Raw genomic sequence first — 229,793 nt, 5'->3', positions numbered from 1 at the left:
CAAGCAACTGCGTGAGCACATGCAGTACGAGCTGAAGTCGCTGCACGAAAAGCTGGGCGTGACCTTTGTCTACGTGACGCACGACCAGGGCGAGGCACTCACCATGTCCGACCGCGTGGCCGTGTTCGACAAAGGCATCGTGCAGCAGCTCGACACCGTGGACAGCCTCTACGAACGCCCCTGCAACGAGTTCGTCGCCAACTTCATCGGCGACAGCAACACGCTGCGCGGCACCGTCACCCGCGTCGACGGCGACTACTGCGAGCTGCAACTCAACGACGGCGCCCGCATCATGGGCCGCAACATCGCCGGCGCCAACGTGGGGGCCACCGCCACCGGCTGCATCCGCCCCGAGCGCATGCGCCTGGCCGAGGGTGCCTCCGCCGCCGGCAACGCGATCACTGGCCAGACACGTGGCCTCGTCTACTTTGGCGACCACGTGCGCATGCGCTGTGCCCTGCCCGATCAACCCGAATGTTTCGTGAAGGTGCCGCTGGGCACGCGCGCGCTCGAAGGCTTCGCACCCGGCGCACCGATCCAGCTTGAGTTCGCACCCGAACACCTGCGCGTTTTTGCATGACGCACGCGGGCAACCCTGCCCGCATGCCACGACCACACGTTGTACCCACACGCCAATAAGAGGAGCCAGGAATGAAACACATCACAAAGACGCGTCTGTCCGTGCTTGCCGGTGCGTTCGCCATTGCATTCGGCGCGCACGCATCGGAAATCACCGTCGTCAACTTCGGCGGCGCCAATGGCGACGCGCAGAAGGCGGCCTTCAACAAGCCGTTCGAGGCGCAGACCGGCAACAAGGTCACCGTGGTCGAGTACAACGGCGAGCAGGCCAAGATCAAGGCCATGGTCGAAGCCAAGCACGTCAACTGGGACGTGGTGGAAGTGGAATCGGGCGACATCGGCCGCGGCTGCGATGAAGGCCTGTTCGAGAAGCTCGACTGGAGCAAGATCGCAAAGAAGAGCGATCTGATCCCCGAGTCGCCGAGCACCTGCGGCGTGGGCTTCTTCGTGTGGTCGACCGCGATGGCGTACAACGCCGACAAGCTCAAGACCGCCCCGACCGGCTGGGCCGATTTCTGGGACGTGAAGAAATTCCCGGGCAAGCGCGGCATGCGCAAGGGTGCGCGCGGCAACCTCGAGTTCGCGCTGATGGCCGACGGCGTGCCCGTCAAGGACGTGTACAAGGTGCTGGCCACCAAGGACGGCCAGAACCGCGCGTTCAAGAAGCTCGACCAGCTCAAGCCGAACATCCAGTGGTGGGAAGCCGGCGCGCAGCCGCCGCAATTCCTGGTGGCGGGTGACGTGGTGATGTCCACCGCCTTCAACGGCCGCATCGACGCCGCCCAGCGCGAAGGCAAGAACCTGAAGGTGGTCTGGAACGGCAGCATCTACGACCTGGACTACTGGGCCATCCCCAAGGGCACGCCGAACAAGGCGCTGGCCGAGCAGTACATCGCCTACACGCTGTCGCAAAAGCCGCAGCAGGAGTACGCCAAGCACATCGCGTACGGCCCGGCCAACGTGGCGGCCATCAAGGCGCTCGACGCCAAGACGCAGGCGAACATGCCGAACTCCCCGGAGAACGCCAAGAACGCCGTGCTGCAGAACCTGCAGTTCTGGACCGACCACGGCGACGAGCTGGAACAGCGCTTCGCCTCGTGGGCGTCGAAGTAACCGCATAGCGGTGTAACGCAGTGACCGCGCGGTGCCCTGCCGGCTTGGCAAGGCAACCGCGCGGACGAATTCCCGTAGCGATGGCGAGGCAGCATTGAACACCATGACGATCGCGGCTGAATCGGTTCCTGATTCGACGGCCAAACTCAAACGCGAATTGAAGAGCGCTGAGGCGCGCAGGCGTGCCATGGCCCTGGCGCTGGTGGCGCCGCTCGCCATCTTCCTGCTGCTGATCTTTGTCGTGCCGATCGGCGCCCTGCTCACGCGCGCCGTGCAGAACCCCGAGGTGGCCGACGCGCTGCCCAAAACCGTCGTCGCCCTGAAAGACTGGGACCGCAAGAGCCCGCCGGCCGACGCCGCCTACGCAGCGCTCGCCGCAGACCTCACCATCGTGAGCGAAGGCGAAGCGATGGGCGCCCTGGCCCGCCGCCTCAACACTGAAATCCCGGGCTTCCGCTCGCTGGTTGCCAAGACCGCGCGCGCCATGCCGCTGGCCGATGACCAGGGCAAGGCATTGACGCTGACGCCCGGCCAGACCCGCGCCAGGCTCCTCGAACTCGACGAGCGCTGGGGCGATGTCACGTACTGGCAGGCCATCGCCAAGAACAGCAGCCGCACGTCGCCGTTCTACCTGCTGGCCGCGCTGGACCACCGGCAAGATGCCTTCGGCCATATCGAAGCGACCGACCCCGACGAGCAGATCTACGTGACGGTGTTCATCCGCACCTTCGTCATCAGCGCGATGGTGACGCTGTTCGCACTGCTGCTGGGCTATCCGCTCTCGTACTGGATTGCCTCGCTGCCGGAGCGCCGCGCCAACCTCGTCATGGTGATGGTGCTGATCCCGTTCTGGACGTCCATCCTCGTGCGCGTGGCGGCGTGGATCGTGCTACTGCAGACCGAAGGCCTGATCAACCACGGCCTGATGGACCTCGGCATCATCAAGGAGCCGCTGGCGCTGCTGTTCAACCGCGTGGGCGTGTACATCTCGATGACGCACATCCTGCTGCCGTTCATGATCCTGCCGCTGTACAGCGTGATGAAGTCGATCCCGCCCACGTACCAGCGCGCGGCTGTGTCGCTGGGCAGCCATCCGTTTGCCGCGTTCTGGCGCGTGTATGTGCCGCAGACGTATCCGGGCATCGGCGCCGGCGCGCTGCTGGTGTTCATCCTGGCCCTCGGTTACTACATCACCCCCGCGCTGCTGGGCGGGCCGAATGACCAGATGGTCAGCTACTACGTGGCCTACTTCACCAACGTCACGATCAACTGGGGCATGGCGTGCGCGCTGGGTGCGCTGCTGTTGCTGGCGACGCTGGTGCTGTACGCCGTGTATGGACGCTTTACGCGGCCCAAGGTCCGCGTTGGTTGAACGGAGCCCATCGACAATGAAACTCGCCAAACCGATGTTCGCCCCGCACACCTCGCTCATCGAGCGCATCTGGTACTTCGCGCTGCGCGGCCTGGCCGTGCTGACGCTGCTGTACCTCGTGCTGCCGGTGCTGGTGATCGTGCCGCTGTCGTTCTCGTCGAGCACGTTCCTTTCGTATCCGATTCCGAGCTATTCGCTGCGCTGGTACCAGAACCTCGTCACGTCTGACGAATGGCGCATGGCGGCCAAGAACAGCTTCATCGTCGCCCCCGCCGCCACGATCGTCGCAACGGTGCTCGGCACCCTGGCCGCCATCGGGCTGAACAAGGCGGACTTCCGCGGCAAGGGCTTGCTGATGGCGGTGCTGGTGTCGCCGATGATCGTGCCCGTGGTGGTGGTCGGCGTGGGCATGTACCTGTTCTTCGCCCCGCTGGGCCTGGCCAATACGTATATCGGGCTGATCCTCGCGCATGCGGCGCTGGGCGTGCCGTTTGTGGTGACGACCGTGCTGGCGACGCTGCAGGGCTTCAATCACAACCTCGTGCGGGCGAGCCTGTCGCTGGGTGCCAACCCAGTTATGACGTTCTTCCGCATCACCCTGCCCGTCATCGCACCGGGCGTGATTTCCGGTGCGCTGTTTGCGTTTGCCACGTCGTTTGATGAGGTGGTGGTGACGCTCTTCCTGGCGGGGGCCGATCAGGTGACGCTGCCACGCCAGATGTTCACGGGCATCCGCGAGAACATCTCGCCGACGATTGCAGCGCTGGCGACGATTCTGATTGTGTTCTCGACGGGGCTGCTGCTGACGTTTGAGTGGTTGCGGGGGCGGGCTGCGGCTAAGGCCGTGGCCTGACAGCGTCCGCCCCAACGCCTGCCGTTATGGCGAAACGAACACGTCCGTCCGGTTGGTCAGGTTGCCCGAGTTGGTCTGGATGAAGAACGGCACGAACTTCGTGCCGGTCGCCGCCAGGCCAGCGTAGTCGCCAATGAAGAAGCCCTCCGCAACGGGTGCTGTCTTCATATCGAACGGCCCGGCCAGGTGCGATTCACTGCCGAAAGATTGGCCCCCGTTGGTCGACAGCGTCTGCCAGTAGTCCGTCGGCAGTGTGGTGGTATTGCCTGCCGCCAGATTGCGCACGTCGTAGTACGTCACCGCCACCGTGCCGGCGGAATTGACGCCCACCATCGCGTTGAAGGCCGCCTTGCCTGTCGGCGTGTTCACCTGGCTTGGCGCGCTCCAGGTACGGCCGCCGTCGGTGGAGGTCGAGAGCGCGATATCCGCATGCGCGCCACCGCTGAAGCGCCCATCCTGCCAGACCACATAGAGCTGCCCCGTGGCCGGGTCGATGGCAGGCTCGGGAATGATGTCGCCCGTGCGCAATGCCTCGCCGGTATTCGGATCTGTGACGCTCACCAGTTGCAGGCTCGCAATGATCTGCGGCTTGCTCCACGTCGCGCCGCCATCCGTCGATTTGACGAACGCCACGCTGTTGCTGCCAGCCGATCTACCCGGCGCGTGGATGTAGTTGAAGAAATCGTACAGCGCGCCGGTCTGTGCATTCACCACAATCTGGTTGCCGATGGTCTGATACTCCGACGGCGTGTTCACCATCACGCTCGGCGCACTCCAGGTCTGGCCTCCGTCCACCGTCTTGGAGAACATCCCCGGTCCACGAAACGCCAGCGCATGCTGATCCGCATACGGGTTGCCGTTGGGTTGCTCCAGACGGTCCCACACTGCGTAGGCCACGCCGCGCTTGACGGGGTCCGCCGTCACCGACTCCTTGTCGTTGAAGAACTGCGTGCTCGGTTCGTCGTCGGTGATGAGCTTCGTGAGGTGGGTCCAGCTCAAGCCGCCATCTCTTGAGACGGCTGCACCGACTGCGTTGCTGTTGTTGGTGTGGTTGAACGAAATCGACACCGAGTAGGCCGTGCCGTCCGGCCCGAACGACACCCACGGATCGGAAGCCCGCTCGTACCCCAATCCACCCGCACACGTGCTGAACGGCTGAGGCACCGGCTTCCACGTGGCGCCGCCATCGAACGAAGCCGCAGACATCAGGCCATGTGCGCCGCCATTGGACCACCGGTCCTGCTGCCAGACGCCAATGTAGTTCGTTGGATTGGCGGGGTTGACCGCCACGTAAGGCTCGACTTCTGCATTCACGTAATTCGTCCCTGGGCCGCCGACGTTACAGCCGGCAAACGGGCTGGGGCCGGAGACGAGCGTTGCCGCCCAAAGCGTCGGGCTGGCGATCACGGCTGCCGTCAGCATGCTTCTGCGCAGCAGCGCAGTCGCTCTGTTACAAGACATGAGAACCTCCTCGTGCGGAGACTGCCTAGTGGTGGACGCCCCCCTTCTTCTCGATGTGCAACGCGCGGGCAACTGGCAGCGGAGCCATACATTCGACGCTCCGCATGACCGTCACCTCGTGGCCCAATGGCGACGCGATGCCATTGCGTTCTGCCATCACGCCCATCACCGCGAAACCCGGCGGGGTCGCGGTCGGGTATAAGGCGCTCAGGCAGCCGTTGCCGCGTAAGCTTAGGAAATGCTTAGGATCGCGGAGTGAAGTAATTTTTATCGCTGTGCAAACCAAAACTAACGGTGCGCTGCAGCCAACCGTGCGGATCAAGCCCACACAGGCAAGCAAGGCAACGGTAGCTCGCCACTCGATTCATTTCGCTGCGATGCAGAAGGGGGAAGCGCTGGCCAGTCAGTCCACCGTCCGGTGGAGACCACACGCGGCGCGGCACGCTGCCTCCCCTATCCGGATGACAGTGCAAGGCAGGACTCCCACGCTGAGCTTTGAGCACGAAATAACGGACAGACCTGCCAAGCCGTTTTTCTCGAAGTTCAGAGTTGAGAACGCGACGCGCGGGGCTTTTTGCTCGACGCATGGAGCTCAGAGCTCGACGCATGGAGCTCAGAGCTCGACGCATGGAGCTCAGAACTCGGCGCATGGAGCTCAGAACTCGGCGCATGGAGCTCAGAACTCGGCGCATGGAGCTCGGAACTCGGCGTATGGAGCTCAGAACTCGGCGCATCGAGCTTAGAGCTCGGCGCGTGGAGTTCAGAACTCGGCGTATGGAGCTCAGAACTCGGCGTATGGAGCTCAGAACTCGGCGCATCGAGCTCAGAACTCGGCGAATGGAGCTCAGAACTCGGCGCATGGAGTTCAGAACTCGGCGCATGGAGTTCAGAACTCCACAGTTGGCGTTCTGAACCCCATGCGCCGGGACGTGCGGCGCTTACAAGAACATCCCACCCGATGCCTCGATGCGTTGGGCATTGATCCAGCGGTTGTCCGCCGACAGCAGCGAGGCCACCACGCCACCAATATCGTCCGGCACACCAGCGCGCCCCAGCGCTGTATTGGATGCCACCATCGCATTGAGGCTCGCGTTGTCGCGCACGGCACCGCCGCCAAAGTCCGTCTCGATGGCGCCCGGCGCGACCACATTCACGGCAATTCCGCGCGAGCCAAGTTCCTTCGCCAGATAGCGCGTGAGCACCTCCACCGCACCCTTCATTGCCGCATACGCGCCGTAGCCCGGCAGCGCAAAGCGCGCCAGCCCCGACGAAATATTCACGATGCGTCCGCCGTCCGCCATGAGCGGCAGCAGGATTTGCGTGAGGAAGAACACGCCCTTGAAATGCACGTTCATCAGTTCGTCGAACTGCGCTTCGGTGGTTTCGGCCACGGCGGCATGCACGCCCACGCCAGCGTTGTTGACGAGGTAATCGAAGCGCTCGGCCTTCCACTGCGCCAGCACGCCGCGCACGGCCTCGGCAAAGGCGGGGAACGTGGCGATCTTGCCCGCGTCGAGCTGCAAGGCGGCGGCACGGCGGCCCTGGGCTGTCAGTTCAGCGACAAGGGCATCGGCTTCAGCGCGGTTGCTGCGGTAGGTGAAGATCACGTCGGTACCGCGCTGCGCGAGCTTCCGCACCATGTTCTTGCCAAGGCCGCGGCTGCCGCCGGTGACGATCGCGATGGGGGTGTGCGTCTGCGTCATGTTTGCTCTCCGGTTGGTTTTGGGATGGATGTCGAACACCGTGAGAGCATGGTATTGGGCGACAAACAAAGAATAAATCTCGCTTATCCTATCGCTGTGTTTGCTCCCAGATAACAATCAACCCGCCCGCCATGTCCACCAACCGACTCGAAGCCATGCAGATTTTTGTGCGCGTGGCTGAACTTGCCAGCTTCACGCGTGCGGCCGAAGCGCTGAGCATTCCCAAGCCGGCTGCCTCGGTGGCGGTGCAGCAGTTGGAGACGATGCTCGGCACGCGCCTGCTGCACCGGACCACCCGCAAGGTGCAGCTCACGCAGGACGGCCAGACGTTCTACGAGCGCTGCCAGGACCTGCTGGCCGACATGGACGAGCTGCAGACGATGTTCCGCCAGAGCCCGCAGGCCCTTCGCGGCCGCCTGCGTGTGGACATGCCCGTCGGCGTTGCCCGCCGCATGGTCATCCCCGCCCTGCCCGCACTGCTCGATGCGCATCCCGAACTGGAAATCGAACTCTCCAGCACCGACCGCCGTGTGGACCCGGTACGCGAAGGCTTCGACTGCGTACTGCGCATCGGCACCCTGACCGACAGCAGCCTGATTGCGCGCCCGCTCGGCCAGTTGCATCAGGTCAATTGCGCAAGTCCGAGCTACATCGCGCGCTATGGCATGCCGAAAACGCTCGACGACCTCGACCACCATCGCATCGTCCATTACGTGCAGACGCTGGGGACGAAATCGCCGGGGTGGGAATACACGATCGATGGCCGCTCGGCCTTCCGGTCGATGAAAGGCGCGGTCACCGTCAGTTCGGCCGAGAGCTACGACGCAGCGTGCCGCGCGGGGCTGGGGATGATCCAGGCGCCGGTGTACGCGGGGCTGTCGTCGGCGATTGCGGACGGCACGCTCATCGACGTCATGCCTGACTTCCGGCCGCCGCCGATGCCGGTGTCGCTGGTGTATCCGAACCGGCGGAATCTGCCGGTTCGGGTGCAGGTCTTCATGAACTGGATGAGCGAGTTGCTGGGGCCGTATCTGGAACCGCTCGGCACGAATGCGTAGTCGCTCTGCCTTGCGGCCGGTGTAGTCTCACGGCTTGCCGCAGTCAGCAACCTCACTCCTGCCCTGGTCATGAAAGCTCTCAGATATTGCACAACGTTCGCGCTGCTCGCCTGCGGCGTCGCCATCGCCTCTCCCGATGAAGATCGACTCGGCAAGGCGCAAGGCTATCCGCTTGCGCCAAGCGCGGCACGCATCCACGAGGCCCAGTACATCGTGGGGGCCTTCAGCGGAATGGACCGCATCTCGCCGTCTTGCGACCTGGCGCCCGCCGACACACCGGCACCGCTCAAGACTGCAGAAAAGGAGCCGGACGTCCGGTATCGCTTCCGCAATCGTGAGTACACGCTGGCCGACTACATGGAGCATCAGCGCGCAACCGCTGTGCTGATCGTTCAGGACGGCGTGATCCTGGCTGAGCATTACGGCTACGACCGCACGCAAGACATGCGCATGCTGTCCAACTCGATGGCCAAGACGCTGGTTGCACTGGCCATCGGCAAGGCGCTGGAGGATGGAAGCCTGCACTCGCTGGATGACCGTGTGGACCAATACGTGCCGGAGCTGGCCGGCACGCTGTACGGTGGAACGCGCATCGTCGATCTGCTGCGCATGGCCTCCGGCGCGAAGTACGTCGAGGACTACACCCCGACCGACGACCGGGCACGCTTCCTCAAGACGGCAGCGAAGCAAGGCGTGCTCGCGGCAGCGGCCCAGGTCAACGAGCGCGCCGACGCGCCGGGCACGCGTTTCAACTACGCGGGCGCGCAAACCGAAGTGTTGGCGCTGGTGCTGCAGGCGGCCACGCACCGCAGCCTGTGCGACTTCGTTGACGACAAGCTATGGAAGCCGATGGGGGCAGAAGCCAAGGCGACCTACCTCGTGCGCCAATCCGACGGATCGGCGTTTGCACAAGGCGGCTTCAATGCGACGGCGCGGGACTACGCGCGCCTCGGGTCCATGCTCGCCAACGATGGCGTGGTGCAAGGCCGCCAAGTCGTGCCGCGTGCGTTCCTGCTCGACATGACGGACGCAGCGCGCCAGCCTGATGCGTTTCGCCCAGGGCAGATGACGTATCACGGCAGCCGCTACTACGGTTACGGCTTCCAGGTCTGGCTTCTGCCAGGACAAGCGCGGCGGTTCGTGCTGCTCGGCATCCACGGACAGGCAATCTACGTGGACCCGCAATCCAGGCTCACCATGGTCCATCTTGCGGTGGGCCAGGACGCGGCCGGCGATGCGAGCGGCGCGCACCTGGGCGCTGAGCGGGAGGCGTTGTGGCGAGGTGTCGTCGAACAGTTTGGTCGATAGCGAGTGCGCTCAGAGCGCCGGCTTATCGCTGCGCTTTTTCAGATTGGCGCGCAGCGCATCGCTCATCGGCATGTCGAGGTTTGCCCCGGCCGGCGGGATGGGCGACTCGAACCACTTCTTGTACAGCGCGGTGAACTCGCCGGATTTCATCAGGCGTTTGATGGTGGCATCGACGAGCCGCTTGAAGGCGGGGTCGTCCTTGCGGACCATGCAGGCATACGGCTCGACCTGCAGGGTTTCGGCCACGACTTCGAGCGCCGCCGGATTCGCGGAGTTGGCGCGCAGGCCATACAGCAGCACGTCATCGAGCGCCAATGCCGATGCACGGCCAGTTTCGACCAGCTTCAGCCCGTCTGCATAGTCCTTGCCGGCGATGATCTGGACGTCGATGTTGTGGTCGACGGCAAATTTCTTGAGCACCTTTTCGTTCGTGCTGCCGGCTGTGCTGGCGACGGTCTTGCCGGCCAAGTCCGCGTAGTTCTTGATGCCCGAGTCGCGCTTGGTCAAGAGGCGCGTTCCCGCGTAGAAGAAGTTGACGGAGAAGGCCACCTCCTTGCCGCGCGCGCTGGTGTTGGTCGTCGATCCGCATTCGAGGTCGTAGGTGCCGTTGACGAGCAACGGAATCCGATTCGTGCCGGTAACGGGAATCGCGTCGACCTGCAAAGACGGCTTCTTCAGCCGGGCACGCACATCGTCGACGATGGCTTGCGTCAGGTCGACGGAAAACCCGACCGCCTTGTTCGGGGCCAGCAAGTAGCTGAACGGAACCGCCGCTTCGCGATAACCCACCGTGATCTTGTCTGCCGCAGCGATCTTTTCCAGCGTCTGCGCGTGGATGCCCTGCGCAGTTACCGTTAGGCCCGCCACGACGAGCGTGGAAGCGAGTGTGCGTATCGTGTTCATGTGCGTCTCCGTGGATGCGTCCCGCGCTCTGTAGCTCGCTGACTCTGTTGGTTTGTGGCCGCTACAGCCCCTCTACGGAAATCTAGACGCCATGCCGTTCTTGCCATTGATGCAAGTCAACATGCCCGACACGCCTGGCTCAGCGCGCAAAAGAAAAAACGCGCCGAGTTGCCCCGGCGCGTTGTTCGTCATCGCCTGAGCGTGCGCATCGGCACGCCCTGCTCCGTCAGAACTTGTGGTTGACCCGCACGTACGCAGACTGCGCAGACACGTGGCTCGTGTTGATGGTGGCATCCACGCCCAGGGACACCGTGGTTGCCTTGGCTGCCTGGAGCGTGACGCTCGCCCCGGTTGTCAGGAACGAACGCGGCAGGTCGGTGCCCGGGGCCGCGAACACGGTGCCGTCCTGGCTCTGGACCTGGACCACGCGGCCGGCGTTCATCAGCTCGTGCGCATAGCCCACGCGAAGCTGCACGTTGACCGGCCGCACATCGCCGAAGGCCTTGTCGAGCGTGACGCCCACATACGGCTGGAGACTGCGCGCGCTGTCCGGGCCGACTTGCAGGTTCTGGCCGTTGGCACCGTTCTCGCCGAAGCCGCTGCCGCGCACATAGGCATAACGCAGCCCCACGTGCGGCGCGAGCCGAATGCCGCCCATCTCCATGGGCAAGCTGGCCTGCGTGGCGGCCGTGAATTCGTGCGCGAGATGGTCGCCTTCGGCCGTACCCACGCTGCCGAACGGCCGCTTCTGCGAGAAGAAATCAAGCCCGTAGCCGACGGTGGCCGACAGGTTGACGGCACCCATCGGCTGCGCCCCGTAAAGCGCCACACGCAGCGTGTCGATGGCGCCCGATGCGCCGGTGGTGTCTTCGCCGAGCGTGGTGTGCGTGTAGCCGCCCGCAGCGCCCACGGTGGCTGCGCCCATGCGGCCCTCCGCTCCTGCGAGGAACCCGTATGCGTACGTGAGGAAGCCAGGCGCATTGCCTGTGCCACCCACCCTCGTGCTGGAACCGCTGGCCGTAGCCCATACGTTATTGGAGCCGCCAAGCGCGTCTTGCGGCCCGGACAACCGGCCAAGCAACGCCGCGTTGGCGCCCTGCGCCTGCAGCAGCGCCGTGGTGCCAAGCGCCGTGTAGATGGTGGTCTTGGTCGGCGCCACGACGGTCGGGCTGCCGGGTGTGCCGGGCGCGGTTGCTTCTGCGAGCAGCAGATCGACCGCATTCGTTCCGTAGTCCACCGAGGTCTGCAAGGTGCCGAGGCTGGCGCCGGCCGTTGCCGTGCTGACGTTGGCGAAGCGGCCCGTCACGCCGTTGGCCGCGCTCAGCACGGTGTAGCGGCGGGCGGTATAGGTGCCCGGATCGAACACGATGGCCAGCGACCCGCCGAGCGCCGCGGCACCGCCCACGCGCAGTTGCGACGCGTCCGTCGGGCTGACTTCGATGGAGAGCGTGCCGCCCGACGCTTGCGTGTAATTGCCGCCCACGGACAGCGTTCCGATGGAGCCGCCCGGCGCGACCACCCCGCTGCTGGTCACGTCGCCCGAAACCGTGCCGTGGCCGCGCAGCGTGCCCTGCGCGTTCACCAGGACATTGCCGCCCAGCACCGCACTGGCGTTTGCCGCATCGCCAACCGCCAGGGTGCCGCCCGCTACCGTGGTCGACCCCGAGAAGCCGCTGCTGACACCGTTGAGCGTGAGCGTGCCCGTGCCCTGCTTGATCAACGACCCATTGCCGCTCAGGCTGCCGGTGAAGGTTTGGGACGAGTCGTCAGCCAGCGTCAGCGCGCTGCCGTTCAGCACCACGCGACTACCAGCGACGCCGGAGAGATGCGTGACCGTCTGATTGGCCCCTGCGGACAGATCGAGTGTCGAACTGGCTCCCGTGAGCGTGACGCTCGTAGCCGAAGCCAGGCGGCCGGCGCCCGTCAACGCCAGCGTGCCAGCGTTGATGGTCGTTGCTCCGCTATAGGTGTTCACGCCGGACAGCGTTTGCGTGCCGCCGTTCAGCGTGAGGCCTCCCGTGCCGCCGATCGCGCCGCTGAAGGTGCCGGCGGCATTGGCCAGCGTGAGCGTGCGGCTGCCCAGGGCGACACTGCCCGAGCCCGTCAATGCATTGATGGTGGTGCCGGACGTCGTGCCCGAGATGTCGAAGGCGCCGTTGTTCACCACGCCGTTGGAGGCAGCAATGCTGCCGGCGCCTGACAACGCCAGCGTGCCGGCGTTGATGGTGGTTGCGCCGGTAAAGCCGTTCGCGCCCGACAGCGTTTGCGTGCCACCGCTGACAGTGAGGCCGCCCGTACCGCCGATCGCGCCGCTGAATGTGCCGGTTGCATTGGCCAGCTTCAGCGTCTGGCCACCCAGCGCGACGGTGCCCGTACCTGTCAGGGTGTTGATGGTGGCGCCGGAGGTCGTCCCAGAAATATCAAACGTGCCGTTGTTGACCACCCCGCCGGAGGTCGCAATGCTGCCTGCACCCGACAGCGCTAGCGTGCCCGCGTTGATGGTGGTTGCGCCGGTAAAGACGTTTGTGCTCGACAGCGTTTGCGTGCCACCCGCCACAGTGAGCCCGCCTGCGCCGCCGATGACACCGCTGAACGTGCCGGCTGCGTTGGCGAGCGTAAGGGTCTGGCCACCCAGGGCGACAGCGCCTGTGCCCGTCAATGCGTTGATGGTGGCGCCGGAGGTCGTCCCAGAGATATCGAAGGTGCCGTTGTTCACCACGCCGCTCGAAGCGGCAATGCTGCCGGCGCCCGACAACGCGAGCGTGCCGGCGTTGATGGTGGTACTGCCGGCATAGCCCGCCGTGCCGGAGATGGTCAGCGTGCCAGACCCTGCCTGCACCAGATTGCCCGTGCCGCTGATGGTGCCGGCGTACGTGGCCGCATCGCTGCGGTTGAAGGCCAGTGTGCCGTTGTTGACGATATTGCCCGCCACCGAGCCCGTGGTACCGCCGTTGCCGATCTGCAGCGTGCCGGTGGTGATGGTGGTCGCGCCCGTGTAGGTGTTGTCGCCCGTCAGCGTGATCGTTCGACTGCCGGTGACACCCACGCTGCCCGCACCCGATATGACGCCTGACACCACGAGGTTCGTCGTGGTCGAATCGAGCGTGACACGCGACGTGGCGTCGCCCAGCGTGACGTTGTTCGACAGCGAGAGCCCTGCACTGCCAGCCGTGATCTTGGCCGCCGCCCCCGCTGCCACATCGAGGTTGCCGACGATGTTGGAACCCGTAACGAGTTGCAGCGTGTTGTTCGTCCCGTTGAACTGGATGGCTGCCGCACGCGTTACGCCGTCGCTGAACAGCCCGCCGCTGATGGTGCCGCCATTGACGATGACCGCGCCGTTGGCAATGACACCCACGCCCGCGGCACCGCCGTTGCCCGCACCGCCGGTAATCGTGCCGACGTTGGTGAGCACGTTGAACCCGGCAGCCAGATTGACGCCCGCGCCACTGGTACCAGCCGTGCTGCCGCCGCCACCGGCAGCGCCGCCTACACCGCCCACGATCGTCCCAACGTTGGTCACCTGAGTGCCGGAGCCCAAGACGAGCAACCCATCGCCGCCGCCACCGCCGCCGCCCGGGTTTCCGCCGCCCCCTCCGTTACCGCCATTGCCACCGACCAGCGTGCCTTGGTTGTTCACGTCGGCGGCAGGCGTCACCATCACCAAGGCAGCGCCGCCACCCCCGCCACCGCCGCCGTTGGAGGCTGGCCCCGATGTGCCGGCGCCGCCATTTCCGCCGGCGCCGCCCTGCACGGTCATCCCGTTGTTAACCGTGAGGCTGGTGCCCGTGGAGTACACGCCGGAGCCGCCGCCACCGGCGCCGCCAGCGAAATTGAATCCGTCGAACGCTTGGCCCGACCCGCCCTGTACGTTCGTATTCACCACCGCATCGCCCGCAAGCACCACTGCCGGCGCTCCGCCGGGGCCGTTTTGGTTGCTGTCGTTCAGGGCCCCGGTGCCGCCAGTCCCGCCTGACGTTGCACCGCCAGGAATTTGCACCGTTGCGCCACCGTTGCCCAGCCCGGACGAACCGCCGCCACCGCCGTTGCCGCTGCCCCCATTGCCGCTGCGGTTGGGGATGCCGGCGCCGCCGGCCGCGCTGCAGTTTGCGATCGTACTGGGCGAGCAGGTCGCGGCCCAGCCTGGGAGCGCCGCACCGGCCAGCCCAAGCGATACGCCGATTGAAATGATGGATGCGCGCCGCCGCGCATGGGTCGTGTCGTTGCCAGCGTCAACGCCCCCGTGCGACGCCTTTGTACATTCGGACACCACTTGCGGAGCGCGCAAGCTGCGGCTCCAGACCAGCCGATAGACCCGGTTCATGTCGATCCCCTCGTTGTGTTGACCCATGGGTCGGGCGCTGATCGTTGAGAGGCAGGACCGTGGCGCGGGTGACCCGTTTTTTTGTGTTGTCGTTCTCTGGCGCGCCGGCTGCGGGTATTGCGTTTTCGGCTCATAGGCCCGGGCGCATGCGCGCGAAATATAACACTTGCCTAGGAAATATTGCCCGGGCTGTCGGTAAGGGTTGCTTTACGGCCGGGGGCTTGTCGCATCAACGGAGGGCGAAAAAAAACGCACCGAGTCGCCCCGGCGCGTTTTTCATTTTGCTGCGCAGCGGACTGCTTACGCCATCCACTTCCGAGCGTTGCGGAACATCCGCATCCACGGGCTGCTGCCGTCGCCAGCGGCTTCCCATTCCTTGGGATGCCAGCTCATCTGCACGGCGCGGAATACGCGCTCCGGATGCGGCATCAGTGCGGTGAAACGGCCGTCATGCGTCGTCACCGAAGCAATGCCCTGCGGCGAGCCATTCGGGTTCAGCGGGTACGTCTGCGTGACTTCGCCGCGGTTGTCGACGTAGCGCAGGCCAACGGCGACCTTGCCGATGTCGCCTTGCTGCGAGAAGTCGGCATAACCCTCGCCGTGCGCGACGACGATGGGGATGCGGCTGCCTTCCATGCCCGCGTAGAAAATCGACGGGGATGCTTCGACCTGCACGGTCACCAGGCGGCCTTCGTACTGCTCCGACTGGTTGCGGGTGAACTTGGGCCATGCGCCGGCACCCGGGATGATCGGGGCGAGGTTCGCCATCATCTGGCAGCCGTTGCACACACCCAGCGCGATCGAATCGGCGCGGTTGAAGAAGGCCGCGAACTGCTCGGCGAGCATGCTGTTGAAGAGGATCGTCTTCGCCCAGCCTTCGCCCGCGCCAAGCACATCGCCGTAGCTGAAACCGCCGCAGGCGACAAAGCCCTTGAAGCTGGCGAGGTTCGTGCGGCCGGCCAGCAGGTCGCTCATGTGGACGTCGTAGGTGTCGAAGCCGGCCTTGTCCATCGCGTAGGCCATTTCGATCTGCGAGTTGACGCCCTGCTCGCGCAGGATCGCCATGCGCGGGCGGGCGCCCGTGGCGATGAACGGCGCGGCCACGTCTTCCGCAATATCAAACGTGAGCTTGGGCGAGATGCCCGGGTCTTCGGCGTCGAGGATGCGGTCGTATTCGCTCTGCGTGCACTCGGGGTTGTCGCGCAGGCTGGCGATACGCCAGGAGACGTCCGTCCAGGTGCGTTGCAGCTCGATGCGCGAGGCGCTGAACACCTTCTTCGCGTCGCGCCAGATTTCGATGTGGTCGTTGGCGTTGGGCGCGCCGATCACGTGGCTGCAGCCGGCCAGGCCGTGCTCGCGCAGCACCGCGAACACAGCGTCGCGCTGGGCCAGCGGTACCTGGATGACAGCACCGAGTTCTTCGGAGAACAGCGCACGCAAGGTGAGGTCCGCGCGGCGGCCGGAGACTTGCTGCGCCCAGTTCTTGGCGTCGCCATGATCGGCTGCATCGTCCAGCGTGAGCATGTCGACGTTGATCGACACGCCGCAGTGTCCGGCGAAGGCCATTTCGCAGACGGTCGCCCACAGGCCGCCGTCGGAGCGGTCGTGATACGCCAGCAGCGAGCCGCTTGCGTTCAATTGCTGGATGGCGACGAAGAAGCGCTTGAGGTCTTCGGCGTCGTCCACGTCGGGCACGCTGTTGCCGATCTGCTCGGTGACTTGCGCCAGGATGCTGCCGCCCATACGGTTCTTGCCGCGGCCGAGGTCGATCAGGATCAGCGTGCTGTCTGCCGGCGCGTTGGCCGATTGGACCTGCTTGAGTTGCGGCGTGAGCGTCTTGCGCACGTCCGTCACTGGCGCAAAGGCCGAGACGATAAGCGACACCGGCGCCACGACTTCCTTCGCTGCGCCTTCGTCTTCCCACTTGGTGCGCATCGACAGCGAATCCTTGCCCACCGGAATGCTGATACCCAGTGCCGGGCACAGCTCCATACCGACCGCTTTGACGGTGTCATACAGGCGGGCGTCTTCGCCGTTCACGCCGCAGGCGGCCATCCAGTTGGCCGACAGCTTGAGTTGCGTGAGCGAATCGATCGGCGCGGCGGCGATGTTGGTGATGGACTCGCCGATGGCCATGCGGCCCGATGCAGGCGCGTTGATGACGGCCAGCGGCGTGCGCTCGCCCATCGTCATCGCCTCGCCGGCGTAGCCCTTGTAGTCCAGCGTGGTGACGGCCACGTCGGCCACCGGCACCTGCCACGGGCCGACCATCTGGTCGCGCGTATTCTGGCCGCCAACGGTGCGGTCGCCGATGGTGATGAGGAATGACTTGCTGGCAACGGTCGGATGACGCAGCACGTCGCGTGCGACGACTTCCAGGTCCAAGCCGGTGACGTCGACTTCCGGCAGCTCCTGCGCGACGCGGCGCACGTCACGGTGCATGCGCGGCGGCTTGCCGAGCAGCACGTCCATCGGCATGTTGACCGGGAAGTGCTCGGCGACGTCAGGTGCGGTGTCGCTGTCAACGACTTGCAGCTGCTGCTCATCCGTGGCGAAACCGACCACCGAGAACGGTGCGCGCTCGCGCTCGCACATGGCCTGGAAGCGCGGGAAATCGCCGGGGGCAATCGCAAGCGTGTAGCGCTCTTGCGATTCGTTGCACCAGATTTCTGCCGGGCTCAGGCCGGACTCTTCCAGATGCACCTGGCGCAGGTCGAAGCGCGCGCCCTTCTCGGCGCCGTCGACGATCTCAGGGAAGGCGTTGGAGATGCCGCCCGCGCCGACGTCGTGGATCGACAGAATCGGGTTGTCTTCGCCCAGTGCCCAGCACGCGTTGATGACTTCCTGCGCCCGGCGCTGCATTTCGGGGTTGCCGCGCTGGACGGAATCGAAGTCCAGGTCGGCCGTATTGGTGCCGGTGGCCATCGAGCTGGCCGCGCCGCCGCCCATGCCGATGCGCATGCCGGGGCCGCCCAGTTGAATCAGCAGCGTGCCGGCCGGCAGGCCGTGCTTGTGCGTGTGGCCAGCATCGATGTTGCCGATGCCGCCCGCAATCATGATCGGCTTGTGATAGCCGCGCACGGTGCCGCCCACGTTCTGCTCGTAGACGCGGAAATAGCCGCCCAGGTTGGGCCGGCCAAATTCGTTGTTGAATGCGGCGCCGCCGATCGGACCTTCGATCATGATCTGCAGCGGCGAGGCGATGCGGTCCGGTTTGCCGACCGGGCCCGGTGCGGCTTCATCCGGGTTGCGGTGCGCCACGGGCTGTGCGGTATCGCGGGCGTTTTCCCACGATTGCACCGCCTCCGGCAGCAGCAGGTTCGACACGGTAAAACCGGTCAGGCCAGCCTTGGGCTTGGCGCCGCGGCCGGTCGCGCCTTCGTCGCGGATCTCGCCGCCCGCGCCAGTGGACGCGCCCGGGAACGGCGAAATGGCCGTCGGGTGATTGTGCGTCTCCACCTTCATCAGCGTGTGCGTGAGGGCTTCGCGGCGGCCATATTGCGGCACGCCTGTGTCGCCCTCGGTGCCCGCATGCGCGAACCAGCGCTCGGCCATGCCGCCTTCCATCACGGCAGCGTTGTCCGAATACGCGACGATCGTGCCCTGCGGCGCGAGCTGGTGCGTGTTGCGGATCATCGCAAAGAGCGACTTGTCCTGCGTCTCGCCGTCGATGGTCCAGTCGGCGTTGAAGATCTTGTGGCGGCAATGCTCGCTGTTGGCTTGCGCGAACATCATCAACTCGACGTCGGTCGGGTTGCGTTCGAGCTTGCGGTAGGCGTCAACCAGGTAGTCGATTTCATCGTCGGACAGGGCCAAGCCCATCTCGACGTTGGCGGCTTCAAGTGCGCGACGTCCAGCATCATGACCGCCGCCGATATCCACAAAACGCAGTGCCTTGGCGGGCAACGCGTCGAACAGGCCGTAGCCGGCTTCGCGCGTGTCGATGACCGTTTCCGTCATGCGGTCGTGCAGGTGCGCGGCCACGGCGGCGCGGGTGGCGTCGTCCAGATGCTTGGCAGCACCGGTCAGGCTGCGGATGAGGCCCTTCTTGCACGTGACGGTAAATTCCACGCCGCGCTCGATGCGATGGATTTGCGGCAGTGCGCAGTGGCGGGCGATTTCCGTCGCCTTGCTGGCCCACGGCGAGATCGTGCCGAAGCGCGGAATGACCACGAAGCGGTCCCCCTCGACATCGGCCGGGGCGGGCGAACCGTAGGTCAGCAGCGCTTGCACACGGGCAGATTCATCGGCCGACAGCGGCGTGTCGGCGGCCACGAAATGCAGGTATTGGGCACTGACGGCATCGATATCGGGATCGATGCGCTTGAGGGTGGAAAGCAGGCGTTGCTGACGGAAGGCGGACAGCGCGAGAGCGCCGGGAAAGCACGAGAAATGCGCCATGGTGGGCAAGGCAGGCAGTAGCTGGAAGGAGGAGTTCCCGGCGTGCGCGGGGAAACCGCTATTGTACCTTGCCCTGCCCTCGTTACCGACCATCAAATCGGGCGAAAATGGCGCCGCCTCGGCTGCAACCGGCTGCAAACGCCCGTTTTACAGCGACGTGGCGGACCGTGCTGCCTGCTCGTACAGGCCCGTCAGCACCCGCAGCAGGCGCGCCAGCTCGCCAATCTCGGCATTTTCCTCGCCGCTGGGCGAAATATTGCTGGTCAGGCACTGCTCGCGGATCTCGCGGTATCGGGCGCAGGCCTTTTCGCCGGCTTCGGTGGTGGTGTAAGTGACTTCCTTGCCGTTGCGGGTGCCCTCCACCAGGTCCATCCCCTGCAGTTTCTTGAGGGAATACGTCACAAGGTGGGTGTCTTCCACGTTCAGCACGAAGCAGATGTCCGCCAGGCGCTTGGCGCGGCCACGGTGGTTGACGTGGTGCACCACCAGCACATCAAGGAAGGTCAGGTCGCGCACGCCGGCGGCGGCCATGCAGCGCACGCACCAGCGGTTGTAGGCGTTGTAGGCCGTGTTGAGCGCAAATTCGAACTCCGACAGCTCGGGGCTTCGTGCCGACACCAAGTGTGACGAAGACACGATCGGCCCGCCCTTCCCTGCATCCTCATTGGCTGCGGATTGCGGCAGATCAGCTTTCGGGGTGGTCGGCGATTTGGACATTGCAACGGGCAGGGAAAGGACCGGAAACGCGGGCTATTGTAAGAGAATAGATCGTCATGTCTGCATGGATAAAAGCGTAGTTGCCATGTCCTCACACCCCACCTGGCGCGAAATCCTGATCGACGGTGCCGTGGCCGCACACACCGGCGCCGACCTGCTCTTCGGAACCGCCGGCATCCGCGCACTGGAAGCGGCGGCTTACCGATCCCTCGAACCTTTCACCCTGATGGCACGCGCTGGCGAAGCCGCCGCCGATTGGCTACAGACGCGCGCGCCACATGGGCACGTGCTGCTCGTTGCCGGCCCAGGCAACAACGGCGGCGATGCGCTCGTTGCGGCGACGGTGCTGCATCTGGCTGGGCGCGCCGTCACGGTGTGGCTTGCCGCAGACCCGGCCAAGCTGCCCGACGATGCGCGCCGCGCCTGGACGGAAGCTTGTGCGGCCAATGTCCCCATCGAACGCCTGCACGCGACGGCTTCGGTGCCGGCTGCCACCTCAGCCATCGTCGACGGCCTCTTTGGTATTGGACTCGCCCGGCCGCTGACGGGATTGCATGCGGCGCTGGTCGACACCATCAACGCCAGCGGCTTGCCGGTGTACGCACTGGACATCCCCTCGGGGTTGAACGGTGATACGGGCCAGCCGCCTGCCCCGGATTCGCCCGTTATCCAGGCGCGCGCCACCATCACCTTTCTGGCGGTCAAGCCGGGCTTGCTGACGGGGGATGGCCGCGACGCGACCGGGGACATCGCGCTGGCCGACCTGCAAGCCGCGCAGGCCGCTTATGACGGCGTGATTGAAGCGGAGGCGTTCGTCAACACGCCGTCACGCTGGCTCGCGCACGTGCCGCGCCGGCGGCATGCCGGGCACAAAGGCACGTACGGCACTGTGGCAATCGTGGGCGGTGCGGCCGGCATGGTCGGAGCGCCCTTGCTGTCGGCGCGCGGCGCGCTATATCTTGGCGCAGGCAAGGTGAACGTGGTCTCGCTTGCTGCCGATGCGCCACGGGTCGACCCAGCGCAACCTGAATTGATGCTGCGTACCTGGGGCGCACTCGATCTGGGTGGCATGCAGGCGCTGGCTGTGGGCCCCGGTATGGGCACCGGCAAGGAGTCAGAAGCCGCGCTCGACCATCTGCTGGACCGCATGCTCTCGGCGCGCACGCCAGCCGTGTTCGATGCCGATGCACTCAACCTCTTTGCGAAAACTCCGGCCATGCTCACGCGCCTCACACAATTGGCCGGAAGCGGGGTCCCGCTGGTGCTGACACCGCATCCGCTGGAAGCTGCGCGCCTGTTGCATACCGATGCGCACGCCGTGCAGCACGATCGGCTGGCCGCCGCCAAGGCGCTCGTCAATCGGACAGGTGCGGTAGTCGTGCTCAAGGGCTCGGGCACGGTCATCGCTGCGCCAGGCATCTCGCCGGCCATCAACCCAACCGGCAACGGCGGGCTCGCAACGGGTGGTACGGGCGATGTGCTGACCGGCATGATCGGTGCATTGCTTGCGCAAGGCATGGGTGCGCGCGAAGCCGCACTCGCGGCTGTGTGGCTGCATGGCCGGGCCGCCGACGATCTTGTCCAAGCGGGCGTCGGCCCCATCGGCCTGCACGCCAGCGAGCTATGCGCACCGGCACGACGTGCGCTCAACGCCCTGCTGGCGTCGGACGTTCGCCGATAGAAAGCCGTCATACAGCGCCGTTATACTGCGCATTCGTTTTCCCGCCACAACTTCACGTCATATCCCGCCCGTATGCCCACAGCCCTACCCGCCTGGCAGTCCCTGACGCAACATGCTGAATCGATTCGCGCGACGCATATGCGCAACTGGTTTGCCGCGCCGGACGCCGAGGAACGGGTACGCGCCTTCACGCTTGAAGCGGCAGGTCTGACGGTCGACTACTCGAAAAATCGCATCACCCCTGAGACGCTCGCCCTGCTGCTGCAACTGGCCGACGAGGCTGGCGTGCTCACGCTGCGCGATGCCATGCTGCACGGCGACCGGATCAACAACACCGAGCACCGCTCCGTCCTCCACATGGCCCTGCGCGGGCAAGAGGAAGACGGCTATCGCGCAGACGGCGAGCCCGTCATGCCCGAAGTGCTGCGCGTGCGGGCCCAGATGCACGACTTCGCCAACCGCGTGCATAGCGGCGCGTGGACGGGCCATTCCGGCCAGCGCATCACGGACATCGTCAATATCGGCATCGGCGGATCGGACCTCGGCCCCCGAATGGTGTGCCGCGCGCTCGACCACCTTGCCGTGCCGCAGGTGCGTGTGCATTTCGTCTCCAATGTCGATGGCACGGACTTGGCCGAAACGCTCGACCATCTGAATCCGGATACCACGCTCGCCATCGTCTGTTCGAAGACGTTCACCACACTCGAAACGATGGCCAACGCGCATAGCATGCGCCGGTGGTTCATCGAACATGGCGTGGCGGAAAGCCAGCTCAAGCAGCACTTTGTCGCCGTGTCCACCAACCGCGAGGCCGTCGTGCAGTTCGGCATCGACCCGGACAACATGTTCACGTTCTGGGATTGGGTTGGCGGGCGGTTCTCGCTGTGGTCGGCAGTGGGCCTGTCGATCGTGCTGGCGATCGGGCCGCAGCAGTTTGAAGCGATGCTCCACGGCGCGCGTGCGATGGACCGGCACTTTGCCACCGCCGCGCCGCGCGAGAACCTGCCGCTCATTCTCGGGATGCTGTCGGTCTGGTATCGCGGCTTCTTCGACGCGCCGAGCGCCTGCACCGTGCCCTACTGCGCGCCCCTGGAACTGCTGACCGATTTCATGCAACAGCTGGAGATGGAGAGTAACGGCAAATCCGTCCAGCGTACCGGCGCAACCATTGATACCGACACCGGCCCCATCGTCTGGGGCACGGCTGGCACCAATGGACAGCATGCGTATTTCCAGCTGATCCACCAAGGCTCACAGATCGTGCCGGTGGATTTCATCACCACGCTGGAGCCCGTGCGCAGCCTGCCCGGCCACCACGCCAAACTGCTCGCCAATTGCTTCGCGCAGGGCGAGGCGCTCCTGCTCGGCCGCACCGCCGATGAAGTCCGCGCGGGCGGCATCACCGACGAAGCACTCGTGCCGCACATGGTGTTCGAAGGCAATCGGCCGAGCACGACCATCCTCATGGAACGGCTCGATGCTGCGTCACTCGGCGCGTTGATCGCCTGCGCCGAGCACCGCACCTTCGTGCAGGGCGCGGTGTGGAACATCAACTCGTTCGATCAGTGGGGCGTGGAGCTTGGCAAGAAGCTCGCCAAGCCGATCCAGGCGGAGCTGGAAGGTGCGCCCGCCTCTGTGGCGCACGATGCGTCGACGGCGGCGTTGATCCGCCGCGCCAAATCCGGACTTTGACCGCAAACGTTCAGAGTTCGGTGACGGTCTCGTCGCCGACAAGATGCCCGGCTTCGATGGTGAGAATGCGGCTGCAACGTGCCGCGACGGAGCGGTCGTGCGTCACCAGCACCAGCGTGGAGCCGGCACTGCGGTTGAGTTCGAACATCAGCGCGATCACGGCCTCGCCCGTGGCGGTGTCGAGACTGCCCGTCGGTTCATCGGCAAAGAGAATGTCGGGCTCGGTCACGAACGCGCGTGCCAAGGCCACGCGCTGCTGCTCGCCACCGGACAGCGTCTTCGGATAGTGCGACAGCCGTGCCCCGAGGCCAACGCGCTCCAGCAGAACGGTGGCGCGACGGCGCATTTCGGCGGTGCCGACATCGCCACGCAACTCCAACGGCAGCATCACGTTCTCGAGTGCCGTCAGATGGGGCAGCAGCTGAAAGGATTGGAAGACAAAGCCCACGTGGCTGCCGCGCACGCCTGCACGGCCATCCTCATCCAACTTGAACAGGTCGTTGCCCAGCAGCTTGACCGAACCCGACGTCGGCAAGTCCAGTCCTGCGAGCAACCCAAGCAGCGTCGATTTGCCCGAACCGGAAGCGCCAACAATCGCCAATGTCTCACCCCTTTCCACACGGAAGGCAACATCGCTCAGAATAGGCAACTCACCGGTGGCATCGCGCACAGTCTTGTGCAGCGAATCGACTTCAATCACCCAGGTAGCGGAAGACGACATGATTGGACTGGTAGGTAGTAGAAGACGCAGCGTGAAGTCACTTGTAGCAGCGCTTGGCTGCGCAGTGTTCGGCATGCTGCCACTCGCGCAGACGGCAGCAGCACAAGGCGCGCCGGCATCGCATCGCGTGGTGGTGCTGGGCGACAGCCTGTCGGCGGGATACGGCCTTGCGCAAGGCACAGGCTGGGTCGCGTTGCTCGACAAGCGCCTCAAAGAACGGAAGCCCGATTATAGCGTCGCCAATGCAAGCATCAGCGGCGACACCACGGCAGGCGGCCGCTCGCGCCTGCCTGCCGTGCTGGCACGCGAAAAGCCCTCTGTCGTGATTCTCGAACTAGGCGGCAACGATGCACTGCGCGGTCTCTCGCTCGCCTCCAGCGAGGGCAATATGAAGGCAATGATCGAAGCCTCGCAAGCAGCAGGCGCGAAGGTGCTGCTGGTGGGCATGCGCATTCCGCCCAACTACGGCCCGGATTACAGCGAGCGCTTCTTCGCCATGTTCGGCAAGCTGGCGCAGCAGTACAAGCTACCGCTGGTGCCGTTCCTGCTGGAAGGCGTTGCGCAACGGCCCGACTGGTTCCAGGAAGACCGCATCCACCCCATTGCCGCAGCGCAGCCGACGATGCTCGATAACGTGTGGCCCAAACTGGAACCTCTTCTCAAGGTCCGGGTCCGAAGGTGACGGTTCTGCCGCGCCGTCTTGCGCCATTAGGTACATCGGATTTTTGAGCGGAGCGCGCGGCCTCATCTCACACGGGCGGACACCATGAAGCTTCTGACAAGCTCGCTGCGAGCAGCGCGCGACAACAAGCGGTTCCTAGTTGGCATGTCGTTGCTCTTTGCCTTCCGCGCCTGCATTGCAGACTGGGCAGTCGTGCCCAGCGGTTCAATGAACCCCACCCTCATCGAGGGCGACTACATCCTGATGAACCGGTTGGCTTATGGGGTGCGCGTACCGGCCACCACCGTCTGGCTCAAACGCGGCAGCGAGCCTCAACGTGGTGATGTCGTTGTCTTTTCCTCACCCGAAGATGGTACGAAGCTCGTCAAGCGGCTGATCGGTCTACCTGGCGATGTCGTTGAAATGCGCGACGAAGCGCTCTACATCAATCACCAGCGCACGGCCTATGCTCCGCTGCCAGACGTCGCACCCGGTACGTTGCTGCAGGCAACAGCAACGCTGCCGCACGAACTCTGGTCCGAAGCGCTACCCGGCCGAGAGCACACCGTGATGGTGTTGCCGGAGGTGCGTGCCCTGCGCAGTTTCGGTCCCATCACCGTCCCGCAAGACCACTACCTCATGCTGGGCGACAACCGCGACAACAGCCGAGACTCGCGTTATTTCGGCCTCGTACCGCGCAAGAACCTGATCGCCCGCGCTTCCCACGTGGCACTCTCATTCGATCCGGACCACTGGTACATGCCGCGCCTCGGACGCATCGGCAAGCCGCTGGACTAGTCGCTCCCAAAGAAAGTACGCAAAGAAAAAGCCCCCTCAACATCGAGGGGGCTTTTTTTTTCGTCAGGCTACCTTCTGCGCGCCGTATCAGTCCTCTGCGGTATTGGCAGGTTTGCTGGCGTCAATCACGTTGCTGTTGATCTTCACCTTCGAGCGCGCCTTCAGTGCTTCGTAGTAGGCATTGAACTCGGTCTGACCGGCGGCCTGAGCCAATTGCTGGGCATCGGCAGCACGGCGCGCCTCGTCCACGTTGGCTGGCGGCAGCACCTTGTTGATGCGATACAGTGCATAGCCCTGGGCACCAAGGTCCACGCCGATAGTGACCGGCAGTTTGGTCGCATCAGCACGCAGGATGGCGGTCAGTGCAGCAGGCGACGTGCCTTGCGCCTGCTGGCGCGAGACCGTCTGGGCGGCGCTGAAGCCATCGGCGTTGTTGCTCTGCTTCACTGCGGCCAGCTTTTCTTCGCCAGCTTTCTTGGCCAGCGCAGCCGCTTGCTCGGCGATCACCTTGGCTTTGACCTGCTCACGCACGTCAGCCAGCTTCTTGACCGTGGCCGGACGATACTCGGCGACACGCGCAGCAACGAGCGTGGTCGGGCCCACCTGGATGGCGGCCGTGTTGCGGTGATTCTTGATCACGTCGTCCGCAAACAGCGCCTTGAGCACCTTGTCGTTGCCGATGGGGCTGCCTGACTGCGCCGGGCTCGGCGTACGGGTCACGTTGTCGGCCGTCTGGATCTGCAGCTTGAGCTTGTCAGCCACCGGCTTCAGGCTGTCTGACTGATCTTCCACGGTGTTGGAGAACGCATCGGCCAGCTCCGAATACTTTTTGTTGGCGAGTTGCGTTCGCAGTTCGCGCTCAAGCTCCGGCTTGACGGCTTCCAGCGGCTGCACGCCGCCGCCCTTCACTTCTTCCAGCTTGATGATGTGGAAACCGAAATCGCTTTGCACCACGTCACTGATGTCGCCCGGCTGCTTGAGGGCGAACAGTGCGTTCTCGAACGGCGGCACGGTCGCGCCCTTGCCCAGGAAGCCCAGTTCCCCCCCCTGTGCAGCCGAACCCGGATCGCCCGAGTACTTCTTGGCCAGCTCAGCGAAGCTCGCCGGGTTCTTGCGCACCTCGGCAAGCACTTCTTCAGCCTTCTTCTTGGCGGCTTCCTTGTCGGCGGGCTTGGCGTTCTCGGGCAGCTTGATCAGGATGTGCGCGGCGCGGCGTTCTTCCTGCGTCTTGAAGCGCGCAGCGTTCTGATCGTAGTACTCCTTGATCTGCTCAGGCGTGACCGGGATCTGCTTCATCATGTCTTCGCCTGAGAACACGACATACTCGGCCTTGACCTGCTCCGGCACGGAGAACTCCTGCTGGTGCGCGTCGTAATAAGCCTGAATCGCCTTGTCGTCCGCGTTGACCTTTGCAGCGTAGTCAGCCGGCTTGAACAACAGCGCCTGCACTTCGCGTTGCTGATCACGTACCTGGATGAGGCGCTCCACCAGCGACTTCGGCACGAACGCCGACGATACGATCGATTGCGGAATCTGTTGCTGCGACAGCTCGAAGCGCAGATTGCCTTCCAACTGCTCGGGCGTCATGTTCTGCGCGGCGAGCAAGCGGACGTAGGCTTCCTGATCAAACGAGCCATCCGGCTTGCGCAGCGCTGCCACGGCCGGAATCTGCAGGATCGTGTCGCGAATCTTCTCGTTCGAGATGGTCAGGTTTGCACGCATAACCTCATTGGCCAGCACGCGTTGCTGGATGATGCCGTCGAGCACATCGCGGCGCATCTGCGGACCTTCGAACTGGCGCGGATCATATTGCGCACCAAGCATCTGGCGCAGACGCTCCGTCTGCTCGCGCACGCGCGCGTCGACTTCGTTGGTGGAGATGACCTTGCCGTCGACCTTGGCTGCGTCATGCGAGCTGTCCATGAAGCTCGAATAACTCTGCACGCCGAAGAACACGAACGACGGGAACACCAGAATCAGCAGCACCAGAAACATCAAGCGCCGATGCGTACGTACGAAATCAAGCATGCTGGACCGGAGGTGAATGGAAGATGGAAAATCAGGCGATTCTATCAGGTGCCGCTGACATTCCGGACAATCGCGGCATAGCGTGCAGGCATGACCTGCAAGCATTCGCCGCTGAAAAGACAAAGGCCCGAACGAATCGGGCCTTTGTACAGGATTTGGCGGAGCGGACGGGACTCGAACCCGCGACCCCCGGCGTGACAGGCCGGTATTCTAACCGACTGAACTACCGCTCCAGATTGGGTCGGACCACCCGACGCTGGAGCGACAATACGAACGATGGTGGGTGCTGAGAGGCTCGAACTCCCGACCCGCGCCTTGTAAGGGCGCTGCTCTACCAACTGAGCTAAGCACCCGTTCGTACTGCCGGCGTGAGCCGGACTGTCCGGCGCCCGTGTTGTCACTCACGAGCACCAAAGCCCGCTAGTTTAGCGCATCTTTCAGCGCTTTACCAGGTTTGAATTTCGCAACCTTGCCGCCTTCGATCGTGATGGCTGCACCCGTACGCGGATTGCGTCCATTACGTGAAGATCGCTTGCCGACGAGAAACGTACCGAAGCCGACCAGCGTGACCGACCCGCCCTCGCACAACGCATCTTTGATGCCGTCGATCAGCGCGTCGATGGCGCGCCCCGCCGCGGCTTTTGACATGTCAGTTTGCGCCGCCACATGGTCGATGAGATCTGTCTTGTTCATCGTGCCACCTCCCCGAACACCCGCTTAGTGTGGATTTATTAAAGTGGCCGTCAATCGACGTGTCAAGGCGAAGAACGGGGCGCCACACGTCGCAGCCTGCGCAAAGAAAAAGGGCCCGAACATGTCGGGCCCTTCCTCAACCTTGGCAGGCTACGGTGTCAGTGATGCACCATTTCCTGCGACTTGCCGTCGTCGCCCTTGGCGGGTGCCGGCTTGGCTTCTTCTTCCGGCAGCGGCTCCGGCTTGCGCACCAGCGCGAGTTCCAGCACCTTGTCGATCCAGCGCACCGGCTGAATCTCGATGCTGTTCTTCACGTTGTCCGGAATGTCCGCCAAGTCCTTGACGTTCTCTTCCGGAATCAGCGCCAGCTTGATGCCGCCGCGGTGTGCAGCCAGCAGCTTTTCTTTCAAGCCGCCGATCGGCAGCACCTCGCCGCGCAGGGTGATTTCGCCGGTCATCGCCACGTCGGCGCGCACCGGAATACCGGTCAGCACCGATACCAGCGCCGTCGTCATCGCGATACCCGCCGACGGGCCGTCCTTGGGCGTCGCACCTTCGGGCACGTGGATGTGGATGTCGCGCTTCTCGAACATCTCATCCTTGATACCCAGCCGAGCCGAACGCGAACGTACCACCGAGCGCGCAGCCTCAACCGACTCCTTCATCACGTCGCCCAACGAACCCGTGCGGGTGATGTTGCCCTTGCCCGGCATCAGCGCGGCTTCGATGGTCAGCAGATCGCCGCCCACTTCGGTCCATGCCAAACCGGTCACCTGGCCGACTTGGTCTTCCTTACCGGCCAGACCAAAGTCGAAACGACGCACGCCAAGGAATTTGTCGAGATTGTCCGAATCGACCTTCACCGACGTACCGCCTTCCTTCTTCAGCAGCAGCTGCTTGACGACCTTGCGGCAGATCTTCGAGACCTCGCGCTCCAGCGAACGCACACCAGCTTCCCGCGTGTAGTAGCGGATGATGTCGCGCAACGCGGCTTCGGTCACCTCAATCTCGCCTTCCTTCAGACCATTGTTCTTGATCTGCTTGGGCAGCAGGTAGCGGCGGGCGATGTTGACCTTTTCGTCTTCCGTGTAGCCCGACAGGCGAATCACTTCCATCCGGTCCAGCAACGGCGCCGGAATGTTCAGCGAGTTCGACGTCGCCACGAACATCACGTCCGACAGATCGAAGTCCACCTCGATGTAGTGGTCCTGGAACGTATGGTTCTGTTCCGGGTCCAGCACTTCGAGCAGGGCGGACGACGGATCGCCGCGGAAGTCCGCACCCATCTTGTCGATCTCGTCGAGCAGGAACAACGGGTTGCGCACGCCGACCTTCGTCAGGCTCTGCAGAATCTTGCCCGGCATCGACCCGATGTACGTACGGCGGTGACCGCGAATCTCGGCCTCGTCACGCACGCCACCCAGCGCCATGCGCACGAACTTGCGGTTCGTTGCACGCGCCACCGACTGCCCAAGCGAGGTCTTGCCAACACCCGGCGGCCCCACTAGGCACAGGATCGGCGCCTTCAGCTTGTCCACACGCTGTTGCACTGCGAGGTATTCAAGGATGCGCTCCTTGACCTTCTCCAGACCGTAGTGGTCTTGATCCAGCACTTGCTCGGCGTTCGACAGGTCGTTGTTGACCTTGCTCTTCTTGCGCCACGGCAGACCGACCAACGTGTCGATGTAGTTGCGCACGACCGTTGCCTCGGCCGACATCGGCGACATCAGCTTGAGCTTCTTGAACTCGGACTCGGCCTTCTTCTTGGCCTCCTTCGGCATGCGGGCGGCCTTGATCTTCTTGTCCAGCTCTTCGAGATCGGCGCCCTCTTCGCCTTCGCCCAGTTCCTTCTGGATGGCCTTGACCTGCTCGTTCAGGTAGTACTCGCGTTGGCTCTTCTCCATCTGGCGCTTGACGCGGCCGCGGATGCGCTTTTCCACCTGCAGGATATCGATCTCACCTTCAAGCTGCGAAAGCAGGCTCTCCAGACGTTCGGTCACGTTGAACATCTCGAGAATCTTCTGCTTCTGCTCGAGCTTGATCGGCAGATGCGCGGCGATGGTGTCAGCCAGACGACCCGGCTCATCGATGCCCGACAGCGACGTCAGGATCTCGGGCGGGATCTTCTTGTTCAGCTTCACGTACTGATCGAACTGCGACACGATGGCGCGACGCAGCGCCTCGGTCTCAGCCGATTCAGTGGGTTCCGGGCCGACGGGCACGGCTTCGCAGAAGAAGTGCGATTCGTCGTCGGTAACGGAAAGGATGTTGGCGCGCTGCGTGCCCTCGACCAGCACCTTCACGGTGCCGTCCGGCAGCTTCAGCATCTGCAAAATGTTGGCGATACAGCCGACCTCGTAGAGGTCCTTGTCGGTCGGCTCGTCCTTGGCGGCGGTCTTTTGCGCCACGAGCATGATGCTCTTGCCCGCCTCCATCGCGGCTTCCAGCGCCTTGATGGATTTGGGGCGCCCCACGAACAGCGGAATCACCATGTGCGGAAACACCACCACGTCACGCAGCGGCAACAGCGGCAGGCGAATCTGCTCAGCGGGTAAAAGTTGGGTTCCGGACATTATTTTCCCCAGAAAGTCATGTAAGGGCTAAATTGGGCACAGCGACGGTTTTACAAGACCGCTGCTGCAAGTCGCATGCCGACCCGGTTTCCCGAAGCAAAAAAAGCCGCTCGCGAGCGAACGGCTTCCTGCATGGGATGCATACGGCGCATCCCGGCCGGGCATTCGCGTCAGTTGGAACCTGCAACCTTGGGTTGCTCTTCGTAAATCAGCAAGGGCTTGCCTTCGTCAGAGATCGTACTTTCATCGATCACCACTTTTTGCACACCCTTATGGTTGGGGAGGTCATACATCACATCCATCAGAGCGTGCTCGACAATGGAACGCAGACCACGCGCCCCCGTCTTGCGCTTGATTGCCTTGCGGGCAATTGCCGTCAGCGCACTCGGACGAATTTCCAGTTCCACCCCCTCCATCGCCAGCAGCTTCTGGTACTGCTTGACGATTGCGTTCTTGGGCTCGACCAGGATTTCCATCAAGGCAGCCTCGTCGAGCTTGGCCAGCGTCGCCACCACGGGCAGACGGCCAATCAACTCGGGAATCAGACCGAACTTGATGAGATCTTCTGGCTCCACTTGCGGCAGCACTTCGCTGACGTCGCGCTCTTCCTTGCTCTGCACCTCCGCCCCAAAACCGATACCGGTCTTGTCGGAGCGCTGCATGATGATCTTCTCCAGACCATCGAACGCCCCACCGCAAATGAACAGGATGTTGGTCGTATCCACTTGCAGGAAGTCCTGGTTCGGATGCTTGCGACCACCTTGCGGGGGCACCGACGCCATCGTCCCTTCCACCAGCTTGAGCAGCGCTTGCTGGACGCCTTCCCCGGAAACGTCCCGGGTGATGGAAGGGTTGTCAGACTTGCGCGAAATCTTGTCGATTTCGTCGATGTAGACGATCCCACGCTGGGCCTTGTCTACCTCGTAATTGCAGTTCTGCAGCAGCTTCTGGATGATGTTTTCGACATCCTCGCCCACATAACCAGCTTCGGTCAGTGTAGTGGCGTCGGCGATGACGAACGGCACGTTCAAGAGACGCGCCAGCGTTTGAGCAAGCAGGGTCTTGCCCGAGCCGGTCGGCCCGATGAGCAGGATGTTGCTCTTGGACAGCTCGACATCGTCCTTCTTGCCGAGGTGCTTCAAACGCTTGTAATGGTTGTAAACCGCCACCGCCAAGATCTTCTTGGCCTGCTCCTGACCGATCACATATTGGTCCAGGCTTTGGCGAATTTCATGCGGCGTGGGCAGATCGGACTTGACCGCCAGACCACCTTCCTTTTCGGAGATGGCGGCTTCGTCCCGGATGATCTCGTTGCACAGGTCGATACATTCATCGCAGATGAAGACCGAGGGGCCGGCAATCAGTTTCTTGACCTCATGCTGGCTCTTGCCGCAGAACGAGCAATACAGCAGCTTTTCGCCAGTCGAGCCTTTCTTGTCCGCCATAACGATTACCAGTAGTTCTTGGCAGCATCATACGCCAAATTATCTGGCGACGATCCGCAGGTGTTGTTCAAAGCAAAAACGAGGCGCGAGGCCTCGTTTTTGACACCGCTTGACATGTTTGACGCGGTTAACCGGTGTGCCGTGGAACGCACCGGCAATACCGCCTACCGCGCACATCGACGCATGACTGTGACACTTCAGCGCTTTGCGATGACCTGGTCAATCAGGCCATATTCCTTGGCCTGTTCGCTGCTCATGAAATTGTCACGATCCGTGTCGCGCGCGATCTTGTCGACTGGTTGACCGGTCGCTTCCGAAAGCACAGTGTTCAGGCGCTCACGCAAGTACAGAATCTCGCGCGCCTGGATCTCAATGTCCGAGGCCTGGCCACGTGCACCGCCCAGCGGCTGGTGAATCATGATGCGCGAGTTCGGCAAGGCCAAGCGCTTGCCCTTCGCGCCGGCCGCCAGCAGGAATGCGCCCATGCTGGCCGCCATACCCATGCAAAGCGTGGACACATCCGGCTTGATGAACTGCATCGTGTCGTACATTGCCAGACCGGACGATACCGAACCGCCCGGCGAGTTGATGTACAGCGAGATGTCCTTGTCCGGATTCTCGCTTTCCAGGAACAGCAACTGTGCCACCACGAGGTTGGCAGTCTGGTCGTTGACCTCGCCCACCATGAAGATCACTCGCTCCTTGAGCAGGCGCGAGTAGATGTCGTAGGCGCGCTCGCCGCGGCCAGACTGTTCGACCACCATCGGCACCAGACCAAGCCCCTGCGTTTCGAGCGCGGAAGCCTGGGTACGGGCAAGTTGGTCGATCAGTTCATTGCGGATCATGCGGTTCTCCGGTGCTTATTTCGGAAACTCTATCGATCGAATCAGCCTTGCGCCGGCGTGGCGGTCAGCTCTTCGAACGACACAGCCTTGTCAGTAACCTTGGCCTTGTCGCACACAAAATTTACCACGTTGTTTTCGAGCACGTAGGCTTCCATCTCGGCCAGGCGCTGTTGGTCGCCGTAGTACCAGCGGATGACTTCCTTCGGATCTTCGTAGCTCTTGGCGAACTCTTCGATCTCGGCCTTGATCTGCTCCGGCTTGGCTTCCAGGCCATTGGCCTTCACGACTTCTGCCAGCACCAGGCCCAGCTTCACGCGACGCTCGGCTTGCTGCGTGAACATCTCGGCCGGGATCGGCATGTTCTTGGCGTTCGGCATGCCACGCGATTCGAGGTCACGGCGGGCCATTTCCACCAGGCGTTCCTGATCCTGCTCGACCAGCGACTTCGGTACGTCCAGCTCTGCCACCTTCAGCAGCGCTTCCATGACTTGGTCCTTGAGCAGCGCGTGCGTGCGGCGCTTGACTTCACGCTCGAGGTTTTCGCGGATGTCGGCGCGCATCTTGTCGAGGTTGCCGTCGGCGATGCCCAGCGATTGCGCGAAGGCTTCGTTGACTTCCGGCAGGTGTGCCCACTCGACTTGCTTGAGCGTAACGGTGAACTCAGCCGTCTTACCGGCGACGTCCTTGCCGTGGTAGTCCTCGGGGAATGCCAGCGGGAATTTCTTCGACTCGCCTTGCTTCAGGCCCAGCGTGGCTTGTTCGAACTCGGGCAGCATGCGGCCTTCGCCCAGCACGAAGCTGAAACCTTCAGCCTTGCCGCCGGCAAATTCCACGCCGTCGATCGTACCCACGAAATCGACCGTTACGCGGTCGCCATCCTGTGCAACCGCTGCACCGCCGTCGCCGTGCTCGCCGGCTTCGCCGCGTGGGTGGTAGTGCACGCGTTGCTTGCGCAGGATGTCGAGCGTCTTGTCGATCTCGGCATCGGTGATTTCGGTCTTGGTGCGGGTCAGTTCTGCGCCGGCCAGATCGCCGAGCTTGACTTCCGGATACACCTCGAAGGTAGCGTCGAACGCGACTTGGTCATCGGCCACGCCTTCGGTCTTCAGCTCAAAGCGCGGTTGGCCGGCAACCTTCACGCCCTGCTCGTTGGTGATGTCGAAGAACTGACGGGCAGCCTTGTCGTAGCGGACTTCGAATTCGACCTGTTGGCCGTATTGCTTCTCGACCATCTTCATCGGGACCTTGCCCGGGCGGAAGCCGGACATCTTGACGGTCTTGGACAGACGCGCCAGACGGCTTTGCTTCTCTTGCTCCACTTCGGCCTTCGGGACAGCCAGGGTCACTTTGCGATCAAGCTTGCCGAGGTTTTCGATAGTCGACATGGTCGTAATTCCAGATTCAGAAGATGGTTGCGTCGAACGGCGCAGCGCCAGCAGCAGCCGTGGTTCAAAGTTCTTGGTCTTGCCGGGCTTGCAGGAATGCGGCGCGAGGGCCGCTTCAAAGCACAATGCACGGCACAACGGGCGCGTTCAGGCTGGCAAACGCAAAACGCATATTATGGCATGGAACGTTCGGCGGCCCTGATTTTTTGGCTCGGAATGCTTGGAAAACCCTCCAAACGGGGAGCTAGTCCAGCAGTTGCGCAGCTTCGTTTTGGGTGGGTGCAGCGCTCTGCCCTTGCGAGCGTCCATGCTGCAATGCTCGCAAGATAAAACGGCCCGGATCAAGCGCTGCGGCCAGATCGGATTCCAGCGGCAGCGGACCGCCGTCGATCTGGGCAGCCAGCAACTCAGCGCCCAGCACAGACCATGTGAGCCCGCGCGAACCGTACGCAAGGGCGGCATACAGCCCGGTAAGCCGAGGCAGTTGCGCATGCGGGCCGCGCAAGCGAAAGCCGGGCGCCCTGGCCGCCGCCTCATCCACCAGCGGACCGATCAACGGCAACCGGTTGGCGGAGACGCACCGCACACCAACATATCCATGCAGTTCTGCAGGATTCAGCTTCGCCAGCGCGCCCGATTGCTTTGGCTGCAATCGACCAAGCCGATCGAGGTTAGCCGCGTGATCAGCGACGCGCTCGGCCAGATCGGATTCGCCCGGCTGGAACGACGAGCCTGTACGTACCGTCCTTGCCCCCGCTTCGGCGGGCAGCAGGTAGCCATCGCCGCAAACGACGGCCTTCGGCCAGGCAGCACCCGGCTCCAAGCTGCTGGTGGGCACATCAGTGAGTTGACCGCGCACCGGCTTGAGCGACGCAGATGTCAGCGGAGCCAGGCGTGCGGCACCCAGACTGTTGGCGAGAACGACGACCGGCGCACTCGCAATCACATCGCCTTGCGAATCCAGCGCATGCCATTGATCGCCGTCTTGGCGCAGCGATTCGACGTGCGTATTCCAGCGCGCATCAACTGCGGCGCCAGCAGCGGCCAGATTGGCGCGACAAACATCAGGCGGCGCAACCCAGCCGGCTTGCGCAAACCACCAGCCGCCCTGCGGCACGCTGGCGCCGACACGTCGGGCGGCTTCGTTCACGTCGAGCCAATCGATGTAATCCGTCGGATAGCCGAGCGCTTGCACGATGCGTTGCTGCTCGATAGCGTCGTCGGCATGTTCGGCGAGTTGGAGCACGCCGGTAGGTTGGAAACCTGTGGCGAAGCCGGCGCGATCGAGTGCGTCCCAATGGCGGCGTGCGAGCAGGTTGCCGGTGCGCGAAAGGCGCGAAAGCACGCTGTCGTCGATGGACACATGCGGATGCATGGCCGCTGCGCGATGCGCCGACGTGCCTAGCGCGGGGCCGTCGTTTGCGTCGATGAGGGTGATGCGCCAGCCGCGCGATGCGAGCCGCTCCGCAACAGAGCAGCCTGCAAGCCCCGCGCCGAGCACGATGGCGTGATGCTGGCTCCAGGCGGGCGCTTCAGCCGGTCCGCGCCTGGTGCGCCAATGGGTTGGGAACTGCGCGACCGTCATGTCGCGCTTGGAGCCGAAACCGGGCGCCTTGTGCGCCTCGAAGCCAGCCTCCTGCAGGCCGCGTCGCACGAATCCTGCGGCGGTGTACGTGGCTAATGTCGCGCCGGCACGAGCGACCCGCGCGAGCTGCTTGAACACGCGCGGCTGCCACAGGTCAGGATTCTTGGCTGGTGAGAAGCCGTCGAGATAGAACGCGTCGGCGGCGCACGACAGCTGTGGCAGCGTCTCCATCGCATCACCGAACAGCAGCGTGAGGGTGACGCGACCGCTGTCGAACTCCAGGCGATGCACACCGGGCACCGGCACCGGCCATGATTGGCGGAGCATCTCGGCCAGCGGGGCCAGCGTACCGCTTTTCGGATGCACGGTCGACAAGCCTGCGCGATCGAACGGATGCTTCTCGATCGAGACGAAATCGAGCCGCGCGCAACGCTGCGGATCGTCGCGCCATGCAGCCCACGTGGCCAGGAAATTCAGGCCCTGGCCGAAGCCGGTTTCGACGATGGTGAAGGTGCGCTTGCCCTGCCATGCAGCCGGCAAGCGGTTGCCGCCCAGGAAGACGTGCTGCGCCTGCGCCAAACCGCCTTCGGAGCTGTGATAGACGTCGTCGTACTCTGCGGAGAACGGCGTGCCGTCCGACGTGAGCTGAGGCGTGGCGAGAACGAGGCCGCGTGGCACGAAACACCTTAGAAAGAAGCGGCGAATTGTAACGCCGCCCTTCCCTTGCGCCTTGATCTGAAGCAGTCTGCCTACCGTCTTTCCCCGGAGGCCGGGTCGGCCAGACTCACCGGCTGCACGATCATTGGATGCTTGGTTATCGCGGCCGGATAAGCGTACGGTGTGCCCCCAAGCCGGTCTCTTCAGCGCTGCCAGTCCATACATGAGGGCGTCGGACAATACCTCTGCCGGGTCCGATAAATGCCAATCCAGAAGGGTGCGCTAGGAATTGGCGAGGAGCAGCAAGATGGCGCTAGACCCGATCGTCCGGGGACCGGCGCTGCCAAGCCATGAACGCAACCGCCAGCGCGGCCACAGACAGGCCGATTGCCAGCCCAGTCAACCTCCCAGCGCGACGGGCCTCATCGGCTTGGCGGCGCGCTTCAATGGCCTGGCGCACGGTTTCCCAGAAGGCCTCGCGATGCTCGTTCTCGTCAAAAATGGACATGGCACGCTTCCCCGTTTCGTATGGCTTGCCTTGCCATCGTAGGGAACGCCCGGCTGGTCTGCCACCGCACGTTTCGTGTAGGACACGGTGCCAGCCATTACTCAAACGGCAGGCAGCGGCTTGCGCACGGGGCCGTCGAGGGGTCGAGCGACCTCGGCATCGCCTTGGCCGAGGTCCATTGCATCTGCGCGTTCGGCGGTGGACAGCTCGTCTGCGCGATAGCCCGTGCGGTTGAGCAGTACCAGCGTGCACGCCAGCGACACCAGCGCATACAGCGCCGAGGACACCGCCACGCCCACGATATTGCCGCTGCTGTTGAGCATCCACTGCGCAAACACGGGCGTGCCGCCCCCCACCACAAGCGAACACAGCTGGTACGCCAGCGACAGTCCCGTGTAGCGAATGCGCGTCGGGAACACGCGCGCCAGAATGCCGCCGATGGCACCGTAGAACATCGAATGCGGAATCGTTGCCAGGCACATGCCGAGCAACGCAATCCAATACACCTTGGTCTCGATGGCAAAGAACATCACCGGCATGAGCAGGAATTCCGGCAGCACCATCAGGCAGATCGCACGACGCATGTCCATGCGCGAAACCAGCCATGCACCGATTGGCTGCGTGATGAACTGCACCACCAACGCAATCGCGATGATGCCGAGGAAGGTGTCCTGCGCGTAGCCGAGCTCCTTCGTGGCCCACGCGAGCGCGAAATTGCTCTTCAGGTACGTCACGTGAATGAGCGGCAGCGTGCCAGCACCCAGCAGCACGAGGCCCCAATGGTCACGCACCACATCTTTGAGTGGCAGTTTGACGGTCTTCTTCTGTGCCAGCACGCGCTTCATGTCATCCGACTCTTCCAGCTTCAGGCGGATGACCATGCCGACAATCACCAGCAGCGCCGACAGCAAGAAGGGCACGCGCCAGCCCCACAGCATGAACTGCGGTGTCGGCAATGCGCTCAGCGCAAAGAACACCAGCGTTGCAAGCAGATTGCCCGTGGGCGAACCCTGCTGCGCAAATGCCGAGTACAGAATGCTCTTGCGCTTGGGTGCGCTTTCGCTGGCGATCAGCACTGCACCGCCCCACTCGCCGCCTACGGCCACGCCCTGGATCACGCGCAGCACCACCAAGCCCACCGGCGCCCACATGCCGATCTGCGCATAGCCCGGAAGCAGGCCAATGCCCATCGTCGCCACGCCCATCAGGATGAGCGTGATGATGAGTGTGGTCTTACGGCCAATCTTGTCGCCCAGATGGCCAAAGATGATCCCGCCGATGGGCCGCGCCGCAAAGCCCGCCCACAACGTGACGAACGACAGCAGCGTGGCGATGCCCGGGTCAAGCGTCTTGGAGAAGAACACCTTGCCGAAGACAAGCGCAGCGGCAAGGCCGTAGATGTAGAAGTCGTACCACTCGATGGTGGTGCCGATGAATGCGGCCACCGCGGCACGGCGCGGCTGCAGATTTGCGGCTGCGTCGGTCTGGGGCGCAGGCTGATGGGGCATGTTGGTCTCCTTGGTGGTACTGCCGGTTTGGCGAAGCCTCTGCTGGGCTGTCTGCCTTGTTGTGGTGAACCTGGGTTACTTCATTTCAGAACGCCAGCCTGAAACAAGCGCTGCCGGGTGTCTGCGTCAATGCCCAGCGAAGCCAGCACGGCATCGGTATCGGCGCCGAGCGCAGGCGGCGCGTTGCGATACGTGGCCGGCGTGCGCGACAGCTTGATCGGCGAACCGGTCCCGCGGTACTCGCCCAGTTCGACCACCATCTGCCGGTGCAGCGTATGCGGATGGCGCGCCACCACATCGACGCTCAACACGGGCCCGCACGGTACGCCGCCATGGATCAGGTCTTGTGCAAGCGTCTCGCAGTCGAAGCGTGCCAGTTGCGCTTCCAGCGCGTGCTTCAGCTCCGGGCGATGCGCGCAGCGGCTGCGGTTGTCTGCGAAGCGCGCGTCGTGCGCCAATTCCGGCGCGCCGATATGCGCGCACAGCTTGGCGAACTGGCGATCGTTGCCCACCGCCAGAAAAATCGGCGCGGTGCCGGTCTGGTAGCTGTCGTACGGGGCAATGTTCGGGTGCGCATTGCCGCTGCGCTGCGGCACCTTGCCCGAGCCAAAGTAGTTGGGCAGATGCGGATGCAGCAGCGACACACCGCAGTCGTACAGCGCAATATCGATCGATTGCCCGCGCCCGCTCTTCTCGCGCTCGGCCAGCGCCAGCAGGATGCCGGCGAGCGCGTTGAGCCCCGTCACCATATCGACGATCGGCAGGCCGACGCGCATCGGGCCGCCATCGCGCTCGCCATTGACGCTCATCAGGCCAGCCATGGCCTGGACGGCGGCGTCGTAGCCGGGCAACCCACCGAGCGGGCCGTCAGGGCCAAAGCCGGAAACGGCGCAGTGGATCAAGCGCGGAAAGCGCGGTTGCAGGTCGCGCTCGAAATCCATGCCCCAGCGGGCGAGCGTGCCAGGCTTGAAATTTTCGACCAGCACATCGGCGTCTTCCAGCAATTGCCAGAGCACGGCGCGGCCCTCTTCGTTCGACAGGTCGACCGAGATACCGAGCTTGTTGCGGTTGACGCCGTTGAAGTACCAGGCGGTATCGCTCTCGTCGAACGGCGGGCCCCAGGTGCGGGTTTCATCGCCAACGGGCGGCTCCAGCTTGATGACCTGCGCGCCGTGATCGGCGAGTGCCTGCGTGCAATACGGACCGCCGAGCACGCGGCTCAGGTCGATGACCTTCAGGCCGTGCAATGCGCCGTGGATTGTGCTCATTGCACGTCTCCGGTCGGCAACGCCTGCATGGCCAGGGCAAATGACACCTCGCGCTGTTTGACGAGCGCATCACACAGCAGCGCATCATCGTTCTCGGGCAAGGCCAGCGGATCGACCGGCAGCAGCTTGTGACGCAGCACCAGATGCGCAAGCGCCAGCCGGCGATGGTCCGGCGCCAGACGCACGCCTTCCACCGCCATGAAGATGGCCGTGGTGATGTGATACAGCGCAGAGCCGGCCTGACGCACCAGTTCGTCGCTGCCGTCTTCAGCCACCTTGGCAATTGCACCGCATACGCGGTCGAGCGTGGCGCGCAGCAACGCATCGCTCTGCGGCGGCAGCGTGACGCCATCGAGCATGCCGATGAGATAGGCGCGCAACGGCTCCAACGCGCCTTCGCGCTTCACAGCGCGTGCAATGTCAAGCGCGACGATGTTGCTCGTACCCTCCCAGATGGAGCCCAGATGTGCGTCACGCACGAGGCGCGCATCGCTCCACTCTTCGATGTAGCCGGTACCACCGCGTACTTCCATCGCGTCTCCGGTTACGCGGCGCGCGTCGCGGCAAGCGCGGAACTTGATGAGCGGCGTCAGGATGCGCACGCATTTGGCGGCCTGCGCATCACCTGCATCTGCCAGCGGCAGCCGTTGCGCGATCTGCATGAACATCGAGCGCGCCTGCTCTGTCGGCAGCAACATCTTCAGAAGCTGGCGCTGCATCAATGGCATGTCGATCAGCTTGCGGCCGAAGGCTTCGCGGTTGCGCGCGATGTGCAACGCTTCGGTCGTGGCGCGGCGCATCAGGCCGGCAGCGCGCACGCCGTTCGACAGCCGCGACATGTTGATCATGTCGGCCATCTGGTGGAAGCCTCGGCCGATCTCGCCGATCAGGTATGCGGCGGCGCCCTCGAGCACGATCTCGCCGCTGGCCATCGAACGGGTGCCCAGTTTGTCTTTCAGGCGGACGATGCGGTAGTGGTTGCGCGAGCCGTCTGGCAGCGTCTTGGGCAACAGGAACAGCGCCAGACCGTTGATGCCGGATGGCGCACCGTCCGGTCGGGCGAGCACCATGGCGAGATCGGCGTCGGCGTTGGAGCAGAACCATTTGTCACCGTACAGCCGCCACGTTTGCGTGCCGTCGGGCGCGGTTTCCAAGGCGGCGCGCGTGGCGATTCGGGCGACGTCCGACCCGGCCGCCTGCTCGGTCATGAACATCGCGCCCTGGTACAGCACATCAAAGTCGCGCGAAGCCAGCATCGGCAGGTAGCGCGCCACGACTGCAGGATCGCCAAACTTGCGCAGCGTGCGCGTGAGCGAATCCGTCATGCTGACCGGGCAGCACAAGCCGAACTCCGCCTGCACGAACAGATAGGTGAGCGCGTATTTGACCAGCGGCGGCGGTGCGTTGCCGACATGGCTCATGGATGCGAGACCTAGCTCGGCATAGGCCACGCGCTCCAGCGCAACGTAATCGGGGTGCTTGTCGATGCTCTGCACGGGCTCGCCGCGACGGGTGCGGTGGCGTAGCTGGGGCGGGTTGTGATCGGCGCTGAGGGCCCAGGCGTCGAGTTCGTCCGAGGCGCGCTGGCCGAGCGACTTGAGCTGGGGCTCCAGCTCGCGGTATCGGGCGTCGCCCAGGTACAGCCGCAAGAGGCGCCCGAGGTCAGGATCGACGTGGAAGAAATTGATGCCCCGGCTGTCGGGGATGTTCTGGTGGCCGCCGGACTGGGTCGTAAGCGGCTCGCGGGCGATATCGTTCATGCGGGTGGCCTCGCTGTCTCCTGTTTTGTCCGGCCAGCATAGAAACGCTATCGATAATCGTCCAATACAGGTTTTGTCCTGTACGATAAGAATCCCTTATCGACGATCACGCCCGTAATGGACTTGAAGCAACTGCGCTATTTCGTTGCCGTGGCGGAAGAACTGCACTTCGGGCGTGCGGCACAACGGCTGTTCATCTCCCAGCCGGCGCTGAGTTTCGACATCCGCAAATTCGAAGACCAGCTGGGCGTGCAATTGCTCGCGCGCACCAACAAGAGCGTGGCGCTTACCAACGCCGGTCAGGTGTTGTTGGACGAGGCTCGCAAGCTGTTGCAGCAAGCGGCAGAGGTCGAGCGCATCACGCAGCGCTCTGCGCACGGGCTGGCGGGCCGGCTGCGCGTCGCCTTCGTCAATTCGATGCTGTATCGCGGCCTGCCGCGCGCGGTGGAGCGCTTCGAGGCCGATCACCCCGCCGTGGAAATCATCCTGCGCGAAATGAACACCGGTGAGCAGGTCCAGGCCATCCAGCGTCAGCAGCTCGACCTGGGCTGCGCATACTGGGGTACGTTTCCCGCCGACGTCGTTTCCACGCCGATCTTCTCGGAGCCCTTCGTCGCCTGCCTGCCCGCCGGCCACGCGCTGGCGCGCCGCAAGAGCCTGGGGCTGGATGCGCTCGCACAAGAGCCGTTCATCCTCTTCCCACGCACGGTGTCACCGCACTATCACGACCTGATCATCGCGCTGTGCGTGGATGCGGGGTTCAGCCCGGTGATCCGCCACGAGGCACGGCTTTGGCAAACCGTGGTGACGATGGTGGGGTTCGGCATGGGCGTGGCGTTGGTGCCCAAGACGCTGCAACACGCTGGCGATGCGCGCGTGAGCTTCGTGCCGCTGGCCGGTGGCAAAAAAGAATCGCCCGTGCTGTCATTACGACGCACCGGCGATGCAGAGCCGGTAGCAAGCCGCTTTCTCGAGTACCTAGAAGCCGCTGCGCACGAGAACGTGAAACCTTGAAGGCTCAACTCACAGCATTTTGCTGAGGAAGATCCGGCTCGTACCGGGCGGATCGCAAGGGACCTCTCCAAACCGCACCCAGCCGTTGCGTTCGTAAAACTCCGGCGCCTGAAAGCTGATCGTATAAAGCACTGCCGAGCGACAGCCCCGTCGGCGCCCTTCTTCTTCGAACCTGCGCAACACCTCGGTGCCGATGCCAATGCCGCGCAACGTCTCGGGCAGATGGAACAGATCCAGAAACAACATCCCCAACGACGTCCGCCCGCTCGCGCCACCGACCACCTCGCCGCTCTGAGGATCGCGGACCAGGACTGCCAACGGTCGGCGATCGCCGTAGCCGACGTGCTGATCGTTGAAGTGGTTCAGCCCGTTGCCGATGATCTGGATCGATTCGTCATCCGCCGCGTCGGTGACGATGATTTCCGGAGCCTGCATGCAAACCTTATTGCCTCTATTGCGTCCGGGCCGGCAGGACGGCGGGTGTCGTCTGCGCCGGCCGCATGTGCGGCATCATGTTTGTATTCAGGTGGTACATCACCCACAGCGAACCGCTGAGCGTAATGACCACCAGCACGAGCGTGAACATCAGCGACAGCATGTTCCAGCCGCCTTCGGACTTGGCGTTCATGTGCAGGAAATAAATCATGTGCACCACGATCTGTACCGCGCCGATGAGCAGGATCGCCACCGCCGTGGTCGACGATCTGTCGAACACATTCGCCATCACCAGCCAGAACGGAATCGCCGTCAGGAAGACAGACAGCACGAAACCTGTCAGGTAGCCGCCCAGCGTGGCGTGCGGTCCGATCTCTTCTTCGTGATGATGCGCATCGTGGGCACCACCGTGTCCGTTCATCGTTTGATCTTGCGCGCTCATGGCAGCGTTCCCATCAGGTAGACGAAGGTAAAGACGCCGATCCAGACAACGTCCAGAAAGTGCCAGAACATCGATAGGCACATCAGCCGGCGCTTGTTGGCTGTGATCAGCCCGTGCCTCGACACTTGCAGCATCAGCACGATCAGCCAGATCAGGCCAAACGTCACGTGCAGCCCGTGCGTGCCGACCAGCGAGAAGAACGAGGTCAGGAACGCGCTGCGCGTCGGCCCCGCGCCCTCGTGTATCAGGTGCGCGAATTCGTAAAGCTCCACCGCAAGAAACGCAGCGCCGAAGACCCACGTGATGGCCAGCCAGATCTGCATGGCCGAGACCTTGTTCTGCTGCATCTGCAGCATCGCAAAGCCATAGGTAATGGACGACAGCAACAGGAACGATGTGTTGAGCGCCACCAGCGGCAGCTCGAAGAGTTCCGCCCCGGTGGGCCCGCCTGCGTACTCGCGGCCCAGCACGCCGTAAGCGGCAAACAGGCACGCGAAGATCAGGCAATCGCTCATCAGGTACAGCCAGAACCCGAGGAGCGTGCCGTTTGGCACGTGAGGTTCTTCGGTGACGTGGAACTGATACCCGCCCGGCGGTACGTCATCCACCGTGGTGGTACCCGTGGGGCCGGTCACATGCAGGGATGTGGTCGTTTCAGCCATGGCCTGCCATCAGTTGGGTGCGCGATGCTTCGGTCCGGACCACATCTTCGGCCGGAATGTAGTAATCGCGCTTGTAGTTGAAGGTGTGAATGATTGCCGAGACGATCGTGGCCGCGAACGACACGATGGCAAGCCACCAGATATGCCAGATCAGCGCAAAGCCACACACCGTCGAGAGCCCTGCGAGCACGATGCCGGCAGCGGTGCCCTTGGGCATGTGAATCGGCTTGAAGCCCTCCTGCGGACGCCGGTAGCCGTACTGCTTCATTTGCCACCAGGCATCGGCGTCATGGACGAGCGGCGTGAATGCGAAGTTGTACTGCGGCGGCGGCGACGACGTTGACCATTCCAGCGTGCGGCCGTTCCACGGGTCGCCTGTCGTATCGCGCAGTTCCTCGCGGCGCCGGAAGCTGACCACGAGCTGGATCAGGAAGCAGGCGATGCCGATGGCGATCAGCAGCGCACCAAACGCGGCGATCTGGAACCAGATTTGCAAGGACGGATCATCGAAATGGTTCATGCGGCGTGTCACCCCAAGCATGCCCAGCCAGTACAGCGGCATGAACGCAAAGTAGAAGCCGACAAACCAGAACCAGAACGAAGCCTTGCCCCACGACGATACGAGGCGGTACCCAAACGCTTTGGGGAACCAGTAGGTGATGCCTGCCATGAGGCCGAAGAGCACGCCCCCAATGATCACGTTGTGGAAGTGTGCGATCAGGAACAGGCTGTTGTGCAGCGAGAAGTCTGCCGGCGGCACCGCCAGCAGCACGCCGGTCATGCCGCCCACCACGAACGTGACCATGAACCCGATCGTCCATAGCATCGGCGGCTCGAAGCGGATCTTGCCGTGGTACATCGTGAACAGCCAGTTGAAGATCTTGGCGCCCGTCGGGATCGAGATGATCATCGTAGTGATCCCGAAGAACGAGTTGACGCTGGCGCCAGACCCCATGGTGAAGAAGTGATGGAGCCACACCAGGTAAGACAGCACGGTGATCACGACCGTTGCGTAGACCATTGACGCGTAGCCGAACAGGCGCTTGCGGCAGAACGTGGCGACCACTTCCGAGAAGATGCCGAACGCCGGCAGCACCAGGATGTAGACCTCGGGATGGCCCCAGATCCAGATCAGGTTCACATACATCATCGCGCTGCCGCCCTGCTCGACCGTAAAGAAATGGGTGCCGACGTAGCGGTCCAAGGCGAGCAGTGTCACGGCGGCCGTCAGCACCGGAAACGCTGCAACGATGAGCGCGTTGGTGCACAGTGCCGTCCACGTGAAGATCGGCATGCGCATCAGCGTCATGCCCGGCGCGCGCATCTTGACGATGGTCACCAGCAGATTGATGCCCGATAGCACGGTACCGACCCCCGCTATCTGCAACGCCCATATGTAGTAATCGACGCCCACATCCGGGCTTGCAAGGATGCCCGATAGCGGCGGATAGGCCAGCCAGCCGGTGCGCGCGAATTCGCCCACGAACAACGACATCATCACCAGGACGGCGCCGCCCGTGGTCATCCAGAAGCTGAAGTTGTTGAGGAACGGGAACGCCACGTCGCGCGCGCCAATCTGCAGCGGCATGACGAAGTTCATCAGCCCCGTCACCAGCGGCATGGCGACGAAGAAGATCATGATCACGCCGTGTGCGGTGAAGATCTGGTCGTAGTGATGCGGCGGCAAGTAGCCAAGGTTGTCGCCAAAGGCCACCGCCTGCTGGATGCGCATCATGACAGCATCGGCAAAGCCGCGCAGCAGCATCACGATGCCGAGCACGACATACATGATGCCGATCTTCTTGTGGTCGATGCTCGTGAACCACTCACGCCAGAGGTAGCCCCAGAGCCGGAAGTACGTCAGCGCCCCGACCACCACAAGGCCGCCAAGCGCGACGACCGCGAAGGTAGCGAGCAGGATGGGCTCGTGATACGGAATGGCCTCCCACGTCAGGCGGCCAAAGATCATGTTGGCGAGTTCGGAACGCTCGGGCATGGATGTCACCTGTGCCTGTATTGACCAATTCTGGCCGATCAATGTTGGCGAAAAACGTCAAAGGGACTGAAAGAGCTGAAAAGCGGAAAGGGCCGGAACGACGCAAGGCCCTCGGCTACCGCAACAGCCTGCGACCGTCGTTGATGGCGGCATCTGGCGCAAACATCGGCATGGCATCGGCCGTATTGCTGGCGGTACAGATTTCCGCCGTAGGGTCGAAGCGCCTGACGTTGCGGTTGCTCGCCATGGTGTCCGCCAGGCATGCCTGGCCATCCACACACCGGTTCAGGATGCGGTCATACAGGTCTGGCGCCACGCTGGCGTAACGCTGCACCGGTTCGCTCTCGCTGGGCGTGGCCAGCTTCAGATAGGTGTCCTTGGACAGCGCCGTGCCAGACGACTTGACCTGCTGGACCCACCGGTCAAACTCTTCGTTCGACAGACCATGGAATTTGAACCGCATGTGCGAGAAGCCCGCGCCGCTGTAGTTGGACGAGAACCCGTCATAAACGCCGGGCCGGTTGATCACCGCATGAAGCTTGGTTTCCATGCCCGGCATCGCATAGACCATGCCTGCCAGCGACGGCACGAAGAACGCGTTCATGACCGTGGTCGCCGTGATACGGAACGAAATCGGGCGGTCAACAGGAGCGGCCAACTCGTTGACAGTCGCAATGCCTTGCTCGGGATAGACGAACAGCCATTTCCAGTCCATCGCCACCACTTCCACGGTGAGTGGCTTGGTCTCGGCAGGCACCGGGCGATTCTGATCAAGCCGCGTCAGCGGCCGATACGGATCCAGCTGATGGGTGCTGACCCAGGTGATGGCGCCCAGCGTGATGATGATGAGCAGCGGCGCAGCCCAGATGGCCAGCTCCAGCACGGTGGAATGGTCCCAATCGGGGTTGTAGGGCGCGTTTTCGGCGCTCTCCCGATATCGCCACGCAAACAGCAGCGTAAGAAAGATCACGGGCACGATGATCAGCAACATCAGGCACGTTGCAATGATGATCAAGTCCCGCTGTCGCACCGCCATGTCGCCAGCCGGCGACAACAGCACGGCGTTGCTACAACCAGCAAGGGTCACCAACAAGGCAATTGCTGCACCTCGCCAAAGCGACCTTCCCGTAATTCCAAGGGGTGTCACTACTGCATTGAAGCGTGGCATGGGTCTCGGAAGTGGCGTTTGGTTAACGTCGCGCTGGGATGGCCCAACGATCTTTCGACTTGTCGTTGCAGTTTAGGCGCTATTCTGGTCTTGTGATGACGGACTTTTTTTGATCGCCGTACGACACCCCCTCCCCCGAAATCTCGATGGAGACTCCACGATGGCAAGTCTGACCCACCAGCATCGCGCGTCGCCCACTGCACCTCCGGCACCAGGACACCATGAAGTTGCTCCGGCAGAGATCGCCATAGGCGTCGTGATCGGGCGAGCGTCGGAGTACTTCGACTTTTTCGTCTACGGCATCGCGTCGGTGCTGGTGTTCCCGACGGTCTATTTTCCGTTTGCGAGTGAACTCGCTGGGCTCTTGTTCAGCTTCACGGTCTTCTCGTTCGCCTTTATCGGTCGCCCTTTCGGCACGGCGCTGTTCATGCGCATCCAGCGCCGATGGGGGCGCAGCACCAAGCTGACAGCGTCGTTATTCCTGCTTGGCACGGCCACGGTGGGCATTGCGTTCTTGCCGTCCTATGCGTCGATCGGCCACTCGGCAATCTATTTGCTGGCGCTGTTCCGCTTCATGCAGGGCATCGCGTTTGGCGGTTCGTGGGACGGTCTGCCATCGCTGCTGGCATTGAATGCGCCGGAAAACAAGCGCGGCTGGTACGCCATGGTCGGACAACTGGGCGCACCCACCGGCTTCATCATTGCTGGCGCGCTGTTCCTGTTCCTCTACACCAGCCTGACGTTTCAGGAATTTATCGATTGGGGCTGGCGTTATCCGTTCTATGTCGCGTTTGCCATCAACGTGGTAGCGCTGTTTGCGCGGCTGCGGCTGGTGGTCACGCACGAATACACGCAACTGCTTGAGGAAGAAGAGCTGGAGCCCATCAGCACCCTGCAGATGGTGAATGCGCAAGGTTTCAACATCTTCCTGGGCGCCTTCGCCGCGCTGGCAAGCTACGCGCTATTCCATCTGGTCACCGTGTTCCCGCTGTCATGGGTGTCGCTGCGCAAGACACAGACTGTGCCTGCCGTGCTGACCGTCCAGATCATCGGCGCTGCGATTGCGTTTGTGGGTACGCTGGTCTCCGGCCTGATCGCAGACCGTTTCGGCCGACGCACCACCTTGGCGGCCATGGCCGTACTGATCGGCATCTTCAGCCTGGCCGCGCCCTGGCTGCTCGATGGCGGTGTTGCTGGGCAGGACATCTTCATTCTGGTCGGCTTTGGCCTGCTGGGGCTGTCGTACGGACAGGCAGCCGGCGTGGTGACGTCCAACTTCGAAAGCCGATTCCGCTATACCGGGGCTGCGCTGACGACCGATTTTGGATGGCTGTTCGGTGCGGCCTTCGCGCCGCTCGTGGCGCTAGGTTTGTCGTCGCTGTTCGGGCTCGGTGCGGTGAGCCTATACCTGCTCTCAGGCGTGGTGGGTACGCTGGTAGCGCTGCGGATCAATAAGGCGCTCGGGACGCCGGATGCGTAGTGCAGTTGCCCATAGAGTCCGCCGGACCTCGATGTCTACGCTTCGGCGTAGAGCCGTGTGGCGGCGGGCAAACCATGGCTGAAGCGTGCTCGCGCCAATTCAATTTCATGCGATCGTGTCGCGGAAGGGCTCCATCGTGCGATCCGATCAGGTCGTCCGCAGGCACGTTGCCTGCTATTCCGTTCCTGTGCGCAAGGGCGCATTTTCAAAGGAGCGGATCATGAACAAGGACCAAGTGAAAGGTACTGTCGAGAAGATGAAGGGCAAGGTCAACGAGGCCATGGGCAAAGCGACGAACAATCCCGCGCGTGAGCTGAAGGGCGACCTCCAGCAAGCCGGCGGCCAAGCCCGCAAGGATGCGGGAGACGTCAAGGAAGCAGCGAAGGACATCGCGAAGAAGTCCCGCTAACGGGCGCGCGTATGGGTGCAGCCTCCTGGCGCGGATGCCCATGACCCGGAAAAAGGGCGACCAACCGGTCGCCCTTTTTTCCATGCACAGCGGACCAGATATGTCGCCACTGCACGATGCGACCGCCGCCGTCGCGCTCAAAAGACAGTTTGTCCGATGGCCAGAAGATTGCCTTCGCTGTCTCGAAACCACGCGCCCTTTTCTGCCGCCCCGACCCTGGACGGGTAATTTCCTTCAATGCGTGCAATACCGTTCACGGTCTTGAGGCCGGGGAAGTCGTATTTCTCAAAGGCGACGCCTCGCCGTTTCAGCTCACTAACGGTCGCCTCGATGTCATGGACTTCCCAACCCATTTGCGTATGGGCACCAGAGGCCGTTCCGGCCGACTGAAATAACGTGAAATAGCCATTCCCGCACTTGTAACGTAGGCCACCGGGCCGCTCTTCAATCGGCTCCAGACCCAGCTTTGACGAATAGAACTGCCGTGCGCGTGCGAGGTCCTGCGCCGGAATCCGAGTTGATACGTCGCTGTCTTCGAGCATGGAATATCTCCGAACAATGCCAAGTGGGCGCCGGGTTCAGGCGACCTGAGAGCCTTCAGCAAAGTGTGCTCCCAGACGGGTGCGGATCGCTAGAGAACCATCGGCGTCTGCAAGCCTCCGCCGTCCTCGACGACTGAGCGCAGGCAAGCCGACCGGAAAGCCGGATGCGGGAGAACGGCTGGATTTTCAATAATTTGAAAATCTAAGCCATTGATCTTCAATGGGAATTTTGGTGCGAGGGAGGGGACTCGAACCCCTACACCATTGCTGGCGTCAGGACCTAAACCTGGTGCGTCTACCAATTTCGCCACCCTCGCCGGATGGATCGCGGCGCCCCTGAGTAGGAGCGCCGGAAAGGAAGCCCGCTATTATATCGCAGTCGCTCGGGGGTTTCCATCCCCCGCGCTGCGTGGCTTGGTGTAGGGATTCGAGTCCCCTCCCTCGCACCTGCCCCAGGAACGCAAACGTCAGACAGCCGGCGCCGCCGCCTCCGCATCGGGCCGCTTGACGCGGAACCACGCCGCATACAGTGCCGGCAGGAACAGCAGCGTCAACACCGTGGCGATGATCAGGCCACCCATGATGGCGGCGGCCATCGGGCCCCAGAACACGCTGCGCGACAGCGGAATCATTGCCAGGACCGCCGCGGCCGCGGTCAGGATGATGGGGCGGAAACGCCGCACGGCCGCTTCGACGATAGCGGTCCAGGTCGGCACGCCGGCCGCCACGTCCTGCTCGATCTGGTCGACCAGAATGACCGAGTTGCGGATGATCATGCCGATCAGCGCCGTGATGCCAAGCTGTGCAACGAAGCCCATCGGCGCGCGCAACAGCAGCAGCGTTGCCGCCGCTCCGATCAACCCCAGCGGGCCGGTCAGGAACACCATCACAGAACGCGAGAAGCTATGCAGCTGGAGCATCAGCAACAAGAAAATGATGAAGATGCACAGCGGCATCTGCGCGGCGATAGAGGCGCCCGCATTGGCACTTTCCTCTTCTGCGCCGGCGATCTTGATCTGATAGTCCGGCGGCAAGTCAGCGCGAATCTTGTCGAGCAGCGGGTTGATCTGCGCCGTCACGGTCGGGCCCTGCACACCGTCCACCACGTCGGACTGCACGGTGATGCCGTAGTCGCGGTTCTCGCGCCAGATCACGCCAGGTTCCCACGCAAAACCAACGCGCGCCACCTGGGTCAGCGGCACCGTGCGGCCACTGCTGGTCGGGACTTGCACGCGCTGCAGGGCGTCGAGCGTGTTGCGCTCGTCTTCCTGCGGACGCATCACGATGTCGAGCAGCTTGTCGCCGTCGCGGTACTGGGCAATAGGCGCGCCAGACATCACCGTCTGCGTGACCTGTGAGATGGAACCGGTCGACACGCCCAGCGCGCGCGCCTTGTCCTGGTCGATGTCCAGGCGCAGCACCTTGACGTTCTCGTTCCAGTTGTCGTTCACGCCCACGGTGTTCGGGTTGGCGCTCATGATGGCCTTGACCTGATCGGCAATCTTGCGCACCCCGCCAATGTCCGGGCCCATGACGCGGAACTGCACCGGATACGGCACGGGCGGTCCGTTCGGCAGCAGCTTCACGCGGCCACGCAGATGCGGGAATTGCGACTTGAGCAGCCCGATGACGTGTTGCCGAACCCCCTCGCGCGCCTCCAGCGAGGTGGGCATCACGATGGCCTGCGCGACGTTGGTTTGCGGAAGGATCTGGTCCAGCGGCAGATAGAAACGCGGCGCGCCGGAGCCGATGAACAGCGTCACGCTATCGACGTTCTGCTCCTTGCGCATCAGTGCTTCAAAGCGTTTGGCTTCGGTTTCGGTCTGGTTGAAGCTCGAGCCTTCCGGCAACCAAAGCTCGACCATCAGCTCAGGGCGACTGGAATCGGGGAAGAACTGTTTCTCGACATACTTGAAGCCGAACACGCCCAGCCCAAACGCCACCAGCGTGATGACGATCACCGTCTTGCGGTACTCCACGCACCAATTCACCCAGCCGCGAAAGCGGTTGTAGAACGGCGTGTCGAACAGCTCGTGGTGCCCGCCGCCTTCCACATGCGATTTGGTCCGCAGCAGCAGGAAGCCGAGATACGGCACAAACACCACTGCGGCAAACCACGACAGCACCAGCGCCAGCGCCGTCACCGCAAAGATGCCGAACGTATATTCACCCACCGTCGAGCGCGCGAGCCCCACCGGTAGGAAACCCGTGGCGGTGATCAGCGTGCCGGTCAGCATCGGCATCGCGGTCGAGGTGTACGCGAAGGTGGCCGCTTCCATCTTGGAGAAGCCCTCTTCCAGCTTGCGCACCATCATCTCGACCGCGATGATCGCGTCGTCCACCAGCAGACCCAGCGCGATGATCAGCGCACCGAGCGAAATCTTGTGCAGCCCGATGTCGAAGATGTTCATGAACAGGAACGTCACCGCCAGCACCAGCGGGATCGTCAGGCCCACCACCAGGCCCGGCCACACGTCAATGCGCAACTTCGGCTTGGTGTGCAGACCCAGCGAAAGAAAACTCACGCCCAGCACGATCACCACCGCCTCGATCAGCACATGCACGAATTCGCCCACGGAGCTCTGCACCGATTTCGGCTGGTTCTGCACCTGCTCCATCTCAACGCCCACGGGCAGCTTCGCGCGGATCTTGTCGACCGTCGCGCGCAAGTCCTTGCCAAGCTGGATGATGTCGCCGCCCTTGGTCATCGAGATGCCCAGGCCGATCACCTCCTTGCCGTTGAAGCGCATCTTGGCGTGCGGCGGATCCACGTAGCCGTGCTTGACCGTGGCGATATCGCCCAGGCGGATGTTCGTCGTGCCGCCTGGGCCGCGCAGCGTCAGGTTTTCCAGATCGCGGATGTCCGAGAACTGGCCTGAGAGGCGAATCTGCACGTTATCGGTCGGGGTGACCAGCACACCGCTGGGGCCGATGTTGTTCTGCTGGCTGATCTGCGTGGCGATGCTGTTGATATCGAGGCCCATCTGCGCCAGCTTGGCCTGCTGGAACTCGATGTAGATCTTTTCGTCCTGGTCGCCCAGCAGCTCGACCTTGGCGACATTGGGTACGCGCAGCAATTGCTGGCGGATCGCGTCGGCGTAGTCGTTGAGCTGGCGGTATGTAAAGCCATCGGCTGACAACGCATAGATCGAGCCATACACGTCGCCGAAATCGTCGTTGAAGTATGGTCCGCGCACACCCTGAGGCAGCGTGGGCGCGATATCGCCCACCTTCTTGCGCACGGTGTACCAGAGCTGCTGCGTTTCCTTGGCGGGCGACGTGTCGGCCAGTTGGAAGGTCACGAGCGTTTCGCCGGGCTTGGAGTAGCTGCGGATCTTCCAAGCGTACGGCACTTCCTGCAGCGCCTTCTCGATCTTGTCGGTCACCTGGCGCGACATCTGCTCGGCCGTGGCGCCGGGCCAGAAGGCCTGCACGACCATCGCGCGGAAGGTGAAGGGCGGATCTTCATCCTGCCCCAGCTTGGAATACGCAAAGATGCCGCCGAGCAACAGCGCCACCAGCAAGAAGCGCGTGAGCGGCTGATGTTCAAGCGCCCAGCGTGACAGGTTGAAGCGGGAATGTTCCATACGCGCGAAGGTTGGCGTGTTGGGGCGGAAGCCGGATGCGGCTTACCGGCGCGGCGTGATGGCGGACTGCGCCGACGGCTGATCGGCCGGTGCCATCGGCATCACCTTCTGGCCGGCCTTGAGCAGGTGCACGCCAGCGGTCACGATGGTCTGGCCGGGCTGCAGGCCGCTCGTTACCAGCAGCACGTTGTCGCGCGGCGCGCCCACCGTCACCGGCACGGGCTTGACCGTTTGCGATGCGGCGTCGTACAGCCACACCACGTTCTTGCCTTGATCCTGCAGCAGCGCGCTGATCGGCACGCGTACGCCCATGCCGCCGCTGTCCGCGCCACCGCCGGGCCGCACGAACGTGGCCACTGCCGTCATGCCGAGCCTCAATTCAGGCGGCGGATTCGGTACTGAAATCTTTACGGTGTACGTGCGCGTGAGCGGGTCGGCCGCAGGTGCAATCTCACGTACCTTGGCCGGAATGCTGCGCGACTGATCGGCCCACAACTTGACGCTCACTTCGGGCGATTTGCGCAGCGTATCGACCTGATCCTCGGGAATGCCGACCACGACTTCCTTCTCTGCCGTCTGCGCCACGCGCACGACCGGCTGGCCGGCCGACACCACCTGCCCGACCTCGGCGTCAACGCCCGTCACCACGCCATCGGCGTCGGCTTCAAGCGTGGCATATCCGGCTTGATTCACCTGATTGCGATAACCGGCTCCGGCTTGCTCGTAGCGGGCTTGTGCGGCGTCATAGTTGGCTTGATGGCGTTGCTGCTCGGCCGCGCTGATGAAACCCTTGGCGAACAGTTCGGAATAGCGTTTGAGATCCGCCGCGGCCAGATCGCGGTCGGTCTTGGCGGCGGACAACTGAGCCTGGGACGATTGCTGAGCGAGGGCGAGATCGGTCGGGTCCAGCCGTGCGAGCACCTGGCCTTTCTTGACGGTGGCGCCCACGTCCACCAAGCGGGCGATGATTTTGCCCGGCACACGGAAGCCCAGGCGCGATTCAATGCGTGGGCGTACGTCGCCTGAGAACTCCGCCGTGCCGGCGCCCTGCTCGCTGGTGACGGTCATGGTGCGCACGGGGCGCACTTCGGGCGCCTTGGGCGCCTCCTTGCTGCATCCGGCCAGCAGCGCCGCGCCGATCAACAAGGCGGCCGATGTCGTCATCGGCAATGAACGCCTGCGCGGCCGAGACCGCGTGTCGGAGAAACCGGTGAAGTCGGAATGCGGGTACGGCAAACGCAACGCTGGCATGACACGCTCTCAGTAAATAACTGACCGGTCAGTAATATACCCACGGCAATGCGCAGGGTCAACGACACGGCCGCGTCTGATTGACTTTTCTTGGTAGCTGTTCAAGCAAGGCTTTGCGGCATGCTGCGCTGCAACGCGCTGTAGAATGGCCGCCCTGCTTCAAACCTCACCACGACGGCCCTTTCCGTGACCCCCGACGATTACTGCGCCGACAAGGCCGCCCCGCCCGGCAGCGACGTGTACTACAGCGTATTGTTTCTGGCACCCGAACGCCGCCGCGCGACCATCGCCCTGGAAGCCGTGCGCCGTGAGCTGGAAGACGCCGTGCGCGATGCGAGCGATCCGGCGGTCGTGCAATCGAAGCTGCAGTGGTGGCGACAAGAACTGGCGCGGCTGTTTGACGGCCGCCCCGAGCACCCGGCGGCCAAGGCATTGCAGCCACATCTGGCTCGCTACGATATCGGCGCCGTGCATCTGGGCGAATTGCTGGCCGGCGTCGAGGCCGATGCCATGCAAAACCGCTATCTGGATTGGCCCAACCTGCGCCGCCACGGCGATCAAGTGGCTGGCGTCGCAGGTCGGCTGACGGCCCGCATTGCCGGACAGACGCATGCACGCACGCTGGAATTCGCACGGCTGATGGCGCTGGCCGAGCAGCTCGTGCATTTCGTCCGGAACCTGGGCGAAGACGTGCGCCACAACCGCGTCTACATCCCCGTGGACGAACTGCAGCGCTTCAACGTACCGGCTGCCGATCTGTTCAACCGCCGGTATGCCGAGGGCTTCAAGCCGTTGATGGCATTTCAGGCCGAGCGCGCCCGCGCAACGTACAAGGAAGCCCTGGCCGCGCTGCCGGCAGAAGATCTCCGCGCCCAGCGCTCGGCGCTGATTCGCGGCGTGCTGGCCATGCGCCTGCTCGACGAGGTGGAAGCCGACGGCTTCCAGGTGCTCACGCAGCGCACGGACCTGACGCCGCTGCGCAAGCTGTGGCTGGCCTGGAAGACGCAGATCCGCGCCTGACCCGCCTTATTGCGAAGCCCAGGTCGTACCGAAAATGCTCGACTGATCGATCCCAGGAAAGTCAACAAACGCCTTCGAACAATCAAGGTACTGGGTCGGATCGATCGACTGCGTTGGGCTGCCCGTCAATGCCACGCGATTTGCCGTCGACGGGAACAGCGGCAGGTTCGTGTTGTTGAGCGTCAGGTTGGCGTCCGACGACGTCACCGCGATGCTGGCTGGCGTATCGGCAATCACGTTGGTCAACGACATCCCGAGCGGGAATGCCGGCTCGCCATATCCACCGGTGTTCGCTTCAAAGCCCTGCAGCTTCACCCCGGCGCTGCCCTGGATGACCACGTTGTTCAGCGAAATATCGTGGAAATTCGGATACAGCGGCCCACCCGACGGCACGGCCTTCGTGCTGTAGTACGGCGTAAACAGCAGCGCGTTCGTCGCATCGCGAATGCAGATGTTGGCGTATTGGATGTTGCTGACTTCGCCGCCGCGCGCGTAATCCGATTTGATACGCAGGCCCTCTTCCGAATTCCAGAACGCGTTGTCGTAGACCTGCACGTTCGTCACGCCCGCATTCGTTTCGCTGCCGATCGAGATGCCGTGACCCCAGTAGATATGGTTGTGCGCGATCACGATGCCGTATTTGCGGTCGGATCGCACGCCACGGTTGCCATCCACCCCGAACAGGCCCGAGCCGGCCGGCGACGGGTTGGCGCTCCCCTTGAGCGCGATGTCGTCGTCGCCTGTGCTGACGTAGTTGTAGGCAAACACGAAGTTCTTCAGATAGCCATCAAACGAAATGGGACCGGCCGATGTGGTCGTGCTGCCGGTCGACAACTTGCCCGAGATCGCCTTCGAGGCAGAACCCGGATCAAACGCGTCCGTGTTCTTCACGTTGTCGCGCGTGAACGTCGCACCGGTGTACAGCGGATTGCCGTTGCCTGCCGGGTTCGCAAACGCGGCAAGGTTGGGCGTCTGCACCTTCACACCCCAGACGGTGAGGCCATCGACGCCGCTGGGCACGACATGAAAGTTCGGGCTATTGCTCAGCGTGACGCGATACAGCGTGAGGTTCTTCGCATAGTTGAACACCATCAGTCGGAAGTTCGACTGCGAACCGACGCCCGTCGTGCCGTTGTCGACCATGTTGCCGAGATAGGCCAGATCCCACCACGTCATGTTGCGCGCCGGCGATTTCGAATCGACCACCGTGCCGCCGTTGTCGCAAGGCGTACCGTCAGCCGCTACGGTGCCGGTCTTGTACGCGGCGTAGGTGTTCGAACAGGTCAGGTCGACCTTCATCAGCGGGTACTTGGCATTTGACGTGACGATTTCTGCGTAGCCACGGCCATCGATCCGCCCATCGCCAACCACGGCGGAGTTGACGATGTTCGTACCGGTGATCAGCGCCGTGCAGTTGCTGGAACTGCCAGCCTTTGTCGCGCTGACGGCCGTGTTGCCGCAGTACGGCCCTGCCGCGTTGGGCGAATAGGCCATGACATCGCGCGATGCATACAGCGTGACGCCCTTGTCGATCCAAAGCGTCACGCCAGAGGGCAATGTCAGCGGGCCGCTAATGAACGCGTTGCCGGGGCCGCTCGGGTTCACAACAAGACGCACGGCAAACTTGGACGCACGGTACTGCGATTTCGCAAGCTCTTCGCCAGTCGCACCGGCGATGTTGACATTGGGGACTGCAGCCGCAGTCTGAGCAGCCGTGGCAGTCGCGTCCGCCGCGGCAATGGTTGCACCGACTTCCGCGTCAACCGACGCACCGCACGCATCGAGCGCGGCCTGGATGCGCGCCTGGTCTGGGTTCGCCTTGGCTGTCGTCACTGAAACACCCACACCAACTGTCGACGGATCAGCTTCCGGCGGCAGCGCACCGTCCGGTCGGCTCACGAGTGAATTGCTCGCCTGCAGCGTCGCACAGACCTGCGCGTCGGTCGGCAGCGTTGGCTCAGGTGGCAGGTTTGCATCGGTGGTGGCTGTGCCGACCTGAAAGACGGCGGCTGCCGGGCTGCCGGTGCCAGTGCCCGATGTGTTCGACGATGTCGCATCGCCGCCGCCGCATGCCGCCAGCCCGATTGCCGCTGCAATCAGCATCGCAATCAAGCCAGCCGATTGTCGGTGCCGCTTTTTCATTGTCTGCAATGCACTCACGAAGGTCTCCTCATTGTTGTTGTGGTCCGCCAATCGGGTCGGCACACGCCTTTTTGATATATCAGAATCTATTTATTGATATATCAATGGTCAAGGCAGGGTTTTCCCGTGCATCGCCATGGCAAGCGCGAAACCTATCAGAGAAGATCGATGGAGTTGGGCGGGCTTAACGCCTGCAGAGGCAATCTGCCCGCCCGATAGGCGTAACTCAGGCTTTGATGAGATCCAGCGGCGCAAACCGGCCCGCCAGCACGGATTGGGAATCCATCCCCCACCAGCGCTCCAGCACCGTGGCGTAAAGCGAGCGGAAATCGACCGACGGGTCGAGATTGCCGCCGCCGTCCAAGCGTTCCAGCACCGGCCCCTGCCCGGCCAGTCCGCCCTTTACGCGGCCACCGGCCACGAAATGCGCGGCAGCCGTGCCGTGATCCGTACCGTTGTTCAGGTTCTCGCGCGGGCGGCGGCCGAACTCCGAATACGTGACGATCAGCGTGTCGTTCCAACGGCCCAGCTCGGTCAACGCGCTCTTGAGCGAAGCCATGCCCTCACCCAACTGGCGCAGCAAGTTCGCCTGCGTGCCCGGCTGGTTGGTATGCGTATCGAAGCTGCCGAGCGACAGGCACACCACGGCTACGTCCGCACCGCCATGGCCTGGCGCAGCCACCACCTGCATCGCCGCCTTGATAGAGTTGCCGAACCCGCCGTCAGGAAAGTGCGTCTGGAACGCAAACTTGCCAGACTTCGGGCGCAGCCCGTCGGCGGCTTTGACAATGTCCGCCTCGACCTTCAGCACATGTGCGAGCGTGGCGTTGCCCATCGCGTGGGAAGGCATCGCGAGCTTGGCTTCGTTGAGGAACGCATCGGGATTGGCCAGCGCGACCGCGCGTGCGCCGCCGTCGAGTGGGCCAAGATCGGCACTGCCGATGATCACGCCGTCGGCGCCGAACGATGACGGCACGGGCTTCGCGGCAAACGCACGCGTCAGCCAGCCTTCGCGCAGGTATTGGTCTGAGCGCGAGGCCGTGTCCCAGATCTCGATCGAGCGGAAGTGCGAAAGATTCGGCTGCGGATACGACAGCCCCTGCACCACCGACAATTCACCCGCCTGCCACAGCGGCATCATCGCCTGCAAAGACGGATGCAAGCCGTAGCGGTCGTCCAGTTGCAGCACCTGCTCCCGCTTGATGGCGATGCGCGGGCGCAGCGCGTAGTACTGCGCGCTCGTGTACGGCACCACGGTGTTCAGCCCGTCGTTGCCGCCTTTGAGTTCAATGAGGATGAGCAGGTTGCCGTAGCCCTTGCGCTTGTCCTGCCCTTGCGCAAAGACAATCCCCGGCACTGCGCCACCCACGCCGAGCATGGCACCGGCCTTCAGAAAATCGCGACGTTCCATGATGTGTGCTCCTGCAGCGGTGGCGTTACTTCAACTGATAAGCCGGGTCCATCATCAGCGTGCGCAGGTATGCCGTACCGGCCAGCTTGACGGGAATGGGCGCGGTCGGCTCGATCGGCAACACCGCGCGCTGGATCGAGATGCGCGGCGCCAGTTGCGGCGGGTCGTCTCCGTCCGCGCCGAACTGCGCCAGCCACTTGTCCGAGTTGAACGACACCATCGTCTGCGACTGCGCCAGCTTGAAGCGGCCTTCCCGCCCCATGCCCTTGAGCGCCAGGCCCAGGCCCTGCACGGAGCCTCCCTGTTTCAGGTCTTCCCGCATGGCGGCCATCATCATGCCGGGCTTCTGCTGTTGCGCCTGTTGCTTGGCCGGCGGCGCCTTCATCTCGGTGGAGCGGAATAGTTGATCGAGAAACTGCTTGCGCCCCAGCAGTGTGTTCGAGTTGATCCAGGCATCGCCGCCGGGCCAGCCCTTGACGTTGGGCGGTGCCAGCAGGTTCTGCCCGAGCTGCGCGGACTTGATCGCAAACGGCGTCGGGTCGGTGTACTGCACGTTGAACTGCTTGAGCGTGCCGACAATCATCTCTACCGGCGACTTCACCAGCGTCGCGCGCGATTGCGGAGCCCAGAACGCCGGCGTCAAGAACAGCCCGCGCAGCGCCACCTTGATGTCGTAGCCGCTTGCCCGAAACGCATCGGCCACCCGCTGGGCCTGTGCCACATCCACGTCCGGCGAAACGAACTCGTGCCAGAGCTTGGTGACGATAAAGTTCGCCGTCTCTGGGCGAGACAGCAGGATGTCGAGCATCTGGTCGCCGTCGTAATCGCCGCTCTGGCCGAACACCGTTTTCACGCCCGTGTCGTGAATCTGCGGCCGCCAGATGTAGGCAAAATCGTGCTCGCGATCGATGCTCCAGCCGGTATAGGTGCGCGCCGCTTCCTTGATGTCCTGCTCGGTGTAATGGCCCTCGCCGAGCGTGAACAGCTCCATCACCTCACGTGCGAAATTCTCGTTCGGCTTGCCCTTGCGGCTCTCGGCGCCGTCCAGGTAAATCAGCATCGCCGGGTCTTTGCCGATGGCGTGCAGCATCGTGCCGAAATTGCCGACTGCGTTCTGGCGCAGCAGCACGTTCTGCCGGTACATCAACTGTGCGAACTGCACCTTCTGCGAACTGGAAACGAAATGGTTGTGCCAGAACAGCGTCATGCGCTCTGTCAGCGGCGACGGCGTCTTGATCATCTCGCCCATCCACCATGCGCGCAGTTCCAGCTCGTGCGCACCGTTCTTCTGGCGTGCCGCCTTGCGGGCGTCTTCGTCCGGGAGCTTGTTGTACGGGATGATCGGATCGTTCACCCAAGCGGGCGGCGCCTGCGTGGCAACAGTGCCCGTTTGAGCAAGGACGCGGTCGACAGCTTCGCGGTGCGTGAGCCCGGCGTAGGCGTCGAGCTCACTCTCGGAAGGCGCAAAGCCGATGCGGGTGAGGAAATAGCGCGCATCGTCGCGGTCCAGGCGCTGCTCGTCGGCGGCGGACGCCTTGGCTTGCGCGGTATGGCGATGTGGCGTGTTCTGCGTTGCCGCATGCGCGGTCTGCTGTGAAAGCGCGCCGGCGGCTGCCAGCGCCAAGAAGATCGTGGTGCTACGGATTCGCATGTCGGTCCCCCGAGACGACCCTACTGCTTTGCCGGGGCAGCGACTCGCGCGCCTTTCCTCGGCCCCTACCTAGCCGCCACGGTGGTAGATATCCCGCGTGACGTCATAGATGTTCTGACGCAATTGCCTACGCTCTTCCGGAGACAGCTTGCGTTGCGGAGCCCCGCGATCGGCATTCTCTCCACGGCGGTTCTCCATCGCAGCGGCGCGGCGGCTACGTTCCTCGCCCCCACGGCCGCGCGCCGGACCCTGTCCACCCTTCTTATCAGGCGCGCCGGCGTGCATCGCATGCCCGCCGCCGAAAAAGCCGCCGAATCCGCCAAAGCCACCGCGTTCACCGCGCGCGTGCGCCTGCGAGCCGGCCGCACAGAGGGCAAGAACACAGGTCAACAGCGCCGCGCGCCGCCGAGACATCACCGAGCGATTCGAAAAAGGAAGTTGAGAAGCCACGTCTTTGTTGCTGGAAACCGATGCGCCATGCATCATTGCGCGACAATCGATAACAGGCAACCGCATTGCACGCCAGTCCCCTCCGCGGGGGTCGACAGACCCCAAACCGTTGCGAGGAACTGCCAAAGCAGTGTAGCTGCGCGTCCTACAGACTGTTCGCGTGACTCGGTAAATAATGTAACCGTCTGTTTCAATTGGGCTTTTACTGCCTTCTGTTGTCCATTGGGCCCATGTTTTTGTCGTTACCATTAGCGCCATGGAAAATTCCGGTCAAAAGATTCTCGTCGTCGACGACGACCCCCGCCTGCGCGATCTGCTGCGCCGTTACCTCGGGGAACAGGGCTTCACCGTGCTGGTGGCAGAAAACGCCACGGCCATGAACAAACTCTGGCTGCGCGAGCGCTTCGACCTGCTCGTGCTCGACCTGATGATGCCGGGTGAAGATGGCCTGTCGATCTGCCGTCGCCTGCGCGGCGCAAACGATCAGACGCCGATCATCATGCTCACCGCCAAGGGCGAAGACGTCGACCGCATTGTCGGCCTCGAAATGGGCGCGGACGATTACCTGCCCAAGCCCTTCAACCCCCGCGAGCTGATCGCGCGCATTCACGCCGTGTTGCGCCGCCGCGGGCCGGCCGAAATCCCCGGTGCTCCGTCAGAGACGCCCGAAACCTTCGCGTTTGGCGATTTCGTACTCAACCTGGCCACGCGCACGCTCAAGAAAAACGACGAAGAGATCACCCTCACGACGGGCGAATTCTCCGTGCTCAAGGTGTTTGCGCGCCATCCGCGCCAACCCCTATCGCGCGAAAAGCTGATGGAAATGGCGCGCGGCCGTGAATACGAAGTGTTCGACCGCAGCCTGGACGTGCAGATTTCCCGCCTGCGCAAGCTGATCGAACCGGACGCCAGCAACCCCCGCTTCATCCAAACCGTGTGGGGCTTGGGCTACGTGTTCATTCCCGACGGCGCCAAGTAAGCATCCGAGCAACCCTTATTTTCCGCATCCGACTTGCGCATTCCGCGTCCGGCCGCGTTGCGGCGTCTGCTGATCAGTGTGTTTGGTTCGCTGTTCTGGCGAACCTTCATGCTGATCGCATTGCTGATCGCGATCTCTCTGGGCGTGTGGTTCCAGAGCTTCCGTATTTTCGAGCGTGAGCCGCGCGCGCAGCAGATCGCCATGCAGGTGGTCAGCGTGGTCAAGCTCACGCGGGCGGCGCTGCTGTATTCGGATCCGTCGCGACGCCGCTTCCTGCTGCTCGATCTCGTGCAGAACGAGGGCATCAAGGTCTACCCGCGCGAGAAGGAAGACGAATACCGCGAACCGCACACCAATCCGTACCTGACGCAGCTCGTCCAGCAGGAAATCCGCAACCGGCTCGGTGCCGACGCGGTAATCGCCACGGCCGTCAATGACATCCCGGGCGTGTGGGTGAGCTTCCAGATCGAGGGCGACGACTACTGGGTCGCCATCAGCCCCGACCGGTTTGAGCACGTGCCGGGGTTGCAATGGCTGTGGTGGTCGATGGCGGCGCTGGTGCTGTCGGTGCTGGGCGCGGCGTTCATTACGTCACGCGTGAACCAGCCACTCAAACGCCTCGCTGATACGGCGCGCGCCATCAGTGCCGGAGACGATCCGAAGGCGCTGCCCGAGGGCGGCGGCACCGAAGTGGCGCAGGCGAATCACAGCTTCAACCAGATGGTGCGCGACCTCAAACAGCTTGAGGCTGATCGCGCTGTCATGCTGGCCGGCATCTCGCACGACCTGCGCACGCCGCTAACGCGCCTGCGCTTGGAAACGGAAATGAGCCCCGTCGACGAGCAAACGCGCGAACTGATGGTGGCCGACATCGAACAGATGGACGCAATCATTGGCCAGTTCCTCGACTACGCGCGCCCCAGCGGCGAAATGCTCGAAGACGTGGACCTGACCGAACTCGTGCGCGACACGGCGCCCGTCTACTCGGCACACGACGATATCGACCTCACGCTCAAGCTCGCGCCCGAGGCCATCGCCCGCTGCAACCGCATGGAAACGCAGCGCATTCTCGACAACCTGATCGAAAACGCACGGCGCTACGGCAAGACCCCAGGCACGAACCGCGCCGAGATTACCGTCAGCACGTTCCTGCAAGGCAACGAGGTTGTATTGTGCGTGGCCGATCGCGGCGCGGGTGTGCCGACGGATCAGCTTGCGTTGCTCACCAGACCGTTCTACCGCCTTGAATCGGCGCGCAGCGAAGCCAAGGGCGCCGGGCTGGGTATGTCGATCGTCAATCGCATCCTGCAGCGCAGCGGCGGCCGCCTTGTGCTCGAGAACCGCACTCCGCCCGAAACGGGACTGCTCGTCAGCGCCTGCTACGCACGCGCCTGATCAGGCACACCGTCTGGCCGGCGCGTCCGGGCACACCCCCTGCTTCCCACCACTGTCATGCGTCGCCGATAAGGTGCGGCGGCGGGCAGCGCTATGGCCGGCGTTGAGAATATCAATTGGCCGGTTTTCAATTCATCGCCAATACTCCAGCCGCCAGGCTGCACGCCTGCGCGTTCTTCGTATCCGTCCGGATGCCCCAGCCTGACCGGGCGGCCGGTGAGCGTGTGTCTGCCAGTCCCCTTTGGGTTACTTACCCATTGCCACACAACTCCAGGAGAAGCTCATGAAGACCATTGGTGACAAGCTCGAACCGTTCAAGGTCGTCGGCGTCAAGCCCGGGTTCAATAATCACGAGGAGAACGGCGAGTCGGCGTTCGAAGACATCACCGAAACATCGTTCCCAGGCAAATGGAAAGTCATCTTCTTCTATCCGAAGGACTTCACCTTTGTGTGCCCGACCGAAATCGTCGCCTTCGCCAAACTGAACGACGACTTTGCCGACCGCGACACGATCGTGCTTGGCGGCTCGACCGACAACGAATTCGTCAAGCTTGCATGGCGCCGCGAGCACAAAGACCTGAACAAGCTGAATCAGTGGTCATTTGCAGACTCCACGGGTGCGCTGGTCGACCAGCTTGGCGTACGCGAGCACGAGGCCGGCGTTGCGTTGCGCGCGACCTTCATCGTCGACCCGGACAACGTGATCCAGCACGTGTCGGTCAACAACCTGAACGTGGGTCGCAACCCGGACGAAGTGCTGCGCATTCTCGACGGCCTGCAGACAGATGAGCTGTGCCCGTGCAACCGCGCGGTTGGCGGCTCGACGCTGTAACGGCCGCGCAGCGCTCAGCCGAAGCCCGCCCTTGCCGCGGGCTTTCGTTTTCAGTGCCCGCTGACAGGAGGAATTGATGGAATTTCTGCAGACGATCAAGGGCCGGATTCCCGACTACGCCAAAGACATCCGCCTGAACCTGGACAGCACGATCGCGCGCTCTTCGCTAGAGGGCAATGACGCGGTGGGCGTTGCACTGGCGGCCGCGTTTGCCACGAAGAGCAAGGTGCTGACCGATGCCATCCGCAATGCCGGGGTGCTGTCGCCCGAGGAAGTGAACGGCGCACTGACCGCCGCTGCCCTCATGGGCATGAACAACGTCTGGTATCCGTACGTCGAGATGGCTGATGACTCCGACCTTGCGCAGCAGAAGGCGGAATTGCGCATGAATGCCTACGCCAACAACGGCGGCGTCGACAAGCGCCGGTTCGAGATGTATGCGCTGGCCGCTTCCATCATCGGGAAGTGCCATTTCTGCATCAAATCGCACTACGACCTGCTGAAGAATCACCAGGGCATGAGCGCGCAGCAATTGCGCGATGTCGGCCGTATTGCGGCGGTCATCAATGCGGCGGCGCAGGTCATTGCGGCCGAATAATCGCGCCGATTGCACAAACGAAAACGGCAGCCCGGTTCGCTCCGGTGCTGCCGTCTGCCTTGGCGTGATGGCGCCCCGAACTCAGTCCTGCTCGGCGGCTTCTGCGCGATAGATCAACACCACGGCCTGCGCAACGATGCCTTCTTCCTTGCCTTCAAAACCGAGCTTCTCGTTGGTCTTGGCCTTGACGTTGCACCGCTCAGGCGCAATGCCCAAGTCTTCGGCAAGGTTGGCGACCATGCCCGGCACATGCGGCGCAAGCTTGGGCTTCTGCGCGATGACGGTGGCATCGACGTTGCCGACCGCATAGCCGGCCTTGTGCACACGGCGCACGGCTTCGCGCAGCAGCACGCGGCTGTCGGCACCGGCAAAAGCCGGATCGGTGTCGGGAAAGTGCCGGCCGATGTCGCCCAGGCCGGCGGCGCCGAACAGCGCATCGGTAATCGCATGCAGCAGCGCGTCAGCATCGGAGTGGCCGAGCAGGCCGCGCGTGTGCGGGATCTCCACGCCACCCAGGATCAGCTTGCGGCCCTCCACCAGCGCATGCACGTCGTAGCCCTGGCCAATGCGGATGTCCATCCAGTTCATGCTTGCGATGCCTCGTTGGGTTGTGCGTTCTGCCCGAGGATGGCCTCGGCGAGCGCGAAATCGTCGGGATACGTCACCTTGAAGTTGCGCAGCGCACCCGGCACAAGCAGCGGCGGGTGACCGGCGGCTTCGATGGCGCTGGCTTCGTCGGTGACGATGCGATGTTGCAACAGCGCTTCCCGCAAGGCGCGCTCCAGCAGCCCGAGCGGAAACATCTGCGGCGTCTGCGCTTGCCACAGGCCGTCGCGCGGCACGGTCGCGTCGATATGCTGTGCCGCATCGGCGCGTTTGAGCGTGTCGGCCACGGGCAGCGCAAGGATGCCCCCCGCAGCTTGCGTGCCTTCGGCCTCCACGGCGGCGACCAAACGGGCGATCAGTGCGGGCGTCAAGCCGGGGCGCGCCGCATCATGTACGAGCACCCAGTCGTCATCGTGTGCACCCAGGCCACGCAACGCCGCCAAACCATGGGCGACGGACGCGTGGCGCGAGTCGCCTCCGCAATCGACTTCGACCAGCTTGGGCGCATCGAAACCACCGTCGGGAAAGCGCTGCACGAGCGGCTGTACGCCGGGCGTCGTCACCACCAGCACGGTGTCGATTTCGGGGCTGGCCAGGAAGGCCTGCGCGGTGTGCCACAGCATCGGCCGCCCGGCGATCACCTGATATTGCTTGGGCAGATCGCCACCGGCGCGCGAGCCAGTGCCGGCCGAGGGAATCAGCGCAAAACGGCGTCGGCCGGGGAAGGAAATCGACATGACAGGCGGGAATGTGAACGTGGGCGCGGCATTTGCGTGGTTTTTGGCCCGCGCAAGCACGCAGCTGGCGCGGATTTTATAATAGCGGCCTACGTCACGACACCCCGCCTGCACATGCCGGTGGGGTGTCGTGCTTTGTCTTGCAGTCGTGCCCCCCAGAACCTGACACCCCATGTCCGATTTTTCGCTCTCCGCCCTGCCCGCCGTCAAACCGGGCTCGCGCTTCGTCTTCAGCGGCCTGCAGGGCGCGGCAGATGCCCTACTGCTGGCGCGCTACCTGGAGCAGCATCGCGCCGCCGTGCCGATGCTGGCGGTGGTCTGCGCCAATGCCGTCGATGCTCAGCGCCTGGCCGAGGAGCTACGCTGGTTTGCCCCGCAGGCGCGTGTGAAGCTGCTGCCGGACTGGGAAACGCTGCCGTACGACAATTTCTCGCCGCACCAGGATTTGATCTCCGAGCGGCTGGCGACGCTGCATGACCTCCAGAACGGTGCATGCGACATCCTGCTGGTGCCTGCCTCCACGGCGCTGCAACGCGTGGCGCCGCCATCGTTCCTGGCGGCCTACACGTTCTTCTTCAAGAAGGGCGAAAAGCTTGACGAGGCGGCGTTGAAAGCGCAGTTCACGCTGGCCGGCTACGAGCACGTCAGCGCCGTGATGCGCCCCGGCGAATACTCCGTGCGCGGCGGCCTCATCGACTTATTCCCGATGGGCTCGCCGCTGCCCTATCGGCTCGACCTGTTTGGCGACGAAATCGAGACCATCCGCTCATTCGATCCCGACACGCAGCGCAGCCTCTACCCGGTCAACGAAGTCCGCCTGCTGCCGGGCCGCGAATTTCCGATGGACGAAGCCTCGCGCACGGCCTTCCGCGGTCGCTGGCGTGAGGTGTTCGAAGGTGACCCGACGCGCTCGCCCATCTACAAGGACATCGGCAACGGCGTGCCGAGTGCCGGCATCGAGTATTACCTGCCGCTGTTCTTCGAAGAGACCGCGACGCTGTTCGACTACCTGCCGGGCGCCACGCATCTCGCCTTCGTAGGCGACATCGAAGGCGCGGTGCGCCGCTTCTGGGCCGACACCACGCAGCGCTACAACTTCATGCGCCACGACCGCGAGCGGCCGCTGCTGCAGCCTTCCGCGCTGTATCTGGATGAAGAGGCGTTCTTCGTCGCGGCCAAGCCGCACGCTCGCCTGGTGTTGCGCGCCGAGCCGGGTGATGCACCGCTTTCGCTGCCGTTGCCGAACGTTGCCGTCAACCGCCGCGCGGAAGACCCGCTCGTCAATCTCGAATCGTTCCTCATGCGCAGCAATTGCCGTGTGATGATCTGCGCCGAATCCGCGGGCCGCCGCGAGACGCTTGCGCAAATGCTTGCCACCAGCGGCCTGCACCCCGAGGGCGTCGCGGACTTCGCCGATCTGATGCGCGGCGATGCCAAGTTCGTGCTGGGCGTGGCACCGCTGTACCAGGGGTTCATCCTCGGCGACGAACGCATCGCGCTCATCACCGAAACCGAGCTGTACGCGCAGACCGTGCGCCGCGCCGGTCGCCGCAAGCAGGAACAGGCCACCGCCGTCGATTCGATGGTGCGCGATCTGGCCGAGCTGAAGATCGGTGATCCGGTGGTGCACAGCGAACACGGCATCGGGCGCTACCAGGGGCTGGTCTCCATCGACATGGGCAACGGCGAGGAAGAATTCCTGCACCTCGACTACGACAAGGGCAGCAAGCTGTACGTGCCGGTGCACCAGTTGCATGTGATCTCGCGCTACTCGGGCGCCGATCCGGAAACCGCGCCGCTGCATTCGCTGGGCTCCGGCCAATGGGAAAAGGCCAAGCGCAAGGCGGCGCAGCAGATTCGCGATACGGCGGCTGAACTCCTGAACCTGTACGCGCGGCGCGCATTGCGCCAGGGCTTCGCGTTCCCGCTCACGCCCGAGGACTACGCTACGTTTGCCGAGAGCTTCGGCTTTGAAGAAACGCCCGACCAGGCCGCCGCCATTGCTGCGGTGATCGCCGACATGACGTCGGGCAAGCCGATGGACCGCCTGGTCTGCGGCGACGTCGGCTTTGGCAAGACGGAAGTCGCCCTGCGTGCCGCATTTGTTGCCGTGATGGGCGGCAAGCAGGTGGCCATCCTGGCGCCGACCACGCTACTGGCCGAGCAACACTACCAGACGCTGGTCGACCGCTTTGCCGACTGGCCGGTGCGCATTGCCGAGATTTCGCGTTTCAAGAACAAGAAAGAGATCGACGCCGCGATCGACGCCATCAACGCCGGCACCATCGACATCGTGATCGGTACGCACAAGCTGCTTTCGCCGGACGTGAAATTCGACCGGCTGGGGCTCGTCATCATCGACGAGGAGCATCGCTTTGGCGTGCGCCAGAAGGAGGCGCTCAAGACGCTGCGTGCCGAGGTGGACGTGCTGACGCTGACCGCCACACCGATCCCGCGCACGCTGGGCATGGCGCTGGAAGGCCTGCGCGATTTCTCGGTGATCGCCACGGCGCCGCAAAAGCGCCTGGCCATCAAGACGTTCCTGCGCCGCGAGGAAGACGGCGTGCTGCGCGAGGCCATCTTGCGTGAGTTGAAACGCGGCGGGCAGGTCTACTTCCTGCACAACGAGGTCGAAACCATCGAGAACAAGCGCGCCAAACTGGAAGAGCTGATTCCGGAAGCGCGCGTGGTGGTCGCCCACGGCCAGATGCACGAGCGCGAACTGGAGCGCGTGATGCGCGATTTCGTGGCCCAGCGCGCCAACATCCTGCTGTGCACGACGATCATCGAGACCGGCATCGACGTGCCGACCGCCAACACGATCCTGATCCACCGCGCTGACAAGTTCGGCCTGGCGCAGTTGCACCAGTTGCGTGGCCGCGTCGGGCGCTCGCACCACCAGGCGTATGCGTACCTGCTGGTGCACGACGTGGACGGCCTGACCAAGCAGGCACAGCGCCGCCTTGAAGCCATTCAGCAGATGGAAGAACTCGGTGCGGGCTTCTACCTGGCGATGCACGACCTGGAAATCCGTGGTGCCGGCGAGGTGCTGGGCGACAAGCAATCGGGCGAGATTTCCGAGATCGGCTTCCAGCTCTACACCGACATGCTCAACCAGGCGGTGAAGTCGCTCAAGGCCGGCAAGGAGCCCGACCTGATGGCGCCGCTTGCGGCCACGACCGAGATCAACCTCGGCACGCCGGCGCTGCTGCCGCAAGACTATTGCGGCGATGTGCAAGAACGCCTGTCGCTGTACAAGCGCCTGGCCAACTGCGAAACCGGCGAGACCATCGACAACATCCAGGAGGAGCTGATCGACCGTTTCGGAAAGCTGCCGCCGCAGGCGCAATCGCTCATCGAAACGCACCGGCTGCGCATTGCCGCCGCGCCGCTGGGCATCCGCAAGATCGACACGGGCACGAACGCCGTCACGCTGCAGTTCATACCGAACCCGCCTGTCGATGCCATCAAGATTATCGATCTCGTGCAGAAGAACCGGCAGATCAAGCTGGCGGGGCAGGATCGCTTGCGTATCGAGAACATTCCGGCCGAGTTCGGCGCGCTGGCGCAGACCATTCGCCACGCCATGCGGCAATTGACGTGATCCGGTAGCATCAGCCGATCAGAACAAGGACATCATCATGAGCACCGCCCCCACACCGTTCTCCACCCTCGACTGGACGAACAAGCTCGTCAGCTTCGATACCACCAGCCGCGGCTCCAACCTGGCGCTGATCGAAACCGTGCGCGACTACCTGCGCGGCGTCGGTCTTGAATCGCACCTCTCGCACAACGACGATGGCAACAAGGCGAATCTGTTCGCCACGATCCCGGCAGCGGACGGCAGTGTGCAAGGCGGCATCGTGCTGTCAGGCCATACCGATGTGGTACCTGTGGACGGCCAGAAATGGGACAGCAACCCGTTTGCGCCGGAAGTGCGCGACGGCAAGCTCTACGGACGCGGCACATGCGACATGAAGGGCTTCATCGCTTCGTCGCTGGCGCTGGTGCCGTCGCTGCTGCAGGCCCGGCTGCGGGAGCCTGTGCACCTCGCGCTGTCATATGACGAGGAAGTCGGCTGCGTGGGCGCCCCGCGCATGATCGAAGACCTGATCGCCCGCGGCATCAAGCCCGCCGGCTGCATCGTCGGCGAGCCCACCTCCATGCGCCCCATCGTCGCGCACAAGGGCATCAACGCCTACCGCTGCCGCGTGCACGGCCGCGCCGCGCATTCGTCGCTCACGCCGCAGGGTGTCAACGCCATCGAATACGCCGCGCGCATCATCTGTTTCGTGCGCGACCTGGCCGATGAATTCCGCGCCAAGGGCCCGTTCGACGATGCATTTGACGTGCCCTTCACCACGGCATCGACGGGCCTCATCAACGGCGGTATCGCGCTGAACACGATTCCCGCCTTGTGCGAGCTGGTGTTTGAATTCCGCAACCTGCCGGGCGTGGATGCGCCGGCCATCCGCGCGCGCGTCGAGCATTACGTGCGCGAAACCATCGAGCCCGCCATGCGGCGCGAACACCCGGACGCCCGCATCGAACTCGACGAGATTGCCGCTGCGCCCTCGCTGGACGCATCGGAGCAAGCCGCCATCACACAGCTTGTGCGCGTGCTGACTGAAGACAACGACAAACGTAAGGTCGCCTACGGCACTGAAGCAGGGCTCTTCCAGCGCGCCGGCATTCCTGCCGTGCTGTGCGGCCCGGGCAACATCGAACAGGCGCACAAGGCCAACGAATATGTCGAACTCGCCCAGCTCGACGCGTGCGACCGCTTCCTTGCCAAGGTGGCGCGCAGCCTGATGGTCGAAACCGCGTCCGCCTGATGCTTACACAGCAACGCCTCACCTTTTGGTGGGGCGCGTTCTGCCCGGGGCGTTCGCTACAATAGCGGGCTTCCTTCGGCGTCGAACTGCCCGCTCCCCCGCTCCTGTCACTCCATGCCCGTCATCCTGCAAAGCCCGTCGCCGCTGTCCTCTGGCGACATTGAATCCGTCCGCAGCCTGTTCGGCAGCGCCACCTACGAGCTGCGCGCCCCCAACGTTGCCGCTATCGAGTGGGTGCACGAACTACCCAGCGAATTGCGCGTCCAGCTTGATGCCATCTGTGCCAACTTGAAGATGGACTACGCGTGGATTCCGGACGAATGGACGTTCGGCGATTTTCGCGTGCTGGCGATGGACATGGATTCCACGCTCATCACGATTGAGTGCATCGACGAGATTGCGGATTTCTGCGGGCTCAAGCCGCAAGTGGCCGCCATTACCGAAGCGTCGATGCGGGGCGAGATCAAGGATTTCAACGAGAGCCTGACGCGCCGCGTCGAACTGCTCAAGGGCCTGGATGCGAGCGTGCTGGAGCGCGTCTATGCCGAGCGCCTGCAGCTCTCCCTGGGCGCAGAAAAGATGCTCAAGGCCGTGCAGGCACTGGGCATCCGCACGCTGCTGGTATCAGGCGGCTTCGAGTTCTTTACCTCGCGCCTGCAAGAGCGTCTGGGCCTTGACCGCACGCGCGCCAACACCCTGGAGATCGTCGACGGTAAGCTCACCGGACGGGTGCTCGGCGAGATCGTCAATGCGGATGTGAAGGCGCAGACGCTCAAGGCGTTTTGCGAGGATCTGGGCGTATCGCCACACAACGCCATCGCCATGGGCGACGGCTCGAACGATCTCAAGATGATGGGGGTGGCCGGTTTGTCGGTCGCGTTCCGCGCCAAGCCCATCGTGCAGGCGCAGGCCGACGTGGCGTTCAATGTTGTCGGCCTGGATGGGCTGTTGAATCTGTTCCCGCAGCAGTAAGCCACGATGGCGACTCGCCAACCCGCCCGCAGAAAACTCGCACCGGTGGTGCGAGAAACGGTAGATGCGCGGGATTACGCAGCCCTGCTCACCGAGGTCAGGGCGCGCATTCACGCTGCGCAATACGCGGCCTTACGGGCGGTCAACAAAGAGCTGGTGGGCCTGTATTGGGACATCGGACAACTGATCGTGGCGCGGCAGCAAACCGAAGGGTGGGGTAAAGCCGTCGTACAGCAACTCGCCGCAGACCTGCAGGCGAGCTTTCCAGGCACGGGCGGTTTTTCAGCATCCAACCTGTGGCGGATGAAGGGTTTCTTCGAAACCTACCGCGGCGCGACAAAACTCGCACCTCTGGTGCGAGAAATCGGTTGGAGCCATAACCTGCTTATCCTTGAGCGCTGCAAAGACGCTCAAGAGCGCGAGTTTTACCTGCGCATGACGCGCAAATTCGGTTGGTCAAAGAACGTTCTCGCCCATCAGATCGATAACCAGAGCTACGAAAAATCACTGCTGGGCCAGACCAATTTCGACAAGGCGCTGACGCCAACCTTGCGCGCGCAAGCCAAGCTGGCGGTAAAAGACGAATACGCCTTTGATTTTCTCGAGCTCGGAGACCAGCATAGCGAACGGGAGCTGGAGCGCGCACTGATCACCCGCATCGAAGATTTCCTGCGCGCAATGGGCGGCATGTTCGCATTCCTGGGTAGCCAGTACCGGCTTGAAGTGGATGGCGACGAGTATTTCATCGATCTGCTGCTGTTCCACCGCCGCTTGCGCTCGCTGGTCGCCATCGAACTGAAAATCGGTAAATTCGAACCTGAGTTTGTCGGCAAGATGCAGTTCTACCTCGCAGCCCTCGACGAGCAGGTTCGCCAGGACGACGAGAACCCGTCCATCGGCATCATCCTGTGCAAGGAAAAGAAGCGCACCATCGTCGAATACGCTCTGCGCGATGCAAGAAAACCGATTGGCGTCGCGACTTACGCCATCACCAAGAGCCTGCCGAAGGAGTTGCAGGACCAGTTGCCTTCGCCTGAAATCATTGCGCGCCTGCTTGAAACACTGTAGCCGCGGCCATTAAAAACGGGGCGACGCGATCGACTCGCACGCCCCGCCATCGCCGCCCGCCAAAGCTTGAAAGGTCAAGCCCGCAGGTGCGTCTCCATCGCCTGCTTCAAATCCGCAATCAAATCACGCGGGTCTTCCAGACCGATATACAACCGCACGAAACCGCCCGCGTTCTCCCAATCGGCCGGCGGCCAGGCAGTCGCCGTACGCATCGACGGAATGTTGTATGGCAGCGCCAGGCTATGCGCCCCGCCCCACGAAAAGCCGATCGCAAAGTAGCGCAGGCCTTCGATAAAGGCATCGATCTGCGCCTGCGAATAGCGTTCGTGCAACACGATCGAGAACAACCCGCTTGCGCCGGTAAAGTCGCGCTTCCAGTTTTCATGGCCCGGACAATCGGGCAGCGCCGGGTGCAGCACGCGCACGACTTCGGGTCGGTCTGCCAACCATTCGGCCACTTCGCGGGCGTGCGCGTCGTGCGCAGCCAGACGCGTCGGCAGGCTCGGCAGGCCGCGCAGCACAAAGTAGCAGTCGTCCGCGGACACACCCCAGCCCATGCGCATGCGCGTGGCAAGCAGCTTGTGATGCAACGCTTCATCGTTGGTGATAGCCGCGCCCATCAGCACATCGCTGCCACCCGATTGGTACTTGGTCAGCGCCTGTACGGAGATGTCGATGCCGTGCTCGAACGGCTGGTAATACACGCCGCCGCTCCAGGTATTGTCGATGGCGGTGATGGCGCCGGCCTTGCGCGCCACCCCGGCGATGGCTGTGCAGTCGGGCACTTCCATCGTCACCGAACCGGGCGCTTCGAGCCACACGAGCTTCGTGTTGTGGCGCATCAGGTCGGCAATGCCGGCGCCGATCATCGGGTCGTAGTAACGCACGGTAATGCCGAACTGGCGCGCCATCCACTCGCCGTGGTCACGGTTCGGGCCGTAGGCGTTGTCCGGAATCAGCACGTCGTCGCCGGATTTGATCAGCGAGAAATACACCAGCGAAATCGCCGCCAGTCCCGAGGGCAGCAGCAGCGCGTGCGAACCGCCCTCGATTTGTGCCAGCGCTTGGCACAGCGTGTCGGAGGTCGGCGTGGCATGCAGGCCGTAGCGCCAGTGCACCACGCTGCCGCTACCGAAGGCGCGCATGTCGGCGAGGTTCTTGAACACCACCGTGGACGCACGATGCGTGGCATGCGAGAACGCCGTGAAGCCCGGCGGAATCCGCAGTTCCGGATGCACAGCCTGGGTCGCGGGAAACATGGGCGGGAGCTTGGTGTCGTCGTTCACGAGGTTTCCTGTTTGATGGCGTATGAGCGATTGCCGGCCATTTACCAGTGCGCGCTTGATCGCGTTGGATTGCTGGACGGTGGCGCAATCTGACCCGGCGCAGCGGGCACCAGCGGCGTCATTGGCGTTGCGGGCACTGCGGCATTGCTGTTGGCTGCGGCATCGTATGGCGGAATCACCACCACCGCGACGGGCCGCAGCACAAACGGCAGCGTATGGCCGTCGTGGCCGACGTCCGTCCACGTGCCGCGCACGACGCCGTGACCGTCGATGGCGCCTTCCCAAGTGCCGGTGACGTGCGTACCGTCATCGGACTCCTCCATGAGGAAGCCGCCGTTTTCGTATTCGCCGGTCACCAAGCGCACGCCTGCCGCGTTGCCAGCGACGTATTCGCCGTGAACGCTATCGATTTCACCGGTCTTGCGGCCAAGACGCATGCGGATCGGCATGTCGCCGATCGCACCGGTATAGACGGGATATTTCGCGTAGTCGGGTTGCGGTTGCAGCACAGGCGGCGGCGCAGTCTGTGCAGAGAACCCGTTGTCGCCCTTCCTGGCCTGAGCGCGGCGCTTGTCGCCATCGGCAATGGCGCGGTTCAGGCCGAGGTCACCCGGCTGCACGTTGGCGCTGCCGGTCGACACGTCGTAGCCGTTGTTGGCGGCCCGCGTCTGGGCAGACGCTGGCGCCACGCCTACGGCCAGCATCAGCGCGAGCAGCGCGCCGACGGGCCGAATCAGGCGTTCAATCGAGAAAATGCGTTCAGATGCGTTCGAACACCGCCGCAATGCCTTGTCCTCCACCAATACACATGGTCACCAGCGCGTAGCGACCGCCGATACGTTGCAGCTCGTGCAACGCCTTGACCGTGATGAGCGCACCCGTTGCGCCGATCGGGTGGCCAAGCGAAATGCCCGAGCCGTTCGGATTGACCTTGGCTGGGTCCAGACCGAGTTCCTTCGTCACCGCGCAGGCCTGGGCGGCGAACGCCTCGTTGGCTTCGATTACATCGAGATCCTTGACCGACAGGCCAGCGCGCTCCAGCGCCTTGCGCGTGGCCGGCACCGGGCCGATGCCCATGATCTTCGGATCCACGCCAGCGTGGCCGTATGACACCAGGCGTGCCAGCGGCTTCAGGCCGCGCTTCTCGGCCACCGAACGCTCCATCAGCACCAGTGCCGCGCCCGCATCGTTCAGGCCCGAGGCATTGCCAGCCGTGACCGTGCCGTTCTCTTTCGCGAAGACCGGCTTGAGCTTGGTCATGTCGTCGATGGTCGCGTCGTGGCGGACGTGCTCATCGGTATCGAACTGGATATCGCCCTTGCGTGACTTGATCGTCACAGGAACGATCTGATCCTTGAAGTACCCGGCCTGGATGGCACGCGATGCGCGCTGGTGGGATTCGAGCGCGGTCTGGTCCTGCTGCTCGCGGCTGATGCCGAATTCGCGGGCGACGTTTTCTGCCGTCACACCCATATGGATCGTGTGGAACGGGTCGTGCAGCGCGCCCAGCATCATGTCGACCATCTTGGCATCGCCCATGCGCGAACCCCAGCGGGCCGCGGGCGCAAGGTACGGCGCACGGCTCATGCTTTCGGCGCCGCCAGCGATTGCGACATCGGCATCGCCGAGCAGGATGGTCTGCGCCGCGCTCACCACAGCCTGCAGGCCCGAGCCGCACAGACGGTTGACGTTGAATGCGGGCGTTTCGGCCGACACACCACCGTTCACAGCGGCCACGCGCGAGAGATACATGTCGCGCGGCTCGGTGTTGATCACGTGGCCAAACACCACGTGACCGACTTCTTCGCCCTTCACGCCAGCGCGGGCCAGTGCCTCTCGCACGACGAGTGCACCCAGCTCGCACGGCGCCACATCCTTCAGGCTGCCGCCAAAGGTCCCGATTGCGGTACGAACGCCGCTGACCACCACCACTTCACGTGCCATTGCTGTCTCCTGTGCCATCGAAATTGGATGGCGGCCAGTATAAACGCACGACCGTTCGCAAAATTTAGGTACGACTACCTAAGGGGATCAGACCTCGCCCCAGAGGTCGTGGCCATCGGCGCCGGTAATTTTGACCGACACGAAATCGCCCGCCTTGTAGCGCTTGTACGGCTTCGACGGCGGCGCGATATAGACGAGGCCGTCAATCTCCGGCGCATCCGCCGACGAACGGCCGATGCCACCGTCCTGATTCACCTCATCCACCAGCACGCGCAGCGACTTGCCCACCTTGCGCTGCAGGCGGCGGGCGGACACGCGCTCGGCGACTTCCATGAAGCGCGCGCGGCGCTCCTCGCGCACCTCGTCGGGCAATGCGCCCGGCAGGTCGTTGGCGGTGGCACCCTCGACCGGCGAATAGGCGAAGCAGCCCACGCGGTCCAGCTCGGCTTCGGCGATGAAGTCGAGCAGCGTCTGGAACTCTTCTTCCGTTTCACCGGGGAAGCCGGCGATGAATGTGCTGCGGATGGTCAGCTCCGGGCACACCTCGCGCCAGGCGCGGATGCGGTCTAGCGTCTTCTCGGCGTTGGCGGGGCGCTTCATGCGCTTGAGCACGTCGGGGTGAGCGTGCTGCAGGGGCACGTCCAGATACGGAAGGACCTTGCCTTCGGCCATCAGCGGCATCACCTCATCCACGCTCGGGTATGGATAGACGTAGTGCAGGCGCACCCAGGCACCGTACTGCGACGCCAGCTCGCCCAGCGCGCCGACCAGCTCGGTCATGCGCGTTTTAAGCGGGCGGCCGTTCCAGAAGCCCATGCGGAATTTGACGTCGACGCCATAAGCGCTGGTGTCCTGCGAAATGACGAGCAGCTCCTTGACGCCGGCCTTCAGCAGGTTTTCCGCCTCCAGCATCACTTCGGCCACCGGGCGCGAGACGAGATCACCGCGCATCGACGGGATGATGCAGAAGCTGCAACGGTGGTTGCAGCCCTCGGAAATCTTCAGATACGCGTAGTGCTTGGGCGTGAGCTTGATGCCCTGCGGCGGCACCAGATCGATGAACGGGTCGTGCGGCTTGGGCAGGTGCGTGTGCACCGCTTCCATCACCTCGCCCAGCGCGTGAGGGCCCGTCACAGCCAGCACCTTCGGGTGCACGCTGGTGATGATGTCCTGGCCCGCGGCGTCCTTCTTGGCGCCCAGGCAGCCGGTGACGATCACCTTGCCGTTCTCGGCCAGCGCCTCGCCAATCGCATCCAGGCTCTCCTGCACAGCCTCGTCGATGAAGCCGCAGGTGTTGACAACCACCAGGTCCGCCCCGCCGTACGTGCCGGAGATCTCATACCCCTCCGCGCGCAGTTGGGTGATGATCTGCTCGGAATCGACCAAGGCCTTGGGACAACCGAGACTGACGAACCCCACCTTGGGGCTCTGGGTACTGACGTCGGACATGGGAACAACCTGATGTGGGAGAGGATTTGCGCTGCGCACGTGGGGTGTGCCGCGCGGTTGCGTATTTTAACCGTTCGCCGCGTTTGGGCGACCAAGCCGAAGCTGCATCTGTTCAATCACGCGCTCGATTTCCAGCGCGTCCTGCAGCCTGCGAATGGCATCGTGCAACTCCGCAGCCTGGGGCCACGTCCGCTTCAGATAGCTCAGCCACAGTTTGACGCGGCCATGCTCATGCTTGGCCGAGATGCGCGCATGCAGCTTCTTCAGATAATCGGCGAGATAGCCCAGCACAACCGGCCATTCCGCCGCGGACGGCGCCTCGTTCATCTGCCCGCGAATGCGCTGGGCCAGGAACGGATCAGACACGGCGCCACGCCCAATCATCACGTCACTACAGCCACTGACGGCCCGGCAGCGCTCCCAATCGGCCACGGTCCAGACTTCGCCGTTGGCGGTGACGGGGATGCTCACGGCATCGGCGATGCGCGCGATCCAGTCCCAGTGAGCGGGCGGACGGTAGCCGTGGTCACGCGTGCGGGCATGCACGACGAGCGATTCGGCACCGCCTTCCGCCAGCGCCGTTGCACAGTCAATCGCGCGGGACGTATCGGAAACGCCGAGCCGCATCTTGGCCGTCACCGAAATATTGGCCGGCACCGCGGCCCGCACGGCGTGGACGATGTCGTACAGCACTTCCGGCGTAGCGAGCAGCATGGCGCCGCCGCCGTGCCGGTTCACGACCTTGGCCGGGCAGCCGAAGTTGAGGTCGATGCCATGCGGCGTGAGGGTTGCCGCGTACGCTGCATTGCGGGCCAGCCATTCCGGATCGCTGCCGAGGAGCTGGATGGTCATCGGCGTACCGCTAGCCGTATAGCCGCCGTTGCGGATCTCGGGCGTCTCACGTTCGTATGTGCGCGCTGGCAGCAGCGAGCCCGTCACCCGGACGAACTCCGAAACGCATCCGTCGTAGCCACCGGCCCGGGTCAGCACGTCTCGCATGACGTAATCCGCGACCCCCTCCATTGGGGCAAGCAAAAGACGGCTCATGCGAAAAGGGAGGACGGCCGGCGCATGGGCCGGAAGCGAACATCAAACATGGGAGACGGGAGCGGGAAACGTGATCGTCGGTGAGGCGTCCACCTCACCTGAAAGACCGGCATTTTACCTTGCCGTCCTCTACGGCGTTCGCCTAACAAAAAAGGCGAACCGCCCTGCGATTCGCCTTGTTTTGCCAGCCCGCCGAACTTACTTCTTCTCGGGCGGCTGATTGAACGGGAAGGTCCCGAACATGTTCTTGGCTTGACTCTGCATTTGTTCCTGCATCTGCACGAACAGGTTTTTGCTCTGTTCGATGTAGTTGCTCATCATCCCTTGCATCATCGGCCCCTGCATGTTCATGAACTGCGACCACATGTCAGGGTTGAAGGAGTTGCCGCTGTACAGATCCTTTGAGTTTTCAGCCAGCTTGCTCTGGATGTCGACAAACGCCTGGATGTTCTTTTCCAGGTACGTGCCCATCATGCCCTGCATGGCGTTGCCATAGAAACGGATGATCTGAGCGAGCATCGCGCCGGAGAACATCGGCACGCCGCCGGTTTCCTCTTCGAGGATGATCTGCAGCAGGATGCTGCGGGTCAGGTCTTCACCGGATTTCGCATCGACGACGCGAAACTCTTCGGTTTCCATCACGAGTTGCTTGACGTCTGCGAGCGTGATGTATGTGCTGGTTTGGGTATCGTACAGCCGGCGGTTGGGATATTTCTTGATCAGCCGTTCGGTGCCCTTCTTGCTGGTGGCCATCGTGCCTTTCCGTGTTGGCGATGCTGCTGCGGTGCAGCCGATGCAGTGCGAAATGACTGCACCGAGCGATGCAGCAAATTACGCGGTTGCCCGGCTATTCCGATCTGCGCGCGAATGCTGCATTCAATAGCAGCGCAGATGCATCCGGTTATGATCGGACGCCCCGTGTCTCCCTGCGGAGCGCCTCCGTGATTGGATTCTATGCGGATCGCCCTGCAAAGAAAAGGCGACCTCCCCCGGTAAAAACCCGCAGCATTTTGATGCGGCTCATGCACACGGGCAGTTGTCTGGAAAGGCGGCAACAGGCCTGCTGCAATGCAATCGAGCATCGCAGCATGCAGGGCAAAGCAAGGGGGGAAAATTGCTGCACCCATGCTGCAGCATCGCCGCAGCATGGGCGTGGGAGCGTCAGCCCATGTGCAGGCCGCCGTTGAGGGAGAAGTCCGCGCCGGTGGAGAAGCCAGACTCTTCAGACGCCAACCATGCGCAGATCGACGCAATCTCGGTCGGCTCGCCCAGGCGCTTGACCGGGATCGTGCCGACGATCTTGTCGAGCACATCCTGACGAATCGCTTTCACCATGTCGGTGGCGATATAGCCCGGCGACACCGTGTTGACCGTGACGCCCTTGGTAGCGACTTCCTGCGCCAGCGCCATCGTGAAGCCATGCAAGCCAGCCTTGGCCGTCGAGTAGTTGGTCTGGCCAAACTGACCTTTCTGGCCATTCACCGACGAGATGTTGATGATGCGGCCCCAGCCGCGATCCGCCATGCCGTCGATGACCTGCTTGGTCACGTTGAACAACGACGTCAGGTTGGTATCGATCACCGCATCCCAGTCGGCGCGGGTCATCTTGCGAAACACCACGTCGCGCGTGATACCGGCGTTGTTGATCAGGACATCCACCTCGCCCACTTCGGCCTTCACCTTGTCAAACGCGGCCTTGGTCGACTCCCAATCACCGACGTTGCCCTCGGACGGCACGAAATCGAACCCCAGCGCCTTTTGTTGTTCGAGCCATTTCGCCTTGCGCGGCGAGTTCGGGCCGCAGCCCGCGACAACGGTGAAACCGTCGCGCGCCAAGCGCTGGCAAATCGCCGTTCCGATACCGCCCATGCCACCGGTGACGTATGCAATGCGTTTGGTCATGTCCACTCCTAGTCCTTGTTGTTAGAACTGCCTGGCCTCTTGCCCGGCAGCGGATGCTCAGGTGTCTCGGATTGGCGTGTGCGGTATTCGTTCCACCCCACGCCAATCCCACTGCAAAAAACTTACGGACGCTCAACCGCCAGCGCCACGCCCATGCCGCCGCCGATACACAGCGAGGCCAGGCCCTTCTTCGCATCGCGCTTCTGCATTTCGTGCAGCAGCGTGACCAGGATGCGGCAGCCCGACGCGCCGATCGGGTGACCGATCGCAATCGCACCACCATTGACGTTGACCTTGGACGTATCCCAGCCCATCTGCTGATGCACGGCCAGCGCCTGAGCGGCAAACGCCTCGTTGATCTCCATCAGGTCCAGATCGCCCACAGACCAGCCGGCACGCGACAGGCAACGTTTCGATGCCGGTACCGGCCCCATGCCCATGACCTTCGGGTCCAGGCCGGCGCTCGCGTATGCACGGATAGTAGCCAGCGGCGTCAGACCCAGTTCCTTGGCCTTGGCAGCCGACATCACCACGACAGCGGCGGCACCATCGTTCAAGCCCGAGGCGTTGGCCGCCGTCACCGTGCCGGCCTTGTCGAAAGCAGGCTTCAGCCCGGCCATCGATTCGAGCGTGGCGCCATGGCGAACGAACTCATCCTGTGCGAAGGCAATCGGATCGCCCTTGCGCTGCGGGATCAGGATCGGAACGATTTCATCATTGAAGCGGCCCGACTTTTGCGCGGCTTCCGCCTTGTTCTGCGAAGCCACGGCAAACTCGTCCTGCGCTTCACGCGTGATGCCGTATTCCTTGGCGACGTTCTCGGCCGTGATGCCCATGTGGTACTGGTTGTAGACGTCCCACAGCCCATCCACAATCATCGAATCGATCAGCTTGGCATCGCCCATGCGAAAACCATCGCGCGAGCCCGGCAGCACGTGCGGCGCGGCGGACATGTTTTCCTGGCCGCCGGCCACGACGATCTCGGCATCGCCCGCCATGATGGCGTTGGCGGCCAGCATCACGGCTTTCAGGCCCGAGCCGCACACCTTGTTGATGGTCAGGCCGGGCACCATGTTCGGCAGCCCCGCCTTGATGACAGCCTGGCGCGCCGGGTTCTGGCCCGAGCCGGCAGTCAGCACCTGGCCCATGATGACTTCGCTCACTTGGTCCGGCGCCACCTTGGCGCGCGCCAGAGCTTCGCGGATCACGGTTGCGCCAAGCTCAGGCGCAGCGATCTTCGCCAGCGAGCCACCAAACTTGCCCACGGCGGTGCGTACCGCCGATACGATCACAACATCGGTCATTTGCTTACCTTCCACTGTCGAAAGAGAGGGTCGTTGGACACCGTCAGCGGCCGAAGCCGCGACGGCAACGGGGATTCATGCGCGCGATCTTACGCTTTCTGTTTGACGTAGCGGCCAGGCGCCGGCTCGATGGCCGGGTAGTCCGCATTGCCGTAGCTCTTGGGTGCGGCCTTCTGCGCGCCTGCGTGCGATGCCAGCCAGGTAGACCAATCCGGCCACCAGCTGCCCGGATGCTCCTTGGCACCCTCCAGCCACGCGTCGGCGGACTCGGGCAGCTTGGCATTGATCCAGTGCGAACGCTTATTGGCCGCGGGCGGGTTGATCACGCCTGCGATATGTCCCGAGGCACCGAGCACGAAACGCCGCTTGCCCTTGAGCAGCGGCACCGAGCCATAAGCGGACTTCCACGGGACGATGTGGTCTTCACGCGAGCCGTAGATGTAGACCGGCACGTCGATCTTGCCCAGATCCACCGGCGTCCCGTTCACCTTCAGCTTGCCCGGCGTTTTGAGGTCGTTCTGCAGATACGTATGGCGCAGGTACCAGCAGTACCACGGGCCTGGAAGATTGGTCGAGTCGCCATTCCAATACAGCAGGTCGAACGGGGCGGGCGTCTTGCCCTTCAAATAATTCTCGACAACGTAGTTCCAGACCAGGTCGTTCGGTCGAAGAAACGAGAACGTGTTTGCCAGCTCCACGCCACGCAGCAGTCCCGGGCCGGTCGGCGCATTGCTGCCGATGGTCTTCTCCCGCATTTCCACCTGAGCCTGGTCGACGAACACGTCGAGAATGCCGGTGTCCGTAAAGTCGAGCAGCGTGGTCAGCAGCGTCAGGCTTGCGGCCGGATGCTCGCCGCGCTCCGCCAGTACCGCCAAGGCAGTGGAAAGGATCGTCCCGCCCACGCAGAAGCCCAGCACGTTGATCTGGTCCTGCGCAGAAATCTCGCGTGCGACACGAATGGCCTCGATCGCGCCGCCTTCGATGTAGTCGTCCCACGTGCGGGAAGCCATGCTCGCGTCCGGATTGCGCCAGGACACCAGAAACACGGTATTGCCCTGCTCCACCGCATAGCGCACGAGCGAATTGGCCGGCTGCAGATCCAGGATGTAGAACTTGTTGATGCACGGCGGCACCAGCAGCAGCGGGCGCGCATGCACCTTGGCCGTCAGCGGCTTGTACTGGATGAGCTGGAAATAGTCGTTCTCGAAGACGACGGCGCCTTCGCTGTTGGCGACATTGCGGCCGATCTCGAATGCCGTTTCGTCCGTCTGCGAGATCTTGCCGCGCTCCATGTCCTGCAGCATGTTCAGGATGCCGGTGCGCAGGGATTCGCCACGCGATTCAATCAGATGCTTCTGTGCCTCTGGGTTGGTCGCAAGGAAGTTGGACGGCGACATGGCGGCCGTCCATTGCGATACGGCAAAACGCACGCGCTCGCGGGTCTTGGCGTCCGCTTGCACGGCGTCCGCCATTTCCATCAGCGTGCGGGCGTTGAGCACGTAGAACGCAGCGGCGTAGCCGTAGAGCGGGCTCTTGCGCCAGGCGTCGTTCGAGAAACGGCGATCAGACGGCGCCACGGCCTCGGCGCTTTCGCCGGTGCTCATGTGGCGCCAGATCTGGAGCCACTCGTCGAGATATTTCTGTTGGATTTCGGCCAGGCGCTCGTGCGGGATCAGCGCGAAAGGAGCCGCGCCTTCGCCCATCGCTGCGCCGTTGAACTGGCCAAGACCAGGCGCCGCCGCACCGGGTTGTGCAAAGGTGCCCGCAAAGGCTTGCCATTGCTTGAACTGCTCTGCCCACTGCGTAGGGTCCGACAAGCCCTGCCAGGGAGCTTGAGTGTGGGCGCTAGATGCTTTGGATGATGTCGATTGACGCGATGCCATAGTGCCCTCGATCCGACGATATGCGCCGCTCCGGTTGGAACGGCGGCGCAACTCGTAGTATTGCGGGGCATTGTTGCCTTGCCGTTTCAAGGCTGTCAATCGGAGTTAGTTAATGATCGGCCGGAAACGTAGAGCCAGCGCGGGTTTTGCCACATTCACCGAAAACGGCTCCGACCAAATGGTTAAGCGCAGAACCGGGGCTATGGTCCAATTTGCGCAATTTCGTGCGAGACTGCCGCATTGCGCCAATGCCGGGCACCGCTTTTTCCCATGTATATCGTCGCCATCGCCTGGCTCTACGTCGTGCTGATGATGTCCTTGACTGAGCAATCTTGGATTGCCGGCATCGGCACATTTGTCTTCTACGGCGTGGCACCGCTATCGCTCTTCCTCTGGATTGTCGGCACGCCGGCACGCAGGCGCCGCCGCAAGGCTCAGGAAGCCGCGCAGGACCAGGCGGACACCGCCCCCACACTGAGCAGCGATGCAGGCGATGGCGCCGTCTGAACGCTCACTCTGCGCGCCAGATCAGCGTGGCCATGCGGCCCGTGGTGCGCTCCCGGCGGTACGAATAGAACCGTTTGGCGTCTGTCATCGTGCACAGGCCGCCGCCGTACACGTCAGTACAGCCGACGCGGGCCAGCCGCAGCCGGGCCAGCGCATACAGGTCAGCGAAGAACTTGTCGGCGGATGCGCCTTCCACGAAGGCCGCCTGGGTGGCCGGTAATTCGCCGGGCTGGGCCGCCTCGATGAAGGCCTGGCGCACCTCGGCACCCACTTCAAAGCATGTCGGCCCGATGGCCGGCCCCAGCCATGCCAACCACGTTGGATCGGCTTCCTGGCCGCTGGCGCGCAATCGTTGCGTCATCGCATCCAGCGTGCGCTCGATCACGCCGCCGCATAGTCCACGCCAGCCCGCATGCGCAGCACCCACCGTGACGCCGCGAGCGTCACTCAGCAAGACAGGCAGGCAATCTGCCGTCATGACCACGCAGACCCGATCCCGCCAGGATGCCACCGCAGCATCGGCCACTACAGGCGCCGACGTACCGACAAGTTGATCAAGATCAGCGACACCGGTGCCATGCACCTGTTCCATCCACGTCGGCTCAGCCGGCAGCGCTGCACGCAGGATGCGGCGGTTCTGTTCAACGGCTTCCGGCGCATCACCGACGTGCTGACCAAGGTTCAGCCCACCGGGCAAACCACCGGCCAATCCGTAAGGCCCCGTGCTGACACCACCCAGGCGAGTCGTGGCAAGCGCTTTGACACGCGGATGCGCGGGCCAGTCGGGAACGATCCAGTCAGTTGATGTCGGCATCGGGATCCAGGTCGAGGGCTTCCAGCAGAGCGGCGAAATCGTCGGGTACACCTGCCTCCCAATGCACCGACTTGCCCGAGGCGGGATGCACGAGCCCCAGGCGCACCGCGTGCAGCGCCTGCCGCGTAAAGGGCACCGGCAGCGGCGCCTTGATCGTCTGTGGCTGGCCACGACGGAAATTGCGCGTGTACACCGGATCACCAAGCAGCGGATGCCCCTCCGATTCAAAATGCACACGGATCTGGTGTGTACGGCCAGTCTCGAGCTGACAGCGCACCAGCGATACCTGCGCTCGGCCGAGGTCTACAACGTCCAGCGTCTTGAAATGCGTGCGCGCCGGCTTGCCGCTGGCCGTCTCGATGATGGCCATGCGCGTGCGGTCACGCGGGTCACGGCCGATCGGGGCGTCAATGGTGGCCTCTTCCGGCGTTTCGCCCCACACGAGCGCGAGATAAGTACGCTTGACGGTACGTGCCTGCAGTTGGCGCACGAGATCGGTTTGCGCTGGCAGCGTACGGGCGACCACCATCAGGCCGGACGTGTCCTTGTCGAGGCGGTGGACGATGCCGGCACGTGGCAACTCCGCGGCGTCGGGATAGCGGTGCAACAGGCCGTTGAGCACCGTGCCGCTCCAGTTGCCAGCAGCGGGATGCACCACCAGCCCGGCCGGCTTGTTGATGACGAGCAGCGTGTCGTCTTCGTACACCACATCCAGATCGATAGGCTCGGCAACGAAGGCGTTTTCGTCGGCCGCGCGTTGCGGGACGACTTCGATGCGGTCACCGCCGGAGATGGCCGCACGCGGGCGCACCACCTCACCATGCAGGCGCACCGCCCCGGCATCAATCCATTGCTGGAGACGGCTGCGCGAATAGTCGGGCAGCAGCTTGGCAAGCGCCTTGTCCAGGCGCTCGCCGTGCATGGCTTCAGGGATCTCCACGATGATCGGCTCGGCGGCCTGGGCCGCACCGGCCGTAGGCAAATCGAGCGCCTCATCATCGAGGGCGTCTTCCGTCTCCTGCACAGTGAGGGAAACGTCAGCTGCTGCGTCGTCTGACACAGGGCTTGGGCTATAATGCTTGATGCGATTTTTCATTCAGAAAAGGTGCCCATGTCGGTCACGAGCGTAAAGCAGGCGCGTATTGGTAATCGAATCGGCAGCCGAATCGGCAGTCGGATCCGCGCACAAATCGGAGCAGTGTTGGTGGCAGGCGTTGCATGCTTGGCTATCTCGGCCTGCGGCATCCTGCCGGAACAGCAAGACGAAACTGCCGGCTGGTCAGCCAACAAATTATATTCGGAAGCGAAGGACTCGCTCGACGGCGGCGACTACGCCAAGGCGGTCAAGTACTACGAAAAGCTCGAAAGCCGCTATCCATTCGGCCCGTACGCCCAACAAGCCCAGATCGAAACCGCCTACGCCAACTACAAGGATGGCGAGACGGCTGCCGCGCTGGCCGCGGTGGATCGCTTCATCCAGTTGCACCCAAATCATCCCAGCGTCGATTACGCCTATTACCTCAAGGGCCTGATCAACTTCAACGACAACCTGGGCTGGCTCGGCCGCTTCTCGAACCAGGACTTGAGCGAGCGCGACCCGAAGGCCGCGCGCGCTGCCTATGACGCGTTCAAGACGCTGATCACGCGTTTCCCGAACAGCAAGTACACGCCGGACGCCACGCAACGCATGCAGTACATCGTGAACGCGATGGCCGAGCATGAAGTGGGCGCCGCGCGCTACTACTATCGCCGTGGGGCGTACCTCGCGGCCGTGAACCGCGCGCAAGACGCCATCAAGGATTACGACCGCGCCCCCGCTGTGGAAGAAGCGCTGTACATCATGATGAAGTCGTACGAGGCGCTGGGCATGAAAGACATGCGCGACGACACCGAGCGCATCATCAAGCAGAACTACCCGAAGAGCGACTTCCTCGCCCACGGCCAGCGCAAGAAAGACAAGCCCTGGTACCAGTGGTGGTAAACAAGGCTTGAATAGCACAGCAAAAAGCCCGGTCGATTGGCCGGGCTTTTTGTTTGTGCTCGCGAATCAGTCTTCAGTGTTACCGGCAGGCAGATCCTCCGAACTCTCCGGCCGCAGCGAACGCAGGAATTCGGCAGCCGTCTCCGCCTCGCGCGTACGCTTGAACGGCGGCAGGCTCTGCCAGATCTGGCGGCCGTAGTTCTTCTCAACAAGCCGCGGGTCGCAGATCATCAGCACGCCGCGATCGGTCTCGGAGCGAATCAACCGCCCTGCGCCCTGCTTGAGCGTGATCACCGCGTGCGGCAATTGGTGGACGGCAAACGGGCTCAGCCCCTTTTTCTCCAGCGCTTCCATGCGGGCGCTCAGCACCGGATCGTCGGGCGGGGCAAACGGCAATTTGTCGATGACGACCAGCGATAGGGCCTCCCCGCGTACGTCCACGCCCTCCCAGAAGCTTTGGCTGCCGATCAGCACGGCGTTGCCGAGCGCGCGGAAACGGTCCAGCAATTCCGTACGGCTGGCCTGGCCCTGCACGAGCAGCGGGAAATCCCAGCCGCGTTGAGCGAACTCATCTGACAACCGCTCGGCGGCGCGATTCACTGCGCGCAGCGTTGTGCATAGCAGGAACGTCTTGCCGCCCGCCGCCTCGATGAGGGGCAAGGTGGCGTCGAGCACCGCATCGGTAAAGCGCGGATCGCTCGGCTGCGGCAGATCGCGCGGCACATACAGCAAACCTTGTGCTGCGTAATCGAACGGGCTGTCGAGCGTCATTGAGCGATCACGATCCAGGCCCAATTGCGCAGCGTAATGCGTGAAGTTGCCGCGCACCGAAAGCGTGGCCGAGGTGAAGACCCACGCGCGCGGCTGACCGGCACGCTGGCGCGAAAAGATTGGCGCGATCGACAACGGTGTCAGGTGCAATTGCACGGAATTGGCAAACACCTCGACCCAGCGCACACGCTCGTCAACGGGGGCCGCACTCTCACTGTCCGCGCCCGCAGCATCCCCTTCTTTCTTGGGCGCCTTGGGCGGTTTGGGATCGGCCCACGCTTCAAGCTTTTCACACAGCGCAACTGCACGGCGATGGCATTGCTCAATGGTCTCGGCGCGTTCGGCCTGGGCTTCCAGCGCGCCGGTAAAGTCGGAAAGCGCCTGCTCCAGCTTGGGCAGCACCTCGTAGAAGGGCTTGGCGAGCGCTGCATCATTGTCAATCTGCTTGATCGACAGGCGTGAGCCGTCCTGACGGAAAACCAAGCGCAGATCACGCGCGGCACGCTCAAGCGGTGCCGCAATCGCGACCCAATCCACCGCATCGCGAGCGTGCGAAAGACCTTCGGCCACGCTGTCGCGCGCAAGCTCGAGAATCTGGTTCGTAGAGATCGTCTCGCCAAAGAACAACGTGGCGGTTTCGGGCAGCTGATGGGCTTCGTCGAAGATGATCGTGTTGGCGGCGGGCAGCAGTTCAGCCATGCCGGTGTCCTTCAACATCACATCTGCGAAGAACAGGTGATGGTTGACCACCACCACGTCAGCCTGCTGCGCCTCCTTGCGGGCGCGCATGACGAAGCAGTCTTTGTAGTACGCGCAGTCCGACCCCAGGCAGTTGTCGCGCGTGGACGTCACCAGATTCCACACCGGTGCGTTCTCGGGCACGCTCGCAAGCTCGGCTTTGTCGCCCGTTTTCGTGGTCTTCAGGAACAGATTGATCTGGCGCAGCCACGCGGCGTCCTGGCGCGAAGAAAGGCGCCCGTTCTGCGACGTGCGCTCTACGTGGTAATGGCAAACGTAGTTGGCGCGCCCTTTGAGCAGCGCCACCGACACCGGCGCATTCAGCGCCTTGCGCACGGTCGGGATGTCGCGCAGGAAAAGCTGGTCCTGCAGGTTTTTCGTCCCGGTCGACAGGATCACCTTGCCGCCCCAGAGCATCGCCGGGACCAGATAAGCGTAGGTTTTACCGGTGCCCGTGCCAGCCTCGACGATGATCGAATCGGCGGCCTCGATGGCGTTGGCCACGGCCTGCGCCATCGTTAGTTGGGCACTGCGGGGCCGATAGCCATCGATACCCTTGGCCAGCGTGCCTTCGTCGGCGAACAGCGTCGCCAGCTCGGCATGATGGGCATCGGCAGGGACAGAGGCAGCGGGAGCCGAAGCGTCGCTGGTATCGGCGTCGGAATCAGCCGACGGCTCGGCCAGCGGGGAAAGCGAAGTCAACGCGGAATCCGTGGGGTCAAATGACGGAGGCCGCACGTGATTGCGGCCTCTCGGGATGAGAGTCGAACCCGCTTTGGGCAGGCGTTAAGCCGGCACGTCCGGCTCAACCTGCAACTGTAGCAGGGTGATGGTGTCCTTGAGTTTCAGACGGCGCTTCTTGAGGCGGCGCAACTGCAATTCGTCGTGACCGACGGTCGCTGCCAGCCGGTCGATCAGGAAATCGAGATCGCGGTGCTCGATCTGCAATTCAATGATGCGACGCGAGATCGTATTCAGATCGCTGTCCATCGCTCTCCTCCGGAAACCCGGCCTTGGCTGAAGTTTAGAACCCCAGCGGACTGGTGTTGTTCTGGTTTTGCTCTTTGCGGTGCTTGCTTTGTTCGCGGCGCTCTTCCAGTTCCTTCTGGCGCTTGGCCGCGTCTTGCTGCTTTTCCTGGAATTGCTTGACGTTTTCCGCACGCTTGGCGGCATTGGCGGCGCCCTGCTCCTGCGCCGCCTTCAGCCTGGCGTCGTAATCGGCTTGCTTCTTGGCCGCAGCCTGCGCATTGGCGGCGCGCTGCGGCGCTTCGGCCTGGCGCTGCGCTTCATTCAGACGCTGCTGCTCCTGCTTGTTCGCGAAATCGGTGCGATTCTTCTGCTCGGCGGCTTCGCGCTGGGGGCGCTCGGCGTTGTACTGAGCCTCGCGGATGGCACGCTCCTGGTCGCGGCGGGCAGCGCGGTCGGCACGTTCGGCTTCGTCCAGTGCAAGCTCGCGTTCGCGGATGGTGTGGAGCTCCGTGCGACGCACATCCTTGGCCTTGTCGATGCAGCGCGTGACGAGGAATTTGTCGTAGCAAGCGCGCTCGGCCTGGGCGTAGCGGTATTCCGCCCAGGCTTTGGCGCTGGTAATGCGATCGTGCTCGGCGCCGAAATCGGGCTGCGTGGCGGGCACCGCCGCGGCTGGCGCGGAGGCCGGCGAAGACTGGCTCCATGCGGGCGCGGCAAGCAGCGCAACACTGAGCATGGACGCCGGCAGAACCAGACGGGAGGCGCGGCGCGCAGCTGCGCGGCGACGGGCAGAAAACAGGAGCGTAGGCATAACGCGCATTTTATCACCGCGCCTGTGCGGCAAACGCCGCGCGGCCACGGATTTCAGCTCAGGAACAGGGTTCGCGTTGTGGCAAAATGCGCGGCTTTCCATCGCACTCTCTGGAAGCAATGACTGATTCCGTGTTGCAGAAGATCGTCTCCCGCATCGCCATTGAACTGGCGGTCCGGCCGCAGCAGGTTGCCGCCGCCGTGCAACTGTTGGACGAAGGCGCCACCGTGCCCTTCATTGCACGTTACCGAAAGGAAGTGACGGACAACCTGGACGACACGCAACTGCGCAACCTGGAAGAGCGCCTGCTGTACCTGCGCGAACTGGAAGACCGCCGCGCGGCCATCCTGGCTTCCATTGAAGAGCAAGGCAAGCTGACCGATGCCCTGCGCACCGCCATCGAGGCGGCCGAAACCAAGCAGGTGCTGGAAGATCTCTACCTGCCCTACAAGCCCAAGCGCCGCACGCGCGCCCAGATCGCCCGCGAATGCGGCCTGGAGCCGCTGGCCCAGGCCCTGCTGGCCGACCCGACGCTCGATCCTCAAACGGAAGCCGCCAAGTTCGTCAACGGCAACCCGACTGCCGATGGTGGCGTGCCGGACGTGAAGGCAGCGCTGGACGGCGCGCGCGACATCCTCTCCGAGCAATTTGGCGAGACGGCGGAGCTGCTTGGCAAGGTGCGCGACCACCTTTGGAATCAGGGGCAGGTCTCGTCGACCGTGGTGGAAGGCAAGGAAACCGCCGAAGAAGAAAAATTCCGCGATTACTACGCATACAGCGAGCCGATCCGGAACGTGCCGTCGCACCGCGCGCTGGCACTGTTCCGCGGCCGCAACGCGGGCGTGCTGTTTGTGAAGCTCGGTTTGGGCGAAGAACAGGACGCGCTGAACCCGCACCCGTGCGAAATCATGATCGCGCGCCACGTCGGCATCGAAAACAAGGGCCGCGCGGCTGACAAGTGGCTGTCGGATGTATGCCGCTGGTGCTGGCGCGTAAAGGTCCAGCCGCATATCGAAACCGAGTTGCTCACGCAGCTGCGCGAATCCGCCGAGGCCGAAGCCATCAAGATCTTCGGTCGCAATCTGCACGACCTGCTGCTGGCGGCGCCGGCTGGCCCCAAGGCGGTGATGGGTATCGACCCAGGCATCCGCACGGGCTGCAAGATCGCCGTGGTCGACCACACCGGCAAGCTGCTGGAAACGGCCACGATCTACCCGCACGAGCCGCGTCGCGACTGGAACGGCTCGCTCGCCACGCTCGCGCGGCTGGCGAAACAACACGGCGTGGCACTGGTTTCCATCGGCAACGGCACAGCCAGCCGCGAGACCGATAAGTTGGTGCAAGACCTGATGCGTAACGCGCCGGAACTGAAGCTGACCAAGATCGTGGTGAGCGAGGCCGGCGCGTCGGTGTATTCGGCGTCGGAGCTGGCAGCCAAGGAATTCCCGGAGCTGGACGTGTCGCTGCGTGGCGCGGTTTCGATCGCACGACGCCTGCAAGACCCGCTGGCCGAACTCGTGAAGATCGACCCGAAGTCGATCGGCGTTGGCCAGTATCAGCACGACGTCAACCAGCGCGAGCTGGCCCGCGCGCTGGACGCCATCGTCGAGGATTGCGTGAACGCAGTCGGCGTGGATGTGAACACGGCCTCTGCCCCGCTGCTGGCGCGTGTGTCGGGGCTGAATTCGATCCTCGCCAAGAACATCGTCGAGTACCGCGATGCCAACGGCGCGTTCGCCAACCGCGACGCGCTCAAGAAAGTGCCGCGCCTGGGCGACAAGACTTTCGAGCAGGCCGCCGGCTTCCTGCGCATCAATGACGGCGACAATCCGCTCGATCGCTCGTCGGTGCACCCGGAAGCGTATCCGGTGGTCAAGCGCATCCTGGACAGCATCAAAAAGGGCATCGGCGACGTGCTCGGCAACCGTGAGGCGCTGCGCGGCCTGACCGCTCGCGACTTCACCGACGAGAAGTTCGGCCTGCCGACCGTGGTCGACATTCTTTCTGAACTGGAAAAGCCCGGCCGCGACCCGCGCCCAGAGTTCAAGACGGCGACGTTCCAAGACGGCGTGGAAGACATCAAGGACCTGCAGCCCGGCATGGTGCTCGAAGGCGTAGTGACAAACGTTGCGGCGTTTGGCGCGTTCATCGACATCGGCGTGCATCAGGATGGTCTGGTACACGTGTCGGCGCTGTCGACCAAGTTCGTGCGCGACCCGCACGAGGTGGTCAAGCCCGGCCAGATTGTCAAGGTCAAAGTGATGGAAGTCGACGTGAAGCGCAACCGCATTGGCCTGACGATGCGCCTGTCCGACGAGCCCGGCCAGGCGCCTGCGCGTGCCGGCGGTGGTGATCGTCCGACCAGTGGCGGCAATCGCCACGGCGGCCAGCAACGTCGCGCGCCGGAACCATCCGGCGCCATGGCGGAAGCGTTCGCCAAGCTCAAGCGTTAAAGCAGACCCTGTTTAGCGGAACCCGCCCGGTTTTCGGACTCGGCGGGTTTTTTCATGGCTGAGCGCGGTCGTTACAAGTCCTTACGCGCATGGATCTTTCCTAACACTCGCGCGTCGACGCCTTGTCTTTTCGGCCCGTTATGGAGACACAGGCACACACCGCCTGGCACCCACGAGGAGAAACTCCATGAAGACGAGCCACACCCTGATCGCTGCCCTGCTTGCTGTTGCCGGTACCGCCGCTTTCGCGCAGACCACGCCGCCGGCTCCTGTGTCGCCTGTTACCCAAGTCCAGCAAGACAATCAGAAGATCCATCAGGACAACCGTGACATCCGCCACGACAACCGCGACATCCGCCACGACCGTGCCGATATCGGCAACGACAAGGCCGCGCTGACTGACGAACGCGCTGAGCGCAATACCGCGCAACGCCGCGAAGATCGCGACCTGGCGAACGGCAACGTCAAGGGTGCCGAATACTGGAGCAAGCAACGCGCTCAAGATCAGCATCAGGTCAATGCCGATCGCCGTGATTTGCACCAGGACCGCAAGGACCTGCACGCCGACGTCAAGGATCGCAACCACGACGTACACGCGCGCAACCATGAAGTGCACAAACGCGACCGCGACGCCTCGAAGATCTAACCCGAACATCGCCTGACACCCAAACAAAACGGCCCGTGCGTTTCTCTCGCACGGGCCGTTTGTTATGCAGCGGTACAGTCGGTCAGATTTCGACCTTCGTACCCAACTCCACCACCCGGTTCGCGGGAATATGGAAAAAGTCGGACGGCTTGGCGCCGTTCTGATGCATCCACGCAAACAGACGCTCACGCCACATCGACATGCCCGGCAGCTTGGACGGCACCACCGACTCGCGCGCGATGAAGAACGACGTATCCATCAGCTCGCAGCGCATGCCGATCTGCGGCTGCCCCAGTTCGAGCACGCGGTACACGTCCGGCGTTTCCTTAAAGCCGTACTCCGCCTTGACGATGTAGATGCCGCTGCCCAGATCGCGCACGGACACGCGTTGCTTGTCGTCCACGTAGGGAATATCGCGCGTGACGAAGCTGATGAAGATCACGCGCTCGTGGAGCACGCGGTTGTGCTTGAGGTTATGCAGCAACGACACCGGCACGAATTCAGTATTGCCGGTGAGGAAAACGGCCGTGCCCTCGACACGATGCGGCGGATGCGCCAGCAACCCCGCCAGGAACGGCTCGAGCGGAATGCCATCCTCCAGGCTGCGAGCCCGCAAAAGCTTCTTGCCCTTGTACCAGGTCATCAGCAGGAAGAACACACCGGCGCCCAGCGTCAACGGGAACCAACCGCCATCGCGAATCTTCAAGAGGTTGGCCGAGAAGAACGCCATGTCGACCACCAGGAAACAGAGGCTCACGAGCGTCACCAGCGCCGGGTGCCAACGCCAGACCGAGCGCATCACCACTGCCGCAAGCACCGTGGTGATGACCATCGTTGTGGTCACGGCAATGCCGTAGGCGGCGGCCAGGTTGTCGGACTTCTTGAACGCCAGCACAACGCCCACCACCAGGATCAGCAGCATCCAGTTGACCATCGGCACGTAGATCTGGCCGATCTCGGCTTCCGAGGTGTAGCGAATGCGCATGCGCGGCACAAAACCCAGCTGGATCGCCTGGCTCGTCAGCGAGAACGCGCCCGAAATCACAGCTTGCGAGGCAATGACGGTGGCGGCCGCAGCCAACACCACCATCGGGAGTTGCAGTGCTTCGGGCACCGAACGATAGAACGGATTTTCGATGGTGCTTGGGTCAGTCAGCAACATCGCCCCTTGGCCGAAGTAGTTCAGCAGCAGGCTGGGCGCCACGATAAAGAACCACGCCCAGCGGATCGGACGGGCGCCGAAGTGGCCCATGTCGGCGTACAGCGCCTCAGCGCCAGTCAGCACCAGGAACACCGAACCCAACACGATGAACGCCTGCAGCGCATGGTCGTGCAGGAACGAAATCGCATACATCGGGTTGACGGCCACCAGGATCTGCGGCGCCTTCACCAGATTCATCATGCCCAGCGCGGCCAGCGCGGCAAACCACAGCAGCATTACCGGACCGAATAACTTGCCGACCACCGACGTGCCGCTTCGCTGGATGAAGAACAGCACCGCCAAGATCACGAGCGTGATCGGCAAGACGAACGGCGTCAACGCGGGCGCGGCAATTTCAAGACCTTCCATGGCCGACAGGACCGAGATGGCCGGCGTGATCACCGCATCGCCATAGAACATGCAGGCACCGAAGACGCCCAGCATCATCAGCAGCGACATGCGCTTGGAATTGGTATTGGCCGTACGCAGCGACAGTGCCATCAGCGCAAGGATGCCGCCCTCGCCGTTGTTGTCGGCGCGCATGACGAACAGCACATACTTGAGCGACACCACGATCACCATCGCCCAGAACAGCATGGAGATGATGCCGAGCACCGCACCGCTGGAGAAAGGAATGCCGTGATCGGGGCTGAAGCACTCCTTGAGCGAATACAGGGGGCTGGTGCCGATGTCTCCGAACACCACACCCACGGCGCCGATCACCATAGCGCGCAGGTTCACGTTGGTCTGGGGCGACCCGGTTGCTGTGAGAGCTTGACTCATGAACTTGGAAATCGGCCGAATGGCTGGCCGCTCAAAAAATCGTGCATTGCACAATGAGGGCGGATTGTACTCCCCGCCTCCGCCACGCCAACCCCTCAGACGGGCATTCGTTGCCGCGGTGCATCACGCTGCACAGCCATGCAAATAAAGCGTTGTGTAGGGCCGAAATAACGTTGCCCTGGCACACAAACACCCGAATAAAGCACATTGTGCAGCGCGGGTCGGCCCCCTCGGTTCATGGGCAACACATTATGTAGGCTCTGCTACACATAGCCGAAAGTAGGACTGCAACCGACAGAACTTTGTAGGAAAATGCCTGACAAACGTTCATTGCAAATTTTTGTTGAGCAGCTGGCAATCAGCTGCCCGACGCTTCCAAAACGGGGACGGCCTTGCCCCAATCATCCATCCGCATCTTGGGGCGCTCCAAGCCTTCGCTGACCGCATTGATTGTGCTGCTGGTCGTGGCCGCCCTATTGTTTGCGATCCCGCGCATGATCCTGCCGTTGGCACAACCGGCTTTCATGCAGCGGCTCGACCCAACTGTGTGGGCCGATTACGCTGGGCCGTACGACCTGGCAGCCGCCGTGGTGGCCACCAGCGCGCTCATCCTCTTCCTGCTTCGCCGCTGAGCGCGGCCGCCTTCAACGCGCCAGTGCGCGGGCGCATTCCGCCACAAGCGCCGGCCCGCGATAGATCAACCCCGTATACAGCTGTACCAACTGCGCGCCAGCGTCGATCTTCTCGCGTGCATGCTCCCCGGCGAGGATGCCGCCCACGCCAATGATGGGCACCGCATCGCCCAGCAAACCATGCAATGCGCGAATCACCCGCGTCGAGGCTTCACGCACAGGCTGACCCGACAGTCCGCCTGCCTCTTCCGCATGTGCCAGACCGGCGACAGCCTCGCGGCTGATCGTCGTGTTGGTCGCAATCACGCCGTCCATCTTGTGGCGCAGCAGCGCGTCGGCAACGTTGGCAATCTGGTCGTCGTCCAGGTCTGGCGCAATCTTCAGTGCCACCGGCACGTAGCGCTTATGCTGGTCTGCAAGACGCTGTTGCGCATCGCGCAGCGTACCGAGCAGGCTATCCAGCTCGCTCGCGCCCTGGAGCTGACGCAGGTTCTTCGTGTTCGGCGATGAAATGTTCACCGTCACGTAGCTCGCGTGCGGATACACACGCTCAAGGCAATGCAGGTAATCGTCGACAGCACGCTCGATCGGCGTGTCTGCGTTCTTGCCGATGTTCAGGCCGAGCACGCCGCCCGCCTCACGCCATTTCGATGCCTTCACGTTATTGATGAATGCATCGACACCGCCATTGTTGAAACCCATGCGGTTGATGAGCGCATTGGCCGCCGGCAAGCGGAACATGCGGGGGCGCGGGTTGCCTGGCTGCGCGCGCGGAGTGACCGTGCCGACTTCAATAAAACCGAAGCCGAGCGCGCCGAGTGCATCGATATACGCACCGTCCTTGTCCAAGCCAGCCGCCAGCCCAACCGGGTTAGGAAACTTAACGCCCATCACCGTGCGCGGCTGCGGGGCTACGCGCGCACCGATGCAGCCTGAGAGCCCCATCGCGTGCGCCCGCTTGAGCTGGTTCAGCGTGAAGTGATGCGCGTCTTCGGGATCCATCGAAAACAGCAGCGGGCGGGCAAGCGGGTACAGGGCGTTGAGCACGATCGGAATCAAGAGAAGAACGCGAAAGGCGGCATTGTAAACGGCCGGCACGCCGCAATGCACCGTGCGCGCCGCTTTCGAACGCGGCTAGGCACGAAGTGTCCAAAGGCCAGTCCCCGCCTGACTTCGCGGGCCCGTTACAGGGGCAATACGCACCATCAAAATGCATGCAGACGAGAAAAGTGTTGCATCGCCGCACAGATGTCGCTATAATTTTTTATTCGACGGACGCGGGGTGGAGCAGTCTGGCAGCTCGTCGGGCTCATAACCCGAAGGTCGCAGGTTCAAATCCTGCCCCCGCAACCAGCCAGAAAGTCGAATGCGTTTCTACGGACGCGGGGTGGAGCAGTCTGGCAGCTCGTCGGGCTCATAACCCGAAGGTCGCAGGTTCAAATCCTGCCCCCGCAACCAGCCAAAGTAGAACGGCTCGCTCCAAGACCTGAGCCGAATCATCAAGCCCGCACACAGCGGGCTTTTTGCTTTTCTACGTTTCCACGCACCGTTTTGCGGGCAACTCAGTCGATACTGCCGTCCCACCCCGCGCTGCGCGGGGCCGCCTCGCTGCGGTGATACACTGAGATATTCCACCCGCGACGATTCCCCATGAAATTCTGTTCCAACTGCGGCCAGTCAGTCGTCTCGCGCATTCCCGCCGGTGACAACCGACTGCGCGACGTTTGCGACCATTGCAATACGATTCACTATGTGAATCCGCGCAACGTGGTCGGCACCGTGCCCGTTTGGAACGATCAGATTCTCCTGTGCAAGCGCGCCATTGAACCGCGCTACGGCTTCTGGACCTTGCCCGCAGGCTTCATGGAAATCGGGGAGACCACCGCCCAGGCCGCCAACCGGGAAACGCAGGAAGAAGCCGGCGCCAACGTCGAAATCGGCGAGCTGTATTCGGTACTCAACGTGCCGCATGTGCATCAAGTGCACATGTTCTACCTAGCCAAGCTGAACGATCTGGATTTCGCGCCGGGCGAAGAAAGCCTTGAAGTCGCGCTCTTCAATGAAGCCGATATCCCGTGGGATGACCTGGCCTTCCCGACTGTCATCCACACGCTGCGTTGCTTCTTCGCCGATCGCGCGGCTGGCAAGCTTGCCGACGGCAGCTTCCGCCTCCACACGCTCGACATCTACAAGCCGATGCGCTCGGCCGCGATCGACACGCCGGCCACGACGCCGTAACGCCTACCTCACGTTGTCTGCATCATGATCGCCTGGCTGGATCCGCACGATCCCTTCCCGCCGGTCGATCGCGCGCTCGGGCCGGAATCCGAAGCGCCGGGGCTACTGGCCGCCAGCGCGGAGCTATCGCCGCAGCGGCTGCTGATCGCGTATCGGCAAGGCATTTTTCCGTGGTATGCCCAGGGCCAGCCGGTGCTGTGGTGGAGCACAGACCCGCGCATGGTGCTTCGCCCCGAGGATTTTCGCGTCTCAACCACCTTTCGCAAGACGCTGCGCCGTGTGCTTGACGACCCAGCCTGGGAAATCCGCATCGACCACGCCTTCCGCGAAACGATGGTCGCGTGTGCCACCACAGCGCGCCCTGGGCAGCACGGCACGTGGATCACTGAAGACGTCATTCAGGCCTATACCGCCCTGCACCGCCGCGGCTACGCGCATAGCGTCGAGACGTGGCACGCCGGCCAACGCGTGGGTGGCTTGTATGGGGTGGCGCTCGGCCGCATGTTCTACGGCGAATCGATGTTTGCCCGTCGCACCGATGCCTCGAAAATCGCGCTCGCGGCGCTCTGCGCCTTCCTCGGCGGTCAGGGCGTCGCGATGATAGACTGCCAACAGGAGACCGAGCATCTGGCGTCGCTGGGCGGTGCCCCGGTGCCGCGCGCGGCGTTTCTCGCACATGTGCGGGAAGCGGCCAACGCGCCGGCCATTGTGCCGTGGCACTTCGACAAATCGGTGCTCCGCCGGTGGACCGTGCGCAATGAGCAAGCTTAAGGAACTCCCCCTCTCGGCATTGCAGTTCTATGCCACCGCGCCTTACGCATGCAGCTATCTCGATGGTCGCTTGGCGCGCTCGCAGGTCGCCACGCCGGCGCACCTGATCAATGCCGACGTCTATTCAAAGCTCGTGCGCGCCGGCTTCCGGCGTAGCGGCATCTTCACCTACCGCCCGCATTGCGACGACTGCCATGCATGCACGCCATGCCGCGTCGTCGTTGATCGTTATGCGCCATCGCGTGCGCAACGGCGTGCCGCCGAGCGGCATCAAGGGCTTGAGGCGCTGGTTGCACCGCTTACCTATGTCGAAGAGCACTATCAGCTCTATCTCCTGTACCAGTCCGTCCGTCACGCGGGCGGCGGCATGGACCACGACAGCCGCGATCAATACGAGCAGTTCCTGCTACAGAGCCGGGTGAATTCGCGTCTGGTGGAGTTTCGAGAGCCACCCGAATCGCCATCGGCGGGCAAGCTGCGCATGGTGAGCATGATCGACGTGCTGGAAGACGGGCTATCGTCGGTCTACACGTTCTACGACCCGATCGAACAGAAGGCGAGCTACGGAACCTACAACGTGCTGTGGCAGATCGCCCAGGCGCAGGCGCTGGACCTGCCCTACGTTTATCTCGGCTACTGGATAGAGCAGAGCCGGAAGATGGCCTATAAGGCGCTGTTCCAGCCGCTGGAACTGCTCGTCAATGGCGAGTGGCGGCAGTTTGAAGACGTAGCGCCACCAGCCACGGAATGACGATCAGCGCGACGTGCGCTCGATCCCGACGTCGACTACGCCGTACGTGCTGATGTTGGAACTCTGGCTGTATTGATCTCGCGAAGTCGTACAACCTGCCAAGGCGCCGCCCACGCAAGCCAAACCTGCCGCCCACAGCGCGACGCGCTTCCACAAAGTCATTTTGCTCATAGGTCGATTCCTTTCAGGGGGCGGTCGACAGCCGCTCGGCGAGGACCGTGTTGTATGCGCGGACCATCCCCGGGATCAGGAACATGTCCACCAGCACCCACAGCCCCCCGATGACGGCCAGCACCCAGCCTGCGGTGTTACCCATGTCACGAAACGCCAGCCATGTGCCTCCGATGTTGGCAATGGCCTGTGCAATACCGCTGCCCGGCCGCTTCAGATAGAAGCGATGTGCCCCAAGAAAGCCCAACAGAAACCACCAGAGATAGGCGACGCCCGAACTCTTCTTCTGGGCGTCGTACAGCATGATTTCGCGAGCGGTCTGATTCATGGCATGGGCTGACACGGGAATAACCTGTCAGACACTAGCACGCATCCCGCGTTCCATGTCGCCCCACGATTACATGCTGCCGAGCTTGGCCTCAGCCTTGTCTGTCCACAAACGCATTTCCGCGAGCAACGACGACGGCGAGAACGAGCAGCTTTCCTCGCCAAACGACACCGCCATATCCAGCCGCTGCAGCAAGGAACGCCGCACCTGGTCGTACGCCGGCGGCAAGACCGCCAACGGCGCGAGCACTGCATCGTCGCGCCACTGGTTGAGCAGGCGCGGCACGTCAGGCGACTTGGCGTGACGATCGAGCGCGGCGCGCAGCGTCTGGAGAGATTCAGCGGTAGTCATGCTCGAGCTTTCTTTTCACGGTACAACTCGCGGAACGTTTTGCCTGCGGGAGCCGGCATGTCGCGCGTATCGGTCCAACCTTTGCCGACTGGCAGCGAGTGGATCAGTTTCTTGTCACCGCCCATCCAGCGCAGCACGCGCGCTGCGACCCACGTGCCAGCCGAGTACAACGCCGGTCGCCGTGCTAAGAAGCCCCACACGCGCAAGCCAAAGCGCTCAGCCTGCGGGCGCAGTTCGCGCTCCATTTGTTTCTCGCGCAGCGTGCGCAGCAGATCCGACAACGGGATGGACGCAGGGCACACGCGATTGCATTCACCGCACAGCGTGGCCGCCTGCGGAAGGTCCAACGCGTTCGACAGCCCAACGTAGCTAGGCGTCAGCACGCTGCCCATCGGGCCCGGATACACCCAGCCATACGCATGACCGCCGATCTTCTGATAGACCGGGCAATGGTTCATGCACGCGCCGCATCGGATACAGCGCAGCATCTCCTGGAATTCACCGCCGATCAGGCCGCTGCGGCCGCCGTCGACGATGACGAAGTACATATGCTCAGGGCCATCCTTCTCGCCGGGCGCGCGCGGCCCCGTCAGCAGCGAGAAATAGTTCGAGATCGCCTGGCCGGTGGCCGATCGCGGCAACAAACGCATGACGGTGGCCAAATCTTCAAGCGTCGGCAACACCTTCTCGATACCCGTCACGGCAACGTGCACGCGCGGCATGATCGTGCACATGCCTTCGTTGCCCTCGTTGGTGACGACGGCAACGGAACCCGTCTCGGCAATGATGAAGTTACCGCCCGTCACGCCCATGTCAGCGGACAGAAACTCGGGCCGCAGCACTTCGCGCGCCTCGCGCGTCATCTCGGGAATATCGGTCAGGCGCGGCTTGTTGTGCGTCTTGGCGAAGAGATCGGCGATCTCCTCCTTGTCCTTATGCACCACCGGCGCAATGATGTGCGACGGCGGCTCGCTGTCGTTGATCTGCAGGATGTACTCGCCCAGATCGGTCTCGATGCTCTGCACGCCCATCTCGCCGAGCACCTGGTTCAGGCGCATCTCTTCGGTCACCATCGACTTGCTCTTGATGACCTTCTTGACCCCGTGCTTGCGGGCGATTTCTGCAACCAGGCGCGCGGCATCGGCCGTGGTTTCCGCAAACAAAACCTTGGCGCCACGGCGTGTGGCCTCTGCCTCGAACGTGGCGAGCCAGACGTCGAGGTTTTCCAGCGCGCGGTTGCGGCGCTCCTTCAGCGCTTCACGCGTGGCCTGAAAATCGATGTCCTGGATGGCCGCCGCCCGCGCAGTGACGAACTTGGTCGAGAGCTTGGTGAGGTTCTGCTGCAGGCGCTTGTCGGCGAGCTTCTGCCCGGCGCGCGCCTTGAATTCCATGCTGCGGACTTGCATGCGATTGCGTCTCCGTCGTGTTCTAGGGCAGTTGCGATTTACGCGTCGCCGGCAAGGACTTGCGCGATGTGCAGCACACGCGTGTGCGTGTCGCCAGTACGGCGCAGCCGGCCTTCGATGTTGAGCATGCAGCCCACATCCCCAAGCACCACGGCATCGGCGCCGCTGGCCTTGATGTTGGCGCATTTCTCATCCGCGATGGCGGTGGAGATATCGCCGTACTTGATCGAGAACGTGCCGCCGAAGCCGCAGCATGCTTCGCAGGCGGGCATCTCGGTCAATTGCACACCCTCCAGTTTGCCGAGCAGCTCTCGCGGCTGTGTTTTCACGCCCAGCTCGCGCAGCCCGGAGCACGAATCGTGGTACGTCACGTGGCCGTGAAATTGGGAATCGAGCGTCTCGACACGGGCCACGTTGACGAGAAAGTCCGTCAATTCGTACACACGCGGCGCCAGGCGCTCGTAGCGGCCCGCGAGCTCCGGATCATCTCGAAAGAGATCGGCGTAGCCCTTGCGGATCATGCCGCCGCACGAGCCAGACGGAATGACGACGTAGTCGAACTGCTCGAATTCCTTGAGCGTTTTCTCCGCCAGATCGCGCGCCAGCGGCCGATCGCCGGAGTTGTAGGCGGGCTGGCCGCAGCAGGTCTGCGCGGGCGGCACGACGACGTCGTAGCCGGCCTTTTCCAGCAGCTTAAGCACCGAAAACCCGATGTCGGGCCGCATCAGATCAATGAGGCAAGTGACGAACAAACCTACGCGCATGGGAGTCTCTTGTGTTCTGCGGGAAGCCGCCATTATGCGCCCGCTGTCATGTCCGGCGCGGCCCTCAAGGCACAGAACTTCTTCATGCCAGTCGTGAGTGTGCTTCACGGGGCCCGTCAAGCACAGTAGCCGGCCGACCGAGAAATTCCTCAAAAATACCGGGAATCATGCGTCGGGATGGTGCGCATTTTCACATCGTGGGATAGAATTTTGCATCGCATCCGCAACCCACTGCACCCATGGCAGAAGCAGACAAGGACCCCGGCAAGACGTCCATTCAGGTCATCGAACGCATGATGATGCTGCTCGACGCGCTTGCCGACCACGCAGATCCGGTCAGCCTGAAGGCGCTCTCCGCCAGCACCGGCCTGCACCCGTCTACCGCGCACCGCATCCTGAACGACATGGTGGCTTGCCGCTTCGTCGATCGCTCCGACCCGGGCAGCTACCGTCTGGGCATGCGTCTGCTGGAGCTGGGCAACCTCGTCAAGGCACGCCTCTCGGTGCGTGAAGCGGCCCTCGCTCCGATGCGCGCCTTGCATCGCCTGACCGGCCAGACCGTCAATCTTTCGGTGCGCCAGGGCGATGAAATCGTCTACATCGAGCGCGCATATTCCGAACGCTCGGGCATGCAGGTGGTGCGCGCCATCGGTGGCCGCGCGCCGCTGCATTTGACTTCGGTCGGCAAGCTATTCCTGGCTGCAGACGAAGTCGGCCGTGTGCGAGCCTATGCCACGCGTACCGGTTTGTCAGGCCACACCCGCACCTCGATCACGGACCTGCCCAAGCTCGAACGCGAACTCAACTGGGTACGCACGAATGGCTACGCACGTGACAACGAAGAACTGGAACTCGGCGTGCGCTGTATCGCTGCCGGGATCTACGATGATTCGCGGCGGCTGGTGGCAGGTCTGTCGCTGTCTGCGCCGGCAGATCGATTGCAGGAGAGTTGGCTCGACAACCTCAAGGACACCGCGCTACAGATCTCCAAAGGCATGGGCTACACATACGAAGGGGACGCCGTGCGCGCAGAGTGAGCCGCTGATTCCGCCCAACAAAAAAGCGCGTTCAATGACGCGCTTTTTTGTTGGGCGAAGCCGCGGCTCAGGCGCCGTGCTGCTCCGAGGCCAGCACGGTTGCCGGCTGCGTCGACACAGGTACATTCCGCAACGGCGCAGCAGCTTGCGTGGCCGGCTCGATGTGCGGGTTGCGCTCCAGCCAATTGCGCACGCGTGTGGCGTCTGCAAAGCGCGTGAGGTTGCCAGCCGAATCCAGGAACACCATCACGACGTTGCGGCCATGCACGTTGGCCTGCATCACCAGGCAGCGGCCAGCTTCGTTGATGAAGCCGGTCTTCTGCAGACCGATATCCCACTCGCCGCCACGCACCAGACGGTTGGTGTTGACGTAGTGCAGCGTGCGGCCGTTGGCGTTGACCGTATGTTCAGGGGTGGTGGTGAATTGACGAATGAGCGGCACCTTGTAGGCGGCCATCACGATCTTGGCGAGGTCCTGCGCGCTCGACACGTTGCTGCTCGACAGGCCGTTCGAATCCACATAGTGCGTGTCGTTCATGCCCAGCTCATGCGCCTTGCGGTTCATGGCGGCAACGAATGCAGGACGACCGCCCGGATAGTTGCGACCCAGCGCCGAGGCTGCACGGTTTTCCGACGACATCAGCGCCAGCAGCAGCAGGTCTTCACGCGTGAGCATCGTGCCGAAGCGCAGGCGCGAGCCGGTGTTGCGCTCGTAGTCACGATCTTCATCCGTGATTTCAAGCAGCTCGTCCATCGGCTGATGTGCATCGGTCACGACCAGCGCAGTCATCAGCTTGGTGATCGACGCAATCGGCAACACAGCCGACGAATTCTTCTGGAACAGCACTTCGCCGTTGTTCTGGTCCATCACCAGGGCGACGGAGGAACGCAGCGCCAACGCATCGGGCGTCGAACGCAGACCCATCGCTTCACCAAGCGTCGGGGATGCCGGCACGAAGGACGCACGCACCGGACGCGCACCGCGCTCGACCATGATCACGCGGCGCTTGCCTTTGACGGTGACAACCTTGCGGACTTTGGTGGAGGCGACCTCATCGCTGCTCGCAGCCGCGACTTTGGCGCTGGCCTTGCGATTGACGACGGTCTTACCCTTGGATTTGACTTTGGCTTTCTTGCTGGCAGCGGGCTTTTTGTCGCTCGTGGCAGCGTTGGCCACGGTAGCGACGGAGACGGCAGCGAGCGCGACGGTCATCAGCGAAACGAAGCCGAGACGTCGAAAAAATGAGGAAACAGACCGTGACATGGTTCGATCACCCGCGCGTGAGATGGCGCAAGTGTAGGCAAAAACAAAATTCTTAGCAAGATGAAGGACTTAGCTCACGGCCTTAAAGTTTGACCTCGGGAGCCTTATCATTCGGTCATCATTTCGACGCAATTGTCTGCCGCAGCAGAATCCCAACCGCGAAGAAAGTTGCGCAAGCTGCACATGAGCGGCAGTGCGGAATCAGCACCGGAATCTGAGAACGTACCCCGTGAACTCCGTCGTGCATGCCGACAATCACGGTATACAACTCGCTCCAACACCTCCTCACAACACGCGCACGTCGCACGCTGAGTCGCAGACCAAAGTCTAACGACGGATCGGCCGTATCTGTTGACATAATTCGACGACTTTTCTCCGCCAATTCTCGCTTTGCACGAAGATGTGCGCTGTAGCGAGCAGGCGGTCGCGCGATGACGACGTCAATCGAGAAAGCGAGTGAAGTCGGAGACAGGTGCGCGCTCGGTGATGAGCGTGTTCTCGATGGCAGCGAGGTTCGCATAACCCATCGACATACCGCAGACGACCATCTCATCTTCGGTCAGCGCGAGATGCTCGGCGATGATCCGATGGAACTGCGTGAAAGCGGCCTGTGGACACGTATCGATGCCGCGAGCACGCGCCGCCACCATTACGGCCTCTAGAAACATGCCGTAATCGAGCCAACTGCCCTGCTCCATTACGCGGTCGATCGTAAAGATGATGCCAACCGGCGCATCGAAGAAGCGGAAGTTGCGGGCGTGCTGCGCGTGCATGCGTTTCTTGTCGGCGCGCTCGATACCGAGCAAGCCATAGAGATCCCAGCCGACCTTGCGGCGCCGGCCCTGGTACGGATCAATCCACGTGCGCGGGTAGTACGGATACTCCTCTCGATGCAGCGTATCGACCTCCGGATGGTCATACGCCGCCAACACGGACTCGGACAAGCGCGCCTTGGTTTCGCCCGTCAGCACATAGACCTTCCACGGCTGCGTATTGCTGCCGGACGGCGCACGGCGCGCCACGTCGAGGATCGCTTCGATGTCTTCGCGGGCAACGGGCGTCGGCAGGAACGCGCGAACGGACCGGCGCGAAGTGATTGCCTGATCCACGAGTTCGACTTCTGCGGAGACGGGACGTCGGTCGGTCATGGCGATGCGCAACATTCAAGCGGGGATATTGGACGCAAGCGGCTCAAGCACGGCACGCAGCGCATCGGGCAGCGGCACCGGTCGACGCGTTTCGCGGTCGACATAGACGTGCACGAAATGCCCCTGCGCTGCGGCCTCTTGCGCGTCGCCGCGGAACAGGCCCACCTCATAGCGCACGCTCGTGTTGCCCAGGCGCGCAACCCGCAGCCCTGCCACGACCGGGTCGGGAAACGAGAGCGGCGCGAAGTAATTGCATTGCGTCTCGATGACAAGGCCGATGGTGTCGCTATGCCCCGGATCCAGCACGCCCTGCTGGATCAGGTAGGCGTTCACCACGGTGTCGAAGTAGCTGTAATAGACGACGTTGTTGACGTGGCCGTAGACGTCGTTGTCCATCCAGCGCGTGGTGATGGTCTGGAAGTGGCGGTAGTCGTCGCGCGTCTGGCGTGGCGTACTCATGGGCAGCTGGCGGGTGGCAATGAAAAGTGATCAGGATACGCCAGCCCCTGAACCTCGGTCACCTGCGGATGACGAGCGCCACACCACACGCGGCAATCACCATGCCGAGCGCTGCCAGCGGCGGAAAACGCTCCCCAAACAAGGCCCAGGCCATCACGGCGGTCGTCGGCGGCGTGAGATACAAGAGCGACGTCACCTTGGTGGCCGCGCCCTTGCGGATCAGCACAAACAGCAGAGAAATAGCCCCAATCGACAGCGCCAGCACCGACCACACCAGCGACCCGATCATCGGCAGCGTCCAATGCACCTCGCGCGTCTCAAACAGGAACATGAACGGCAGACACAGCAGCGCCGACGCCCCGAACTGGATGCACGCGCCCATCCGCAAATCAAACACCGGGCAATGGCGCTTTTGATACAGCGTGCCTACGGTGATCGACAGCAACGCGCCCACGCAAAGTGCAAGCGTCGTCGCGCCTACGCCCGCCAGATGCAGCTTATTCGCTACCACCAGGCCTACACCTGCGATGCCGCACAGTAGACCCGCCCATTGGCGGCGCGACACACGCTCCCCGCGCATCGAGACATACAGGGCCGTCAGAATCGGCTGCATGCCGACAATCAGCGCCGTCATGCCTGCCGGCATGCCCAGCTTGACCGACGCCCACACACCTGCCAGATAGCCCCACTGCATCAGCAAACCAGCCACCGCGATGTGGCCGACCGTCACCCAATCGGTCTCGGCCGTGCCGGCGCGGCGTGGCAGCGGCACGCGCGCCAGCCATACCAGCGGCAGCAAGCACACCAGCACGCCAACGAAGCGGAAAAACAGGAACGTGATCGGCTCGGCGTACGGCATTCCGTACTTGGCCACGATAAAGCCCGTGCTCCAGATCAGCACGAATAGCCATGGCATGGCGACGACAAACAGGGAGCCGCGCGCTGAGGCTGGCGCGACGGAAGACGCTGGGGTCATGCGGAAAGCGGAAGAAAGTTCGATGCAGCGGCAGCCTCGTCGCGAGCCGCCCAACGCCGTGCGTGCCGGGCAGCCAGCGCGATGGTCTGCGCGTGGACGGCCACGGTATCGTCGATATTGTTGCCATAGCCGCCCGCCATGGTAACGGCAATCGGTATGCGACGCTGATAGGCGAAGTCGAAGACTTCCTGATCGCGCCGGGCCAGACCCTGCAGGGTCAATTTGAGCCGGCCGAGGCGATCGCCTTCATGCGGATCCGCGCCGGCCAGATAGATGATCAACTGCGGCTTGAAGCGCCCGGCCAGGATGTCGAGTGCGCCAGTCAGCGCCTGCAGATAGTCCTCGTCGCCACAGCCATCGTGCAGGCCGATGTCCAGATCCGACGCTTCCTTACGGAACGGGTAGTTCTTCTCGCCGTGCAGCGACAAGGTGAAAACGGTGGCGTCATCGCGCAGAATCGACGCCGTGCCGTTGCCCTGATGCACGTCCAGATCGATGATGGCGACCGGAAAATCCGCCGGCGACCTGCCTGACTGGCGCTGCATCCAGAGTGAGGCGATGGCCGCGTCGTTGAAAACACAGAAACCGCCGCCCTTGTCCGCATAGGCATGGTGCGTCCCGCCCGCCAGGTTGACGGCAATCCCATCCGCCAACGCGGCTGCGCTTGCGGCCATCGTCGCACCGGCCGAACGGCGGCTGCGCTCCACCATTTCCGGCGACCAAGGAAATCCGATCTCGCGCTGGCGCGCCGGGTCAAGCCGACCGGCGCTTACGGCCTCAACATATTCGGTCGTGTGCGCTAGCAGCAACGCGTCGTCCTCGGCGCGCGGCGCCTCATGCATGGACAGCCCCGGCACATCGGCTAACACCCGTGCACGCAGGTCGCTGTACTTGCGCATCGGAAACCGATGGCCAGGCGGCAGCGGCAAGACAAAATGGTCGGTATAGAACGCCCGCATGTGAATCAGAAATCGCAACGCAACAAAAATGGCACTCGGGCGCATCCTAACCTACGCTGCACTCGTGTGTTTTTTGAGACGGATTTACCGCCGGAAGTGGTCAAATGCATTTCGCCTGCACCACAGACACGCATTTTTCTGCCACAAAAAATCCCGCCAAACGGTTTGCGGCGCAATTCCTGTGCATAAAAAATCAACGATTTTTGATTTTTGTGCGATGCACAAATGACGCTTGACACTGGTTGGACATTCAACAACAATGAAATTGTTGCGATGCACCATCCCTAATTTGATCGCGATGTCGCCTGGAAGGCCCGACGCAGACCGTCATGCTTTGTACATCTGGGCGATCTAAATTTTCATTTTGATTCCCCGACCCACCTTTGTATTTGGAGAGACAACATGCTGACTCAGGAACAGATCGCTGCGGCGCACAAGGCCAACCTGGAAACCTTCTTCGGCCTGACCAACAAGGCATTTGAAGGCGTCGAAAAGCTGGTCGAACTGAACCTGCAGGTCGTCAAGGCTACCCTGGCCGAGAACGTGGAACATGCCAAGAAGGCACTGACCGCCAAGGACGCCCAAGAGCTGCTGTCGGTGCAAACCGCCGCCGTGCAACCCCTGGCTGAAAAGGTTCTCGCTTACAGCCGTCACCTGTACGAAATCGCTTCGGACACGCAAACCGAATTCAGCAAGGCAGCTGAAGTGCAAATCGCTGAAAACAGCCGCAAGCTGCAAGCGCTCGTCGACAACGTGTCGAAGAACGCTCCGGCCGGTTCGGAATCGGCAGTTGCCCTGGTGAAGTCGGCCCTGTCGGCCGCCAACAACGCGTACGACTCGGTGCAGAAGGCTACCAAGCAAGCTGTGGAACTGGCTGAAAGCAACTTCCACGCTGCTGCCAACGCTGCCAGCAAGGCAACCGCCCAAGCATCCGCCCAAGCGCGCGCTGCTACCGGCAAGAAGTCGGCAACGACCGCTGCCTAAGCGCTAAGCTGCTGCAGCTACCTGCTTGTTCAAGCGGGCCTCCTCCGGGAGGCCCGTTTTGTTTTGGCCGTCGAGCCATTCTTCCAAACACGTCGTTTGCGCGCATTTGCGCGGAACCCAAATGCGCGGGTGGTGGTCCATTCCACCGTGTTCGTTCGATTGTCTCCTCGGTCCCGCTACCGAAACCTGTCCTCAGTGGTGATCAGTGGGTACCTTTAGCCCGGCTTCGGCCGGGTTTTTTGTGTGCGCCTGAAACGTTTCGCTCTTCAAATTGCGAACTTTTGCACGCAGCCGACGCTCCATCCTGTATTGCGGCTCACCGCCCTCTCTCCTGCCCAATGTCTCGCGAATCCCTGACCAAGCGAAGTCTGATCGTCGCGGCTGCGCTTATCCTGCTGTTAGAAGAGTGGATATGGAACGTCATGCAGCAGGCAACCGCCCGTCTGGCGGCGCTCCCTTGGGTCCAAGCGGCGGAGCGGAAGTTGGCGCAGCTGGAGCCGATCGAAGCCCTCTGCGCCTTTGCCCTTCCCATGCTCGCATTGCTGCCGTTCAAGCTTGCGGCCGTCTACGTCCTGGCGCGGGGCCATCTCATTGCAGGTGCCTTGGTTCTGGTTGTGGCGAAAATCGTCAGTACGGGGCTGGGCGTGCGCATTTATTCCGCCGTTCGGCCACAGTTGCACACGATCGCGTGGTATGCACGCTGGGAATCCGCGTTTCTGGCATGGAAGCAACGCATGATTGCCGCCCTGCAGGCAACGCCGACCTGGCAAGCCCTTCAGGTTCGAATCGCCGTCTGGCGCGCCCGGCGACATGGGCTAATGCAACAAATATGGCGCCGCCTGATCGCGGCAGTGCGCTTGCTACGCCGGCATCGGCGCCGAGCCGAGCCTCGACACTGACCGGCCAACGGTCACTCCAAAGACAAAGGGCCGCCCAATTGAGCGGCCCTTCCCTTTGTCAGCTCGATTTCGAAGGTGCCTCCGAATTCTGGCAGTTAATTGCAGTTCAACGCTTGCGAGCCGGCGGCACGTCCGTGCAAACGCCCTCATAGATTTCTGCAGCCATACCTACCGACTCACCCAGCGTCGGGTGCGGGTGGATGGTCTTGCCGATATCCACAGCATCCGCACCCATCTCGATGGCCAGGCAAACCTCGCCGATAAGGTCGCCCGCATGCGTGCCGACGATGCCGCCACCGATGATGCGGTGGGTTTCCTCGTCGAAGATGAGCTTGGTGAAGCCCTCGTCGCGGCCGTTGGCAATTGCGCGGCCCGACGCAGCCCACGGGAAGACGCCCTTGCCATACTTGATGCCCTGCGCCTTGCACTGGTCTTCGGTCAGGCCTGCCCAGGCCACTTCCGGATCGGTATAGGCGACCGACGGAATCTGCTTGGCATCGAAATACGCCTTCTCGCCATGTGCGGCCTCGGCCGCCACATGGCCCTCGTGCACGGCCTTGTGTGCCAGCATCGGCTGCCCGACGATGTCGCCGATCGCAAAGATGTGCGGCACATTCGTGCGCTGCTGCTTGTCCACGTCGATGAAGCCGCGGTCGGTCACGGCCACGCCAGCCTTTTCCGCGCCGATGCGCTTGCCGTTTGGCGCGCGGCCCACGGCCACCAGCACCATGTCATAGCGCTGCGGCTCGGCCGGGGCGGCTTCGCCTTCGAACTTGACGTAGATACCGTCCGGTTTGGCTTCCACCCCGACCGTCTTGGTCTTGAGCATGACCTTGTCGAAGCGGTTCTTGTTCATCTTGTCCCACACCTTGACGAGGTCGCGGTCGGCGCCCTGCATCAGGCCGTCGAGCATTTCCACCACGTCGATGCGGGTGCCCAGCGTGCTGTACACCGTGGCCATTTCCAGGCCGATGATGCCACCGCCGATAACCAGCATCTTGGCCGGCACTTCGCGCAGCTCCAGTGCACCGGTCGAATCGACAATACGCGGATCTTCGGGGATGAACGGCAGCTTCACGGCCTCGCTACCTGCAGCGATGATCGCCTTGGCAAAGCGGATGACCTTCTTCTCACCGGTGGCCGCTTTGCCGGCGCCATCGGTCAGCTGGACTTCCAGATGGTTCGGATCGAGGAACGTACCGACGCCGCGCACGACTTGCACCTTGCGCGCCTTGGCCATGCCGGCCAGCCCGCCCGTCAGCTTGCCGATGACGGATTCCTTGTGCTTGCGCAGTTGGTTGATATCAACCGTGGGCTCGCTGTAGACAATGCCGTGTGCGGCCATGGCCTTGACTTCGTCCATCACGGCGGCCGTGTGCAGCAGCGCCTTCGACGGGATGCAGCCCACGTTCAGGCAGACACCGCCCAGCGTGGAGAAACGCTCGACCAGCACGGTGTTCATGCCCAGATCGGCGCTGCGGAAGGCTGCCGAATAACCGCCCGGGCCGGAGCCGAGGACGAGCATGTCGCATTCGATGTCAGCGCCGCCGGCGTGCTTGGCCGCTTGAGGTGCGGGGGCCGATGCTGCCGGTGCGGCAGCAGGCGCCGCCACCGGAGCCGGAGCTTGAGCAGGCGCCGGAGCAGCAGCAGCGCCGGCTTCCGCCGTCGCGATCACCGTGCCCTTGCTAACCTTGTCGCCCACCTTGACCTTCACGTCGACAATCTTGCCGGCCACGTCCGACGGCACTTCCATGCTGGCCTTGTCGGATTCCAGCACGATCAGCGACTGCTCGGGCGCCACGGTATCGCCCGCCTTGATCAGCACTTCGATGACTTCCACCGCATCGAAATCGCCGATGTCCGGCACCTTGATTTCCACCACGCTCATTCCTGACTCCTTGTTCTTGTCGTCGGCACCCGGCATCGCCCGGGCCCGCTGACGCTTTTCAATCCTGCAGACGGACTGTGTGCACTTCGATCGGGCCGCCCGAACTCTTGTCGAACTCCACGCCTGCCGACACGCCCACCTGTGCAACGTCCGCCGCCGACTTGCCCGGCATATCGAACACCGCCGACATCGCCCCCAGCGCAAAGTTGCGCCCCGAGCCGATGCCCCAAAAGCGGTCGAACGCAAACACTTCGCGGTACGAATAGACGCCGTAGATGCCGGTTGCGTTGGCGATCAGGCAGGTGATCTGCGACGACTCGTACGGGTCGTCATCGTCTTCCTTGGTGTTGACGAAATACTCGTCCTTGAGCTTTTCGTGCACCTTGAGGAAGGTTCGGAAGACGTCGTCGCGCGTGCCGAGACGGCACTCATCGGCCAGCCCCGCCAGCAGGCTCCGCATGACCGGAAAGTGGGCCGTCGTGCCCGCCAGCGCGATCAGCGAATCTCCCACCTGGAAGATCTTCTGGTTCTGCTCGTAGCCGCGCGCCAGGCGCGTATCGCCAAACGTCACGAGTGAATCGGCCGCAATCGCCACTTCGCCGTCTTTCTTGACCACCACGCACGTCGTCATGTCGTCCTCGCCATCAGTCCACTGACCAGTCCGCCGACCGCTGCAAACCCATGCGGGCCGGCACGCACAGGCTCGAAGCCAGATGCGTGCCGAGCCCGCGTGGGCTTACAGGCTGACGCGGCGGAAGTCCGCCAGCACGCTGGCCAGATACGCGTTGAAGCGCGCAGCCTCCGCGCCGTCGATCACGCGGTGATCGTACGACAGCGACAGTGGCAGCGTCAGGCGCGGCACGAATTGCTTGCCGTCCCAAACCGGCTTCTGATAGCCGCGCGACAGGCCCAGGATCGCCACTTCCGGTGCGTTGATGATCGGCGTGAAGTTCGTGCCGCCAATACCACCCAGCGAAGAGATCGAGAAGCAGCCGCCCTGCATCTGGTCCGGCTTGAGCTTGCCTTCGCGGGCAGCCTTCGACAGGTCCGCCATTTCCTTGGCGATGTCGATCAGGCCCTTCTTGTCCGCATCGCGGATCACCGGCACTACCAGCCCGTTGGGCGTATCGGCCGCAAAGCCGATGTGGAAATACTGCTTGAAGACGAGGTTGTCGCCGTCCAGGCTAGCGTTGAAGGTCGGGAATTTTTTGAGCGCACCAACGACTGCCTTGATCACGAACGCCAGCATCGTGAACTTCACGCCGGCCTTTTCGTGGTCCTTGTTCATCTGCACGCGGAAGGCTTCCAGCTCGGTGATGTCCGCTTCGTCGTTGTTGGTGACGTGCGGGATCATGACCCAGTTGCGGTGCAGGTTTGCACCCGAAATCTTCTTGATGCGCGACAGCGGCTTCGGATCGATCGGGCCGAACTTGGTGAAGTCGACCTTCGGCCACGGCAGCAGGTTCAGCTCGCCACCGCCGGCCGGCGCACCCGCCGCAGCCTTGCCAGGCGCCGCGGCCTGGCCACTCATCACGCCCTTGACGTAGCGCTGCACGTCTTCCTGCGTGATGCGGTTTTTCGGGCCCGTGCCGCCAACGAGGTGGACGTCCACGCCCAGCTCACGCGCGTACTTGCGCACCGACGGGCTGGCGTGCGCGGCCTTGCCCACCGTACCAACCGTATCGGCGGTGTACGTAGCGGGCGCTGCGGCCGGAGCGGCTGCGGGCGCAGCCGCAGGGGCCGGGCTCGGTGCAGCGGCAACCGGGGCCGGGGCCGGAGCTTGTGCAGGTGCCGGTGCAGCGGCAGCGCCGCCTGCGCCTTCCAGCACGACGATCAGCGTGCCTTGCGACACGGCATCGCCAACCTTCACGCGGATTTCCTTGACGACACCAGCGGCCGGCGAAGGTACATCCATCGTGGCCTTGTCCGACTCGAGCGTGATCAGCGATTGCTCGGCTTCCACCTTGTCGCCCACCTTCACGCTGATCTCGATGACCGGCACGTCGGTGTAGTCGCCAATGTCCGGCACCTTCACTTCAACGGTGCCGCCACCGGCGGCAGCCGGCGCAGGGGCAGGCGCTTGTGCGGCAGGTGCGGGCGCCGGCACAGCAGCGGCCGGAGCCGGCGCGGGTGCAGCTTGGGGCGCCGGGGCCGGCACGGCAGCAGCGCCCTGCTCTTCGAGCAGCAGCACCAGCGAGCCTTCCGACACGGTGTCGCCCACCTTGATCTTCACTTCCTTGACGACGCCGCTCTTGGGCGAGGGCACGTCCATGGTCGCCTTGTCCGATTCCAGCGTGACCAGCGAATCCTCGGCGTTGACGGTATCGCCCGCCTTGACCAGCACTTCGATCACCGGGACGTCTTTGTAGTCGCCGATGTCCGGCACCTTGATTTCTACGACTTGACTCATTCTTCTGTCTCCAGAGGTCTGGCGGCGAGAGCATCCGGCGGCGGACACGCATTGCCCCGCAGGCTACCGCATCGTGCAGGCAAATGCACGTTGCGGGAAGTCTGTCGGGGCGGTGCCCGGCCGGGACGCAACCCACGCGCCCGGCGGCTCCGTTATACGGTCATCGGGTTGGGCTTGTTCGGATCGAGGTTGTACTTCTTCAGTGCCTCGGCCACCTTTTCGCGCGGCAGCACGCCTTCGTCGGCGAGCGCCTTGAGCGACGCGACCGTCACCCAGTAGCGGTCCACCTCGAAGAAGTGACGCAGCTTCTCGCGGGTATCCGAGCGGCCGAAGCCGTCGGTGCCCAGCACCACGTAGCGACGCGGCACAAAGGCGCGGATCTGCTCGGCGAAGGTACGAACATAGTCGGTCGATGCGATGACCGGACCGCGTGCGTTCTTGAGCAGCTTCTCGACGTGCGACTCGCGTTGCGGAGCCGTCGGGTTGAGCAGGTTCCAGCGTGCGGTGGCGTTGCCTTCGCGGGCCAGCTCGGTAAAGCTCGGGCAGCCCCACAGGTCGGATTCGACGCCCCAGTCCTTCTTCAGCAACTCGGCCGCAGCAATCACTTCACGGAAGATCGTGCCCGAGCCCAGCAGTTGCACGCGCGGTGCGTTGCTGTTCTCGACGCCCTTCTTGAACTGATACATCCCCTTGATGATGTCCGCCTCGACACCCGCCGGCATTTCCGGGTGCTCGTAGTTTTCGTTCATCACCGTCAAGTAGTAATAGACGTCTTCCTGCTCGACATACATGCGACGCAGGCCGTCTTGCATCACCACCGCCAGTTCGTACTGGAAGGTCGGGTCATACGAAATGCAGTTCGGGATAGCTGCGTGGTACACGTGCGAGTGGCCGTCTTCGTGCTGCAGGCCTTCGCCGTTCAGCGTGGTACGGCCTGCGGTGCCGCCCAGCAGGAAGCCGCGCGAACGCATGTCGCCAGCGGCCCAGCAGAGGTCGCCGATACGCTGGATGCCGAACATCGAGTAGTAGATGTAGAACGGGATCATCGCCACGCCATGCGTCGAATACGACGTGGCGGCGGCAATCCAGTCGCACATGGCGCCGGCTTCGTTAATGCCTTCCTGCAGCACCTGACCCGTCTGCGATTCCTTGTAGAACATCAGTTGGTCGTGATCCTGCGGCACGTACTTCTGGCCTTCCTGGTTCCAGATACCAACCTGGCGGAACAGGCCTTCCATGCCGAACGTGCGCGACTCATCGGGCACGATGGGCACGACGTGCTTACCGATGTTCTTGTCCTTCAGCAGGATGTTCAGAATGCGCACGAACGCCATCGTCGTGGACACTTCACGGCCTTCGCCGGTGGCCTTGAGCAATGCGTCGAACGCGGCCAGCGCCGGAATCTGCAGCGGGTCGGCCTTCTGGCGACGGGCCGGCAGGTAGCCGCCCAGGTCCATGCGCGCCTTGCGCATGTATTCGAGTTCCTTCGAGCCTTCTTCGAACTTGACGTACGGAACGTGCTCGAGCTGATCGTCGGCAACCGGGATGTTGAAGCGATCGCGCAGCTTGCGGATGGCGTCCACCGGCATCTTCTTCTGCTGGTGGGCGATGTTCATCGCCTCGCCGGCTTCGCCCATGCCGTAGCCCTTGATGGTCTTGGCGAGAATGACGGTCGGCTGGCCCTTGTGGTTGCTTGCCGACTGGAATGCCGCGTAGATCTTGTGCGGATCATGGCCGCCACGGTTCAGCGCCCAGATGTCGTCGTCGGACCAGTCGGCCACCATGGCCTTCAGTTCCGGCGTGTTGAAGAAGTGCTCGCGCACATAGGCGCCGCTCTTGGACTTGAAGGTCTGGTACTCGCCGTCGACGCATTCCATCATGCGGCTCATCAGCAGGCCCTTGGTATCGCGGGCGAGCAGTTGATCCCAGCGGCTGCCCCAAATGACCTTGATGACGTTCCAGCCGGCGCCGCGGAATTCCGATTCCAGTTCTTGGATGATCTTGCCGTTGCCACGCACCGGGCCGTCCAGGCGCTGCAGGTTGCAGTTGATCACGAAGACGAGGTTGTCCAGCTTTTCACGGCCAGCCATGCCGATCGCGCCCAGTGATTCCGGCTCGTCGGTTTCGCCATCGCCCAGGAAAGCCCAGACCTTGCGGTTTTCCCAGTTCTGGATCAGGCCGCGGCTAGCCAGGTACTTGGTGAAGCGCGCCTGGTAGATCGCCATGATCGGGCCCAGGCCCATCGACACGGTCGGAAATTGCCAGAAATCCGGCATCAGCCACGGGTGCGGGTACGACGAGATGCCCTTGCCGTCGACTTCCTGGCGGAAGCTGTCGAGTTGCTCTTCGCTCAGACGGCCCAGCAGGAAAGCGCGCGAGTACACGCCCGGCGCCGAGTGGCCCTGCACGAACACCATGTCGCCACCGTGCTTGTCAGACGGGGCGTGCCAGAAGTGGTTGTAGCCGACGTCATACAGCGTGGCCGCCGAAGCGAACGACGAGATATGACCGCCGACGTTCGTGTCCTTGTTCGCACGCAGCACCATCGCCATGGCGTTCCAGCGCGTGTACGAGCGGATGCGATGCTCGATTTCCTGGTTGCCAGGAATGCGGTCCTGGTTCTCAACCGGGATCGTATTGATATAGGGGGTTTCTGCGTGCAGCGGAGACGTCACGCCGTTAATGCGTGCGTATTCGATCTGCTTGTCGAGGAGGAACGCCGCACGTTGCGGGCCTTCCGCGCCGATGACGCCTTGCAGCGCCTCCAGCCATTCCTTGGTTTCCTGGGGATCAACGTCGCTGGCGCTCGTGGCACCCAGGACTTGTTCTGGTACGGCCGACATGGCGGTCTCCTTGGTAGCAGTAACGATAGTTGCGTCTCTTGTGAGGTGCCCCACTGCTACACGCGTTTGCACGCACGCAAGGGCCACCCCGACTTTTGCGCTGATTCTATGGGCACCCACAAACGCAGCACAAGCGGAATTTTCAAATTGCGATATGGTTTTTTATAATGCGGAATATTGCCGCAACGCAAAACAAATCACTTTTGACATTGCAGTGCAGCATTTTCTGAGCGAACAAGACAGCTCACCAATCGGTTTCCCCAAGCGACCCGCAAGTTGATTGCCGTTACACTTGGTTTTGCGCAGTTGCACAGATGCCCACTCCTTTACCTCCGCAGAATTCCGGCGTTCGTCCGCCCATCATGCTTGCCCCCTCCCACGCTTCGCAGGACCCGGCCGCCAAGTCCGAGCCGCCAACGCCTGCTGCGCCTGCGCCCATTTCCGCAAACGCGTCTGAATTGCCATCAGACGAAATCGTGCGCCCGAACATGCCTCGCCGCCTGTGGCTGACGCGCCTGGCCCGGCTGTGGTCGACCAACTGGTTCATGTTCATCCCGCTGGTGGCGATCGTCCTGTTTGCCGGCGCGATGATTTTCATCCTGTATCAGTTGCACGCCACGGAGGTACAGCAGCAGCGCGACGCGCTCTACCGCGATGCCGCCTGGGCCGAGCAGAAGGTGCGCCTGTCACTGCAAAGCAATCAGGATCAAGTGGCCGCCCTGGCGCGCGATATCGGTGCCGCGCAGCTTGATCCGAGCGCCTACCGCGATGCGGCCCGCCAGCTCCTGCGCGAGAACCCAGAGCTGGTCTTCATCAATTGGCTGGACGCCACGCGCCGCCCGCGCTGGGCGTTCCCGTCCACCTCCGAGTTCACCGCGCGCGTGCGCGAAACGCGCGACCATCCGCTTGAGCCCGAAATCCAGTCCGCCTACGACGCCGCCCGTGAGACGCAGCGCGCCGTCTATTCGCGCCCCATCCAAAACGAGCGGGGCGAGAGCTTCATGCTCATGGAAGTGCCGATCGTGCGCGACAACGAATTCCTGGGCACGGTGGGCGCCATGTATTCGGTCACGGGCATCCTCACGCAACTGCTGCCGGGCGAGCTGACCGACCGCTACCGCTTCTCGCTGGTCGACAAGAACAACGTGATCCGCGCCAGCACGTCGTTGCGGCCGGTGCCCAAGGCGGCCGCATCGTACGAGGTGCTGCTCGACCCGCCGGGGCATTCGCTGTCGTTGCGGGCCGAGGCGTATCCCGCGCCGTCCAACCTGCCCAACAACATGCTGATGTGGCTGGTGGCAGGCCTGTCGTGTTTCGTGATCTGGAGCCTGTGGAGCGTGTGGCGCCACACCAGCCGCCGTTCGGAAGCACAGCGCGCGCTACTGGCGGAAACGTCATTCCGCCGCGCCATGGAGAACTCCATGGTGATCGGCATGCGCTCGCTCGACCTCAACGGCCGCATCACCTACGTGAACCCGGCGTTCTGCCGCATGATCGGTTGGACGGAGGCTGAGCTGGTCGGCCGCATGCCGCCGTTCCCATACTGGCCGCCCAACGAGATCGGCGAGATGCAGAAGCACATCGAGCTGACTCTGCGTGGCAAGGCCCCCGCCAACGGCATGGAGCTGCGCATGATGCGCCGCGACGGCACGAGCTTCTATGCGCGGATGTACGTCTCGCCGCTGATCGACGCACGCGGCCGGCACACGGGGTGGATGAGCTCCATCACGGACATCACCGAGCCCAAGCGCGCCCGCGAAGACCTGGCTGCCGCGCACGACCGCTTCACCACGGTGCTGGAGAGCCTGGACGCGGCCGTGTCCGTGCTCTCGACCGACAAGGCCGAGCTGCTGTTCGCCAACCGCTACTACCGCCAGCTTTTCGGCTGGGAAGCGTTCGGCCATCTGCAGCTCTCGGGCAACGACGTCAACACCGAAGACGTTTCCAGCGATGCACTGGACCTTGTGGACGCCTACGCGGGCCTGCCCGCCTCCGAACTGACGCCTCACGCTGCAGATGCGCGGGAAATCTACGTGCCGTCGATGCAGAAGTGGTTTGAAGTGCGGCGCCGCTACATCCAGTGGGTGGACGGCCACCTTGCGCAGATGCAGATCGCCACCGACATTACCGTGCGCAAGGCAGCAGAAGAGATGACGCGCCAGCACGAAGAACGCCTGCAGTTCACCAGCCGCCTGACGACGATGGGCGAGATGGCCTCGTCGCTGGCACACGAGCTGAACCAGCCGCTGGCTGCCATCAACAACTACTGCATGGGTGCGGTGGGCCGTCTTAAGTCCGGACGGAGCACGCCAGAAGAGTTGATTCCGGTGCTGGAAAAGACCTCCGCTCAGGCCGTGCGTGCCGGCACGATCATCCAGCGCATCCGCGGCTTCGTGAAACGCAGCCAGCCGCAGCGGCGCGAATCCGACCTGCGCGACATCGTCGCCGACGCCGTGGGCCTGGCCGAACTGGAGGCCACCCGGCGCGGCATCACCATCCTGACCCGCCTGCCGGGCGACCTGCCCCATCTGTACGTCGATCCGGTGCTGATCGAGCAGGTGCTTGTCAATCTGCTCAAGAACGCTGCAGAAGCCATGGCCGCCCACCCGCGCCTGCGCGCCGCCAGCGTCCTGCGACTGCACGCCAACCTGATCAACGACCCCGAAAACTCTGTGCTGATCGAGGTGATCGACCAGGGCCCGGGCGTAGACGACAGCACCAAGGAGCGGCTGTTCGAGCCGTTCTTCAGTACAAAATCCGACGGCATGGGCATGGGGCTGAATATCTGCCGCTCCATCATAGAATCCCACCTCGGCAGGCTCTGGGTAGAAAACAACGCCGATGGCATCGGCTGTACGTTTAAAATCATCCTGCCGCTGAATCCGCTGTAGATCGTTTTTAAAACATAGAACGTAGACCGAGGACTCCTCCATGAGCACAACGCCCGCCGCAGTTGCGCCGCGCAACGAAACCGTGTTCGTCGTCGATGACGATGAAGCCATGCGTGACTCGTTGACGTGGCTGCTCGAAGGCAACGGCTACACCGTCCGCACCTACCGCAGTGCCGAAGAATTCCTGGTCGACGACAAGCGTGGCGAAGGCGTCGGCTGTCTGATCCTCGACGTGCGCATGCAAGGCATGAGCGGCCCCGAGCTGCAAGATCGCCTGCTGGCCGAAAACAGCCGCATGCCGATCGTCTTCGTCACGGGCCACGGCGACGTGCCGATGGCGGTGTCGACCATGAAGAAAGGTGCGGTCGACTTCATCGAAAAACCGTTCGACGAATCCGAACTGCGCGAGCTGGTTGAACGCATGCTCAGCAAGGCCCGCAGCGAAGACTCGGTCGCCCGCGAGCAAAAAGCTGCCAAGGACCTTCTCGGCCGCCTGACCACACGCGAGCAGCAAGTGCTGGAGCGCATCGTCGCCGGCCGCCTGAACAAGCAGATCGCCGACGACCTGGGCATTTCCATCAAGACGGTGGAAGCGCACCGCGCCAACATCATGGAAAAGCTCAACGTGAACACCGTGGCAGACCTGCTGCGTCTGGCTTTGTCGCGCAACGCCTGATAGGCCGCAGGCACGACCAAGTGCTCATCAGGGCGGCTGGAAGGAAGGCGGCGATTTATAATCATGGTTTGCCCTCTCCCCTCCTCCGCCCAGCCATGACCGCCCAACTCATTGACGGCAACGCGCTTGCCAAACAACTCCGCGCCGAGGCCGCACAACGCGCCGCCGCCCTGACCGCGCGCGGCCACCAGCCCGGCCTCGCCGTGATCCTCGTCGGCGAAGACCCGGCCAGCCAGGTCTATGTGCGCAACAAGATCAAGGCGTGCGAAGACAACGGCTTCCTGTCAAGCTTCGACCGCTACCCCGCTGACCTGTCCGAAGCCGACCTGCTCGGCCGCATCGACGCGCTGAACCGCGACCCGCGCATCCACGGCATCCTGGTCCAACTGCCGCTGCCCAAGCACATCGACAGCCACAAGGTGCTCGAAGCCATCGCGCCCGAGAAGGACGTGGACGGTTTCCACGTGGCCAATGCCGGCGCCCTGATGACCGGCGCCCCGCTGTTCCGTCCGTGCACGCCGTACGGCTGCATGAAGATGCTGGAATCGATCAACTACCCGGTGCGCGGCGCCAATGCGGTGGTGGTCGGCGCCTCGAACATCGTCGGCAAGCCCATGGCGATGCTGCTGCTGCAAGCCGGTGCCACCATCACCATCTGCAACAGCAAGACGCGCGACTTGGCCGCGCACACACGTGAGGCCGACATCATCGTGGCCGCCGTGGGCCGCCGCAACATCATCACCGCCGACATGGTCAAGCCCGGCGCAGTCGTCATCGACGTGGGCATGAACCGCGACGATGCCGGCAAGCTGTGCGGCGACGTCGACTTTGCCGGTGTCAAGGAAGTCGCCGGCTACATCACGCCCGTGCCGGGTGGTGTCGGCCCGATGACGATCACGATGCTGCTGATCAACACCCTGGAAGCCGCCGAGCGCGCTGCCCAAGGAGCCGCCCTGGCGGCGTAAGCTTCACCCTGATCCAGTTGGAAACGGAAAAAGCGTCCCCACCTGTTGGATCGGACGCTTTTTTTGTCCCCCGAATTTCTCTACCGAGCCCGCCATGACCGACATTTCGCCCAAGGTTGCTACCCCGGCCAACAATCCGCTGCTCGATTTTTCTGGTCTGCCGCGCTTTGCGGACATCCGTCCCGAACACATCACGCCGGCCGTCGACGTACTGCTTGAGCGTGCCGCATCGGCGGTGGCGCAGGTCAAGGACCCCGCCACGCCTGTCAGCTGGAACACCGTCGTCACCGCATTGGAAGAGGCGACCGAGCCGTTGGGCCGCGCCTGGGGCATCGTCAGCCATCTGAGCGCCGTCGCCGACACGCCGGAACTGCGCGAAGCCCATGCCGCCAATCTGCCGCGTGTGACCGAGTTCTGGTCGGGCCTGGGTCAGGATCTGGAGCTGTTCGAGAAGTACAAGGCGATTGCCGACAGCGCCGAATACGCCACGCTGTCGCCCGCACGCAAGAAGCTGCTTGAGAACGAACTGCGCGGCTTCCGCCTTGGCGGCGCAGAACTGCCCGAAGACCAGAAGCCGCGCTTTGCGGCCATTCAGGAACAGCAGGCGCAACTGACCAAGGCTTTCAGCGACCACGTCCTGGATGCCACCAACGCCTACGCACTCATCATCAACGACGAAGCCCGCCTGGCCGGCTTGCCCGACGACGCCAAGCAGGCAGCACAGGAAGCGGCTCGCCGCGACAATCCGGGAGCGACCGGCTGGAAGTTCTCGCTGCACTTCCCGTCGTACTTTCCGGTGCTGCAATACGCAGACGATCGCGCATTGCGCCGCACGATGTACGAAGCCAACGTCACGCGTGCGTCCGAACTGGGCGCGCAGTACGGCGGCGGCAAGGCCGAGTGGGACAACACCGCCAACATGGCCGAACAGCTCACGCTGCGCACCGAAGAAGCGCACATGCTCGGCTATCGCAATTTCGGCGAGGTGTCGCTCGTGCCGAAGATGGCCGACTCGCCCGAAGACGTGCTGCGCTTTCTGGGTGAGCTGGCCGACCGCGCCCGTCCGTTCGCGGAGAAGGATTGGGAAGAGTTGCAGGCCTTCGCCAAGACCACGCTCGGCATCGACAAGCTCGAACCATGGGACATGGCCTATGCGTCGGAAAAGCTGCGCGAGGCACGTTACGCATTCTCCGAGCAGGAGGTGAAGCAGTACTTCCCGGAACCCGCCGTGCTGGATGGCCTGTTCAACGTCGTGCAGACGCTGTTCTCGGTGAAGATCCAGCCAGAGGCGGCTGAAGTATGGCACCCGGACGTACGCTTCTTCCGCGTCGAATCGGCACAGGGCGAGTTGCTGGCGCAGTTCTACATCGACCTGTACGCGCGCGAAGGCAAGCGTGGTGGCGCGTGGATGGACGACGCACGTGGCCGCAAGCTGCTGGGCGAAGCGGGCGTGCAAACCCCGGTGGCTTACCTCACCTGCAACTTCTCGGGCCCGGTTGGCAACAAGCCCGCGCTGTTCACCCACGACGAGGTCATCACCCTCTTCCACGAGTTCGGTCACGGCCTGCACCACATGCTCACGCAAGTGGATGAGCTGGGCGTGTCGGGCATCAACGGCGTGGAATGGGATGCAGTGGAGCTGCCGTCGCAGTTCATGGAGAACTTCTGCTGGGAATGGGAGGTGCTCTCGCGCATGACGCGCCACGTGAATTCCGGCGAACCTCTGCCACGCAAGCTGTACGACAGCATGCTGGCCGCGAAGAACTTCCAGAACGGCATGGCGACGCTGCGCCAGATCGTGTTCTCGACGTTCGACATGCACCTGCACACGGACTTCGATCCGAAGGGCGCGACGTCAGTGCTAGATCTGTCGCGTCAGATCAACAATCGCTTCCACGTGGTGCCGCAGGCAGAGCTGTCGCGCTGGCCGAACACGTTCAGCCACATCTTTGCGGGCGGCTATGCGGCGGGCTATTACAGCTACAAGTGGGCCGAGGTGCTGTCAGCAGATGCCTATGCGGCTTTTGAAGAGGCCAGCAAGCTGGGCGGCTCGGTGCTCGATGCGGAAACCGGCGCACGCTATCGCCGTGAAGTGCTGGCCGTTGGTGGCAGCCGCCCGGCCATCGAATCGTTTACGGCCTTCCGCGGTCGCGCACCCAGCATCGACGCACTGTTGCGCCATGGCGGCATGATGGCGGAAGCCGCGTAACGGTCTGTTATGCCAGCCATGAAAACGCCGCTTCGTGCTAACGCCGAAGCGGCGTTTTCATTCGAGCCCGCAGCGCTTGATGGCACAATATCGCACCCCTGAACGGCGCCAAACTGTGCGCCGTCGCCATTTGCAAGGACCGAGCCCTCATGCGTGTCGCAACCTGGAACGTTAACTCTTTGAAGGTCCGCCTACCGCACGTGCTGCAATGGCTGGCCGAGCGCGAAGCCGACGCAACGCCCATCGACCTGCTCTGCCTGCAGGAACTCAAGCTGCCCGACGATCGCTATCCGCTGGCCGAGCTGGACGCCGCCGGCTATTCATCGTTGTTCACAGGTCAGAAGACGTACAACGGTGTCGCCATCCTCGCGCGCAAGGCGTCGGTGCCTGAAGGCCGCGATGTGGTGAAGAACATCCCCGGTTTTGCCGACGATCAGCAGCGCATCGTGGCCGCCACGTATGACGTGGACGGTGGGCCGGTCCGCGTGATTTCTGCCTACATTCCGAACGGGCAGGCGCTCGACTCCGACAAGTTCGTCTACAAGCTGCGCTGGCTGGAAGCACTGCAGGCGTGGCTGACGAGCGAGATGGCGGCAAACCCACGGCTGATGTTGCTGGGAGATTTCAACATCGCCCCCGAAGACCGCGATGTGCACGACCCGAAAAAGTGGGAGGGCCAGAACCTGGTGTCGCCGGAAGAACGCGCGGCGTTTCGTGCGATGCAAGGCGCCGGGCTGGTCGATGCCTTCCGCATGTTCGAGCAGGAAGACAAGCTGTTCTCATGGTGGGATTACCGCATGTTCGGCTTCAAGCGCAATGCCGGCCTGCGGATCGACCACATCATGCTGTCCCCTGAGCTCGCCAAGCTGTGCGAGTCGTGCCATATCGACCGCGTGCCGCGCACGTGGGAGCAGCCCTCAGACCACACCCCCGTCGTCGCCGCCTTGCGCCGCGCATAAGGAGCGCCCCGCATGGCTTCTGCTTTCAAGCACCGCAATCTTCCGCATCTCCTGCTGCGCGCCCGTGAGACCTTCATGGCGCGCTTTCGGCCGATCCTGCGCGAGCACGGCATCACCGAGCAGCAATGGCGCGTGCTGCGTACGCTCAACGATACCGGCGACATGGAGCCCAACCAGCTCGCCGATGCATGTCTGATCCTGAGTCCGAGCCTGACGCGTATGTTGGCCGCAATGGAACAGTCCGAGATGATCGTGCGGACAAAGTCGTCGGTAGACCAGCGCCGGCAGGTGATTTCGCTCACGCCCAAGAGCCGCCAGTTCCTGGCCGATGTGGAGCCGCAAGTGGATGCGGAATACGCACGCATCGAAGCGCAGTTGGGCCGCGCACGGCTGGACGCGCTCTACGCCGCCATCGACGAATCGATCCACGTCATGGAAACGCACACGCCGATGGGGCGTTTCACTGGCGACGAGTAACGCCCATCAATACACGCTGCCGCCCGCCTGCGGCTTGGCAGCGTCCTCCCCCCTGAATGCCTGGGCCAACTGTTCGGCGCTACGCGCCAGCAGCGTGACATCCGTCCCCACCGCCACGAAGGTCGCACCGAGCGACAGGTAGTGCTTCGCCTGCGCCTGGTCGGTCGACAGAATGCCCGCCGCCTTACCGGACGCGACGATGCGTTGAATCGCGCCGTCGATCGCGTTGCGGACTTCCGGATGCCCCGGCGCGCCGAGGTGCCCCATGGATGCCGCGAGATCACCAGGGCCAATGAAGACGCCGTCGACGCCTTGCACGGCAAGAATTGCGTCGAGATGCTCCAGGCTCTCAGCAGTTTCGACCTGAATCAGCGTGCACATCTGCGCGTCGGCCTGGTGCAGGTAATCATCCACCCGGTTCCAGCGTGAAGCACGGGCCAGCGCACTGCCAACGCCGCGAATACCGTTCGGGGGATAGCGCATCGCTTCGACGGCGGCACGCGCCTCGTCGGCGTTCTGGACCATCGGCACGAGCAGGGTCTGCGCGCCGATATCGAGCAGGCGCTTGATCTCGACCGGATCGTTCCACGCGGGCCGCACAATGGGATGCGATGCATACGGCGCAACCGCCTGCAATTGCGCGAGTGTCGATTGCAGCTGATTGGGCGCATGCTCGTTGTCGATCAGCAGCCAGTCGAAGCCGGCACCGGCCACGATCTCTGCCGGGTACGGATGCGTCATTGCGAGCCACAGGCCAATCTGTGGCCGGCGTTCTGCCAACGCACGCTTGAAGTTGTTCACCGGGAGCTGCATCGCGAAGACATCCTTTGAGCGTTAGACGGTTGACGGTCAGACAAAATGGCAGGCGATGCTGCCAAGTGGACCGTAATCGCAATGAAATGTATCACCCGGCCGCGCCGGCACTGGCCGCGTGAACGATCCGCCAAGGATCACCTGGCCCGGTTCCAGCGCCCCGCCGTGCGGCGCCAGCTTGTTGGCCAGCCACACGACACCGTTGGCCGGGTGGTTCAGTACGCCGGCCGCCACGCCCGTCTCTTCGATGACGGCATTGCGTGAAAAGATCGCACTGACCCAGCGCAGGTCCACATCGCGTATACGGATGGGTCGGCCGCCCATCACGACGCCGGCATTGGCGGCGTTGTCGGCGATTGTGTCGAACACCTTGCGCGGACGCCCGCTGTCCGGATCGATCGATTGGGAACGCGCGTCGATAATCTCCAGCGCCGGTATCACGTGGTCCACCGCGTCGTACACATCGAACAGCGTCACCTCCGGCCCTTCCAGCCGCTTGCCGAGCACGAAGGCAAGCTCCACCTCCACGCGCGGCACGATGAAGCGGCTGGCGGGGATCTCACTGCCCTCGGCAAAGAACATGTCGTCAAGCAGCGCGCCGTAGTCCGGCTCGTCGATCTGTGAAGACTGCTGCATGGCGCGCGACGTCAATCCGATCTTGTGGCCCTTCAGGCGCCGCCCCTCTGCAAGCTTCATCGCGACCCATTCGCGCTGAATGGCGTAGGCGTCGTCGATGGTGATGTCGGGGTGGTCAAGCGAAACCTGGCGGATCTGCCTGCGGTCGATCTCGGCCTGGTGCAAGCGGCGCGCGATGGCCTGGATGGTCGTGGTGTCGAGCATGCGTCAACCCTTGCGAAAACGCGCGTGGATGTTGTTGTGCTTGTAGCTGCCGCCCTCGTCGAACTCGGTCAGCTCCATCGACAGCGCCAGATAGCGGCGCGCGAAGGCTTCCGAAAAATGCGCCTTGATTGCCTCGAACAGCGCATCGCACGCGGCTTTCTTGACCTCGGGCGTACGGCCCGCTGCGATCTTGAGCGTGACGTGGACGAAGGCGTCGTCCTCCTTGCCGTCGGCCACGCGGTAGTCGGTCAGCTTGATGGCGCGCGAACGGATACCCCCGGTCGGAAACACGCCGTTCTGCGCCATCAGCGTCTCGTTTACCGTCTGCAGCAATTGCGGGATACGGGCGTCGTCGCCCAGGTTGTTGGTGTATTCGACGATCACATGCGGCATGGCGACCTCCTCAAACTCCAGTTTGACCACGCGTGGGCAACGGAAAGATCGCGTTGATCTGCCCCGTGCCAGAACTGGCGAAATACTCGGTGACGACTTCGACGCCCCGGTCATAGGCATCCCAGCCAAGCAGGCCGAGCAGCATGGCCGTGTCGTGCATGCCGCCCTCGCCTTCGCACAGCGATGCGTATTCGGGCAGCATCGCGCAGAAGGTCTTCCAGTCGCCCTGCTTCCAAAGCTCGACCACACGCAGATCAACCTGCTTGAAGAATTCGCGGCTGATCTGGTGGATGGATTCTTCGGGGCTGCCGTTGTCGTTGAAACGGTGCGAGAGCGATCCGCTGGCGAGGAACGCGACGGTGCTGTCGCTCGCCTCGATGGCTTCGAGCAGCGCGGCGCCGAAGTGGCGGCTTTCATCCAGTTTGTGCCACGCGCACCAACCGGCAATCGACACGACCTTGAAGTGCTGGTCACTGTTCATGTACCGCATCGGCACGAGCGTGCCGTATTCGAGTTCGAGGCTGTTGATTTCGTGGGCACGCGTGAACACGCCGCGCGCCGTTGCCGTCTCTGCAATCAATTGGCCCAGCGCCGGGTTGCCCGGATACGCATACCGCATGTCCTTGATGAAATGCGGCAGCTCGTTGCTCGTGTAAACGCCTTCGAAGCGCGCGTTGCAGTTGACGTGATAGCCGGCGTTGACTAGCCAGTGCACGTCGGACACGACGATGGTGTCCACCCCCAAGTCGCGGCAGCGCTGCCCGATGATGCGGTGGCCCTCGATGGCCGCCGCGCGGCAGCCATGGTGCTTGCCCGGCAGTTCCGACAGGTACATCGACGGCACGTGGGTGATCTTCGCGGCCAAGGCCAACTTGCCCATGGTGTCTCCTTCCGCCCTTGTTGTGGTGTCTCCGGCGGTGCGTCAAACGCCCCAGCGCGGAATGTGGTGGCTACCCATCGAGATACAGACGTTCTTGATCTCGGCAAACACCTCCAGACTGTACTCGCCGCCCTCGCGCCCGGTGCCGGATGCTTTGACGCCGCCAAAAGGCTGACGCAGATCGCGCACGTTCTGGCTGTTGACGAATACCATGCCGGCCTCGATACCGCGCGCCACACGGTGCACCTTGCCGACATCCTGCGTCCAGATGTACGAAGCCAAGCCATATTCCACGTCATTGGCGAGCTTCAGGCCATCGGCTTCATCCTGGAAGGGGATCAGGCAGGCCACAGGGCCAAAGATTTCCTCCTGGGCGACTCGCATGCGGTTATCGACGTTAGCCAGCACCGTGGGCGCGACGAAGTTGCCGTTCTTCAGGTGGTCGGGCAGGTCTGCGGGCTTCTCTGCACCGCCGGCCAGAATCTTCGCGCCTTCCTGTTCGCCCAGGCGGATGTAGCTCGTCACCTTCTCCCAATGGGCGCGCGTGATCATCGAGCCGACATGGGTCTTTTCATCCGCCGGGTCGCCCACCACAAGCCGCTTGGCACGCTCGGCAAACTTGCGTACGAAATCGTCGTAGATGCTCTCTTGCACGAAGATGCGCGAGCCGGCTGTGCAGCGCTCGCCGTTGATCGAGAAGATGGTGAACAGCGACGCATCCAGCGCGCGTTCCAGGTCCGCATCGTCGAAGACGAGCACGGGCGATTTGCCGCCCAGCTCCATCGAGAATTTCTTCAGGCCAGCGCGCTCCATGATGCGCTTGCCGGTGGTCGTGCCGCCGGTGAACGACACCACCCGCACATCCGGATGGCGCACCAGAGCGTCGCCGGCCGTGGCGCCATAGCCTTGCACCACGTTCAGCACGCCCGGCGGAATACCAGCTTCCAGCGCCAGGCGGCCGAGTTGATCCGCTGTCAGCGGCGACAGCTCCGACATCTTCAGCACCGCCGTATTGCCAAGCGCCAGGCACGGCGCGACCTTCCAGGTGGCCGTCATGAACGGCACGTTCCACGGCGAGATCAACGCGCAAACGCCCACCGGCTGATACAGCGTGTAGTTCAGCATCTGGTCATCGACCGGATATGTGCGGCCGTTGACCTGCGTGCACACCTCGGCGAAGAAATGGAAGTTCTCGGAAGCGCGCGGAATGAGCTGCTTGCTCGTCTGCGCGATCGGCAGACCGGTGTCCATCGTTTCCAGCGCAGCCAGGTGCGGCACGTTCTGCTCGATCAGCTCGCCCAAACGGCGCATCAGCTTGGCGCGCTGCTTGGCCGGCGTGTTGGCCCAGGCCGGGAATGCAGCCTTGGCCGCCGCCACAGCCGCGTTGATCTCCGCCTCACCACCCGATGCGACCTCGGCAATGGCTTCGCCCGTGGCCGGATTGGTCGTGACGAAACGCTCGACGCTGTCGACCTCGCGGCCGTTGATCCAATGCTTGACAGGGTCCATGTTGACGCGGCTCATGCGGGCTCCTTGTTCGGTTCTTCGGCAACGATGGTGCTCACCAGCCGGCCGATGCCTTCAATTTCGGTGATGACTTCGTCGCCGGGTTGCGTATCGGCCAAACCCTCGGGCGTGCCGGTCAGGATCATGTCGCCGGGGCTGAGCGTCATGAAGCTGGAGAACCACGCTATCAGCGCCGGAACGTCGAAGATCATGTCGCGCGTGTTGCCCTCTTGCGTGACACGGCCGTTGACGGTAGTGCGCAGCGCGAGTTGCATCGGATCGGGCACATCGTCGCGGTCGACGAGCCATGGCCCGATAGGCGTGCAGGTATCGCGGCTTTTCACACGCAGGTTCGGGCGGTAGTAGTTCTCGAGGTAATCGCGGATGGCGTAATCGTTGGCCACCGTATATCCAGCCACGTATTCATAGGCGTGCTCGCGCGGCACATTGCGCGCGGTCTTGCCGATCACCGCGACCAGCTCGCATTCGTAATGCATGAACGCGACGCCAAGCGGGCGCACGGTGTGGGCGCGATGGCCAATCAGCGTATTTGGCCCTTTCAGGAACGCGAGCGGCTCCTCGGGCGCTTTGAAGGCCAATTCCTTGGCATGGTCGGCGTAGTTCAGGCCCAGCGCGAAGACCGTGCGTGGCTGGAGCGGCGGTAACCAGACGACTTCGGTTTCGTGCAAGACGCGGCCGTCAGCCAGTCTGAGGCGGGTGTCGTCGCCGGGCATGGCCGTGGCGTGGCGGATCGCGCCGTCATAGGCAACACGCGCGTGTTTCATCGCGAAACCTCCGATTGGCGGATCAACGTGGTCGTCAGTGTGCCAATGCGGGCGATGTCGATATCGATGCGATCACCTGCGCGCGCCAGCGGCGGATCCTCTGGCATGCCAACGAGCAGCACATCGCCCGCTTCAAGCGTCATGAATGCCGTCACGTCGGCAAGCAGTTGTGCGACGGGCCGCACCAGCCTCGATGTATTTGCGCGCTGTTTGATCTCACCGTTAATGCGCACGGTGATATCGAGCGCATCAGCATCAGGCACATCATCGCGATCGACTGTCCATGGCCCCATCGGACAAAAGCCATCGCGGCACTTGTGGCGGATCGCCGGGCGGTAGTAGCTCGCATGCGGCACGGTCAGGTCATTGACGATCGTGTAGCCGGCGATGAAATCCGCGGCGCGCAACGCCGGCACACGCGTGGCTGTACGACTGATCACCACGCCCAGGCAGGCACCGGCCCAAACGCCGTCGATGTCTGCCGGAAGCACGACATCGTGGTCATGACCAATGCGCGTGTTTGCCGGTTTGAGATAGAGGATGGGCGCCTTAGGCGGCCCTTGGTAAGGCGGCGCAGATAGCGCGTCGCCAAGCGCATCCAGTTCGTCGCGGTAGTTCAGTAACGCGCCGACGACGGTACCTTCGACCGGCGGCAGCCAACGAAACGAACTGGCACACTCCGCGGCGGATGCAAACACCGTCTCCACGACTTGACCTTCCGGCAATACCACTCTGCCTCGCAGCATGGCGTCTCCCGCCCCTCATATAATTAACATGTTAATCATCTGATCGGATTGCAGCCATGTCAAGTCGGGAAACTGCGGCGCAATGAAAAAGCCGGCCACGCGGACCGGCTTTTCAGTCGGCGGACGATGTGTCCGCCATGCAGAGCATCGGGCACGCCGATGTCTACGCAGGCAATCGATCAGACTCAGATCACCGCAATATGCGCGCGCTTGACCACGATCGGTTGCGGCAAGTCATCTAATCCATGAGATCGCTGCACGCAGTCTGCAATAAGCACACGGGCGGCATCCTGGATCCGCTCTTGGCCAGCCTCGAAGGCTGCCTGAAGCGACAACACCTGATCACCTTCCAGCCCTTCCCAAAGCGCCTCGCGCGTTGCCACGCAAGTCACCTTTTCACCGTCGACCAGTGCGTCGAACAGCAGGCCTTCGTTGTTGATGTCGTACGCCTCTTTCTTTTCGAACTTGATTTCCATCGTCAAAGCCCTCCGATTGCAATGGACAACAACGCACACGCTGTTGCGTGGAAACTTTGCGGGGGGGCCGGCAAGGTTTCGTCAGACATTGTGTCTGGCTGCACAGATCATTTTAACCACAGCTTGCGATGCACGTGCGAGCGTCATTTGCAGCATCGCTGCCGTTGAATGGTGGCTTGGGGCCGCCACCCCAGGCGGCATCAGGCTTCGCGCGCCCTTCGTCGCAGCTATGCTTTTTTGTCAGGGTTGAGCACTTGCTCGTTTGAGCAAAGCGAAAGGCACATGCAAGGCGCGTGCCGGACGTGAAGCCAAACTGTGCCTGCTCATGCAACCACATGGTTTGCGACACGTTGATGTCAGCGCCGGATGCGCTGGAACCGTCGCCAAAAAAGAGCGGCGGTTGAACGCAATACATCGGCGTTGTAATAGTTGCGCGCCGACTGAGGGAAAACCACCTCAGCCGGCGATCTGAACGACAGTGTTGGCCGCGTGGCAGCCATGTCGTCAGGGAATGGACGCGCGTTATCGATCAGTGGACCGTTTCGGAAACTGGCGCAGCGCCATGTCCCGATGTGTGCAACAGCGAACGACGGCGCGCATAGCCGAAGTACACCAGCAAGCCGATCGCTACCCACACCACGAAGGCGATCCAGGTCACGGCCTGCAGATGGCTCATCAGGAACAGACACATGCCGATGGCCAGCAGCGGCACCACCGGCACGCCGGGGCAGCGGAAGCCGCGATGCAGGTCCGGGCGCGTACGACGCAGCACCAGCACGGCAATGGCAATCAGCGAGAACGCCGCCAGCGTGCCAATGTTGATCAGCTCCGCCAATACATTCAGCGGGACGAATGCAGCGATCACCGCGAAGACGATGCCGACCACCCAGGTATTCAGAAACGGCGTCGCATAGCGCGGATGAATGTGCGACAGACGCTTGGGCAGCAGCCCGTCGCGCGACATGGCGAAGATGATGCGTGTCTGGCCATACGCCATCACCAGGATCACGGTCGTCATGCCGATGATGGCACCGAGATCGACAAAACCCGCCACCCAGCTTTCACCGGCCATCTGCAATGCCAGCGACACGGGGTGATCCACGCCCGCAAACTTCGCGAACGGCACGATGCCCGTCATGATGGCGGCCACGAGCACGTAAAGAATCGTGCACACCGCCAGCGAACCGATGATGCCGATCGGCAAGTCGCGTTTGGGGTTGCGCACCTCTTCGGCGGCCGAGGTGACCGCATCGAAACCGATGAAAGCAAAGAACACGATGGCCGCCGCGCCGAACACGCCCTCCATGCCGAACGGCATGAACGGTTGCCAGTTGGCGGGCTGCACGTGGCGTACGCCCACGACGATGAACAGCAGCACCACCGTCACCTTGATGGCGACCATGATGTTGTTGGCGCGCGCCGACTCGCGAATGCCGAACGACAGCAGCGTCGTGATCAGCAGCATGATCACCAGCGCCGGCAGGTTGAACAGCGTCTGCACACCCGGAATTGCGCCCGGCGCAGCGGTGAGCGCCACGGGCAGGTGAAGGCCGAAGCCTGACAGCAGCGATTGGAAATAGCCGGACCACCCCACCGAAACAGCGGATGTGGCCAAACCATATTCAAGCATCAGATCCCAGCCGATGATCCAGGCGACCAGTTCGCCCATCGTGGCGTAGGCGTACGTATAGATGGAGCCCGACACGGGGATGGTCGAGGCGAACTCGGCGTAACACAGCGCGGCAAACCCGCAGGCGAGCGCGGCGAATATGAAGGACAACGTTAGCGCCGGCCCAGCTGTGAGCGCGCCGGTGCCGGTCAAAACGAAGATGCCGGTACCGATGATGGCGCCAACACCCAGAAAGGTCAGGTCGAGGGGTCCGAGGACTTTCTTCAGGCCCGTATTGCTGTGGCCCGTGCGGATCATGTGATCCACGTTTTTGGTACGAAACAAACTCATTGACTGCGTCTCCTGTCTGCGCGCTGCCGAATGTGACGGCATGCACTGTCGCGCACGTGTGGTGCGCGGCGGCGGATTATGCAAAAAAGCGGGCATTCTACCCGCAGGCGACATTCCGCCCTTCTATCGCCGTAGTGCAGACAGGAAAATAGGACAATTCGTACCCAATTGCCGGGTCGATGGGCTCAATCTCACCCGGCGGCCGGGTCTTCCGCAAACAGCGGTTGCTGGCGCGCATGCGCATCCGATTCATACAGCCGCACACCCACGCCAAGCAATCGCACTGGGATGCCGCGGCGCTCAAACCCCTGCGCCAGCAGCTTGGAGAACACCGGCAAGGACACCTGCGGCGAGATGCACTCCACCGTCGTGCCACGAAAATCGGCAAAACGCAGCTTGACGTAGGTTTTGTGGATCATGTTGCCTGCGCGGGCGCGCTCGACGCGGGCGGCCAACTGCTCGACGAGGATGATCAACTCGCGCTGGCAGTCATCGAGCGTGCGCAGATCGGTGGCGTAGGTCTCTTCCACACTGACCGACTTGCGGATCTGCGAAGGTTGCACCTGCCGATGATCAATACCGCGACAAAGGTCGTGAAGCCGAAAACCGAACACGCCGAAATGCTGCTGCAAGCGGTCGGTGCCCCAGCCGCGTAAATCACCACAGGTTTCCGCACCCAGGCGGCGCAGCTTGGCAGCGGTCACCTTCCCCACGCCGAACAGGCGATCGACCGGCAGCTCCGCCACAAACGCGTCGATCTGCTCCGGCCGCACGACGAACAGGCCGTCAGGCTTGTTCCAGTCGCTGGCGATCTTGGCGATGAACTTATTGGGCGCAACGCCGGCCGACACGGTAATACCGACCTCTTCGCGCACCCGGCGGCGGATGTCTTCAGCGATGCGGGTGCCACTGCCCGCCAGCATAGGGCTGTCGGTCACGTCCAGGTAAGCCTCGTCCAGCGAAAGCGGCTCCACCAGCGGCGTATAGCTGTGATAAATGGCGAAGATCTGGCGCGCAACCTGGCGGTACTTTTCCATGGATGGCGGCACGATCAGCAAGTCCGGGCAACGCTTGACGGCCTGCGCCATGGGCATGGCCGAATGGATGCCGAACTTGCGCGCCTCGTAGTTGCAGGTTGCGACTACACCGCGCCGCTCCGGCCGCCCACCGACGGCCAGCGGCTTGCCCACCAGGCGCGGGTCGTCGCGCATTTCGATGGCAGCGTAAAAACAATCGCAGTCGCAGTGGATGATCTTTCGCACGGCACAAGGCCAGAACCGGCCGCTGGAAGCCGCGTCGGTGTCGGGCTTGCTCGTTCAGGAGGAACGCAAGCGTATCAGCTTCCGCCGCCTGCGCACGCAACGCCGCGCAACAATGCATTTCGCCGATATTGCAACGCAACATCGGCGAATGAGGAGACCGGAAGAATGCGGCTTAGCGGCCGATATCGTGCGCCACGGCGCCGAGTTCGTCGTTCAGCGCGTGCTGCTCATCGCCGGACAAGCCGCCGCGATGCTGACTGGCCATGTCGTTGGCTTCCTGGCGGATGCGGCGCAGGCGATCGCGAAGGCCGTCAGCGCGGTACGGATCGATGTAGCCCTGCGATTGGCGAACGTCGATACGGTGGAATTCTTCCGCGAGGCGGCCCTGGATTTGGTCAAAGCGCGCGCGCGGGTCCACCGGCGCCGCAACGGGAACAGGCTCACGCACCACCACCGTGCGCGTGGGCTGCGGTGGCGCCACGACACAACCGGCCAGGGAGGCCGCCAGCACTGCGCACAGGGTCAGACGCGGAAGAATCGACATGATTTGGCTCGTATTGTGGTTGTAGAAACGCGCAGTCGCGCGAGAACTGGCGCTATCTTACGAACCGCTTCACGCAAAGCTGTGACGATTGGTAACAGCAGATTACTTCCGCGACAGCTCCGGTGGCTCGACTGGCGGCGGCGGTTCATCGGGAGATGGCAGATCGGGCGGGATTCCCGGCGGCGAAGGCTCGTCGGGCGGGGGAACGGTATGAGCGGGCAGCACGCAATTGACGGACATGGTTTCCCTCCGGGCAAAACGCATTGACAATCTAGTATGCGATTCCCATGCCAACAAGTCACTCCACCCAACCCATGCACGACCTGCCCACCGCCCGCTTTCAGGATCGCACGCTCATCCGCATCGGTGACACGCGCGCCGATGGCTCCATGCTGCTGCTCGCACCGGAAGCCGGCGGTCGGCTGGTGCGCTGGCGCCATCGCGGTGAAGACATCCTCTTCTGGCCCGAAACAGCCGACTGGTCGAATCCGGCCAAAGTGCGCGGCGGCAATCCGCTGCTATTTCCCTTCATCGGCCGGCATTTTGTAGATGGCGAAGTCGGCCGCTGGCGCGACGCGCGCGGACAACTTCACGCGCTACCGCAACACGGCTTTGCTCGCGACATGCCGTTCGAGGTGGAAGACGCAAGCGACGCACACATCGTCATGCTGCTGCGTGACAGCCCTCAAACGCGCCAAGGCTATCCGTTCGCCTTCGAATTTCGCGTGACGTACCGGCTGATTGACGACGGGTTGGAGGCGACCTTCTCCGTGAAGCATCTGGACGAAGGCGACGCGCATGCGCCGATGCCCTTTTACGCGGGCCATCATTTCTACCTGGCGCTACCGCACGCGCTGCGTGGCGCAACCGAGCTGTCGATGCCGCCGGCGCGGCTGTCGCGCCAACTGCCCGATGGCAGTCTCGACAGACCCGAGCCAGGGCGCAGGACCTACCAGCTCGACGACCCGGCGCTCCAAGATCGCTATCACCTGCTCGATGACGCCGGCGCGGCCACGCTCGTCATCCCGCCGCATGCAGAAGCACCGCTCGGCCGGCGCATTCGTTTCGAGGTCGACGGCGCACCGGTGCCCTGGCACGCCATCACCACGTGGACGGAAAACGCCACGTCGGACTTCTACTGCGTCGAACCTTGGATGGGCCTGCCGAATGCGATCCACCACGGCGAAGGCCTGCACCTGCTCGCCCCCGGCGGGACCCGACAGGCAACCTGCCGCCTGCGGATCGCTCGGTAGCGGACGTGGTCAGGCCTTCTCGTAGGCCTGCACCGCGTCCATCACGCGCGCCGAGTACACCAACGCGGCCCCGGCATTAAGCGAAATCGCCACGCTGAGCGCATCGGCAATCTCCTCATGCGTTGCACCATGCTTGACCGCCTCGGCGGTGTGCACGGTGATACAGCCATCGCAACGCGCGGTCACCGCCACGGCCAGCGCGATCAGTTCGCGGGTCTTCGCGTCCAGGCTGCCCGTCGTGGCCGCCGACAGCGTCTTGTAGCCCTTGACCGTATCCGGCGTGATCCGACCGATCTCGCCAATGCGACCCAGCAATTCCTTCCGATACTCGACCCAGTTCAGCATGATGTGCTCCGGTGGTGTGGCGCTGGCCCGATGCCGCGCCGTTGGGAAGAGTATTGTCTTGACGTGCGATCCGTTGAATACTTGATAAACGCAATTTCCATCGAAATCGTCTCAATGGATGCGCTCAGCCAATTCATTCAACTCACCCGGCCGCAGGCCAGCCTCGATTTGCGCTGCCTGTTCCAAGGGCCCTTCTCGATCCCGCATGATCCGGAGCCGAATGGGCAAGTGCTGTTCCACCTCGTGCTGTCGGGCAGTTGCCTGGTCGACGCTGGCGGCGGCACGCTCACGCTGCGCGAAGGCGATTTCATCCTGTTCCCGCGTGGCGCGGCACACACCATTCACGACCTCAGCGCTGCCGACGCACCCACCCGGAAACCCCGCAACTCGCATGACGGCATGCTGCCGCTTCGCCAAACCGGCCGGGGTGCCGCCGACGTCGATCTGCTTTGCGGCCGATTCGTTCACGAGCACGGCTCGACTACGTTGCTGGTGCGTACGCTGCCCGATCCGCTGCACGTGTCATTGAGTGATAGCGCGTCGTATCCGGCACTGCAGGCGCTCATCGCACTGATGCGCGACGAAGCCGAAACCCGCGCGCCCGGCGCGCTGGCGATCGTTACCTCGTTGAGCCAAGCGTTGCTGACAATGGCACTGCGCGTGTATGGCCAGCAGGAAAACGCGAGCCCCGGCACGCTGACGCTGCTGTCAGACACGCGCCTCGGACCATCCGTACAAGCCATGCTCAGCGCGCCAGAGCGTGCGTGGACCATCGACACCCTCGCCGATCTGGCAGCCATGTCGCGCGCCACCTACGCGCGGCACTTCAAGGCGCGCGCCGACATGACGGTGTGGGACTTTCTCACGCGCGTGCGCATGACGCTCGCGTGCGACGCGTTGGTCCATACGCGGCTTAGTGCAGGAGAAATCGGGGCGCGCGTCGGCTATCAATCCGAAGCGGCATTCGGCAAGGCGTTCAAGCAGCAACTGGGAATGACGCCAGCGCGGTATCGGCGCGCACCGGATTGATCATCCGCCAACGTCCCCGCCATCGCTAGCGCTTGGGCTTGCGATGCGTGCGCGTTTTCGTGGTGCTTTGCGACAGGCTAGGCTCGCGTGCGGGCCGCGTTCCCGTGGCCACCCATTCGCCGTAGAAATCGATCTTGCCGTCGATCAGCGCAAGCGAGTGCGTCCACTCCGCGATCATCCGCGTCACCTGCGCACGATGCGCCACCAGCAACGCATGTCGAGCTTTCAAGGTGCTACGGCCCTCGCACACCAGCGCCGTGTATTCGCGCATCTGTGCGACGGACATCCCTGTGTTGCGCAGGCGCTCCATCAACTCGAGCCAGTTGACATGTTGCTCGGTGTAAATACGTCGGCCCGTTGCATCGCGCGCAACGCCAGGAATCAACCCCTGCGCCTCGTACCAGCGAATCGTATGAATGCTGCGGCCCGTGCGTTCAGCCAAGGCACCGATCAGCAACCGAGCCGGATCGCGCTCAGCCATGGGACGCGGTGGAGACAGCTGCCGGATGGCCAAGCGCCCGGTTGACGAGATCGGTGTCGAAGTATTCGATCAGTTCGCGCATCTTGCCCTCCTGCATGTGGATGACGAAGCAGTACTGATTGTTATAGGCAACGCCATCGCGCGTCGTGTTGCGACCTTGCGCCTCTACGACCACGGTATCGCCATCGGCAATAAAGCGATTGGCAACCGTCGTGATGCGACCGAGCTTCGCGCGCAGCGGCGCGAACAGCTCATCCAGCACCGTCTGCTTACCGGCATAGCGACGAGACCACTGCGTCGTACCGGTGCATACCCAGCAGAAATCATCCGTCATGAGATCAACGAATGGCTTGGCGTTGCTCACAGCCAGTTCGGCAAAAGCGGCCTGCAAGATCTGCTTGTTCTCGAGCGCGTTCATGGGAGCCTCCTAGTGTGAATGCTCCGATTACAGGTGCTAGAGCGCACTCTAGCGCAAGGACTTTCTTTGCCGCAGCCATACGGAACACGACCACACGGCAAGTGCTCGAACTGTGAGCGAACTACTAGTCATCGGCGCCACGCCTCTGTTATACTTTCAGGCTTCGGGGCGTAGCGCAGCCTGGTAGCGTACCTGCATGGGGTGCAGGTGGTCGGAGGTTCAAATCCTCTCGCCCCGACCAGGATATAAGGCCCGGGAACCTAAGCCAGTATTGGGAATGCCAGTACTGACAAGGGTTCCCGGGCTTTTCCATTTCCGGGCGTGTCTCTGGAGTGTGTCAATCCGCTGTGCAAAAATGCGGAGATGCCAACACCCATGCCCGTCGCCCTTCCTGCCGGAGTCCGTCTCAGAGGCTCCACGTTCCACCTTCGCATCGGCGTCCCCCAGGACATCCGCCACATCTGGCCGCTACAGCCGAACGGCAAGCCTGCCACGGATGCTTACCGCGCAAGCCTTGGAACCAAGGACCGCAATGAGGCTGCTGCACGGGCGCACGCGATCCTCGCCGAGTACCGGCGCAAGTTCGATGAAATGCGAGCCGGGGCCCGTCCTGCTGCTCCTACGCCAATCACGGATGAATTGGTCGCCTATATCGTGCAGAAGGCCGAGCGGGACATCCTTGCCATAGACGACCTGCTACGAAGCAATCCCCGACATTTCGCGCAGATGGTCAGCTCCACGGCCCCCCTGGGCATTTTGTCTGGTCGCCCCGTCGTCAACGAGGCATGGGATGCCGTAGGCGAGTATCTGGACCCCGAGCAATACGAAAACGTCAGCGACATTCACAGGGCCATCGTGCGCCTGCTGAGGACGGACTTGATGGTGGGACGACTAGATGCCGCGCGGCGGATCGCTGAGGCCGCGTGTGCCGCGCTCTCGATCCGCGTGGACTGGGCCCAGCCGCAAGCTCGCATGTCTCTGCAACGAGTCCTTGGGGCTATGGTGCGGGCGTGGCAGAACGTGGAGAAACGAGATTCCGGGGAGCCCGTTGAGACCCCCCAGGACCCGCCCGCGCCGAGTGTAGCGAAGCCCATAGAACCGGAGCTTGCGCCCAAGACGCTGCGAGACGTAGTACCTATGTGGATTGTCCGCAATGCCCCTAAGCCCAACGCTATCGGACGTACCAAGAAAGCGCTGGCGCTTTTTGAACAGGCGGTAGGCGTGGTGCCACTTGCGGACCTGACAAAAGCAGTGGGCGCTAGGTTTGTGGACTTCCTTCTTGCCCCGGAGCGCAACTTGGCGCGTAAGACGGCTGGCAACCATGCGGCATGCATCACGTCCCTTGCAAATGTGGCGGTGAAAGTCGATCTACTGGCACGGAATCCCCTCGACCTTTCATTCGACAAGACGGTCGGAGCGAAGTCGAGAACGCCCTGGACCGACGATGAGCTAAACCGCATGTTAGCTCACCCCTTGTTCTCGGCGCAGATGGACGACACCCCATCGTGGCAGGACGTCGCCCCGACCGATGGACGAGCCGCATTGCTCCTGCTGCTCCACACCGGCGCCCGCATTGGTGAGATTGCACAGCTACGGAAAGAGGACTTCCAGAGCCGCAGCGGAATCATGACGGTACGGATCACCGCCGAAGCGGGCACGGTGAAGACTCAGGAGTCCGAGCGAATCGTGCCACTAGCTGGACACCTCATGGACAATCCATGGTTTGCTCAATGGCTCCAAGGGATCACGGGTGGCACCGGATCAGCCCTCCCTTCAGCCTGCGGGAGAGCCCGAGGCCCGGGGGACACATTGGTCCAATGGTTCCGGCAATTCCGCGCCGATGCTGATCTGCCCCTAGGCAGGTTGGAGGGGTCGCACAAATTCCGCCATTGGCTCCGATCAGCATTGGCTGAGAGAGATGTCGGTGAGGCCACCATGGATTCGATCACCGGTCATAGTGCTCAGGGATCGGCGGGCCGGAGGGTCTACACCAAAGAGGCATCACTCCCCGTCATGCTTGAGGCACTGGATCGCATTGATTGGCCTGAGGCTGCAAGGTGACGGCCCTGTCATCACACTGACGCATCAACTCCAATCAGACTCAATTTTTGGGGATTTCTAAACCATAGAATTTCTTCAAAGGAAGTCCAACCTCCCAGAGGTTTTCCACATCACCATTGCCAAGAGTTCCCTGATAGAAGCCTCGCCCCAAAAGGGTAGTAGGAAAATCAGGGCGCTGGCCGATGATTGCGCGTTCAAAGTCTCGTGCAACGCAATAGCTAATGAAATCAGCCACTTCTAACAGGAAGTGCGAGCCTGGGCGTACGAAAGAGGGTTCAAGTACAGTAGCGCCGGCTGAAAGCCAACAGAACAAGCGCGTGTACTGGAGACCCAAAAAGCATTCGGACGCCCAACCTTCAGCTTTGCCACCCAAGGTAGTATCTTGGATATTGTCAAATATCCAATTGATGCTTTTCTCTTGCCTTCTAAACTCTCTGAGAGTCGTTAAGATCGACTCCGAGAATGCGCTCTGCTTTTGATGTTTTAATAATTTCTTTCGCTCCTTTTGATCGCCCGGAACCAATATACATCCTGATATATTGAAGGTTGCCAATTCCGGCCTGGCCTCTCGTATAATTTTCGCGAATTTCTTGGCGTGCTCGATCTTGGCAAGCTTATTCTGAAGCCGAAAAACGCCCGATCCCGGCTTGCTCTCCCATATCTCGGTAAAGTGATGCACCCAGGAATCTGGGTCTTCGGTCGGTCGAATTGCTTTTTTCAGATTGAAAATTTGCTTGCGGACTCGCTCGTGCCTACGCTGATGCAACGCAACAAGCGTTATGCAGTAGAAGTGGAGCGGGTCTGACGAATATTCTACAGGGGGGCTACTAATGTATCGTGCAGCTTCGTCTCCGTAGAGAGCCCACCGACTCTGGTTCGGAAGAATCGGCACGTCAACGAAAAATTCATGCTTGCAAGCTTCGGATGAGCATGTCAGGGGAATACCGACAGGGACCCAGTGCCCCGGTCCGTGATCGGACTTAACAGGATGTTTGGGGAATTTCATCTTCTCAAGCCACGGTATCTCGGTCCCTGCCTTGCAGATGGGGCAAACTCCTTTCATCCCGAGCAGTTCCTCTGGAACTAAACTAGGGGCCGCTCGGTGCGGGCGCTTCCGAATGTCCTTCATCAAGTGTCTCCACGGCTGCAGTTCCCTCGATGCGGTCGATATTACACAGCGACGACTTGGGCCGAAACTACGCACACGAGTTCCGAGTTACGTGCGGTACGCAGACCGCCTAAACCCCCTACTGACCAATAACGAACGACGAGAAATGAAAGACTTCAGCAAATTTGAACCGCTGAGCAATTCGCAAACCTTGATAGCACAGGCGCGAATCACATGGGCTCCCTCCTGTATTTATCGTTGAAATAGAACTAACGGCATCCTACATAATCGGTGCATCACGAACACGCACGTCACCGGCATTGGCTGCGTACAGCGGTTAATCGTCAGTCTGCGCATTCTTGATTCGCCCTCGGACGCCATATGGCAGCGGTGGGATTGGCTTACCGTCCCTATGCCACTGCAAGTCCAGCGAGCGGAGATACTGCGGATTCATGCCCATGGACCGTCCTAGCTCTGCTGCGGTGTATGTGGGGCCATCGGGGCCGCATAGGTAGCAGATGACGTTGGTCCGCTTGTTGTTCTGCTGCTCGTTGTTGCTGGCCCATCGACAGTTACTCGGACAATAAGGGCCATTGATGTCCTGGCGCTCCAATGTGTACCTGGGACCCGGACGCGTCCCCATGTCCGCCAGGAAGCGCCGGAAGTCCTCGCGCCACTCGGGACACACCGTGATCCCTCTGCCGCCATAGTTCGCATATTCCTTGTTCCTGGGGTTCTCGCAGCGCTGCTTCATGTCGGTCCAGGTGACATACTCGGGCGGCTGCTGGCTTCGCCGCTGCTTGGCGTAGTCGATCAGGGCATCGCGCTTCTCTTGGTAGCGCCGCTTGTTTCTGGCGCTGATACAGGCCCTGCATACGCGTTTGTAATGGACGTAGTAGTCAGAGACAGGTTTCGGGAGATTGCACTCCCCGCACACGCGGACTTCCGCTGAAACGTCATCGTGAGTCATGCGACGTCTCCAAGAGTCGCCATGAGACGCTGGCGGTCCATTCGGTTGCGCCTGTCCTCCGACGTGTTCCGGCAGTGCTTGCCCGGGTTCTTGGCGTACCGCGCTGCGTTCGCCAGCTTCCAGCACTCTTTACAGACACCCCGGTACTTTCGCGAGTCGCCGGAATCCCGGTAGAAGTGAATGTCATCCGCAGGCAGCAGATGCCGACCAGCGGTGCATAGCTTGAGAGAGGTCATATTAAGTATGGGTCTAATGATGAGAAAAAAGGCGATCTGCGGCCTTGCCTAATGCGCGAACAGAACAGGTGCGCACAGATGCGCGTGGTCAAAACAAGACGGCGCTGGTGCATCAACGAGGCGCGGGGACCACTGGGCGATCTCACGCCCCCCCTGGGAGTCAGGTGGGCGCTCAGATGCCGTGTGACGGGCGGGAGCGTTGCACTTGGCCCGGACGTGCCACCAAGAGCCCAGGTAGCTCAATGGTTACTACCTGTGAGCCATGGCTCATACAGTTAGCTCACAGCGCGGTTGATACTATCTTTTGAGCTAGGCATACTGAGCCTCTATCTTCTGAGCCACTCAGGGCACGCCATGACAACCATCAACTACTACCGCGTATCGACGAAGGACCAATCCATCGAATCCCAGCGTCAGAAGCTCGGCCCAGCGGATCGTGAGTTCTCAGACGAGGGAGTCAGCGGCGGGGTACCGGCAGAACAGCGGCCTGGGTTCGCTCAGTTGCTGGCCTTTGTTCGCGAGGGAGACGTCATCCGTGTGTACGCCCTGGACCGCCTTGGGCGCGATGCCCTGGACGTCCAGAAGGTCGTCAGGGGGCTAATCGCCCGTGGGGTCACGCTGGACGTCCATGGGATCGGCCAGATCGCCAAGGGAGTCGGAGAGATCATCGTGGCCGTGCTAGCTCAGGTGGCAGACCTAGAACGCCAGCGCATCAATGAGCGGGCCGAGGCTGGCCGGGAGGCAGCAAGGAGGTCGCTGGCCGCAACGGGGAAGACCCATCGTGGGAAGCTTTCTCTTGGTCAGTCTCCCAAGGCTGACGCCTCAGTCGTGATCCAGTGGCGCAAGGACAACCAAGCATCCATCAGCGCCACAGCGAAACACTTTGGGCTCAGTGACGCCACTGTCAAGCGGTACGCTGCTGCAATGCGTGACTGATCTCAGAGGCGACGGCTGCCCTTGGTATTCCCTGGGGCTCCCCTTGCAGCGAGAGTCCCCAACGCATGCTGGAGAGGGCCGGGGACCGCACGGGGGAAACTTGCTTCGTTCGGCGGCGACACCGTGTCACGAATCTTCGGGTGGGAAATGAGCCCGCATTGTTGCGGGGAGCGTCACTGGTATCCCGGAAGCTCCACCAAAGCTGTGGTGGCTGCGCCGTCCCCCCAATATTTCTAGATATTCCTGCTGCCCTGGCTTCACTCGTACCGTATCCGTGTACTGAAACTCTCCGGGACCATAGGGAACAATCACGAATGCCATGTCGCCAGCAACAATTAAACTGGCGACCTTGTGATATGCCTTTGCTGCCCCCTGATCAGCAGGTCTTGGTGGCCTCTGGGTCAGCGCTCCGCACATAAGCGTAGTCCAAGACCCGATAGCCGGTATGAGGTGCCGACAAGTGATAACTAATGATCAGCGGAATGAGGGATGAATGGCGGCCAGCGAAGATAGGGTCATCTACCTTGCATGGATTTATTCGATGGACGACGGCAAGCAAGATAGGGGCGCCTACCTTGCGTCAAGTTACTCGGGCGGTCGTTGGGTCGTCTCAGGGACAGCAGTTGAAGGGGGTATCAACGATCATCAATCAGTGCCAATCATTGGCGGCACGGAAGCATGGTGATAGCACGGTGGCTCGGTGGTGTCACCATGCTCCCGTTGAGCATCTTCCCTACTCATAGAGGTATAGAGGGACCCTGGGACCTACCTTACATGGATTTACTCAAGTGGGTACATCGCACCGAAAGGCTGCCGTCTCTACTCTTATGAATCACTGGGCCAGTAGCGATCTATCTTCCGTCAATTTACTCAGGCAAGTGCCGGCTCCCGCAGACACGAGGAAGGCTGACCACCAGATTCCAACTGACGCTGCAGCCATGCTCAGTTAGACACTGCTACGTCAGGCGGATTCGAGGCCACGGCGTTGATTGCATGAATTTGGCATGTTCCGACGACTGTTTCGCCCTTGCGCAACTCGGCCAAGATTCTGCCGGGCTGGAAAACCACATAACCTTCAAATCTCATGATGATGCGAGAGCGAGGCTTGCCGTCGAAATTGACTTGAACTGGAAACATATGTTCCCCCTGTGGCCCAATCAATTTTAACTCCATGGTGTTCTGTTCAGCATCACCTTCTTCGCGCTCGATCATAAAGCATAGTGACAGCCTGGGTAGGGCTGCCGGGAACATCCGAATATCGAAATGATCGAGCAAATCAACTGCCGTTATAGTGTTTCGCTCCGCATCACGAATAATTGTGTCGGCAAAGAATGACTGAGTAACTTTCATAGACTATCACTTAAATTTGAAGAATGACGTATTTTCAAAAAAAGATGTCGATGGAGCGGGTGCCTGAAGCGACGTCGGAATCGTAAATTTCGCGACAGCGTCGAACGCTTGTATGTTGCTTGTGTTCAAGATTACAGGGGAAACGCTGACAGTGCTCTCCATTATCGCAACAGCTTGCCTCAACGAGATCGGGCGCATATCCGCTGCCCATTTGAGGGTTGCCATGCGCTCTTCCTTGAGTAGCTCATTCGCGTACGTCTCGTCTTTCTCGAATAGTGCAACTAAGCACGAATAGGCGAATGACACATCTTCAATGCTCCGGGAGCTTGGATCTTTCTTGACGATTTCCAGAATCGTTGTGGCAAGTTCACTGCTCGAATAAAGCAAACTCAGTTGCTGAACGATCGTTGAAAGACGCAGTCGTTTTTCCAGGAAATTTGGGGTGTTCGCGTAGACATAAGCCTCAACCGCCTCATCCAAATCAAATTTTTCCGACTGCAGCATTTTATATCCTGAAGAATTTATAAAATGTTCCGTAAGGAGATCTTGCAACATGGTGGATAAATTCGGCGCTATGCCCCCACTTGCTGCACACCTCGATATTTTGAAGGACACCTTCAGATCGAACCGATACGACAAAGCCAGTATGGGATGGGGTTTGCCCGTCGAAGTAAATGACGACATCCCCTGGTAATACGTCTTTCTCTTCCACAGAGAAATATCCATCGTCCAGCATGATGTTGCTGAGGTCCTCACCCTGGACCCAGGCTCTTCGCGAGGCGAACACAAGTCCGTGGCAATTGTAGAGACTCATCGGGTTATTTCGGCGACGGACCCCAGGATACTTCTGTTCCTGCAGTTTGACCTTGCTGTACTCGGACAGATCAACTTCGTGCTCTTGGTAGTTCGCAATATCCGTTCCCTTTGCGGTTTGAAGCCGAATAGAGGTTTTAGCGAGCTGGCTCACGGCGGATCGAGAGGGTGTTTGGCCCCGTATCATATATCGAGGTGACCAAGGGACACCTCAGTACTGCAGGACGACGTGCAGTTGCACCACTGCCTTCGCGCTAGTCGCTCGTAGCGCTTCGCTGGCATAGAGGCAGCAGCCCCTTCGCAAAATCCCATATGCGGGATGGTTCATGTTTGGAGCGCCTGCAGCACCGGGCTACTTGATGCTGTGCACTCATACAGTACACGTTCACCATGGATACGCCCAAGCCACAGTGCACCGATATGGCCCCTCATGGGATCGCCGTGACCCTGGGCCACTCGATGAGCTCCAGTGCCTCCAGGATCGTCCTGGGGCTCGCCGTGTGCGTGTAGATGGTCGTTCCGCTATACCCCTTGCTCCCATGGCTGGTAATGGCGTCGGCGGCACGCACGGCTATCAGGGGCTCTGCGTAGATTCGCAACTAGCCGGTGCTTGGCTAGTTCGAGTGCTCCTCTTCTTCAGTACCGCGTCATCAGGGAACCAGTTGTCGTTCTGCAGCGGACGTGTGACGTGCCAAACTATGCTGCCTCCCTTCCTCGTAAGGGTAGCTTGCCCAATTTCACCTGTTCGCCCGCTTCGGTAAGTCAATGTCGCCACGGCGCCTTTTGCCGTACCGTTGACCGATGGTCCTGGTCGGTCGCTTTCGTCTACCCGGTTGCCTAAATGGCCTGTAGTCAGGTGATATCCGCACACGAATTGCCCCTGCTGCTTCAAGGTCAGCAAGAAAATGTCGCGCACGCCTTGCTGGCAACGCTCAAAGTATGGGCCGGTGGCACCTTCGCAGGAGTAGATGATTGCCCATTCGCCATCAAATGTGGACTGTGCAGTCTGTCCAAACGTTGGGGCGGCAGTGCAAAGGAGCCCAATAGCGGCAAGTAGAAGCTTCGTGCCTGTCATTCATCTACTCCCTTGCTGCTGATTGATGGCAGGATATGCTACGCTCATGCCGCTGTGTCAATCAGCATAGCGGATGCAACGGACACACTGCCCGCAAAGCCTTATGCCACCGTGGGTTTGATGAGGTTCAAATCCTCTCGCCCCGACCAAAACAAAAGCCCGCGTAACGGATCACGTTACGCGGGCTTTTTCGTTTCTATCTGCGCGCTTCTTGTCTGCAATATCGGCTTATGGTTGGCCGGTACGCAGCACTTCCAACACGGCCGACAGCTCACGCCGCAAGCTCTGAACATCAACCGAACCACTCGCAGCGGCGGAGATCGGCGCCGCGGCTTCCATTTCCCGCTCATCGGCCTCGACCGGCGACGCGGCAGCCACGCCATGCCGCAACTCGTCCAGCCTGTTCCGCGCGCCATTGATCGTGAAACCCTGCTCGTACAGCAGCTCGCGAATACGCCGGATCAGCAGCACTTCATGATGCTGGTAGTAACGCCGATTGCCGCGTCGCTTGACGGGCTTGAGCTGTGTGAACTCCTGCTCCCAATAACGCAGCACGTGCGGCTTGACGGCGCACAGGTCGCTCACTTCCCCAATGGTGAAGTAGCGTTTGGCAGGAATCGGCGGCAGGTTGACCCGCTCCGTGTGTTTATCGGCGGCCATACAGGGCTGAACTACAGGGCTGGCGAGAGAAACGGATTGAACAGACGGCTGAACGAGATCACGCAGCAGAATTACGCGATGTCGACAGGCAGCGGCTCGACGCGCTCTTCAACGAGCGCCTTGAGCTTCTGACTGGCGTGGAACGTCACGACGCGACGCGCGGTGATGGGGATGATCTCCCCCGTCTTTGGATTTCGCCCCGGTCGCTGCGGCTTGTCGCGCAACTGGAAGTTACCGAAGCCGGACAGCTTGACACTGTCGCCCTGTTCGAGCGCCTCGCGAATCACGTCGAAAAACGCCTCGACCATGTCCTTCGACTCACGCTTGTTCAAGCCGACCTGCTCGAACAGCATCTCGGCAAGCTCGGCTTTGGTAAGCGTCGGCACGTCCTGACCGCGCGCATCACGTGCGTCGGCCAATGCTGCCGAAGAAGAACCGAGCGAGTCGCCCAAGGATGCCGCCAACGCTGGCGCGTGTTGATCGTTCATAGGATTCGCTTAGCGTATTCGATCCGAATGCGGAGGTTCGTTCGAGCGGTCTCTAGCGCAGTGCGGACGTCTGAGACGTCAGGCGCGCAGGCGCGCGCCGAATGCATCGCCGGCCGCTCGAATCAATTGCTGTGTGGCGGCCTCGACAATGTCGTCCTGAAGGGTGCTGTCAGTATCTTGCAACGTAATTCTGAAGGCAAGGCTTTTCTCCTGCGCCCCAATGGCAGCGGTGGCGGCCTTCGGACGGAACTCATCGAACAGCACAACGCCCTGCAGATAACGCTGCCATGGGGTGCCGACAGCCGCCTTCTCGAACGTGTCGACCAGGTCCTGCACCGCCACATCCTGGCGCACGACCAGCGCGATGTCGCGCGTCACGGCCGGCACGCGCGGCACTTCACGATACTTCGGCAGGCCTACTGCGGTAATGGCATCGAGCTCGACTTCCCACACCACCGGCGCGGTCGCCAAATCGTACTTCTGCAGCCAACGCGGATGCAGCTCACCAATCCAGCCGACGGCACGGCCATTCAGCACTATGCGCGCCGAGCGGCCTGGATGCAGCGCAGGATGTTCGGCCCGCTCAAAGCGCGCCTGCAGCGGCCACAGCAGAGACTCGACATCGCCCTTCACATCGAAGAAATCAACCGGACGTGCCTGCACGCCCCACTGCTCTTCCTTGGATGGACCATACGCAATGCCGCCCGCCATCATCGGTTGTGCGTAGCCTGCGATCGACAGACCACCGTCGGCGACACTCGCATCGCGGTGGAACACGCGCCCCACCTCGAACATGCGCACGCGCGAAGCCTTGCGGTTCACGTTGTAACGGACCTTGTCGAGCAAGCCGCCGATGAGCGTGCTGCGCATCACCGAGTACTGGCTGGCAATCGGGTTCAGCAGCGGAATCGGGTTGGTGTTGCCGGCAAAGTCGGCCTCCCACTCGCTTTCGACAAAGGCGAAGTTGACGACCTCGTGGTAATCGCGCGCGGCCACAGCATGACGCACGTCGTGCATGGTGCGGCGCGCCTCGTCGGTCGGGCGCATCGCGCTCTCGGCCACTGGCGGCTTGGCAGGAATCTGCTCGAAACCGTAGATGCGGGCGACCTCTTCGATCAGGTCTTCCTCGATTTCGAGGTCGAAGCGATACGACGGTGGCTCGACGATGAACACATCGCCGTCCACGCTGAACGTGAGGCCGAGGCGCTTGAACACGTCTGCCACAACGTCGTGCGACAGCGGAATACCGAGCACACGTGCAGCACGTGCGACGCGCATGCGCACCGGCTCGCGCTTGGGCAGATTGACGATCTGATCGTCGATCGGGCCAGCCTGGCCGCCGCAGATTTCGAGGATCAGCGCACTGATGCGTTCGATGTGTTCAACGGTGGTCGCGTAATCAACGCCTCGCTCGAAGCGATGGCCGGCATCGGTCGAGAAGTTGTAGCGCCGCGCGCGGCCTTGAATAGCCGCCGGCCACCAGAATGCAGCCTCGACGTAAATGTTCTGTGTGTCGAGCGTGACAGCCGTCTTGTCGCCGCCCATGATGCCGGCAAGGCTTTCGATGGCCTGCTCGTCCGAGATCACGCCGACCTTTTCGTCGACGGTGATGGTGTCGCCGTTGAGCAGTTTCAGTTGTTCGCCAGCCTTGCCCCAGCGCACCGTCAGGCCGCCGTGGATCTTGTCCAGGTCGAAGACGTGCGACGGACGGCCTAGCTCAAGCATCACGTAGTTCGAAATATCAACCAACGCCGACACGCTGCGCATGCCCGCGCGCTCGATGCGCGAAACCATCCAGGCCGGCGTCTTCGCGTGCGCGTTCACGCCGCGAATGATGCGACCCGAAAAGCGACCGCACAGGTCCGGTGCTTCCACCTTGACCGGCAGCTTGTCAGCGAGCGTCACCGCCACGGGCGCCATCGACGGCACGGTGATCGGTGCGCCGGTCAGCGCGGACACTTCGCGCGCCACCCCATGGATCGACAGGCAATCCGCTTTGTTGGGTGTGAGTTTGATGATGAAGATCTGGTCATCCAGATCCAGCACCTTGCGAATGTCTTCGCCGACCGGCGTGTCTTCCGGCAGGATTAGCAGGCCGCCGTGATCTTCCGACAGCTTCAGCTCGCGCGCCGAACACAGCATGCCGTAGCTCTCCACGCCGCGCAGCTTGCCGATCTTGATCTTGAACGGCTTGCCATCTTCGCCAGGCGGCAGCTCGGCACCGACCATCGCGCACGGCACCTTGATGCCCACCGACACGTTCGGCGCGCCGCAGACGATCTGCAGCAGCTCGCCCGTGCCCGCATCGACCTTGCAGACGTTCAGGCGATCGGCATCCGGGTGTTTGTTCACCTCGACCACATGGCCGACAACGATCTGCGAGAACGGCGGTGCAACGGGGTCGACCTCTTCCACCTCGAGACCCGCCATCGTCAGGCGATGGGAGAGCTCATCCGTGGTGATCGACGGATTGACGAAACTGCGAAGCCAGGATTCCGGAAATTGCATGGCGCGACAGAAAAGAAATTCGATTAACGGGGCGACGAGGTACCAGTGCGAGCGCTCGGCGCTTACGCGAACTGGCGCAGGAAACGCACATCGCCCTCGAAGAACAGGCGCAGGTCGTTGATGCCATAGCGCAGCATCGTCAGGCGCTCCAGGCCGGAGCCGAACGCAAAGCCGATGTAGCGCTCAGGGTCCAGGCCCATGTTGCGCACCACGGTCGGGTGCACCTGGCCAGAACCGGAAATCTCCAGCCATTTGCCGTTGCCGAACGCCATGTCGATCTCGGCCGACGGTTCGGTGAACGGGAAATACGACGGGCGGAAACGCACCTGGATGTCGTCCCGCTCAAAGAAGTTGCGCAGGAAGTCGGTATAGACGCCCTTCAGGTCTGCGAAGCTGATGTTGTCGGCAATCCAGAGGCCTTCGACCTGATGGAACATCGGCGAGTGCGTGGCATCGCTGTCGACGCGGTACGTGCGGCCCGGCGCGATGACCTTGATGGGCGGAATGCGGTCGAGGTGCTTGTACCTCTCGACGTGCATGCGGGCGTAACGCACCTGCATCGGGCTGGTGTGCGTGCGCAGCAGCAAGAGCTTGTCTTCGCTGTCGCGGCCATCGATGTAGAAGGTGTCCTGCATCGAGCGCGCCGGATGGTTGTCCGGGTTGTTCAACGCAGTGAAGTTCATCCAGTCCGATTCGATTTCGGGGCCGTCAGCCACGTCAAAACCGATCGAGCCGAAGATCTTGGCCACGCGCTCCCAGGTGTTCATCACCGGGTGCAGGCTGCCCTCGGCCACATCGCGGCCGGGCAGCGTCACGTCGATCGCCTCGGCGGCCAGACGGGCGTTCATCAGCGCATCGGCCAGCGCCTGGCGGCGGGCGGTCAGCGCCTCTTCAACGCGGCTCTTGGCCTGGTTGATGCGCGCGCCTTCGGACTTGCGCGTCTCCGGATCGAGCTTGCCCAAGCCTTTGAGCAAGTCGGTCAGCACGCCAGACTTACCGAGAAAGCGTGCTTTCTCGTTTTCCAGCGAGGCGTTGTCCTCCACAGAGGCAAACGCGTTTTGGGCATCGACGACGACTTGATCCAGATCCAGTGACATGGGAAGGCGAGCGAAAAAATTCGGGTGATTCGGGTCCGCGAAATGCGCGGAATAAAAAACGGGGCTCGGTGAGAGCCCCGTCAGGGTGATCGGCCGGCAAAGTCACTGGGCAATTCCAGCAGCCCGCCCGGCCAATCCAACTCAGGCGACGTTGGCTTTCACCTGGTTCACGATGGCAGCAAAAGCCACCTTGTCGTGAATGGCCATGTCCGACAGCACCTTGCGGTCCAGCTCGATGGACGCCTTCTTCAGGCCGTTCATGAACTTGCTGTAGGTCAGACCATGCTCGCGTGCGCCAGCGTTGATACGTGCAATCCAGAGCGCGCGGAACACACGCTTCTTGTTACGACGATCGCGGTAGGCGTACTGGCCAGCACGCATGACCGCCTGCTTGGCGATGCGATAAACGTTATTGCGGCGGCCGCGGTAACCCTTGGCTGCGCTGATAACCTTCTTATGACGGGCCCGCGCTGTGACCCCACGTTTTACTCGAGGCATGAAATGCTCCTTTCGTAGTTAGTTAGGGTTAGGCGTACGGCATCATTGCGCGAACGGACTTCAGGTTCGTCTCATGGACGCCCTCGGTACCGCGCAGGTGACGCTTGTTCTTGGTGGTCTTCTTGGTCAGGATGTGACGCTTGAAGGCTTGGCCACGTTTGATCGTGCCACCAGGACGGGCAGTAAAGCGCTTGGAGGCGCTTTTCTTCGTCTTCATCTTCGGCATGGAACAACTCCGCTTTTGACATGAAGCCAGGTGGACGGCTGGCGCCGACACTTGCAAGACCCGGGCTCACTTGTTGTATCGCTGCAGGCTTTGAGACCTGCCGCGTTTTCCGACGTTTCCGTCTGGAACCTGCTCAGCGCAGCCGGAAACGTCCGGCCACCACTGCATTACTTTTTCTTCTTGGGTGCCAACATCATCACTGCCTGGCGCCCCTCCATCTTCGGCATCTGCTCAACCTGGCCGAACTCCTCCAGGTCAGTCTTGATACGCTCCAGCACGCGCATGCCGAGTTCCTGGTGAGCCATTTCGCGGCCGCGGAAGCGCAAGGTAACCTTGACCCTGTCACCATCCTCCAGGAAACGCGTTGCGTTGCGCAGCTTAACGCCGTAGTCGTTGTCGTCGGTGCCAGGGCGGAACTTGACTTCCTTCACCTGGATAACCTTCTGCTTCAACTTGGCGTCGTGGGCCTTCTTCTGTTCCTGATACTTGAACTTGCCATAGTCCATCAGGCGGCAGACGGGCGGCTGCGCAGTCGGCGCGATCTCGACCAGGTCGACGTCTTTCTCTTCTGCCAGACGCAGTGCGTCGAACAGCTTGACGATGCCGAGCGCTTCCCCCTCAACCCCGGTCAGCCGGACTTCCGGTGCGCTGATCTCGCGGTTGATGCGGTGAGATTTCTCAGTAGCGATGTTGATGTCCTCGAAGAATCAAAAAAACAGGCCGTGCCCAGCTCATGACTTGTTGGCGAGATCGTTCTGCAGTCGCTCAACGAACGCCGACAGCGGCATGGAGCCTAGATCGACGTTGCCACGGGCACGCACGGCCACCTGATTTTCATCCCGCTCTTTGTCGCCAACCACAACCTGGTATGGGACCTTCTGCACGGAATGCTCGCGGATTTTATACCCAATCTTCTCATTCCGCAAATCAACGACCGCCCTAAATCCTTGTTTTTGCAGGGATTGCGCAACGGATTGGGCGTATTCGGCGTGCGAATCGGTAATACTGAGAACCGCAACCTGCACGGGCGAAAGCCACGTCGGCAGCGCTCCGGCATATTGCTCGATCAAGATACCGATAAAGCGCTCCAGGCTGCCGACGATGGCCCGGTGCAGCATGATGGGGCGATGGCGTGCGCCATCCTCGCCTACAAACTCGGCGTCCAGGCGTTCCGGCAAGTTCGGGTCGACCTGGATCGTGCCGCACTGCCACTGGCGGCCGAGTGCGTCTTTGAGCACATATTCGATTTTCGGGCCGTAGAACGCGCCCTCGCCCGGCAGGTACTCGAATTCGCAACCCGACGCACGCAAGCCCTCGGCCAACGCAGCCTCGGCACGGTCCCAGCTTTCTTCAGTGCCGATGCGCTTTTCCGGACGCGTCGACAGCTTGTAAAGAATCTCGGTAAAGCCGAAGTCCTTGTAGACCTTCTGCAGCAACGTCGTAAACGCCGTCACCTCGGCCTGGATCATGTCTTCCGTGCAGAAGATGTGACCATCGTCCTGCGTGAAGCCGCGTACGCGCATGATGCCGTGCAGGCCACCCGAAGGCTCGTTGCGGTGGCATGCGCCAAACTCGCCGAAGCGTAGCGGCAGGTCGCGGTAGCTCTTGATGCCCTGCTTGTAGATGAGGATGTGGCCGGGGCAGTTCATCGGCTTGAGCGCGTATTCGCGCTTTTCCGATTCCGTGATGAACATGTTCTCGCGGTACTTGTCCCAGTGGCCGGTCTTCTCCCACAGCGTCTTGTCGAGAATCTGCGGCCCCTTCACTTCCTGGTAGCCGTTCTCGCGATACACGCGACGCATGTACTGCTCGATCTCCTGCCAGAGCGTCCAGCCCTTCGGATGCCAGAACACCGTGCCAGGCGAGTACTCGTCGATGTGGAACAGGTCGAGTTCGCGGCCGAGCTTGCGGTGGTCACGCTTTTCAGCCTCTTCCAGCATGCGCAGGTAGGCTTCCTGGTCTTCCTTCTTGGCCCAGGCCGTGCCGTAGATGCGCTGGAGCATCTCGTTGTTGTGGTCCCCGCGCCAATACGCGCCCGCCACCTTCATCAGCTTAAAGACCTTGAGCTTGCCCGTGGATGGCACGTGCGGGCCGCGGCAGAGGTCGACGAAGTTGCCCTCGCGGTACAGGCCAATTTCCTGATCTTCCGGAATGGAGGCGATGATCTCGGCCTTGTACTTCTCGCCCATGCCCTGGAACAGTTTGACAGCTTCGTCGCGGCTCAGCACTTCACGTGTGACCTTCTCGTCCTTCTTGGCGAGCTCCGTCATCTTCTTTTCGATGGCGACGAGGTCTTCCGGCGTGAAGGGCCGCTTGTAGGCGAAGTCGTAATAAAAGCCGTTTTCGATGACCGGGCCGATGGTGACCTGCGCGTCCGGATACAGCTCCTTGACGGCGTAGGCCAACAAGTGCGCCGTGGAGTGACGGATCACGTCGACGCCGTCGGCGTCCTTGTCTGTGATGATGGCGAGCTTCGCATCGCGATCGATCGAGAAGCTCGTGTCGACCATCTGACCGTCTACGCGACCAGCCAGCGCAGCCTTGGCGAGGCCCGCACCGATGCTCTGCGCCACTTCAGCCACGGTCACGGGGCCGGGAAACTCACGCCGGGAACCATCCGGCAACGTGATTGCGATCATGCTTGCTCCTGTGGAGTCACCGTTACGCATTTCCGGTTTCAGAGATGCGCAGCGGTCGTTATTCTGTCGTGCGCCGCGCCAAGTCGGCGCAGCAGGTTGTCGAATCGAATGCTTCGAAGCGCTTTCAGCTTGATCGCCACGCGTGACACGAAACTGCGGACGAAAAAAAACGCGGCCAAGGCCGCGTTTTCATTTGCGCCATCCACCGCTTGGGCAGACCGCAAAGGGCGAAAAACGCACCTTGACTACTGTCGCTCCGAAGCGGTTGTAGTTCGCGGTGCCTGAATCATATTTCGCCTTGTGTTCAGTTGTACGGGACAAGCCCGGGAATTGCGAGGATGACGGCTTGGACATCCTACCCGACGCGCCCTGCTAAATGCGTTGGTAGGCTCGATTGGACTCGAACCAACGACCCCCACCATGTCAAGGTGGTGCTCTAACCAGCTGAGCTACGAGCCTGCCTAAGAACGAAACTATACCGTCACTTCCGCCGGGCTGTCAACACCCCTTGCACTTCTTCGATCAAAGTCAGCGCGCGCTGCAGTTGTGTCGCCTCTGATACCTCTGCGGTGAACTGCATTTTCGCAACGCCCTTGCTCGACAGCGTGCGCACGCCGGTCACGTTGATCTTCTCGCGCGAGAGGATTTCCGAGATGTCGCGCAACAAGCCCTGCCGGTCCAGCGCCTCGACCTGGATGTCGATCGGATAGACCGAATCGCTGCGTTGGCCCCACTCCGTTTGGATCACACGGCCAGGAGCCCGGGCAGCCAACTGCTGAAACGTCGCACAGCTCTGCCGGTGGATCGATACGCCACGCCCGCGTGTGACAAAGCCAACGATTGGGTCTGGGGGCGCAGGCTTGCAGCAACGCGACATTTGCGTGAGGAGTGAATCGACGCCCACCACCAGCACGCCACTCTTGGCGCCACGAGCAACGCTGGTGGCGCGGCTCTTCTTCGTGAAGGCCGCTTCGTCATCCACGGGTGCCGGCGGCGGCGCCCCATCGGAGCGCAATACGGCCTCGATGCGGCGCAGGCTCAACTCGTCCTTGGCGACCACGGCATAGAGATCATCCGACGTCTTGTAGCCGAGCTTGGCGGCCAACTCTTCCAGGTTGACGGCGGTCTTGCCCTCGCGCTGCAGTGTCTTGTCGATGAGTGCCCGGCCCTGCGCGAGCGTCTCTTCCAGCTCCATCGCGTTGAACCACGCACGCACTTTCGTCCGGGCACGCGGGCTGACAAGATAGTGCAGCTCGGTGTTGAGCCAATCGCGCGACGGCCCGCCCTGCTTAACGGTGACGATCTCGACGGTCTGGCCGTTCTTGAGCGGCGTGTTCAGCGGCACCATCGTGCCGTCGACGCGCGCGCCGCGGCAGCGGTGGCCGAGATCGCTGTGCAGGTAGTAGGCGAAATCGACCGGCGTTGCGCCTTGCGGCAACGCGATCACGCGCGCCTGGGGCGTCAGCACGTAGATGTGGTCATCCAGCTCGGTGTGCTTGAGTTGCTCCCACGGGGAATCCTCGTGCGCGACGGTGTGCTCGGCGTCATCTTTCCAGGCGAGCAACTGGCGCAGCCAGGCGATCTTCTCGTCGTAGCGCTCGCTGGCGGAGAACTGCCCGGCGTAGCCTTTGCTGCCGGCCTCCTTGTAGCGCCAGTGCGCGGCCACGCCGTACTCGGCAAAGTGGTGCATCTCGCGCGTGCGGATCTGCACCTCGAGCGCGCGGCCGTCATCGCCGATCACCACCGTATGCAGCGACATGTAGCCATTGGCCTTCGGGCGCGAGATGTAGTCGTCGAATTCCTTCGGGATCGGCTGCCACATGTGATGCACGAAACCGAGCACCGTGTAGCAATCCTTGATGTCGTCCACGATGACACGGAAGGCGCGCACGTCGTACAGATCAGCAAAGTCGAGTTCCTTGCCGCGCATCTTTTTCCAGATGCTGTAGATGTGCTTGGGCCGGCCGCTGACCTCAGCCTGAATACCGGCATCGTGCAAGGTCTTTTGGAGTTGCTCGATGGCCTGGCCAATGAACTTCTCGCGCTCGATGCGTTTTTCATCGAGCAGGCGGGCGATACGCTTGTAGGTATCCGGATCCTCAAAGCGGAAGCCGAGGTCTTCAAGCTCCCACTTCAGCTGCCAGATGCCCAGGCGGTTTGCGAGCGGCGCGTAGATGTCCAGCGTTTCGCGCGCCATGCCTTCCGGCGCCGGGCGTTTCGTCTGCGCAAGCCAGCGCAGCGACTGCAGCCGCGACGCCAGCCGGATCAACACCACGCGAATATCTTGCGCGAACGCGAGCAACATCTTGCGCAGCGCCTCGACTTGCGCGCGGCGCGCTTCCGCTTCGTTCTTGCGCGTGATGCTGGCATCGGTCGGGCTGACGAGGCCGGCAATTGCGCCAATGCGCAGCAGTTGCCGCACATCGTGCACGAGCTTGACGACCTCGGCGCCGAATGCGGGCTCGAGCGCCTTTTCGTTGTCCATTGCCAGCGTGGGCAACAGGAACAGTGCAGCCGCCTGCAACGATGGCGTGTCGACGCGCAGCGCTTCCAGGATGGCGATCGTGCCGCGCGCGTGCGACTCCAGCGGCTCGCCGGTCAGCGTGACGCTGTCTGCGGCATTCGCCGCGAGATATTCGATCGCCCGGGCGACCTGCTCTGCCGTCGATCCGGGCCCCTCGGCCGGCCGTTCGGTCTTGTTCTCCATGATGCGTCCTGCTTGCGTCTCGCCTGTTGGGCGACGTGTTCAGTTCTTCTGCGCGGCCGTCACGACGATTTCGATGCGGTACTTCGGATTGGCCAGCGCGGCCTCAACGGTGGCGCGCGGCGGCGAGTTCTTCGAATCGGCGGCGACCCACTGGTCCCACACCTTGTTCATCTCGCCAATCTCGCTGATGTCTTTCAGGAAGATCTGGCACATCAGGATGCGCGTCTTGTCGCTGCCGTTGGCGGCCAGCACGCGATCGATGGTGGCGAGCACTTCCGCCGTCTGCTCGGCAATGCCTGCGTCGAGCGTGGTCTCAGGCACCTGCCCTGCCACGTAGACGACGCCGTTGTAGACGGCTGCGTCGGAATAGCGATGTTCGACGTTGTAGCGCTTCAGTTCAGTGCTCATCTTGCAAATCGAATGGGGTCGGACAAACGGTCATTGACCGAGGAAGAACTTGCGGGCGATCGCCACCTGATCCGGCTGGATGAAGGTCGGCGCGTGGCCCACGTCAGGGATTTCAATCGTGTTCACATGTTGGCCACGCTGCATCATGGCCTCGACGGTCTCGCGCGTAAGCAGATCGGAATGCGCGCCGCGCACCACCAGCACCTCGCCGGGAATCGCCTCAAACAACTTCCACAGCGTGGCTTCGCCGGCAGCGATCATGTCGGGCGTGGTGTTCTTGAAGGGCTCGGCGAGGCGCGGATCGTAATGCAGGATCCACTCGCCGCCCTGCGGTTTCAGGATCGCGGTATTCAACGCACGCCATTGCTCCGGCGTGTGGGGGCCGAATGATGCGCTGATCGTCTTGAGGTATGCCAGCCCTTCATCGAACGTCTTGAAGCGGACGTTCAAACCGAGGTAAGCGCCAATGCGCGTCAACGACGACTCCGTCACCCGCGGGCCTACATCGTTGAGCAGCAGCTTGCGAATCGGCGATTGCGGCAAGCCTGCCAAGCCAATGCCGATCAGGCCACCCATCGAGGTACCAAACCAGTCGACAGACTCGGCATTCACGCGCGCGAGCAACGTGACCATGTCGGACGCGTACTGCGGCAGCACGTAACCTTTCGGATCGGCCAGCCAATCGGAGCGCCCCCGACCCACCACATCGGGACAGATGACGCGATAGTCGTTGCACAGCGCCTGCGCCAGCACGTCGAAATCACGCCCGGTGCGCGAGAGGCCATGCACGCAGACCAGCACTCGCGGATTCTGCGCATCGCCCCACTCGTGATACGCCATCCGGTGCAAGCCGGACGGGCTCAGGCACTGCACGAAGGCAAGGCGCGGCGAAACTGGCATGAACAACTCCTACATGGGAATGACGGAGACAGCGAAGCCTGATTGTACGCGGGCCCGCAAGCATGCGGCGGTGCAGCAGACATGCACCGTCCATCAAAAACAAAAAAGCCCCGCCGAAGCGAGGCTTTTTCTGAAGCAGATCGGCTTACTGCGCGACCCAGCCACCATCCATGTTCCACGCCACGCCGCGCACCTGTTCGGCCGCATCGCTGCACAGGAACACCGCCAGCGCACCGAGCTGGTCAGGCGTGACGAATTCGCCCGAGGGCTGCTTTTCCATCAGCAGATCCTTCTTGGCTTCGAGCGCGGACAGGCCGTCCTTCTCGGCGCGCGCATCGATCTGTTTCCGCACCAGCGGTGTCAGCACCCAGCCCGGACAGATCGCATTGGACGTGATGCCCGTCTGCGCCGTCTCCAGCGCCACCGATTTGGTGAAGCCGACGATACCGTGCTTGGCCGCAACATACGCCGACTTCTGCGCCGATGCCACCAACCCATGCGCCGAAGCGATGTTGATGATGCGGCCCCAGTTCTTGCGCTTCATGCCCGGCACGGCAAGCCGCGTCGTGTGGAAAGCCGAGGTGAGGTTGATGGCGATGATGGCGTCCCAACGCTCGGTCGGGAAATCCTCGACATTGGCCACGTACTGGATGCCGGCATTGTTGACGAGGATGTCCACACCGCCGAACTCGGTGTCGGCATAGGCGAACATCGCTTCGATCTCGGCCGGCTTGCTCATGTCGGCGCCGTGGTATCCGATGCGGATGGCGTTCTTGCCGGCGGCCGCGATCTGCGCCTTGGGCGCTTCAACATCGCCAAAGCCGTTCATGATGATGTTGGCGCCCTGCGCGGCCAGCGAGCAGGCGATACCCAGACCGATCCCGCTGGTCGAGCCCGTGACGAGGGCAGTTTTTCCTTGCAGCATTGCGGTCTCCGAATTACAGCAGGTTGACGCCAGTCTTGGCCTGGATCTCTTCGCGCGAAACGCCCGGCGCGGTTTCGATCAGCTTCAGGCCCTGCTCGGTCACGTCGATCACGCCAAGGTCCGTAATGATGCGATCGACCACACCCACGCCGGTCAGCGGCAGCGTGCACTTAGGCAGCAGCTTCAGGTCTTCAGTGCCGTCCTTTTTCTTGGCGGTGTGCTCCATCAGCACGATCACACGCTTGACACCGGCCACGAGGTCCATCGCGCCGCCCATGCCCTTGACCATCTTGCCGGGGATCATCCAGTTGGCCAGATCGCCCGTCTCGCTTACCTGCATCGCACCCAGAATCGACAGGTTGATCTTGCCGCCGCGAATCATCGCAAAGCTCTGGTCGCTGCCGAAGATGGCGCTGCCGGGCAGTGTGGTCACGGTCTGCTTGCCTGCGTTGATCAGGTCGGCATCCACTTCGTCTTCCGTGGGGAACGGGCCGATGCCCAGCATGCCGTTTTCGCTTTGCAGCCAGACTTCCTTGTCGCCGGTGTGATTGGCAACCAGCGTCGGGATGCCGATGCCGAGGTTGACGTAGAAGCCGTCTTGCAACTCCTGGGCAGCGCGCGCCGCCATTTGGTCTTGTGTCCAGGCCATGTCGGTCTCCTTAGTTGGCTGCTCGGATGGTGCGCTTTTCGATGCGCTTCTCGGGCGTGGCATTCAGCACGATGCGGTGCACGTAGATACCCGGCAGATGGATGTCGTCTGGTGCAAGCTCGCCCACTTCAACGATCTCTTCGACTTCGACGATGCAGATCTTGCCGGCCGTAGCCGCAGCGGGGTTGAAGTTGCGTGCGGTCAGGTTGAACCGCAGGTTGCCGGACTTGTCAGCCACCTGCGCCTTCACCAGCGCCACATCGGGCACCAGCGAGCGCTCCATGACGTACGTCTCGCCGTCAAACTCGCGCAGCTCCTTGCCCTCGGCGACCAGCGTGCCGACGCCGGTCTTGGTGAAGAACGCCGGGATGCCAGCGCCACCAGCGCGCAGCTTTTCGGCCAGCGTGCCTTGCGGGGTGAATTCCAGCTCGAGTTCGCCGGCCAGATACTGGCGCTCGAACTCCTTGTTTTCGCCCACGTAGGACGAAATCATCTTCTTGATCTGACGGGTTTCCAGCAGCAGGCCTAGGCCAAAGCCATCCACGCCCGCGTTGTTGGAGATGCATGTGAGGCCCTTGACCCCCGAATCGCGCAGCGCGGCAATCAGCGCTTCCGGAATGCCGCACAGGCCGAAGCCGCCCACGGCGATGGTCTGGCCGTCCTTGACGACGCCCGCGAGCGCCTCGCTGGCGCTGGCGAAGATTTTGTTCATGCGTGCTCCTTCCTTGGTGGTCCAACAAATCCGGCAGGGTTTTGACCGATCACACAGTTGGGGTTTGTGCGATGCAGCGCCGGAAAATAGTAACGATACAATCTGGCGAGAATACGCAAGCGTCGCGCGACGCAGCAATACGTACGAATACATATGCCCGCCCTCGACTATCAGACTGCGTTCCAGCTTGCCCCTGTCGGCATGGTGATGTCCCGCGAGCGGGTCATGCTCGACGTCAATGATGAAGCCGCACGCATCTTCGGCCACGCACGCACGACGATGATCGGGCAGTCGTTCGAGCTGCTTTATCCAACGCACGATGAATACGAGCGTACCGGCGCGCGCATCATCCCCGTCATGAATGCGCGCGGCAGCTACTCCGACGAACGCATCATGAAGCGCGCCAATGGCGAGCTGTTCTGGTGCCACGTCACCGGCCGCGCCCTGGATCGCGCGAAACCGCTGGGCGAAGGCATCTGGACGTTCGAAGATCTCTCAGCGCATCGCCCGGTCACGGCAGCGCTCACGCCGCGCGAACGCGACATCGCCGCGCAACTGGTCGAGGGCAAGACCAGCAAGCAGATCGGCAAGCAATTGGAGATCAGCCCGCGCACAGTGGAGATCTACCGCGCGCGGTTGATGAAGAAATACGCCGCCAACACCTCGTTGGAACTTGTGCAGCGGCTGATGGGGCACTAAGCCCCCGGGGCTTCACACCATACCGTCGTCGGCGTTGATGACGGCACCGTTGATGAAGTCCGACTGATCCGACGCCAACAGCAGAATCAGGCCATCCAGGTCTTCCGGCTTGCCGACGCGCTTGCGGGGCAGCATCTGCACCAGCTTCTGGCCGGGTTCGGTTTCCCAGTGATGATGATTGATTTCGGTATCGATATAGCCCGGGCAGATCGCGTTGGTATTGATGCCGTAACGGCCCCACTCCAGCGCCATGGCCTTGGTCATGTGCACCACGGCCGCCTTGCTCATGCAATACACGCCAATCTGCGACAGCACCTTCAGCCCTGCCACCGAGGCAATGTTGACGATGCGCGACTGCGGCAGCGGCGAGCCGTTCTTCTCGGCGCCCTTGGCGCGCGCAATCATGCGCTTGGCCGTTTCCTGGGCAACGAAGAAGGCGCCGCGCGTGTTGGTGTCGAATACGAAATCGAAGTCGTCGGGCGAAACGTCCACCATGCGCTGCGTGGTCGACACCCCCGAGTTATTGACAAGGATGTCGATGGTACCTGCCTCCGTTTCAGCGTGCGCGATGGCGGCGCGGATGCTGTCTGGGTCCGTCACGTCCAGGCGCACGACGTGCGCGCTGCCGCCCCTCGATTCGATGTCGGCGCGCAGTTCTTTCAGGCGCTCGACACGGCGCGAGGCCAGCACGACCTTCGCGCCGGCGGCCGCCAGCGTGTGTGCAAAGCGCGCTCCGAGGCCGCTCGACGCGCCCGTGATCAGCGCGACCTTGCCTTCCAGATTGATCGACAAACCCATGATGCGTGTTCCCCGTGTGTTGGTTCGAGATGCGCCGAGCTGCTCCGAAGCAACACCGGCGTGTGATTTGGGCGCAGCTTAGCAAAAAATCGAACGATCGTTCAGAAATTTCCCTTGCCGCATCCGGGCGTGTCCCGGACAATGCGGAAAATTCTAATGCACCAATCCGTCATACCAATAAGCAAACGCCCCTAACTGTCCCAAAAGCAGCGAAGAGACACTTATGAACCAGCAGCAGCTCCTCGAACAATACGGCCCGCGAGAGTCCATGGAGTATGACGTCGTTGTCGTCGGCGGCGGTCCCGCCGGCCTGGCGACTGCGATTCGCATCAAGCAACTGGCTGCCGAGACGGGCAAGGACGTGTCCGTCGTCGTGCTGGAAAAGGGTTCCGAGCCCGGTGCACACATTCTGTCGGGTGCGGTGATGGACCCGCGCGCCATCAACGAACTTCTCCCGAACTGGAAAGCTGACGGCGCCCCGCTCAACCAGGCGGTCACCGGCGACGACGTGCTCTTCCTGAGCGAGACCGACGCCAAGCGTACGCCCGACTGGCTCGTGCCGCGCAACTTCCACAATGACGGCTGCTACGTCGTCTCGCTGTCGAACGTGGTCAAGTGGATGGCCACGCAGGCCGAAGCGCTGGGCGTGGAAATCTTCCCCGGTTTCGCTGCCGCAGAAGTGCTTTACGACGACAAGGGTGCGGTGCGCGGCGTGGCCACCGGCAACATGGGCATCGGCAAAGATGGCGAGCCGACCGAGAACTTCCAGCTCGGCATGGAGCTGCTCGGCAAATACACCATCTTCGCGGAAGGCGCGCGTGGCCATCTCGGCCGGCAGCTACTGGAGAAGTTCAAGCTCACCGCAGGCAAGGACCCGCAGACCTTCGCCATCGGCATCAAGGAACTCTGGGAAATCGATCCAGCCAAGGCCAAACCCGGTCTCGTGGTGCACACGGCAGGCTGGCCGATGGAAGACGACACCTTTGGCGGTGGCTTCCTGTATCACCTCGAAGACAACAAGGTCACGCTCGGCTTCGTGATCGGGCTGGACTACAAGAACCCGTGGATGAGCCCGTTCGAAGAAATGCAGCGCTGGAAGGCCCATCCGGCCATCCGGGCACATATCGAAGGCGGCAAGCGCATCGGCTACGGCGCCCGCGCCATCAACAACGGCACGCCGCAAGCGCTGCCAAAAACGGTGTTCCCAGGTGGCGCGCTGGTCGGCTGCGATGCTGGGTACCTGAACGCCGCTCGTATCAAGGGCAGCCATGCGGCCATCAAGAGCGGCATGATGTGCGGCGACGCGGTGTTCGAAGCCGTGACGGCCGGCCGTTCCGCTGACGAGCTGTCTGCCTACCCCGCAGCCTTCGAACAGAGCTGGCTGAAGGAAGAACTGGACCAGTCGCGCAACTTCAAGCTGTGGTTCAAGAAGAGCCCGACGCTGGGCAAGATCATGACCGGCATCGAGCAGTGGCTGCTGCCCAAGATTGGCGTCAGCAACCCGCCTTGGACGCTGCACGGCACGAAGTCGGATAACCAGTCGCTCAAGCCGGCATCGGAATGCCCGAAGATCGAGTATCCGAAGCCGGACGGCAAGATCACGTTCGATCGCCTGTCGTCGGTGTTCATCTCGAACACGAACCACGAAGAGAACCAACCGGCCCACCTGACGCTGAAGGATCCGACCGTACCGACGCGCATCAACCTGACGCAGTTTGCCGGCCCCGAGCAGCGCTACTGCCCGGCTGGCGTGTATGAGTTCGTCAAGAACGATGAGGGCACCGAGCGCCTGCAGATCAACGCGCAGAACTGCGTGCACTGCAAGACCTGCGACATCAAGGACCCGACGCAGAACATCGTGTGGGTCACGCCGGAAGGCGGTGGCGGTCCGAACTACGTCGGCATGTAAGTACCGGGCGAGCGCCCAACAAAAAAGACGGCTTGAAGCCGTCTTTTTTGTTGTCTGAGCGAATCGATTCAGGAAGCTTTTGCCGGAATGGCCGGCGTCTGCACCGACACATCACCGCATTGCGCGCGATGGCGCAGCGCGTGGTCGATCAGCACCAGCGCGAGCAGCGCCTCGGCGATTGGCGTCGCACGAATGCCGACGCACGGGTCGTGGCGGCCGAACGTCTCCACCACAGCCGGATCACCCGCCTTGTCGATCGAACGGCGCGGCGTGCGGATGCTCGATGTCGGCTTGATCGCCAGCGACACGGAAATGTCCTGCCCTGTCGAAATCCCGCCTAGGATGCCGCCGGCGTTGTTGCCGACGAAGCCTCCCGGCGTCAGCTCATCGCCATGCTCGGAGCCGCGCTGGCTGACTGCGTGGAAGCCTGCGCCGATCTCAACGCCCTTCACCGCATTCAGGCCCATCATGGCGTGGGCGATGTCTGCGTCCAGCCGGTCGAACAGCGGTTCGCCCCAGCCGACCGGCACACCGGTAGCCACCACCTCAATGCGCGCGCCGACGGAATCGCCGTCCTTGCGCAGGGCATCCATATAGGTTTCCAGCTCGGGAACGATCTCGGCGTTCGGCGCGAAGAACGGGTTGTTCGGCACCTCGTTCCAGTCCATGAAGGGGATCTGGATATCGCCCAGTTGCGACATGAAGCCGTGGATTTCAACGCCGAACTTCTCTCGCAGCCACTTCTTGGCGACGGCGCCTGCAGCCACTGTCGGTGCCGTCAAGCGTGCGGAAGAACGGCCGCCGCCGCGCGGATCGCGGATGCCGTATTTGTGCCAGTAGGTGTAATCAGCATGGCCGGGACGGAAGGTCTCGGCGATGTTGCTGTAATCCTTGCTGCGCTGGTCGGTATTGCGAATCAACAGGCAGATCGGGGTGCCCGTGGTCTTGCCTTCGTACACGCCGGAGAGGATCTCGACGAGGTCTTCTTCCTTGCGCTGCGTAACGTGGCGCGAGGTGCCGGGTTTGCGACGGTCCAGATCGGGCTGGATGTCTTCTGCCGACAGCGTCATGCCCGGCGGGCAGCCGTCGATGACAGCGCCAATGGCGGGGCCGTGCGACTCGCCGAAGGTGGTGACGGAAAACAGCAGGCCCAGGGTATTGCCAGACATGATCGTGCTCAGGAAGGCGCCGCGACGGCCGCGGCGCGAAACATCAGGAAAACGCTATTGTAAGGCCGATCCACCGGCCGCCAGATCAGCCGCCGATACCCAGCAACTCGACCTCGAAGTTCAGCGTGGAATTGGGCGGAATCGTGCCGGGCACGCCGCGCTCGCCGTAAGCGGTGGCTGCCGGGCACGTCAGCTTGGCCTTGCCGCCTACCTGGATCTTCTGCACGCCTTCGGTCCAGCACGGAATCACGCGATTCAGCGGGAACGAGATCGGCTGGCCGCGCTTGTAGGAGCTGTCGAACTCGGTACCGTTGGTGAGCGTGCCGCGGTAGTGCACCTTGACCGTGTCACTGGCCTTGGGCGACGGGCCGGTGCCCTTGGTCAGTGTCTGGACGATCACACCGGAAGGCAGCGTCTCGGATGCCGGTGATGCGGCTTGCGCGGTCACGGCAGCCAGGGCAAGCAACGAAGCGCACAGCAGCGGGGAAACGTGTTTCATGGCAGGTAACGGGAGAGTTGGAGGTCAGGAAAAGCTTGAAGGCCGGTTGCAGGCCGACCGGCAGTGTATCGAAAGTCCGAAGGTGCGCCAGGGCTAGAGCCGCTCCCCGCGCAGCGCCAGCACGGCGGCCTGCATCGCTTCGGGCGACACGGCATGCGCTGGCACCGGCGTGCCGATGCACAACTCCAGCCTGTTGAGGAAGCCGCGTCGGAACGGTCGCGACATCGCCGCCCCGCCCTTGCGTGAGAAAAAGCTGCCCCACAGCCCGCGCAACGCCATCGGCACCACCGGCACGGGTGTGCGTTCGATGATGCGGCGCATACCGTCCTTGAACGGGTTCATCTCGCCCGTGGCAGTGATCTTGCCTTCGGGGAAGATGCAGACGACCTCGCCCTCCGCCAGCGCGGCGGCAATCGTGTCGTAGGCGCGCTTGAGCATTTCCGGGTCTTCATGCATCGGCGCAATCGGAATCGCCTTGACCGTGCGGAAGAACCACGACAGCAACGGCACCTTGAAGATGCGGTGGTCCATCACAAAACGCACAGGCCGGCGCACGAATGCGCCCACCACCACGGCATCGACGAAGCTCACGTGGTTGCAGACCAGCAGGCATGGGCCTTCATCGGGAATCTGCTCCGAGCCCTCCACCTTCACGCGGTAGACGGTATGGATCAGCAGCCACATCACGAACCGAATCAGGAATTCCGGCACCAGCGTGTAGATGTAAATCGCCACCACGGCGTTGAGGATGCCGGTGACCAGGAACAACTGCGGGATCGTGAACCCGGCCCGCGTGAGCACCATCGCCAGCACGGCGGAAGCGATCATGAAGAGTGCGTTGAGGATATTGTTGGCGGCAATGATGCGCGCGCGGTGCGTCGGTTCGCAGCGGCTCTGGATCAACGCATACAACGGCACGCTGTAGAAGCCGCCGAACATGGCCAGCAGGAACAGATCGGCCAGCACGCGCCAATGGCGGTGGTTCTGCAGGAAACCGGAAATGCCGGTCAGCACGTCATGGGCGACCAATGCCTCGGCATGCGAAGCAAAGTAGAGATCCACCGCGAACACCGTCATGCCGATCGAGCCAAACGGTACAAGGCCGATTTCCACCCTGCGCCCCGAGAGCTTTTCGCACAGCACCGAGCCCAACCCGATGCCGACTGAAAACACGGCAAGCAGCAGCGTCACGACGTTCTGATCGCCGCCGAGCACGTTACGCGCAAAGGCAAAAAACGACGTCAGGAACGTCGCGCCCACGAACCACAGCCACGAAATGCCCATCAAACTCAGGAACACCGCGCGCTGGTTGCTGGCAAGCTTCAGGTTGCGCCAAGTCTCTGAGATGGGATTCCAGTTGATGCGCAAGTTCGGCTGCGACGCCGGCGACACGGGCACACCGCGCGCCGTCATCCAGCCCGCCACGGCAATGACAATGCACGCAATACCGGTAAATAGCGGGCCGATCAGCTCGCCGTTGCGGGTGTAATTGGCCAGCTCGCCGCCGCCAATGGTACCGATCAGAATGGCAACGAAGGTGCCCATTTCCACCAACCCGTTACCGCCCACCAGTTCTGTCGACTGCAGGTGCTGAGGCAGATAGGCATACTTCACCGGCCCGAACAGCGTCGAGTGCACGCCCATCAAGAACGTGCATAGGTAGAGCAGTTCAACGTGGCGCAGCGCAAAACCCGCGCAGCCGATCGCCATGATGGCGATTTCCAACGTCTTCACCAGCCGGATCAGCCGCGCCTTGTCCATGCGATCGGCAATCTGTCCGCTCGTGGCCGACAGCAGCACAAACGGCGCAATGAAGATTGCAGAGATCAGGAACGCCGCAGAAGCGGGATCCGCATTGCCGAACAGCGCAGCGTGATACGTGACCAACGAAGAAAACGCCACCTTGAAAACGTTGTCGTTCATCGCGCCCAGGAACTGGGTCCAGAAGAACGGTGCAAAGCGACGCTGCTTCAGCAGGGAAAACTGGCTCGATTGGCTCATCGGCGGGCGGTTCTGGGTTCAACAAAAAACCCGCTCGCAACGGCGGGCGGGTTTCAGGAATGCGGTAAAGAGATCGCGCAGATCAGTCTTCGTTGGCCTTTTCTTCGGGCCAGTCGCGAATGTACGCCTTGAGCATCTTGTTTTCGAAACTTTGGTCTTCCAACACGGCCTTGGCCACGTCGTAGAAGGAAATCACGCCCATCAACGTGCGGCTGTCGAGCACCGGCAGGTAGCGCACATGGTGCTCCAGCATGATGCGGCGCACTTCATTGACCTCGGTTTCGGGCGTGCAGGTAACGGGATGATCGTCCATCACCTTGCGGATGGTCGTGCCCTCGCCCACGGAACCGTGGTTCTTGGCAACAACCTTGATGATTTCTCGGAAGGTCAGCATGCCGACCAGTTCGCCGTACTCCATGACCACAAGCGAGCCGATGTCTTTTTCCGCCATCGTCTGCACGGCCACCTGGAGCTTGGTTTCAGGTGCCACGGTGTAGAGCGTGTTGCCCTTCACGTGGAGGATGTCGCTGACTTTCATGTTGCGTCTCCCAGAGTTCGGGGTGCCGGTCTGCCGGGGGAGCGACCGCGCGCGGGTTGTCGTTATGGTTGTGCTTCGATCCTAGCCCAAACCGGATCGCTTCGACAAGCATGCAGCGCAGAAAAAACCTGTCAAAAACCGCGCCCGCTCGGCGTTTGCCCGGAATGCGCTGCAACAGGGAGCAGTGCTAGCATGCCCCGTCCAAATCCGCTCCCGCGCCCATTCCGGGTGCTTGAATCCATGTCCAAAGCCCGCTTCGACACGCTGGCCCTGCATGCCGGTGCCGCACCCGACCCGGCCACCGGCGCGCGCGCCACGCCCATCCACCTGAGCACGTCGTTTGTGTTCCGCGACAGCGAACACGCGGCGTCATTGTTCAATATGGAACGCGCGGGCCACGTCTATTCGCGCATCTCCAACCCGACCGTTGCCGTGTTCGAGGAGCGCATGGCCGCGCTGGAAAACGGCGTAGGCGCCATCGCTACAGCGTCGGGCCAGGCGGCGCTGCATCTGGCCATCGTCACGCTGATGGGCGCTGGTTCCCATATCGTCGCCTCCTCCGCGCTGTATGGAGGCTCGCACAACCTGCTGCACTACACGCTGCGCCGCTTTGGTGTCGAGACGACCTTCGTCAAGCCCGGCGACATCGACGGCTGGCGCGCAGCCATTCGCCCGAACACCCGGCTGCTGTTTGGTGAGACGCTCGGCAATCCTGGCTTGGATGTGCTGGACATCCCGACCATTGCATCGATTGCGCATGACGCGGGCGTGCCGCTGCTGGTCGACTCCACCTTCACCACGCCTTGGTTGCTGCAGCCCTTCGCGCACGGCGCGGATCTCGTCTACCACTCGGCCACCAAGTTCCTGGGTGGACACGGCACGACCATCGGCGGAGTGCTGGTCGATGGCGGCACGTTCGACTACGTGGCCGCCGGCAAGCACCCCGAGCTGACCGAACCGTACGCGGGTTTCCACGACATGGTGTTTGCCGAGGAAAGCACTGTCGCGCCCTTCCTGCTGCGCGCGCGCCGCGAGGGCCTGCGCGACTTCGGTGCCTGCATGAACCCGATGGCCGCATGGCAACTGCTGCAAGGCATCGAAACACTGCCCCTGCGCATGGCACGGCACGTGGACAACGCCCGCCGCATCGTCGCCTTCCTGGCGAGCCATCCGATGGTGGCGTCGGTCGCCTACCCCGAGCTGGAATCGCACCCCGACCACGCGTTGGCCAAGCGCCTGCTGCCGCGCGGCTGCGGTGCGGTGTTCAGCTTCGATCTGCGTGGCGATCGGCGTGCCGGCCAGCAGTTCATCGAATCACTCGGCCTGTTCTCGCACCTTGCCAACGTGGGCGATGCGCGCTCGCTGGTCATCCACCCCGCATCGACGACGCACTTCCGCATGGATGCCGGCGCGCTGGCTGCAGCCGGCATCAGCGAAGGCACGATCCGCCTGTCCATCGGTCTGGAAGACGCCGACGACCTGATCGACGATCTCAAACGTGGCCTGAAGGCCGCCGAGCGCGCGATGTCCGCCGCGCCCGGCAAAGCCGCTGCCAACGCAACGGGAGCCCGCTAATGGAATGGACCGTACAAGGCGAACGCGCCTACGCCTACACCGGCGGCAAGCCGTTCAACGCCGAATTGCCGTGCGTCGTGTTCGTGCATGGCGCGCAGAACGACCATTCGGTCTGGGGGCTGCAGACGCGCTGGTTTGCGCACCACGGCTTCAGCGTGCTGGCCGTCGACCTGCCTGGGCACGGCCGCAGCGCCGGCGCTCCGCTGCAGACCGTGGAAGCGATGGCCGACTGGGTAATGGCGCTGGTGCATACGGCTGGCGTCGAGCAGCCAGTCATCGTCGTCGGCCACAGCATGGGCTCGTTGATTGCACTGGAGTGCGCGTCACGGTACGCAAGTCGCGTGCGCCGCGTCGCCCTGGTGGCAACGGCTTGGCCGATGAAGGTGTCGGATGCGCTGCTCGATGCGGCGCTCAACAACACGGCCAGCGCCATTGACATGGTGAATACGTGGTCGCATTCCAGCCTCGCAAACAAACCATCGTCGCCCGGGCCGGGCTTCTGGATGCATGGCGGCAGCCAGCGGCTGATGGAGCGGATTGCGCACGGTACCGAGGCGCCCGTCTTCCACACAGACTTTGCGGCCTGCAACGCCTATGCACGCGGCGCCGAAGCCATGGCGGCCGTGAAGTGCCCGTCACTCGTAATCGTTGGAGAGAAAGACCAGATGACGCCGGCGAAAGCTGGCCGCCAGGTTGCAGCAGGATTGGCCGGCAGCCGCGTTGTCGGGCTGCCAGGCGGGCACGCGATCATGGGAGAATGCCCAGACGGCACACTCGACGCGCTGATCGCCTTTGCGCGCGAACGAGACCCGGTCGTCGCATAAGTCGCAGTCGCCTCCCGGAGACGCATCATGGCCACCACCGACACCCAAAGCTTCGGCAGCTTCGCTGAGTTCTATCCGTATTACCTGAGCGAGCACCAGGATCGCACCTGCCGGCGCCTGCACTTTGCCGGTTCGACGGTCGCGTTGGTATGCCTGCTCCTGCTGGTTTTCACGGGCAACCTGTGGTGGCTGCTGGGCGCGGCCGTGAGCGGTTACGCGTTCGCGTGGGTCGGGCACTTCGGATTCGAGAAGAACCGGCCCGCCACGTTTCGCCATCCGTTCTACAGCCTGATAGGCGACTGGGTGATGTACCGCGACATCTGGACGGGGAAGATCCCGTTCTGAGGCGTCAGGCGTCGGCGCTGGCAGCGGCCATTGCAGACGCCGCCGGTGCGGTAGCCGCCTGCGCTGCCGCCGCCACGCCGCGTTCGCCCGTCGTGAAAACGCTCTCCAACGTGGCGTCGAGCGCCGGATTCTGCAGTTGGCTGACCAACGCATGCGTGCTACCCAGGTGGCGTGCCAGGGCGGTGCGCGGCAAGCGTGGCAGGTTCAGCACCAGCCTTTCATAGAGCGGTCGCAGCGTGGTCGTGTGCGCATCGCACAGCAGCGCCCAATGGGCCTCGCCGCGATCCTGTTGCAGCTTGCCGATCAGGTGCAGCGCCTTCAGCTTGGTCAGCAGATCGACCAGGTAATCGGCTTCCAATTGCAGGCGCCGGCCGATATCGCGTTCGGCCACCGTACGCGGCGCCTGTTCGCGTGCGCGATACAGCAGCAACAGGACACCGAGCGCATCAAAGAACTCGCTGCCCGGAAATGTGCGGCGCTGCCAGTAGCCCTGGCGGATGATCGGCAGCGTCGATGCGATGGTCGCGCCGAGCAACGTCACCAGCCAGCTCACATAGATCCACGTCAGGAAGATCGGTAGCGTGGCAAACGCGCCGTAGACCGCTGTGTATGTGGGGATATGCGCGACGTAAGCGCCAAAAACGCGCTTGGCAATTTCAAACGCCGCCGCTGCAATCAGGCCGGCAACGAAGGCATCGCGCCGTTCCACATTGGTATTCGGCACGAACACGTAAAGCATCGCAAACGCAATCGCCGAAAGCAGGATCGGCACCAGGCTCACGATCACGCCCAGGCCGAACGGCAGCTTGTGCACATAGCCCGCCGAGATCGACACGAGGTAAGAGCTGACCGACAGGCTCGCGCCGATCAGCACCGGCGCAAATGTCATCAGCGCCCAGAACACCAGAACGCGCTGCGCGAGCGGCCGTCGATGGCGCACGCGCCAGATGGCGTTCAATGCGTTCTCGACGGTCAGCATGGTCATCACCGACGTCACGACCAGGCCGATCAGGCCTGCTGCCGTCAGCCCCTTGGCGTTGCTTGAAAACTGATTGAGATACGTCAGGATCGGCCGGCTGATGCTGCCCGGCACGAGATTGCTGAACATGTAGCCTTCGATGTCCGCCCGGAAGCTCTTGAACATCGGGAATGCCGTGAACAGCGCAAACGCCACCGTCAGGATGGGCACCAGCGACAGCACCGTCGTGAATGTCAGGCTGCTGGCCACTTGCGGCAGGTGGTCTTCACCGGCGCGGCGCAGGGCGTAACGCGCCAGCGCACGCAGCTTGGCGGCATTCCATTGACGAAGCGCACGGGTGTTGAAAAGCATGAAAAATGAGGCGGGAGGCGGGGTTGGGGGGCGCAACTATAATACCGCGACGCTCTCAACGCTTTGTTATGAAAGATATCCTGGTCTTGTACTACAGCCGTCACGGCAGCACGCGCGCATTGGCCGAAGCCATTGCGCAAGGCATTGAAAGCGTCGACGGCGCCCAGGCTCGGGTGCGCACGGTGCCCGCCGTCTCCACCGTCTGCGAAGTCACGCAGCCCGACGTGCCCGATAGCGGCCCGCCCTACGTGGAAGTACGCGACCTGGAGGAATGCGTGGGCCTGGCGCTGGGCTCGCCCACGCGCTTTGGCAACATGGCCGCGCCGCTCAAGTACTTCCTGGATGGCACCACGCCGCAATGGCTGGCGGGCGCTCTGGCCGGCAAACCGGCGTGCGTGTTCACCTCCACAGGCAGCATGCATGGCGGGCAGGAAACCACCCTGCTCTCGATGATGCTGCCGCTGCTGCACCACGGCATGGTCGTGCTCGGTCTGCCGTATCAGCACAGCGAACTGCTTTCCACCGATGCCGGCGGCACACCGTACGGGCCGTCACACGTTGCGCATCGCGGCGATACCGCACCGCTTACCGCCCACGAACGCACGCTCGCCACGGCCATGGGCCGGAGGCTGGCGCAGACCGCTCTCAAGCTCGCCGCATGACTCCCGCCAACAACGTCGTCGCCGAATCCCGGGCACTGGCGCTGCTCAGTGCAGGCAGCCTCATCGTATTGATCATTCTGTGTGCCGCCTGGGAGTTGTGGCTAGCGCCCGTGCGCCCGGGCGGTTCGTGGCTGGCGCTCAAGGCGCTGCTGCTGGCGTGGCCGCTGCCCGGTGTCCTGCGCAAGAACCGCTACACGATGCAATGGGCGTCGATGTTCATCCTGCTGTTCTTTACCGAGGGCATCGTGCGGGCGACATCGGACGTTGGGCTGTCGCGCTCGCTGGCTTGGGGCGAGGTGGCGCTCAGCGTGGTGTTCTTCACCGCAACCATCTTCTACCTGCGCCCGTTCAAGCGCGCTGCGAAAGCCCGCGCCGGCCACAGCACCTGACCCGACATGACTCACGATGCCTTCCTGCAAGCCTGCGTTGATGCCATCGGTGCAACGCACGTCCTGACCGCACCGGAAGACCAGGCGCCTTACCTCACCGATTGGCGCAAGCGTTTCTCGGGTCGCGCACGCGCAGTATTGCGTCCCGCCAGCGCTGACGAAGTGGCTGCGCTCGTGCGTCTGTGCGGCGAACATGGCGTGCCGATCGTGCCGCAAGGCGGCAACACCGGCTTGTGCGGGGGCGCCACGCCCGACATGGAAGGCAACGCGGTGGTCATCTCGCTGCAGCGCATGCAGCGCGTGCGCGCCGTCGACTCAATCAACAACACCATCACCGTGGATGCCGGCTGCATCCTGGCCAACGTGCAGCAGGCCGCCGCCGATGCGGGCCGACTCTTCCCGCTGAGCCTGGCAGCCGAGGGCAGTTGCACGATCGGCGGCAATCTTTCGACCAACGCCGGCGGCACCGCCGTCTTGCGCTACGGCAACGCGCGCGAACTGTGCCTGGGCATCGAAGCAGTTCTGCCCAACGGCGAACTATGGAACGGCCTGCGCGGCCTGCGCAAGGACAACACGGGTTACGACTTGCGTGACCTATTGATCGGCGCAGAAGGCACGCTCGGCATCATCACCGGTGCGATGCTGAAGCTGTTTCCCCAACCGCGCGCCAAGGTGACGGCGCTGGCGGCGCTGCAATCGCCGCGTCAGGCACTGGAGTTTCTATCGCTGGCGCAGGGCCACGCAGGGACGCTGCTGACGGGCTTCGAGCTGATGTCGGCGTTTTGCCTGGAGCTGGTGCGCAAGCATTACCCGCAGTTGCGCGTGCCCTTCACGCAGGCATATCCACAATACGTGCTGCTGGAACTGTCCGATCTTGAAAGCGAAGAACACGCGCGCACGCTCTTCGAATCGCTCATGGAAGACGCGCTCGCGCGCGGCGTGATCGACGATGCGGCGGTGGCGGAATCGGTAGCCCAGTCGCGCGACTTCTGGAGCCTGCGCGAACATATTCCGCTGGCGCAGGCCGATGAAGGCAAGAACATCAAGCACGACATTGGGGTGCCGATTTCGCGCATTGCCGACTTCATTGACATGACCGACCGCGCGCTGGCCGCGGCCTACCCCAACATCCGCATGGTGACGTTCGGCCACCTCGGCGACGGCAACCTGCACTACAACGTATCGCCGCCGGAAGGCCATGCGCACGACGCGTTCCTGGCCAATCAGGACGGCATCAACCGCATCGTGCACGACAGCGTGCATGCGCATGGCGGCTCAATTTCGGCCGAACACGGCATCGGGCAACTCAAGCGCGAAGACAACGCGCGCTACAAGAGCCCCGTTGAACTGGCGGCGATGCGCGCGATCAAGCAGGCATTGGACCCGCGCGGCCTGATGAATCCGGGGAAGTTGTTGTAAGGCGATTCTGCCTTGCTTCAGCCGAACAGCTTCAGCGTGTAGTTCGCCACCGCGAAGAGAACTGTCGCGGCCAGCATCCACAACAGCATGCGCGGTACGCCGCTGGGCGGCAGACGATGATCGCCGGCGTTGGAACGGTCACCGATGCGCCCGCTCTGGGCGCTACGGATGTAAGTGCTACGTGACGACCCTGCCGGGCGTCGTGCATGACGTGTGCTCATTGTGGTTTCCTCCCTGCCCCATGGCTAGCGCCTCGCCCAGCCCCCTGCAGCCATGGCGAAACACAGCAGCCCCATGGATTGCTCCCTGGCTGCCCAAACAAGACTCCCTCTTTTCCCGTCTGGTCCGAACCGAAAAGGCTTCGTCACGCCCGTTTGGCGTGCGTAGGCACGGTGTCCCGCGTCATTGCGCGGAATTTCGAATGAAACGTTATTGTTGTGTGGCACTACCCGACGCCACGAAATGTATCAAAAATCCCCCCAATTGGGGGGTACGTATTTTAGGTATCACCTTTTGGATGATGCGCGGGAACGACGCTTGCGGGCTCGATTAGGGCAAACCCGAAACTCGACCCACGTATGGAGGCAGCCCATGCCCGCTTCGCCTGATCTGACCAAGCGTGCCCACATCACGCCGCCGCAGCCCCCCGAACAGCCCCCGCACCCGCCGCCGGAAATGCCGCCGCCCGACGAACCGGCCCACGACCCGGTGCACGACCCAGAACCCCAAACACCCCCAATCGAACTGCCACCCGGGGAGCTACCGCCGGAAATCCCGCCCCAGCACTAGCGCTGCGCAACATCCCATCTGTTAGAATCGCGGCCTCCCAGGTACCCGGAGGCCGCGCGTTTTTGGGTTGCCTGGGCAGCCTGCACACCTGCATATCTGCCCATAGCTCAGTTGGATAGAGCATCGGCCTTCTAAGCCGACGGTCGGGGGTTCGAATCCCTCTGGGCAGGCCACCGATCCCTATGGATCAAGCACTTACGTTGAGCGTCACCGCGACGATTTAACGAGTGAGCACGGGAAAGTGTGCTCAGGTTGCATCCTTGGCACGTATCCCACGATCTCGACTGACCGCCAACGCCACTGCTTCCCCCCACTCGCCACACAGATTAGCCTCCTTGCCCCTATCGCTGAGGGCCTGTTGGCTGTGGATTTGGCACGCTTTCAAGAACGATCTCCACGCGTCGGTTCAACGCCCTACCCGCGGCGGTGCGGTTATCTCCAACGGGATCTTTCACGCCACGACCAATGATGGACAAGCGGTCCGAAGTGATCCCGCTCTCTTGCAGATGCCGCCCGACCGCCGTGGCGCGTGCGGTTGACAGCGCGAGGTTCGACTCCATGCGATCGCGCGGTCCGGGGGCATCGTCGGTGTGCCCGAGCACGGTGATCTTGCCACGCGTGTCGGCGAGCACGGTGGCAAGCCGGTCAAGCTGGCGCGCGAGCATAGGCGTGAGATCTGCTCGGCCGGAGGCGAAACCTTCATCGCTATTGAAGGCGAGATAGATTCGATCGTCTTTTGTGCTGATGCCGACCGGGGCCGCCCCGGCCTCGGGAGCCAGCGCGCGCGCAATGCGATCCCCCAACGATTCACGCTGCTTGACCAATTGCGCGGACAGTGCCGCCACCTTCGCAACCAGCGCTTGATTGTCTTGGCGCTGGCGGTGGAGCATGAACGTCAGGCCCAGTACGATCCCTGTCACGATGAGCCCGGTGACAACAACGATGGGCTGCCAAGACCGTTCCAAAGGCGCTTCTCGCAGGAGTAGCACTTCGGGTAGAGGTTTGTTGACGGGCCCGGGCCACTCCGGTATCCAACGTTCATGGGTGATGTGAGGAATGTCCGCCGTCGCGGATGCGAGTTGCTGACGCGCTGGCAGTGCGATCTTCGGCAATGGCAAACCACGCTCATCACGAAGGCCGCGCTCGGTTAGTTCTGCGATAACTTGCAGCGCGTTTGCGCTGGCGTTCGGTGTTTGCTGGAGTTTTTCAATCCATCCACGGCAGCGTTGACCGCAGGCATTTTCGTTGTAGAACTCCGCTAGCAATCCATGTTGGAGCCAGACGCCACGCAGACTGTTCGCGCGGCCGCGCACCTGGCTCCCAGCCTGGTCGATGGCGGCGCAGAAGCAGTAATGCACGGCTTCGATAATGCCGGCATTGAGCCCTGCTGCCAGGCTGGCTTTCTTGAAGGTTGTCAGCCGTGTGCGGGCCTCGGCTCGGAGTGCATCCAGCCGGGCCGCCGACTCCAGCTCAGGCGATAACTCATCCAGCAACCAGAACAGCGGTTGGGCGAGGCGAAGGATATGGTTCTTGGTGGCACTTTGCGTGCCAGTTTGATTCGTAAACGTCATGTAATTAGAGCTCCGCCATCAGACACATCAAATCGCCTACGCTCGCGATTTGAGACGCGGATGTGCGATCTACCTCCCAAAGGCAGCCAACACTACCCGGTTGTAACCGAGGCAGAGGCCAATCTTGGCGGACTAGGGGCCGTGTGAGTCGAGGATTGAGGAGCGTGCCCGAATAGCTGGAACCGATTCTTTGCGTGAAACGGATTCCATGGCGGCTGCGCCAGTGGGGCGCAATGCCACGCCCAAAGGGCATGCACCACAGCAGCGAAGTTTTGCTTCCCGCGCAAATGGATGTGCTCGCACATGACTCTGACCAAGCTGGAGAGCCACGTCGCGGGCGACTCGAGAAGCTGCTCTGCCCAATAGCCGCTTGCGCTCTGCCAAATCACCAGTGGATACCGCTGCCCCACGCGATCGCGAGACGGCATCACAACACCCACCAAATCGCCATCGCCATCGCCATCGCCATCGCCATCGCCATCGCCATCGCCATCGCCATCGCCATCGCCATCGCCATCGCCAGGAAAGCCTAGTTCACGCGCTGACAGCACCAGAAACGTCGGACGCCCATCGCTGCATTGACCGGCTTGGCGTGACACAGGCGACTTTTTCCCGGACCACACCGCAGCCGCGGTATCAAACCATGTGCGCCACGCCTCGACCTGCTGCGGCGACGCATTGCGACGCAAACAATCGCCTAGCGCCGGCAGCCTGCCAAAGATGGAGGGAGCCGAAATCACCCCGATCTCCCGGGACACTGAAACCCTTGCAACAACCCGGTTGTCCAGGGATTGGCCAAGCTACCGGTATTGATGTCGAGCTTGGCCTTGCGCCCATCAAAGTCGTATTCGGCAACAAAGTGGCTGGGTGATACGGAGTTGGCGAGCTTGCCCTTGGCGATGACCCGCATCATGGCCCATGGGCCATTGGCGGTCAGCGTGGAGGTTTCCGGACGAACGCGTGGGTTGGCAGTGATCTCCGCCCCTTGCCCGCCACGCGGTCCCGGCCATGTCACCTTGAGCGGGATGACGGGACCGTGAACGTAGCGTTGGCTCTGACCATCGAAGTCCATGTTCAGCTCGACGATCTCCGGGTCGAGCTCCACTACCTTCATATCCACCTTCCAAGCCATTTTCTTGGCGCCTGGGTCTCGGAAGAAGACCTCGCGGATTTCCTTCGCGCGTTGGAATGGGATCAGGCTCGGGCCTGCCACCGGCGGCACATCCGGGGCGCTTAGCTTGTAACGCCACGGGGAAATAGTGGTATCCACGTGCGGCGCCAGCACCTTTTGGAAGAAGTCATCCAGCACGCCCCCCGAGGCGAAGACCCGGAAGAAATCCTCGGTATCCACGTCCTGGGCTGAGGTTGGATTGAAAGGGTACTTGCCATCAACTGCGCTGCGACAGCTCTCGCCAATCATGGCGTTCATCTGGGCGATCAGGATGTCACCGATGCCCTTGTTGACGTCGCGTGTTCCCTGCACCACCAAGTCGGTCAGCACCTCCTTTAAGGGGGCGGGTAATTTCGCTGCCTCCATGCGCAATTGAGCGCCCGCATCTACGTGCGGCGGAAGATTGCGCGTCTCCAGCGCATTGCTCGCAACCACAAGAGAGGTGTAGTAGGCATTGACCATGCTGGCAATGGCGTCCAGCCGCGGCTTGCCGCTCGCGGCTTGTGCGCCGGATACCGCCACGTCCGCTTGTCCCGTGACAATCTCTCGCAAGGCCGTAAAGCGACTGTCGACCAGTTCGCGCTCTTGGCGGGCTTCCGCGCGCGCAGCAAAGCCGCTGATCTTGTCGGATTTCTTATCCAATACCGCCAGCGCCTTGTCAGCTACTGACCTATCTTCCCGCTCCACGGGCTGGCTGAGCGTCGTTTCCCTGACAACGACGCGCCCCAGACGCGCCAACGGCGAATCGGGGGCGGCAAAGTTGCGCAAGACTTCCAGGTCGAAGGCCAGGTTGTTGCCGGTCAGCGCCCGAATGTCTGTCAGGAACGCGGCCCAGTGCTGCGCGTATTCGGTCAGGTACAGACGGCGAATTTCTCGCTCCACCGGGTCATTGCCGGTCAGCTTGCCAGCGGCGCCTTCAAGCGTTTTTTTTTGAGCGTGGATGCCTGTTCTACCCATTACCCACGCATCAATCAATTGGGCCTTGTTGACGAACTCCGGCAGCCTGGCATTGAACAACTCGTGGTATCCCGCATAAGTGAACAAACCCGGGATGCCCCGCTCGATAGGCTCCCCGCTGGCGCGGGAGAAGACCGTGCCCGCCTGCGGACCAATCGAACGCACGAGCGTGAAGTCGGGCGGTGCCTCTTCCATCATGGCGGCCTTGGCCCGGTCGTACAGACGCTCGGTCGACGTGTTGCCGTCCAGGAAATCCCGAGCTGAGCGAATCAGCGTTTCGTTCTTGGCGTACGGCGATTGGATCGGCCGACTACCGTCGAGCAGACTGTTCAGATGCTCTGCAATGGCAACTCGGCCACCAAATGCGTCCGCCCCGCCCCCGGTCGTCCAATCGGCTTGCACCCAACTACGCACGTCAGAGGCGTTGAATTGCTCCTTGTCGTAGAACATCAGGTAGACGCGCAAGGTGTCGTAGGTCAACTTGGCGTCTTTGCTGCTGATAGCCGAGGAGAGCACGTTTTCCACACGGCGCACGAGATAGGGCACAAGCAACGCGTCCTGCAACCGAATATCGGTCATCTTTGCGGCGGCCAACAGCGGCGGCGCCGTATAGAGGCCAAAGCGCCAATCGAGGTCGGGAGCCACCGGATTCAAGCCATGGTAGACAGGCAGATCGTGCACCGCCGCCAGCACCTCCGGCATTGCTTCCGGCTGTGCCTTCTTAAAAAACGCCGTGATCGTGCCGGCCAAGACCTTAGCCTTGTTTTGTACCGTGCCCAAGTAGTCCTTGTTATGCCCGAAGCTGACATACAGCGCGCCGACCAGCCACAGGAACACCACCAAGCTCAATGCATGCCCCAGCAGGCGCAGTAGCCGGAAGCGGATTTCCCAACGCAGGTTCGGTCTGACCAGGTGGGCCTCAGGCACAACGATCCGCTTGAGCACGTCCTGCAGGAAATAGCTTCGATTGCCCGTCGTCTTGGCCGTATCGACGGCAATACCATTGCCGATGTCCACCTTCGGCTCATCGACGTCAACCTTGAGCCGGCCCTCACCTCGCTCAAGTTTGCGGAAGATCGTTCTGTAATCGCCCGCTATTACATGTTCGGACTGGGTGGCACTTGTGAAATACACGCCGCGCAGCGTGTGGCGCCGCTCCGTATCGTCGAAGCGAGAATCAAGGAAGACGTGCTCCAGCATTTCCATCAGCGGCTGCGTCAGGCTGGAAAATTCCGGGCGGAACGCAAGCATGCGTTTGCGCCGCGCTTCGTCAAACTCCTCATAGAATCGGTTATTGAGCCCGCCTCGCAATCGGACCACCAGCAACGCCATCTCTTCCCTGCAGCGCGCCAAAACGTCAAACGTCGACATGCCGCGCCTGCCCTTCTTGTCTTCCAGTGGCAGCGTGAACCCCCATGGCTGGGTGCGCCCTTCGCTGGACAGGTATTGGAAGTACTCGGTAAAGCCGACCAACTGATCAAGCTTGGTCACGACGACGTACACCGGGAACTGAATACCGAGATCATCCCGTAGCTCAGCCAGTCGCGCGCGTAGCATGGAGGCTTGTGCTATGCGCTCTTCTGGGGACAACGTCAGCAAGTCAGTAGTGCTCACGGCCAACAACGCGCCGTTGATAGGTGCTCGTGTCCGATACTTGCGCAATAAACCAAGAAGCCCTTGCCACTCGGCGGAATCAATGCTTGCGTTTGACTCACGCGTCGTATAGCGCCCCGCTGTATCGATCAGCACGGCGTCGTTGGTCAGCCACCAGTCCGTATGGGCGGTTCCCGCATGCGAGCCTACGGAAGCCCGCATCTGGTCCGCGATCGGAAACTGCATGCCAGCGTTGAGCAGCGCAGTCGTCTTACCGGCACCGGCGGGGCCGATCATCATGAACCACGGCAGTTCGTACAAATAGCGCTTGTTCTCCACCAGACGGCGGAAGCCACTGACGCCCCGCATACCCTTGAGTTGCCGCAGCGCACGTTGGATTGCGTCAGCCAGTTGAGTGATCTCGACTTTGGCCGCAGCCTCCTTGGGCTTGCCGCCAAAATTGAGCACTTGCTCTAGGAATGTGCGGTCTGTACGGGCACGCTTGATCAACAAGTAAAGCGCGTAAGCCACAAACAGAAACACAATGCCCGCAATCAGCAGAATGCGGATGGACGCCGGCTCCAGCGGCTTGCCGTTCCCGATCGCAAGCAGCGGCCCAGCGTGCCAGATCAGTAGACACAGCGCCGCCACTCCAGCAGTGGAAACCGGCCACCCTGCCAGCCAGAAGAGCACAAACGTCAGCAGCAGCACGATCACGGTGACGCGCGTGCCAACGCTGGCCAACGGCTGCATGCCGCTAAAGCTGAGAAGCGGCCCGATAAACCAAATGGCTGCCGCCACCAACAATGCGGCAATGAGCGCAAGAGCCTGTCGCGAGAACAGTATTGCGCCGATACGTTTCAACATTTCCATCGCTTGATTCCGTTACTGCGTCACGACGATCTCAACGCGCCGATTCTGGGCGCGCCCTGCCGCCGTTTGGTTATCCTCCACCGGCTCGGTATCGCCCTTGCCAATCGCCTCCAACCGGCCCTTGGCGACGCCCTTGCTGGCCAGATACTCGACCACCGTTGCCGCACGCTCTTCCGAGAGCGCTTGGTTGGACGGAAATTTGGCGGTCTTGATGGGCACGTTGTCGCTATGGCCGATCACGGTGACCTTTCCGTTCACCTTGCCGATCTCGGCCGCCACCTTGTCCAACAGCGGGAGGATCCTCTGGCTGACCTCGGCCCGGCCACCGCCGAACATGTCGTCTCCACGGAAAATCACATCGCTACGCATTGCATCTTCCTCCACACGGACAACACCACGCGCGATTTCACCCTTGAGCAGCTCTGCTAAACGCAACGCCTTTGGAGGCTCGGCAGGCGTAACTTTTCCGATGGCCAGAATCGCTTGTTCAACGTCGTGTGTATGGAGCATCAGTTGGTATTTGAACCAACCAAACAGCCCGAACGCCACCAAGGCGAGCACTGCAACGTTGACCCATACGGGGATGGACCGCAGCAGGCCGAAACGGCCCGGCGCCACGCCGCGCCAGTGCGGAGAGAGTTCGCGGGGGACCTCTTCTCGCTTGCTGGAGATCAGATTGAGCAGACGTTGCCGGATGGCATCCAAATGCCGGTCTCGGTCGGTTTGATTGACGTAGCGACCAACGAAACCAAGGGACAACACCTGATAGAACACCTCGATCAAGTCTAGGTGCTCGTCGGGACTGGCAACCAATCGGCCCAGCACGTAAAAGGACTTGCTTCCGCCTTCGGTATCCTGATGCAAGCTGACCAGCAGGGAGTGCTCGGGCCATCCCTTCGTACCCCAAGACTTCTTGTGCGCAGCTTCATCCAACGCCGTGCACAGTAGGAAGTGCGCGCCCAAAATATGCTCACGCCGGATGTTGGCGCGCTCACAAACCTGTTGAAACTGCTTGAGCTCTTCTGCCAGAAGGTAACGTAGCGCCATCGCCGCACTTTGCGGATGCGGCTCGTTCTCGGAGTTCAGCCCAACTGTGTCTTGCTTGTCATCGCCTTCGGCTTGCTTCTCTTGCTCTTGAGCACCAGGTAGGTTTTCTGGCATCTCCGCGAGCGCGCGCAGCAACGGCTGCGCCGCTTCCAGCAGGGGGTTCGGCGCCTTCAAGATCCGGGTGACGCATTCTTCCTGCGTTTCCCGAGACTGCCACTGCCAGGGTGTGCGCCGCGCGCGTGCCGGCTGAGATGGCGACGCTTGAGCACTGGCCGCCGCGGTAGCGGGTTGGTCTTGTTCGGGTAAGACGACGTTGTCTTCAGACCCCATTGTGGACGGGTCGGCTCGCTTGTTCATCGCACGCCCCACAATTCCAGACGCAGGTCGGGGAAATGGCCGGCGACATGCATTGCAAGCCCACCATAGCGTGCGACCTGCTCCCACAGCGGATGGTCCTGCTTCAATTCGAAATAGACATGCCCCGCATTGAACGGAATCTGCCGCGGTGGCACCGGCATGCCTTCCATCGGAATGCCCGGCAGATGGGAGCGAATCAACTCGGCCAAACGTTCTAACGGGCCCAGTTTGGCTTGTGCTGGGAACTGATGTATCAGAACGTCGGCCGGCATTTGCGAATGTACGGCCAGCACAAAGGTGGTGAAGCGCCCAATCTCGGAGGGTTCCAGCACGGCCACACGGAGGCCGTGCGCTTGGTCGCGCAGTTCGATACGTTGTGCGCCGCGTTCCAGAACGACATTGAGCAGATAGCGCAGATCATCCACCAACGGTTTGATGCATGTGTGTGGCTCCGCGTGCTGATATACCGGGTACTTCTGGGGACGCCGTGTGTCGGTTCGCACAAAGGTCGAAAGCTCGCCAGCCAGGGCTGACAACTGCACGTACAAGACCTCCGGTGAAGCCGCCTTGGCTTCCAGAAGATGGGTTAGTACCGGCTCGTAGCGATTGAGCAATTGCAGAATCAGATACTCGGAGATCTCTGCAGCGTTGCCACCCCGCGTTCCACCCGCAGTGAGGTTCTCCGCCATCGAGTCCGCACGCAGGTGCAACAGACCATGAAGCTCAGTCAGCCACGTCATCAACTGGCTGCTCGCCGTATACACATTGACAGGGGGGATCAAAGTGGAATCCAGCTTAGCGCTACCGTCGGCACGGATTTCCGCCACCCGTGCAAGAGGCAAGCCCATCCATGAATTGGTCAGTTCCTTCTCTGGCAACAACCGTAATCGCAAATCTGCGAGTTGGACCAACTTGGGCCCCTGGGCAATGGAGTTCGCATCCAGCAACTCTTCTTCGAAGGCGCGGTAGCGCGCCAAAGAATCGGCAGCGTCGCCAAAATTCGTTTCCTCTGCATTAGGGGTTCGGATGGGCACGGCCAAGTACACCAATTGATTCAGGTGTTCGTGCCGCAGCGCCAACGGCGCAGGAAGCACGACCTGGGCGGGCGCATCAAACGGGGTGCCATCTTGAAACACACCTGCCGCACCAGATACCACCAACTTGCCCAACGCTAGCGCCTCCGCATCGATGGCGTAATGATGGAACCCCCAAAAGAATGGGCTCAATGCAGTGGCGCGCTTGTGGGCGAAATGCTCCAGATAGCGCTCTTGCTGCTGGAAGAGCTGCGGGCGCAGAAACAACCCTTCGCTCCAGACGACTTTGTTATACCAACTCATGAATTCAGTCAGGCTTGGTTAATGTGATGCTCTGTTGGTCAAGGAGCACTTGCAGCTTGATCTTGCGCGCCGGCACGACAACCCGATACCACGCTACCTCCGGCGCTGGTGGCAGCTTGTGCACGACACGCCAGGTGGCCTTGCCCAAATCGCGATAGCCCACCAGAAAGCCTATCGACTTCGTTTCAGGGTTCAGCTTCCGTTCGATGTCACGCGAATCGCCCGGGCGGAGGATGAACTCGTCTCGCACCAGCAAGTCCTGATTCAGTAGCGTCTTGTCGTTCTTATCGAGCGAGAAGTAGTCAGCGCTCTCGAAAACGTTGTCGCTCTTGAGCTCGTACACGCGCACGAGTACCGGCGAGGCGCGGTCCTTTTCGTCTGGATTCACCGTCGACTTGGCCTCGATCTCGAGATCGAGCTTCATCTGCTCGTTCTGTGGGGGCGAGCTGGCGCAGCCGGCAAGCAATGCAAGGGCGGCGTACACCAACGAAATGAAACCGTGGTGGTGACGGACACGGCGGCACCGTGTGTAGAGAAGCATGACCTACGCTCCCACCACAATCGGGAAGGATAGGGGCTGCTTCATCCTGATATGTTCCATGACCTCTCGATTTCCTAAACGCATTGGCTTATACACACCCAACTCAATCTCCGCCGTTCTCGTTCGCATATCTGGCACTTTCCCAGTAGCCTCTTGAAATCGCATCCTGGAGCATGCCCAGCGTCAGCGGAAACTTCGTTTCTGCGTCCGATTTTTTTAATTTTGGATAAAACAAATAAATAAAACCAGGCATGAAGTGCTGACTTATTTCAGAAAGGAAATAGTTGTCAAAACAGAAATCACCCCTCCCATCAAAAAGCTCGAACTCAGGAAAAGCCATTGTCAAATCTTCTAGGAAATCTTCCGCAAGCTCACCGTGCAAACCAAGATCATCGGCCACGCTCGTATTCGGCCTAATTTCGACCGGCTTTTTTAATGAAAAAATACGATACCCACGATGCTCTTTGGCAATTTTTTCAAGCCTCGACCAAATCGAATCACCTACCATAATTTATCCCCGGATTTCGCCAACTTGTTGTAATCAACCAAGGCGCACCGAATAATTTCCTCTACGTCGTATAGCAAGATCACCCAACCAACAATTGGGACTGTTCTCCCCACCCAGGCTCCTAGCCGGTTCGTCATCGTAATCTTCAACGTGGAAAGTGACTTCCCGGTAATCGTTGGCAATCGAAATGGCATCGTCTTATTCAGGGCTTTCCTGGAAATTACCGATAAGACAGATGTTCCCTCTGTCGCACCAACAAATTTTGCCCTCGTTGGTATGTATGGCCGACCCGCTATCACCGCAGCGGCCGCGGCAATGTCAACACCGGTGAAGTGCTCCAATATTTGATCAATCAGCACCCATACAAAAAGCTCCTCTCGGGTGATGTTCTCCAGATCCTTGTAGTTGTAGAGATTGACTACCGGGACTTGGACCTGCCTTGAAGAGGTCCCAATACCTTCCGACGTTGTGTAGGTATCTGAAAAATCAAAACTCCACACACGAGACGGGTTGTCTACGTAATCACTCACCCCCGAACTCTCCGGAAACTGGGCCATCTGGGCTGAGTTTTGCGCGGATCATCTTCAGCTTGCCTGCCGTCTCGATTCGTTGGGTATAACCCTGCTTGTCTGTCACGCCCGAGTGTTGGCTGCCATCTTCCATGAGGATGCTGTAATACATGCCGGCCAACGGTGTGCCCTCCGCACTCTTGAATTGAATGCTCTCGTCAAATTTCATGGGCACCCATTGCCCGCCAGCGTCTTTAAAGTAGCCCGTGTGTATTGGCGCTTCCGACACATCGCCATGACCAGTCTGATGGTTCAACTGCGATGTCAACGGACACCCTTTTGTTGTCTTGTAACCATTGAGCACGAGCGTCTTGCCCCGCATGTTCATGGTCGACTGCCCTTCAGCAATGACGCAACGATGGTCGCAACTCATGCGCGCACCTACGTAACTGATTGGGCGCCCACGCGCGCTGCTCTCGGGAATGCCATCCATGACAACCGCGCTGCATGCTGCGGTGTCGCCTTGGCAGATCCAGCCAGTTATTTGCATAGTCTTGACTCTCGACGGCAGATGGCTCGGTTAAAGCCTGTTCCGTTGCCGGCTTGGAGAACAAACCACAGTGGGTGACTGTGGAGCGACGGTGCGAACACTCTCGACACGTGTTCCTGACAAAACATACCGCCCTAGTCTTTCGGCATGAAACTCGCCCGGGCGCGCAAATAGCCGCCGCCCTCGCGGCGCGAATCGGTTTGGACCCGGATGACCCACATACGAAAATCGCCCACATATTCATCGGTCTGTACGGGGTAGCTGGCGTTTTCCAAAACCGGCGGGCGCTTACCCTTTTCTTCGTCTTCTTTCGACCAGCCACAGTTGAGGCTTTGCGCAGCAAGATTGTCGATGCCTTCCTTATTGGGCTTGTAGACATTCGTATCCCAACCACTCAGTTTCTCGCCGCGCGCAACCAGTCGGCAGACCCGGATGATGTCGATGTCTTGGTCCAGCTGCGTGACAGCACCCGCCAGGTAGAAGCCCGCCAGAGAGTCGTGAACGTAGTCGGAGGGCAAGTCGCCTGCCCCCTTTGGCACACCCTGGGGCTGGTCAAAAAACTTGAGTGCAAAGATTTCAAATGGGAAGAGCGGCAGACCCGCCATGGCGGCGCGCTGCTGCATCAGGTTGGCCTGGGCATACTCCTTCTGGCGCCGGGCGCGGTCTTTTTCCCGCTCGGCTTGCTCCAATGGGTTGCCCCGCTCATAGCCGGCGTAGGGCGTGGCAAAGGTTTGTGTCCGCTGCCGGGCGACAACCAGGTCGCCTTTCAGGCGGTTGTTGGACTCTTGCAGATCGGCTTGGTCCTGCGGGCTGCCAGCAAGGTAGAAAGGCTGTTGCTCGAGCCGGTAGAGCATCTGTTCTCTCCAGCGGAAGTAGCAGGTGTAGTGGCGGTAGACCTCTTCATCAAAGTCACCGCCTTTGTTGCCGCTCCAGTCCATGTAGCGTTTCCAGGCTTGGAGCATTTGCGGATCGACCTGCAGGTCTTCCTTGATGTCACCTTGCAGTTGGTCATAGGTGAGCAGTGGCACACCGGCCAGCAAAGCGGACTTGTACATGTGCAGCAACGGAATCTGCGACATAAGCGATGACAGGCCGTTGCGCGCCTTGCCCTGATCCCCTGCGCCATACCCCCCGCCCACGTCGGAGTGCATGCCGGGGTACAGCACTTCTTCTACATTGCCGCCCTTGACCCGCGTGACGGGGAAGTTCATGCGCTGCTCGTGCGCGGCGATGTAGTGAACGGTTTTTTTCACCACCTTCGGCAGCGGCTTCAGAATTTCGGCGGCCCAACCAGAATGGCCGTCGAGCATCCATTTGGCTAGCGGCGTGGTCTTGTTGATGGAGTCGCTGGAGCCAACGGTGGCGACCGAGTCGAACAGGCCAAGAAAGCGAATTTCTGTTTCGATGCCGGCAAACTTGCCGTCTTGCAGCACATCTTGGAACCAGTAGCAGAAGGCGCGCGCTTGCACTGCGCCGCGCGAGAAGCCAAACACGGAGAGCGACACCAGCGGTACGGCGGGCTTGGGCTTGAGGGCGAGCTGGTGTTCCAGCTTTTGTGTGAGCTCACGCGTGAGCTTGGCAAACCAGCCTTTGCGGTCCAGCGCCGGATCATCGGGGGAAACGCCGTCGTTCTGGCGGTGATCGACTTTGCTTTCGTAGTCTTTGATTTTTTCGGCCATGACTTTTTCTGACATCATGAACCGACCGTCAAAGACTGCCCGATGCACAGCGTTATAGACCTGCAAGACGCCCCACAGAATGCGTGCCTGCCCGCCTGCGGCAAAGGCGCGGCCGAAGGTGCTTTCACCGTGCTCGCCGATTTCAGGGAAAGGGGTGCCAACGCCGGGCATGTAGAAGCGATAGAACTTCTCCGCACCGCCCACCGCATTGCTATCTTCATCGGGATACGCGTTATGCAAGCGCACGATATTGCTGTGGTAGCGCTTCGCGGGCGGGGGACGCTTGTAATCGCGCTCCATGTTGTTGTTCGTGCCATCGAAGAACAGCCCAACATTGACCACGGTCTGGCATGTCAGCGGGTCGCAGAACTCGAATGCCCGTCGTACATTGAGCACTGGCCCCATTTCTGGTATCGCCACATCGCACAGAATGGCGGGGTCGATTGACTGCATACGGTCAGGCGCTGCAATAGGAGCGCCTATTGGCTTGGTCATTGTTGGGCCCCCTGCTTCCGATTGGGGTTGATGGGGTATGGGATGGGGTGCTTGGAGCTAGTTGCGTCATACCAAGCTGAAACGACCACTCGAACCGCATCATTCGGGAAAATGTGCGCGTAGATTGTTCCTGCCTCGGTATATGGCTCGACCTCGACTACCTTGCTTTTTCGAATCGGCTTGTCATTCTTGTCCCGGGCTTGCCACTCGACCGTTACCGTCATGCCAGGTCGATAGCTGCGGGGAACACCGATGCAGCACACGCCCGATGTGCTCGCATACGCTCGCATGTTCGCCCCACCATGGCCGTCAATTGAGAACCAATCCATATACATATCGGTATGGTTCACGCCGCCAATGGTGGCGTAGACAAACCTGTCCGATCGATCTGTTGAGATGCCGCTGCTGCCAGCACAGCCAGCAAACAGCAGCGTGGAAAACAAAACAGCAACAATGCGCAATAGCATTCGATAGTTCATGAATAGATCTTCGTCTCGTGGCGAGTGTTGTTAGCGGTCGGCTGTCTGACCAGCCAATCAAGCGTGAGGCATTAATCGATCAGATCGGTCAGCACTTCCATGATCTGGCCGTCTTGCCAGCTTCGTTCTGCTGCAAGCTTGAGTAGTTTCGGGTTGGTGAGAGCCTTTCCCTCAACCAAGGTGTCGAATATCCCCAGGCTCACAACATCCGGAAACGCTTCAATCTCTTTCTCGCGAGCGAATTTGCATACTGCTGCGATGCGTTTAAAAAATTCAGCCTTGCCTGTGGTCGGCAGCATTGCGGGCCGTTGAGTGAATATCGCGTCGATCACCGCATCCGGTTCGCCCCAATCCATCAACCGGTTGAACTCGCGCTTGTCGACCAGAATCGGAAGCTGTGGTGGCATGTCAGCCGCGACAGGCTGGACCTGAGCAAGAGACCCACTCCGATCGACGTACCACCACGCTGCCAACTCATGGGCGAGCGCTGCCCACGATTCCTTGCAAAGAATCTCTGGCAAGGCCGGCAACACTCGCGTATCCGTGAAGCGCAACATCAGCTTTTGCCCATCGGTGGTGACTACTCGCACGCACCTCTGCCAGTTCGACATGAGCTCTTTCGCTGTCTTGGCGGATGCGACAAGGCTGAGCATCGGCCGCCCAGAACAGTGCTCAACGAGATCCCACAGTTGGCTTTGAAGGGACTCTGGTCGCCCTGTGTTCAACGGGATCAATAGCGGCGACACCTCCGCTAGGGCATCCAGTTCATCACAGGCATACAGCGCCTCCGACAAGCCGGGATAGGTGTACGGGGCATGACCGTGGTCAAACGCGCGATCGACAACGGCAGTCCAATTGGCTTTGGGGCTGCTTTGGATAAGCTCCACTAGCTTGGCGGTGGTGTCTGGGACGCTCGCGGCATCAACGGCAAAGTACATGTCTTCTCCCCAGGTCAGACAACCGCGAGCGCGCTACCCGCTTTCATGGCCTTGATCAGGCACTCAATACACACCGGCTTGGGCGTGATCGGCATCTCCATGGGAAGACTCTGTTCGCCGGGCCAGGCGTGGTTGGCTGCATGGGCGATGTATTTCCCGTCTGTCAGATGGGTAATGCCTCCGGCGTTGTATCGGGTATGGCTGCCCCCCCCGCCAATCAGCAATTCCTTCTTGGCGATGATGCGAATGCTGTCTTCGGTGCTGACGATGCTGATGCCTAGCTTGGCGAGGAGATTCATGGAGTCGTTCTGCGACTGGATGTCCACGGGGCCGCGGCTGGCAAACAATTTGATGCCAAGCTTGTGAGCGCAGATGGACACCATGTCTTTTACGCTGGCAAGAAAGCTCTTGCCCACGTTGAAGGACAAGTGCTCCCCCGCGGTCAATGAGGTGTGCTGTTTGCTGTGCAGGTGCGTACTTTCTTGCGCAGTGGCGGCAATGCCGGCGGCACTCGACACCACGACATGGGGAGATGTCAGTTCTCCCAATGCTTCGCCCGAGCCCTTGATGGCATCGTTCTGCGCTTGAATGGCATCCGCAACGCCCTTCTGCTCGTCAACCTGGGCCTGCACGCTGGATGAGGCTTCATGCAAGGTTTCGGCAATACTGAGCGCTTCCTTCAGGCGAGCGATGGTCTCCCGCATGTCCAACGCATGATCCCGGGCATTCTGGCGCGCCTCCGTGCTGAGCAACGTGCCCTTGGCGGAGCGCAGCGCCATGTGGCCATCGGTACGCAGTTCCGCCCCTTCACCGCGCTTGTCCTTTCGGCCACCCGAATCTGGGATACGGGTGATGTGGCCAATGCTCAGTTGCGACAGCAGATAGTCGGACGACAATTGCGCTTGAATCTGTCCCTGCGTGTCGTCCATCACCAAGTGGTTATGCTGGCCGCCGCCGATTTCCTTGGAACGGAAACCAGACAACGCCTGTTGGCCTGGCAGGTTCCACGGCGGCATATTCATCTGGTTGGGCACGCGCCCAACAATCAGCGGCAAGTCGGGATCCCCGTGCAGAAAGTCGACAATGACTTCCTGACCGATACGTGGAATCTGGATGGCACCGTACTGATCCCCATGCCATGGCGAGGCGGCACGCACCCAACAGGAGCTGTTCTCGTTGCGTTGGCCGTACATGTCCCAGTGCATGTGGACTTTGACGCGAGCGTACTCGTCGGTCCAAAGCTCCTGAGCTTCTGGCCCCACCACGGTGGCCATCTGTGGACCTGTGGTGCGTGGTTTCGGTTGCATCCTGTCTGGGCGGAACGTCTCGGAGGTCGGCTGTACCTCGAATTCAACCTCGCAACGCCACTGCTGGCGCTGGCCCGCCTCTTCGGGCACATCTTCAAGCTTGAGCGTCGTTGCAAAGATCAGATATTCGCAATTGGCTTTGTCTTCGGGGTAGCGCGCAAGTGTGAAGGTGCACCCGGGTACGACACCACGCAAGTTCCCTCGCCCATAGGCACGCAGGCCATGCTGGCGCAGCTCCTCCATGCGAATGCGGGCGACCATGTGACCGTCTTGCCATGGGTCGTTGCCTGTGGCAGCTTGAGCGTGGTCGCCCGGCCATTCGTAGACTTCCTGATCGCGGTGCCCCGTCTCGCGCGGCTGATGTGTCTTGACGGTTAAGTCCGCGCGCGGTTTGACGAAGTCGTAATCATTGGTGCGCCACTTGCCAGTCACCAGTTGGTCGACAACGGTAAAGTCGGAGATATGCTCCTCATCCACGCGATCTGCGCTCGAATACCACTTGATGGTGTGATACGCATCGCTCTTGAACTTGCGGAAGGCCCCATTTCCGTCAGTCAGAACCAGCCGGTGGTGCCCGTCACTGTGCTCAAAGAACCAACCGATGCCCCACTCTTGGGTCAAGCGCTGGAAGAAATCGAAATCCGTCTCGCCGTACTGGACTTGAAATTCGCGCGTCGGATACTGAACCAGGCTGAGTCGCTTCTCGGCTGGAAAGCTGTAGTCGGCTAGCAGCTCATCCAAAATCTCGATGACGGTCTTCTGCTGATAGATCTTGTAGTCCTTGGTCAACGTGGCGAGCCAGAGCCAAGGACGGAGCACGAAGCGGTAGACAAAATGGCGACCTTCAGGAATCGGACCGACGATGCGCGTCACCAAACCAGTGATCTCTCGCTTGCCGGCGCCCCGACCGCTAGTCAACCCAGTCCCAACACCATCCAGTTCGATTTCGATGGTCAGTTCGCGGCCTTCCAACGCCTCTTTGTCGACGTTGCCGCCTGGTCCAAAGAGGAAGTTGCGATCATCCGCCGTCTTGAGTTCCAGGTCGTATTCGAAGAGGTCGCACAATCCTTCCCGACCCGTGACACGCACAACGGTCAGTGCGGGCTGCCCCAATACTTCGGGAAGCCCCGAGCCCTTGACCGTGACGGTGCGGTGACTACCCAAGCCTGGGGTGCTTAGACGCGAACCCATCATTGTTCTCCTGTCTTAACGTGCAGAACTGATTTGAATACGTGCCACTGCTGGCAGCATCACCGCTGTGAAAAATTTTTGAGCAGTGGACATTAACTGGAACACATGCAACTAGCGTCAGCGACTAATGTGACGACGCACTCCCTATCCGGTGGAAACGTCATCCGTTTGCACAAGTAGCCACCAGCCGATGGTCCATTGGCGGGCCCACAGCTAATGAGGTTTTTTATTGGAAAGCGGCTTGATTTTAATTGCTAGTCGCGCACGACGGAAAAATGTGACCTGATCGACAGTGGGTTATTGCCTGCCTTGCGTTTACCATCGACGCCGAAACATTAATAGTCTCGCTGGTATATCCGCCCTCTCAGGCTACCATCCTCAACCTGTAGAGCATCCGGCCGTCTGACGTTTAGTTTCATTTGACTAAATGCGTTTGGTCGAAGTGTTTCATCGTCATCGGATGTGATAACAAACTGATAACATCCAGGATCGTTATTATTGATCCATATCGGAGGCGAATCTTTATCTATCGAAACACCGACACGGCTAATCGGCGGCATGTTCCTACGCTCGAATTCAGCCGTAAAATTCTTTGATTTTTTGTGAAATAAAACTCCGTCTGCATATTCCAACCAGATTTCCCCATCTTGAGCACCAAGCACCAAACCAATAGACGTCCAATCACCACCTGAGCCATGGTCATCCGGTGTGGCATCTCGGGTAGGTTCCACGGGTTTACCATCTTCCCAGTGCTTCATCAGAAACACGTTCTGAACCTTTCGCTTGGATGTCAGATCGACAACATCCCCCTGCTGATTCCAGCAGCCGCGAGCATATGCATCAACGCTCCCATAAGCCAGCGCAAACTCGAATTTCCCATCCTCATTCAGAGAAATGAACGAAGCGGCCTCACGGGGAGAGGTCAAGCGATACGCGCCCGTCATTTCGGAGCCTACAGGCTGGCATTCAAATGCCTCGGCATTGGATACAAAACCAGCCAGTAGCCCAATCACAAGCGGGCGCGTCAGGTGATTGGAAAACAGATTGCGAATTAGTGTTGAAAGGTGCACGGTGGATATGCTTGGAAGGCAATCATGAAACATCGGTTTCTGAAGCGCGGGAGTTGAATGTAGACCTTGGATGGCTGTGCGCCACACATGTATGGCGCACAGCGCCTCCTACATCCATCAGTTCATGGCTGATACTGTCGCGAGACCGGCAAGACCCAGCGGCACCAGCGGAACCGCAAGAAGACTGAGCACACCGTCGGCAGCGATGGCCAGAGGTGTGAGCAGCACCAATGCAGCTTTGCCTCCCGTAGGCAACTCTTCGCGAATCTGCACGCTGTACGTCTGGTTGAACTTCTTGGCAAGCGCTGAAGGCAGCGTAAAGCCCTTGGCGCTGTAACGCTTGCCGCTCAGCAGGAACGTCTGCGTCATGTGCCCATCGGCGCCTTTCGAGAAGCCAAGCGACTGTGCACGTTGTTGGTCTTCGCTGCCGGCGTTGCCCGGCAGAACCAACGTAAAGCTGCCCGTCATGTCCGCGGTAGGCGTGACCTTGAACTGGTCCATCTGAGCTTGCACCTTTGGGTGCAGCGGCGAGTCCAACACCGCAACCAGGCCAGGTGGGGTATCAATGATGTAGTGGTATTCCGAGCCAAGAACGACGACTTTCGACCCATTGCTCGCAACCAGAATCTGGCTCACGTTTTCCGTGTAGTCCTTGTATTCCTTTTGCGAGATCTCGGAGTACAGTGACTTGGTAACAGGCGCACACGCATTCAGCACCAACAGTGGCAGCACGGTTGCTGCCAGAATTGTCATTCGTTTCACTTCTGTAACTCTCCCCTTAGTAGTAAGAAGCATTGCCCGTCCATCACTTGCGTCGGACGGGCAACCGTCATCAAGCTTCCTTATTGCCCTTGATGTCGTAACCAGCCGTCACGGCGCCCCCGCTGCCACCTTGGGCGTTCTGCACGACATACTCTTGCTTGACCTTGGCGAACGACAGCGACACGATTTCGCGCGAGCGGACTTTGTCGTCGGTGGAACCGCCCGGCGCCACTTGTGTCACGAGCACATCGCTCATCGTGATCTTCAGGAACTCCAGTGGGTTGCCGCCAGCCTCACGCACCACCAGCGTGGCCTGATCGATGTGCTTGCCGGTCAGGCAGTACTTCATCAGGTTGGGCGAAGCGCGGTCGATGTGATGCTCGAAGGTCAGATCCGACACGGTGGCCTTGCCAGCGCCGCCGCCACTGCCCGAGTGCATGGTCGAGAGCTGCTCGATCTTCCAGCTCCAGTTCAGCACCTCCACTTCGTTCTTGTGCGATGCGTCTTGCGATTCACCGTCGATACCATTGATCTTCAGGAAGATGTCCTGTGCCATTGCAAAGCTCCTTGGTTATTAGAGGGACTACAAACAAAAAGCCGAAACAGTCCCCACGGACCTGCCGGTAACAGGTCCGCCGGGTGCTGTCTTGGATTCGATTGGATGGGTTCGTACTTAAGCCGCTTCCTTAACCGACGGCAGGCGTGCCACCAGGCGCAGCGAGACGGTCAGGCCTTCGAGCTGGAAGTGCGGACGCAGGAAGAACTTGGCGCTGTAGAAGCCCGGGTTGCCTTCCTGCTCTTCCACCACCACTTCAGCGGCAGCCAATGGGCGGCGTGCCTTCGTGTCTTGCGAGGAGTTGGCCGGATCGGCATCCACGTAGTTCATGATCCATTCGTTCAGCCAGCGCTGCATGTCTTCGCGCTCCTTGAACGCGCCGATCTTGTCGCGCACGATGCACTTCAGGTAATGCGCGAAGCGCGAGCAGGCGAACAGGTAAGGCAGGCGTGCCGACAGGTTGGCATTGGCCGTGGCATCGGCATCGTAGTACTCCGCCGGCTTTTGCAGTGACTGCGCACCGATGAAGGCGGCGTAGTTGGTGTTCTTGCGATGCACCAGCGAGATGAAGCCGTTCTTCGACAGCTCGGCTTCGCGGCGGTCGGAGATGGCGATCTCGGTTGGGCACTTCATGTCGATGCCGCCGTCGTCCGTCGGGAAGGTGTGGCATGGCAAGTTCTCGACCACGCCACCGCTCTCCACGCCGCGAATCAGCGTGCACCAGCCGTATTGCTTGAACGAGCGATTGATGTTGACGGCCATCGCGTAGGCCGCGTTGCTCCACACGTACTTGCGGTGGTCGGCGCCGTCCGTGTCTTCTTCAAAGTCGAAGGCATCAACGGGGTTGGTGTTGATGCCATACGGCAGGCGCGACAGGAAGCGCGGCATGGCCAGACCAACGTAACGTGCGTCTTCCGAGTTGCGCAACGCGTTCCACGGTGCGTACTCCAGGTTCTGGAATATCTTGGACAGATCGCGCGGGTTGGCCAGCTCTTGCCACGAATTCATCTGCAGCACGGAAGGCGATGCACCCGCAATGAACGGCGCGTGCGCCGCCGCCGAGATCTTGGCGAGCGATCCGAGCAGCTCCACATCGGGCGGAGTGTGATCGAAGTAGTAATCGGCGACCAGGCAGCCATACGGTTCGCCGCCGAGCTGGCCATACTCTTCTTCGTAGATGCGCTTGAAGAACGGGCTTTGGTCCCAGCCCACACCCTTGTAGCGACGCAGCGTGCGACGCAGTTCTGCCTTGGAGATGTCCATCATGCGGATACGCAGCTTCTCATCCGTCTCGGTGTTCGAGACGAGGTGATGCAGGCCACGCCAAGCGGACTCCAGCTTCTGGAAATCTTCGTGATGCAGGATCAGGTTGATCTGCTCGGAGAGCTTCTTGTCGATGGCGCCGATGATGGCCTCGATGCTCTTGTAGGCATCGTCGCTCATCGTGAAGGTGCTGGCGAGCGCCTGCTCGGCCAGGGTGCGGACGGCGAGATCGACGGCCTCCCGGGCCTCATCGGTCTTGGGGGAGAACTCGCGGTTGATCAGCGACGCGAAGTCCGACTGATCAGCCGTTGTAGCGATCTGGTGTTGACGTTGTTGTGCGGAGGCCATGGATTGCTCGCTCAAAGGTGGAATTCAGGAATGTGCGAAATCGCGTGTTTCAGGACTCGGCAGAGTCGGCGGCCGCAGGGGCTTGGGCTGCCTCGGGCTTCGGCGCCTTGGTCAGCGCTTGCAGCAAGGCCGGGTCTTGCAGCAGTTGGTTGATGAGCGACTCGGCGCCCGACTTGCCGTCCATGTAGGTCTGCAAATTCGCCAGTTGCGTGCGAGCCTCGAGCAGCTGCTTGAGGGCATCGACCTTGCGGGCCACGGCGGCAGGCGAGAAGTCCTCAATGCTCTCGAAAGTCATGTCGACCATCAGTTGGCCTTCACCGGTTAGCGTGTTGTTCACGGCAAACGCCACGCGCGGCTTCATGGCCTTCATCCGCTCATCGAAGTTGTCGATGTCGATCTCGAGGAACTTGCGGTCGGCAACAGGCGGCAGCGGCTCAGCCGGCTTGCCCGAGAGGTCCGCCAGCACGCCCATGACGAAGGGCAACTCGACACGCTTTTCCGAGCCATAGACTTCGACGTCATACTCGATCTGCACACGCGGCGCGCGGTTGCGTGCGATGAATTTCTGCGAGCTGTTTACAACGGACATGAATCTCCCCAGTGGGTTACATGGAAGGGTTGAGGTGCCGCACGGCCTCAGGCCGATTCGGCTGCGGGAATCGCCGGCGTGGTGGTACGGCCGGGAAGGTATTGGGGGTGGTAGAACAGTTCAGCGCTGTCGCCCAGGCGGATGTCGATGGCCAGAAGTTGACGCTTCTCGGCCAGCGCGCCGAGCCAGAGCTTGGCCAACTGCGGCTGGATGATTTGCTCGATGAAGCTGATGAGCTGACGCGCGCCGGTCTCTCCCACCGGGCAGCGCTCGACGATGTGGGACACCACGGCGTCGCTATAGGTAAGCGCAATGTCGTGCTGCTCTCGCATGCGAGTGACCACGCGATCGAGGTGAAGAAGCACGATGCGGCGGAGGTTCTCTGCCGCGAGCGGCAGGTAGGGCACGACCACCAGGCGGCCCAGGAACGCAGCCGGAAACACCTTGCGCAGCTCGGGCATCAACGCATCGCGCAGCGCGGCGGGCTCGGGCATCAGCGTGGAGTCATCGCAGAGGCCGGCCAGCAGGTCCGACCCGGCATTGCTCGTCAGTAGCAGGATAGTGTTCTTGAAATCGATGTGGCGCCCTTCCCCGTCTTCCATGTAGCCCTTGTCGAAAACCTGGTAGAAGACTTCGTGCACATCTGGGTGAGCTTTTTCCACCTCGTCAAGCAGTACGACGCTGTATGGGCGACGGCGAACGGCTTCGGTCAGCACACCGCCCTCGCCGTAGCCAACATAGCCAGGCGGGGCCCCTTTGAGCGTGGAGACGGTGTGCGACTCCTGGAATTCGGAGAGGTTGATGGTGATGAGGTTCTGCTCCCCACCGTAGAGCGCATCGGCTAGCGCCAATGCCGTTTCGGTCTTGCCGACACCTGAGGGCCCGACCAACAGGAATACGCCCACAGGCTTGTTTGGGTCGGTCATTAGCGCGCGGGCGGTCTGAATGCGTTCGCCCAGTTGCGTGAGGGCGTGGTCCTGGCCGATCACGCGAGCTGCTAGCGTCTGCGGCAGCGCCATCACCGTCACGACTTCGTCAGCCACCATGCGCGTGACGGGGATGCCCGTCCAATCCGCTACGATGGCAGCGACGACGGTCTCATCCACCTCGGTATGCAGCAGCGGTGTTTCGCCTTGCACAGATGCCAGCTCGGATTCCAGCGCCATCAGCGCTGCGCGCATCGACTCTTCCGTGCCCGCGCCCGAAGATTCAGCAATGGCCTGACGTTGTGCAAGCACGCCGGCCGCCAGTGCGGCTTCCTGCTGCCAGCGGGCTTCGGCCCGGGCAAGTTCGGCCTTGATCTCGCGGACCGAGTTTTCCGCGTTGGCGATGCGGAGGTTGTCTTGCCCACCGAAGGCGGCTTCCTTGGTCAACAGCGCGGCTTCAGCCTCGGCACCCGCCAAACGTTGCCGCTGGAGCTCAACGGCGGCCGGCGACGCATGCAACGACAGTGCGACACGCGCACACGCCGTGTCCAGCAGGCTGATGGCCTTGTCCGGCAACTGGCGCGAAGGGATGTAGCGGTGTGAGAGCTTGACGGCCGCGCGCACGGCTTCGTCGCGAATCAACACCTTGTGGTGCGTTTCAAAGGTCGGCACCAGGCCGCGCACCATGGTGACGGCGCTGGCTTCCTGCGGCTCCATGACTTGCAGAACCTGGAAGCGGCGTGTGAGCGCTGGGTCCTTCTCGATATGGCGCTTGTATTCGCTCCACGTGGTGGCGCCGATCGTGCGCAGCGCACCCCGCGCGAGCGCGGGCTTGAGCAGGTTGGCGGCGTCGCCCGTGCCGGCTTGGCCGCCTGCGCCAACCAGGGTGTGCACCTCGTCCACAAACAGGATCACGGGCTTGGCAGACTTGACGGATTCCTCCAGGACACCCTTGAGGCGTGCCTCGAACTCACCCTTCATACTGGCACCAGCCAGCAGTGCACCAACGTCCAAACTCAACAGGCGCACTCCAGCGAGGCTCGGCGGGACTTCGCCGGAGGCGATGGCTTGGGCCAAGCCCTCCACTACGGCGGTCTTTCCAACGCCAGCCTCCCCGGTAATCAGCGGATTGTTCTGACGGCGGCGCAGCAGAATGTCCGTCATGGTACGGACTTCGTGCTCGCGGCCGATGACGGGATCGAGACGGCCGGCGCGGGCGTCTTCGGTCAGGTCCCGGCAGTACTGGGCCAGGGCGCTCCTGTCCGAAGCGCCGGGGGACATTGCATTGCTTGCCTCCCCCGGGACCGCGGGTGCCAGGCCGCTGCCGTCGTAGGCAGCTTCGGTACTTTCGGTGGACTGCGCAACCAGGGCGGGAACGCTCTCAACCAGATCGTCCGCACGAACTTTCCCGAACTGGGGTGAGATGCTGAGCACCGTGCGACGAAGTTCGGGGGTCTTGAGCAGCGCAGTCAGCAGATAGGCACCGCGCACACGGTCGTCTGCAAAGGCCAAGGTGGCGTAGACCCAGGCGCGTTCAACAGCTGACTCGATCTGAAAGGAAAAATCGCTGATGGACGTGGCGCCGGCAGGCAGCGCTGACAGGGCGCGCAGAAGATCGGACTCCAAGGCCAGGAGGTCTGCGCCCGCGTGACGCAGCACGCGCTGAATGTCGCCGCCCGGGGCTTGCAGCAACTGATGCAGCCAGTGCACGAGTTCGACATACGGGTTGCCGCGCAGTTTGCAGAAAACGGTAGCGCTCTCAATCGCCTTGAAAAGCGTCGGATTCAACCGACCAAACAAGGCCTGACGTGAAATGTCCATGTGTTCTTATTTATAAGTCCCGCCCGCATCTCAATGCAGCCGAGAAAATCACTCCCTTTATTTAGGTTATTGGACGCAATGAAAACAAAGCAATCGAATTAACCCTCTAAAAATAGACACAACAATTTACAATCAATGATTCACGGCATATCCGGTGAAATCGGGATCTGCATCAATACGAAACACTCGGAAGAATTTTACTAATAGCCACCCCATCGACACCAATTGCACAAGCATTTACAGATATAAGCACCGACGCCATTGACTAAACCAGGAATATTCATGGCAACCAATTGAATACAAGACAAACACCACGTCACACCACCAACTCAATTTAATTCTGATTTTCAAAATCAGAAGATCATGTTTGTAGTGGTGTATTCCTTCATTCGGTGGTTTGCATCTATGATCGGCGCCGTTTTGCTGAGAAGAAGCGGGCGCGGACATCATGAGCAACCAGCAACACCATCTTTCAACGGGTGGGATCCTTGACGACCTAGTGCCAGCGAGTGAGACTCCCCTCAGGGGGGCCGGTGCGGATGACCTGTTCTCGATCCTGCGCGCCAATAGCGCTGCGCCATTCCCCGCTCTGCCCGATGCAGCGGCTGAATCCACTGATGTTCTGGCGCTACTCAGCCGTGAAGCCGCCGCCGTGCTGCGCAACCCCGAGCTGGCAAAGGCCAACTGGCATCTTGCCTCGCCCAAAGGCGAGCTTGTGCAGCCTGCTGGCCACACGGACGACCCGATGGCAGCAGGCGCTTCCGCCAAAGACGAGAATCTGCTGGATCTACTGGCAGGCCCCGCACGGATCGAAAGCCTGATCGGCGGACCCGATTCCCTCAGCGCCCCCCTGTTTGCGGCGCCCGCCATGCCGGACGTGCTGCACCTCTTTGCGGGCGACATTCCCATACCCGAGCGGCGTGGCATCACGGCTGCGCTCACCAAGCGCGAGCATCACCTCGTGTCGATGGACAGCGCGTATCACCCTGCCCCGGCACAACCACAGGAGCCGAATACCCATGACAACTGATACCCCACTCTTGGAGCCTGCCTCGAAATCCTGTCTGGCTGCGGCTTTGCAGCACTGTGGTTCGGTTGCCCAGGCGCAGCAGAATGCGGAGGTGCGCGTGCTTCAGCAGCCTGGCGCGTTTTCGGAGCGTTGGCAGCTATTCCAATGGCTGTGCGTGATGGGAGATTGGCCGCGTGCACTCAAGCAATTGCAGGTGGCAACACAGTTGATGCCGGACTTTGCGCAGACGGCGCATGTTTACCGGGACTTGATTCGGGCCGAGGTGTTTCGGGCCGATGTCATCAAAGGCGCGCGTGAGCCGGGGGCGTTGTTGCCATCGCCGGACTGGATGACGCCGCTGCGCAATGCACTTACGCTCGCCGAGGCGGGTGACACGGACGGCGCAGATCACTACAGACAGCAAGCGCTATCTGAAGTACCGGACAGGCGCGGTGCGCTCGACGGGTCGCCGTTTGCCTGGATCACGGACAGTGACACGCGCTTCGGCCCAACCTGTGAGATCGTCTCCGGTGGCCGGTATGCCTGGCTGCCATTTTCTCAACTGCATAAGCTAGCGATGGGGCCGGTGGTTGATTTGCTGGATTTGGTTTGGCGCTCCGTCACAGTGACGTTGGTAGGTGGCACGGTGCGCCGTGGCTTTACGCCGGTGCGCTATCCGGGCTCCGAGCGCGGTAGCGATGCGCTCCAGTTGGCGCGAGAGACTCAATGGTCGGAGGTTGGCCAGACCGGCATCGTCGCGCGTGGCCAGAAAACGTGGATGACGAGTGCCGGCGATGTCGGCCTGCTGGACGTGTCTACCCTGGTCATAGGCGACGCGCATGAGTGAGTACCGCACACCCAGGCGCCCCAACACGCAGCTGTTGCCGACGCTGTTCGATCGGCTGCGTGATGACGCACCGCAGCGGCACACGGAGAGCCCATCTGAGTATGCGGTGACGCGCTCGCAGATGCGGGCCATCATCCAGCGTGACTTGACGTTCCTGCTGAATACAACCAACCGTGAAGACGAGATCGACCGCGACCGATACGCCGCCGCGGCAAGCTCCACCATCAACTACGGTGTTCCTGCCGTGGCGGGTACGTATCTCTCCGAGCACAAGTGGAGCGACATTGTCGACATCATCCGGCGCGCCATTCTCGACTTCGAACCCAGGTTGATTCCCAGCAGCTTGGTCGTTGCCCCGCTGGAAAAGGAAGACGCGCCACACCGCTACAACGTGCTGCTGTTCGAGATCAGCGGGCTGATACACATGGACCCGTATCCGATGGCATTCACCGCGCAAAGCTCCCTCGATCTGGAATCCAGCCGCATTTCCGTCAAATCCATTCACGCGAGCTGACCGATGGACCCTCAACTGCTCGATTACTACAACCGCGAACTGGTCTACATGCGCGAGCTGGCTGGTGAATTCGCCAGCCATCATCCCAAGGTCGCAAAACGACTTGGCATGCATGGGCACGAAGTGGCCGACCCCTATGTCGAGCGGCTCATCGAAGCATTCTGCTTTCTGTCCGCGCGTACACAGATCAAGCTGGATGCGGAGTTCCCGCGCTTTACGCAGCGGTTGCTGGAGGTGGTCTATCCCAACTACGTAACGCCCACGCCTGCGATGGCCGTGGCCCAGTTTCATCCAAGCGAAAAACAAGGCGACTTCGCCAGAGGAGTCATTGTGCCGCGGGGCACAACACTGAAAGCGAGCATTCCCGATGGCGAGAGAACCGCCTGCGAGTTCCGGACCACCCAAGACGTACAGCTCTGGCCGTTTGAAATTGCAGAGGCACGACTGACGGGTATTCCGCCTGACATCCCTGGTCTGGAACGCTATGTACCGGCCCACATCACCGTACAGGGTGCACTGAGGTTGCGCTTACGCATCAAGCGCGACATCACCTTTGGGCAGATCCCTCCAGTCGGGTCCCTCGCCGTCTATCTGCGTGGCGATGAGCAGATCGCAAGTCATCTCTTCGAACTTATCCACAGCGCCGGGGCTGCCTCACTGATTGGACAGCCGGGCGCGATTGGCAATCGGCCTTCGGCGATTCATCAGAACGCCGTATCCCTGGTAGGGTTCGCCCCCCACGAAAGCACGCTGCCGCTCGCCTGGAACAAATTCCACGGCCACAACCTCGTGCACGAGTACTTTTCCTGCCCGCAGCGTTTTTACTTCTTCGCGCTGAATGGTCTAGCGCCCGGTCTTTCCAAGATCGACGGCAGCGAGGCAGAGATCGTCGTGCTGTTGTCAAAATCTCCGGACCAATTGGCTGCACATGTGGACGCAAGCCATTTTTCACTGTACTGCACACCGATTGTGAACCTGTTCCCGAAGCGGACTGACCGCATCGAAATCCAACCAGGGCGGTCGGAGTTCCACATGGTGCCGGACCGAACCTTGCCTCTGGACTTTGAGATCTACTCGGTCCAGAAAATCTACGGGCAGAAAGCCGAGCACAGCGAAACGGTGGATTTTCGTCCGCTCTTCGCCACGTTGAATGGCGACGAAGGTAACCATGGCCGGTACTTCTCCGTTCGTAGAGAGCGCCGGCTTGCTTCGGATCAGGCTCGCAAGTACGGAACGCGTACCGCGTATGTTGGCACCGAAGTGTTCCTTTCTTTGGTTGACCAGAACGAGGCACCCTACCCGGACTCGCTTCGCCACCTGTCCGTTGAGGCGTTGGTCACCAATCGTGACCTACCCAGCCTGATTCCGAGAAACGGCCGTGATGATCTGCGCGCGCCTGACTCCGCACCGGTGGCAAACGTCGGCCTGATCCGCCCACTTTCCGCGCCACGCGCCCCCTTCGCAGAAGGCGAAATGGCCTGGCGACTGATCCGCCAATTGGGGTTCAACTACCTGTCACTGACCGATCTCGGCCACCGCGAAGGCGGTCAAGGCCTGCGTGACATGCTGCGCCTCTTTGTCGCCAGTGACAACGCGATCCAACAACGCCAAATCGCGAGTTTGATCGGCACACAGGTCCGGCCTGTAACACGACGATTGCCGGGCAACGGCCCCATCATCTACGGCCGGGGAGTCCAATGTCAGTTGTCCGTGGACGAAGCCGGATTCTCGGGCATCAGCCCTTACCTCTTTGGCGTCGTACTGGAGCATTTTCTGGCGCGGCATGTGTCTGTGAATTCGTTCACACAAACTGAGTTGACGTCAATTCAGCGCGGGCGCGTGCATCGCTGGCCAGTGCGAATGGGCACGCGGAGTACGGTGTAGCCATGTATCGAGGCTTTGACGACGACACACCGCCAGCGACCAATTCGCACGCCGCGGAGGCGATGCCGACTGCGGAACACGCACCGTGGCGACTGAGCTTCACGGGCTTGTTACGGCAACTGGCAGCGCATCGCCCCGACTTGCCGCCGGTTGGTCATGCAAGCCGGCCGCAGGACGAGCATTTCCGGATTGGGCAACTGGCATCCCTGACATTTGCACCACGCGAGATCGCACAGCTTCAGCACGTGCAGGGCAAGCTCAAGATTCTGTTGTTCGGTCTTGGCATGCTGGGGCCGAATGGCGCCTTGCCGCTTCACTTCACAGAAATCGTCCGGGAGCGCACGGAGGCACATCGCGACAGCACTACGGCAGATTTCCTGGACCTGTTCCATCACCGGGCACTGACGCAGTTCTATCAAGCGTGGGCGCATTCACAATCAACGGCGGGGCTGGATCGCCCAGATGCCGAAGTGTTCTCGCGCTATGTCGGGTGGCTGGGCGGGTGCGACACAGACGAGATTGCAGGAAGCCCGTTGCCACCGCATGCGCGGTTGGCCGCCAGCGCTCACCACGTGCGCGAATCGCGCTGCCCGGACGGCATTTCCGCGACGCTGGCCCATTTCTTTGGCGTGCCGGTCCATCTTGAGGAGTTTGTTCTGCACTGGATTGCGGTTGACCCAGACGAGCTTTCTCAATTGGGGCATCCGGGCGCACCCAGCATGATGGGGCAAGGCGCCATGTTGGGCGCGATGGTGCCAGATCGGCAGCACAAATTCCGGCTGGTCATTGGCCCGTTGAGCCTGCAGCAGTATCTGAACTTCACGCCCAATGGACGGGACCTGCCGGTGCTGATTGAATGGGTGCGCTCCTTCGTCGGCTATGAGTTCGTATGGGAAGTTGAGTTGCAGGTGATGCCCGACGCTGCTCCGCCGGCCGTGCTTGGTTCATCAGAACACCTGGGCTGGTCGACCTGGCTGGGTGAGCCGGACCCCAGCCGTTCCATTACGGGCATGGTGTTCGAACCTGAGCAGTACGCGACGCACTGAGTTGCTCCATCGACGATCCTCCGCCCATCCGAAGTAGCTGCCACGTATCCCTCACATGTTCTTCAGCAAGAAAACCAAAGACGCGCCGCCCGCGCTCCCCGTCCTGATCTTCCCCGAGCTGTCGGAGCCAATCTCCGAAGCGCATCCGTGCGGCAACGATCTGGAATACGACCCCGAGTTCGTTCTTCTGCAAAGCCAAGTCACGCCTAAGCAAGATGCTCAGTATGGCGATTTTGTCAGCCCTCCCGAGGCAATCAACTGGACGGAAGTCGAGCGGGACTGCCGTCGCTTGCTGCTGCGCACGCGGGATATTCGTATCCTCGTGCTGCTGGTGCGCAGCCGGGTCCGGTTGGACCAGGCAATTGGCTTGCGGGACGGGCTGGCCATTCTGTTTCGATTGCTTGAGACATGGCCGGAAACCATATACCCGCAAGTGGTGGTGGACGGTGAAGCGGACCCGGCCGTGCGTGCTAACGCACTGGCCGCCTTGGCCGATCCGCAAGGGCTGATGCAAGACGTGCGGGACCTGGCGATCTCAACCAACGGCGCGCTGCGCCTGCGAGTGCGCGACGTCGAGCGATCATTGAGCACTCCACGCGCGGCAGACGCCTTGGCGCCGGAGTCAGTGCGGCACCAGCTCCACGAACTGCGCAAACAAAACGACGCAGTACTGTCCGCGCTGGACGAGGCGCAAGCCTTTGCGTCATTGATCGACTCCTGGGCGCGACATCACCTTCCGGACGACTACCCTGACCTGGGCACCTTGTTGCGACTGCTGGATACGGTGACTGGTGCGTCGCCACCGGCAGCACCTACTGTGATTGCACTTCCGGTCTCGAAACGCTCGCCGGCCGCCTCACAAGGCTTGATGGGCACCACCACCGAGGGCCCGGTAGTAACGCCGCTTGATAGCAACCCACCTGGGCCCGTCATGGACCGTAATACCGCCCTTGCCTCCATTCGAACCGCCCGGATCTGGTTTGAGGCGCATGAGCCGAGTAGCCCTGTGGCGCTTCTGCTCGAGCAAGCCGAACGACTGACCGGCAAGCGCTTTGATGAAGTGTTTCAGGCGATTCCGGCAGAGCTTGTTGAACGCTGGACGCGGGAGCACTGAAGAGCGCCACGTTCACAAAAAGCGTAGGCTGCCCGTCAGTTCGGGTTGTCATGCGAAACCGCACCGGCGCACGATGCACCGCCGGTGCGGCAGTGGGCATCCATCCAACTCGCCCTACATTCCTGTTACGACAGATCAGATCGCTCAACCAGCCAGCGTTGCGCTGTCGATCACGAAGCGGTACTTCACGTCGCCCTTAAGCATGCGTTCGTAGGCGTCGTTGATCTGGTCTGCGCGGATCAACTCGATGTCGGAGACGATGCCGTGCTCCGCGCAGAAATCGAGCATCTCCTGGGTTTCGGGAATGCCGCCGATCAGGGAGCCGGCAAGCGAGCGCCGCTTCATGATCAGATTGAACACGTTGGGCGACGGATGCGGCGTGGCCGGCGCGCCGACCAGCGTCATCGTGCCGTCGCGCTTGAGGAGGGCGAGCAACGCATCCAAGTCATGCGGTGCTGCCACGGTATTGAGGATGAAGTCGAAGCTCTTGACATGGGCGCCCATCTCGTCGGCATTGCGTGACACCACAACTTCATCGGCGCCCAGCGCCTTGGCGGCTTCGCGTTTGGATTCGGACGTGGTGAACGCCACCACGTGCGCGCCCATGGCGTGCGCAAGCTTGATACCCATGTGGCCGAGACCGCCGATGCCAACCACGCCGACTTTCTTGCCAGGGCCGGCATTCCAGTGGCGTAGCGGCGAATAGGTCGTGATGCCCGCGCACAGCAGCGGTGCCACGGCGGCTAGCTGCGCTTCCGGATGCCGAATGCGCAGCACGTAGCGTTCATCCACGACGATCTTTTCGGAGTAGCCGCCGAGCGTCCAGCCCGGTGCATCTGCCGTCGGTCCGTTATAGGTGCCGACCATGCTGTCGCAGTAGTTCTCCAGACCGGCTTCGCACTCTTCACAGTGTCGGCAGCTGTCGACAATACAGCCGACACCAACCAGGTCACCCACCGCGAAACCCGACACGTGCGCGCCGACAGCGGAAACGCGGCCGACGATCTCGTGCCCGGGCACACACGGAAACTGCGTGCCGGCCCACTCCGCACGCACTTGGTGCAAGTCTGAATGGCAGATGCCGCAATACGCGATGTCGATCTGGACGTCGTGCGCACCGGGGCTGCGGCGCGTGATCTGGAGCGGTTCGAGAGGTTTGTCGCCGGCGTGGGCGCCATAGGCATGAATCTGCATGGTGTCTTCCGTGGATTGTTCGTTGACGGATAGGGCATTTTCTTCAGGCCGCCCAAGGAACCGATAGCGCATTCCGCTGGTTTTCTTGCCTGATCCGATGAGCCGCCGCCGTTTTTGTGGTCGGCACGCTGCCCTCGCAGTAAAGTCCGCCCAGGAGGTTTCATCCGCATGACATTGACCGACGACATGCAACGAGAGCGCGACGCAGCACACGCGGTGCTGTCCCGCATCATCGCGGCGCACACCGCGGGGCCGGGCGACTACACCACGCCCATTGGCGACCTCGTTTTCTTTCGACGTGAAACTCCGGCGCCGCCCTCTTTTTGCGTGGTCGAGCCGAGCATCGTTCTCGTGTCTCAGGGCGCAAAGCAGATGCTGATCGGCGGGGAGGCGTATCCGTATGACACGTCGCATTTCCTGATCACGTCGTTGGATCTGCCGGCCGCATCGGAAGTGAAAGTGGCCAGTTGCGAGCAGCCCTGCCTAGGTCTGGTCCTGAAGCTGAATTTGCGCATGCTGGCCGAACTCATCGCGCAAGGAGGCCTGCCGCCGCCACGCGACCGCTCGGTGGGGATGAGCGCGGGGCTCGGCACGGCAACGCTCACCATCCTTGCCCCGTTCACGCGCCTGCTGGCGCTGCTGGACGAGCCTGACGCCATCCCGGCGCTCGCCCCGTTGATCCAGCGTGAAATCCACTACCGATTGCTGACCAGCGATCAAGCCGGCCGGCTCCGGCAGATTGCCTCGGTCGACAGCCAGGGCTATCGCATCACCAAGGCCATCGATTGGCTGAAGCAGAACTTCACGCTGCCGCTGCGTATTGAAGCGCTCGCTGCGCGGGTGCAGATGAGCGCGCCGACGTTCCACCATCACTTTCGCCAGCTCACCTCAATGAGCCCGCTGCAGTATCAGAAATGGCTGCGCTTGAACGAAGCCAAGCGGCTGATGTTGAACGAACACCTGGACGCAGCGAGCGCGGCATTCAAGGTCGGCTACGAAAGCCCGTCGCAGTTCAGCCGCGAATACAGCCGCCTGTTTGGCGCGCCGCCCAAGCGAGACATCGACGGCCTGCGCCACCGGCGCACGCTCAATCCCCCTGCCCCCCATCCCGCACCGGCAAGGCCGTCGAATACTTGATCTGCTCCATCGAGAACGATGAACTCACATCCGACAGCGGCACGGACTTGATGAGGTGCTTGTACACGCGGTCGTAGTCTTCGATGCCTGCCACCGCAACGCGCAGCAGATAGTCCATCTCGCCGCTCATCCGGTAGACCTCCACCACCTCGGGCATATCTCGCACCACCTGCGTGAAACGCTGCGCCCATTTCTCGGTGTGTTGATCGGTGCGCACGGCCACGAACACCGTGGTGCCGACGCCCAGCTTGCGCGCGTCGCACAGCGCCACTTGCGCGCGGATGACGCCCGTGTCCTTGAGCCGCTGCACCCGCTTCCAGCACGGCGTCTGCGAGAGGTTCACGCGCTGCGCAAGCTCGGCGATGGGCAGCGTCGCATCGGCCTGCAGCAGCCTCAGTAGTTCGCGGTCAATGGCGTCCATTTCGGTAGAGAAATTTTCTTCTATGGAGGCTGAATTCTAGGGAATATTTTCTGCCATATCGAGGATTTCCCAGGAAACTTTGAATTAATTTTCTGGGCTGTCCGCCGTATCATTTTCCCTGCCTCCACCGCAGCACAGAACCGAAAATGAGCGACAGCAACACCCTCCACTACCTCGACTACGCAGCCACCACGCCCGCCGACCCTCGCGTGATTGCCGCCATGACCGCCTGCCTGGGCATGGAAGGCGCCTTCGGCAACCCTGCGTCGAGTTCGCATGCGACCGGCCGCGTGGCGCGGAACAAGGTCGAGCAGGCGCGCGAGCAAGTTGCCGCCCTCATTGGCGCCGATGCCGACGAGATCATCTGGACGTCGGGCGCCACCGAATCCAACAACCTCGCGCTGAAAGGCTACGCAGACGCCGCCATCGGCAAGCGCCACCTCATCACGAGCCGCATCGAACACAAGGCCATTCTCGACACGATGGCGAACCTGTCGGCGCGCGGCTGTTCGGTGACGTATCTCTCGCCAACACGCGACGGTGAAATTACGCTTGAGGCCGTCGCCGCTGCGATGACGCCCGACACCGGGCTCGTCTCGCTCATGCTGGTGAACAACGAGCTGGGCACGCTGACCGACGTCGGCGCGATCGCGCAGATCGTGCATGCCGCCGGCGCGCTGTTCCACGTCGATGCCGCACAGGCACTCGGCAAGACGCCGATCGATGTGCGCGCGCTCGGCATCGACATGCTCTCGATGTCCGCCCACAAGGTCTATGGGCCCAAGGGGATCGGCGCGCTGTATGTCCGCCGCGACATCGCCTCGCGCATTGCGCCGCAAATCCACGGCGGCGGCCACGAGCGTGGTCTGCGCTCAGGCACGCTGGCGACGCATCAGATTGTCGGCATGGGCGTGGCGTGTGAATTGGCGGCCGTTGAACTGGAGCACGAAACCGCTCGCATTGGTGCGCTGAGCCAGCGGCTGAAGGCAGCGGTGCTCGCCCTCGGCGACGTGGTGCAGAACGCCGACGTGGCTCGACGCATTCCCCACACCCTCAGCCTGACGGTCAACGCGCCCGGCTTCATGCCGATGATGCTGGGCGACGACCTTGCCGTGTCGTCCACATCGGCGTGCAACTCTGCAGCGGGCACGCCATCGCACGTGCTGACGGCCATCGGCCTGGATGCCGATGCCGCCGGCCGCACCGTGCGCATCAGCCTGGGCCGCTTTGCGACCGAACAGGACGTCGACTTTGCCGTTGCGTGCTTCCAGCGCGCGATCGCGCAATGCCGCGCCACGGCATCGAGCGGGTTGACCTCATCGCGGCAGATCATGCCGGCCGATCTGAAGACCATCCGCAATGCCGGTTTCCGCTCGGTGATCTGCAACCGCCCGGATGGCGAGAGCATCGACCAGCCCGCCTTCGAGGACATTGCCGCCGCCGCCCGCGAACTGGGCCTGGAAGCGCGCTACCTGCCGGTTGAGCCGAATGGCATTGGCGATGCAGACGTTGCCGCATTCGGCGCATTGGTCGACACGTTGCCCAAGCCCATCCTCGCGTATTGCAGAAGCGGCAACCGGGCCGGCATGCTTTGGAAGCGCTTGATGGATCAGCGCAAGGGCTAGGCCTTCGCCCCGCCCCGGGCTACGCCACCGGCAGCTCCGTCGTCGACAGCACCTGCTTGAGCACCATGAACGTCCGGATCTGCCGCACGCCCGGCAGATACAGCAGCTGTTCGGCATGGAGCCGGTTGTAGCCTTCGTTGTCTTTCGTGCGCACGAGCATGAAGTAATCGAATTCGCCCGTCACGACGTGGCATTCCAGGCAACCGGGCACCTTCTGCACCGCTTTCTCGAATGCGGTGAACGATTCCGGCGTCGAGCGATCCAGCACGACGCCGATCATCACCAGCGACCCCAGATCCAGCGCACGCGGATCGAGCAGCGCAACAATCCCCTTGATCAGCCCCAGCTCCTTGAGCCGCTCCACGCGGCGCAGGCAGGCCGGCGGGCTGAGGTTCACCTTGGCCGCCAGGGCCACGTTCGAGATGGACGCATCGCGCTGGAGCGCCCGGAGAATCGCGCGATCGGTGCGATCCAAGGCGTGGCGCGCGGAAGCCGCCGACACGTCAGAGCCTTCCTGCAACTTTGTTTCGCTCTTTTTCATTTCTAAGAAATAAAGAGATTCATCACTGGATCTACGACCCGCTTCGTTCTGGATAGTAGCCGATCTTTGCAACCTCATTTCGCAGCGATGTGCGTACCATTGGTTTCCGACATCCCGCCATTTGCGGCACTGAAGGAGCCACCTCATGAACCTGCAGCGATTTCCCCGTTATCCCCTGACGTTCGGCCCGACGCCCATCCAGCCGCTGAAACGATTGAGCGCGCACCTGGGCGGCAAGGTCGAGCTGTTTGCCAAGCGCGAGGACTGCAACAGCGGCCTGGCCTTCGGCGGCAACAAGACGCGCAAGCTCGAATACCTGATCCCCGAAGCGCTGGAAGGCGGGTACGACACGCTGGTGTCCATTGGCGGCATTCAGTCGAACCAGACGCGCCAGGTGGCTGCCGTGGCGGCGCACCTCGGCCTCAAGTGCGTGCTGGTGCAAGAGAACTGGGTGAACTACTCCGATGCCGTGTACGACCGCGTCGGCAATATCGAGATGTCGCGCATCATGGGCGCCGACGTGCGCCTCGATGCCGCAGGCTTCGACATCGGCATCCGGCCCAGTTGGGAACAGGCCATGGAAGATGTGCGCAAGCGCGGCGGCAAGCCGTTCCCGATTCCGGCCGGCTGCTCCGAGCACCCGCTCGGCGGCCTTGGCTTTGTCGGCTTTGCCGAAGAAGTACGCCAGCAAGAAGCGGAGCTGGGCTTCAAGTTCGACTACATCGTGGTGTGTTCCGTCACAGGCAGCACGCAAGCCGGCATGGTCGTCGGCTTTGCGGCGGATGGCCGGGCCGACAAGGTGATCGGCATCGATGCCTCGGCCAAGCCGGAACAGACGCGCGCGCAGATCCTCCGCATCGCGCAGCACACCGCCGAACTGGTCGACCTCGGCAGAAACATCACGGAAAAAGACGTGGTGCTCGACACGCGCTACGGCGGCCCCGAATACGGCCTGCCCAATGAAGGCACGCTGGAAGCCATTCGCCTGTGCGCACGCCAGGAAGCCATGCTGACCGACCCGGTGTACGAAGGGAAATCCATGCACGGCATGATCGACATGGTCCGCAACGGTGAATTTCCTGAGGGCTCGCGCGTGCTCTACGCCCACCTGGGCGGCGTGCCGGCGCTCAACGCGTACAGCTTCATCTTCCGCAACGGTTGATGCGGCGCCGCCGCGGCGGCGCATCCGGGCGCGGGCGTGCATCGCGTGATCACGGCCCGCTTTCCCATCCTTCCTTCAGGCAGGACCAGTCATGACGGATTTATCGACGGGGGCCGCGTCGATGCGCTCCCTTGCGCAACGCATCGAAGACAGCGACCCAGGGGAAACCGCCGAATGGCTCGACGCGCTGGATGCCGTCGTCCAGCATGCCGGCACCCCGCGCGCACAGTTCCTGTTCGACCGTCTGGCGGAACGCGCCGCAAAGCTGGGCGTCGGCACCGCCCTCGCCCGCGTCACGCCTTACGTCAACACGATCCCCGTTGAGGCCCAGCCGCCGTATCCCGGCGACATCGATACCGAAGAACGACTGGCCGCCGCGCTGCGCTGGAACGCACTCGCCATGGTGGTGCGCGCCAACCAGGCCTACGGCGAACTGGGCGGGCACATCGCCAGCTACGCATCGGCCGCCGATCTGTTCGAAGTCGGCTTCAATCATTTCTTCCGGGCCGACAACGCGGCGCACGGCGGCGATCTCGTCTACTTCCAGCCGCATTCGTCGCCCGGCGTCTACGCACGCGCGTATCTCGAAGGGTTTCTCGACGAGACACATCTCGAACACTATCGGCGCGAAATCACCGGGCCGGGGCTGTGCTCGTATCCGCATCCGTGGTTGATGCCCGAGTTCTGGCAGTTCCCCACCGGGTCGATGGGCATCGGGCCGATCAATGCGATCTACCAGGCGCGCTTCATGCGCTACCTGCACAACCGCGGCCTGCTGCAGACCGCCGAACGCAAGGTGTGGGGCTTCTTTGGCGACGGTGAAATGGACGAGCCGGAATCGATCGGCGCGCTGTCGCTGGCGGCACGCGAGCGGCTCGACAACATCGTGTTCGTCATCAACTGCAACCTGCAGCGGCTCGACGGCCCCGTGCGCGGCAACGGCCGCATCGTCGACGAACTCGAAGCGCAGTTCACCGGCGCGGGCTGGAACGTCATCAAGGTGCTGTGGGGCTCGGACTGGGATGCCCTCTTCGCCCGCGACCGTTCGGGCGCCTTGCTGCGGGCATTTGCGCAGACCGTCGACGGCCAGTTCCAGACGTTTTCTGCCAACGACGGCGCCTACAACCGCGAGCGCTTCTTCGGCCAGAACCCCGAGCTTGCCGCGCTCGTCTCGCATTTCAGCAACGAAGACATCGACCGCTTGCGCCGCGGCGGCCACGACGTGCGCAAGCTCCACGCCGCCTACGCCCGCGCGCTGAAGCACACCGGCCAGCCCACGGTGATCCTCGCCAAGACGATGAAGGGCTTTGGCATGGGCAGCGTGGGGCAAGGCCGGATGACGACGCACCAGCAGAAGAAGCTCGATGTCGATCAGCTCAAGGCGTTTCGCGACCGCTTCCGCCTGCCGCTGTCGGACACCGATGTCGAGCAATTGAAGTTCTACAAACCAGCGCCAAACAGCCCAGAGATGCAATACCTGCATGCGCGCCGGGCTGCCCTCGGAGGCTATCTGCCCAGACGGCGGAAGGCGGCAACACAGGCGCTGACCGTGCCTGCGTTGCCATCCTGGGGACAATTCGCGCTGCAAGCCGAAGGCCGCGAGATGTCGACCACGATGGCGATCGTGCGGATGTTCGGCAACCTGCTGAAAGACGACACACTGGGCCCGCGCATGGTGCCGGTGGTGGCGGACGAGGCGCGCACGTTCGGCATGGCGAGCATGTTCCGCCAGGTCGGCATCTATTCGCCGCTGGGCCAGCAATACGAACCGGAAGATCTGGGTTCGATGCTGTATTACCGCGAAGACACGGGCGGACAAATCCTCGAGGAAGGCATCTCGGAGGCCGGCGCCATCTCGTCGTGGATTGCCGCCGCCACCGCCTACAGCACGCACGATCTGCCGATGCTGCCGTTCTACATCTACTACTCGATGTTCGGCTTCCAGCGCATCGGCGATCTCATCTGGGCAGCGGCAGACCAGCGTGCGCGCGGCTTCCTGATCGGTGCCACCGCCGGCAAGACAACGCTCGGCGGTGAGGGCCTACAGCATCAGGACGGATCAAGTCACCTTGCCGCGTCCACCGTGCCCAACTGCCGCGCGTGGGACCCGGCCTTTGCCTACGAGGTGGCGGTCATCCTCGACGAAGGCATGCACGCAATGCTGGAGCGCCAGGAGGACACGTTCTACTACCTCACGGTGGCGAACGAGAACTACGCGCAGCCGTCGATGCCGGAGGGCGACCTGCGCGAGGGGATTCTCAAAGGGATGTATCCGCTGGCACCACAACGCCTGCCAACCGCGCGCGTACAGTTGCTGGGCTCCGGCGCCATCCTGGGCGAAGTCATGGCCGCCGCACAGATGCTCCAGGACGACTGGAACATCGACGCTGCCACCTGGAGCGTGACGAGCTTTTCCGAGCTGCACCGCGAGGCCATCGCTGCCGAGCGCGTTGCCCGCCTGGGCGGCGAAGTCGCGCCTTCGTACGTGGAGACCGTCTTGCGCGCATCGCGCGGCCCCGTTGTTGCGGCCACCGACTATGTGCGGGCCGTGCCGGAGCTGATCCGTGCACATGTGCCGCGCCGCTATGTCACGCTCGGCACCGACGGCTTTGGCCGCAGCGACTCACGCCGGGCGTTGCGCGAGTTCTTCGAGGTGGACCGCGCGTCCATCGTCATCGCCGCACTGAAGGCGCTCGCCGACGACGGTGAACTGGATCACGCCGTGGTGCGTGAGGCGGTTGCACGCTACGGCAAACACGCCACGATGGTCGACGCGCCCTGGATGCGCTGAAGAACGCCCACTCGCGAAGTATTTAGCTCGACTCGCGGAGATCGAAGCTCGACGGTTGAGGCTTTTTTCTCGATGTGTGGAGCTATTTGCTCGGCGTGCCGAGCTATTTGCTCCGTGTGTGGAGCTATTTGCTCGGCGTGCCGAGCTTTTTTCTCCGCGTGCCGAGCTTTTTGCTCCACGTGTCGAGCTTTTTGCTCCACGTGTCGAGCTATTTGCTCGGCGGTTGAGGCTCAGAACTCGGCCCATGAGGCTTTTTGCTCGGCTGCCCGCGCTTTTTGCCTCGCGCGTGGCGCGCTGAATCGCGGCGCGGGCTGCGGTGGATGCACCGGCGCAGCGAAATGAGTCAGGGCACTGTCTTCTGAAATCGATCGTGCGGCGGGTTCGGCCAAGGGCGTCTCGTCAGCACCCTTTTTTCGTTTCCAAATGTTACGGCGTGCATCCCGGTCGACTTCGCATAGCGCAAGCAGCGGGGCCGTGCAGTACAGTCCATGCCATGAAAAAAGCCCTCACCTGCCCGTCTCTCGTCCTGCTGGCCTTGCTCGGCGGGTGCGCATCGCACCCGCAACAGCAGCCCGTTGATTCGCCCACCGCCGCTGCGGCAACCACCGACGCCAGCGCAGACAACGGCTGGCAGGTGCTGCGCGCCAACTACATGGCGTGCGTCCAACGCCAGGCCGATAGCGGCGTGCCGGGCACCACGCAGACCAAGGCCGTGGTCGCCTCCGCGCTCGACGCCTGCGAGGGCGACCTGCGCACCATGCACGACGGTTTCCGCGATCACCTCAGCACGTCGATGTCGTCTTCCGGCGCGCGCAAGGCGGCCGACCGCGTCACCAAAGACACCCGCGAGAAGGCCCGCGTCTACCTGATGGGCTACGTCGATCACGCGCGCTACCTGGCGAAGTCGCACTGAGCGCTTAGCACGCTTAGAGCATCTCCAGCGCGCGCGGCCCCTTGGGCGGAGGGAACAGGCTGTCCAGCGTCGCAAGCTGCTCGGCCGTGAGCGTGTGCGACAGCGCACCGATGTTCTCGCGCAGCCGGTCACGATGGCCGGTCTTGGGAATCGCGATGATGTCGTCATTCGCCAGCAGCCACGCGAGCGCCCCCTGTGCCGGCGTCATGCCGGACTCCTGCGCAAAGCGCACCAGCTTCGGATGCCGAACGAGCCGCGCCTGCTCGATGGGCGAATAGGCCATCACCGGCACGCGGCGCTCGCGCAGCCCAGGCAACAAATCCCATTCGATGCCGCGCCGGCTGAGGTTGTAGAGCAGCTGGTTGACAGCGGTCTGATCGCCGCCGGGCGTGTCCCACCACTCCTCCATATCGGACAGGTCAAGATTGCTCACGCCGTACTGGCGGATCTTGCCTTCGCGCTGTAGGGCCTGCAGGCCTTCCAATGTTTCTTCAAACGGCACATCGCCACGCCAGTGCAGCAGGTACAGATCGAGCCTGTCGGTGCCGAGGCGGCGCAGGCTGCGCTCGCACGCTGCGGCGATACCGCGCCGGCTGGCATTGTGCGGATAGACCTTGCTGACGAGAAAGACCTCATCGCGCCGCCCGGCAATGGCCTCGCCAATCAAAGATTCGGAGAGGCCTTCGCCGTACATCTCGGCGGTGTCGATCAGGCGCAAACCCAGGTCGAGGCCCAGGCGCAGCGTGGCGATTTCTTCGGCGCGCGTGGCGCGGTCGTCGCCCATGTTCCAGGTGCCCATGCCGAGTGCAGGGACGCGTTCGCCGTTGGGCAGAGTGACGTGTTTCATGTCGTGCTTTCCGATCGGTCAGGCAAAACATGAATCTACAAGAGACGCGGCGCACCGTTAAGGCCGCGCCCGTCCGGTCAGAAAATACGGCTAGCGCGCCTGACGTTGCGCCGCCCACCGGCGATAGCGCCGCGACTGGCAGGCCGCGGCCAGTTGCTGCTCGATCAGCGCCCGCAGGGGCGACACGCCGGGGGCCGTCGTGCGCCCCTTGCTCAGCCGGCTGAGCTGGAACTTGACGACAGCCATGTTGGCGAGTGCGCCCAGCGCCTTGTTCTTCCATGTGATGGGCTGCAGCACCGGCGCGCTGTTCTTGCCGCCCGCCCAGTCGCGCGGCAGGTTCGGATCGATGGACAGCGCCGTTGCAATGCCCACCATATCGACGCCGCTGTCGACCACCTGCTCCGCCACCGCCCGGCGCCGGATGCCGCCCGTGACCATCAGCGGCATGCGGGCAATGCCGGCAATGTCGCGGGCGAATTCCAGGAAATACGCTTCGCGGGCGAGCGTGCGGCCGTCGCGCGCGTGCCCTTGCATGGCGGGCACTTCATAGCTGCCGCCGGACAGTTCCACCAGATCGACACCCAGCGGGCTGAGCAGCTCGACCACCTGCTTCGCATCGTCCGGGCTGAAGCCGCCGCGCTGGAAATCGGCGGAGTTCAGCTTGACCGCCACGACGAACTGCGGCGACACGGCGGCGCGCACGCTGCGCACGATATCGAGCAGCAGGCGCGTGCGGTTCTCGATCGGGCCGCCCCACTGGTCCTGCCGCCGGTTGGAAATGGGCGATAGAAACTGGCTCAGCAGATAGCCATGGGCGGCGTGGATCTGCACACCGGTGAAGCCGCTCTGCTCGGCCAGTTGCGCGCTGCGCGTAAAGCGCTGCTGGACTTCGCGGATATCCGCCTCGGTCATCTCACGCGGCACCGGGAACTGTTTGGACAGTGCGCCCAGCGCGAGGGGAACCGCCGACGGCGCCAGCGTCGGCTGCCCGAGCGATGCCGGCATCTGGCGCCCCGGATGGTTGATCTGCATCCACGCATGCGCGCCATGCGCACGCGCGACCTGCGCCCAGCGGCGGAAGCGTTCCAGATGTGTGCCGTCTTCCAGCACGACGCCGTTCGGGCCGGTCATGGCGCGGTGGTCGACCATCACGTTGCCGGTCAGGATCAAGCCGGCGCCGCCTGCCGCCCAGGCTTCATACAGGCGCAGCAGCGCGTCGGACGGCGCGTGATCGGCATCGGCCATGTTTTCTTCCATGGCGGCTTTGGCCAGGCGATTGGGAATCACCGCGCCGTTGGGTAGAACGAGGGGCGTGAAGAGCTTCATGGGTGGCATCCCCTATCGGGATTCGACGTTTGACGACACCTGAACCCTAAGCTTAAAGTCAACTTGAATGTCAAGCCTGCGGAGCACGCACATGAAGATTGGTGAATTGGCCCGCCTGAGCGGCGTGGCCGCCTCCCGCATCCGGTTTTATGAAGCCAGCGGCCTGTTGCAGCCGGCTGAGCGGCAATCCAATGGGTATCGAGAATACGCACCCGAATCCGTAACGCGGCTGGAGATCATCCTGCGAGCGCAAAGCGCGGGGTTCTCGCTCGAAGAAATTCGCGCCCTGCTGCCCGGACACCAAGGCGCGTGGCCGCGCGAAGAACTGCTGCTGGCCCTACGCCGCAAAGTGGCGGAAATTGATGTGCTTGAGCAGCACCTGGCGCAAAACAAGCGCGACTTGCTGGCGCTCATTCGCGAAGTCGACCACGAGGCCGATGGTGAAGACTGCGCCGAACGCGCCCGCCGCGTCTTCGACAAGATGAACATGCGACCGCTCAAGCAGCCCGCTGCGGAACCTCCGGCGCGCCCGGCAAGAAAGCGCGGCTGAGGCGCGCGACCATTCCGAGACGCGCTCGAACGTGTGGGCATGGGTCATCACCGCGTGCGGCCAAGCCCGCTTGCCCTCGCCAGCTTCCCGACCAGGTCGTCATCTCGACTCCTCACCCCGTGTCGTGCTGCATGCACCATGGGCAGCGGAACACATACGTGTTCGGGGGCTCCGCATCGCGGCCTCAGGAATGGCAATTGCGTCCTCCCCCGCGCTCGACGCAGAAAATGCCGGCGTCAGAGCCAAAGGAAACGCACTTCAGATCGTCTGACAGCACTCCGCAGATCGGCTGTGTGCACCTTCCGATGCAGGCCATGCAGTAGCGCTTGCACACGCCTTTGTACAAACGCCATCCGCGCGACAAAACGGGCGCCGCCCCATACCAATCAAGCTGGAGACAACGATGCTGAGCCCCCATGAAATCGCGACGCTGGTTTTGGTATGTGGCGACTCGCAGCCGCGCGATCTGGATACGGTGGACGTTGAAACGCTGCTGGCACTGCAACTCCTTACGCTGGAACGCCCAAGCCCGGGCGTGACCGCACCGCGCGTGACCCTGCAGGGCCATGCGCTGTTGAAATCGCTGGGTGTGCTCCGCGTGCGCAAGGGCATGCAGACGGCGGCGGCGTTACGGTAACGGAATCGAATCGACTCAAACCCCGCCCAGCGCATGACGCAGCAGCAAGGCAGACAGCACCAGCATCGTCACGCCAATCAACCCGTCCAGCACCTGCCATGCTCTCGGCCGGGCAAACCAGGGCGCGAGCCAACGCGCACCAAACCCCAGCGTGACGAACCAGAACAGGCTGGCCGAACCTGCACCCGCCACAAACCAGCCACGCAATGCCGCGGCCTGCTGAGCGCCAATGCTGCCCACGAGCAACACCGTATCCAGATAGACGTGCGGATTGAGCAACGTAAAAGCCGCCGCCTGTGCCAACGCCGCGCCTCGAGTGAGACCATCGCCATCTGCGGCGGCCCGTAACTGGCTGGAATGCCGTGCGCGCCGCAGTGCCTGCAACCCGTACAGCAGCAGGAATGCGGCACCCGCCAACGCAAGAATGCGCGCGAGATTGGGCCGTTCGCCCAATGCGTGCGCCATGCCAAGCACACCCGCCAGGACCAGCAGCGCATCCGCCATCGCACAGAACAGCACCACGCTGCCCACATGCTCACGGCGCAGGCCTTGACGCAGCACGAACGCGTTTTGCGCGCCAATGGCCACGATCAGCCCCAGGCTCACGGCCAAGCCCTGCAGGAACACGGAAGAGGAAGTCGCAATCGAGGTCGTCATACGCGCAGCTTGCCGGTCCGGCTTGATGAAGACAAACTATCTTTCCTTCATCCGATTCAGTTTTACTAATCTTTGTGCTCGACTATTCCGCTTTGGCGGCCTTGGCTGCCGTCATCCGAGAAGGCAGCTTCGAGCGGGCTGCCCGCGCACTCAATGTCACGCCATCGGCCATTTCGCAACGGATTCGGTTGCTGGAAGAACGCGTTGGCTGCGCGCTCGTGGTGCGTGATCAGCCGTGCCGCCCGACTGAGACCGGCCGGCGGCTGTGCCAGCACGTAGACCGCGTTCGCCTGCTCGAACAGGAACTGCAAGGCGCGTTGCCGACGCTGGCACCAGAAGGTGCCGCCCGCGTTGCGCTGCCGATTGCCGTGAACGCTGACAGCCTGGCGACCTGGCTCGCGCCGACAATCGCCACGTTCGCAGCAGCACATCCGGTGTTGATGGAGGTGGCGGTTGACGACCAGGATCACACCAGCGAATGGCTGCGCAGCGGCGCCGTGCTGGCTGCCGTTACGGCCACGGCGCGGCCGACCACAGGCTGCAACAGCCGCCCACTCGGAGGCATGCGTTATCTGGCTGCGGCCAGCCCGGCTTTCGTGCGCGAACATTTCGCAGACGGCGTCGGCGCAGGTTCGTTGGCGAAGGCGCCCTGCCTCGTGTTCAACGCGAAAGATGCGCTGCAGGCAACGTGGGCGAGGCGCCTGTGCCATCGGCATGTGGAAATGCCGCGCCATCTGTTGCCGTCGTCACAGGCGTTTGTGACCGCGGCCGTGGCCGGCATGGGATGGGGGCTGCATCCGCATGCGCTGATTGCGCAGCATCTTGAAGACGGCTCGCTCGTCGAGCTGGTGGCGGATACGCCGTTGGACGTTCCGCTGTATTGGCAGCATGCGCGGGCGGCATCCGCGCTGCTGGATGAATTCAGCCGCCAGGTCTTGAGCGCCGCGCGTGCCGCGCTGCTCGCCCCCTGACCGGTTAGAGCGCGTTCAGCGGAATCTTGAGGTACTGCACGCCATTCGGCTCGGCCGGGGGCAACATGCCCGCGCGAATGTTCACCTGGATCGCCGGCAGCATCAGCGTGGGCATGCCAAGCGTGGCGTCGCGCTTCGTGCGCATCTGCACGAACTCAGCCTCGGTCACGCCATCGCGCACATGGATGTTGGCGCGGCGCTGCTCGGCCACCGTTGTGTGGCAGATGGCTTCACGGCCGGCGGGCGGATAGTCGTGGCACATGTAGAGCTGCGTGTGCGGCGGGAAATCCAGCAGGCGGCGGATCGACTGATACAACGTGCCCGCGTTCCCACCCGGAAAATCGCAGCGCGCCGTGCCCACGTCCGGCATGAACAGCGTGTCGCCCACAAACACCGCATCGCCCACCTGATACGCCATGTCTGCCGGCGTGTGACCCGGCCCGGCCAGCGCCTTGGCTTCCAGATTGCCGATATGGAACACCTCGTCTGGCGCGAACAAATGATCGAACTGCGAGCCATCGAGCAGGAATGAGGGCTCGAGATTGAAGATCGGCTTGAACACACCCTGCACGACGCGAATGCGCTCCCCGATGGCGATGCGCCCGCCGAAGCGCCCCCGCAGATACGGCGCGGCCGACAGGTGATCGGCATGCGCGTGCGTCTCCAGCAGCCATGCAACGCGCAAGTCCTGCGCTTCGATGAACGCGGCAACGCGGTCGGCTGAGCGGGTCGTCGTGCGGCCCGATTTCGGGTCGTAGTCGAGTACCGAGTCGATCACGGCGCAGGCCGTGCCGGGGCCCGCGTGCACCACGTAGGTCATGGTGCAGGTATCGGCGTCGAAAAAGGATTCGATCTGGGCATGCATGGTGAACGTTCCCGAACAATCTATATTTTTATAGAATATCGCCTGACATTCTGTCTGCCAATAGTGCAAACAGCGCTAACAGAAACCTCGACGGCGCCCCGATGAGTCATTCCACTGCGAGTCCCGATGTTGTGCCGCTGCCCGAGGCGGCCATTTCCATGCTGCGCGCCTCTGCGTCGCAGGCGTGCGCCGTGCTCAAGGCCATGGCCCACGAAGACCGTCTGCTGCTGCTCTGCCAACTCACGCAAGGCGAGCGCAATGTCGGTGAGCTGGAGGCACTGGTCGGCCTGCGTCAGCCCAGCCTGTCGCAGCAGTTGGGCGTGCTGCGTGACGAGGGCCTTGTCACCACGCGGCGCGAAGGCAAATACATCTACTACCGGCTCGCCAGCTTCGAGGTCATCCAGATCATGCAGACACTCTCCGAGCTGTACTGCGGCAAGGTCTTGAAGAAGATGGCGGGACAGTGATCATGTCGCCGATCGAAGCGGGCTGGATCATCAGCGCGGGGCTGGGCTCTGTGGTGGGGCTCATCCTGGCGCTGACGGGCGCGGGCGGGGCCATTGTCGCGGTGCCGCTGCTGATCTTCGGATTGCGCCTGTCAGTGCAGCAGGCTGCGCCGATTGCACTGCTGGCGGTGGGATTGTCCGCCGGGCTGGGCGCGATGCTTGGCTTGCGGGAAGGCAAGGTCCGCTACAAGGCCGCTGGGCTGATGGCGCTATGCGGCGTGGTGATCTCGCCGTTCGGCATCTGGGTTGCGCACCGCGTGCCGAACACGCCGCTCACGCTGCTGTTTGCAGTGGTGCTCGCCTACGTGGCGCTGCGCATGTTTCGGCAAGCGCGCGCCGCGCCATCGACCGAACCCCAGCCAAGACGATCCGCACCACCCTGTCACCTCGACACCACCACGGCCAAGCTGGTCTGGACGCTGCCGTGTGCGCGTGCATTGGCCGCGTCGGGGGTGGGCGCCGGCTTCCTGTCGGGATTGCTTGGTGTGGGCGGCGGCTTTGTCATCGTGCCCGCATTGCGCCGCGCGACCGATCTGCCGATGCAAACCATCGTCGCCACCTCGTTGGCGGTCATTGCGCTGGTGTCGACGGGCGGTGTGGTCGCCTCGGCCATTGGCGGGCATGTCGATTGGCATATCGCGCTGCCGTTTGCGGCCGGCGCGTTGACGGGCATGCTGGTGGGCCGGCGCTTTGCGCGGCGTTTGGCGGGGCCTGCCCTGCAGCAAGGATTCGCTGCATTTGCGGGCGCCGTGGCGCTCGGCATGATTGTCCGAACTCTGATTTGACCGGCGTGTTGCGAAAGCGGTACAATCGCGGTCTTCGGGGCGTAGCGTAGTCTGGTAACGCGTCCGGTTTGGGACCGGAAGACCGCGGGTTCAAATCCTGCCGCCCCGACCAGAATTGAGCAGCAAACACAAACGGCTTACGTTGACCACGTAGGCCGTTTTTGTTTTGGCGCGGTTCGGTGCAGCTCGTAATGTCATCTGACGATGCTATAAAGACAGCATCCGCATCCAGGCAATGCCGCTCACTTCTCCATGAACCTCATCCTGTGGCGCCACGCTGAAGCCGAAGACGTGGCCGCATCGCTGCGCATCCAGCGCAACACCGATCTGCAGAGAGAACTCACCAAGCGCGGTCACAAGCAAGCCGAGAAGATGGCCAACTGGCTGCGCCCCCGCTTGCCGGACGGCACACTCGTGCTCGCCAGCCCTGCCGTACGCACGCAACAGACCGCGCGCGCCCTCACCGAGCATTTCCAGACGCTGACCGCGCTTGCGCCCGGCGCCGATGTAAGTGCGATCCTTGACGCGTTGGACTGGCCCTCGAATACGAACCTGCTGCTGGTCGGCCATCAGCCGTGGCTGGGCCGTCTTGCCAGCTTGCTCATCGCAGGCACGGAGATGGACTGGAGCGTGAAGAAAGCCGGCGTGTGGTGGCTTTGCCGCCGCATGCGCGAAGACGAAGCTCAGACGGTGCTGCGCGCGGTGGTCAATCCCGATCTCGTGTGACACATCGCCCTCGTCACAGCATCGCCACGCAAAATTCACGCAACGGTCACGATTGACACGCTTTTGTCGCGGATCTGTCACGCAGCGTCTCTAGAATCGCCCCGAAATCCACCCTTGGGGATGCACGAATGCGAGACCTGCCGACGCCCACTCAGCCGTTGATCGACGCACTGCCGAGCCTGAATCTGGGCAACGCACGGAGGGGCCTTCCTCGCTCACCCGACGCTGTTCCGGCGCGTGACAAACCTGTTCTGGCCGTTTCGTGGGCGCGCCATCAGGATGAAGTGACCGAAGCGCAGCGCCTGCGCTACAAGGTGTTTGCCGAAGAAATGGGCGCCCGCCTGCCCTCGGCCCACACTGAACTGGACGTCGACATGTTCGACGCGGTGTGCGACCACCTGATCGTGCGTGACCAGAAAACGCTGCGCGTGGTCGGCACCTATCGCGTGCTGCGCCCGGACGCCGCCAAGCAGATCGGCTGCCTGTATTCCGAATCGGAGTTCGACCTCGTTCGCCTGACGCACCTGCGCCCGAAGATGGTAGAACTCGGCCGCTCGTGCGTGCACCGCGATTACCGCTCGGGCAGCGTCATCATGGCGCTCTGGGCCGGCCTGGGCGAGTACATGCAGCGCTACGGCTTCGAGTCGATGCTGGGCTGCGCAAGCGTGTCGATGGGCGATGGCGGTCACTTTGCCGCAAGCCTGTATCGCAGCTTCGTTGACGACGGCTCGCTCGCACCGATCGAGTACCACGCCTTCCCGCGCGTGGCGCTGCCGGTAGATGAGCTGAACCAGGATCTGGAAGTCGAGCCGCCCGCGCTCGTGAAGGGCTATCTGCGTCTGGGCGCGCGCATCTGCGGCGCACCGGCCTGGGACCCTGACTTCAACGTCGCCGACTTCCTCACGCTGCTGCGTCTGTCGGACATCAACCCGCGCTACGCACGTCACTTCCTGCGCGGCTGATAGCGCTGCGAACGGCACCGCGCAAAACAAAACGGCCCGGGTAACTCCGGGCCGTTTTGCTTGGGGATGCGGCGAGACGCTTTACACGTACACCACCTTGTAGCGGCGGCCGATGCGCTGCCACTCATCGGCTTCCTTCATCAGGCTGTATTCGACCAGCGGGTTCTGCTCGATCCAGCTCTTGGGCAGCTCGACTTCGAAACCGCCTTCGTTCAGCTCGCCTTCGCTGTGGCGCACGCGCAGGCCCGGCAGTTGGATCGCTCCCCGCCGCCGGCACAGCACAAACGCCAGACGCAGGCTGAACAGCATCCGCCAATCCAGGAACTTGCCGCCGCCCGAGAGCTTCCCCAGCTTGCCGGCATGGCCCAGCAGCAGCGTCGCGAGGCGCGCCTGATCGGTCTTGGAGAAGCCCGGCATATCGGCATGGCTGGCAATGTATGCCGAATGCTTGTGATACCCGCTGTGCGAGATGCTCATACCGATCTCGTGCAGGTTTGCCGCCCAACCCAGCAGCGCGAGATTGTCTTCACGGCGCTCGTCGGGCGGATCGGGAAACTGTGACAGCAGCGCGGTTGCCGCATCGCGAACGCGGCTCGCCTGCGCACGGTCGACGCTGTAGCGGCGCATGAACTGCTCGATCGTCACCGTACGCATGTCTTCGTGGTGCGTACGGCCGAGCAGGTCATACAGCACGCCCAGGCGCAAGGCGCCATCGGTCACGTCCATGCGGTCGACATCGAGCTCTGCAAACACGCCAAGCATGATCGACAAGCCGCCCGGCAGCACCGGAATCCGGTCCGCCTTCAGACCATTGAGCTTCAGGCGGTTGGTGTTCTCCGACTTGACGAGCGCGCGCTTCAGGCGCTCCAGCCCTTCGCGCGTGATGCCGTGCTCGTTACTCTTGTCATTGAAGCCGTTCAGCTCGATCAGCTCGGCCAGCGCGCGCGCCGTACCCGATGACCCGACGGCCTGGTTCCAGCCCGCCGTGCGGTATTGCTGCACGAGCACCTGGATCTCGCGACGCGCCGCCAGCTCGGCCTGCTTCATCGCATATTCATCAACGTTGCCGTTCGGAAAGAAATGCCGGCTGTGCGAAACGCAACCGATGTACAGCGACTCCATCAGCTTGGGCTTGTAGCCATTGCCGATGATGAACTCCGTGGAGCCGCCACCGATGTCGACGACGAGCCGGTTGCCCTGGCACGCCGGTGCGTCATGCGATGCACCGAGATAGATCAGCCGTGCCTCTTCGCGGCCGGCAATCACCTCGATGGGAAAACCGAGGGCGGCTTCCGCCTCGATCAGGAATTCCTGCGCATTCTTGGCCACGCGCAAGGTGTTGGTGGCCACGGCACGTACATGTTCCGGCGGGAAATCACGCAAGCGATCCCCAAAGCGGCGCAACGCATCGACGCCACGCCGGCGTGCCGGTTGATCCAGGTATTTATCTTGCGTAAGCCCGGCGGCCAAACGCACGGGTTCGCGCAGCGCATCGACCTGGAATATCTGGGTACCACCAGGGGTTTCGTCGACACGGCCGATCATCAGCCGGAAGCTGTTGGAGCCCATGTCGACAGCAGCCAGCAGACGGGGGGTGGGACTCATGAATGAAAACGGGAGAGGAGCAAAATCAGGGGCGCGGAGTATTGTCGTTCGAAACAATGCGCAACAAAATATGTCTTTATTGTGTCCCGAACGTGACAAATCCAATGTGTCACAAATTTGACACTGAATTATGAAAAAGTGGCCGGATCGTCATCCGTCTGAACACAACATGTCGACATTGCCCGCGGGCGATCTGCTCAATCGCGAACTGGGCATCCTGGAATTCAACGCCCGTGTGCTCGCCCAGGCTGCTGACCCGGGTGTGCCGCTGATGGAGCGGCTGAAATTCATCTGCATCGTGTCGAGCAATCTCGATGAGTTCTTTGAAATCCGCATTGCCGGATTGAAGGAACAGATGCGCGACAACCCTTCATCGGTCACGCCTGACGGGCTGTCGGTGCAGCAGGCTTTTGGCGTGGTCTCGGAGCGTGTGCGGCAACTGGTCGCGCAACAGTATGCCATGTTGCAAGACGAGATCCTGCCCTTGCTGGAGAAGGAAGGCGTCTTCTTCCACATGACGACCAACTGGAATGAAGCCCAGCGCGCCTGGTGCCGCAGTTTCTTCCAGCGCGAACTGGTGCCCATCCTGACGCCGATGGCGCTGGACCCGGCTCACCCCTTCCCGCGCGTGCTCAACAAGAGCCTGAACTTCATCATCGAGCTGTCGGGCAAGGATGCCTTCGGCCGTGAGGCTGAACTGGCCATCGTGCAGGCGCCGCGCGCCCTGCCGCGGCTTGTGCAGATGCCGCCGGAACTCTCGGGCTACCAGTACGGGTTCGTGCTGCTGTCGTCGTTCATGCAGGGCTTTGTGCATGAGCTGTTTCCGCAGATCGACGTACACGGCTGTTAT

At 62.4% G+C, this 229,793-nt stretch carries 199 protein-coding genes and 9 tRNA genes (2 of these 208 running past the window's edge); 76 read left to right on the top strand and 132 right to left on the bottom strand.

The genetic code is table 11. The features are described 5' to 3' along the window. The 4 genes from ACTJK6_RS01575 to ACTJK6_RS01560 all read left to right on the top strand — a co-directional run. Positions 1–580 carry the 3' portion of an ABC transporter ATP-binding protein gene (locus ACTJK6_RS01575; RefSeq protein ID WP_232042868.1) on the top strand. The gene continues 509 nt to the left of window position 1, outside the view, so 580 of the gene's 1,089 nt are visible here — the last part of the coding sequence; its start codon lies off the left edge, out of view; it ends in the stop codon at positions 578–580. A gap of 71 nt (positions 581–651) precedes the next feature. Further along, positions 652–1,692, top strand: coding sequence for an ABC transporter substrate-binding protein (locus ACTJK6_RS01570; RefSeq protein ID WP_440818424.1), 1,041 nt, complete (start codon positions 652–654; stop codon positions 1,690–1,692). A gap of 103 nt (positions 1,693–1,795) precedes the next feature. Then, a complete protein-coding gene (locus ACTJK6_RS01565; RefSeq protein ID WP_440838191.1) occupies positions 1,796–3,064 on the top strand; it encodes an ABC transporter permease in 1,269 nt (422 codons plus the stop codon). 16 nt (positions 3,065–3,080) lie between these two features. Beyond that, positions 3,081–3,917: an ABC transporter permease gene (locus ACTJK6_RS01560; protein ID WP_414560669.1), complete on the top strand. Its 837-nt coding sequence runs from the start codon at positions 3,081–3,083 to the stop codon at positions 3,915–3,917. A gap of 24 nt (positions 3,918–3,941) precedes the next feature. Here ACTJK6_RS01560 and ACTJK6_RS01555 read toward each other — a convergent pair whose 3' ends face one another. Together ACTJK6_RS01555 and ACTJK6_RS01550 are read right to left on the bottom strand one after the other, a co-directional pair. Continuing rightward, positions 3,942–5,339 (bottom strand): sialidase family protein, encoded by a 1,398-nt coding sequence (locus ACTJK6_RS01555; protein ID WP_440838767.1) that lies wholly within the window; start codon positions 5,337–5,339, stop codon positions 3,942–3,944. A 977-nt stretch (positions 5,340–6,316) separates the two neighbouring features. Next, on the bottom strand, positions 6,317–7,081 hold the full coding sequence (locus ACTJK6_RS01550; RefSeq protein ID WP_440838190.1) for an SDR family NAD(P)-dependent oxidoreductase: 765 nt from the start codon (positions 7,079–7,081) through the stop codon (positions 6,317–6,319). Between the two features lie 131 nt (positions 7,082–7,212). Between ACTJK6_RS01550 and ACTJK6_RS01545 the strand changes: the two genes are divergently transcribed. After that, positions 7,213–8,139 (top strand): LysR family transcriptional regulator, encoded by a 927-nt coding sequence (locus ACTJK6_RS01545; RefSeq protein WP_440838189.1) that lies wholly within the window; start codon positions 7,213–7,215, stop codon positions 8,137–8,139. Between the two features lie 69 nt (positions 8,140–8,208). Then, positions 8,209–9,447 (top strand): serine hydrolase domain-containing protein, encoded by a 1,239-nt coding sequence (locus ACTJK6_RS01540; RefSeq protein WP_440838188.1) that lies wholly within the window; start codon positions 8,209–8,211, stop codon positions 9,445–9,447. A 9-nt stretch (positions 9,448–9,456) separates the two neighbouring features. Here the strand turns inward: ACTJK6_RS01540 and ACTJK6_RS01535 are convergent, their stop codons facing one another. The 4 genes from ACTJK6_RS01535 to ACTJK6_RS01520 form a co-directional block, all read right to left on the bottom strand. After that, a complete protein-coding gene (locus tag ACTJK6_RS01535) occupies positions 9,457–10,350 on the bottom strand; it encodes a transporter substrate-binding domain-containing protein (protein ID WP_440838187.1) in 894 nt (297 codons plus the stop codon). A 226-nt stretch (positions 10,351–10,576) separates the two neighbouring features. Next, positions 10,577–14,674: an autotransporter domain-containing protein gene (locus ACTJK6_RS01530; protein ID WP_440838766.1), complete on the bottom strand. Its 4,098-nt coding sequence runs from the start codon at positions 14,672–14,674 to the stop codon at positions 10,577–10,579. 300 nt (positions 14,675–14,974) lie between these two features. Next, positions 14,975–19,075 (bottom strand): phosphoribosylformylglycinamidine synthase, encoded by a 4,101-nt coding sequence (gene purL, locus ACTJK6_RS01525; protein WP_440838186.1) that lies wholly within the window; start codon positions 19,073–19,075, stop codon positions 14,975–14,977. A 147-nt stretch (positions 19,076–19,222) separates the two neighbouring features. Continuing rightward, positions 19,223–19,792, bottom strand: a complete 570-nt coding sequence (locus tag ACTJK6_RS01520; protein ID WP_004626997.1) for a winged helix DNA-binding protein — start codon at positions 19,790–19,792, stop codon at positions 19,223–19,225. 85 nt (positions 19,793–19,877) lie between these two features. Here ACTJK6_RS01520 and ACTJK6_RS01515 point away from each other — a divergent pair, with 85 nt between their 5' ends. Both ACTJK6_RS01515 and pgi read left to right on the top strand, forming a co-directional pair. Continuing rightward, complete coding sequence (locus tag ACTJK6_RS01515; protein ID WP_440838185.1) at positions 19,878–21,473, top strand: NAD(P)H-hydrate dehydratase; 1,596 nt, start codon at positions 19,878–19,880, stop codon at positions 21,471–21,473. 72 nt (positions 21,474–21,545) lie between these two features. Next, positions 21,546–23,165: a glucose-6-phosphate isomerase gene (pgi, locus tag ACTJK6_RS01510; protein WP_440838184.1), complete on the top strand. Its 1,620-nt coding sequence runs from the start codon at positions 21,546–21,548 to the stop codon at positions 23,163–23,165. Positions 23,166–23,175: 10 nt separating this feature from the next. Here pgi and ACTJK6_RS01505 read toward each other — a convergent pair whose 3' ends face one another. After that, a complete protein-coding gene (locus ACTJK6_RS01505; RefSeq protein WP_260802420.1) occupies positions 23,176–23,886 on the bottom strand; it encodes an ABC transporter ATP-binding protein in 711 nt (236 codons plus the stop codon). A 73-nt stretch (positions 23,887–23,959) separates the two neighbouring features. Here ACTJK6_RS01505 and ACTJK6_RS01500 point away from each other — a divergent pair, with 73 nt between their 5' ends. Both ACTJK6_RS01500 and lepB read left to right on the top strand, forming a co-directional pair. Continuing rightward, positions 23,960–24,568 (top strand): arylesterase, encoded by a 609-nt coding sequence (locus ACTJK6_RS01500; RefSeq protein WP_280928276.1) that lies wholly within the window; start codon positions 23,960–23,962, stop codon positions 24,566–24,568. Between the two features lie 84 nt (positions 24,569–24,652). Then, positions 24,653–25,345 carry a signal peptidase I gene (gene lepB / locus ACTJK6_RS01495; RefSeq protein ID WP_440075957.1) on the top strand — a complete coding sequence of 231 codons (693 nt, stop codon included), beginning with the start codon at positions 24,653–24,655 and terminating at the stop codon, positions 25,343–25,345. Positions 25,346–25,432: 87 nt separating this feature from the next. On the opposite strand, the gene ACTJK6_RS01490 is transcribed toward lepB, so the two are convergent. From ACTJK6_RS01490 to ACTJK6_RS01430, 13 genes are all read right to left on the bottom strand, one after another. Then, positions 25,433–27,373, bottom strand: coding sequence for a SurA N-terminal domain-containing protein (locus tag ACTJK6_RS01490; protein WP_440838183.1), 1,941 nt, complete (start codon positions 27,371–27,373; stop codon positions 25,433–25,435). A gap of 156 nt (positions 27,374–27,529) precedes the next feature. After that, positions 27,530–27,606: transfer RNA gene (locus tag ACTJK6_RS01485), tRNA-Asp, on the bottom strand. A gap of 44 nt (positions 27,607–27,650) precedes the next feature. Beyond that, positions 27,651–27,726, bottom strand: a tRNA-Val gene (locus ACTJK6_RS01480). Positions 27,727–27,793: 67 nt separating this feature from the next. After that, entirely contained in the window at positions 27,794–28,066 is a 273-nt protein-coding gene (locus ACTJK6_RS01475) for an HU family DNA-binding protein (RefSeq protein WP_012762050.1), read from the bottom strand. A gap of 158 nt (positions 28,067–28,224) precedes the next feature. After that, a complete protein-coding gene (gene lon / locus ACTJK6_RS01470; RefSeq protein WP_232042883.1) occupies positions 28,225–30,639 on the bottom strand; it encodes an endopeptidase La in 2,415 nt (804 codons plus the stop codon). Between the two features lie 170 nt (positions 30,640–30,809). Next, positions 30,810–32,084 (bottom strand): ATP-dependent Clp protease ATP-binding subunit ClpX, encoded by a 1,275-nt coding sequence (gene clpX / locus ACTJK6_RS01465; protein WP_009238059.1) that lies wholly within the window; start codon positions 32,082–32,084, stop codon positions 30,810–30,812. A 197-nt stretch (positions 32,085–32,281) separates the two neighbouring features. Further along, positions 32,282–32,929: an ATP-dependent Clp endopeptidase proteolytic subunit ClpP gene (gene clpP, locus ACTJK6_RS01460; protein WP_024975598.1), complete on the bottom strand. Its 648-nt coding sequence runs from the start codon at positions 32,927–32,929 to the stop codon at positions 32,282–32,284. Positions 32,930–32,970: 41 nt separating this feature from the next. Beyond that, positions 32,971–34,314: a trigger factor gene (gene tig / locus ACTJK6_RS01455; RefSeq protein ID WP_092970246.1), complete on the bottom strand. Its 1,344-nt coding sequence runs from the start codon at positions 34,312–34,314 to the stop codon at positions 32,971–32,973. A gap of 244 nt (positions 34,315–34,558) precedes the next feature. Continuing rightward, positions 34,559–36,577, bottom strand: a complete 2,019-nt coding sequence (mnmC, locus tag ACTJK6_RS01450; protein ID WP_440838182.1) for a bifunctional tRNA (5-methylaminomethyl-2-thiouridine)(34)-methyltransferase MnmD/FAD-dependent 5-carboxymethylaminomethyl-2-thiouridine(34) oxidoreductase MnmC — start codon at positions 36,575–36,577, stop codon at positions 34,559–34,561. A 292-nt stretch (positions 36,578–36,869) separates the two neighbouring features. Beyond that, a complete protein-coding gene (locus tag ACTJK6_RS01445; protein WP_316871226.1) occupies positions 36,870–37,064 on the bottom strand; it encodes a hypothetical protein in 195 nt (64 codons plus the stop codon). Positions 37,065–37,165: 101 nt separating this feature from the next. Beyond that, positions 37,166–38,572: an MFS transporter gene (locus ACTJK6_RS01440; protein ID WP_232042888.1), complete on the bottom strand. Its 1,407-nt coding sequence runs from the start codon at positions 38,570–38,572 to the stop codon at positions 37,166–37,168. Between the two features lie 80 nt (positions 38,573–38,652). Then, positions 38,653–39,840, bottom strand: coding sequence for a CaiB/BaiF CoA transferase family protein (locus ACTJK6_RS01435; protein ID WP_440838181.1), 1,188 nt, complete (start codon positions 39,838–39,840; stop codon positions 38,653–38,655). Beyond that, the gene (locus ACTJK6_RS01430) at positions 39,837–41,600 is read right to left on the bottom strand and encodes an acyl-CoA dehydrogenase family protein (RefSeq protein ID WP_343621504.1); all 1,764 of its coding nucleotides are present in this window, start codon (positions 41,598–41,600) and stop codon (positions 39,837–39,839) included. Before ACTJK6_RS01430 ends, ACTJK6_RS01435 begins: the two co-directional genes overlap by 4 nt. A gap of 117 nt (positions 41,601–41,717) precedes the next feature. On the opposite strand from ACTJK6_RS01430, the gene ACTJK6_RS01425 reads away from it, so the two are divergent. Continuing rightward, positions 41,718–42,614, top strand: a complete 897-nt coding sequence (locus tag ACTJK6_RS01425) for a LysR family transcriptional regulator (RefSeq protein ID WP_440838180.1) — start codon at positions 41,718–41,720, stop codon at positions 42,612–42,614. Between the two features lie 9 nt (positions 42,615–42,623). On the opposite strand, the gene ACTJK6_RS01420 is transcribed toward ACTJK6_RS01425, so the two are convergent. From ACTJK6_RS01420 to cyoA, 5 genes are all read right to left on the bottom strand, one after another. After that, entirely contained in the window at positions 42,624–43,049 is a 426-nt protein-coding gene (locus tag ACTJK6_RS01420) for a GNAT family N-acetyltransferase (RefSeq protein ID WP_433867425.1), read from the bottom strand. 16 nt (positions 43,050–43,065) lie between these two features. Then, on the bottom strand, positions 43,066–43,491 hold the full coding sequence (cyoD, locus tag ACTJK6_RS01415; protein ID WP_232042893.1) for a cytochrome o ubiquinol oxidase subunit IV: 426 nt from the start codon (positions 43,489–43,491) through the stop codon (positions 43,066–43,068). Continuing rightward, positions 43,488–44,153 carry a cytochrome o ubiquinol oxidase subunit III gene (gene cyoC / locus ACTJK6_RS01410; protein ID WP_232042894.1) on the bottom strand — a complete coding sequence of 222 codons (666 nt, stop codon included), beginning with the start codon at positions 44,151–44,153 and terminating at the stop codon, positions 43,488–43,490. The genes cyoD and cyoC overlap by 4 nt, the downstream gene beginning before the upstream one ends. Next, complete coding sequence (cyoB, locus tag ACTJK6_RS01405) at positions 44,146–46,149, bottom strand: cytochrome o ubiquinol oxidase subunit I (RefSeq protein WP_232042895.1); 2,004 nt, start codon at positions 46,147–46,149, stop codon at positions 44,146–44,148. The genes cyoC and cyoB overlap by 8 nt, the downstream gene beginning before the upstream one ends. Before the next feature lie 115 nt (positions 46,150–46,264). Then, on the bottom strand, positions 46,265–47,317 hold the full coding sequence (gene cyoA, locus ACTJK6_RS01400) for a ubiquinol oxidase subunit II (RefSeq protein WP_316871218.1): 1,053 nt from the start codon (positions 47,315–47,317) through the stop codon (positions 46,265–46,267). Positions 47,318–47,477: 160 nt separating this feature from the next. Between cyoA and ACTJK6_RS01395 the strand changes: the two genes are divergently transcribed. Together ACTJK6_RS01395 and ACTJK6_RS01390 are read left to right on the top strand one after the other, a co-directional pair. Continuing rightward, on the top strand, positions 47,478–48,797 hold the full coding sequence (locus ACTJK6_RS01395; RefSeq protein WP_343620174.1) for an MFS transporter: 1,320 nt from the start codon (positions 47,478–47,480) through the stop codon (positions 48,795–48,797). A 220-nt stretch (positions 48,798–49,017) separates the two neighbouring features. Then, the gene (locus ACTJK6_RS01390; RefSeq protein ID WP_232042898.1) at positions 49,018–49,206 is read left to right on the top strand and encodes a CsbD family protein; all 189 of its coding nucleotides are present in this window, start codon (positions 49,018–49,020) and stop codon (positions 49,204–49,206) included. Between the two features lie 137 nt (positions 49,207–49,343). Here ACTJK6_RS01390 and ACTJK6_RS01385 read toward each other — a convergent pair whose 3' ends face one another. The 4 genes from ACTJK6_RS01385 to ACTJK6_RS01370 all read right to left on the bottom strand — a co-directional run bounded on the left by ACTJK6_RS01385 (position 49,344) and on the right by ACTJK6_RS01370 (position 54,586). Continuing rightward, a complete protein-coding gene (locus ACTJK6_RS01385; protein ID WP_440476570.1) occupies positions 49,344–49,748 on the bottom strand; it encodes a VOC family protein in 405 nt (134 codons plus the stop codon). Between the two features lie 230 nt (positions 49,749–49,978). Continuing rightward, a tRNA-Leu gene (locus tag ACTJK6_RS01380) sits at positions 49,979–50,065 on the bottom strand. 150 nt (positions 50,066–50,215) lie between these two features. Beyond that, complete coding sequence (locus ACTJK6_RS01375) at positions 50,216–53,335, bottom strand: efflux RND transporter permease subunit (protein WP_414560685.1); 3,120 nt, start codon at positions 53,333–53,335, stop codon at positions 50,216–50,218. 42 nt (positions 53,336–53,377) lie between these two features. Next, the gene (locus tag ACTJK6_RS01370) at positions 53,378–54,586 is read right to left on the bottom strand and encodes an efflux RND transporter periplasmic adaptor subunit (RefSeq protein ID WP_433867511.1); all 1,209 of its coding nucleotides are present in this window, start codon (positions 54,584–54,586) and stop codon (positions 53,378–53,380) included. Between the two features lie 186 nt (positions 54,587–54,772). Here ACTJK6_RS01370 and hpnD point away from each other — a divergent pair, with 186 nt between their 5' ends. Beyond that, the gene (gene hpnD / locus ACTJK6_RS01365) at positions 54,773–55,606 is read left to right on the top strand and encodes a presqualene diphosphate synthase HpnD (protein WP_440838179.1); all 834 of its coding nucleotides are present in this window, start codon (positions 54,773–54,775) and stop codon (positions 55,604–55,606) included. A 6-nt stretch (positions 55,607–55,612) separates the two neighbouring features. Here the strand turns inward: hpnD and ACTJK6_RS01360 are convergent, their stop codons facing one another. The 4 genes from ACTJK6_RS01360 to ACTJK6_RS01345 form a co-directional block, all read right to left on the bottom strand. After that, positions 55,613–57,748, bottom strand: coding sequence for a glycoside hydrolase family 28 protein (locus tag ACTJK6_RS01360; RefSeq protein ID WP_440838765.1), 2,136 nt, complete (start codon positions 57,746–57,748; stop codon positions 55,613–55,615). A gap of 226 nt (positions 57,749–57,974) precedes the next feature. Next, positions 57,975–59,159 (bottom strand): DUF1501 domain-containing protein, encoded by a 1,185-nt coding sequence (locus ACTJK6_RS01355; protein ID WP_322016761.1) that lies wholly within the window; start codon positions 59,157–59,159, stop codon positions 57,975–57,977. A 25-nt stretch (positions 59,160–59,184) separates the two neighbouring features. After that, positions 59,185–60,810, bottom strand: a complete 1,626-nt coding sequence (locus ACTJK6_RS01350) for a DUF1800 domain-containing protein (RefSeq protein WP_440838178.1) — start codon at positions 60,808–60,810, stop codon at positions 59,185–59,187. 69 nt (positions 60,811–60,879) lie between these two features. Continuing rightward, positions 60,880–61,326: a hypothetical protein gene (locus ACTJK6_RS01345; RefSeq protein WP_232042905.1), complete on the bottom strand. Its 447-nt coding sequence runs from the start codon at positions 61,324–61,326 to the stop codon at positions 60,880–60,882. 190 nt (positions 61,327–61,516) lie between these two features. On the opposite strand from ACTJK6_RS01345, the gene ompR reads away from it, so the two are divergent. The 4 genes from ompR (at position 61,517) to ACTJK6_RS01325 (ending at position 65,064) form a co-directional block, all read left to right on the top strand. Then, positions 61,517–62,239 (top strand): osmolarity response regulator transcription factor OmpR, encoded by a 723-nt coding sequence (ompR, locus tag ACTJK6_RS01340; protein ID WP_004627064.1) that lies wholly within the window; start codon positions 61,517–61,519, stop codon positions 62,237–62,239. A 33-nt stretch (positions 62,240–62,272) separates the two neighbouring features. Beyond that, a complete protein-coding gene (locus ACTJK6_RS01335; RefSeq protein ID WP_232042906.1) occupies positions 62,273–63,634 on the top strand; it encodes an ATP-binding protein in 1,362 nt (453 codons plus the stop codon). 283 nt (positions 63,635–63,917) lie between these two features. Continuing rightward, the gene (locus tag ACTJK6_RS01330) at positions 63,918–64,466 is read left to right on the top strand and encodes a peroxiredoxin (protein WP_027681312.1); all 549 of its coding nucleotides are present in this window, start codon (positions 63,918–63,920) and stop codon (positions 64,464–64,466) included. Positions 64,467–64,542: 76 nt separating this feature from the next. After that, positions 64,543–65,064: a carboxymuconolactone decarboxylase family protein gene (locus ACTJK6_RS01325; RefSeq protein ID WP_440838177.1), complete on the top strand. Its 522-nt coding sequence runs from the start codon at positions 64,543–64,545 to the stop codon at positions 65,062–65,064. Between the two features lie 81 nt (positions 65,065–65,145). On the opposite strand, the gene ispF is transcribed toward ACTJK6_RS01325, so the two are convergent. Then, on the bottom strand, positions 65,146–65,652 hold the full coding sequence (ispF, locus tag ACTJK6_RS01320; RefSeq protein WP_012435874.1) for a 2-C-methyl-D-erythritol 2,4-cyclodiphosphate synthase: 507 nt from the start codon (positions 65,650–65,652) through the stop codon (positions 65,146–65,148). Continuing rightward, entirely contained in the window at positions 65,649–66,407 is a 759-nt protein-coding gene (ispD, locus tag ACTJK6_RS01315) for a 2-C-methyl-D-erythritol 4-phosphate cytidylyltransferase (RefSeq protein WP_440838176.1), read from the bottom strand. The genes ispF and ispD overlap by 4 nt, the downstream gene beginning before the upstream one ends. Positions 66,408–66,579: 172 nt before the next feature. On the opposite strand from ispD, the gene mfd reads away from it, so the two are divergent. The 4 genes from mfd to ACTJK6_RS01295 all read left to right on the top strand — a co-directional run bounded on the left by mfd (position 66,580) and on the right by ACTJK6_RS01295 (position 73,282). Further along, complete coding sequence (gene mfd / locus ACTJK6_RS01310; protein ID WP_440838175.1) at positions 66,580–70,011, top strand: transcription-repair coupling factor; 3,432 nt, start codon at positions 66,580–66,582, stop codon at positions 70,009–70,011. Between the two features lie 37 nt (positions 70,012–70,048). Then, on the top strand, positions 70,049–71,242 hold the full coding sequence (gene argE / locus ACTJK6_RS01305) for an acetylornithine deacetylase (protein ID WP_433867523.1): 1,194 nt from the start codon (positions 70,049–70,051) through the stop codon (positions 71,240–71,242). 114 nt (positions 71,243–71,356) lie between these two features. Beyond that, on the top strand, positions 71,357–72,214 hold the full coding sequence (gene serB / locus ACTJK6_RS01300) for a phosphoserine phosphatase SerB (protein ID WP_260802398.1): 858 nt from the start codon (positions 71,357–71,359) through the stop codon (positions 72,212–72,214). A 6-nt stretch (positions 72,215–72,220) separates the two neighbouring features. Next, positions 72,221–73,282 (top strand): PDDEXK nuclease domain-containing protein, encoded by a 1,062-nt coding sequence (locus ACTJK6_RS01295; protein WP_440838174.1) that lies wholly within the window; start codon positions 72,221–72,223, stop codon positions 73,280–73,282. 74 nt (positions 73,283–73,356) lie between these two features. Here the strand turns inward: ACTJK6_RS01295 and ACTJK6_RS01290 are convergent, their stop codons facing one another. From ACTJK6_RS01290 to phaC, 9 genes are all read right to left on the bottom strand, one after another. After that, positions 73,357–74,568: a cystathionine beta-lyase gene (locus ACTJK6_RS01290; RefSeq protein ID WP_433867527.1), complete on the bottom strand. Its 1,212-nt coding sequence runs from the start codon at positions 74,566–74,568 to the stop codon at positions 73,357–73,359. Positions 74,569–74,609: 41 nt separating this feature from the next. Continuing rightward, on the bottom strand, positions 74,610–75,353 hold the full coding sequence (locus ACTJK6_RS01285) for a hypothetical protein (protein ID WP_440838173.1): 744 nt from the start codon (positions 75,351–75,353) through the stop codon (positions 74,610–74,612). Then, a complete protein-coding gene (gene bktB / locus ACTJK6_RS01280) occupies positions 75,328–76,512 on the bottom strand; it encodes a beta-ketothiolase BktB (protein WP_316871206.1) in 1,185 nt (394 codons plus the stop codon). Before bktB ends, ACTJK6_RS01285 begins: the two co-directional genes overlap by 26 nt. An 87-nt stretch (positions 76,513–76,599) precedes the next feature. Then, positions 76,600–77,961, bottom strand: a complete 1,362-nt coding sequence (gene rimO, locus ACTJK6_RS01275; RefSeq protein WP_009240757.1) for a 30S ribosomal protein S12 methylthiotransferase RimO — start codon at positions 77,959–77,961, stop codon at positions 76,600–76,602. Between the two features lie 66 nt (positions 77,962–78,027). Further along, entirely contained in the window at positions 78,028–79,008 is a 981-nt protein-coding gene (locus ACTJK6_RS01270) for a tRNA dihydrouridine synthase (protein ID WP_322016773.1), read from the bottom strand. Positions 79,009–79,206: 198 nt separating this feature from the next. Then, the gene (phaR, locus tag ACTJK6_RS01265; protein WP_024975563.1) at positions 79,207–79,761 is read right to left on the bottom strand and encodes a polyhydroxyalkanoate synthesis repressor PhaR; all 555 of its coding nucleotides are present in this window, start codon (positions 79,759–79,761) and stop codon (positions 79,207–79,209) included. Positions 79,762–80,169: 408 nt separating this feature from the next. Further along, positions 80,170–80,910, bottom strand: a complete 741-nt coding sequence (locus ACTJK6_RS01260) for a 3-ketoacyl-ACP reductase (RefSeq protein WP_124382283.1) — start codon at positions 80,908–80,910, stop codon at positions 80,170–80,172. A gap of 122 nt (positions 80,911–81,032) precedes the next feature. After that, complete coding sequence (locus ACTJK6_RS01255) at positions 81,033–82,214, bottom strand: acetyl-CoA C-acetyltransferase (RefSeq protein WP_232042917.1); 1,182 nt, start codon at positions 82,212–82,214, stop codon at positions 81,033–81,035. 89 nt (positions 82,215–82,303) lie between these two features. Then, positions 82,304–84,097: a class I poly(R)-hydroxyalkanoic acid synthase gene (phaC, locus tag ACTJK6_RS01250; protein WP_440838172.1), complete on the bottom strand. Its 1,794-nt coding sequence runs from the start codon at positions 84,095–84,097 to the stop codon at positions 82,304–82,306. A gap of 270 nt (positions 84,098–84,367) precedes the next feature. Between phaC and ACTJK6_RS01245 the strand changes: the two genes are divergently transcribed. Then, complete coding sequence (locus ACTJK6_RS01245; protein WP_440838171.1) at positions 84,368–84,604, top strand: hypothetical protein; 237 nt, start codon at positions 84,368–84,370, stop codon at positions 84,602–84,604. Positions 84,605–84,608: 4 nt separating this feature from the next. Here ACTJK6_RS01245 and pgeF read toward each other — a convergent pair whose 3' ends face one another. Then, a complete protein-coding gene (pgeF, locus tag ACTJK6_RS01240) occupies positions 84,609–85,418 on the bottom strand; it encodes a peptidoglycan editing factor PgeF (protein WP_440838170.1) in 810 nt (269 codons plus the stop codon). Next, positions 85,402–86,514: an RluA family pseudouridine synthase gene (locus tag ACTJK6_RS01235; protein ID WP_343618219.1), complete on the bottom strand. Its 1,113-nt coding sequence runs from the start codon at positions 86,512–86,514 to the stop codon at positions 85,402–85,404. Before ACTJK6_RS01235 ends, pgeF begins: the two co-directional genes overlap by 17 nt. Positions 86,515–86,529: 15 nt before the next feature. Here ACTJK6_RS01235 and ACTJK6_RS01230 point away from each other — a divergent pair, with 15 nt between their 5' ends. After that, the gene (locus tag ACTJK6_RS01230) at positions 86,530–87,399 is read left to right on the top strand and encodes an outer membrane protein assembly factor BamD (RefSeq protein WP_440838169.1); all 870 of its coding nucleotides are present in this window, start codon (positions 86,530–86,532) and stop codon (positions 87,397–87,399) included. A gap of 66 nt (positions 87,400–87,465) precedes the next feature. Here ACTJK6_RS01230 and ACTJK6_RS01225 read toward each other — a convergent pair whose 3' ends face one another. The 3 genes from ACTJK6_RS01225 to ACTJK6_RS01215 all read right to left on the bottom strand — a co-directional run bounded on the left by ACTJK6_RS01225 (position 87,466) and on the right by ACTJK6_RS01215 (position 90,697). After that, positions 87,466–89,610, bottom strand: coding sequence for an ATP-dependent DNA helicase (locus ACTJK6_RS01225; protein ID WP_440838168.1), 2,145 nt, complete (start codon positions 89,608–89,610; stop codon positions 87,466–87,468). 84 nt (positions 89,611–89,694) lie between these two features. Next, positions 89,695–89,898, bottom strand: coding sequence for a DUF465 domain-containing protein (locus tag ACTJK6_RS01220; RefSeq protein ID WP_232042923.1), 204 nt, complete (start codon positions 89,896–89,898; stop codon positions 89,695–89,697). Positions 89,899–89,932: 34 nt separating this feature from the next. After that, the gene (locus tag ACTJK6_RS01215) at positions 89,933–90,697 is read right to left on the bottom strand and encodes a hypothetical protein (protein ID WP_232042924.1); all 765 of its coding nucleotides are present in this window, start codon (positions 90,695–90,697) and stop codon (positions 89,933–89,935) included. Positions 90,698–90,807: 110 nt separating this feature from the next. Here ACTJK6_RS01215 and ACTJK6_RS01210 point away from each other — a divergent pair, with 110 nt between their 5' ends. Together ACTJK6_RS01210 and ACTJK6_RS01205 are read left to right on the top strand one after the other, a co-directional pair. Then, entirely contained in the window at positions 90,808–93,141 is a 2,334-nt protein-coding gene (locus ACTJK6_RS01210) for a Tex family protein (RefSeq protein WP_440838167.1), read from the top strand. 187 nt (positions 93,142–93,328) lie between these two features. Then, positions 93,329–93,787 carry a hypothetical protein gene (locus ACTJK6_RS01205; RefSeq protein ID WP_260802386.1) on the top strand — a complete coding sequence of 153 codons (459 nt, stop codon included), beginning with the start codon at positions 93,329–93,331 and terminating at the stop codon, positions 93,785–93,787. Positions 93,788–93,869: 82 nt separating this feature from the next. On the opposite strand, the gene ACTJK6_RS01200 is transcribed toward ACTJK6_RS01205, so the two are convergent. Beyond that, the gene (locus ACTJK6_RS01200; RefSeq protein WP_440818392.1) at positions 93,870–95,771 is read right to left on the bottom strand and encodes a potassium transporter Kup; all 1,902 of its coding nucleotides are present in this window, start codon (positions 95,769–95,771) and stop codon (positions 93,870–93,872) included. Between the two features lie 392 nt (positions 95,772–96,163). On the opposite strand from ACTJK6_RS01200, the gene ACTJK6_RS01195 reads away from it, so the two are divergent. Then, a complete protein-coding gene (locus ACTJK6_RS01195) occupies positions 96,164–96,403 on the top strand; it encodes a hypothetical protein (protein WP_232042928.1) in 240 nt (79 codons plus the stop codon). A 12-nt stretch (positions 96,404–96,415) separates the two neighbouring features. Here ACTJK6_RS01195 and ACTJK6_RS01190 read toward each other — a convergent pair whose 3' ends face one another. After that, a complete protein-coding gene (locus tag ACTJK6_RS01190; protein WP_414560703.1) occupies positions 96,416–97,450 on the bottom strand; it encodes a quinone-dependent dihydroorotate dehydrogenase in 1,035 nt (344 codons plus the stop codon). A 229-nt stretch (positions 97,451–97,679) separates the two neighbouring features. Here ACTJK6_RS01190 and ACTJK6_RS01185 point away from each other — a divergent pair. From ACTJK6_RS01185 to ACTJK6_RS01165, 5 genes are all read left to right on the top strand, one after another. Then, a tRNA-Met gene (locus ACTJK6_RS01185) sits at positions 97,680–97,756 on the top strand. Between the two features lie 28 nt (positions 97,757–97,784). Next, positions 97,785–97,861, top strand: a tRNA-Met gene (locus ACTJK6_RS01180). Positions 97,862–98,053: 192 nt separating this feature from the next. Continuing rightward, positions 98,054–98,641: an NUDIX hydrolase gene (locus tag ACTJK6_RS01175; RefSeq protein WP_316871195.1), complete on the top strand. Its 588-nt coding sequence runs from the start codon at positions 98,054–98,056 to the stop codon at positions 98,639–98,641. Between the two features lie 24 nt (positions 98,642–98,665). Further along, positions 98,666–99,412 (top strand): leucyl/phenylalanyl-tRNA--protein transferase, encoded by a 747-nt coding sequence (aat, locus tag ACTJK6_RS01170; protein ID WP_316871193.1) that lies wholly within the window; start codon positions 98,666–98,668, stop codon positions 99,410–99,412. Further along, positions 99,399–100,163, top strand: a complete 765-nt coding sequence (locus tag ACTJK6_RS01165) for an arginyltransferase (protein ID WP_232042931.1) — start codon at positions 99,399–99,401, stop codon at positions 100,161–100,163. The genes aat and ACTJK6_RS01165 overlap by 14 nt, the downstream gene beginning before the upstream one ends. 3 nt (positions 100,164–100,166) lie before the next feature. Here the strand turns inward: ACTJK6_RS01165 and ACTJK6_RS01160 are convergent, their stop codons facing one another. The 5 genes from ACTJK6_RS01160 to ACTJK6_RS01140 all read right to left on the bottom strand — a co-directional run bounded on the left by ACTJK6_RS01160 (position 100,167) and on the right by ACTJK6_RS01140 (position 103,183). Then, the gene (locus ACTJK6_RS01160; RefSeq protein ID WP_232042932.1) at positions 100,167–100,334 is read right to left on the bottom strand and encodes a hypothetical protein; all 168 of its coding nucleotides are present in this window, start codon (positions 100,332–100,334) and stop codon (positions 100,167–100,169) included. Positions 100,335–100,347: 13 nt separating this feature from the next. Further along, positions 100,348–100,662 (bottom strand): TM2 domain-containing protein, encoded by a 315-nt coding sequence (locus ACTJK6_RS01155; RefSeq protein ID WP_232042933.1) that lies wholly within the window; start codon positions 100,660–100,662, stop codon positions 100,348–100,350. 69 nt (positions 100,663–100,731) lie between these two features. Beyond that, a complete protein-coding gene (locus ACTJK6_RS01150) occupies positions 100,732–101,013 on the bottom strand; it encodes a hypothetical protein (RefSeq protein ID WP_440838166.1) in 282 nt (93 codons plus the stop codon). Continuing rightward, complete coding sequence (locus ACTJK6_RS01145; protein WP_433864489.1) at positions 101,010–102,419, bottom strand: LutB/LldF family L-lactate oxidation iron-sulfur protein; 1,410 nt, start codon at positions 102,417–102,419, stop codon at positions 101,010–101,012. The genes ACTJK6_RS01150 and ACTJK6_RS01145 overlap by 4 nt, the downstream gene beginning before the upstream one ends. A gap of 38 nt (positions 102,420–102,457) precedes the next feature. Beyond that, positions 102,458–103,183: a (Fe-S)-binding protein gene (locus tag ACTJK6_RS01140; protein WP_260802381.1), complete on the bottom strand. Its 726-nt coding sequence runs from the start codon at positions 103,181–103,183 to the stop codon at positions 102,458–102,460. A 239-nt stretch (positions 103,184–103,422) separates the two neighbouring features. On the opposite strand from ACTJK6_RS01140, the gene ACTJK6_RS01135 reads away from it, so the two are divergent. Next, a complete protein-coding gene (locus tag ACTJK6_RS01135) occupies positions 103,423–104,220 on the top strand; it encodes an IclR family transcriptional regulator (protein WP_232042937.1) in 798 nt (265 codons plus the stop codon). A 67-nt stretch (positions 104,221–104,287) separates the two neighbouring features. On the opposite strand, the gene pbpG is transcribed toward ACTJK6_RS01135, so the two are convergent. From pbpG to ACTJK6_RS01110, 5 genes are all read right to left on the bottom strand, one after another. Next, on the bottom strand, positions 104,288–105,484 hold the full coding sequence (pbpG, locus tag ACTJK6_RS01130; protein WP_316871189.1) for a D-alanyl-D-alanine endopeptidase: 1,197 nt from the start codon (positions 105,482–105,484) through the stop codon (positions 104,288–104,290). A gap of 440 nt (positions 105,485–105,924) precedes the next feature. After that, entirely contained in the window at positions 105,925–106,632 is a 708-nt protein-coding gene (locus tag ACTJK6_RS01125; protein ID WP_440838165.1) for a nitroreductase, read from the bottom strand. 15 nt (positions 106,633–106,647) lie between these two features. Then, complete coding sequence (locus ACTJK6_RS01120) at positions 106,648–107,091, bottom strand: acyl-CoA thioesterase (RefSeq protein ID WP_440838164.1); 444 nt, start codon at positions 107,089–107,091, stop codon at positions 106,648–106,650. 58 nt (positions 107,092–107,149) lie between these two features. Further along, complete coding sequence (locus tag ACTJK6_RS01115; protein WP_440838163.1) at positions 107,150–108,067, bottom strand: DMT family transporter; 918 nt, start codon at positions 108,065–108,067, stop codon at positions 107,150–107,152. Continuing rightward, the gene (locus tag ACTJK6_RS01110; RefSeq protein WP_440838162.1) at positions 108,064–109,071 is read right to left on the bottom strand and encodes a histone deacetylase family protein; all 1,008 of its coding nucleotides are present in this window, start codon (positions 109,069–109,071) and stop codon (positions 108,064–108,066) included. Before ACTJK6_RS01110 ends, ACTJK6_RS01115 begins: the two co-directional genes overlap by 4 nt. 357 nt (positions 109,072–109,428) lie before the next feature. Here ACTJK6_RS01110 and ACTJK6_RS01105 point away from each other — a divergent pair, with 357 nt between their 5' ends. Together ACTJK6_RS01105 and ACTJK6_RS01100 are read left to right on the top strand one after the other, a co-directional pair. Then, positions 109,429–110,010 (top strand): phasin family protein, encoded by a 582-nt coding sequence (locus tag ACTJK6_RS01105; RefSeq protein ID WP_024975535.1) that lies wholly within the window; start codon positions 109,429–109,431, stop codon positions 110,008–110,010. A gap of 338 nt (positions 110,011–110,348) precedes the next feature. Next, positions 110,349–110,909 carry a hypothetical protein gene (locus tag ACTJK6_RS01100; RefSeq protein ID WP_440075973.1) on the top strand — a complete coding sequence of 187 codons (561 nt, stop codon included), beginning with the start codon at positions 110,349–110,351 and terminating at the stop codon, positions 110,907–110,909. A gap of 106 nt (positions 110,910–111,015) precedes the next feature. Here ACTJK6_RS01100 and lpdA read toward each other — a convergent pair whose 3' ends face one another. The 4 genes from lpdA to aceE form a co-directional block, all read right to left on the bottom strand. After that, entirely contained in the window at positions 111,016–112,797 is a 1,782-nt protein-coding gene (lpdA, locus tag ACTJK6_RS01095; RefSeq protein WP_260802376.1) for a dihydrolipoyl dehydrogenase, read from the bottom strand. Between the two features lie 58 nt (positions 112,798–112,855). Continuing rightward, a complete protein-coding gene (locus tag ACTJK6_RS01090) occupies positions 112,856–113,428 on the bottom strand; it encodes an MFS transporter (protein WP_252691464.1) in 573 nt (190 codons plus the stop codon). Between the two features lie 105 nt (positions 113,429–113,533). Next, entirely contained in the window at positions 113,534–115,207 is a 1,674-nt protein-coding gene (aceF, locus tag ACTJK6_RS01085; protein WP_440838161.1) for a dihydrolipoyllysine-residue acetyltransferase, read from the bottom strand. Between the two features lie 152 nt (positions 115,208–115,359). Next, entirely contained in the window at positions 115,360–118,050 is a 2,691-nt protein-coding gene (aceE, locus tag ACTJK6_RS01080) for a pyruvate dehydrogenase (acetyl-transferring), homodimeric type (RefSeq protein WP_232042947.1), read from the bottom strand. Positions 118,051–118,412: 362 nt separating this feature from the next. On the opposite strand from aceE, the gene ACTJK6_RS01075 reads away from it, so the two are divergent. From ACTJK6_RS01075 to hpaR, 6 genes are all read left to right on the top strand, one after another. Then, on the top strand, positions 118,413–120,941 hold the full coding sequence (locus tag ACTJK6_RS01075; RefSeq protein ID WP_232042948.1) for a PAS domain S-box protein: 2,529 nt from the start codon (positions 118,413–118,415) through the stop codon (positions 120,939–120,941). Between the two features lie 40 nt (positions 120,942–120,981). Next, positions 120,982–121,617, top strand: coding sequence for a response regulator transcription factor (locus tag ACTJK6_RS01070; RefSeq protein ID WP_024975528.1), 636 nt, complete (start codon positions 120,982–120,984; stop codon positions 121,615–121,617). Positions 121,618–121,712: 95 nt separating this feature from the next. Further along, positions 121,713–122,582 carry a bifunctional methylenetetrahydrofolate dehydrogenase/methenyltetrahydrofolate cyclohydrolase FolD gene (gene folD, locus ACTJK6_RS01065; RefSeq protein WP_260802373.1) on the top strand — a complete coding sequence of 290 codons (870 nt, stop codon included), beginning with the start codon at positions 121,713–121,715 and terminating at the stop codon, positions 122,580–122,582. A 94-nt stretch (positions 122,583–122,676) separates the two neighbouring features. Continuing rightward, entirely contained in the window at positions 122,677–124,791 is a 2,115-nt protein-coding gene (locus ACTJK6_RS01060) for a M3 family metallopeptidase (protein WP_440818383.1), read from the top strand. Between the two features lie 149 nt (positions 124,792–124,940). Next, the gene (xth, locus tag ACTJK6_RS01055; RefSeq protein ID WP_260802371.1) at positions 124,941–125,750 is read left to right on the top strand and encodes an exodeoxyribonuclease III; all 810 of its coding nucleotides are present in this window, start codon (positions 124,941–124,943) and stop codon (positions 125,748–125,750) included. Between the two features lie 12 nt (positions 125,751–125,762). Continuing rightward, on the top strand, positions 125,763–126,227 hold the full coding sequence (gene hpaR, locus ACTJK6_RS01050; RefSeq protein ID WP_147214547.1) for a homoprotocatechuate degradation operon regulator HpaR: 465 nt from the start codon (positions 125,763–125,765) through the stop codon (positions 126,225–126,227). A gap of 6 nt (positions 126,228–126,233) precedes the next feature. Here hpaR and hpaI read toward each other — a convergent pair whose 3' ends face one another. The 11 genes from hpaI to ACTJK6_RS00995 all read right to left on the bottom strand — a co-directional run bounded on the left by hpaI (position 126,234) and on the right by ACTJK6_RS00995 (position 136,432). Further along, on the bottom strand, positions 126,234–127,040 hold the full coding sequence (hpaI, locus tag ACTJK6_RS01045; RefSeq protein ID WP_440818382.1) for a 4-hydroxy-2-oxoheptanedioate aldolase: 807 nt from the start codon (positions 127,038–127,040) through the stop codon (positions 126,234–126,236). A gap of 36 nt (positions 127,041–127,076) precedes the next feature. Then, positions 127,077–127,880, bottom strand: a complete 804-nt coding sequence (hpaH, locus tag ACTJK6_RS01040) for a 2-oxo-hept-4-ene-1,7-dioate hydratase (RefSeq protein WP_440838160.1) — start codon at positions 127,878–127,880, stop codon at positions 127,077–127,079. A gap of 3 nt (positions 127,881–127,883) precedes the next feature. Beyond that, positions 127,884–128,273, bottom strand: coding sequence for a 5-carboxymethyl-2-hydroxymuconate Delta-isomerase (locus tag ACTJK6_RS01035; protein WP_316871178.1), 390 nt, complete (start codon positions 128,271–128,273; stop codon positions 127,884–127,886). 10 nt (positions 128,274–128,283) lie between these two features. Then, positions 128,284–129,153, bottom strand: a complete 870-nt coding sequence (hpaD, locus tag ACTJK6_RS01030; RefSeq protein ID WP_316871177.1) for a 3,4-dihydroxyphenylacetate 2,3-dioxygenase — start codon at positions 129,151–129,153, stop codon at positions 128,284–128,286. 42 nt (positions 129,154–129,195) lie between these two features. After that, complete coding sequence (gene hpaE, locus ACTJK6_RS01025) at positions 129,196–130,677, bottom strand: 5-carboxymethyl-2-hydroxymuconate semialdehyde dehydrogenase (protein WP_260802366.1); 1,482 nt, start codon at positions 130,675–130,677, stop codon at positions 129,196–129,198. Further along, positions 130,674–131,444 carry a fumarylacetoacetate hydrolase family protein gene (locus ACTJK6_RS01020; protein ID WP_260802365.1) on the bottom strand — a complete coding sequence of 257 codons (771 nt, stop codon included), beginning with the start codon at positions 131,442–131,444 and terminating at the stop codon, positions 130,674–130,676. The genes hpaE and ACTJK6_RS01020 overlap by 4 nt, the downstream gene beginning before the upstream one ends. After that, positions 131,441–132,190 (bottom strand): fumarylacetoacetate hydrolase family protein, encoded by a 750-nt coding sequence (locus ACTJK6_RS01015; protein ID WP_322016793.1) that lies wholly within the window; start codon positions 132,188–132,190, stop codon positions 131,441–131,443. Before ACTJK6_RS01015 ends, ACTJK6_RS01020 begins: the two co-directional genes overlap by 4 nt. A 185-nt stretch (positions 132,191–132,375) precedes the next feature. Beyond that, positions 132,376–132,666, bottom strand: a complete 291-nt coding sequence (locus tag ACTJK6_RS01010) for a DUF1488 family protein (protein ID WP_024975517.1) — start codon at positions 132,664–132,666, stop codon at positions 132,376–132,378. Between the two features lie 529 nt (positions 132,667–133,195). After that, positions 133,196–134,626 carry an amino acid permease gene (locus tag ACTJK6_RS01005; protein ID WP_322016794.1) on the bottom strand — a complete coding sequence of 477 codons (1,431 nt, stop codon included), beginning with the start codon at positions 134,624–134,626 and terminating at the stop codon, positions 133,196–133,198. Positions 134,627–134,817: 191 nt separating this feature from the next. Further along, the gene (gene dinB, locus ACTJK6_RS01000) at positions 134,818–135,888 is read right to left on the bottom strand and encodes a DNA polymerase IV (RefSeq protein ID WP_414560719.1); all 1,071 of its coding nucleotides are present in this window, start codon (positions 135,886–135,888) and stop codon (positions 134,818–134,820) included. Between the two features lie 172 nt (positions 135,889–136,060). Beyond that, a complete protein-coding gene (locus tag ACTJK6_RS00995) occupies positions 136,061–136,432 on the bottom strand; it encodes a hypothetical protein (RefSeq protein WP_232042959.1) in 372 nt (123 codons plus the stop codon). Positions 136,433–136,746: 314 nt separating this feature from the next. Here ACTJK6_RS00995 and ACTJK6_RS00990 point away from each other — a divergent pair, with 314 nt between their 5' ends. After that, positions 136,747–137,685, top strand: coding sequence for an aldose epimerase family protein (locus tag ACTJK6_RS00990; RefSeq protein ID WP_316871348.1), 939 nt, complete (start codon positions 136,747–136,749; stop codon positions 137,683–137,685). Between the two features lie 9 nt (positions 137,686–137,694). Here ACTJK6_RS00990 and ACTJK6_RS00985 read toward each other — a convergent pair whose 3' ends face one another. Continuing rightward, positions 137,695–138,030 (bottom strand): carboxymuconolactone decarboxylase family protein, encoded by a 336-nt coding sequence (locus ACTJK6_RS00985; protein WP_232042960.1) that lies wholly within the window; start codon positions 138,028–138,030, stop codon positions 137,695–137,697. 114 nt (positions 138,031–138,144) lie between these two features. Between ACTJK6_RS00985 and ACTJK6_RS00980 the strand changes: the two genes are divergently transcribed. After that, positions 138,145–139,059, top strand: a complete 915-nt coding sequence (locus ACTJK6_RS00980) for a cupin domain-containing protein (protein ID WP_440838159.1) — start codon at positions 138,145–138,147, stop codon at positions 139,057–139,059. A gap of 25 nt (positions 139,060–139,084) precedes the next feature. Here the strand turns inward: ACTJK6_RS00980 and ACTJK6_RS00975 are convergent, their stop codons facing one another. Continuing rightward, on the bottom strand, positions 139,085–139,540 hold the full coding sequence (locus ACTJK6_RS00975; RefSeq protein WP_414560722.1) for a MerR family transcriptional regulator: 456 nt from the start codon (positions 139,538–139,540) through the stop codon (positions 139,085–139,087). Continuing rightward, positions 139,533–139,958: a nuclear transport factor 2 family protein gene (locus ACTJK6_RS00970; RefSeq protein WP_260802360.1), complete on the bottom strand. Its 426-nt coding sequence runs from the start codon at positions 139,956–139,958 to the stop codon at positions 139,533–139,535. Before ACTJK6_RS00970 ends, ACTJK6_RS00975 begins: the two co-directional genes overlap by 8 nt. Before the next feature lie 164 nt (positions 139,959–140,122). Between ACTJK6_RS00970 and ACTJK6_RS00965 the strand changes: the two genes are divergently transcribed. Both ACTJK6_RS00965 and ACTJK6_RS00960 read left to right on the top strand, forming a co-directional pair. Next, positions 140,123–140,199 (top strand) — tRNA-Pro (locus ACTJK6_RS00965). Between the two features lie 134 nt (positions 140,200–140,333). Next, a complete protein-coding gene (locus ACTJK6_RS00960; protein ID WP_440838158.1) occupies positions 140,334–142,019 on the top strand; it encodes a DUF6538 domain-containing protein in 1,686 nt (561 codons plus the stop codon). 40 nt (positions 142,020–142,059) lie between these two features. On the opposite strand, the gene ACTJK6_RS00955 is transcribed toward ACTJK6_RS00960, so the two are convergent. Both ACTJK6_RS00955 and ACTJK6_RS00950 read right to left on the bottom strand, forming a co-directional pair. Then, complete coding sequence (locus ACTJK6_RS00955; protein ID WP_440838157.1) at positions 142,060–143,025, bottom strand: hypothetical protein; 966 nt, start codon at positions 143,023–143,025, stop codon at positions 142,060–142,062. Positions 143,026–143,464: 439 nt separating this feature from the next. After that, positions 143,465–144,097, bottom strand: coding sequence for a hypothetical protein (locus tag ACTJK6_RS00950; protein WP_440838156.1), 633 nt, complete (start codon positions 144,095–144,097; stop codon positions 143,465–143,467). 590 nt (positions 144,098–144,687) lie between these two features. Between ACTJK6_RS00950 and ACTJK6_RS00945 the strand changes: the two genes are divergently transcribed. After that, on the top strand, positions 144,688–145,269 hold the full coding sequence (locus tag ACTJK6_RS00945) for a recombinase family protein (RefSeq protein WP_440838155.1): 582 nt from the start codon (positions 144,688–144,690) through the stop codon (positions 145,267–145,269). Positions 145,270–146,211: 942 nt separating this feature from the next. Here ACTJK6_RS00945 and ACTJK6_RS00940 read toward each other — a convergent pair. The 18 genes from ACTJK6_RS00940 to ACTJK6_RS00855 all read right to left on the bottom strand — a co-directional run bounded on the left by ACTJK6_RS00940 (position 146,212) and on the right by ACTJK6_RS00855 (position 162,924). Next, entirely contained in the window at positions 146,212–146,619 is a 408-nt protein-coding gene (locus ACTJK6_RS00940) for a DUF6941 family protein (RefSeq protein WP_440838154.1), read from the bottom strand. Between the two features lie 6 nt (positions 146,620–146,625). Then, positions 146,626–147,123 (bottom strand): hypothetical protein, encoded by a 498-nt coding sequence (locus tag ACTJK6_RS00935; RefSeq protein ID WP_440838153.1) that lies wholly within the window; start codon positions 147,121–147,123, stop codon positions 146,626–146,628. 1 nt (position 147,124) lies between these two features. Further along, entirely contained in the window at positions 147,125–147,586 is a 462-nt protein-coding gene (locus ACTJK6_RS00930) for a hypothetical protein (RefSeq protein ID WP_440838152.1), read from the bottom strand. Positions 147,587–148,735: 1,149 nt separating this feature from the next. Beyond that, a complete protein-coding gene (locus ACTJK6_RS00925) occupies positions 148,736–149,167 on the bottom strand; it encodes a MerR family transcriptional regulator (RefSeq protein ID WP_440838151.1) in 432 nt (143 codons plus the stop codon). A 71-nt stretch (positions 149,168–149,238) separates the two neighbouring features. Further along, the gene (locus ACTJK6_RS00920; RefSeq protein ID WP_232042965.1) at positions 149,239–149,655 is read right to left on the bottom strand and encodes an integration host factor subunit alpha; all 417 of its coding nucleotides are present in this window, start codon (positions 149,653–149,655) and stop codon (positions 149,239–149,241) included. Between the two features lie 78 nt (positions 149,656–149,733). Next, the gene (pheT, locus tag ACTJK6_RS00915; protein ID WP_440838150.1) at positions 149,734–152,163 is read right to left on the bottom strand and encodes a phenylalanine--tRNA ligase subunit beta; all 2,430 of its coding nucleotides are present in this window, start codon (positions 152,161–152,163) and stop codon (positions 149,734–149,736) included. Positions 152,164–152,225: 62 nt separating this feature from the next. After that, on the bottom strand, positions 152,226–153,254 hold the full coding sequence (gene pheS, locus ACTJK6_RS00910) for a phenylalanine--tRNA ligase subunit alpha (protein WP_440838764.1): 1,029 nt from the start codon (positions 153,252–153,254) through the stop codon (positions 152,226–152,228). 147 nt (positions 153,255–153,401) lie between these two features. Beyond that, positions 153,402–153,758: a 50S ribosomal protein L20 gene (gene rplT, locus ACTJK6_RS00905; RefSeq protein WP_012762124.1), complete on the bottom strand. Its 357-nt coding sequence runs from the start codon at positions 153,756–153,758 to the stop codon at positions 153,402–153,404. Positions 153,759–153,786: 28 nt separating this feature from the next. Then, positions 153,787–153,984, bottom strand: a complete 198-nt coding sequence (rpmI, locus tag ACTJK6_RS00900; protein WP_004636003.1) for a 50S ribosomal protein L35 — start codon at positions 153,982–153,984, stop codon at positions 153,787–153,789. Positions 153,985–154,151: 167 nt separating this feature from the next. Beyond that, complete coding sequence (infC, locus tag ACTJK6_RS00895) at positions 154,152–154,673, bottom strand: translation initiation factor IF-3 (protein WP_373407661.1); 522 nt, start codon at positions 154,671–154,673, stop codon at positions 154,152–154,154. A gap of 42 nt (positions 154,674–154,715) precedes the next feature. Next, on the bottom strand, positions 154,716–156,623 hold the full coding sequence (gene thrS, locus ACTJK6_RS00890) for a threonine--tRNA ligase (protein WP_232042967.1): 1,908 nt from the start codon (positions 156,621–156,623) through the stop codon (positions 154,716–154,718). Between the two features lie 382 nt (positions 156,624–157,005). After that, positions 157,006–157,082: transfer RNA gene (locus ACTJK6_RS00885), tRNA-Val, on the bottom strand. Between the two features lie 22 nt (positions 157,083–157,104). Further along, positions 157,105–159,330 carry a RelA/SpoT family protein gene (locus ACTJK6_RS00880; protein WP_322016798.1) on the bottom strand — a complete coding sequence of 742 codons (2,226 nt, stop codon included), beginning with the start codon at positions 159,328–159,330 and terminating at the stop codon, positions 157,105–157,107. 39 nt (positions 159,331–159,369) lie between these two features. Then, the gene (locus ACTJK6_RS00875; RefSeq protein WP_232040270.1) at positions 159,370–159,738 is read right to left on the bottom strand and encodes a RidA family protein; all 369 of its coding nucleotides are present in this window, start codon (positions 159,736–159,738) and stop codon (positions 159,370–159,372) included. Positions 159,739–159,768: 30 nt separating this feature from the next. Beyond that, positions 159,769–160,638: an alpha/beta fold hydrolase gene (locus ACTJK6_RS00870; protein ID WP_232040271.1), complete on the bottom strand. Its 870-nt coding sequence runs from the start codon at positions 160,636–160,638 to the stop codon at positions 159,769–159,771. 145 nt (positions 160,639–160,783) lie between these two features. Then, on the bottom strand, positions 160,784–161,563 hold the full coding sequence (locus ACTJK6_RS00865; RefSeq protein WP_440838149.1) for a 3-hydroxybutyrate dehydrogenase: 780 nt from the start codon (positions 161,561–161,563) through the stop codon (positions 160,784–160,786). Between the two features lie 13 nt (positions 161,564–161,576). Next, complete coding sequence (locus ACTJK6_RS00860; RefSeq protein ID WP_322016801.1) at positions 161,577–162,212, bottom strand: CoA transferase subunit B; 636 nt, start codon at positions 162,210–162,212, stop codon at positions 161,577–161,579. Positions 162,213–162,222: 10 nt separating this feature from the next. Then, entirely contained in the window at positions 162,223–162,924 is a 702-nt protein-coding gene (locus ACTJK6_RS00855) for a CoA transferase subunit A (protein WP_322016802.1), read from the bottom strand. A 153-nt stretch (positions 162,925–163,077) separates the two neighbouring features. On the opposite strand from ACTJK6_RS00855, the gene ACTJK6_RS00850 reads away from it, so the two are divergent. Further along, positions 163,078–163,623 carry a LuxR C-terminal-related transcriptional regulator gene (locus ACTJK6_RS00850; protein ID WP_004636022.1) on the top strand — a complete coding sequence of 182 codons (546 nt, stop codon included), beginning with the start codon at positions 163,078–163,080 and terminating at the stop codon, positions 163,621–163,623. Positions 163,624–163,635: 12 nt separating this feature from the next. Here the strand turns inward: ACTJK6_RS00850 and ACTJK6_RS00845 are convergent, their stop codons facing one another. Next, positions 163,636–164,421 carry an SDR family oxidoreductase gene (locus tag ACTJK6_RS00845; protein WP_232040275.1) on the bottom strand — a complete coding sequence of 262 codons (786 nt, stop codon included), beginning with the start codon at positions 164,419–164,421 and terminating at the stop codon, positions 163,636–163,638. A 223-nt stretch (positions 164,422–164,644) separates the two neighbouring features. On the opposite strand from ACTJK6_RS00845, the gene ACTJK6_RS00840 reads away from it, so the two are divergent. Further along, positions 164,645–166,330 (top strand): electron transfer flavoprotein-ubiquinone oxidoreductase, encoded by a 1,686-nt coding sequence (locus tag ACTJK6_RS00840; protein ID WP_232040276.1) that lies wholly within the window; start codon positions 164,645–164,647, stop codon positions 166,328–166,330. A gap of 68 nt (positions 166,331–166,398) precedes the next feature. Here ACTJK6_RS00840 and aroC read toward each other — a convergent pair whose 3' ends face one another. The 4 genes from aroC to ACTJK6_RS00820 form a co-directional block, all read right to left on the bottom strand. Beyond that, the gene (gene aroC / locus ACTJK6_RS00835) at positions 166,399–167,499 is read right to left on the bottom strand and encodes a chorismate synthase (protein WP_414560731.1); all 1,101 of its coding nucleotides are present in this window, start codon (positions 167,497–167,499) and stop codon (positions 166,399–166,401) included. Between the two features lie 85 nt (positions 167,500–167,584). Continuing rightward, positions 167,585–167,998: an FKBP-type peptidyl-prolyl cis-trans isomerase gene (locus ACTJK6_RS00830; RefSeq protein WP_232040278.1), complete on the bottom strand. Its 414-nt coding sequence runs from the start codon at positions 167,996–167,998 to the stop codon at positions 167,585–167,587. 93 nt (positions 167,999–168,091) lie between these two features. Beyond that, positions 168,092–169,999 (bottom strand): MFS transporter, encoded by a 1,908-nt coding sequence (locus ACTJK6_RS00825; protein WP_440838148.1) that lies wholly within the window; start codon positions 169,997–169,999, stop codon positions 168,092–168,094. A gap of 82 nt (positions 170,000–170,081) precedes the next feature. Beyond that, complete coding sequence (locus tag ACTJK6_RS00820) at positions 170,082–170,537, bottom strand: CBS domain-containing protein (RefSeq protein ID WP_004634176.1); 456 nt, start codon at positions 170,535–170,537, stop codon at positions 170,082–170,084. A 240-nt stretch (positions 170,538–170,777) separates the two neighbouring features. Here ACTJK6_RS00820 and ACTJK6_RS00815 point away from each other — a divergent pair, with 240 nt between their 5' ends. The 3 genes from ACTJK6_RS00815 to ACTJK6_RS00805 are packed head-to-tail and all read left to right on the top strand — an operon-like array spanning position 170,778 to position 173,281. Further along, positions 170,778–172,112, top strand: coding sequence for an O-acetylhomoserine aminocarboxypropyltransferase (locus ACTJK6_RS00815; RefSeq protein WP_440838147.1), 1,335 nt, complete (start codon positions 170,778–170,780; stop codon positions 172,110–172,112). After that, a complete protein-coding gene (locus tag ACTJK6_RS00810) occupies positions 172,112–172,936 on the top strand; it encodes an alpha/beta fold hydrolase (protein ID WP_440838146.1) in 825 nt (274 codons plus the stop codon). The genes ACTJK6_RS00815 and ACTJK6_RS00810 overlap by 1 nt, the downstream gene beginning before the upstream one ends. A gap of 27 nt (positions 172,937–172,963) precedes the next feature. Further along, entirely contained in the window at positions 172,964–173,281 is a 318-nt protein-coding gene (locus tag ACTJK6_RS00805) for an Mpo1-like protein (RefSeq protein WP_232040282.1), read from the top strand. 4 nt (positions 173,282–173,285) lie between these two features. On the opposite strand, the gene ACTJK6_RS00800 is transcribed toward ACTJK6_RS00805, so the two are convergent. After that, positions 173,286–174,611, bottom strand: a complete 1,326-nt coding sequence (locus ACTJK6_RS00800) for a YihY family inner membrane protein (protein WP_260802352.1) — start codon at positions 174,609–174,611, stop codon at positions 173,286–173,288. Positions 174,612–174,679: 68 nt separating this feature from the next. On the opposite strand from ACTJK6_RS00800, the gene wrbA reads away from it, so the two are divergent. The 3 genes from wrbA to ACTJK6_RS00785 are packed head-to-tail and all read left to right on the top strand — an operon-like array spanning position 174,680 to position 177,081. After that, positions 174,680–175,273 carry an NAD(P)H:quinone oxidoreductase gene (gene wrbA / locus ACTJK6_RS00795; protein ID WP_260802351.1) on the top strand — a complete coding sequence of 198 codons (594 nt, stop codon included), beginning with the start codon at positions 174,680–174,682 and terminating at the stop codon, positions 175,271–175,273. After that, positions 175,270–175,662 carry a DUF2069 domain-containing protein gene (locus ACTJK6_RS00790; RefSeq protein ID WP_440838145.1) on the top strand — a complete coding sequence of 131 codons (393 nt, stop codon included), beginning with the start codon at positions 175,270–175,272 and terminating at the stop codon, positions 175,660–175,662. The genes wrbA and ACTJK6_RS00790 overlap by 4 nt, the downstream gene beginning before the upstream one ends. Before the next feature lie 6 nt (positions 175,663–175,668). Continuing rightward, positions 175,669–177,081: an FAD-binding oxidoreductase gene (locus tag ACTJK6_RS00785; protein ID WP_440838144.1), complete on the top strand. Its 1,413-nt coding sequence runs from the start codon at positions 175,669–175,671 to the stop codon at positions 177,079–177,081. Between the two features lie 17 nt (positions 177,082–177,098). On the opposite strand, the gene ACTJK6_RS00780 is transcribed toward ACTJK6_RS00785, so the two are convergent. Then, on the bottom strand, positions 177,099–177,302 hold the full coding sequence (locus ACTJK6_RS00780; protein WP_232040287.1) for a hypothetical protein: 204 nt from the start codon (positions 177,300–177,302) through the stop codon (positions 177,099–177,101). 664 nt (positions 177,303–177,966) lie between these two features. Here ACTJK6_RS00780 and ACTJK6_RS00775 point away from each other — a divergent pair. Further along, positions 177,967–178,043, top strand: a tRNA-Arg gene (locus ACTJK6_RS00775). A gap of 168 nt (positions 178,044–178,211) precedes the next feature. Here ACTJK6_RS00775 and ACTJK6_RS00770 read toward each other — a convergent pair. Beyond that, positions 178,212–179,441, bottom strand: coding sequence for a DotU family type IV/VI secretion system protein (locus ACTJK6_RS00770; protein ID WP_440838143.1), 1,230 nt, complete (start codon positions 179,439–179,441; stop codon positions 178,212–178,214). A 251-nt stretch (positions 179,442–179,692) separates the two neighbouring features. Between ACTJK6_RS00770 and ACTJK6_RS00765 the strand changes: the two genes are divergently transcribed. Next, positions 179,693–179,974, top strand: coding sequence for a hypothetical protein (locus tag ACTJK6_RS00765; protein ID WP_440838142.1), 282 nt, complete (start codon positions 179,693–179,695; stop codon positions 179,972–179,974). Positions 179,975–180,177: 203 nt separating this feature from the next. Here ACTJK6_RS00765 and tssM read toward each other — a convergent pair whose 3' ends face one another. The 17 genes from tssM to tssH form a co-directional block, all read right to left on the bottom strand. Next, on the bottom strand, positions 180,178–184,035 hold the full coding sequence (gene tssM / locus ACTJK6_RS00760) for a type VI secretion system membrane subunit TssM (RefSeq protein ID WP_440838141.1): 3,858 nt from the start codon (positions 184,033–184,035) through the stop codon (positions 180,178–180,180). Between the two features lie 12 nt (positions 184,036–184,047). After that, a complete protein-coding gene (gene tssL / locus ACTJK6_RS00755) occupies positions 184,048–185,439 on the bottom strand; it encodes a type VI secretion system protein TssL, long form (RefSeq protein WP_440838140.1) in 1,392 nt (463 codons plus the stop codon). Continuing rightward, entirely contained in the window at positions 185,436–186,776 is a 1,341-nt protein-coding gene (gene tssK, locus ACTJK6_RS00750) for a type VI secretion system baseplate subunit TssK (RefSeq protein WP_440838139.1), read from the bottom strand. The genes tssL and tssK overlap by 4 nt, the downstream gene beginning before the upstream one ends. Before the next feature lie 4 nt (positions 186,777–186,780). Continuing rightward, on the bottom strand, positions 186,781–187,317 hold the full coding sequence (tssJ, locus tag ACTJK6_RS00745; RefSeq protein WP_440838138.1) for a type VI secretion system lipoprotein TssJ: 537 nt from the start codon (positions 187,315–187,317) through the stop codon (positions 186,781–186,783). Between the two features lie 103 nt (positions 187,318–187,420). After that, positions 187,421–187,825 carry a DUF1493 family protein gene (locus tag ACTJK6_RS00740; protein WP_440838137.1) on the bottom strand — a complete coding sequence of 135 codons (405 nt, stop codon included), beginning with the start codon at positions 187,823–187,825 and terminating at the stop codon, positions 187,421–187,423. Further along, the gene (locus tag ACTJK6_RS00735; protein ID WP_440838136.1) at positions 187,819–188,355 is read right to left on the bottom strand and encodes an STM2901 family protein; all 537 of its coding nucleotides are present in this window, start codon (positions 188,353–188,355) and stop codon (positions 187,819–187,821) included. The genes ACTJK6_RS00740 and ACTJK6_RS00735 overlap by 7 nt, the downstream gene beginning before the upstream one ends. Then, on the bottom strand, positions 188,348–188,884 hold the full coding sequence (locus ACTJK6_RS00730) for a PAAR domain-containing protein (protein ID WP_440838135.1): 537 nt from the start codon (positions 188,882–188,884) through the stop codon (positions 188,348–188,350). Before ACTJK6_RS00730 ends, ACTJK6_RS00735 begins: the two co-directional genes overlap by 8 nt. A 134-nt stretch (positions 188,885–189,018) precedes the next feature. Next, positions 189,019–191,016, bottom strand: coding sequence for a phospholipase effector Tle1 domain-containing protein (locus tag ACTJK6_RS00725; protein WP_440838134.1), 1,998 nt, complete (start codon positions 191,014–191,016; stop codon positions 189,019–189,021). A gap of 38 nt (positions 191,017–191,054) precedes the next feature. Then, positions 191,055–191,537 (bottom strand): DUF3304 domain-containing protein, encoded by a 483-nt coding sequence (locus ACTJK6_RS00720; protein WP_440838133.1) that lies wholly within the window; start codon positions 191,535–191,537, stop codon positions 191,055–191,057. Positions 191,538–191,608: 71 nt separating this feature from the next. Next, the gene (locus ACTJK6_RS00715; RefSeq protein ID WP_440838132.1) at positions 191,609–192,475 is read right to left on the bottom strand and encodes a DUF4123 domain-containing protein; all 867 of its coding nucleotides are present in this window, start codon (positions 192,473–192,475) and stop codon (positions 191,609–191,611) included. Positions 192,476–192,489: 14 nt separating this feature from the next. Beyond that, the gene (locus ACTJK6_RS00710) at positions 192,490–194,976 is read right to left on the bottom strand and encodes a type VI secretion system Vgr family protein (RefSeq protein WP_440838131.1); all 2,487 of its coding nucleotides are present in this window, start codon (positions 194,974–194,976) and stop codon (positions 192,490–192,492) included. Between the two features lie 332 nt (positions 194,977–195,308). Further along, on the bottom strand, positions 195,309–196,043 hold the full coding sequence (locus ACTJK6_RS00705) for a hypothetical protein (protein ID WP_440838130.1): 735 nt from the start codon (positions 196,041–196,043) through the stop codon (positions 195,309–195,311). 117 nt (positions 196,044–196,160) lie between these two features. Next, positions 196,161–196,796 (bottom strand): hypothetical protein, encoded by a 636-nt coding sequence (locus ACTJK6_RS00700; protein WP_440838129.1) that lies wholly within the window; start codon positions 196,794–196,796, stop codon positions 196,161–196,163. A 79-nt stretch (positions 196,797–196,875) separates the two neighbouring features. After that, positions 196,876–197,361, bottom strand: coding sequence for an Hcp family type VI secretion system effector (locus ACTJK6_RS00695; protein ID WP_027681197.1), 486 nt, complete (start codon positions 197,359–197,361; stop codon positions 196,876–196,878). Between the two features lie 117 nt (positions 197,362–197,478). Further along, positions 197,479–198,972, bottom strand: a complete 1,494-nt coding sequence (tssC, locus tag ACTJK6_RS00690; RefSeq protein ID WP_440838128.1) for a type VI secretion system contractile sheath large subunit — start codon at positions 198,970–198,972, stop codon at positions 197,479–197,481. 49 nt (positions 198,973–199,021) lie between these two features. After that, on the bottom strand, positions 199,022–199,561 hold the full coding sequence (tssB, locus tag ACTJK6_RS00685; RefSeq protein ID WP_260802331.1) for a type VI secretion system contractile sheath small subunit: 540 nt from the start codon (positions 199,559–199,561) through the stop codon (positions 199,022–199,024). A 47-nt stretch (positions 199,562–199,608) separates the two neighbouring features. After that, positions 199,609–202,308, bottom strand: coding sequence for a type VI secretion system ATPase TssH (gene tssH / locus ACTJK6_RS00680; RefSeq protein ID WP_440838127.1), 2,700 nt, complete (start codon positions 202,306–202,308; stop codon positions 199,609–199,611). Between the two features lie 448 nt (positions 202,309–202,756). Here tssH and ACTJK6_RS00675 point away from each other — a divergent pair, with 448 nt between their 5' ends. Genes ACTJK6_RS00675 through ACTJK6_RS00650 form a run of 6 tightly spaced genes read left to right on the top strand, consistent with a single transcriptional unit; the run spans position 202,757 to position 208,722 of the window. After that, positions 202,757–203,338: a TagK domain-containing protein gene (locus ACTJK6_RS00675; RefSeq protein WP_440838126.1), complete on the top strand. Its 582-nt coding sequence runs from the start codon at positions 202,757–202,759 to the stop codon at positions 203,336–203,338. Then, positions 203,328–204,164 carry a type VI secretion system accessory protein TagJ gene (locus ACTJK6_RS00670; protein ID WP_440838125.1) on the top strand — a complete coding sequence of 279 codons (837 nt, stop codon included), beginning with the start codon at positions 203,328–203,330 and terminating at the stop codon, positions 204,162–204,164. The genes ACTJK6_RS00675 and ACTJK6_RS00670 overlap by 11 nt, the downstream gene beginning before the upstream one ends. Further along, positions 204,157–204,678 (top strand): type VI secretion system baseplate subunit TssE, encoded by a 522-nt coding sequence (tssE, locus tag ACTJK6_RS00665; protein WP_322016827.1) that lies wholly within the window; start codon positions 204,157–204,159, stop codon positions 204,676–204,678. The genes ACTJK6_RS00670 and tssE overlap by 8 nt, the downstream gene beginning before the upstream one ends. A 3-nt stretch (positions 204,679–204,681) precedes the next feature. Further along, positions 204,682–206,562, top strand: a complete 1,881-nt coding sequence (gene tssF / locus ACTJK6_RS00660) for a type VI secretion system baseplate subunit TssF (RefSeq protein ID WP_440838124.1) — start codon at positions 204,682–204,684, stop codon at positions 206,560–206,562. 2 nt (positions 206,563–206,564) lie between these two features. Further along, positions 206,565–207,608, top strand: coding sequence for a type VI secretion system baseplate subunit TssG (gene tssG, locus ACTJK6_RS00655; RefSeq protein ID WP_440838123.1), 1,044 nt, complete (start codon positions 206,565–206,567; stop codon positions 207,606–207,608). A gap of 55 nt (positions 207,609–207,663) precedes the next feature. After that, complete coding sequence (locus ACTJK6_RS00650; protein ID WP_440838122.1) at positions 207,664–208,722, top strand: ImpA family type VI secretion system protein; 1,059 nt, start codon at positions 207,664–207,666, stop codon at positions 208,720–208,722. Between the two features lie 144 nt (positions 208,723–208,866). Here ACTJK6_RS00650 and ACTJK6_RS00645 read toward each other — a convergent pair whose 3' ends face one another. Next, the gene (locus ACTJK6_RS00645) at positions 208,867–209,916 is read right to left on the bottom strand and encodes an NAD(P)-dependent alcohol dehydrogenase (protein WP_414561417.1); all 1,050 of its coding nucleotides are present in this window, start codon (positions 209,914–209,916) and stop codon (positions 208,867–208,869) included. Positions 209,917–210,084: 168 nt separating this feature from the next. On the opposite strand from ACTJK6_RS00645, the gene ACTJK6_RS00640 reads away from it, so the two are divergent. Beyond that, on the top strand, positions 210,085–211,053 hold the full coding sequence (locus ACTJK6_RS00640) for an AraC family transcriptional regulator N-terminal domain-containing protein (protein WP_440838121.1): 969 nt from the start codon (positions 210,085–210,087) through the stop codon (positions 211,051–211,053). Here the strand turns inward: ACTJK6_RS00640 and ACTJK6_RS00635 are convergent. Beyond that, entirely contained in the window at positions 211,004–211,474 is a 471-nt protein-coding gene (locus ACTJK6_RS00635) for an Lrp/AsnC family transcriptional regulator (RefSeq protein WP_012435937.1), read from the bottom strand. The genes ACTJK6_RS00640 and ACTJK6_RS00635 overlap by 50 nt on opposite strands. A 146-nt stretch (positions 211,475–211,620) precedes the next feature. Between ACTJK6_RS00635 and ACTJK6_RS00630 the strand changes: the two genes are divergently transcribed. Beyond that, entirely contained in the window at positions 211,621–213,099 is a 1,479-nt protein-coding gene (locus ACTJK6_RS00630; protein ID WP_440838120.1) for an aminotransferase class V-fold PLP-dependent enzyme, read from the top strand. Between the two features lie 19 nt (positions 213,100–213,118). Here the strand turns inward: ACTJK6_RS00630 and ACTJK6_RS00625 are convergent, their stop codons facing one another. Further along, complete coding sequence (locus ACTJK6_RS00625; RefSeq protein WP_440838119.1) at positions 213,119–213,640, bottom strand: Lrp/AsnC family transcriptional regulator; 522 nt, start codon at positions 213,638–213,640, stop codon at positions 213,119–213,121. Positions 213,641–213,785: 145 nt separating this feature from the next. Between ACTJK6_RS00625 and ACTJK6_RS00620 the strand changes: the two genes are divergently transcribed. The 3 genes from ACTJK6_RS00620 (at position 213,786) to ACTJK6_RS00610 (ending at position 218,506) form a co-directional block, all read left to right on the top strand. Beyond that, a complete protein-coding gene (locus tag ACTJK6_RS00620; RefSeq protein ID WP_024975458.1) occupies positions 213,786–214,802 on the top strand; it encodes a 1-aminocyclopropane-1-carboxylate deaminase in 1,017 nt (338 codons plus the stop codon). A 91-nt stretch (positions 214,803–214,893) separates the two neighbouring features. Beyond that, complete coding sequence (mdeB, locus tag ACTJK6_RS00615) at positions 214,894–217,593, top strand: alpha-ketoglutarate dehydrogenase (protein ID WP_440838118.1); 2,700 nt, start codon at positions 214,894–214,896, stop codon at positions 217,591–217,593. Positions 217,594–218,086: 493 nt separating this feature from the next. Next, complete coding sequence (locus ACTJK6_RS00610; protein WP_440838117.1) at positions 218,087–218,506, top strand: hypothetical protein; 420 nt, start codon at positions 218,087–218,089, stop codon at positions 218,504–218,506. Positions 218,507–218,519: 13 nt separating this feature from the next. Here ACTJK6_RS00610 and ACTJK6_RS00605 read toward each other — a convergent pair whose 3' ends face one another. Continuing rightward, positions 218,520–219,353 carry an aldo/keto reductase gene (locus ACTJK6_RS00605; RefSeq protein ID WP_440838116.1) on the bottom strand — a complete coding sequence of 278 codons (834 nt, stop codon included), beginning with the start codon at positions 219,351–219,353 and terminating at the stop codon, positions 218,520–218,522. A gap of 90 nt (positions 219,354–219,443) precedes the next feature. After that, positions 219,444–220,679 carry an NADH:flavin oxidoreductase/NADH oxidase family protein gene (locus ACTJK6_RS00600; RefSeq protein ID WP_440838115.1) on the bottom strand — a complete coding sequence of 412 codons (1,236 nt, stop codon included), beginning with the start codon at positions 220,677–220,679 and terminating at the stop codon, positions 219,444–219,446. A gap of 91 nt (positions 220,680–220,770) precedes the next feature. Between ACTJK6_RS00600 and ACTJK6_RS00595 the strand changes: the two genes are divergently transcribed. Both ACTJK6_RS00595 and ACTJK6_RS00590 read left to right on the top strand, forming a co-directional pair. Beyond that, positions 220,771–221,229 carry a MerR family transcriptional regulator gene (locus ACTJK6_RS00595; protein ID WP_232040317.1) on the top strand — a complete coding sequence of 153 codons (459 nt, stop codon included), beginning with the start codon at positions 220,771–220,773 and terminating at the stop codon, positions 221,227–221,229. A 403-nt stretch (positions 221,230–221,632) separates the two neighbouring features. Continuing rightward, positions 221,633–221,866, top strand: a complete 234-nt coding sequence (locus ACTJK6_RS00590) for a hypothetical protein (RefSeq protein ID WP_232040318.1) — start codon at positions 221,633–221,635, stop codon at positions 221,864–221,866. A 15-nt stretch (positions 221,867–221,881) separates the two neighbouring features. Here ACTJK6_RS00590 and ACTJK6_RS00585 read toward each other — a convergent pair whose 3' ends face one another. Next, positions 221,882–222,523 (bottom strand): LysE/ArgO family amino acid transporter, encoded by a 642-nt coding sequence (locus ACTJK6_RS00585; protein ID WP_322016837.1) that lies wholly within the window; start codon positions 222,521–222,523, stop codon positions 221,882–221,884. 74 nt (positions 222,524–222,597) lie between these two features. Between ACTJK6_RS00585 and ACTJK6_RS00580 the strand changes: the two genes are divergently transcribed. Beyond that, the gene (locus tag ACTJK6_RS00580; RefSeq protein WP_440838114.1) at positions 222,598–223,494 is read left to right on the top strand and encodes a LysR family transcriptional regulator ArgP; all 897 of its coding nucleotides are present in this window, start codon (positions 222,598–222,600) and stop codon (positions 223,492–223,494) included. Between the two features lie 4 nt (positions 223,495–223,498). Here the strand turns inward: ACTJK6_RS00580 and ACTJK6_RS00575 are convergent, their stop codons facing one another. Then, positions 223,499–224,359 carry an MBL fold metallo-hydrolase gene (locus ACTJK6_RS00575; RefSeq protein ID WP_440838113.1) on the bottom strand — a complete coding sequence of 287 codons (861 nt, stop codon included), beginning with the start codon at positions 224,357–224,359 and terminating at the stop codon, positions 223,499–223,501. Positions 224,360–224,460: 101 nt separating this feature from the next. Here ACTJK6_RS00575 and ACTJK6_RS00570 point away from each other — a divergent pair, with 101 nt between their 5' ends. The 5 genes from ACTJK6_RS00570 (at position 224,461) to ACTJK6_RS00550 (ending at position 227,338) form a co-directional block, all read left to right on the top strand. Then, positions 224,461–224,826 carry an ArsR/SmtB family transcription factor gene (locus tag ACTJK6_RS00570; protein WP_232040322.1) on the top strand — a complete coding sequence of 122 codons (366 nt, stop codon included), beginning with the start codon at positions 224,461–224,463 and terminating at the stop codon, positions 224,824–224,826. Positions 224,827–224,828: 2 nt separating this feature from the next. Beyond that, positions 224,829–225,650 carry a sulfite exporter TauE/SafE family protein gene (locus ACTJK6_RS00565; protein WP_440838112.1) on the top strand — a complete coding sequence of 274 codons (822 nt, stop codon included), beginning with the start codon at positions 224,829–224,831 and terminating at the stop codon, positions 225,648–225,650. Between the two features lie 35 nt (positions 225,651–225,685). After that, positions 225,686–225,762 (top strand) — tRNA-Pro (locus ACTJK6_RS00560). A gap of 140 nt (positions 225,763–225,902) precedes the next feature. Then, positions 225,903–226,376 (top strand): phosphohistidine phosphatase SixA, encoded by a 474-nt coding sequence (sixA, locus tag ACTJK6_RS00555; protein ID WP_232040324.1) that lies wholly within the window; start codon positions 225,903–225,905, stop codon positions 226,374–226,376. Between the two features lie 128 nt (positions 226,377–226,504). Then, positions 226,505–227,338 carry a GNAT family N-acetyltransferase gene (locus ACTJK6_RS00550; RefSeq protein ID WP_092969910.1) on the top strand — a complete coding sequence of 278 codons (834 nt, stop codon included), beginning with the start codon at positions 226,505–226,507 and terminating at the stop codon, positions 227,336–227,338. Positions 227,339–227,419: 81 nt separating this feature from the next. Here ACTJK6_RS00550 and ppx read toward each other — a convergent pair whose 3' ends face one another. Beyond that, complete coding sequence (ppx, locus tag ACTJK6_RS00545; protein ID WP_232040325.1) at positions 227,420–228,943, bottom strand: exopolyphosphatase; 1,524 nt, start codon at positions 228,941–228,943, stop codon at positions 227,420–227,422. A 169-nt stretch (positions 228,944–229,112) separates the two neighbouring features. Between ppx and ppk1 the strand changes: the two genes are divergently transcribed. Continuing rightward, positions 229,113–229,793, top strand: partial view of a polyphosphate kinase 1 gene (gene ppk1 / locus ACTJK6_RS00540; RefSeq protein WP_232040326.1) — the beginning only. It continues 1,491 nt past the right edge of the window; the window shows 681 of its 2,172 coding nt (coding positions 1–681); the start codon lies at positions 229,113–229,115; the stop codon falls past the right edge of the window.

The organism is Ralstonia sp. 22086, from assembly GCF_052045975.1.
In the GTDB taxonomy this organism is placed as follows: domain Bacteria; phylum Pseudomonadota; class Gammaproteobacteria; order Burkholderiales; family Burkholderiaceae; genus Ralstonia; species Ralstonia wenshanensis.
The sequence above is the reverse complement of the archived record's forward strand: the minus strand, read 5'-3'. Positions and strand labels throughout refer to the sequence as shown.

Excerpts from the sequence above, each read along its gene's own strand:
- ACTJK6_RS01570 (WP_440818424.1), top strand. The coding sequence starts at position 652 with ATGAAACACATCACAAAGACGCGTCTGTCCGTGCTTGCCGGTGCGTTC.
- ACTJK6_RS01565 (WP_440838191.1), top strand. The coding sequence starts at position 1,796 with ATGACGATCGCGGCTGAATCGGTTCCTGATTCGACGGCCAAACTCAAA.
- ACTJK6_RS01560 (WP_414560669.1), top strand. The coding sequence starts at position 3,081 with ATGAAACTCGCCAAACCGATGTTCGCCCCGCACACCTCGCTCATCGAG.
- ACTJK6_RS01555 (WP_440838767.1), bottom strand. The coding sequence starts at position 5,339 with ATGCTGACGGCAGCCGTGATCGCCAGCCCGACGCTTTGGGCGGCAACG.
- ACTJK6_RS01550 (WP_440838190.1), bottom strand. The coding sequence starts at position 7,081 with ATGACGCAGACGCACACCCCCATCGCGATCGTCACCGGCGGCAGCCGC.
- ACTJK6_RS01545 (WP_440838189.1), top strand. The coding sequence starts at position 7,213 with ATGTCCACCAACCGACTCGAAGCCATGCAGATTTTTGTGCGCGTGGCT.
- ACTJK6_RS01540 (WP_440838188.1), top strand. The coding sequence starts at position 8,209 with ATGAAAGCTCTCAGATATTGCACAACGTTCGCGCTGCTCGCCTGCGGC.
- ACTJK6_RS01535 (WP_440838187.1), bottom strand. The coding sequence starts at position 10,350 with ATGAACACGATACGCACACTCGCTTCCACGCTCGTCGTGGCGGGCCTA.
- ACTJK6_RS01530 (WP_440838766.1), bottom strand. The coding sequence starts at position 14,674 with ATGAACCGGGTCTATCGGCTGGTCTGGAGCCGCAGCTTGCGCGCTCCG.
- purL (WP_440838186.1), bottom strand. The coding sequence starts at position 19,075 with ATGGCGCATTTCTCGTGCTTTCCCGGCGCTCTCGCGCTGTCCGCCTTC.
- ACTJK6_RS01520 (WP_004626997.1), bottom strand. The coding sequence starts at position 19,792 with ATGTCCAAATCGCCGACCACCCCGAAAGCTGATCTGCCGCAATCCGCA.
- ACTJK6_RS01515 (WP_440838185.1), top strand. The coding sequence starts at position 19,878 with ATGTCCTCACACCCCACCTGGCGCGAAATCCTGATCGACGGTGCCGTG.
- pgi (WP_440838184.1), top strand. The coding sequence starts at position 21,546 with ATGCCCACAGCCCTACCCGCCTGGCAGTCCCTGACGCAACATGCTGAA.
- ACTJK6_RS01505 (WP_260802420.1), bottom strand. The coding sequence starts at position 23,886 with ATGTCGTCTTCCGCTACCTGGGTGATTGAAGTCGATTCGCTGCACAAG.
- ACTJK6_RS01500 (WP_280928276.1), top strand. The coding sequence starts at position 23,960 with ATGCTGCCACTCGCGCAGACGGCAGCAGCACAAGGCGCGCCGGCATCG.
- lepB (WP_440075957.1), top strand. The coding sequence starts at position 24,653 with ATGAAGCTTCTGACAAGCTCGCTGCGAGCAGCGCGCGACAACAAGCGG.
- ACTJK6_RS01490 (WP_440838183.1), bottom strand. The coding sequence starts at position 27,373 with ATGCTTGATTTCGTACGTACGCATCGGCGCTTGATGTTTCTGGTGCTG.
- ACTJK6_RS01475 (WP_012762050.1), bottom strand. The coding sequence starts at position 28,066 with ATGAACAAGACAGATCTCATCGACCATGTGGCGGCGCAAACTGACATG.
- lon (WP_232042883.1), bottom strand. The coding sequence starts at position 30,639 with ATGTCCGGAACCCAACTTTTACCCGCTGAGCAGATTCGCCTGCCGCTG.
- clpX (WP_009238059.1), bottom strand. The coding sequence starts at position 32,084 with ATGGCGGACAAGAAAGGCTCGACTGGCGAAAAGCTGCTGTATTGCTCG.
- clpP (WP_024975598.1), bottom strand. The coding sequence starts at position 32,929 with ATGATCCGCAATGAACTGATCGACCAACTTGCCCGTACCCAGGCTTCC.
- tig (WP_092970246.1), bottom strand. The coding sequence starts at position 34,314 with ATGTCGACTATCGAAAACCTCGGCAAGCTTGATCGCAAAGTGACCCTG.
- ACTJK6_RS01445 (WP_316871226.1), bottom strand. The coding sequence starts at position 37,064 with ATGTCCATTTTTGACGAGAACGAGCATCGCGAGGCCTTCTGGGAAACC.
- ACTJK6_RS01440 (WP_232042888.1), bottom strand. The coding sequence starts at position 38,572 with ATGCCCCATCAGCCTGCGCCCCAGACCGACGCAGCCGCAAATCTGCAG.
- ACTJK6_RS01435 (WP_440838181.1), bottom strand. The coding sequence starts at position 39,840 with ATGAGCACAATCCACGGCGCATTGCACGGCCTGAAGGTCATCGACCTG.
- ACTJK6_RS01430 (WP_343621504.1), bottom strand. The coding sequence starts at position 41,600 with ATGAACGATATCGCCCGCGAGCCGCTTACGACCCAGTCCGGCGGCCAC.
- ACTJK6_RS01425 (WP_440838180.1), top strand. The coding sequence starts at position 41,718 with ATGGACTTGAAGCAACTGCGCTATTTCGTTGCCGTGGCGGAAGAACTG.
- ACTJK6_RS01420 (WP_433867425.1), bottom strand. The coding sequence starts at position 43,049 with ATGCAGGCTCCGGAAATCATCGTCACCGACGCGGCGGATGACGAATCG.
- cyoD (WP_232042893.1), bottom strand. The coding sequence starts at position 43,491 with ATGAGCGCGCAAGATCAAACGATGAACGGACACGGTGGTGCCCACGAT.
- cyoC (WP_232042894.1), bottom strand. The coding sequence starts at position 44,153 with ATGGCTGAAACGACCACATCCCTGCATGTGACCGGCCCCACGGGTACC.
- cyoB (WP_232042895.1), bottom strand. The coding sequence starts at position 46,149 with ATGCCCGAGCGTTCCGAACTCGCCAACATGATCTTTGGCCGCCTGACG.
- cyoA (WP_316871218.1), bottom strand. The coding sequence starts at position 47,317 with ATGCCACGCTTCAATGCAGTAGTGACACCCCTTGGAATTACGGGAAGG.
- ACTJK6_RS01395 (WP_343620174.1), top strand. The coding sequence starts at position 47,478 with ATGGCAAGTCTGACCCACCAGCATCGCGCGTCGCCCACTGCACCTCCG.
- ACTJK6_RS01390 (WP_232042898.1), top strand. The coding sequence starts at position 49,018 with ATGAACAAGGACCAAGTGAAAGGTACTGTCGAGAAGATGAAGGGCAAG.
- ACTJK6_RS01385 (WP_440476570.1), bottom strand. The coding sequence starts at position 49,748 with ATGCTCGAAGACAGCGACGTATCAACTCGGATTCCGGCGCAGGACCTC.
- ACTJK6_RS01375 (WP_414560685.1), bottom strand. The coding sequence starts at position 53,335 with ATGGAACATTCCCGCTTCAACCTGTCACGCTGGGCGCTTGAACATCAG.
- ACTJK6_RS01370 (WP_433867511.1), bottom strand. The coding sequence starts at position 54,586 with ATGCCAGCGTTGCGTTTGCCGTACCCGCATTCCGACTTCACCGGTTTC.
- ACTJK6_RS01360 (WP_440838765.1), bottom strand. The coding sequence starts at position 57,748 with ATGAAAAAGCGGCACCGACAATCGGCTGGCTTGATTGCGATGCTGATT.
- ACTJK6_RS01355 (WP_322016761.1), bottom strand. The coding sequence starts at position 59,159 with ATGGAACGTCGCGATTTTCTGAAGGCCGGTGCCATGCTCGGCGTGGGT.
- ACTJK6_RS01350 (WP_440838178.1), bottom strand. The coding sequence starts at position 60,810 with ATGCGAATCCGTAGCACCACGATCTTCTTGGCGCTGGCAGCCGCCGGC.
- ACTJK6_RS01345 (WP_232042905.1), bottom strand. The coding sequence starts at position 61,326 with ATGCGGTTGCCTGTTATCGATTGTCGCGCAATGATGCATGGCGCATCG.
- ompR (WP_004627064.1), top strand. The coding sequence starts at position 61,517 with ATGGAAAATTCCGGTCAAAAGATTCTCGTCGTCGACGACGACCCCCGC.
- ACTJK6_RS01330 (WP_027681312.1), top strand. The coding sequence starts at position 63,918 with ATGAAGACCATTGGTGACAAGCTCGAACCGTTCAAGGTCGTCGGCGTC.
- ACTJK6_RS01325 (WP_440838177.1), top strand. The coding sequence starts at position 64,543 with ATGGAATTTCTGCAGACGATCAAGGGCCGGATTCCCGACTACGCCAAA.
- ispF (WP_012435874.1), bottom strand. The coding sequence starts at position 65,652 with ATGAACTGGATGGACATCCGCATTGGCCAGGGCTACGACGTGCATGCG.
- ispD (WP_440838176.1), bottom strand. The coding sequence starts at position 66,407 with ATGTCGATTTCCTTCCCCGGCCGACGCCGTTTTGCGCTGATTCCCTCG.
- mfd (WP_440838175.1), top strand. The coding sequence starts at position 66,580 with ATGTCCGATTTTTCGCTCTCCGCCCTGCCCGCCGTCAAACCGGGCTCG.
- argE (WP_433867523.1), top strand. The coding sequence starts at position 70,049 with ATGAGCACCGCCCCCACACCGTTCTCCACCCTCGACTGGACGAACAAG.
- serB (WP_260802398.1), top strand. The coding sequence starts at position 71,357 with ATGCCCGTCATCCTGCAAAGCCCGTCGCCGCTGTCCTCTGGCGACATT.
- ACTJK6_RS01295 (WP_440838174.1), top strand. The coding sequence starts at position 72,221 with ATGGCGACTCGCCAACCCGCCCGCAGAAAACTCGCACCGGTGGTGCGA.
- bktB (WP_316871206.1), bottom strand. The coding sequence starts at position 76,512 with ATGGCACGTGAAGTGGTGGTGGTCAGCGGCGTTCGTACCGCAATCGGG.
- rimO (WP_009240757.1), bottom strand. The coding sequence starts at position 77,961 with ATGTCCGACGTCAGTACCCAGAGCCCCAAGGTGGGGTTCGTCAGTCTC.
- ACTJK6_RS01270 (WP_322016773.1), bottom strand. The coding sequence starts at position 79,008 with ATGAGCCGTCTTTTGCTTGCCCCAATGGAGGGGGTCGCGGATTACGTC.
- phaR (WP_024975563.1), bottom strand. The coding sequence starts at position 79,761 with ATGGCCACCAGCAAGAAGGGCACCGAACGGCTGATCAAGAAATATCCC.
- ACTJK6_RS01260 (WP_124382283.1), bottom strand. The coding sequence starts at position 80,910 with ATGACCAAACGCATTGCATACGTCACCGGTGGCATGGGCGGTATCGGA.
- ACTJK6_RS01255 (WP_232042917.1), bottom strand. The coding sequence starts at position 82,214 with ATGACCGATGTTGTGATCGTATCGGCGGTACGCACCGCCGTGGGCAAG.
- phaC (WP_440838172.1), bottom strand. The coding sequence starts at position 84,097 with ATGGCATCGCGTCAATCGACATCATCCAAAGCATCTAGCGCCCACACT.
- ACTJK6_RS01245 (WP_440838171.1), top strand. The coding sequence starts at position 84,368 with ATGTATATCGTCGCCATCGCCTGGCTCTACGTCGTGCTGATGATGTCC.
- pgeF (WP_440838170.1), bottom strand. The coding sequence starts at position 85,418 with ATGCCGACATCAACTGACTGGATCGTTCCCGACTGGCCCGCGCATCCG.
- ACTJK6_RS01235 (WP_343618219.1), bottom strand. The coding sequence starts at position 86,514 with ATGAAAAATCGCATCAAGCATTATAGCCCAAGCCCTGTGTCAGACGAC.
- ACTJK6_RS01230 (WP_440838169.1), top strand. The coding sequence starts at position 86,530 with ATGTCGGTCACGAGCGTAAAGCAGGCGCGTATTGGTAATCGAATCGGC.
- ACTJK6_RS01220 (WP_232042923.1), bottom strand. The coding sequence starts at position 89,898 with ATGGACAGCGATCTGAATACGATCTCGCGTCGCATCATTGAATTGCAG.
- ACTJK6_RS01215 (WP_232042924.1), bottom strand. The coding sequence starts at position 90,697 with ATGCGCGTTATGCCTACGCTCCTGTTTTCTGCCCGTCGCCGCGCAGCT.
- ACTJK6_RS01210 (WP_440838167.1), top strand. The coding sequence starts at position 90,808 with ATGACTGATTCCGTGTTGCAGAAGATCGTCTCCCGCATCGCCATTGAA.
- ACTJK6_RS01205 (WP_260802386.1), top strand. The coding sequence starts at position 93,329 with ATGAAGACGAGCCACACCCTGATCGCTGCCCTGCTTGCTGTTGCCGGT.
- ACTJK6_RS01200 (WP_440818392.1), bottom strand. The coding sequence starts at position 95,771 with ATGAGTCAAGCTCTCACAGCAACCGGGTCGCCCCAGACCAACGTGAAC.
- ACTJK6_RS01175 (WP_316871195.1), top strand. The coding sequence starts at position 98,054 with ATGAAATTCTGTTCCAACTGCGGCCAGTCAGTCGTCTCGCGCATTCCC.
- aat (WP_316871193.1), top strand. The coding sequence starts at position 98,666 with ATGATCGCCTGGCTGGATCCGCACGATCCCTTCCCGCCGGTCGATCGC.
- ACTJK6_RS01165 (WP_232042931.1), top strand. The coding sequence starts at position 99,399 with ATGAGCAAGCTTAAGGAACTCCCCCTCTCGGCATTGCAGTTCTATGCC.
- ACTJK6_RS01160 (WP_232042932.1), bottom strand. The coding sequence starts at position 100,334 with ATGAGCAAAATGACTTTGTGGAAGCGCGTCGCGCTGTGGGCGGCAGGT.
- ACTJK6_RS01155 (WP_232042933.1), bottom strand. The coding sequence starts at position 100,662 with ATGAATCAGACCGCTCGCGAAATCATGCTGTACGACGCCCAGAAGAAG.
- ACTJK6_RS01150 (WP_440838166.1), bottom strand. The coding sequence starts at position 101,013 with ATGACTACCGCTGAATCTCTCCAGACGCTGCGCGCCGCGCTCGATCGT.
- ACTJK6_RS01145 (WP_433864489.1), bottom strand. The coding sequence starts at position 102,419 with ATGCAAGTCCGCAGCATGGAATTCAAGGCGCGCGCCGGGCAGAAGCTC.
- ACTJK6_RS01140 (WP_260802381.1), bottom strand. The coding sequence starts at position 103,183 with ATGCGCGTAGGTTTGTTCGTCACTTGCCTCATTGATCTGATGCGGCCC.
- ACTJK6_RS01135 (WP_232042937.1), top strand. The coding sequence starts at position 103,423 with ATGGCAGAAGCAGACAAGGACCCCGGCAAGACGTCCATTCAGGTCATC.
- pbpG (WP_316871189.1), bottom strand. The coding sequence starts at position 105,484 with ATGTCACGGTCTGTTTCCTCATTTTTTCGACGTCTCGGCTTCGTTTCG.
- ACTJK6_RS01125 (WP_440838165.1), bottom strand. The coding sequence starts at position 106,632 with ATGACCGACCGACGTCCCGTCTCCGCAGAAGTCGAACTCGTGGATCAG.
- ACTJK6_RS01120 (WP_440838164.1), bottom strand. The coding sequence starts at position 107,091 with ATGAGTACGCCACGCCAGACGCGCGACGACTACCGCCACTTCCAGACC.
- ACTJK6_RS01115 (WP_440838163.1), bottom strand. The coding sequence starts at position 108,067 with ATGACCCCAGCGTCTTCCGTCGCGCCAGCCTCAGCGCGCGGCTCCCTG.
- ACTJK6_RS01110 (WP_440838162.1), bottom strand. The coding sequence starts at position 109,071 with ATGCGCCCGAGTGCCATTTTTGTTGCGTTGCGATTTCTGATTCACATG.
- ACTJK6_RS01105 (WP_024975535.1), top strand. The coding sequence starts at position 109,429 with ATGCTGACTCAGGAACAGATCGCTGCGGCGCACAAGGCCAACCTGGAA.
- ACTJK6_RS01100 (WP_440075973.1), top strand. The coding sequence starts at position 110,349 with ATGTCTCGCGAATCCCTGACCAAGCGAAGTCTGATCGTCGCGGCTGCG.
- lpdA (WP_260802376.1), bottom strand. The coding sequence starts at position 112,797 with ATGAGCGTGGTGGAAATCAAGGTGCCGGACATCGGCGATTTCGATGCG.
- ACTJK6_RS01090 (WP_252691464.1), bottom strand. The coding sequence starts at position 113,428 with ATGACGACGTGCGTGGTGGTCAAGAAAGACGGCGAAGTGGCGATTGCG.
- aceF (WP_440838161.1), bottom strand. The coding sequence starts at position 115,207 with ATGAGTCAAGTCGTAGAAATCAAGGTGCCGGACATCGGCGACTACAAA.
- aceE (WP_232042947.1), bottom strand. The coding sequence starts at position 118,050 with ATGTCGGCCGTACCAGAACAAGTCCTGGGTGCCACGAGCGCCAGCGAC.
- ACTJK6_RS01075 (WP_232042948.1), top strand. The coding sequence starts at position 118,413 with ATGCTTGCCCCCTCCCACGCTTCGCAGGACCCGGCCGCCAAGTCCGAG.
- ACTJK6_RS01070 (WP_024975528.1), top strand. The coding sequence starts at position 120,982 with ATGAGCACAACGCCCGCCGCAGTTGCGCCGCGCAACGAAACCGTGTTC.
- folD (WP_260802373.1), top strand. The coding sequence starts at position 121,713 with ATGACCGCCCAACTCATTGACGGCAACGCGCTTGCCAAACAACTCCGC.
- ACTJK6_RS01060 (WP_440818383.1), top strand. The coding sequence starts at position 122,677 with ATGACCGACATTTCGCCCAAGGTTGCTACCCCGGCCAACAATCCGCTG.
- xth (WP_260802371.1), top strand. The coding sequence starts at position 124,941 with ATGCGTGTCGCAACCTGGAACGTTAACTCTTTGAAGGTCCGCCTACCG.
- hpaR (WP_147214547.1), top strand. The coding sequence starts at position 125,763 with ATGGCTTCTGCTTTCAAGCACCGCAATCTTCCGCATCTCCTGCTGCGC.
- hpaI (WP_440818382.1), bottom strand. The coding sequence starts at position 127,040 with ATGCAGCTCCCGGTGAACAACTTCAAGCGTGCGTTGGCAGAACGCCGG.
- hpaH (WP_440838160.1), bottom strand. The coding sequence starts at position 127,880 with ATGCTCGACACCACGACCATCCAGGCCATCGCGCGCCGCTTGCACCAG.
- ACTJK6_RS01035 (WP_316871178.1), bottom strand. The coding sequence starts at position 128,273 with ATGCCGCATGTGATCGTCGAATACACCAACAACCTGGGCGACGACGCC.
- hpaD (WP_316871177.1), bottom strand. The coding sequence starts at position 129,153 with ATGGGCAAGTTGGCCTTGGCCGCGAAGATCACCCACGTGCCGTCGATG.
- hpaE (WP_260802366.1), bottom strand. The coding sequence starts at position 130,677 with ATGAGCCGCGTCAACATGGACCCTGTCAAGCATTGGATCAACGGCCGC.
- ACTJK6_RS01020 (WP_260802365.1), bottom strand. The coding sequence starts at position 131,444 with ATGAAACACGCGCGTGTTGCCTATGACGGCGCGATCCGCCACGCCACG.
- ACTJK6_RS01015 (WP_322016793.1), bottom strand. The coding sequence starts at position 132,190 with ATGCTGCGAGGCAGAGTGGTATTGCCGGAAGGTCAAGTCGTGGAGACG.
- ACTJK6_RS01010 (WP_024975517.1), bottom strand. The coding sequence starts at position 132,666 with ATGGAAATCAAGTTCGAAAAGAAAGAGGCGTACGACATCAACAACGAA.
- ACTJK6_RS01005 (WP_322016794.1), bottom strand. The coding sequence starts at position 134,626 with ATGAGTTTGTTTCGTACCAAAAACGTGGATCACATGATCCGCACGGGC.
- ACTJK6_RS00995 (WP_232042959.1), bottom strand. The coding sequence starts at position 136,432 with ATGTCGATTCTTCCGCGTCTGACCCTGTGCGCAGTGCTGGCGGCCTCC.
- ACTJK6_RS00990 (WP_316871348.1), top strand. The coding sequence starts at position 136,747 with ATGCACGACCTGCCCACCGCCCGCTTTCAGGATCGCACGCTCATCCGC.
- ACTJK6_RS00985 (WP_232042960.1), bottom strand. The coding sequence starts at position 138,030 with ATGCTGAACTGGGTCGAGTATCGGAAGGAATTGCTGGGTCGCATTGGC.
- ACTJK6_RS00980 (WP_440838159.1), top strand. The coding sequence starts at position 138,145 with ATGGATGCGCTCAGCCAATTCATTCAACTCACCCGGCCGCAGGCCAGC.
- ACTJK6_RS00975 (WP_414560722.1), bottom strand. The coding sequence starts at position 139,540 with ATGGCTGAGCGCGATCCGGCTCGGTTGCTGATCGGTGCCTTGGCTGAA.
- ACTJK6_RS00970 (WP_260802360.1), bottom strand. The coding sequence starts at position 139,958 with ATGAACGCGCTCGAGAACAAGCAGATCTTGCAGGCCGCTTTTGCCGAA.
- ACTJK6_RS00960 (WP_440838158.1), top strand. The coding sequence starts at position 140,334 with ATGCCCGTCGCCCTTCCTGCCGGAGTCCGTCTCAGAGGCTCCACGTTC.
- ACTJK6_RS00955 (WP_440838157.1), bottom strand. The coding sequence starts at position 143,025 with ATGAAATTCCCCAAACATCCTGTTAAGTCCGATCACGGACCGGGGCAC.
- ACTJK6_RS00950 (WP_440838156.1), bottom strand. The coding sequence starts at position 144,097 with ATGACTCACGATGACGTTTCAGCGGAAGTCCGCGTGTGCGGGGAGTGC.
- ACTJK6_RS00945 (WP_440838155.1), top strand. The coding sequence starts at position 144,688 with ATGACAACCATCAACTACTACCGCGTATCGACGAAGGACCAATCCATC.
- ACTJK6_RS00940 (WP_440838154.1), bottom strand. The coding sequence starts at position 146,619 with ATGAAAGTTACTCAGTCATTCTTTGCCGACACAATTATTCGTGATGCG.
- ACTJK6_RS00935 (WP_440838153.1), bottom strand. The coding sequence starts at position 147,123 with ATGCTGCAGTCGGAAAAATTTGATTTGGATGAGGCGGTTGAGGCTTAT.
- ACTJK6_RS00925 (WP_440838151.1), bottom strand. The coding sequence starts at position 149,167 with ATGGCCGCCGATAAACACACGGAGCGGGTCAACCTGCCGCCGATTCCT.
- ACTJK6_RS00920 (WP_232042965.1), bottom strand. The coding sequence starts at position 149,655 with ATGAACGATCAACACGCGCCAGCGTTGGCGGCATCCTTGGGCGACTCG.
- pheT (WP_440838150.1), bottom strand. The coding sequence starts at position 152,163 with ATGCAATTTCCGGAATCCTGGCTTCGCAGTTTCGTCAATCCGTCGATC.
- rplT (WP_012762124.1), bottom strand. The coding sequence starts at position 153,758 with ATGCCTCGAGTAAAACGTGGGGTCACAGCGCGGGCCCGTCATAAGAAG.
- rpmI (WP_004636003.1), bottom strand. The coding sequence starts at position 153,984 with ATGCCGAAGATGAAGACGAAGAAAAGCGCCTCCAAGCGCTTTACTGCC.
- thrS (WP_232042967.1), bottom strand. The coding sequence starts at position 156,623 with ATGATCGCAATCACGTTGCCGGATGGTTCCCGGCGTGAGTTTCCCGGC.
- ACTJK6_RS00880 (WP_322016798.1), bottom strand. The coding sequence starts at position 159,330 with ATGGAGAACAAGACCGAACGGCCGGCCGAGGGGCCCGGATCGACGGCA.
- ACTJK6_RS00875 (WP_232040270.1), bottom strand. The coding sequence starts at position 159,738 with ATGAGCACTGAACTGAAGCGCTACAACGTCGAACATCGCTATTCCGAC.
- ACTJK6_RS00870 (WP_232040271.1), bottom strand. The coding sequence starts at position 160,638 with ATGCCAGTTTCGCCGCGCCTTGCCTTCGTGCAGTGCCTGAGCCCGTCC.
- ACTJK6_RS00865 (WP_440838149.1), bottom strand. The coding sequence starts at position 161,563 with ATGCTGCAAGGAAAAACTGCCCTCGTCACGGGCTCGACCAGCGGGATC.
- ACTJK6_RS00860 (WP_322016801.1), bottom strand. The coding sequence starts at position 162,212 with ATGGCCTGGACACAAGACCAAATGGCGGCGCGCGCTGCCCAGGAGTTG.
- ACTJK6_RS00855 (WP_322016802.1), bottom strand. The coding sequence starts at position 162,924 with ATGAACAAAATCTTCGCCAGCGCCAGCGAGGCGCTCGCGGGCGTCGTC.
- ACTJK6_RS00850 (WP_004636022.1), top strand. The coding sequence starts at position 163,078 with ATGCCCGCCCTCGACTATCAGACTGCGTTCCAGCTTGCCCCTGTCGGC.
- ACTJK6_RS00845 (WP_232040275.1), bottom strand. The coding sequence starts at position 164,421 with ATGGGTTTGTCGATCAATCTGGAAGGCAAGGTCGCGCTGATCACGGGC.
- ACTJK6_RS00840 (WP_232040276.1), top strand. The coding sequence starts at position 164,645 with ATGAACCAGCAGCAGCTCCTCGAACAATACGGCCCGCGAGAGTCCATG.
- aroC (WP_414560731.1), bottom strand. The coding sequence starts at position 167,499 with ATGTCTGGCAATACCCTGGGCCTGCTGTTTTCCGTCACCACCTTCGGC.
- ACTJK6_RS00830 (WP_232040278.1), bottom strand. The coding sequence starts at position 167,998 with ATGAAACACGTTTCCCCGCTGCTGTGCGCTTCGTTGCTTGCCCTGGCT.
- ACTJK6_RS00825 (WP_440838148.1), bottom strand. The coding sequence starts at position 169,999 with ATGAGCCAATCGAGCCAGTTTTCCCTGCTGAAGCAGCGTCGCTTTGCA.
- ACTJK6_RS00820 (WP_004634176.1), bottom strand. The coding sequence starts at position 170,537 with ATGAAAGTCAGCGACATCCTCCACGTGAAGGGCAACACGCTCTACACC.
- ACTJK6_RS00815 (WP_440838147.1), top strand. The coding sequence starts at position 170,778 with ATGTCCAAAGCCCGCTTCGACACGCTGGCCCTGCATGCCGGTGCCGCA.
- ACTJK6_RS00810 (WP_440838146.1), top strand. The coding sequence starts at position 172,112 with ATGGAATGGACCGTACAAGGCGAACGCGCCTACGCCTACACCGGCGGC.
- ACTJK6_RS00805 (WP_232040282.1), top strand. The coding sequence starts at position 172,964 with ATGGCCACCACCGACACCCAAAGCTTCGGCAGCTTCGCTGAGTTCTAT.
- ACTJK6_RS00800 (WP_260802352.1), bottom strand. The coding sequence starts at position 174,611 with ATGCTTTTCAACACCCGTGCGCTTCGTCAATGGAATGCCGCCAAGCTG.
- wrbA (WP_260802351.1), top strand. The coding sequence starts at position 174,680 with ATGAAAGATATCCTGGTCTTGTACTACAGCCGTCACGGCAGCACGCGC.
- ACTJK6_RS00790 (WP_440838145.1), top strand. The coding sequence starts at position 175,270 with ATGACTCCCGCCAACAACGTCGTCGCCGAATCCCGGGCACTGGCGCTG.
- ACTJK6_RS00785 (WP_440838144.1), top strand. The coding sequence starts at position 175,669 with ATGACTCACGATGCCTTCCTGCAAGCCTGCGTTGATGCCATCGGTGCA.
- ACTJK6_RS00780 (WP_232040287.1), bottom strand. The coding sequence starts at position 177,302 with ATGAGCACACGTCATGCACGACGCCCGGCAGGGTCGTCACGTAGCACT.
- ACTJK6_RS00770 (WP_440838143.1), bottom strand. The coding sequence starts at position 179,441 with ATGACGTTTACGAATCAAACTGGCACGCAAAGTGCCACCAAGAACCAT.
- ACTJK6_RS00765 (WP_440838142.1), top strand. The coding sequence starts at position 179,693 with ATGCACCACAGCAGCGAAGTTTTGCTTCCCGCGCAAATGGATGTGCTC.
- tssM (WP_440838141.1), bottom strand. The coding sequence starts at position 184,035 with ATGGAAATGTTGAAACGTATCGGCGCAATACTGTTCTCGCGACAGGCT.
- tssL (WP_440838140.1), bottom strand. The coding sequence starts at position 185,439 with ATGAACAAGCGAGCCGACCCGTCCACAATGGGGTCTGAAGACAACGTC.
- tssK (WP_440838139.1), bottom strand. The coding sequence starts at position 186,776 with ATGAGTTGGTATAACAAAGTCGTCTGGAGCGAAGGGTTGTTTCTGCGC.
- tssJ (WP_440838138.1), bottom strand. The coding sequence starts at position 187,317 with ATGCTTCTCTACACACGGTGCCGCCGTGTCCGTCACCACCACGGTTTC.
- ACTJK6_RS00740 (WP_440838137.1), bottom strand. The coding sequence starts at position 187,825 with ATGGTAGGTGATTCGATTTGGTCGAGGCTTGAAAAAATTGCCAAAGAG.
- ACTJK6_RS00730 (WP_440838135.1), bottom strand. The coding sequence starts at position 188,884 with ATGCAAATAACTGGCTGGATCTGCCAAGGCGACACCGCAGCATGCAGC.
- ACTJK6_RS00725 (WP_440838134.1), bottom strand. The coding sequence starts at position 191,016 with ATGCAGTCAATCGACCCCGCCATTCTGTGCGATGTGGCGATACCAGAA.
- ACTJK6_RS00720 (WP_440838133.1), bottom strand. The coding sequence starts at position 191,537 with ATGAACTATCGAATGCTATTGCGCATTGTTGCTGTTTTGTTTTCCACG.
- ACTJK6_RS00715 (WP_440838132.1), bottom strand. The coding sequence starts at position 192,475 with ATGTACTTTGCCGTTGATGCCGCGAGCGTCCCAGACACCACCGCCAAG.
- ACTJK6_RS00710 (WP_440838131.1), bottom strand. The coding sequence starts at position 194,976 with ATGATGGGTTCGCGTCTAAGCACCCCAGGCTTGGGTAGTCACCGCACC.
- ACTJK6_RS00700 (WP_440838129.1), bottom strand. The coding sequence starts at position 196,796 with ATGACAATTCTGGCAGCAACCGTGCTGCCACTGTTGGTGCTGAATGCG.
- ACTJK6_RS00695 (WP_027681197.1), bottom strand. The coding sequence starts at position 197,361 with ATGGCACAGGACATCTTCCTGAAGATCAATGGTATCGACGGTGAATCG.
- tssC (WP_440838128.1), bottom strand. The coding sequence starts at position 198,972 with ATGGCCTCCGCACAACAACGTCAACACCAGATCGCTACAACGGCTGAT.
- tssB (WP_260802331.1), bottom strand. The coding sequence starts at position 199,561 with ATGTCCGTTGTAAACAGCTCGCAGAAATTCATCGCACGCAACCGCGCG.
- tssH (WP_440838127.1), bottom strand. The coding sequence starts at position 202,308 with ATGGACATTTCACGTCAGGCCTTGTTTGGTCGGTTGAATCCGACGCTT.
- ACTJK6_RS00675 (WP_440838126.1), top strand. The coding sequence starts at position 202,757 with ATGAGCAACCAGCAACACCATCTTTCAACGGGTGGGATCCTTGACGAC.
- ACTJK6_RS00670 (WP_440838125.1), top strand. The coding sequence starts at position 203,328 with ATGACAACTGATACCCCACTCTTGGAGCCTGCCTCGAAATCCTGTCTG.
- tssE (WP_322016827.1), top strand. The coding sequence starts at position 204,157 with ATGAGTGAGTACCGCACACCCAGGCGCCCCAACACGCAGCTGTTGCCG.
- tssF (WP_440838124.1), top strand. The coding sequence starts at position 204,682 with ATGGACCCTCAACTGCTCGATTACTACAACCGCGAACTGGTCTACATG.
- tssG (WP_440838123.1), top strand. The coding sequence starts at position 206,565 with ATGTATCGAGGCTTTGACGACGACACACCGCCAGCGACCAATTCGCAC.
- ACTJK6_RS00650 (WP_440838122.1), top strand. The coding sequence starts at position 207,664 with ATGTTCTTCAGCAAGAAAACCAAAGACGCGCCGCCCGCGCTCCCCGTC.
- ACTJK6_RS00645 (WP_414561417.1), bottom strand. The coding sequence starts at position 209,916 with ATGCAGATTCATGCCTATGGCGCCCACGCCGGCGACAAACCTCTCGAA.
- ACTJK6_RS00640 (WP_440838121.1), top strand. The coding sequence starts at position 210,085 with ATGACATTGACCGACGACATGCAACGAGAGCGCGACGCAGCACACGCG.
- ACTJK6_RS00635 (WP_012435937.1), bottom strand. The coding sequence starts at position 211,474 with ATGGACGCCATTGACCGCGAACTACTGAGGCTGCTGCAGGCCGATGCG.
- ACTJK6_RS00630 (WP_440838120.1), top strand. The coding sequence starts at position 211,621 with ATGAGCGACAGCAACACCCTCCACTACCTCGACTACGCAGCCACCACG.
- ACTJK6_RS00625 (WP_440838119.1), bottom strand. The coding sequence starts at position 213,640 with ATGAAAAAGAGCGAAACAAAGTTGCAGGAAGGCTCTGACGTGTCGGCG.
- ACTJK6_RS00620 (WP_024975458.1), top strand. The coding sequence starts at position 213,786 with ATGAACCTGCAGCGATTTCCCCGTTATCCCCTGACGTTCGGCCCGACG.
- mdeB (WP_440838118.1), top strand. The coding sequence starts at position 214,894 with ATGACGGATTTATCGACGGGGGCCGCGTCGATGCGCTCCCTTGCGCAA.
- ACTJK6_RS00610 (WP_440838117.1), top strand. The coding sequence starts at position 218,087 with ATGAAAAAAGCCCTCACCTGCCCGTCTCTCGTCCTGCTGGCCTTGCTC.
- ACTJK6_RS00605 (WP_440838116.1), bottom strand. The coding sequence starts at position 219,353 with ATGAAACACGTCACTCTGCCCAACGGCGAACGCGTCCCTGCACTCGGC.
- ACTJK6_RS00600 (WP_440838115.1), bottom strand. The coding sequence starts at position 220,679 with ATGAAGCTCTTCACGCCCCTCGTTCTACCCAACGGCGCGGTGATTCCC.
- ACTJK6_RS00595 (WP_232040317.1), top strand. The coding sequence starts at position 220,771 with ATGAAGATTGGTGAATTGGCCCGCCTGAGCGGCGTGGCCGCCTCCCGC.
- ACTJK6_RS00590 (WP_232040318.1), top strand. The coding sequence starts at position 221,633 with ATGCTGAGCCCCCATGAAATCGCGACGCTGGTTTTGGTATGTGGCGAC.
- ACTJK6_RS00585 (WP_322016837.1), bottom strand. The coding sequence starts at position 222,523 with ATGACGACCTCGATTGCGACTTCCTCTTCCGTGTTCCTGCAGGGCTTG.
- ACTJK6_RS00575 (WP_440838113.1), bottom strand. The coding sequence starts at position 224,359 with ATGCATGCCCAGATCGAATCCTTTTTCGACGCCGATACCTGCACCATG.
- ACTJK6_RS00570 (WP_232040322.1), top strand. The coding sequence starts at position 224,461 with ATGAGTCATTCCACTGCGAGTCCCGATGTTGTGCCGCTGCCCGAGGCG.
- ACTJK6_RS00565 (WP_440838112.1), top strand. The coding sequence starts at position 224,829 with ATGTCGCCGATCGAAGCGGGCTGGATCATCAGCGCGGGGCTGGGCTCT.
- sixA (WP_232040324.1), top strand. The coding sequence starts at position 225,903 with ATGAACCTCATCCTGTGGCGCCACGCTGAAGCCGAAGACGTGGCCGCA.
- ACTJK6_RS00550 (WP_092969910.1), top strand. The coding sequence starts at position 226,505 with ATGCGAGACCTGCCGACGCCCACTCAGCCGTTGATCGACGCACTGCCG.
- ppx (WP_232040325.1), bottom strand. The coding sequence starts at position 228,943 with ATGAGTCCCACCCCCCGTCTGCTGGCTGCTGTCGACATGGGCTCCAAC.